Below are 230,686 nucleotides of genomic sequence, written 5' to 3'. Positions count from 1 at the left end.
GTAGTGGAAATAGTCCGGGATCATCAACAAATGGGCTATCTGCCCCCAGACCTCCGGTTCTTGCCGGCGCAGTGCCCGCAGTTGGTAGAGGGTGTTGAACGGCAAAAACTGAATGCCGGTTTGTCGGTAAAGGCGTTCGCGGCCCAGTTCGGCGATAACCTGCGCCATCTGACCGTCGGTACGATGGTCACGGTACGAGTAGCTTAGGCCCAGCCGGTTACCCTGCCGGTCCAGCGGCACCATGTCTACTCCCCAGCTATCGATGCCGATGCTGACCGGGTGAATGCCGCGAGCATCGACGACCTCAAGCCCGTGTCTAATCTGGCTCTCCAGCTCGTCCAGATCCCACAGGTGATGCCCCTGCCACTGCCGTAGCGGGTTACTGAAACGGTGAATTTCCTCCAGCGCCAACTGGCGGGTTTCGGTCTCCAGCGACGCCAGCATCACTCGTCCGCTGGATGCGCCAAGATCGACTGCCACATAATACCTGACCGCCATTGCCGTTCTCTCCGTGGTAATTAGGGTGTGTTGGTGACGATAGTCGGCAGTGTAGGAAAGTTGGGGCGGCGGTACCTTTGGGTGAGTGCCATCTGAAAAATGGGGTTGGCAAAATGGCAAAGTTGACTGTGAAGCAGTTCACGATTTGTGGAGATAGTCGCTGGATAAGCGCCTTGGCGACGGCGGCAAATGCTTGTGATCCTAACCACATTTCAGTGATTTAACGGCTGGATCTTGAAAAAATAACCTCGCGGCGGCAATGTCGCGGCGCTATTTTAAGGCGCAGGGGCTTCCCTTCTGATTACTATCCTGACAGGCGGATCAGTCAGGCGGAAGGGGGAAAGACGACATGACACAACTTCATGGCGAAGAGTTTTTTGCTTCACAGGCGGCGACGGTAGCCGTGGAACCCCGGATGCCGCAGGGCGCATTTCCCGAACATTATCATGACTTCTGGGAAATCGTGCTGGTGGAACAAGGCGCCGGTGTGCACGTGTTCAACGATCAACCCTTCGCGTTATGCAGCGGGGCGGTGTTTTTCGTACGGGACAACGATCGTCATCTGTTTGAGCAGGTGGAAGAGCTGCATCTGACCAATGTGTTGTATCGGTCGCCGCGCGGTTTCCGCTTTTTGTCGGATATTGCGCCGTTTCTGCCGTATGGCGCGAATGGCGAGTGGCTGGGGCAATGGCAGTTGAATGCCGCGACTCAGCAACAAGTCAAACAGCTGATTTTGCAACTGGCGGCGCTGGCGCATCGCGACCGACCGGAAGATATCGCAACCAGCGAAAGCCTGTTCCTGCAGATCCTGGTTCTGTTGCGGCAAAAGAGTTTCCAGACGCAGGGCGACGGCAGTGAACTCCTGGGGATTCAGGCGTTGCTGGGCTGGTTGCAGCATAACTATTGCGAAGAGGTGGATTGGGAAACGCTGGCGGATCGTTTTTCATTGTCGTTGCGTACGTTGCACCGGCAGGTGAAGCAGCGCACCGGTATGACGCCGCAACGCTATCTGAACCGTTTGCGTTTACTGGAAGCGCGGCGTCGGTTGCAGCACAGCGATGACTCGATTACCACCATCGCCCATGATTGCGGTTTCAGTGACAGTAATCACTTCTCCACCCAGTTCCGCAAAGCCTTTTCGCTGGCCCCTAAAGCGTTGCGCCATCAGGCGCTGTGTGAGGACTAAGAGCCTATCCCATTAGGCGTTATTGGCGCAGCCAGTTTGGGCACAGACAGCGCGCAGAACCCGGAGCGTACACGTAGTACGTGAGGATTTCGAGCACTGCCCAGGGCCAAAATGGCAAGTGAAATAGCCCTACTGGGATAGGCTCTAACGTGACAGGGGCGACAGGCTGTGCCATCCCGCGGGTTGAAGTTACGAACGGAAGATTACTTTCTTACCGATAAAAACACGGTCACGGTGGCGGAGCGCAGCCCGCAGCCGGCGTTTCCGTTGCATCATCACGATTTCGACGAGCTGGTGATTGTCTGGCGCGGCAATGGTCTGCACCTGTGGAATGACGTGCCTTACCGCATCACCTGCGGCGATCTGTTTTATGTCTCCGCCCGCGATCGTCACAGCTACGAATCGGTGCATGATTTGGAGCTGGACAACATCCTCTATATCCGAGATCGCCTGACGCTGCCTACCGACTGGCAAAACCTGTTGCCCGGCGGCGAGGTGCCGCAGCAGCAGCGTTACTGGCGTCTGGCGACCCACAGCATGGATACGCTGCGCGACAAAGTGGAAAATCTGGCGCAAGAGTGCATGAAGTCGGACCCGCTGTCGCTACAGCTCAGCGAAGTGCTGCTGTTGCAGATTGCGCTGCTGGCGCTGCGTTATCGCTACGCGCCGGAAAGCACCCAACTGGCGGATGCCCAGCAACTGGACCTATTGATGAATGCGCTACGCGCCAGTATCGCCCGGCCGTTTCGGCTGGAGGATTTCTGCCAGTTGCACGGCCTCAGTATGCGTAGCCTGCGTAGTCGCTTCAAACAACAGACCGGCATGAGCGTAGCGCAGTATTTGCGTCAGTTGCGGCTGTGTCGGGCGATGGAATTACTGCGCCACAACCGGCAAACCATCAGTGAAGTGGCGGCCGAATGCGGTTTTGACGACAGCAATTATTTTTCCGTGGTATTCCATCAGGCGTTCGGCGTTACCCCCAGCGGTTACCGGCAGCGTTTTCAGGCCGGCGGCAAGGTGTGAAGGTAGGGGGGAGGTTATTATTATTTCGATAAAGGCTGACGTGTTGAACGCGAGGTGCGGTAATAACGCCAGAGTTTTATGATCGCTACATAAGCGAGCGTAGCGGCGATCAGATCGATAATTGACATCACCGTGATGTAGAACAATTCAGGGTCTTTCCAGCCCACGTTTTCTGATAGTGTTACTAACAGATCGGTTTATTTCCGAGTCAGTGGGACAGGGTAAGTATGGACATAGCGAATAGCCAGAAGGAATAAAGCAATAAATAGGAGTTTCTTTAGAGTATAATGGAAGATTTTTTTAGATTTAATAGTCATCTTGATGATGTTGTTAAATAATGTGGTTTTAATAAAAATCATAAATTTCCATCAATTTTTGTTTTGTTATTATATCGTTGCCATGTTTTCATGATTAAGATATAGGCCGCTATTGTGGTTATCAGCTCAATAATCAACATGGACGAGATATAAAGATCTTCTGGATCACGAATACCTAATGCGGCAGACAACTTGAAAAGCAGCGTAACCTGCTCTTTGGGCATAGGGATCGGGTAAGTGTGCACATAACGTACCGAGAGAAAAAATAAGACAATAAATAGTAGAGTTTTTATCATCCTGTGAATAAACGTGGTCATCGGCAATTTTTTATTTTCTGATGAATATTTCATCGATTGATAGTATTTCCATGCTCTTATACTTAACCCGTATAGCGCTACGGTGAGCATCATATTAATCATTAACACCGCCAGCAGATAGAACCATTCCGGATCGCTAAATCCCAGATAGTTGGCAACGGTGACAAGCTGATCGGTCATGCTGCGGGTAAAGATTATCGGGTAGGGATGAATATACCGTAGTGATAGGTAATAAAGGACGAAAAATAACAACGTCTTAAATACTCTACGGGCAAGTGTTGCCATGAGCTACCACCTCGATGATTCCATAAGCCTCAAGACCTGTATTATGTATGGATTGTTTTTTTGTCCTTAACAAGGCAGCCCGAATAGTAGCAAAATCAGAGTAATGCCGTAGAGTTATGCATCCAAGAGATATTCCACGACCACCAACAGGATGTAATCGGAAATTTACTCTTCTTACTCCATTAATCCAAGTATAATCATCGATTTGGCCATCATGACGGTATAAACCAAACCACTCACTATGATTTGACGGAGTACCGGTAATAGTATTCCATTGGTCTTTGAGCCATGTCCACGATTGAGAGCGGATACCTCCGGTTGGCCTATCAACTATCCAGTATCGCCCTTCGGGAATCGGGCCTGCTTCAGGTACGGCTGTACATCCTCCTCGGTTACGATAAATTTCATCGCCAGAAAACGCCATAAACGTCCCCACACCCAACAACGTTAATGGTGAGTAGTCAGCATTGTTGACGATAAACTTTCCTTGCAACGCCATAGAATTCCTTTTTCAGATGTATGGTCTATTTTGGTGAGTTAATGGATAATTGAATCATTGCTGTCTGTTAACTCGCTGCGTCTTTCCAGAACAGGTATGAGTTAGTTCTGGCGACAACATGCTCCCATTCAATAGTATGGAACTTGAAGTGTACGCTTTCGTGTGGTTGTTCATCATTGTGCGTCAACGAATGTGGGTAAACGTAACTGATATCAGTAATGATGGAACCGAGTAGTTTGATTTTGAAATACAGCTCATTGCCACCCGTCGTGCTGGTACGATAAAAAGAGAACTCGCAGGTGAGCGTTTCATTATCGTTGAGTGCTTGTGCAATTAATGGTGTGGACTTATCAATCGGTTTTTTTATCTGGATGGGGAGAAAAGAAACATTATCGGCACGGCTTAAATGACCAAAGAATTCATAAATGAAAATTTCGTCTTCATGGCCGGATTGATATTTATTACCTATTGATGACGATGTGGAGCATCCTGCAGAAATCAAACCCTGTTTGTCACCTTGCAGTGTCAGGTAAATAATGTTGGCCATATATATCCCAGTGGTTGTGTTAGAAGTCCATTTGTAAGTGTTTATATCAGAATGCGAATATTGGTATCAATGAAATTATTGTTTTCTTGATGTGATTATTTCTTTTTGATTAATAAGTGTTTTTATAAGTGGGGGGAAGTACGCCATCATAAATAACATGTTCCTGTTAATTGAAAATGTCATTTTCATGATGGCGCATTGAAATAACGTCAGGCGTAAATATCGTTATTTTGCCGATTAATGACCACCGGGGCGACGGTGGAAAGTAATTGTCGGGTATACGGGTGCTGTGGTTGATTGAAAATCTGTTCCACGGTGCCGCGTTCCACCACGTCGCCGTCTTTCATCACTGCAATCCGATGGCTCATGTGTTGCACCACGCCCAAATCGTGGGAGATAAACACCATCGACAGGTGCAGACGTTGCTGCAACGCGACCAGCAGGTCCAGCACCTGCGCCTGCGTGGTGACATCCAGCGCCGATACCGGCTCGTCGCAAATCAGCACCTCCGGCTCCGCCGCCAGCGCCTGAGCGATGGAGATTCGCTGGCGTTGCCCGCCGGACAATGATTGCGGCCGTCTGACGAGCAACGTTGGCGACAGCCCCACCAGATCCAGCAGGGCAAGAATACGCTGCCGGCGGGCTTGCGGGCTCAGATCACGTCGTAGCCGTAATGGCTGCAGCAGGATCTGTTCAATGGTGAACTGTGGATCGAATGAGCTGAGCGGATCCTGGGTAATGGTTTGAATCCGGGCGCGTAACGGACGACGCTCCCGTTCAGAAAGCGTGCTCCAGGGGCGGCCGGACAAGCGTACTTCACCGCTGTCCGGTGACTGCAACGCCAGCACCACCTTCCCGAGCGTAGTTTTGCCGGAACCGGACTCACCGACGATACCCAGTGTTTCTCCGTGTTCTACCGTCAGCGAAATGTTATTCACCGCCGTCATGCGGCTGCCGTCCGGGCGTTTGAACGAGACGGATACGCCGTCGACTTGCAGTGCCGGCCCATTGTTTGCGCCTGATTCGCCGGCGGAAGAGAGCAGGACCGATGCTTGCGGGCTGAGTGGGTTTTCTCCCGCCAGCCAGTTGCCGCGGGTGGCGGCGGTCGGAATGGCGGCCAGCAGCCGGCGGGTGTACGGGTGTTGCGGCGCGGACAGCACCTGCCGTGCCGGACCGCGTTCCACCAGTGCACCTTTCTGCATCACCATGACCCGATCGGCGACTTGCGATACCACCGCCAGATCGTGGGTGATCAGCAGCACGCCGTGCCCAGCCTGCGCCAGTGCGGTAAACAGCTTGAGTACCTGTTGCTGCACGGTGGCATCCAGCGCGGTGGTGGGTTCATCGGCGATCAACAGTTTTGGCCCGGCGGCCAGCGCCGAGGCAATCAGCGCCCGCTGGCGCAAACCGCCGGACAGCTCATGCGGATATTGTGCCGCGCGATTAGCCGGATCGGGAATGCCGACCTGCGCCAGCAGCTCAGCGACGCGCGTCGCCACGTCGTGACGCGCTGCCAGTTTATGGGTCAGCAGCGGCTCCGCCACTTCCTGCCCGATGCGCCGTAGCGGATCGAGCGATACCAGCGCATCCTGCAGCACAAAACCGATTTCCCGGCCGCGTACCTGTTGCCATTGGCGGGCACTCAGTTGTTGCAGATCGCACCGGCTGCCGTCGTGGCGCACCAGCTCAATGGCATTGGCCTGAATCTGCGCTCGTTCACCCGCCAGCCCGACCAGCGTGCGGGCGGTGACCGATTTACCGGAGCCGGATTCCCCCACCAGCGCCAGAATTTCACCGGGATTGACCTGGAAAGAGAGGTTACGTACCGACTCCACCGGCCCATGCGGGCTGGGGAAGGTGACGTTTAGCCCTTCGACGCGCAACAACGGCTGCGAAGTAGACTGACTCATGCCGCCCCCTTGGCCAGAATGGCCTGCAAACGCCTGCCCAGCAGGGTGATGACGATGACCGACAGCGCTACAACGCTGGCGGGAAACAGGCTGACCCAAGGCGCGATATCCAGAAAGTTGCGGCCGTCGGCCAACAGCGCGCCCCATTCAGCGGTAGGCGGCACCACGCCAAGCCCGAGGAAACTCAGCGCCGAGGCGGACAACACCGCATTGCCCACGCCGATGGTTGCCAGAATCAACAACGGCCGTAAGGTGTTGGGAATGATATGGCGCACCACGATGTACAGCGGATGTTCGCCCAGCGCGACGGCGTGCTCCACGTAGCCGGACAGTTTTACCTGCAACACCTGCGATCGCACCAGTCGGGCATAACCGGCGACGCCGGCCAACCCGACCGCCAGCAGTGTGTTTTCCGGGCCGCGGCCCAGCACCGCGATCACCAGCAGCGCCAGCAACATTTCCGGGAACGCCAGCATGATATCCAGCAACCGCACCAGTAGGCGGCGTACCGGCAACGGCGCCAGTGCCGACAACGCGCCCAGCAACACACCGCCGAGGCAGGCTGTTAGCATCGCGCCGACGCCGATGCTCAGCGACAGCGAAGTACCGTACACCACGCGGGTGAACACATCGCGCCCGAGCGGGTCGGTGCCGAACCAATGGTCTGCGCTGGGGGGCTGGAGCACCGCCTCCATGTCCATCTCATCCGGCAGGCGGTGCGTGAACAGCGATGGGAAAAACACCGCCAGCAGCAACAGCAGCACGGCGGCGGCCGGCAACAACGTTGCCGGTGCCAGCCAGGGGCTGCGATAAGCGGTGCGATGGAACGTGCGTATCCGCATCAGAGGCTCACTACCTGTTACAGGTTTCGGGGGTAATGGCTTATAGGTTAAAGGTTCACTGCTCATGGGCGCTCGCCTTTTTTCTCAAACGGGGGTCGATCAGCAGATATAACGCATCCACCAGCAGGTTGATGACGACAAACAGCAAGGCGGACAGCATCACCAGTCCCAGCACCAGCGGCATGTCGCGGCTTTCGATGGCGTGCAGGGTAATCTGGCCGATGCCGGCGCGGCCGAACACGGTTTCGGTCAGTACCGAACCGCTCAGCACGCCTGCCAGCAAAGTGCCGGTCAGCGTTGAGGCCGCCAGCGCGCCGTGGCGCAGACCATGGCGCAGGCGCAGCCAGCTTTCGCTGACGCCACGGGTACGCACCGTCAGCGCGAATGGCTGCGACAGCGCCTCTTCCAGTCCGTCGCGCAGTACCTGGCTCAGCAGCGCCGCCAGCGGCAGACTCAGGGTGACGACCGGCAACACCAGCGATATCAGCCCGTCGTTGCCCATCACCGGAAACCATTGCAGGCGGAAACTGAACACGCTAAGCAGCACGATGCCGACCCAGTAGACCGGCGTACTGAGTAGCGTCAGTTCCAGCCAGGACATCAGCGCCCGTAGCCGGGCATGGCGCCCGGCGGTCAGCAACGCGTTGAGAATTGACAGCAGCAAAGCCAGTGCTAACGCGCTAATCGCCAGCTGGACGGTTTCCCGCATGGCATCGCCAATCAGTGCGACTACCGGTTGGCGGTACTGATAGCTGATGCCGAAATCGCCTTGCAGTGCCTGTCCGCAGTAACGCAGGTATTGCATCCACAGCGGCTGATCGAGCCCAAACTGCTTGATCAGCGCCGCCCGGTACGCCTCATCCACCACGTTATCGCCGCCGCTCAGGATAGCCACCGGATCGCCGGGGATCAGTTTGACGGCAATAAACGTCAGTGTGGCTGCGCCCCAGAGCACAGCCACGATGGTGAAGAGTCGCTGGAGAGCCGTGACGGCCAGGTTACGGTTTAATCCAGACATCATAGAAGTTCGGTTTGGCGTTGGTGGCCCAGCTAATGCCCTGCACTTTCTTCGACAGGCCCAACTGGTAGGCTGGAACGAACAGCGGCACCGCGTAAGCCTGATCAAGCAGCTCACGCTGGATTTCGCTATACAACTGCTGGCGTTCGGCATCGCCGGCGCCGATGGCTTTTCTCAGCTTGTCATCCAGCGAGTGGGTGCGGGTGAAGTTGTTGCCGTTGGGTGGAATGTAGTTAGAGTCGAACACCGTGCGCAGAATATCCGGTTCGGCGCGTACAAAGTAGTTAGAAGCGATGTCGTAGTCGTTATCGTTGGTGCGGCTGGTAAAACCTCCGCTGTCCACCGGATTGAGCTGGACGTCGATACCGGCCTTTTTCACCTGGAACTGTACCGCCTGAAACAGGGTTATCTCCGCCGCTTCCGACGAACCGGTACTGTAGACGAAATGCACCGTCAGGCGTTTGCCGTCTTTGGTGCGGTAACCTTCGCCGTCTTTGGTTTTCCAGCCTGCTTCGTCCAGCAACTGATTGGCTTTTTTCAGGTCAAAACCCCCCAGCGCGGCGGCGGATTTGTCGTAATACAGCGTGGATGGGCCAAGAACGCTATCCGCGGCTTTCAGCGTGCCGAAGAACGCGACTTTCGTTGCCGAGGCGGCATCCACCGCATGCAAGAAGGCGCGGCGTACGTTGACGTCCTGAAACGGGCCTTTAGAGGTGTTCAGGTAGAGCACGCGGTTAACGCCGGGGTTTTCTCGGGTGATCACATCCAGGCGGGTATCTTTTTTCAGTGCGGCGGCATTGGCCGGCGGCACGGCGTCAATCGCCTGTACCTGGCCGCTGCTCAATGCGCCAAGGCGCACTGACGATTCCGGCAGGTATTTGAATTCGATTTTATCCAGATACGCCGGACCGGTATGCGCGGCATAACCCGGCCCCCAGTGGTAATCCGGACGTTTTTTCAGGCGGCTACCGCTGCCTTTGACGAACGATTCCAGAATAAACGGCCCGGAGCCGACCAGCGTGTTGCTGGTATTCGGGGTATTTTTCAGGTACGTCGGCGACTGAATACCTAAATACGGCAGGCTCAGCCCCTGTAACAGTGCGGCAAACGGGCTCTTATAGCTGATCACCACCGTGTAGTCGTCTGGTGTGGCGATGTTATCGATCGGCCCCAGCAGCGATTTCGCGTAACTGGAGGTGGTTTTCGGGTCGAGAATACGGTCCAGATTGTATTTCACCGCCGCCGCATCCAGTTTGGTACCGTCACTGAACGTGACGTCTTTACGTAGGTGGAAAGTATAACGGGTGTTGTTGTCGTTGATTTCCCAGCGTTCAGCCAGCCAGGGGGTAAAACGGTTGTCTTCCGCCTGACCAACCAGCGAATCTACCACGTTGCGAGCGACCAGCGCCGCCACGGAGTAAGCGGTAATCGAGGGGTCGATCACCGGGGTGTCGCTGCCGAGCCCGATATTGAGCGTACCGCCCTGCACCGGGGTTGTGGTCGCGTCTGCCGCGTTGGCGAAAGGCGATGCGCTTACCGCCAGGGACAGCAACCCTGCGGTGAGTAAGGCGTGTCGTGATGTTTTGTTTGCCACAGAGTGTGTCGCCATTCCCTGAATCCTCAAAAATCAGCGTAGAAAGAAGAAGTGTAGCTATAACCACGTACTCTAGGGAGGGGATCGTATGATGTAAAAGCATAAAAAATTATTTTTAATGCCTAAAAAGGTATAAAGATAGGATGACGGCTAACGTACCTGTTTTCCGACGCTTTTGCATAAAGGCCCGGTATACCAGATAGCGTATTTATAGGCGAACAGGGCACCTACGGTAACCAGAGCACTTAATACTGTCTTTTTTTTCCATCCCAAGATTCATCTTCTCTACTTGTCATTGCTATACCCTAAGCTGGCTCGGGAATATAATTTCTTCATTGAACTATAAAAAATATTAAAAGACAGGACGTCTGACTCTGCTATCGGGCAGTTTTTTGCTGTTTACGATGTGGTTTGATGCTGTTGTGGTAGGTCGTAGGGGCAGCATTTTGTTGATGGTGGCTGTTGCCGGTAAATCATCTTTGCAGCGTTTCAGGCAGGCCACCCATTCGGATGGCCGGTGATGACGACGATGATTACTGCGCGTGTTGTGCTGTCAGCGTATTGTCTTCTGACTGGTGGGTGATGCGGTTACGCAAGTCACGCCGTGCCAGTTCCGCCACCCAGAAACAGAACATGTGGCCGAAGATTTCGGAGAAGTGCTCGGCAAACGGTTGGTCCCACGGTGCAGGGACAGTACCGAATAACGGCAGCAGCACCACGTGAAAGACCACCCACAGTACCAGACCGTAAAAAGCACCTTGCCAGAGTTTGATGCGTGGCCAAAATTCCGCCGCCACACAATACAGCACAGTAAACGTAATCGAGAAGCCGAAATGCATGATGAAACTCATGATCGGCCGAGGATTGCCATTGAACAGATAGGTCAGATGCGAAAGATCAAACGACATGCCAAGCTGTTGTAATAATTGCTGGGGCGGGTTGGTGAGATCTCTTTCCGGGGTGCGTGGCGGGAAGGGAATTTCCCAGCCGAATTTGGCTATCGCGCAAATGATGCCGGCAATAATGCCAATCAGCACCGCCAGTATGATCTTTTCCTTTACAGTACGAGCTTGCATAGTCTTTCTCCTTGGAATAAAAACGAAAAGACGAACAGTGAATGAAACCCCAGAGCAGGTTGGTACATGGATAAACCATGACACCTGAATTAGGTTTCGATGCACTTTCCTTTAAATGATTACGATCGTCTTTGTGAAAAGTATACGCCTTTATATTCCGATGTTCGAGTATTACTCATTCGCACTATCCATCTGATAGGTCAATTGTTTTTCTAATTATGAAAAATGTATTCGTTCATTGGCGTGATATGACTATTAATGAGTTCTTGTGACGGAAATGTATATTAAATAACGTGTTAAACGGATTATTATGTTTGAGAAAATCAGTGTGTAATAAATGAAGTGTGTTTTTATTTGGTTCGGATAATTTCAATTTAAAATAATTAAATGATGTCTTATTAATGGGAAATAATTAGCATCACTCGCTTTTGAATATATTTATGGTGGCCGTTATCTGATATTCAGGTCGTCGCGATTCAGGAAAACGTCATTCAAGAAAACATCACGCAGGGAAAACAGGGCAGGTATATCGGGCGACGGACTGCGCCAGAATGCACGCAGTCCGAGGGGGCAGCTTATCCGGCGTGATCCAGCCATTCCGGCAAGTCATTCAGCCCCATCGCCTGACGTACCAGTGTCGGCTTGATGCCCGGCAATGTATCCGCCAGCTTCAGGCCGACATCGCGCAGCAGGCTACTGACCGGGTGGGAACCGGCGAACAGGGTACGGAAGCCCTGCATACTCGCCAGCATCATCGCGGCACTGTGCTTACGACGCCGCTCGTAGCGCCGCAGATACAGGTGCTGGCCGATGTCTTTCCCTTGTGCCTGTAGCCGTTTAAGCTCGGCAATCAGTTCCGCCACATCCATAAAACCAAGGTTGACGCCCTGGCCTGCCAGCGGATGAATGGTGTGTGCCGCATCACCCGTCAGCACCAGCCGGTGGGCGGCAAAACTGCGGGCATAACGCGCGGTGAGCGGGAAGGTTTGCCGGTCGCTCTCCAACTGACACAGCCCCAGCCGCATATCGAAGGTGATGGCCAGTTGCCTGACAAATTCTTCGGCAGGCAGTTCGCGCAGTTGCTGAGCGCGTTGCGGCGGCAGCGACCAAACAATGGAGCTGAGATGCGGGTCGCTGAGCGGCAGAAACGCCAGAATACCTTCGCCGTGAAAGACCTGACTGGCAGTAGCGCCGTGCGGCTGTTCAGTACGGATGTTGGCGACCAGTGCATGATGGCCGTAGTCCCAAAAGGTCAGCGGAATGTCGGCGTGTTGTCGCAGCCAGGAGTGCGCGCCGTCTGCTCCGACCACCAGCCGGGCGGTGAGCATGCCGCCGTCTTCCAGCGTAATGAAGGCTTCGTTCTCGCCCCAGGCGACCTGCCGCAGCGCAGCGGGTGCCAGCAGGGTGATATCCCGCGACTGGGACGCTTGTTGCCACAGCGCCCATTGGATAACGTCGTTTTCGATAATGTGGCCGAGGCGGGAAAAACCGAACTCTTCGCCGCAAAAACGAATATTGCCGAAGCTGTCTTTATCCCAGACATACATGTCGTTGTAAGGGCTGAGTCGCTGTGCGGCAATGCCCGACCAGACGTTGAGCTTGCGCAGCAGTGCTTCGCTGGCGGCATTGATGGCGGATACGCGAAGCGCATGCGGGCCATTTGCCAGCGGTTCGGTGGTGGCCTGCTTTTCCAGCACCGCAACGCTCAGCCCACTGCCTTGCAGACCGCAGGCCAGCGCCAGCCCGACCATTCCCCCACCGGCGATAACCACATCAAATGATTGCATAGAGCATGAATTCCTGTCTGTTTAACGTTCCACCCAGCCCAGCGTACGCCGTGCCAGCACGTCACGCAGCAGCGGCAGATTGTTCATCGCCATTAGCCCCAGATTCCGCCCGACTTCCATCGGGAACAGGCGGTTGGAAAAGACACGCACCAGCCCGTCGGTCAACGCGACGGTGGTGTGCTGATCCGGTTGGCGGCGGTGTTGATAGCGTTGCAGTACGGTTTGGCTGCCGGGATCTTCCCCTTGTTCAACCGCTGTCACCAGCGTCTCCGCCAGCGTCATCACGTCGCGCAGGCCGAGGTTGAATCCTTGTCCGGCGATGGGGTGCAGGGTTTGCGCCGCATTGCCTACCAGCGCCATACGGTGGCTGACATGCTGATTAGCGGCCGACAGCGCCAGCGGGTAGCTATGGCGCTTACCGATATGGGTGATGGCGCCGAGCCGCCAGCCGAATGCGTGCTGTAACCGCTGACGAAATTGCGCATCACTCCAGCCGGCTATTTCGGTCTGTTGTGATAGCGGGTGGCACCACACCAGTGAGCTACGGCCTTTACTCATCGGCAGTAGCGCCAGCGGGCCGTGGGCGGTGAAGCGCTCATAAGCCCGGCCCTGATGGGCTTGTGCCGTGGCAACGTTGGCGATAATCGCCACCTGGTCATAAGGCGTGTGCTGCCATTGAATGCCTGCGTATTGCGCCAGCCGGGAGCGCGAACCGTCGGCGGCCACCAGTAGTTGCCCGTTCAGGCGAGTACCGTTGTCCAGCCACAGTGAGACGTTATTTTCTCCCCGTTGCAGGCTGTCTACCGTTGCCGGGCAATGCAACCGTACACCGGGCGCATGTTGTAATAACGAGAACAGACGTTTGCCGACATCGTGCAGTTCGACCACGTGACCCAACGCCGGCACCCGGTAATCGCCGGCTTGCAGCTGTACCCGCCCGGCGTGGCCCTGATCGCTGACGTGTACGCGGGTGATCGGGGTCGCGATGGGGGACAGCGTTGACCAGACGCCGATGGCGTCCAACTGCATACAGGTGCCCTGCGCCAGTGCAATGGCGCGGGCGTCAAAACCGGGGTGTTGGTCTTCCTGCGGCGAGCGGGTTTCGATCAGGTCCACCGGGAGCCGCCCACCGGACAGATGGGAGATCGCCAGCGCCAGCGTTGCACCCGTCATTCCGCCGCCGACAATCATGATGGTCATGAGACGCGCCCTGCCGCCCTTGCCATCAGTGCTTCGATTTCATCGGGATCTTTGACGACGTCACCGGTCAGCACTTCATTACCAGTTGCCGTGATCACGATGTCGTCTTCAATACGAATACCGATGCCGCGATATTCCGCCGGCACATCGGCATCCGGCGCGATGTACAGACCCGGCTCCACCGTCAACACCATGCCCGGCTCCAGCGTGCGGCCGCGATCGGCGGTGCCGTAGTCGCCGACGTCATGCACATCCATACCCAGCCAGTGGCTCAGGCCGTGCATGAAAAACGCCCGGTGCGCCTGCTCGGCGAACAGCGTGTCGACATCGCCTTGCAGAATGCCGAGTTTGATCAGACCGCGCAGCATGATACGCACCACTTCCTCATTCACTTCGCGGATACTGCGGCCCGGTGCGAACATGTCGATCGCGCGCACTTCCGCTGCCAGCACGATGTCGTAAATAGCGCGCTGCGCCGGAGTAAATTTGCCGTTAACCGGGAAAGTGCGGGTGATGTCGCCTGCGTAGCCCAGGTATTCGCATCCGGCGTCGGTCAAGACCAGATCGCCGTCGCGCATCTGACATTCATTTTCGGTGTAGTGCAGGATGCAGGCGTTTTCGCCGCTGCCGACAATGGTGTTATACGACGGGTAACGCGCGCCGTGACGGTTGAATTCGTGGTGGATTTCGCCTTCCAACTGATATTCGAACATGCCGGGGCGGCATTTTTCCATCGCACGGGTGTGGGCCAGCGCGCTGATTTCGCCGGCACGGCGCAGGATGTCGATTTCCGCCGGAGACTTGAACAGACGCATTTCGTGTACCCACGGCCGCCAGTCGGTCAAGGTCGCCGGTGCGCTAAAGCCTTTGCGTGTACCGCCGGTACGCAAGGTATCGAGCGCGGCGAACACCAGTTTGTCGGCGTAAGCGTATTCGCCCTGTGCATGGTAGACCACATCCAGACCATTAAGCAGCAGATGCAGTTGTTCGCCGATTTCGCTAAACGGCAGCGCGCGGTCCACGCCCAGTTTGGCGGGGGCCGCTTCCTGGCCGAGACGTCGACCGAACCAGATTTCAGCGGTGACGTCGCGCACCCGGTTGAACAGCACGGTATGGTGGTGGTTTTCGTCGCTCTTGATCAGCAGCAGGGCGGCTTCCGGCTCGTTGAAGCCGGTGAAATACCAGAAATCGCTGCTCTGGCGGTAAGGATAGTCGCTGTCCGCGTTACGTTGTGCTTCCGGCGCCGCGAACAGAATCGCCGCGCTGCCGGGGACCATTTTGTCCAGCAGAGCCAGACGTCGGCGGAGGTACTCTTGTTGGTTCATTACCTGCTCCTGAAAAGGGCATCAATGCGGCATGGCGTTAATGCAGAATGGCGTTAATGCAGCGTCGGTTTTTTTTGCTCCGGCGCAGTCCGCACCGGGCGGATAAATTCGTTATGGCACATGATGGCCGCCACCCGCACGTATTCAATCACTTCTTCCAGCGATTGCGCCAGTTCGTCCTTGTCTTCATCCTCGTCGTAGCCGAGTTGAGCGATGTCGCGCAGGTCATCAATCGCTTCTTTCAGCTCGCCCTGCATTTTGCCCAGGCGAGGCTGAACGACGCCGAGGCCAAGCAGGAAATGGTTGACCCATCCGGCCAGCGCATCGGCGCGGTCAAAGACGCTAACGTGTTCCAGCGTGTCGTCCGGCAGGAATAACTGGAACATAAAACCGTCGTCTTCCAGCGTGTCGCGGGTAACCTGATACAGTTGTTGCAACGGCTGGGCCAGCGTTTGCGGGAAGGCCATACCGTCGTTGGTCAGTTCAAACGTCAGCGTTTTCCAACTGTCGTCGTGGTTGCCGCCGCATAACATACCGCTTAACAGGCCGTGCATTTCGGCAGCGGTCAGCGCAACCTGATGCTGTTTTAATAGCTGGTCGATAGCGTCGTAACCGGGGAGTGTATTCTGTATAGACATGAGCATTCATCGTCGTTGGCAGGTCGTTCGTGTTATGCTACCACCAAGCTCCGTTGCTATACCAGCAAGCTCCGTCGCCAGACGTATACCCAATGGATTCAAGCGACAGGACAACCGGCTTTCGTTTTGAGCAACGTCCCTATCACTGACGATCTTATGGGTATAATAAAGGGCTTGTATCTTCTATTTTGGATATATATAGTAGCGCCCGCTTTTTCCCGGCACCGTCACGGGCCGCGCAGCGGATGTCCCTCACGCGGGCGTGAAACGAAATAAGGCAGGAAGGTGACATGTCTGCACAACCGGTAGATATTCAGATTTTTGGCCGTTCGTTAAGAGTTAATTGTCCGCCAGAACAGCAGGATGCGCTGAATCAGGCTGCGGAGGATCTTAACCAGCGGTTGCAGGACCTCAAGGTGCGTACTCGGGTGACGAATACCGAGCAACTGGTGTTCATCGCCGCACTTAATGTGTGCCATGAGCTGGCGCAGGAGCGGTTGAAAACCCGCGATTATGCCGCCAACATGGAGCAACGTATTCGCATGTTGCAGCAGACGATAGAACAGGCGTTGCTGGAGCAAGGCCGTATTACCGAGCGTCAGGACGCGCAATTTGAGTAGCGCGTCTCGTTTTGACAAAAGTACGTTTTTTTTGGGTAACACATCGCTGCCAGACGTGATAAGGTAGCTTTGAAAGAACAAAATTTCTCTGAGATGTTCGTCAGCGGGCAAGTCCCCTGAGCCGATATTTCAACCAACAGAATGTAACGATCCGTAGTTGGTGAGCACGCTCGGTTCGGCCGAGAAGCCTTAAGATTGCGACGTTGCGTTCACCTTGAACCAAGGGTTCAAGGGTTACAGCCTGCGGCGGCATCTCGGAGATTCCCTCTCGTTTATCCCCTGTTAATTGCATGACAGACAGTGACTGCGCATGAATTCAGCCGGTACTTCTTCCGATCTCTCTTCCGTTACCTCGTTACGCCAGCAAATTCGTCAGCAGGTTCGTCAGCGTCGTCGCGCGCTCAGTCCTGAGCAGCAAGCGGTTTTTGCCCATCAGGCGGCTGAACGGGTGATGGCGAATACGCGTTTGGCTGATGCCGCACGCGTCGCGGTGTTTTTGTCGTTTGACGGCGAACTCAATACCCGGCCATTGATCGAAGCGTTATGGCAACGACAAAAACAGGTTTACTTGCCGGTGTTGCACCCGTTTTGCGCCGGGCATCTGCTGTTTCTACGCTATGCACCGGAAACGGAGCTGGTGTGGAACCGGTTAAAGATTCAGGAACCGCGGCTGGATGTGCGCGACGTATTGCCGGTTGAACAACTGGATGTGCTGCTGACGCCGTTGGTGGCGTTTGATGCCGACGGGCAACGGTTGGGCATGGGCGGTGGATTTTATGACCGCACGTTGCAACACTGGCGAGCGCGCGGTCCTTATCCTATCGGGCTGGCGCATGACTGCCAGCAGGTGACGGCGTTACCGGTAGAAAGCTGGGACGTGCCGTTGCCGGAAATCATCACGCCTTCTCAGCACTGGCGCTGGTAACGCGGGTTGCGAGCCTGTGAGCGGCGGCGGGGTTAGCCTACCGCTGGCATCGGTGTTTGCTGGTCGTGCCCGAGCATCTGCTGCACCAGCTCCACGCAGCGCAGAAAGCGGCTGTCGTAGTCGGATTCGGTGACATGAACGTACGGCACGTTATTTTCCGCCAGCATATTCTTAAGCACATCCTGAAACGCTTTGCGATCCGCCGCGCTGCCAAGACTGCGCAAGCCATCCGCCACCCAGGGGGTGTTGTTTTCCAGCAGAATCACCAGATCAAAGCGGTACTCTTCAACCAGCGCCTGCACGAACGGGTGTTCACGGCCTTCATACTTTTTGCAAAACGCCTGCGTAGTGATGAAATCGGTGTCGATAAACGCCACCTTGTTGGCGTATTTCACAGCGAAATCAATATACTGAGCCTGGCCGAGGGCGATTTTGTCGTAATCTGAATACTGTAGCGCCATTTCGTCGCCGCCCAGATGGGAGAACACGTAATCCCGGCCGTATTCCCAGGCGCTGGTAGTGTTGAATATATTGGCTAATTTGTTGACCATCGTGGATTTGCCGCTGGATTCTCCCCCCAGAACCGCCACGGTGCGCACGAAGAACGGCTTCACCTCGGTGGGGATATACTCCCAGTAGCGGAACGGATCCTGACGGATCTGCGCGCCGCTGATGCTCATAAAGGAGCGTTTCGGGTCGATCAGCACGGCTTCAATGCCGAGGTGTTCTTTGTACTGCAGCGCGTCCTGCTCTTCACTGGTATAGACGTATTGAGGGTCGATACCTTTTTCCGCCATGAATTGTTTGATGCCGCGGCTCCACACGTCCCAGCCGTGCGGGTAGGGTTCCATGCCCTGTTCGTTGAAGGCATGAATATGGATATTTTTCTGATACTTGAAGGTTTGCAGCAGCCAGCGCAGGCGATCGCTGACGGTGGGTTGTTGCGACATGGAGCTGTGTTCAAACAGCAGGCGGTCGCGCGGCTCATCGTAGCCCAGAATCACATGCAGTTCGTCCACCTGGCTGCAGGCGCGCTGAATCAGGTAAATGTGGCCGGTATGCAGCGGGTAGAACTTGCCGAACACCACGCCGATGCTTTTTTGCTGATAAGGGAATTCCAGCCCCAGGAAACGGTGCAGCGACTCCAGTTTCTGCGCGCTGGGACTTTTGATTTTGGCATTGAGCAACTGGCTCAAATAGCCTTTGGTCATACCCGCGGCGTCGGCGACCTGTTGCAGGGTACAGCCTTTTTGTCTGATGGCTGTTTTCAGGTAATCGTAGGGAGACATGGTCTGATACTCCGATGTAGCGGATAACGCTCTGCCATATTAACGTTCCGGCAAGTAAAGCCTAATGGAAATTACAGATCATCCAGGATCGCCAGTGCGTCCGAGAGTTTTTTCGCCCCCATCACCTGCATATTGGCGGGCGGTTTTTTCGGCATATTGGCAAACGGCACGATAGCACGCTTAAAACCATGTTTGGCGGCTTCGGTGATACGCTCCTGGCCGCTTGGCACCGGGCGGATTTCACCGGCCAGCCCGACCTCGCCGAACACCACCAGATCCTGCGGCAACGGCCGGTCGCGAAAGCTGGAGACCAGCGACAGCAGCAGCGCCAGGTCGGCGCTGGTTTCCGTGACCTTGACGCCGCCCACCACATTGACGAACACGTCCTGATCCGACATCTGCAACCCGCCGTGGCGATGCAGCACCGCCAGCAAGATAGCCAGCCGGTTTTGCTCCAGCCCGACGGCGACCCGACGTGGATTCGCCATCATCGAGTGGTCCACCAGTGCCTGAATTTCTACCAGCAGTGGCCGGGTGCCTTCCCATACCACCATCACCGAACTGCCCGACGTGATTTCATCGCCCCGGCTCAGGAAAATGGCGGACGGGTTATTGATTTCCCGTAGCCCTTGCTCGGTCATGGCGAATACGCCCAGTTCGTTGACGGCGCCAAAACGGTTTTTGTGGCTGCGCAGGGTACGGAAACGGGAATCGGCGTCACCGTCCAGCAGCACCGAACAGTCGATGCAGTGTTCCAGCACTTTCGGGCCGGCCAGCGAGCCGTCTTTGGTGACGTGGCCGACCATGACGATCGCCACGCCGCGGGTTTTGGCGAAGCGCGTCAGGTAAGCAGCGGTTTCCCGCACCTGCGCCACGCTGCCGGGAGACGACTGGATATCCGCCAGATGCATCACCTGAATGGAGTCGATCACCATCAGTTTCGGCTGTTCCTGCTCGGCAATCAGGCAAATTTGCTCAATGCTGGTTTCCGACAGCATATTAATGTGCTGGGCGGGCAGGCCGAGGCGGTGGGCGCGCATCGCCACCTGCTGGAGGGATTCTTCGCCGGTGACATACAGGGTTTTCATCTGCTCGGCCAGCTTGCACAGGGTTTGCAGCAACAGCGTACTTTTACCGGCGCCGGGGTTGCCGCCGATCAGAATGGCGCTGCCGGGCACCACGCCGCCGCCCAGTACCCGATCGAACTCCTGAAAACCGGTGGAAAAGCGCGGCAACGCTTCCAGACTGATTTCCGACAGTTTCTGCACCCGGCTGACGCTGCCGCTGTCCCCGGCGTAACCGGAAAAACGGTCGCTGCGTGAGGAGGAGGACGCGGCGGCCAGGCGCACCTCGGTGATGGTATTCCAGGCGTGGCAGGCACTGCATTGCCCCTGCCAGCGTGGGTAGTCGGCCCCGCATTCATTACAGACAAAGGCGCGTTTGACGGCTTTGGCCATGAATTCCCTCCTGTTTACTGCGCTGGCTTTTTTACTGCGTGTTATCGCCGGTTGTATGCTGTGGCTCAGCTCTTTTCATGCCGCAGGCTACCGCTAAGAATGCACAATACGCCGGTCAGGTCGGCATGGCGAATGCTGACCGCGCTCTGTTCGTTAACTTTGGGTTTGGCGTGATAGGCAATGCCCAGCCCGGCTGCTTTGATCATCAACAGATCGTTGGCGCCGTCGCCGATGGCAACGGTTTGATGCGGTGGGATCGCCAGCTTTTCCGCCAGTTGACGCAGCGTATCGGCTTTATATTTCGCATCGATGATGGGGCCTGTCACTTCACCGGTCAGTTTCCCGTCTCGCATCCCCATTTCGTTGGCGACTGCCGCCACCAGACCCAGCTCATCACGCAGGTAGTCGGCGAAATAGGTGAAGCCGCCGGACGCGATAGCCAGATGCCAACCCGCCTCCTGCAACTGTTTAACCATGTTTTTCAACCCCGGCATCAGCGGCAGCGTTTCCCTAACCTGACGCAGAATGTTGGCGTCGGCGCCTTTCAGCGTGCCGACACGCTGGCGCAGACTGGCGGCAAAATCCAGTTCGCCGCGCATGGCGCGTTCGGTCACTTCCGCTACCAGCTCGCCGGTGCCGGCCAGTTTGGCGATTTCATCGATACATTCGATCTGGATGGCGGTGGAATCCATGTCCATTACCAGCAGGCCGGGCGAACGCAAACTCGGGGTATTGCCCATCGGCGCGACATCCAGCCCCAGCTCGTGAGCGACTTTGGTGATGCGCGGCGTCAGAATGCCGGCCAACCGCACCACTTGATAGTCGTCCACGCTCCAGGCGCTGACAACCACCAGCGGATCATCCAGACGGCGCTGGATACGGGATAACAGATATTTGTCGAGCACATCGCCATACATCAACCAGCCGGTATTGCCGGCGCGGTAGTCGAGCGGCATGACTTCATCGTCACTCAGCGATAGCGGTAAATTTGGCCAGCAGTTGATCTCATCGGGCAGATCGCTATAGGTCAAACGGTTCGACATGGGTTAAATATCCTTTCCTGCGGGTAGTGGCATGACGGGGTGGATGGTCACAAATCAACGCAACAAGCTATCCTATCGCCAACGCTTCTGGCAACATGAAAGTATCCAAATCGCGCAGGTATTCCCATGGTTCGGGCCCGGATTAAATTTCGCTTACATCGCACGGTCATTGTGCTGATCTGTCTGGCACTGCTGGTCGTTTTACTGCAAGGGGCGTCTTATTTCAGCCTGAGTCATCAGATGGCGCGTTCCGAGCAAGTAGAGGAGCTGGCGCGTACGCTGGCGCGGCAGGTGGCATTTAATCTGACGCCGTTGTTGGAAAGTAACGTCGATAACAGCAGCAAAATTGAGGAAACGTTGCAGCAACTGACCGATCACAGCCGTATTCTCGATGCCGCCTTATACTTGCAGGATGGCACGCTGGTGGCGCATGTGGGTGAGCAGGTCGCCGTGCGTGACCGGCTGGCGCTGGACGGGAGCCGCGCCGGCAGCTACTTCAATCACCAACTGGTGGAACCGCTCAACAGTAAAGAAGGGCCGATCGGTTTTCTGCGTATTACGCTTGATACCCATGTGCTGGCGACGGAAGCGCGTCAGGTGGACAACACTACCAACATTCTGCGGTTGATGATCCTGATGGCGTTGGCGATAGGGATTATTTTGGCCCGTACCCTGTTGCAGCATCGCCGTTCCCGCTGGCAACAGTCGCCTTATCTACTGACTGCCAATGCGTCGGTTCAGGATGATGAGCCCGCCAATGACGATCACCCGGCCGTGCCGGACGACAACAAAACCCATCAACCCTGAGACAAGGCTGGCCGGTCACCGACGTCGCGTCGCCACCATAAACAGGCGCGGGTAGGTCGTTTGCGTTATCTCCGCCGTGTTTGCGTGATGATTGATTGTGCCGGGCCGCTAAATCGGAGAAAATGCTGCGCTTATCCATCTGTCGCTACGATGCCTGTCACTTAAGCCAGTGTGGGGGAAAACGCGTGTAAAAGTGCTTAGAGGAATCTTTCAGCCGTTTGGCCGTGCTTACCGCGTGCCCTGATGGCTTAACTGATTGGCATCAGACAGGTTTATCTGTCTCTGTTTTCTATTTTGTCTGGTGCGGCATTCCTTATGTGATGAGTTGTCACGTGGTGGGTGTCGGCGCCTCACTAGCTAAAGAAGCCTGAATAACATGTCTCCAAGTGAATACGCCCGCGAAGTCTCGAAACGTCGGACATTCGCCATTATCTCTCACCCCGACGCCGGTAAAACCACCATTACGGAAAAAGTGCTGCTGTTCGGACAAGCGATTCAGGTCGCCGGTACGGTCAAAGGGCGCGGCTCCAACCAGCATGCCAAATCCGACTGGATGGAGATGGAAAAACAGCGTGGTATCTCGATCACCACCTCGGTGATGCAGTTCCCTTACCGCGAATGTCTGGTCAACCTGCTGGATACCCCAGGGCACGAAGACTTCTCGGAAGATACCTACCGTACGCTGACCGCCGTCGACTGCTGTTTGATGGTGATCGACGCCGCCAAAGGCGTTGAGGACAGGACCCGCAAGCTGATGGAAGTGACCCGTCTGCGCGATACGCCGATCCTGACTTTCATGAATAAACTCGACCGTGATATCCGCGACCCGATGGAATTGCTGGACGAGGTAGAAAACGAACTGAATATCGCCTGTGCGCCGATTACCTGGCCGATTGGCTGCGGCAAGCTGTTCAAAGGCGTGTACCACCTGTACAAAGACGAAACCTATCTTTATCAGAGCGGTATGGGGCATACCATTCAGGCGGTGCGCATTGTCAAAGGGCTGGATAACCCGGAGCTGGATCAGGCGGTAGGTGAAGATCTGGCGGCGCAGTTGCGCGAAGAACTGGAACTGGTGAAAGGCGCGTCGCACGAATTCGAGAGCGATGCGTTCCTGAATGGCGAGCTGACGCCGGTGTTTTTCGGTACGGCGTTGGGGAACTTCGGCGTCGATCACATGCTGGACGGGCTGGTATCCTGGGCGCCGACGCCGATGCCGCGTCAGACCGATGCACGCGTGGTCAGCGCCGACGAAGAAAAATTCACCGGCTTTGTCTTCAAGATTCAGGCCAACATGGACCCGAAACACCGCGACCGCGTGGCGTTCATGCGCGTGGTGTCCGGCCGCTACGAAAAAGGGATGAAGCTGCGTCAGGTGCGTACCGGTAAAGACGTGGTAATTTCGGATGCGCTGACGTTCATGGCCGGCGATCGTTCCCATGTGGAAGAAGCCTGGCCTGGCGATATTATCGGCCTGCACAACCACGGCACCATTCAGATTGGCGATACCTTTACTCAGGGCGAAGATCTGAAATTCACTGGTATTCCCAACTTTGCGCCGGAGCTGTTCCGTCGTATCCGCCTGCGTGACCCGCTCAAGCAGAAACAGTTGCTCAAGGGGCTGGTGCAGCTTTCCGAAGAGGGCGCGGTGCAGGTGTTCAGGCCGCTTATCAACAACGACCTGATCGTCGGTGCGGTCGGGGTGTTGCAGTTCGACGTGGTGGTTGCGCGCCTGAAAACCGAATACAACGTGGAAGCGGTATACGAATCGGTTAACGTCTCTACCGCCCGTTGGGTCGAGTGCGGCGACGTGAAGAAATTCGAGGAGTTCAAACGTAAGAACGAGTTGAATCTGGCGCTGGATGGCGGCGACAACCTGACGTATGTAGCACCGACGATGGTTAACCTCAATCTTGCGCAGGAACGTTATCCTGACGTGAAATTCCACAAAACCCGCGAGCATTGATCGTCGGTTTGCCGCCCACTCCGTCTGGCGTGGGCGCGCTTTTGGTATTAGCCAATCATCAGATAGGCGCTGAGTGATCAGTGCATGCTGGCTTTTTCCCGTTGTTTTCCCGCCCCAGACAAATCCGAAATCACCGCTTGCCGCGCTTCCGGCGCTGGGCTTTTGACTGCCGTTGTCTATAGTTAACGCTGTGTTACTTTTTTGGTTTATTTAACTTTTACCTTATTCAATAGCAGCTTGTTGTTTTTATTTTATTGGATTGAATGACTGAATAATCTGATGTCGGTGTGGCGGAACGTTCCGGATTGAGCGTCGTCGCCAGGGTGAAGCCGGCTACAACGATAAGGAAGGTATCGATGAAAAAGACCAAGATTGCACTTTCGACGAAATATGTCTTTTCGGCTCAACATGCACTTTCACTGGCGGCGGTATTACTGGGTACGGTGCTGGTGAGCGGCCAGGCTCAGGCGGAGCAGGAAACGCTGGTTCAGCAGGCGCAGCGCATCGCGGATACGGCCGGTAAAAAAATCGATAGCTCCATACAACAGGCCACGAACTATGTGGATGACAGCACCCTCACGGCCAGGGTGAAAGGGGCGCTGATAAAAGATGAAACGCTTGACAGCAACGATATTGCCGTCGCTACCCACGATGGCGTGGTGACGCTCAGCGGTTTTATCGCCAGCCAGCAGATGGCGACCAACGCGGTGAAAATCGCCGCCCAGACCGAAGGGGTAAAATCGGTTAGCGATAAATTGCAGGTGAAGGATGGCAGTGGCATGCAGTCGGTTACCGGGTATGCAGACGACGCGCTGACCACCAGCACCATCAAAGCCAAACTGTTGGCGGATGACATCGTGCCTTCCCGCCACGTTAAGGTGGTCACCCAGGATGGCGTGGTGCTGTTGACCGGCCAGGTGGCGAATCGGGCGCAGGCCGATCGGGCGGAGGCGATTGCCAAGACCGTAAGCGGCGTCAAAAGCGTGAAGAACGAGCTGACGGTGAAATCCTGAGAGCGTCCCCCGCCGGTGAGTTCTTCTGGTCATTGAGGCCGGGTCCATACGTTTGTCATATTGCGTCGTCACACTAGCGGCGTGGTTGTTATCCGACGTTTGACTGGCAGGGGGTCATCATGATGAATCTGGATGTCGCTATTGGCAGATGGAAGCAATGGAAGGGATGCCTGTGGGAGCTGTGGGCCGAGTGCGTTGACAGCGATGGCGCCTGGGTATCGGGAAACCACGATTTTCTGGCGGGTGTGATGCAGGAATATTACGGAAAAGAGCAGGACAAGGTATCCTCGGAACATGATGGCGTGCATTGAGGATAGCCCTTGCCCACTGATTCTTTCTCCGACGCGGTATCCGCTAACGTAACGACGGCCAGCGAGCCTGATCGCCGGCAGGCGGCGGCCGTTGGTTTGATTGATACCCATTGCCACTTTGATTTTCCCCTGTTTGCCGACGATGCGGCCGGCAGTCTGGCACTGGCGGCGCAGGCAGGCGTCGGCCGCCTGATTGTACCGGCCGTGGCCGCCGAGCATTTTGACCGGGTCATGACGCTGAGTCGGCGTTGGCCTGCCTTGTACGCCGCGTTGGGGCTGCATCCGCTGTATATCGCCGGACATCAGGAGGCGCACCTGGCTGAACTGGCATCGTTACTGGCCCAGGCACATCCCCGATTGGTGGCGGTGGGGGAGATTGGTCTGGATTTGTACATGCCGGAACCACAATTCGAACGCCAGAAAGCGTTTTTGGGCGCACAACTTAAGCTGGCGGCCAGACATGATCTGCCGGTTATCCTGCATTCCCGCCGTAGCCATGACCAGCTGGCGCAGATGCTGCGTCGTTATCCACTTGCTTGTACCGGCGTGGTGCATGGCTTTGCCGGCAGTTACGATCAAGCCATGACGTTTATTCGTCTGGGTTACTATATCGGTGTTGGCGGCACGATCACCTACCCCCGCGCCAACAAGACCCGTCAGGCGATTGCGCGCCTGCCGCTCGACCGGTTGTTGCTGGAAACCGATGCACCGGATATGCCGGTGTGCGGGTTTCAGGGGCAGCCCAATCGCCCGGAGCGGATTACCGCTGTGTTCGACACCTTGTGTGAACTGCGCCCGGAATGGCCGCAGGTCATTGCTGGAACTCTGCTTGCCAATACACTGCGGTTGTTTCCCGGGTTGCAACCACCCGCATCGCCCTAACCAACCTGCCGTCAGACGACATCGTTTTTATTTATTCCGGTCTTATTTTCTGGTTTGTCACGGCTGGCGCTTATCGCATTAATTGCTTTACTTAACGCTATTCCCGACGGCGTTGCCCGGCTGGCTCATCGTATCGGCGTGGCGTGATATCACCTGACGCACGACGATTGCTATTCTGGCTGACACGGTTAGGCTATATGGCGCTGCGGCGTCTGGATATCGCCCATTTCGGGCTGGAAACGGCGTCGGCGGGCAGGTCAACGGATAGTTTGGCTGATAAATTGCCCCGTTGAGCGTCGGTATTGCCGGTTTCTTTCCGGCGCTGGCATAACCCTCGTCGGTGTTTTACCGGTTGCATTGGATTGACAGGCCGTCGGTGAAACATCGTCTTATTTTACCGGGTGGACGGAGAGGTACATGATTCGCACCCGGCCGCAGAGTGCAGTGACATGCTTTCTTCATTTATTAAAGATATTGAGTGGTTAACGATTTATCAGGCCGGGAATACGGCCGTTTACCCTGGACATTGCGCTCGCTGCCATTTTGATTTGTCGGCATACCGTGATGAGTTGTTCGCTTTGGCGGGGCTTCCCGTGCCGGCGGAGATTGCGCGTTCGGTGCCGAAACGTCGCGCCGAGTATCTGGCGGGGCGTTATTTGGCGCAAATAGTGCTCTCCCGACTCGGCGTGGCGGGGTATGTGCTGACCAGTGCGCGCGATCGCTCGCCACAGTGGCCGCAGGGGATCGCCGGTTCCCTGAGCCATAATGCCGACAGCGTGCTGTGCGCCGCGCATCCATGCAATCAGGCGATGACGTGCGTGGGGCTGGATATCGAAACCCGGATGAGCGCCGAACGTGCCGACAATCTGTGGCCCGGCATCGCCGACGAGATTGAGTACGACTGGCTGCACTCCCACGATCCGATCAGTTTCGCCAGTATGCTGACGCTGAGCTTTTCGGCTAAAGAGAGCTTGTTTAAGGCGCTGTATCCACAGGTGAAACGTTACTTTGATTTTCTGGATGTGCGTATGGTCGAGCTGGATACCGTGCAGCAAACGTTCACGCTGCAACTGTTGATCGATCTGTCGCCCGATTACCTGATGGGGCGGCGCTTTTCAGGGGCTTACCAACTGCGGGAAAGCGATATCACCACGTTTCTCTTTAACTGAATGCCATAACCCACAAAGCAGGGAGCGATGAACATGAATATGACGGGCAACACGATACTGATTACCGGAGGTGGGTCCGGCATTGGGCTGGGGCTGGCGGCGGCATTTTACCAGCGGGGTAATCAGGTGATCATCGCCGGGCGGCATGAAACGACGTTGCGGCAGGCGGCGGCGCTTTTCCCCGGCATGATCTGGCGCGTGCTGGATCAGCGAGATCCGCTGGCCGTCAGCGCGTTTGTCGCCCAGTTGACGCAGGATTACCCGGCACTCAATGTGCTGATCAACAACGCGGGTATCCAGCGACGTGAAGACCTCACCCAGCCGGATCCGCAACTGATCAACGACACGATATCGACCAATCTATTGGGGCCGCTATGGTTAACCAGCGCATTAACGCCGCATCTGCTGGAACAACCGCATGCGGCGTTGCTGAATGTGACGTCGGAGCTGGCGTTTTTGCCGCAGGCGATTACCCCAACCTATTGTGCCAGCAAAGCGGCGCTGCATGCTTACACCGAGGCCCTGCGCTGCCAATTGCGGCAAACCTCGGTCCGGGTGGTCGAGATTATTCCGCCTTGGGTACAAACCGGTTTGCAGGGCGACCACGGTTATGACCCCCGGGCGATGCCGCTGCCGGATTTTATTGATGAAACGTTGGCCTTGCTGTCACAACAGCCGCAGTTGGATGAGATAGTCGTTGATCGTGCGCGTGCATTGCGGTTTGCCGAGCGTGACGGGGTGTATGCCGAGCGCTTTTGGGCATTCAATGTCGAGCCGGGGAGCTGACGGCTAAAACAGCTATCGTCATAGCCTTTGGGGCGATGAATATCTCCGCCTGTCGTCCTGCCATGATGTGGTATCAAAATGTAATATTTAATGTTTTTTGATGTGTTTTGGGCTGTGCGCTTGCCAGAAATTTAGCCTCCCGGCTGCGACAATTTTCCTGCAATGCTACGGTGATTTTATTTTTCCTATTTAAAATTAACGAATTAATATTCGTGAAATTCTCGCTATCTTGCCCGTGTATGCGATTTTCGCCGATCTATTTTACTTTACATTGACTAATCTCTGAGGTTAACACGCCGATAAACAATGTAATGTTTTGTATAACTTTAGCGATCACGTGCCCTCTGAAAGGAAAAAAATAATGCATACCACAGCCCTGCCTTCCTCGTCGTCCGGTGTGAGTTCCTGGCACCATTGGCGGCTGATGCCGATGTTCAGTTCGATCATCGGTGTCATCCTGATCCTGTTCGCGCTGGCGATAGGGTTTTCGGTTCATTTCCTGATGCGCAGTAACAGCTCCCTCAATGACGTGACGGCGGAAATTCAGGTTCGTCTGGGGGTATCCAACAGTTCCAACCACTTGCGTACTGCCCGACTGATGTTGATTCAGGCCGCGGCGGCAGCCAAAGAGGGGGATAAAGACACCGCCAACAGCAGTATCCAGCAGGCGGAAGGACGCCTGAAGCAATCGGCGGATAGCTTCGCGGCTTATCAGAGCCGTGAAGTCAAAACGCCGGCCGACCTGGCGCTGGATGATGCGCTGCAACAGCGCTACAACGATTACGTCAGCAATGGCGTCAGGCCGATGCTGGAGGCGGTGAAAGCCGGCCGTTACGACGATGTGGTGGCTATCGAATGGAAACAGACCCGCAAACTTGATCTTGCCTACAATGAGGTGTTGCTGAAAGTGGTGGCGATCCGCACTCAGCGGGCGGAAGCGCTCAACAGCGGGGCGCAGCAGGAATCGGTATTGGGTTACAGCGTGATGGCCGCCAGCTTTGTGGTGGCGGTGCTGGTGTCGTTGTTTACCTACCTGTGCCTGCGCCGGGTGATTATCAACCCGATGCGGGCGTTGGTTGAACGCATCGAACATATCGCTTCCGGCGATCTCACCATGCCGCTGGCGCAATGGGGACGCGGTGAAATCGGCCAGTTGGGTCACTATTTGCAAAACATGCAGCAGTCGCTGGCGCGAACCGTCAGCAATGTGCGTCACGGGGTTGAGGCCATTTATCAGGGGATTACTGAAATTTCCGCCGGCAATAGCGATCTCTCCTCCCGTACCGAAGAACAAGCCTCTGCGCTGGAGCAGACTGCCGCCAGTATGGAACAACTGACGTCCACGGTGCGCCATAACGCCGACAACGCTAACCATGCCAGCCAACTGGCGGGTAATGCTTCCGGCAAGGCCCGACAGGGCGGCGAGCTGGTGGGTGGCGTGGTGAAAACCATGGGCAACATCCATCAGAGCTCAAAAAAGATTTCTGAAATTACCAACATTATTAACGGGATTGCCTTCCAGACGAATATTCTGGCGCTTAACGCGGCGGTAGAAGCGGCGCGCGCCGGCGAGCAAGGGCGTGGTTTTGCGGTGGTGGCGGGCGAGGTGCGTTCTCTGGCGCAGCGCAGCGCCCAGGCGGCCAAAGAGATCGAAGGGTTGATCACCGAATCGGTGGCATTGGTGGAAACAGGCTCCGATCAGGTCAGCCGCGCCGGGGAAACGATGCAGGATATCGTCAGCGCCGTGACCAGTGTGACGGACATTATGGCGGAGATTTCGGTGGCATCGCAGGAGCAGAGCAAAGGTATCGATCAGGTGGGTCAGGCGATTAACTCTATCGACAACGTCACCCAGCAAAATGCGGCGTTGGTAGAGCAGGCGACCGCGGCGGCGACGTCACTGGCTGAACAGGCCGCCGGCTTGAACCAGGCGGTGTCGGCGTTCCGTATCGACGGTATGGAGCGTCAGACTGCGATGAGTCCGGCGCCCCGTTCCGCGGCGGCTCACACGGCGCTGCCCAAAACGCTCTCCGGCGCAAAAAAGGCGAAAACCAGCAACGATGACTGGGAAACGTTCTGAGTGACTGAGGTGAAAAAATAGTAACGGGTAGCCGGCGGCTACCCGTTTTTTTTTTGCGTGAACGTTTTTTTCAGTGAAAAGCCGTCGATAAACAGGTTATACCCGACTGAAATGAAGCCGGAATAAAACAGGGCGAAATTTTCCTTAATACGAACGAATTCGCTCCGGGGGAATAAATAATTGCGGCGAGGGTAACAACGCTATATCGGCCGGTTTTTAACGGCAACTGTTCTGAAACTCGAATTATCTGAGGGATCGGTTATTCTTCAATAAAAGGCAGCAAGTAGTCTGGTGACGTTTTTCAACATCGTTTATAGCCGTGTCTTTTTATGGCTATGTCTTGTTATGACTGTGTCTCGTTTATAACTGCGTCCAGTTTATGGCTATCCCCAAATAGGGTGAAGGCGGGCTGGGTTTTATGATGGGGCCGGTTTGATAATGATGTTGCAACGATATCGCGCCAGACATTGACTCCTTTTAAGGAGCGGAAAAATGACACTGACTGAACAAGCCCGTGTATTTGCTACCGAGGCGCATGCCGCCTGCGAGCAGAAGCGGAAATATACCGGCGAGCCCTATATTGTCCACCCGGCGGCGGTGGTCACTTTGCTGATGCAAATCGAGCCGTCGCAGGAGATGATTGCTGCCGCCTGGTTGCACGATACGGTGGAAGATACCCCCGTAACGCTGGAACAGGTGTCAGCAATGTTTGGCGCGCAGGTGGCTCGCTATGTGGAAATGCTGACTGATGTCCACACCCGGCAACATGGCGGCGAGCGCATTCATCGCAAGAATGCCAATTTGCTGCACAGTGCGGTTGCCTGCCCGGAGGCGCAGAGCATCAAGCTGTGCGATCTGATTGATAACAGTCGCAATGTACTGGAGCAAGACCCGGCGTTTGCCCGGCCATATATGGTGGAAATGCGTCGTTTGCTGGCGGTGCTGACGCAAGGAGACCCGCGGCTGTACGCCGCTGCGACCCGCCAGTGCGATCACACCATCCTGTGCATCCATCGTGAGATGGGCGACGACAACTGGTATCAGCAGCTATGGCAGCAGTATGACGCTCACCTGCCGCTGAGCACGGTGCTGGAGCGAACGCAGGAATGGGTGTGAGCCTGTGCCCACGGCGTTTTAACGCCCGAGACTTCTCAACTGGGTGCAAAACGGGCAGTTGCAACCGCTGACCGAGGTGGCATCACAGCTCCCCAACTGTCCCGCTTGCTGACCGGTAGCGATATGGCCGTTGCTGAAGGCCGTTTCCACCTGCGCCAGTTTCATGGCGTCATTCGGGTTGACAGGCGCCAGTTTGGCCTGAAACGCCGAGGCGTTGGCCGCGGCAAACGAGAGAAAAACCAGCGACATCCTGAGTTTCATGACAGACCGCCTTGTCACGCAACGCGTGTTGAAAAGGAAATATTGCCGCCTGTTATAACATAACCTTTTCAACCCCACATCCCCGGTTGTTGTTGGATCATCGTACAGTTTGTAAGCGTTCATGACGGCTATTATGCCGCGGGCATTTGCGACAGGTTTGACAACGCTTACGGGTTTCTTTATTTTCCCTTCCCTTAATTGTTATGTTATAACGTAACACATTTGATTCGGGAGGCGTTATTCTATGTGGCAGACCATGCCGCCGTTATTGCGGGTAGAGCATCTGAACGTGACGCACGCCACCGGCCAATCGGTACTGAGCGATATTCACTTTTCGGTCGGCGAGCGTGAGTGCCTGGCGATTGTCGGCCCTAACGGCAGCGGTAAATCCACGCTGTTGCGTGCGCTGCTGCATGAACCGCCGCCCGCCAGCGGCGGTGTCTGGTTGGGGGATAAGCCGCTGGCGCAGCTGTCTCGCCGGCAGCGGGCGCGGCGTATGGCGCTGATGAGCCAGCATGATGCTCCCAGCCTGACGCTCACGGTAGAGGAGTATGTGTCGCTCGGCTGCCTGCCGCATGTGGATGTTCTGTCGGCGGCGGCGCAGCAGGACACGGTAGCGCAAGTGCTGGAGGAGACCGGCTTGTGGCCGTTGCGGCTGCGCAAGTTGGCGGCGTTGTCGGGGGGAGAGCGTCAGCGGGCGTTTCTGGCGCGTGCGCTGGCACAGCGCCCGGAGGTACTGCTGCTGGACGAACCGACCAATCATCTGGACCCGCTCGGTCGAGCGGCATTGCTGGCGCTGGTGAAGCAACGCGGTATTGCCGTGGTGGCGGTACTGCACGATTTATCGCTGGTGGAGCCGTTTGCCGACCGGGTACTGGTGTTGTGCCACGGCCGTCAGGTGAGCTGGGACGTCCCCGCACGGGCGCTGGCCAGTGAGTGCACCTACCCGGTATTTGGTGTGCACAGCTTCACCGTGCCGCATCCCCAGAGCGGACGGCCGTTGCGCCTGTTTGACGTGCCTGCCGGTACGAGTGGATTCATAACCAGAGGAACGCTATGAAAAGAGCATGTATTGGCCAATGGCCGTTCGGGCGAGTTGTCTGCCTGATGGGTTTTTTGTTGGGATTCGGCGTCAGTGTGGCGCAGGCGTCGGGGTTTCCGGTGACGGTACAGAGTTGCGGCAAGCCGCTGACCTTCACTCAGGCGCCGCAGCGCGCCATCATCAACGATCTCAATATGTCGGAAATGGCGTTTGCGCTGCATCTGCAACCGCAGGTCGTCGGTCTGACCGGCATCAGCGGTTGGTACAAGATGACGCCGGAATTTCGCCGACAAATGGGCGCGATCCCGGAGCTGTCGCCGAAATACCCGTCGCTGGAAACCCTGCTGGGCGCCAACCCGGATTTTTTCTTCGCCGGCTGGAATTACGGCATGAAGGTGGGCGGCGAGGTGACGCCGGATACGCTGGCAAAATACGGCATCAAGACGCTGGTGCTGAGCGAAAGTTGTATTTTCGAAGACCCACATCGCCCGCGCGCCGGCATGGCGCTGCTGTATGACGATGTGCTGACGCTGGGGAAAATTTTCGGCCGTGCCGAACAGGCGCAGGCGCTGGTCGAACAGTGGCGGGCTCGGCTGGCGGCGTTGCCGAAACCGCCGTCAGGCCAGGCTCCGCTTAAAGTGTTTGTGTATGACTCCGGTGAAGACAAGCCTTTTACCAGCGGGTTGTATGCGATGCCGACCGCGATTATCGACGCGGCGGGCGGGCGTAATGTGATGGATGGTATGACGGCGAGTTGGGCCGCCACATCCTGGGAAACGGTTGCGGCGGCGGAGCCGGATCTGATCATTTTGCTGGATTATCAGAACGGCGGTGGCGCCGCAGCGTTACAACATGTTCTGGAGTCACATCCGCTGATGAAGCACACCCCGGCGGTGGAGCGTCGGCGCTACCTGAAGCTGCAATACGCGGAACTGACGCCGGGGCCGGCCAATATCGCAGCGATTGAAAAACTTGCGCGTACGCTTTATCCGGCTGGCGGCCAATAATGCGCGAAGGCCGTCATTACGCGGCAGTTTGCCTGCTGGCTGTGCTGGCGCTACTGGCGACGATGCTGTTCAGCACGGCGGTGGGCGCCATTCGGATTCCATTCTCGCAGGTGCTGGCGTCGCTGATGCCTGAACACGGCGGTGTACCGGATAATGTGCGTCGCATCGTGCTGGAACTGCGTTTACCACGCACCCTGTTGGCGGCTATCACCGGTGCCGGGCTGGCGATAGTCGGCGCCTTGCTGCAAACCACCACCCGCAACGATCTGGCGGATCCCTTCCTGTTCGGTTTATCTTCCGGCGCATCGGCCGGGGCCGTGCTGGTGATGACCCGCTTTGGCGAAGGGTTCGGCGCTTTCACGCTGCCGGTTGCGGCGTTTGGCGGCGGCATCTGTTCGGCGTTGGCGGTGATGCTGTTGTTCTTCCTGCGCCAGGGGCGGCAGGCGGAGCATCTGGTGATCTGCGGGCTGGCGATTTCCTTCCTGTTCGGGGCGTTGACCAGCTATCTGGTGTTTTCCGGTGATCAACGCGCCGCCAGTGCGGTGCTGTTTTGGTCACTGGGCGGGCTGGGGCTGGCGCGTTGGGATAATTTGCCGGTGGCGTTGTGCAGCCTGCTGGTATTAATCGGGGTTGTGCAGGCGCGCTGGCGGTCGCTGGACGGCCTGTTGGCCGGCGAACAGACGGCGGCGTCGCTGGGGGTGGATGTCAACCGGCTACGCCTTGAGGTGTTTCTGTGCTGCGCGCTGGCGACGGCGCTGCTGGTGTCGCTGACCGGCGTGATCGGGTTTGTCGGGCTAATGGTGCCGCATTTATGCCGTCCATTAACCGGGGCGCGCCATCGGCGGTTGATCCTGCTGTGCGGCTTGCTGGGCGCGGTGTTGCTGGGTATCGGCGATACCTTCAGCCGTATTTTGCTGCCGTCGCAGGAACTGCCGGTGGGGGTCGTCACCGCCGGGTTAGGCGGCGTTTTTGTGATGGTGCTGCTGGCAAAACGTTAGGTATTGCTTATCGATTTGATACAGACAACGCATTAGCGACAGGCGTCACATTTCTGTACCTTACATCTCAAGGCAAACACATTGAGACACTTGAGGAAACAGAGATGTCCGTTATCAACACTAAAGTTAAACCGTTTAAAAATCAGGCTTTTAAAGATGGTCAGTTCATCGAAGTCACCGAGCAGAACATCGAAGGCAAATGGAGCGTGTTCTTCTTCTATCCGGCTGACTTTACGTTTGTCTGCCCGACTGAATTGGGCGATGTAGCGGATTATTACGACGAATTCCAGAAAATCGGCGTCGATATTTACTCTGTATCCACCGATACCCACTTTACTCACAAAGCCTGGCACAGCAGCTCCGACACCATCGCCAAGATCAAATACGCGATGATCGGCGACCCGACCGGCGCGCTGACCCGTAACTTCGAAAACATGCGTGAAGATCAGGGCCTGGCCGACCGCGGTACTTTCATCGTTGACCCGCAGGGCATCATTCAGGCGGTGGAAATCACGGCTGAAGGCATTGGTCGTGACGCATCCGACCTGCTGCGCAAGGTGAAAGCCGCTCAGTACGTCGCTTCTCACCCAGGTGAAGTGTGCCCGGCCAAATGGAAAGAAGGTGATGCCACGCTGGCGCCGTCTCTGGACCTGGTCGGCAAAATTTAAGCCCGACTCTCCCTCTGATGTTTTTATCGGGTGCGTTGCACCCGATTTTTTACGCCAACGCCAAGGATAATCTATGCTCGACAATAACATGCAGCTCCAGTTGAAAGCCTATCTGGAAAAATTAACCAAACCTGTTGAGTTAGTGGCGACGCTGGACGACTCAGCTAAGTCCGCGGAAGTTCGTGCATTATTGACCGAGATCGCCGGGCTGTCCGACAAAGTCAGTTTCTTTGAAAATAACGAGCTGCCGGTGCGTAAGCCGTCGTTTCTGGTGACCAATCCCGGCGCCGCCAATGGGCCGCGTTTTGCCGGTGCGCCGATGGGGCATGAATTTACCTCGCTGGTGCTGGCATTGCTGCAAACAGGTGGTCATCCGTCGAAGGAAGCGCAAGAATTACTCGATCAAATCCGCGATCTGGACGGTAAATTCCACTTCGAAACCTATTATTCGCTGACCTGCCACAACTGCCCGGATGTGGTGCAGGCGCTGAATTTAATGTCGATCCTGAACCCGAATGTGACCCACACCGCGATTGACGGCGGCGTGTTTCAGGATGAGATCAAAGACCGCAATATCATGGGCGTTCCCACGGTATTCCTGAACGGCGAGCATTTCAGTCAGGGCCGTATGAGCCTGGCGGAAATCGTCGGCAAGATAGACACCGGCGCGACTGCCCGCGTGGTCGACAAACTCAACAGCCGCCCGGTGTATGACGTGCTGATCGTCGGCAGCGGCCCGGCAGGGGCGGCGGCGGCCGTGTATGCGGCCCGTAAAGGCATCCGCACCGGTTTGATGGGCGAACGTTTCGGCGGCCAGATTCTGGATACCGTCGATATCGAAAACTATATTTCGGTGCCGAAGACCGAAGGCGCCAAACTGGCGACCGCGCTGAAAACCCATGTGGACGACTACGATGTCGACGTTATCGATTTGCAGAGCGCGCAAAAACTGATCCCGGCCGCTGAACCGGGCCAGCCGCACCAGATCGAAACCGCCTCCGGCGCCGTGCTGAAGTCCCGTAGCATTATCATTGCCACCGGTGCGCGCTGGCGCAACATGAACGTGCCGGGCGAAGATCAGTACCGCACCCGCGGCGTAACCTATTGCCCGCATTGCGACGGCCCGCTGTTTAAAGGCAAACATGTGGCGGTGATCGGCGGCGGCAACTCCGGCGTGGAAGCGGCCATCGACCTGGCGGGCGTAGTCAAACACGTCACCCTGCTGGAGTTCGCACCGGAGCTGAAAGCGGATTCGGTGTTGCAAGACAAGCTGCGCAGCCTGCCGAATGTGGATGTGATCGTCAATGCGCAAACCACCGAAGTGCTGGGCGACGGCCAGAAAGTCACTGGCTTGCAATATAAAGATCGCACTACCGACAGCATTCACAAGCTGGCGCTGGAAGGGATTTTCGTGCAGATCGGCCTGCTGCCGAATACCGGTTGGTTGGAAGGCGCGGTTGAGCGTAACCGCATCGGCGAAATCGAGATCGATGCCCGTTGCGAAACCAGCGTGAAAGGCGTGTTTGCCGCCGGGGACTGCACCACCGTGCCTTACAAACAGATTATCATCGCCACTGGCGAGGGCGCGAAAGCCTCCCTGAGCGCGTTTGACTATTTAATCAGAACGCAGGCGTAACAACCTCCGGCCTGAACCCTATTCCATCCTGTGGCCTGACCGGCCATTTTGGGGCAGTTACTCTCATATACCAACCTGACCCGCCCCTTCAGTGTCTCTGAAGGGGTTTTTTTTATGCGCGATAAGACGATGACGTGATAAGACGATGAATTGTTGTACCACGGCGCTGATGCCTGTCAGGTGGTTAACGGCACGGTGGCGACCGGTTGGCCGATGTTGAATTGCGTGTCGAAGGCGAACATGTCGTTGAACACGCAGAACTCCGGCACACCCAGTTCCAGTACCGGCACCTGTTGTTGCAGGTAACGCAGGCACGCCTGCTGGGTTTTCAGATACGCTTGCGATTCTTCTTCCGTCATCCAGCGCGTCAGATACCCCAGCGTAACGTGAAAGCCATAGGTGTCGTGGTCCGGCGCGCGGATAGCCAGCCGCTCGGATAACCGATCACGCAGTGTGCGCAGTTTACGCTCCTCGTTGTCATCTACCGGCGTCAGGCGAATTGTGGCGCCGGAATCCTGCTGCGCATTGAACTCGGTGATGCGCATTTTAAACGGTAGCGAGGCTTGCAGAGAGAATCCCGTCAGCTTGCGTGCCAGATAGTCGGTACAGATCTGTAACGGCGCATCGGTGGGCAGGCCGGCAGGCCAGAACGGCAATCGGCGTTTGGATTCGGTCACGCCTTCAAATACCGTCATGTGGTAGCTGGAGGGTGGGGTGAACGTCAGGCAATGACTGAAGTCCTGTTGTTTGAGCGTATCACGAACGGTCATCAACGCATTCGATGCGGCGGACCCCAGCGGGATGTGGGAAATAATGGTGTTGCCGGGGAAACGACGCACGCTGCCGTCGGGATTGAATTTGCCGCCGATGTCGCGCGGCGTCGGCACCAGAGAACCGGATGGACGCATGGTGTTGAACGTGTCGTCGGCGCGGGCAAATAACGACATGCCGTAAGCCAGTAGCGGCAGTTGTAGGACGAGGCGGCGGCGTAACGGGTTCATCATTCCTCCCAGAACGTAGATGGACGAAAAACGTATGCATTGGCCTAGGGTAGGCGCACTTTGATGACGGGTAAATTTCATTCCCCCGTTGAGTTGTAAGCGGATCTTAATCGCACTGGCCTGACATATCGCTGTCATCGGTCGGTGACAGAGTGGATTTTGGGCTTCGTCATGCGTGTTGACGCCAACGTCTTCATTGATTTCACCACAGCAGGAAAAACCGATTATGTTTCCTCAACCGCCATCGCCGGTACTCAGCCCGGAACCCCGTCTTGCCAACGATGTAAAAGCTCACCATATCGAACTGGGACGCTGGACAGAAGTGGCCGAGCGTACTGTGCTCAACCACGTTTTGCTGGGTGACTACAGCTACATCATGAATGACTGCGACCTGATGTTTACCCGCATTGGTAAATTTAGCTCGATCGCTTCGCACGTGCGCATCAATCCCAGCAATCACCCGTGGTGGAGACCGACGCTACACCATTTTACCTACCGTCCCGGCAAATACCGGCTGAGTGACAACCCGGCGGCGGTGGACGAGGACATTTTCAACTGGCGGCAGCAGGATGAAGTGGTGATCGGCCATGACGTCTGGATTGGTCATGGGGCGATTGTGCTGCCGGGTGTGACCATCGGCAACGGTGCTATCGTCGGGGCGGGGAGTATCGTGACCAAATCGGTGCCGGCCTGGACGGTGGTGGTCGGCAATCCGGCGCGGGTGCTGCGCCCACGCTTTGACGATCCGGCGGTGGCGGAAAGGCTGGAGCAGTTGTGCTGGTGGGATTGGCCAGACGAAAAAATTCGCCAGCATTTGCACCTGTTCCAGCAGGATGTGACCGAATTTGTCGATTATTTCTACCGCGACGCGGTTTGCCCGTTATCGAACGACAATCAACTGCCGCGATAGGTCGACCACGACCAAGGCGAAATCAGAAACGGCAGGTGGTAGTGCCCGGCGTCGCCCAGTCGCACGTCGATTTGTGCGCTGACGTATAACGCGTCGCGCTGGCTGGCGGCAAACCAGCGGCCGATGTCCGCGGTCAGCCGGTAATGACCGGCGGGCAACGGATCGGGTGTGAAGGCGGTAATGCGGCCGTCATTGTCGGTTTGCCGTTGCGCCACCGGCTGCCAGGCGTCCTGGACGCGTCGTTCCAGTACAACGTCGACGCCGACGGCCGGCCGGCCCAGCGCGGTATCCAGAATATGGGTGCTGAGCGTACTCATTCGCCAACCGTTCCTTCCAGTCTGAGCAGGGTGATTTGGCGCAACTGTTCCAGCGCCTCCGCTGTTTCTTGCTGGTCATTGTTTTGCAGACGGCGGTGCAAAATTTGCAGGATTTCCTCGCCGCTGCGGCCTTTGGCGCGAATTAAAAACACCCGACCAAAGCGGGATTCATAACGAGCGTTGCCCGTGCGCAACGCGGCGGCCAGCGAGCTGTTGCCGGTCTGCACCACCGCCTGTTCCTGACGGGAAAAACCGGCCTCCGGCGTGGCTCCCGGCGCTTGTTCGCCAATGCGCGGATGGGTACGCAGCGCCTGAGCCAGCTCTTCTTCCTGCCAGCCTTGCGTAGCTTGCAACCCGGCCGCCAGCAGCGCGGCGCGGTTGCCATAGGGGCGTCCGGCGGTGACCTGTTTTGCCCAGCCGGGCAGCGCTACGCACGGCGTCAGTAACGTCACCGCTTCGCTGACGTTAAGTAGGTTAAACTGTTCCAGCGTGATCATTGTCTCTCCTTGTTCGGTTGTATTGACGCAAGACGGCGTGAAGTCCCTGTTGTCACGCCGGTTTTACAGGATAGGATGTTGTCTGCGCTCTGAGTTTTGCAACTATCGTGCCAGTCATAATCTGACCGGTGGGTCAGAAAACGCTGTGGTGTGAGGCGTACAGCTGATACATGCTGGCGCAGCGGGCTGCACTTTTTTGGTGCGGCTGTTTTGGTGCGACTGTTTTGGTGCGGCTGACGCACGCGCACGCTTACCCCAATGATGCCGGACGACGACTTGCGGTATCCGCCTCCAGTTGTTCAATCACCTGGGTGAAGTGAGTAATCACTAATTGAGCTGCCCTCGACAACTGGCGACTGGGCGCGACGCACAGTGCCAGCGTCAACGGCCGCACCGCCTGATGGGCGAACGGCACGAACGCCAGCGACCCCTCGTTAACCTCAGTATAGACATCCAGCAAGCTCAGTACGCCGACCCCCGCGCCCTGACGCACCAGTGATTTCATCGCCCGCAGGTCGTTGCATACCATGGTTTGCGCCGGGTTCAGGTTGTGGCGGTGGTACAACGCTTCGGCTCGCTCGTGCACCATGAGCGGTGCGGCAGGTAATAGCTGACGATCCGCCGTCAACTGGCTAATAGTGAGTGCTTGCTCGCTTGCCAGTTTATGTTGCGGGGGCATCACTGCGCCGATGGGGATTTCAGTAAACGCACGCACCTCGATACCCCGTCCTTCCAGCGGCTCGAGCAGCAGGCCGATATCCACCTCAGCCTGCGCCACCAGATCGTTGATGGTGTGGCTTTCGTGGGTGCGAATATCAAAGGTCAGGTGAGGGTATTGACGGCCGATCGACGCCAGCGCCTGAATCATCGGCCCGTCGCTTAGCGCGGCGATCATCGCCACCGATACGTGGCCGCGTCGTAGTCCTTGCAGGTCATCAAACCGCTGGCGAGTGAGCGCGTACTCCTTTTTCCAGCGGCGTAAATCGCTATACAGCAGTTCGCCGGCGGTGGTCAGCCGCAGTCCGGCGGGTAACCGCTCGAACAGCAGCGTTTCCATCTCCGCTTCCGCCATCAGGATCTGTCGGTTGATGGCGGAACTGGAGACATGCAGTGTCTCGGCGGCCTTGCGCAGGCTGCCGCTACGGGCAACCGCCATGAAGTAGTGGGAAAAACGGGAAAAAGGATCCATGCCTGTCACCGAATGAATGTTGCTGCCTGTACGAATTTTTGCAGCGAAGATGTTAAAAATCTATTATGGACTGCAACACTTGCTGTTATCCACAATAACCTCACCTGATGATTTTTACGACAGCCGGCCGCCGCCGGCCTGAAAGGTGATGTGATGAAACCCACACTGACTCCCCCTGCACACTGCTCTTTTGACGTCGATGACTGGAGCCGTCTGGCGCGCTGCTGGCACCCGGTCGCTCTGGCGAGCGAGGTCGGCCCGGCGCCGATATCGGTCACATTGTTGGATGAACAACTGGTGGTATACCGCATTGATGACGAAATCGTGGTGGCGCGCGATATCTGTCCGCACCGCGGCGTGCCGCTGAGCATGGGGTCGCACGACGGCGAGGGCGTCGTCTGCCCCTATCACGGCCTGCGCTTCGGCGCCGGCGGCCGTTGCAACCGGGTGCCGGCCAGCCCCCATCAGCCGGTTCCGGCCAAATTGCACCTGAATACGTTTGCTGCGTGCCAGCAGTACGGGCTGGTGTGGGTCTGCCTTGATCCGCCGGACGGCATTGCACCGGAGCTGCCGTTTATGCCGCACTGGGACGAGGCCGGATTTCAGCAGATTGTCTGCCCGTCGTTTGATATCGCCGGGTTCGCCGGTCGCCAGATTGAAGGTTTTCTGGATGTGGCGCATTTCGCCTGGGTACATACCGATACCTTCGCCGATCCGGACAATCAGCAGGTGCCGGACTATCAGCCGGTGGAAACGCCGTACGGCTTTTACGTTGATTACCTCAGTTCGGTGTCGAATTTCGCCCGAGGCTCCGGGCGTCAGGCACCGGAGGGATTTGTCTGGCAGCGTCATTTCGAGATATTCCTGCCGTTTACCGCGACGCTCACCATCCATTTTCCCGAGGAGGGACGGCTGGTGATCATGAACGCCGCTTCACCGGTATCGGCGCGTAAAACACGGCTGTTTGTGCCGATCGCCCGTAATTTTGATCGGCATATTCCGGTGGAGGAGGTCCATGCGTTCAATCTGCGGGTGTTCGAGGAGGACCGGGTCATGGTGGAAAGCCAGCGGCCTGAACGCCTGCCGTTGGACCTGACGCTGGAGGCGCATATTCCGGCGGATCGCAGTTCGATTGCCTACCGCCGCGGCCTGAAAAAGCTGGGATACGGCGAATTCTTTCTGGCGTGACGGGAGCGTGAATCATGAACACCCTGAATGTGGTTGTCGATGCCTTGTCCCGTCAGGGCGAGGGTAACCTGGCATTACGGCTGACGGCGGCGGATGAACAGCCATTGCCTGCCTTTGAGGCCGGCGCACACGTGGATTTACACTTGCCGAATGGGTTAACGCGGCCCTATTCGCTGGCGGGCGATCCGTCGGATCGCAGCCACTATCTGCTGTGCGTGCGGCATGACGCGGCATCCCGCGGCGGCTCTCGTTATGTGCATACCGCGTTGCGGGTCGGGCAGCGGCTGATGATTTCTCCGCCGCGCAATGCTTTTGTGCTGCAACCGGCTTGCGGATACCTGCTGCTGGCGGGCGGCATCGGCATCACACCGTTGCTGGCGATGGCGCACGCGCTGGATCAGGCCGGGTTACCGTTCGAACTGCATTATTTCGTCCGCCACCGGCGCGAGCTGGCGTTCCGCGAGCAACTGAGCCGCGGTTTTCGCCACGGCTGTTGCCGGATCGGGTGCGCCGACGAAGGCGGCAGCCCGCGGAATCAATTGCCGGACAGCCTGCGCGACGGCGCGGAGGGCCGCCGTTTGTACCTGTGCGGGCCGGCTGGGTTCATGGCGCATGTGACGCGCAGCGCGTTGGCACATCACTGGCCGGCGTCGGCGATCCATACCGAGGCATTCGGCGCGCCGGTGCCCGTCTCTCGCGGCGATACCGACCAGCAGGCGTTCACCGTCGAACTGGCGTCCAGCGGCCGTGTGTTTACCGTGCCGCCGGAGAAAACCATCGCCGGTGTATTGCAGGAACATGAGGTGGCGGTGCCGCTGTCTTGCGAGATGGGCATGTGCGGCGCCTGCCTGACGCCGGTATGCGCAGGAACGCCGGATCACCGTGACAGCGTGCAGTCGGAAGCGGAGAAAAACGCGCCGCACCAGCAGATTGCGCTCTGCTGCTCCCGCAGCCGTTCGGCGCATCTGGTGATTGGGTTGTAGCGAATGTCACCACACAGGGTTACCTACACAAGGAGCGGCACAGATGAAAGCGCTGGTGATTGGCGCCGGTATCGGCGGGTTATGCGCGGCGGCGGCGTTGAAACAGGCCGGAATGGATTGCGAGCTGTTTGAAGCGGTCGCCGAAGTTAAACCGGTGGGCGCGGCGATTTCGGTGTGGCCGAACGGCGTGAAGTGTATGCGCGCGCTGGGCATGGGCGACATTCTGGACAGCGGCGGCGGCCCGATGCAGTTCATGGCCTATCAGGATGGACGGCTGGGCGACACGTTGACCCGGTTTAGCCTGCAACCGCTGGTGGAGCAGGTGGGGGAGCGGCCCTGTCCGGTGGCGCGAGCCGAATTGCAGGGGCAGATGTTGGATCACTGGGGGCGCGATCGGGTGCGGTTCGGCAAGCGCGTCAGCAAGGTGGAGGCGCAGGCCGACGGAATTGTGGCCCATTTCACCGATGGCAGCATTGCACAGGGCGCGTTGCTGATCGCCGCCGATGGCACACATTCGGCGGTGCGGCCGTATGTGCTCGGTTATACGCCCGCGCGGCGCTACGCCGGTTACGTCAACTGGAACGGGCTGGTGACGATAGATGACGCCATCGCGCCCGCCAACCAATGGACGACTTTCGTCGGTGAAGGTAAGCGGGTGTCGTTGATGCCGGTGTCGGAGGGGCGTTTCTATTTCTTTTTCGATGTGCCGCTGCCTGCCGGGCTGGCGGAAGATCGCTTTAGCGCTCGAAGGGATCTGCAACGTTATTTTGACGGCTGGTGCCCGGCGGTGCAGCGGTTGATCGCACAGCTTGACCCGCACAACATCAACCGGATTGAGATTCACGATATGGATCCGTTTGATCAACTGGTACGGGGGCGGGTGGCGCTGCTGGGCGACGCCGGTCACAGCACTACGCCGGATATCGGCCAGGGCGGCTGCGCGGCGATGGAGGATGCGGTGGTGTTGGGGCAGGCGTTGGCGGCGCACCGCTCGGTCGAAACGGCGTTACAGCATTATCAGGCGCAGCGCGTAGAACGGGTACGCGATCTGGTGCTGAAAGCGCGTAAACGTTGCGATCTGACCCACGGCAAAGCATGGGAGCAGACGCAGGCGTGGTATCGGGAACTGCGGCAGGAAACCGGCGAGCGCATCATCGCCGGATTGCGCGATACTGTACTGGGCGGCCCGCTGGCGTAGGGGGGGAACGACGGCGGTGTTGGGGCTGGCAGCGCGCCGGGTGCCGACTCGCCGCCGGCATCCTGCCGCTGGTCCACGTCTTGCGGCGCGGATCCGGTTCGCTTTCCCGGCGTGACATGCTTGTCTGCTGTTGTGCGGGTGCTACGTGGATGTTACGTGGATTGCGGCTGATGCGCGGCAACCGGCGACAGGCGCAGCAAGCGCAACCCGTTGCCCACTACCAGCAGGCTGGCGCCCACATCGGCGAACACCGCCATCCACATGGTGCCCAGCCCCAGCAAGGTGAGCGTCAGAAACAGGGCTTTGATGCCAAGCGCCAATGCAATGTTCTGGATTAATATGGTGTGGGTCGATTTGGAAATACGCACGAATTCCGGGATCTTGCGCAGATCGTCATTCATTAACGCCACATCGGCGGTTTCAATCGCGCTGTCGGCACCCATCGCGCCCATGGCGAAACCGATATCTGCGCGAGCCAGCGCCGGGGTGTCGTTGATACCGTCACCCACCATACCGGTTACGCCCTGCGCTGAGAGTCGCTCGATTTGCGACAGCTTATCTTCCGGCAACAGGTTGCCGCGCGCTTCATCAATTCCCACTTCACGGGCGATGGCCTGCGCCACGTGCTGGTTGTCGCCGGTGAGCATCAGGGTTTTGATACCGGCCTGATGCAGTGCGTTGATAGCCTCCCGACTGGACGGTTTCACTGTGTCGGCCACCGCCATCAGGGCCAGAATGCGTTGTTCGTCACCCAGAATGATCGTGGTATTGCCTGCCTGTTCCAGCGTGGTTAAGCGCCCGACAATACCTTCGGCCATCTCGCCCAGCCACTCGCGGGCCAGCCGCAGATTGCCGAGAAAATAACGTTGGCCTTGCAGCGTACCGATGACACCCTGCCCGGCGACGGCACTGAAGTTATCGACGTCGATCAACGGCGTGCCGGCGTCTTGCGCGGCTCTCGCCACCGCCTGCGATACCGGGTGGTCTGAACGGCCGGCCAGGCTGGCGGCCAGTTGCCGGCAGTGGGCTTCGTCAACGTCTGAGACCGCTTCAAAGCCGGTCTGCACCGGTTTGCCGTGGGTCAGCGTGCCGGTTTTGTCCAGCGCCAGCCAGGAGAGCGCATGGCCTTTTTCCAGAAAGACGCCGCCTTTGATCAGAATACCGCGCCGCGCCGCCGCCGCCAGCCCGCTGACGATGGTCACCGGGGTGGAGATCACCAGCGCGCACGGACAGGCGATCACCAGCAGCACCAGTGCCTTGTAGGTCCACTCCAGCCAGCTACCGCCGGTAAACAGCGGCGGCAGTACTGCCACCAGCAGTGCGCCGAGAAAGACCAACGGGGTGTAAACGCGGGCGAACTGATCGACAAATCGCTGGGTCGGCGCTTTGGTGCCTTGCGCCTGTTCCACCGCGTGAATAATCCGCGCCAGTGTGGTGTTGGCAGTGGCCGCCGTCACCCGATATTCAAACGAACCGCTTTCATTGATGGTGCCGGCAAATACGCTGTCGCCGACGCGTTTATCCACCGGCAGGCTTTCACCGGTAATCGGCGCCTGATTGACCGCGGAATGGCCGCGGGTGATGTCGCCGTCCAGCGCGATACGCTCGCCGGGCCGTACCCGCACGATGCTGCCGGGGGTGACGGTGTTGGCCTCCTGGTCGCGCCAACTGCCGTCCGGCTGCTGTACCGTGGCGGTGTCCGGTGCCAGATTCATCAACCCGGCGATGGCGTTGCGGGCTCTGTCCAGCGAGCGCGCCTCAATGTGCTCGGCAAGCGTAAACAGCACCATCACCATCGCCGCTTCCGGCCACTGTTGCAGGATCAACGCGCCGGTTACCGCGATGCTCATCAGCGCATTAATATTCAGATTGCCGGTGCGAAGGGCGATCCAGCCTTTGCGATAGGTGGTCAGCCCGCTGGAAGCGACGGCGAGAATCGCCAGTAGCGCGGCCCACCATTCCGGCAGCCCGCTCCACTCCACCGCTTCCGCCGCTCCGGCAGCGACCACCGCCAGCCCCAGCGGCCACCAGGATTTTTTCGGTTCCGGCGGCAGAGACTCGCGCGCATTCCCGGTGCGGACTTCGGGTTCGAACCCTAGCGAGCGGATCGCGGCCAGTACCTTGTCCAGCCCGTCGTAATGGTGCGTGACGGTCATCACCCGTTGCATCAGGTTGAATTCCAGCGCGCTGACTTCCGGCAGGGTGTCGAGTTTTTTGCGCAGCAGCGTTTCTTCGGTCGGGCAATCCATCTGCATGATGCGAATAGGCGTACGTTGCTGGTCGCCGGTGCGCTCTGCCGCTGCCAGCGCTGAGACGGGAACAGTCGGCGTCGCCTTGTCGCAGCAGTGATGGGCGCATGACTGCGCTTTCGGGGCCTGTTCGTGGCGATGCGGCGTCCGCTCCGGCACGGCATGTGCCTGCGGCTGTGGCCGGAACAGGGCCTTGCCCGGTTTTCCCTGCGCCACGGGGTGGAACTGACGCGCAGGGGTGGAGGAATGTTTTTCTGACATGGTTGATTCCTGTTCGGGGTTTTGTTGTAGTAAAAACCCTGTAGTAACTATAGGGTCAAGGGGAATCACATGAAAATCGGCGATCTGGCGAAAGCGACCAACACCACACCGGAAACCATTCGTTTTTATGAGAAGAAAGGGCTATTGCCCGAACCGGAACGCACCGAAGGAAATTACCGCCATTACCATCAGTTTCATGTCGACCGGCTACGGTTTATCCGTAACTGCCGTTCGCTGGATATGAACCATGATGAAATCCGCGCGTTGATTGCGCTTAGCGAGCAACCGGCCGCCAGTTGTGAAGGGGTGAACGTGTTGCTGAACGAACATCTGGGGCATGTGGAAGCGCGTATCGCCGAGCTACAACAGCTGAAAGCGCAGTTGATGCACATCAGCCAGCGTTGTCAGGTGACGCAGACGGTGGATGGTTGCGGCATCCTGCACGGTTTGTCGGCGCTGGAGCTTGAAGAGAGCGGCACCGGCCATACGCATTTGGGGTGAGCGCTCACCCACCCGGTTACGCCGATATCCTTTGCGGTAGATGTACTCGCCGATCGTCTGCCCGACTCGCGCTATCGTGAGCCAGGTTGCGTGGAATAATTTCAATAAATATCATTTTTAATAAAAATAATGATGAATTTAATGATTTTAAAATAAATAACTAACGCGATCATTTATATATTTAATTTAATAAACATTGTATAAAACTCTGGAGATTTTGCTTGTTCCAATATATTTTTTTACGATTTTTCCGATTGGCATTTTAAAATTTTTTGAGTGATATATTATGCCGGGCGGAAAAGTGTCAATGATAAAATCTAATGGACTATGATTAAAAAGTGTCTAGCAATCAGATAAAAATTTCCTATGGAAATGACTTTTTTGTTATTAAGTTGATGGATTTCTTATCAATCAATTTGACATTGATAGTGAGCGCCAGGCTATTTTTAATGGGTGCTTTCGATGATGTCATTATGATTAGTCTGCTATTTTCTACTTCCTTTCTGCTTATCGGGGAGTACAGCGGCTTATATCACCATCGACTTAAGAACATGCAGTTTCGTGCACAGCGAAGACTCTGGGGTACCGCATTATTGTCTATTTCTTTTGTCGAAATGGTCAGGGGATATGCCGGTACATTGTACTCGCTGGGGCTATTGCATCGTCTCGATAATATCTATTTTTCCGCGACGCTGTACTGGTATACCCTTTCGTTATGCATTCTCTATCTGATGCGTTTAATTACGTTCAAATGCATGGCCAAAAAGCGAATTCGTGTAGCGATTGTAGGGTTAACGCCAGGCGGTTTGGCGGCGGAAAAAGCATTGCTAAAAGAATATGTCAATATGCAATTGGATTTGGCTTTTTATGATGATCGCCACCCTTCCCGGTTTGGCTATCTGACAAAAAGCGAATTTAAGGGCAAGGTTAGCGCATTGGTAGAAGAAGCTAAATCAGGTCGCATTGATGAGATTTATATCGCGCTGCCGATGGTCGCCTTAAAACGTATTCGCTATTTTCTGTCAATGATGTCTGATACCACCGTGGATACTTACATCATTCCCGATCTTTATTCTTACAGTTCGTATGTATCGCAACTTCGCTCCATCAATAATATTCAGACCATCAGTATTTTCAGGTCGCCTTTTGACGGCATTGGATCTGTGATTAAGCGCGTGGAAGATTTGCTTATCGGCGGCATCATTACCTTACTGATTTCACCCTTGCTGTTGATGATTGCCATCGGTATTAAGCTGACATCTCCTGGGCCGGTGTTCTTCAAACAGGATCGTTACGGTTTGAGCGGTAATAAAATTAAAGTGTGGAAGTTTCGCTCAATGCACGTAATGGAGAATAGCGACGTGGTAAAACAGGCGACTAAAAACGACCCGCGCGTCACCCGATTCGGTGCTTTTCTGCGTCGCACGTCGCTGGATGAATTACCACAGTTTTTCAATGTGTTACAAGGAACGATGTCGATTATCGGTCCCCGTCCCCATGCGGTTGTGCATAACGAGCAGTACCGGCAACTGGTCGAAAATTACATGATTCGCCATAAGGTGAAGCCGGGAATATCAGGGCTGGCACAGGTGAATGGTTATCGTGGAGAGGTTGATACGCTCGATAAAATGGAAAAACGGGTGTACTACGATATCGCTTATATTCAAAGCTGGTCGCTTTGGCTGGATATCAAGATTATTTTTAAGACCATTTTCAAAGGTTTTGTCGGTGAGAATGCGTACTGAATTAATCATCGCCGCAGGAATGATCATACCTTCTTCTTCCTGGGCGGAGCTGACGCCCAAATCGCATATTGGCATTGCCGGTATTGATTTTCAGAGTCAGCTTGGTCTGGATTATGGGCATGAGAATAACATAACGTCTCAGTCTGATGATCGAGACAGGATAAATTCTGATTTTCAGGGTATGAAGCCAACGTTTAAAGCCATCGGTAAACGTTATCAGGACCAATATTTATTGATGTATTCCGGTGATTATCGTCGCTACGAGAGCGACCCGGCGGATAATTATGCTGACCATCTCCTTCGTATTAATAGCGAATGGCGTTATGGGCAGAAGCATGGGTTAGCACTCAGCCTTGATGATTCCTTCGGGCATGAAGCTCGCGGGCGGGGTATTACGGAAGGTTTTCAGCCACAACAGTTGCGTGATTTTGGTATTCACTCGCCATTGAGTACCCGGCTTTTTAACAGTGAATTACGTTACAGTTATGGTACGCCCGGCGGGCGAGGTAAAGCGGATGTTGCGTTACTGTTTAGAAAGCTACGGTTGGGAAATACCGGTGAGATTAAAAATACCGACCTCGATTTTTATCATTATGTCCTCGGTCAGGAATGGCACGAGAATCGTTTACTTGCCGAGCTTTCCGACCAATACTCACCGACGACGCGCTTTAGCTACCGTATTATTAACAGCCAGCGCCGTTATGAAATCGATTCGAAAAAAGACAATGATGAGTATTATCTGGAATACGGCGTTAAGTCGCGCCTGACAGACAAAACCCGCATTGATGCAAATTTGTCCTGGTTATACAAAACGTTTAATAATAATCCAAACGCCAAAGATTTTAGTGGAATCAACTGGGACGTGCAGGCTGAATGGAAGCCGCTTAAACAGTCTATTTTTACCGCACATACGGCGCAGCGTATCAAAGACCCGACGGAAGTCGGCGGCTATATTATGGTGTCGGAATACGGCCTCTCTTATCAGCATTTTTGGCTGGCAGAAAGCTTTTCCACCACATTTGATTACGCACTCCAGCGGGAAGATTACCAGAATTATCTGGATGATCGTAAAGACTGGAACCGGGTATTCACGTTCGCGATGAACTATCGCTTCAGGCCCTCTATTAACATTGAAGTCAAGTATCAACTGAACACGCGGCATTCCAATAAAAATACCGATTCTTTCTTTATCGGCCCTGATGTGAATCGCCAGGTCATCAGAACGCTGGGCCATGATAACTCTCTGATAATGTTAACAACTAAGGTACAGATCTAACGTGAGAATAATAAAACTGTGCATTTTTCTGTGCCTGAGCGCTCTGCTGGCCGGATGCACGCTGTCCGGTTCGCAACAGATGGATAAACCGGATAATGAAACCATCGGCTATCAGTTAGATGAAGGCGATGCCGTCAATATTCTGGTGTATGGCGAGCCTGAAATGACGATGAAATTCATGCTGGATAAAAGCGGCGCCATTACTTTTCCCTATATTGGTCAGTTGGTGTTGAAAGGGAAAACGCCTGGGCAGGTGAGTGACGAGCTGACTTATCGCCTGCGCGGCGATTATCTGCAAAACCCGATGGTGACGGTCAGTGTCGCTGAATTCCGTAAGTTCTATATCACCGGTGAAGTGGAAAAACCGAATGGTTATAGCTATGAGCCGGGGTTGAACGTTGAAAAAGCACTGGCGCTGGCCGGCGGCTTTACCGACCGGGCAGACCGCAAAGACATCGCCATTCGCTTGTCGAAGAGTAATCAATTAATTGAAAACGTTGATGTAAGACACCGTGTTCATCCTGGCGATACCGTGATTGTCGGTATGAGCTTTTTCTGACCATGAGCTTATCTATCGTAGAAAACGGCAAAAAACTGGAAAGTACTATCGATTTCTCCAGATTTGCCCGGGAACTCAAAAAGAACGGCTGGAAGGTCATCCTGTCCGGGGTGATTGCGGCGGTGGCGGCGTATCCGCTGATTAGCATGATCACGCCCAAATATGTGTCGACGGCAACGGTACTGCTGAAAGCGCAGCAGGACAACGTGTCGCCTTTACCGCAGGTCGATAGTTACGATTCCACTCGTAGCGGCTATTACGAAACCCAGTATGCGTTGATGCAGTCGCGCATTGTGCTGGAACAAGCGGTACGGGATGTCCATCTTTATCAAAACAACGCACTGGGCGCGGATGCGGCAAAATACAGCGAAGACACCGGCGATGAACAGCAACAGGTCGAGCGCACGCTAAAAGCGATGTTGCCAAACCTGACGATTAACGGCGTACGAACCACTCATCTCGCCACCATCACATACGAGTCGGCATCGCCTGCGCTGTCGGCTGAAGTGGCGAATGGCGTGGCGCAGGCGTTCATTAACTATACGGCGAAGCAGAAGCATCTTAAGACGCTCAAAGCCAGTGCGTTGAACCAGAAACAGATGGAAGAGGTCTGGCAGCAGGTCGTCGATCAACAGGCCGCCATCGACCAGTTTCTGAAACGGGAAGGGTTGCTGACGTTTCGTGGCGTGGATGGGTTCGAAACCGAGCAATTGGGTATCGTTACGACCAAGCTTGCCGATGCAACCCAGCGTCGCATCGCTGCGGAAACCAACTACAACAGCGTGCGGCTGAACGCGGGCAAGCCGCTGGAAAATGTGATCTCGTTGCCCGATATTTCAAATCACGCCCAAATTCAGGATTTGCGTATCGCGTTGATTCAGGCCCGCCGGTCTTTATACGATTTGCGCAAGCGCTATGGCATGAAGCATACCAAGATCCTCGAGGCTGAAGCCCAGGTTCAGGCGATTGAAGAGCAGACCCGCACCGTGCTCCTCGAACTGGAGTCGGGGTTGAATAAACAATATCAGGCGGCGCTGAGGGATGAAAAATACTATCAGCAGCTGTTGAATCAACAGAAAGCGGCGTTCCAGATGCTGGTGTCTAAACGTGATGAATACAACAACCTGACCACTACGCTTGAGAAAACGAAAGAACTCTATAAAGCGCTCTACCAGCGAGCAAAAGAGCAGGCGCTCGCCGGCAACTATTTAGAGCCGGATGCGGTACTGTACGACCCCGCCGTACCGGCGGATCGGCCGTCGAAGCCGAATAAAGCGATGCTGCTGGTGATGGTCGTCATGCTGACCCTGATCTTCTCGGTGGTGTATTTCATCGTGAAGGCGGCGCTGGATAATTCAATCAACAACATCAGCCAGATGAAAAAGCGCCTGCACGTCACACCGGTGGGAGAAATTCGAAATTTTGCCAATGGATTAGCCAGAAAGCAGGTTGCGCGCCTGATCACGGAGTCGCCGCTGTATGCGGATATCGTCCACAGTATGCGGACCCACATTTTGCTATCGCATCCGTCTTGTCAGGTGATCGGCATGGGTTCCACCGAGCAGGGCGAAGGCCGCTCGCTGCTGGCGCATGTGCTAGCGACATCGTTCAGCGCCGACCAAAAAACGTTGCTTATCGATCTGGATTTCTTTAACGGCAACGGATTAACGCAAGATTTGGCGCCGCCTGCGGCGATTGGCGTGGCTGAGTTGCTGAGCGATCTCTCGCTGCTGGAGTCCGCTCTGGTACCGATCAGCGAGAATTTAAGTTTTCTGCCGCGGGGTCAGGCGCAGATGTCCTCTTTACTGATGCTCTCTTCGGAGCAGATCGTGACATTGATGGCGGCGTTGCGTGCGCGTTATCAGCGCATCGTTATTGACGTGGCCGCCGCAAATCAGGCGCAGGATATTCAACTGGTTAACCGGGTCATCGACGGGCTGATGTTTGTATTAAAAGCCGGTGCGTGGCGTACGGGCGAGGTGCTGAGCGCACTTGAGAAAGTACAGCATCATCAGGCGGTGCTGATCGGTGCGGTATTGAACCGGGTGACGGATAAAAATCTGGAAACCAAAGAGGGAATTCGTTCCCTGAATCATCACATGACTGCGCTTATCAACAGCACGGGGCATCTATGAGTTTACTGAAAAGCGTATCGACCATTGCGGGTTCATCGGTGCTGTCGCAACTGATTGGCGCGCTGTCCATCTGGCTGATTTCACATAAATACGATATGGCCGAAGTGGGCATTTATGCGCTGAACTACAGCATCGTGCTGGTCGGGGCGCAGGTGTGTACGTTTGCATCACAATTGCTGATCCCAAAGCAGCAGGACAGCGAGCTGGCGCAGAGCGTGGTATTCAGTACGCTGCAAAGTCTGGTGATTGCCGTGCCTTACGCGATGCTGACCGGCTGGATCTTCCGGCAAAACGTCTTCTTTCTCTATCTGCTTACGCTTGCTTATGCGTTGGTGTTGATTGCCGAGAATTTGTCGCTGCGTGTGGGGAACTACCGTTTTCTGGCCTTTCAGCGACTCTCGGTTTCGGTCGTGGTCGTGTTGTCGATCATGCTGACTTCGCACACCGATGCATTTTATTGGAGCTGGGCCGGCGGCATGATGGTGCTTATCAGCGGGTGTATTTTACGCTCGTTTAATATTCACACGCTTACGCTCGGGCATTTTAGCCTTCAACGTAATGCGGCTTTCTTTACTCAGCATTACCACCACCTTACCCAGGTCGGCAGTGCAGAAGTATTGGCGATGGTAAATAATAATTTGCCGGTCATGCTGATCAATTTTTGGTTCTCATCGTTGACCGCCGGCTATTTCTCGGTGGTGAGCCGTTTTTGTCTGTCGCCGGTGGTGATCATCGGTAATGCGGTGCGTAACTCTATTTTTTCGTCATGGTCCACTGATTTCAGAAATAAGCGATTTAACTATAGCGAGTTTAAAAAAGTTCGTTTGGTTCTGCTGGTGTCAGGCATTGTCTGTACATTAGGGGTGTTTATCTTCTATCCGTTGGTAATGAATCTTTTTTTAGCGAAGAGTGGATCAATTCTATTCCTACTTCGCGCTATATGTTACCTTATTTATTCCCATCGCTGGCCATCTGCCCGTTGACGGTGATCGAGTTAATCTTCGGCTCTCATCGTTATTTTTTACGTATTCAACTGGAACAGTTAGCGATTGTATTGATTGCTTTTGTGATTGTTCCTTATTTTTATAATCACTATGCTACATCCCTGATTATTTTTTCAGTACTGACGTTGGTTCGTTATTCATTTATTTATTTAACCGTGAATAAACGCGCTAATTCGTTGAAAAATACAATGATGGCATCATGATCTTGAATACCGGACAATATTTGCAGGGCTATGTCTTTATTACATTGATGTTCTGCGGGCTGACGCAGTATTTCACCGGTGTATTGGCGGTGCTGTGGCTGCCCTTTGTATTGGTTCTGGTTATGACCGGGTTGCTGATTATGCAAACCCGTTATGATGCACTGCGGCTGGATACGCAGGAGCTGATGGTTATCACGCTTTATCTTTCTTTTCTGGCTATGGCCGGTGTTTCTACGCTGTTGCAAGGTGGAATAACGGTCACGATCGTCGGTTTTAAAAATGAGATTGCGCTATCGCTTCTCATGTTTTGCCTGTTGCTGGGTTTTTGCCGGGAGTCGCAAATTTATCGCGTGACTTGCCGATTGTATTGGGTGTTTTACGCACAGTTTCCGGTTGTCATTTATCAGGTGCTGTTCGTTTTGCCTAAGCGGGTAGCCTTGCGTGGTGAAGATGAAAAGTGGGACTCGGTGGTCGGTACGTTTGGCGGCGATCCTATGGGGGGCGGCAATACGGCGGCGATGGGGTTATTTTGCCTGCTGATTATGCTGCTGAAAGTGTCGGAATTTAAGCATGGGCTGTCGTCATTTAAATCTACCGCGTTGCATATCATTCTGGGCTTTTGCCTGTGCATTCTGGGGGAAGTGAAATTCGTGATCCTGATTTCACCGTTATTACTGGCCTGGGTGTGGTTGATGCCCGGTTACATTAAAGGCATGAATAACGTTAACCTGAAAGCGATTTTGCTGATTTTTATCGGTATGGCATTGCTGATTATCGTGGCGATTACGATTTTAGCGTCGGGGTACTCCTCGGCATTTGGCAGTGATCCGACAAAAAGCGCCGCCAGCGTATTTTTGGACTCTTTAGGTTATATTTTTGATACCAATTATATTATGGATTCAGGAGAGCTTGGGCGCCTGACTACAATATTCTTTTGGCTAAAAAATCATGATATGTGGGGGCCTTCCGGCACATTATTCGGCTATGGGCTCAATGCGACCAATAGCGGCAGTGCGGTGTCTCCCGGGTTTTTAAACATAATCTATAACCTGATTATTGATTCGACATCATTAAGCGTGTTGCTATGGGAAGTGGGCGTGGTGGGAACGCTCTTTTTCATCGGGTTAATTATTTATATTCTGATTATAGCGCAGCCAAAACCGGTGCTGGATCGTAATACGCTAGACAGGAGTGATTTACGACTGCTGAGCTTCCCCCCGGCGTTTAATGTTTTTGCCGTGGGTTGCCTGTTGAGTCTGCCATATAGTCAAATTTTAATGATTATTCCCATGTTGCAATTCCTGTTTTATTTGTCATTAGGTTCCAGCCTGGTGATTCGTCATTCTGTCCGCCGTTATATCGGGAAATCGTATGAGTGATAAACCTTTTATTTCAGTGAGTATAAAAACATTTAATGAGGCGGAATGCATTGAGCAAACCATCGACAGTATTCGCCGCCATATTGCGGATTACCCTCATAAAATTATTGTCGCCGATAGCCTATCCACCGATAACACCCAGCAACTGGCCAGCGCTAAAGGCGTTACCGTGGTATCGCTGACGGAACCCTCTGAACGCTGTTGCGGCGTGGGGCATCAACTGGGTTATCTCTACAGCGAAGGGGATTATCTGCTGTTGATGGATGGCGATATGGCGCTGGAAGAAGGGTTTATTGAGCACGGTATCGCATTTCTGGAAACCCATCCCGATTACGCCGGCGTAGCGGGCACAGTAGAGATGGATGGTGCGGCAAATTATGAATTTAAGTCCCGTAAGCAACGCATTCATAAAATATATCCGTTAGGTGATTGCGGTCATTTAGGCGGCGGCGGTTTATACCGTCGTGCGGCAATTGAGAAAATCGGTTATCTCACCAACCGCAGCTTGCATGGTTATGAAGAAGCGGAATTGGGTATGCGTTTACTCTCTGCCGGTTATAAATTGCATCGCCTGAATGTGCCTTATTTTCGCCACACATCGTACACCATGCCGACGTTTACCATGCTGCGATACCGCTGGAAAAACGGTTTCCTGTGGGCGCCGGGTGAACTTTTACGTAGTGCCTGGGGGACGCCTCATTTTCGTGACGCATTAAAGATTGTTAAAAATGAAGCGATCTTCGCGGCTTATCTGATGGCGTTGTTACTGGCGATATTGACGTTTAACGCCGGTGTTATTATCGCGGCACTGTTGCCGTTATTGGCTTTTGTGGCGTTAAAAACCATCAAGAATCGGTCATTACTGAATGGGTTACACAGCGTGATGAACCTGGCTGTCTTTTCTGCGGGATTGGTCAAAGGGTTAACTCGACCAATGCGTAACCCGATGACGCCGCCAGACAGCAAGGTTATTCAGGAATAGGTAGGTATAATGAAAGTTTTATTGGTCAATAAATTTTTCTACATCAAAGGTGGGGCGGAAACGGTTTATTTTCAGGAAAGCGAGAGGCTGAAAGCGGCCGGGGTTGAAGTCGTCGATTTCTCTATGCAGCATGAAAATAATTTCCCGTCGGATTATGCCTCTTACTTTGTCGATAATGTGGATTACCATCAGCGCAGCGATGTTGCGGGGGCAATAAAAACGGCGGTTAACTTTATTCATAATTCGCAGGCATGTAAAAAATTGCTGGCGTTATTACATAAAGAAAATCCGGATATCGTTCATTTTCATAATATCTACCATCAGCTGACGCCGTCGTTAATTCATGTCGCCAAGAAGTTTGGCTGCAAAACCGTATTAACCGCACATGACTATAAAATTATCTGCCCTTCATACACGATGCTGCGTGATGGAAAAGTCTGTGATGCTTGTTTAACCGGTTCGGTATTCAATGCGTTTAAATACCGTTGCCAGCAGGGGATTGCCTCGAAAAGCCTGCTGCTCTCGTTAGAAGCCGCCTGGCAGAACATTGCCCGGAATTATCAGGCGCTGGATGTCATTATTTCGCCCAGTGAGTTTTTACGAGGCCAGTTAATTCGCAAGCTGCCGAATGCGCGTATTGAGGTCATTGTTAACGGTATTGATGACGACCTGACCAAAGAGACGGTGGAAGATGAAGGTTATTTTCTGTTTATTGGCCGTTTGAGCCGGGAGAAGGGCGTTGCTACGCTGGCTCAGGCTCATCAGCAGATGCGCAATAAGATCCCACTGAAGATAGCCGGAAATGGGCCGCTGTATAACGACCTGGTCGCCTGGTTCCCGAATGCGGAGTTTCTGGGATATAAACAGCAGGGTGCAGAGCTTAATACGCTGATTAAACAGGCTCGAGCGGTGATTGTGCCTTCCGAATATTATGAAAATTGCTCAATGTCGGTACTGGAATCGATGGCATTTGCCAAGCCGGTAGTGGGCGGACGTATTGGCGGTATTCCCGAGCAAATCCGCGATAACATCGACGGCGTTTTATTTGAACCGGGTAACGTTCAGGCACTGGCCGATGTGCTGGATGACCTGGCGTTACATCCACAAAAAGCCCAAAAAATGGGATTGAGTGCGCGCCAGCGCCTTAGTGAAAAATATTCACTCGATAAACACACAGCATCTTTATTAGCGCTTTATCAGGAAATCATCAACGAAAAATAATATGACGACTAAAATTACCGTTCTGGGTACACGTGGTATTCCAAACGTGTTAGGCGGTGTGGAAACGCATTGCCAAAATTTATACCCGACTATAAAACAGCAATTTGATGTGGATATTTGCGTTCTCGCACGTTCACCTTATGTCTCTTATAAAGAATCACACTATCGGGGGGTAACAACACGCGCGTTATTAGCACCGAAAAAACGCTCATTAGAGGCCATCGTCCATTCGGTACTCGCTGCATTTACGACTTGTTTCGATAAGTCTACGGTAGTGCACGTCCACGCCATTGGACCTGGGCTGGTGGTGCCGCTGCTGCGTTTATTGGGTAAAAAAGTGGTGTTTACGCATCATGGGCCGGATTACGAACGCCAGAAATGGGGCTTTCTGGCGAAAAAGGTGTTGTTGCTGGGTGAAAAAGTGGCGGTGAAATACGCCAATGAAGTGATTGTGATCTCAGAAGTTATTAACGAGATGATCAAAAGAAAATATGGTCGGACTGATGCACATCTTATTTATAATGGTGTGAATCTCTCTGAGCAATTAACACCTGAAACCATACATCAAACATTGTCGCGATTTTCTCTTCAGCCCAAGAATTATTTGGTTGCTGTCGGTCGTTTCGTGGAAGAAAAGGGGTTGCATGACCTTATCTGTGCGTATCGACAGTCCGGGCTTACCATACCGTTAGTATTAGTTGGCGATGCTGATCACCCAACAGCCTATAGCGAGCGCTTGAAACAGTTAGCGCGTGAAACCCCGAATGTGGTGCTGACAGGATTTTTAACCGGCCATCAACTACAAACTGTCTTTTCACAGGCTAAACTGTTTGTGATGCCTTCATACCATGAAGGATTACCGATTGCGCTACTGGAGGCGATGTCATTTTCATTGCCCGCCGTGGTGAGCAATATTCCAGCCAATCTGGAGGTGAAATTAGCGCCGGATACGTATTTCAATGTAGGCGACGTGGCAGATTTATCTGAAAAAATCGTGCAGCGTTCTAAATCGTTATCTATTGATTACTCTGAATATTTACAACGGTATAATTGGCAAAATATCGCGAAACAAACGATGGCCGTTTACACTTCGGTAAATAAGCCAATGAGTTAATAAATCAATAGGTTAATAGTGAACGAATCTAATAAACGCCCGTTAGTCATCGAACGCTTCTACGAGGCGCTTGATGGAAAAACCGACACGGAGCTGACTTCGGAACAACGGCTGGCCGTTGAGCAGGCGGTGTTATCGATTACGGCAGCTTCCATGCATTGGATTGATGTGCGTAAAAGCTTCCCTTTTTTAACCCGGCGCTATTACTTCGTTTTTCTATTCGGTCTGGACCACCGTAAACGTCCGCGCAAGGAATCAACGCTATTTCGCCTGTTGCTGACGGCGTTGATTCTGTTCATTACGTTGTTCTGCACGCTTGCAGCATTATTGACGCTATACATGATTAAGTCTGCCTTGGGTATTGATATTTTCCCACATTTCCACTTAGGAATTTGGGATTGGTGGCTCAGCCTGAAGGATCACTGACCTCCGGTTTCTGCTGATGTGGAAATAAGGAGTCATAAATGCGTTTTAACGTGATTGCGTTGGGAGGTTTGCTATTTGCTGTATTGAGTGTGGCCGAAGCATCAATGACGACCGTCACTCCTCGCGGACTCAGTGGTCCGTTAACGAATCCCGGTACTGGCGTTGCCAGCTTTAACCGAGGCAATGGCACCGTTTTGTCGTCGGCGGATTATCCTGACACGGGTATCGAATATGATCGCTTTTATTGGAGCGAACTGGAGCCGGTGGAGGGGCAATATAATTTTCAGCTTGTCGATGCCGTTTTCGAACTGGCACGCCAGCATCAGCCGGCAATGAATGTCGGGTTGCGTTTTATGGCGCTTGATGAGCCGGCCAGCGGCTCGAAGATCCCCGATTGGTTAATCCAAAAAGGCATCAAGGGCGAATGGACGCCGGATAAAAAAACGTTTGTGCCGGACTGTGATGATCCGGTGTTTATTGAATATAGCCAGCGTTTACTTAACGCATTTGGCCGTCGCTATAACGGTAATGCGAATCTGGCTTATATCGATATTGGGCTGGTCGGTTCATGGGGTGAGTGGCATAACAGTAATTTTCCCACTATTACGCCGCTACTGAAACGCTATACGTCATCCCAATTAAATACGTATGTAAATATGTATTTTTCTGCGTTCCCCAATAGCCCCAAAGTGATGCTGATTAATGGTGGCGACTCGTTGGCCTATGCGGTGAAACAAGGTGCGGGGTGGCGTGCAGATTGTTGGGGTGACTGGCATAATTTTTCAGCAACCTGGAGCCACATGAACGATGATTATCCACAGCGGCTGAAAAATGCAGCGGCGATTTATCCGGATTTTAATGCGGCATGGCAGCGATCGCCGGTGAGTCTGGAGATATGCGGTTATATGTCGGAGTGGCAGGGTGTCCAGCATTATACCCGCGAGCAAGTGCAGGCGACGTTTGACTGGGCGCTGGCGCAACACGCCAGCACGATTAATCTAAAATCGCGCATCGTACCGACGGAATATCGGGATATCGTGGATAATGCATTGACTAAACTGGGCTACCGTTTCCGTCTGGCTTCTTTGACGCATGAATCTGAATTAGTGATGGGGCAGAGCCTGACGTTGAGCAGCCAATGGTTTAACGACGGTGTTGCGCCTATCTATCTGAAATATGATGTGGCTTATCGTCTGGTGAATGATACTAATAGCGTGATGGTTATGGAGAAAACGGCTGCGGATATTCGCACCTGGCTACCAGGGCAATATACCGTCAATTGCCAATTGTCCATACCTGAATCACTGCCTGCCGCGCAATATAATATTGATGTGGCGATGCTGGATAAAAAAGGGGTATCGCGTATTAATCTTGCCAACGAAGGCAAACAGGCTGATGGGTGGTATCGGGTTTCCACCGTCATAGTGCGTTGAACAGGGAATGGAAAATAGATAGGTATATGTTGAAAAATATCGGCCATGTATGGCGTGAAGTTAATACGGCAGGTAGTCTGAAGGCCAAGCTGGTCATTCTGCTATTTCGTCTTTCTACTATTTATCAGTCATCAAATGCGCTGCTGAGAATGTTCGGCATCCCTTTTGTTATCCTGAATAAAGTGGTTAATGAGTGGCTATTTTGTGTGGAGATCCCGCACCGAGCCCAAATCGGTTTTGGGCTGAAAATATATCACCCGCACTGCATTGTGCTGAATGCCGATGTTGTTATCGGGGAAAACTGTACGTTACGGCAGGGCGTGACTATTGGTAGCGTGATAAATCGTGATGGTCAGGTGACGAAAAGCCCGGTGCTGGGTAATCAGGTGGAACTGGGGGCGAATGCCATTCTGCTTGGCGGTATTACCGTGGGTGATAACGTAAAGGTGGGTGCCGGAACGGTGGTCACCAAGAGTCTGGCGGCGAATAAAATCGTCGTGGGGAATGGATTCCGGGAATTAAACTGAGTCTGAACCCGCCTTGTGGGCGGGTTCTTTAAATAGATGGACGGATTCGGAGTCATACTCACGATTAACTTTCTGTTAATTATTGGTTTTGTTAATATTTCTCACAAACAGCGCCCCACTAAAGCCCCCATAAAAAATCGCTTTGTTTTTTGATAGTTATCACGAAAAATGGGTGTTTAATTGACCTGCAACCCCATTCTTACGGCACGTAATCTGTTCTGTACCATAAATTTCCCTCATTGTTTTGGAACAGAGTAGTTATCTTTTTATCATGGCGAATTAACACAAATTCCGCATTTTTCCACCACGCATTCCTGCATCCTGCCTTGTAAAGTTATTCTGGATGTTATCAGTGTTACTTTAGCCCTAACTTATAGCACACAGGTTCCGGGATTTTTCTTGATAATGGAGAAAATCAACTGGGGAAATATTGTGATGAAAATCACAAAGCAAGGCAGGCTACTGGAGAAAAATCCGCAACGGCGAATTATCGTAGTCTGTGCACCTCAACCAGCATTTTGAAGGCTCTGCTATATGGAAGAAAACACAAGGCAGCGTACGGAAAATTATATTTCAGCAAAAAATCAGCATCCAGCCTGGATACTTCTTGCTTCCCGCCGTTCCCCGCTGGTATTGAGTTGCCTGAAAACGCTGTTTGAAAAATCACATGATGGTATCCCTCTTGAGGAAGCTATTCAGTCTCTTAGCGGCATTCTTGTCGAGCATGTGAGTCAGGAGCAATATGGCATTAATCAGGACAATCCATCTCTTCAGGCCAGTCGTGAGCTGCGGGAATGGATTAAACGCCGTTTAATTGTCGAACGGGATGGACGTATCTTCGCCACCGATGCGCTTGAGGTCGCGATTACGTTTGTTGAGTCTCTGGATAATCGTTTCATGACCTCTACGGCTTCCCGTTTATCCATCGTACAGCGAGAAATTGAAAACCTGGAAACCCGGCTTAATCCTAATCCGGCAAACCGGGTTTCAACCTTACGTCGTCGTATTGCCGAACTGGAACGTGAATTACAGGAGGCAGAAGCCGGGCATATTAAGGTGCTGGAAACGCATCAGGCGGTTGAACATATTCGTGAGGTCTTCAATTTAGCTTCCAGCCTGAGGGCCGACTTTCGCCGCGTTGAAGACTCCTGGCGCGAGGCAGACCGTGCGCTTCGGCAATCCATTATCGGTGAGCAATATCATCGCGGCGATATAGTCGATCGCCTGCTGAACGATCAGGACGCGCTGCTTAATACGCCGGAAGGAAGAGTCTTCGACAGTTTTCAGCAGCAGCTACGCCATTCAGCTGAGTTGACGGCAATGAGCGAGCGACTGCGCGTCATCCTCAATCACCCCTCTGCTTCCGATGCGCTCAACCGTCTACAGCGTTACGATTTGCGCTGGCTGGTTAAACGCTTGGTCAATGAATCGCAAACCGTACTTCAGGCACGCGCCCGTAGCGAGCGCGATGTCCGCGGTTTTATGAAAACGGGTCTTGCAGCTGAACATCACCGTGTTGGTCATCTGCTTAATGAATTTCTGAATCAGGCGTTAAAGCTCGACTGGCAGCGCCAGATGATTCGCAAACAAGAGGTTCCTCTTCCTGCCGTTGGTGTGGCGGTAACGGGTATCCCCGCTATTGAACGCTTACGTTTTAAAGAAATGGATGACGAAGCAGAACAGACATTGGATCTCAGTAACCATGCAACTGATTTAACGCAGATTGGTGATGATTTCTGGGATGCTTTTAATGGCCTCGATCGTGATGCGTTGATTCAGCAGACATTGTTGCTTCTGGCAAAAGAAAATCGTCCCGTTGGTCTGGTTGAACTGGCGGCGTTGTTGCCCCCGGTTCACGATCTCGAAACGTTCACCGTCTGGATTGGTATGGCGAGAGAAGCGGGTATTGAGGTTATTGATTCGCAGCGCGAATTTGTTGAGATTAGTGATGGGGAAGGGCGTCGCTGGCGATTTAATCTGCCCACTACCGGTCTGGAAAGTCAGGCGTTAATGGATATTGATTGGGAGTAGTAGGTATGGCGGGCTTTTTTGACAAACTGATTAACCGGAGCGTTACCGCAAATGCAGGCGGTGAACCAGAACCATTGGACGAAGAGGTCGCCGATTCGTCGGTTGAGGAAACGGCAACCAGTAGCGCAATGCGAACACTGAAAAAAATACGCGAAGCGACTCAGGAATTGCTCAAATACGGCTTGCTGGAAGAGGCCAGTAAACCCAATCTGTACCGTGTCTTACTTACTCATCCGGAAGAGGTTACCCGCATTCTGGAACCTCTCGATCTGGATATCGGTATTGATGAGATTCGCGGCCTGCTGTATGTCAAAGTCAGGCTTGATGAAACGCCAGAGCAGGATGAATGGTCACACCCTCTGGTGAGGCGGCAACGGCTTAACCTGGAACAATCATTATTAGTTGCCATACTGCGCCAGCATTTTGTTGCCTGGGAGCAAGAAAGTGGAATCGGTGCCGGCCAGGCGCAGATAGCTATCGACGATCTCCTCCCCCAACTCCAGATTTACCTTGGCGATCCGGGGAGTGAATCAAAAGAACGCACCCGACTGCTTACCTTGCTGGATCAATTAAAAGGGCATGGGCTGGTCACATCGCCGGATGCGCATGAGCGGATAGTGATTCGTCCGATCATTGCCCATCTTGCCGATCCGATTAATCTTCAGGCATTACTGGCATGGCTGCGGGAACAGATTGCCCGGCAAACCTCCCCGGATAACGCGTCAGAAAAGGATAGCAGCGAGGAGGATGTATGAATCAGGTATCTCATCTGGTGGGGAAGGAATCTTTCATTCTTACTCACATCGAGTTGTTCAACTGGGGTGGTTTTCATGGATTGCATCAGGCCGCAATCCATCAGGAAGGTACTGCCGTTATTGGCCCAACCGGGAGCGGAAAAACCACGCTGGTCGATGCCTTGATGACGCTACTCTGCGCCACTCCCCGCTACAACCTGGCCTCAACCGGAGGACATGAAAGCGACAGGGATCTTATCTCCTACGTGCGCGGTGTATCCGGCCCCGGCGATGGCGGTGAAGGGCAGTCGCATATTGCCAGACCGGGTAAAACCGTGACCGGCGTTGCCGCTACGCTGGAACGTGAAGGGCAACAGGTACGCCTGGGGGCGTTGCTGTGGTTTGATTCCACCAGTTCCAGCGTGACGGATATGAAAAGGCTTTGGCTGTTCAGCGATAATCCTGGGCAGACGCTTGAGCACTGGCTGAACGTTTACCATGACGGCGGTACACGATTGCTGAGGCAAATGGAAAAAGAAACGACCGGGATCTGGATATACCCGAATAAAAAACAGTATCTGGCGCGCCTGCGGGATTTCTTTGAGGTGGGGGAAAACGCATTTACGCTGCTAAATCGGGCGGCAGGGTTAAAACAACTCAACAGTATTGATGAGATTTTTCGCGAGCTGGTGCTGGACGACCATTCCGCCTTCGATCGCGCAACGGAAGTAGCCAATAGTTTTGATGGCCTGACTGAAATTCATCAGGAACTGGAAACGGCGCGCAAACAGCAGCAGTCCTTGCAACCTGTTGCCCTGAGTTGGGATAAGTACCAGAAGCAGGAGCGACAATTGGCTGACAGGAAGGCGCTGGAATCGCTGTTACCCATCTGGTTTGCACAACAGGCAAGTCAGCTCTGGCGGGAAAAGGTCAATCGTCTTGACGCCGAACTTGGCGAGGCAGAAGCCAGCGAAGCACGGTTACAGTCACAGCTTGAGCTGCAAAAAAAGGTGGTTGCTGATTGCATGCAGCGTTATTACCAGGCTGGTGGCGCAAACATTGATGATCTGAATGATCGCATCAAGGACTGGCAAAAAAGGCTTGGCAGTCTGGAGACTCAGGCGCACCAGTATCAACAGTTGACCCGCAATCTTGGCTTGCCGTCTGACCTGAGTCAGCCACAACTTGAGGCGAACCGGCATGAAGCGCAAGCCCGGTGTGAGCAACTTGCTGACGAGATAAGGCTAAAACAGGAAGAGGTATATCAAAAAGGCGCGCTCAGTCATCGCATTACCGAAATACTTCGGGAGCGGGAGACTGAACGCGCTGAGATCGCGCGTCGTCCGGATTCTAACCTCCCTGCAAATTATCAGACGTTTCGTAGCGAGCTGGCAAAAGCGTTGAACGTTGATGAGTCTGAACTGCCTTTCGTCGCTGAACTGATCCAGGTTAAACCGGAAGAGGCACAATGGCGCGGTGCGATTGAGCGCGCGGTTGGGAGTAACCGGCTGCGTATTCTTGTTTCGCCAGAATCGGCACCGGAAGCGCTGCGTTGGGTCAATCAGCGCAACAATCGTCTGCATGTGCGGCTACTGGAGGTCAAATTACCGCACTCGTCCGTCCGGTTTTTCGATGATGGCTTTACCCGCAAGCTGTTGTGGAAAGAGCATCCGTGGCGAGAGGCCGTTAAAGCATTGCTGGCAGAAAGCGACAGGCATTGTGTTGATAGCCCTGAACAGTTGCGTGACACGCCTCATGCTATGACGGTTCAGGGGTTAATGTCCGGTAAGCAGCGTTTTTATGACAAGCAGGATCAGAAACGCCTTGATGAAGACTGGCTAACGGGATTCGATAACCGCGATCGTCTGAACTTTCTTGCCAAAGAAATTGCCGCGCTCCAGGAGCAGGTTAAAACCGCAAGCGAGGCATTTGAGTTTGCAAAAGGCGAGGTCGGGCTTTTGCAAACTCAGGCAATTTCATTCCAGAAAATACAACAGATTAATTTCGATAACATCGATGTTCACGGCGCAAAGAGCCAACTGGAAGCGCTCAAGGAGCGGCTGGAGAATCTGAACCACCCGGATTCCGACGCCAGCGTGGCAAAAGCAAAACTTGATGAGGCTCAAACGGTTGAATCTGAAATTGATAAGCAGCTCAGAGCCGCCAATAAAGTCACTAACGGGCTGGATACGGAACTCATCTCAGCCCGGGCCGCAGAACGCAAGGCCCAGCAAACTGCGCAACAAGGTATGCAGGATGAAGAGCGAGAGTTGTGCGCGTCACATTTTCCTGCGGTGACTCTGGAGCAACTGCCTAACATTCGCGATCTGGAACGTCAACATGAGCGGGCAATTCAGCAAGAAATTGAGCGTGTTAAAGGTGAACTGCACCGATTGAACATTGAGTTGACCAAACGTATGTCTGAAGCCAAACGTGTGGATACAGGGGCACTTGCTGAGGCAGGGGCTGATTTGGACGATGTTCCTGTTTATTTACAGCGTTTGCAGGAACTGACCGAAGAAGCGCTACCAGAAAAGCTCAGCCGTTTCCTTGACTATCTAAATCGTTCATCTGACGACGGCGTAACGCAACTGCTCAGCCATATCGATCATGAGGTGCTGGTGATTGAAGAGCGCCTCAACGAACTCAATGAAACCATGTTCAGGGTGGACTTTCAACCGGGCCGCTACCTGCGTCTGGATACGAAAAAAGTTGTCCATGAAAGCCTGCGCACGCTTGAGAAAGCACAGCGTCAACTGAATACCGCCCGGTTTGTTGATGATAACGGCGAGAGTCATTATAAGGCCTTACAGGTGTTGGTAGCGCAACTACGGGATGCCTGTGAACGACATCGTACACTCGGGGCGAAAGCGTTGCTTGATCCGCGTTTTCGTCTGGAGTTCGCTGTATCGGTGATGGATCGTCAGAGTGGAAGCGTGATTGAGTCACGTACTGGGTCACAGGGCGGTAGCGGCGGAGAAAAAGAAATTATCGCTTCCTACGTGTTGACCGCGTCACTGAGCTATGCCCTCTGCCCTGCAGGGAGCCGTTATCCGCTGTTTGGTACTATTGTCCTCGATGAAGCATTCTCCCGTAGCTCTCACGCCGTGGCGGGCAGGATCATTGCCGCGCTTAGAGAATTTGGTTTACATGCTGTATTCATCACCCCGAATAAAGAGATGCGCCTGCTGCGCGACCATACCCGCTCGGCGATTGTCGTTCACCGGCGCGGTCAGGATTCGAACATGGCCTCGCTGAGCTGGGAAGAGCTTGAACAACATTATCAGAAGAGGGGGACAGTCCAAGGTGTACTCTCCTGATGATTTACGTAAAAAGCTTGCCCGACAGTGGGACAATGCAAAACTCCGGACTGAACGCTTACTTCCACCCGGTAGCTGGCCGCTCTGTCTGTCCATCGGCAAACCTTCCGCCAGGCTATTCGCAGAGCAAACTCAGTGCGTTTTGCAGCATGTGCAGTTATGGCGGCAAGTCGTGGTTGGGCGTGTGGATTGGGAAAATGTCAGTTATCGGGCGAGCGACAGAGCGGTATCAATGCCGTTACGCTGGGTCTTGAATAGCCCTTCTGAGTGGATCAAGGCGGCGGCGGATCCGGCGGTGAGTCGGGAGTTTCGCTTGCTGGAGGAAATTATTGAACATGTCGATCCCATTTTTCATCCGCTGTTGGTCAGTCATCGTTCTTTCTGGCGGCATAAAGATCCGCAGGACATCATCAGTGCTGCCAGGCTGGCCTGCCGATTAACACCTGGCTGTGCAAAAGGGCTGCCGTTAAGGCTACTTTCCGGGCAAGGGGTGGATACCAAATTTATCGAGAATAATATTTCGTTATTAACCCGATTGCTGGACGTGCGTTTTTCAGGCGAAGCCAGCGAGCAAGGATTAACAACTTTTCTTGATGCTTTTGATGAGTCCAGCCACTGGGTTTTGGTCGTGCCGCTATCGCCCGGCTTGCTTCCTTTTAAAAAATGCCGGGTGACGACGGCCGAACTGGCGGAAACGCCACTGACCGCATCACGCATACTGGTGATTGAAAATGAGCAGTGCCTGCATCAACTCCCTGTGTTATCTGACACTATCGCAATTTTAGGGTGCGGCCTTGACGTGCAATGGTTATCCAGCCCGGCTCTGGATGAAAAACACATTGCTTATTGGGGGGATATGGATAGCTGGGGGCTGCTGATGCTGGCGAGAGCCAGGCGCTGCCGTCCGACGCTTGATGCTCTGCTCATGAACCGTGAGCTGTTTGATCAATATGCCAGCCATAGTGCGGTTACGGAACCGGTAAAAGCACAGGAAGCAATACCTGATGGCTTGCTTAATGAAGAGGCCGATTTTTATCGCTACTTAACCCGCCTACCGCGTGGTCGTCTGGAACAGGAATTTTTGCCTGCAAGGGTCGTTGAAGAATCGCTCAAAGCGTGGCTTTAAGTGGGTGGTTAAATAAGTGGTGCCGGACTCGGGATCATTCAGCTTTCTATTAAGTTGAAATGTAGCGTAAATTTTAACCGTGGCTGTTGTCAAGATCCGTAGATTGCCCCATATTTTATAGATAGATCAGAATGATGGGTTACAGCGCTGAAGAAATGTCCGGTTCGTTCCTTTGGTTCGATTCCTTATGATGTCGATAAATCGTAATGACATTAGCGTTACGTTTACTGTATGATTAATGTCCAGAGAGTAGTGCGGAGGATAACATCATGTCAGTGACGAACAGTGTTTCTGTTAAACGCGAAACATTGAATTTACGCATCAAGCCCGCCGAACGGGATCTTATCGATCGTGCAGCGAAGGCCAGAGGAAAGAATCGCACTGATTTTGTCCTTGAGGCTGCGCGTGCCGCCGCAGAGGAAGCGTTGATCGATCAGCGCATCATCATGGCGGATCCCGACGCTTATCAGGAATTCCTCGCCCGTCTGGACCAGGCTCCTTCACCAAATGCCGCGCTGCGTAAAACCATGCAAACACCTGCGCCGTGGGAACAGAAAAAATGATCTCCGCTCCTGAGCCACTCCACGCCGAACATGCACTTTCCTCATTCTGTTGCGGGGTGGAGTCTATGGACAACTGGCTGAAACAGCGGGCGATGAAAAATCAGGTCACTGGCGCATCACGAACTTTCGTCAGTTGCGATGGCTCAAAAGTGCTGGCGTATTACTCATTGGCTTCCAGTGCCGTAGCAACGAATGCCGCTCCCGGACGCTTTCGCCGCAATATGCCCGATCCAATTCCAGTGGTAGTGCTGGGGCGTCTGGCGGTAGATAAATCATTACATGGTCAGGGTATCGGGCGAGCGCTGATGCGTGATGCCGGGCTACGGGTGATTCAGGTAGCGGATACTATCGGCATTCGCGGGATGTTGGTTCATGCGCTGTCTGACGAAGCGCGTGATTTTTACCTGCGGGTGGGATTTGAGCCTTCGCCGATTGACCCGATGATGTTGATGGTGACGTTGAGGGATTTGGTGGGGAGTTTATCAATTTGAAATTGATGTTTTGCCTGTGAATATCAAAAAATGAATGGTTCGTTTTGTAGGGTACCCATAGCTGTTTTTGCATCAAAATCTATCTGGCTACAGATGGCACAGGATTACCATTAAATTTCTGCCTGAGTGGTGGAGAAGTCCACGAGAGTCGATATGAGGAAACAGTGCTTAACCGGATTGGGATTATCCGAAAAAGCGGGTATATGAAATTACGTCCGAAATCGATACTGCCTACAGGGGTTATTCAAAGCGGTCACTACGTTAATATATGAAAATAAAATGAATAACACTGTTATTACGTTCAGGTCAAGTGAAAAGCAGCCAGAATAAACGACGAAAAATCGATATATGGTGTTATAAAAAGCGTAATGTCGTTGAGCGCTGATTTGCTCGACAGAAAGAACATCATCGCGTTGCCACCTGTTCACAGAGTGTTGTCAATGTTCTGATACAACTTCAAACAGTAATCACAGAAAAAAGGAAAGTATCATGATGGATTGGCGGGAAATACAAGATAACGAAAGTTTTAAAAATTTATTAATAGGCAATGGTTTTAGCATTAATGTTAGCGAGAAATTCCGCTATGATATTCTTCTTGATGAAGCAGTAAAACTAGCTAGAACGGGTGAAATTGATATATATCCTGATACATTTAGACTATTCGCTGCACTTGATACTACTAATTTCGAAGAGGTTTTAAAAGTTTATCACCACGCATTTCTTGTTCATAACTATAATAAGCCAGCCATAGAAACAGCCTATAAAAAGCTTCAGAATGGGCTTTTTTCGACAATAAGGAAAAAACATGTATTAAGAAAAGACACTCCAACCAAAATTATTTATGAAAATCTAAAAATATATAGAAAAGTGTTCACTACGAACTATGATTTGATTCCCTACTGGAGTTTCTTTGATAATGGGCTTAGCGATATGAAAGACTTTTTCTGGGGTGACGGTGATAGGGTTACCTTTGATAAAGATAATACTGGAGTATTTGGCGGGAATGAAACGTTACTTTATTATTTGCACGGAGCTTTACACCTTGAAGTGAACGAATATGGGAGCGTACAAAAACGACGAATAGCCGATACTCTTGATGATGAGGTTGAAAAATTAAAAGAAACATACGTAGCAAGAGATGGATTATATCCATTGTTTATAACAGAAGGCAAAAGCGAACAAAAAATAAGAAAGATTGGTTCAAACGACTATCTGAGTTTTTGTTATGCTCAACTCAGTAAAATAAAAGGTAAATTAGTCGTTTACGGCCACTCTCTTTCTGAGGAATATGACAACCATATTGTGCAAGCCATAGCCAATAACCAAGAGCTATCTGATATTGCTATAAGTGTTTACCCAAGGAGAGACCAAGTAGAGATAGATGAAATAGAAGCCGTATTGAGACGACAACTACAAGGAAAGAATATATATTTCTTTGATTCATTATCGCATCCATTAAATGTAAATTTTTGATATTATTAATTCGGATGCTGGAATGACAACCGTGTTTCCTGATTGCGGTGCATCGTTTTTATTAATGATCACTGTGGTCATTACTACCATTATTAATGGAGTGGTAGACGTCGGTCTATGATAAGGTTGTAAGTATCCCAGTAAACCGAACTATTCACTTTCTCAGACAGGTGATGTCATTCGATACGCAGGATAACCATGCGGCGCTTTGGCGTCTCGACAATATTACTTTGCACATCGACAAACATTGTGTGATGGCCGGTGCGTTTATTATTGGCGAACAATGTGTGGAATGCTCACCAGTTCCTGTTTTCATCAGCAAAGGAGCCATTCTGCGCGATAAGTTGGGCGACTTCGTCTATCCCTTCGCGGTTTTCCTGCTTCCATTCTTCAACTTTAGTGCAACGAGCTTGTCTGTCAGGCACGGCATTGGCCTGACCAGAAAGAGGTGTGTCAGCAGTACTCTGAAGCGGATAAACGTTTTTGTCCACGGTAACGCTGGTGCGGTGTTTCATGAGAGTGATCCCTTTCTGGCCTGAAGGGTGAGGTGTCGCAACAGCGAGTTATCGAACGTATTCGATGGAGAGTCCGCAAGCTGGAAAGCAAAAAACCAGCCTGTAGGCTGGTTTTTCTAAATAGTGGTGCCCGGACTCGGAATCGAACCAAGGACACGGGGATTTTCAATCCCCTGCTCTACCGACTGAGCTATCCGGGCAACGGGGCGCATTAAACCGGATTCAGGCGCCTGCGTCAACGTGAATTCACCCACTTTTTGACGGTTTGGATGCTTTTTCAGCGTTTATGCGCTTTTTGCGTAAATAAGCGACAGCTTATGGCTGGACGTCTTGTCTGGCGGTGGATACGGGCGTGAAAACATTACGCCAGTGCGCCGTGTTTTCGACACATGGCAACACGCAGCACGTCTTCCGCCAGCCGTTTCGCTACGGTCACATCGGATAACTGGCGTTTTACCAGTAATTTGCTCAGGCAGCCCTCCAGAATCAGCTCCAACTGTAATGCCACCATATCGGCATCGTCGGTTTCCATCTCTTCCAGCAACGCTTTGGTGTACTGATACGACGCCTGCTTCTGCTGTTCTGCAATTTGATGAATCGGGTGGAGCGGGTCTGGATACGCGCTGCAGGCGGCAATGAACAGGCATCCCGGAAAGCGATGCTGGCTGACGGCATCCTGTAGCCGTTGGTAACGCGCCAGCAGCTTTTGCTCCGGGCCGAGGTGTTCGTCCAGTTGGAGCTGCTTGCGCCAGATATTCACCTGCTGGCTGTGATAACGCAGGCTGTCGTACAGCAGCGCATCGCGGTCAGGCCAAAAGGGCTGGAGTTCGGCAGGAGAAACGCCCAATTGTTCGGCCAGCATCGCCAGCGTGGTGTCGGCGAATCCGCGACGCTCCAACAGAGCCAGCGCCTGTTCCAGTACCTCTTCCCGTTGCATCATGCTTCTCCTGCTCATTAGCCATCACTAATCAGTGTGGTTTATCCCCGTTATCTTGCAAGTCTCTCGCCGCCAGCTTTTGCCTGACTACGGTTTCAGCGTTTGCAAATGTGCGGCAAACGCGGCGGCATCCATAAAGCCGGTAACGCGCGATCCTGGAATCTCTCGTCCGCTGGCGTCGAAAAACAGAATAGTCGGTAATCCCAGCACGTTCAGGTGTTGCAGCAGCGCGCGTTGGGTTTCGTTGTTGGCGGTAACGTCTGCCTGCAACCGTTGCATAGCGGATAACGACTGCTGTACGGTTGCATCACGGAAGGTGTATTTTTCAAACTCTTTGCAGGCTACGCACCAGTCGGCGTACAGGTCCAGCATGGTGATGCGGTTGTCGCTGCGACCCAGCGCCGTAGTCAGTTCGTCCAGCGTATTGGCCGATGTAAAGTGCAATTGGCCGGCGCTGGCGGGCTGCTGCTGCGCTGGTGTGAATAGCCAGTCTTGCAAGGGACGTGCCGCCAGCAGCGCGCCCAGAAACAGCAGAATCTGTACGGCTCTCATAGCGCCGGCATGACTGCGCAGGCTGAGGGCAAACGCCCAGCCGAAAAACGCCACGCCAAGTAACGCCCACATGCGCCATTCCCAGACGTCACCCAGCACTCGTCCCAGCAGGAATACCGGCAGCGCCAGAATCACAAACCCGAAACCTTCCTTGACGTGGTTCATCCAGGGACCGCGTTTGGGCAACAACCGGTTACCGAACAGGGTAATCGCCATCAGCGGCAGCCCCATACCGAGCGCATACAAATACAGCGAGCCGCCGCCGGCCAGCAGGTTACCGCTCTGAGCGATGTACAACAGCAGCGCGCTGAGTGGCGCAGTGGTGCAGGGCGAGCAAATCAACCCCGCCAGCGCCCCCATCGCGAATACTCCGGTAGCGGAGCCGCTTTGCTGACGGTTACTCCACAACGTCAGACGCGTTTGCAGCGATGATGGCAGTTGCAGGCTGTAGACACCGAACATCGACAGCGCCAGCGCCGCAAACATGACCGATAACCCGATCAGCACATAAGGATGCTGCAATGCTGCCTGAAAGCGCAGCCCTGCCGCCGCTACTACCAGGCCAAGCAGGGTGTAGGTCAATGCCATTCCCTGTACGTACACCAGCGTCAACAGCAGCGTACGACCGGTGGACAAGCGTTGCTGACGGCCGAGAATCAGCCCGGAGATCAGCGGGTACATCGGTAGCACGCAGGGGGTAAAAGCAACGCCAATGCCGATCAGCAAAGCCCAGAACGGCGAAAACGGTAATTGCGGGGTATGGGTGCGGTCCGGCTGCGGTGTGATGACGGCTGGCGCCGCAGGTGTGCCTGAGCTAATCGCACTGAGCGGCACCGAGCGGGTTTCCGGCGGATAGCAGAAGCCCGCGTCGGCACAGCCCTGATAGGTGATGCTGAGCGATGCGCCGGGCGGTACGTCGCGTAGGGGGATAGTGAGCGTCAGCGACTGGCGATAAATAGCCACTTCGCCGAAAAACTCGTCACGGTGTGATTCGCCCGGCGGCAGCGTTACACCCGGTGGTGCGATAAGTGCGCTATCGAGCTTGATTTGCTGTCGATACAGGTAATAACCGGGGTGAATTTGCCAGCCCACGGTTAATTGATCGCCACGCTGCTGAAAATCAAACGCGAAGGCTTGATCGACCGGCAGAAACTGAGACTGGGCGCTGCGCCCGAAAGGGTTTTGCGCGGTAACCAACGTACTGAAAAACAGGCTGAGGCACAGAACCGTCAGCGTAAGGATGCGTTGAGCCATGAGAGATAATCGCTGTCGCCACCCTCGACCGGCAGCACCAGCAGTTCTGGTGTCTGGTAAGGATGCTGTTGTTTCAGGTGAGTCAGCAGTGCGGACTGGTGTTCCCTGTCGCTTTTAAGCAGCAGTTGAATCTCCGTCTGCTGTTCCAGTTTACCTTCCCAGTGATACAGGGAAGTCGCGCCCGGCAGTAAGGTGACGCAGGCCGCCAGTCGCGCATCCAGCGCAGATTGGGCCAGTTGTCGGGCACAGTTTTCATCAGGCGCGGTGCACAGTATCACCACCGCGTTACTGGCTAATGCCTTGTTATTTAACGGTATATCATTGTTAAACGATGAGTTGTCATGAGAATCTGACATCGTGACCTCGATAACGGTAACGGTAGACACACTATACCGTGCGAGGTAGGGAAGCGTAAGGTCGGATCGACGCCGGAGCGCCGATCCGAAAAAACTTTACGATCCCGATGGGGGTTACAGCACCATGTGACCAATGACAAAGCCGAAAATAACCGACAACGAAATCGCCACCACGCCGGGGATCAAAAACGCATGGTTGAATACATATTTGCCGATGCGCGTTGAGCCGGTGTCATCCATTTCTACCGCCGCCAGCAGCGTGGGGTAGGTGGGCAGGACAAACAGCGCCGACACCGCGGCAAACGAGGCGATGGCCGTCACCGGGCTGACGCCCAGTAATAGTGCCGCAGGCATCAGCGCCTTGGCGGTGGCGGCTTGTGAATACAGCAGCGTTGCCGCGAAGAACAACACCACCGCCAGCATCCACGGATGGCTTTGCAGCAGCGTACCGGCTGTGTTCTGAATATCGCCAATGTGTGCTTTGACGAAGGTGTCTCCCAGCCAGGCAACGCCCATCACGCACACACAGGCGCTCATGCCAGACTTGAAGGTACTGGCGCTGAGGATCTGTGCGGTATCGACGCGGCAGGTAAGGCAAATCAGCGTTGCGATGGTCAGCATGAACACCACGATCGCTTCGTTACGCGGCAGCACCGGATTATGAATCAACCCGACGGTGTCGCTGATGGCGGTGGCGTACAGCACCACGGCGATAATGCCGACAAGAAATAGCCCAACCGAGCGTTTGGCGCCGGGTTTCAGTTCCAGTTGGCCGTGGCCGCGTAGCGAGACTTCGCCTTTACGCAGGCGTTCCTGATAAACCTCGTCGTCTTTCAACTCCTTGCCGAGGAAATTGGTCAGTATGGCGGTCAGCAGAATGGCGATCAGCGTACTGGGAATACAGATGCCGAGCAGGGCCAGATAGCTGACGCCTTTCGGTTCGAGTATGCCGGCGACGAAGACCACCGCCGCTGAGATAGGTGAGGCCGTAATCGCGATTTGTGAGGCGACAACCGCTATCGAGAGCGGACGAGAAGGGCGAATGCCTTGTTCCTTCGCGACTTCGGCGATAACCGGCAGGGTGGAAAAGGCGGTGTGGCCCGTCCCTGCCAGCAGCGTCATGAAATAGGTCACCAGCGGAGCAAGAAAGGTGACGTAACGCGGCTGACGACGTAACAGTTTTTCAGCCAGACTGACCAGATAATCCATGCCGCCGGCTATCTGCATCGCGGCGATGGCGGCGATAACCGCCATGATGATTTCAATCACATCGAACGGAATCACACCCGGTTTAATGTTAAACCCCAGCGTCAGAACCAGTACGCCGAGCCCACCGGCGAAACCGATGCCGATACCGCCGAGCCTGGCGCCCAGATAAATAGCGAGGAGTACGATAAATAGTTCCAGAATAACCATGTTGATGTTCCTTCTGATTTTGTTGCCCGTGACATTGCAAAACGTCTTTCCATATCTTTTTCTTATGATTATGGCTAAAGGCTGGCCTTTTGCGGCGCGGAAAAAAGAGTGGATAGAACAAAGGCACGCAGCCCTAACGGACTGACGTGCCTTACGGAGAAGACAGTGCGGAATTAGGACGCGTCTTGGTCTTCAGTGTAGCGCTTGGCCTTGTAAGCCGGGTGCATCAGGTTCTGCACCGAGAAGATGTCGTCCAGTTCGGCTTCGGTCAGTAGACCGCGCTCCAACACCACTTCACGCACGCTTTTGCCGGTTTCGGCGCAGATCTTGCCGACGATGTCGCCGTTGTGGTGGCCGATGAACGGGTTCAGATAGGTGACGATACCGATAGAGTTGAACACGTAGGATTCACAGACTTCTTTGTTGGCTGTGATGCCTTCAACGCATTTCTCCAGCAGGTTGTAGCAGGCGTTGGTCAGAATCTGGGTCGATTCGAACATAGCCTGGCCGATGACCGGCTCCATCACGTTCAACTGCAACTGACCGGCTTCGGCCGCCATGGTAACGCACGTGTCGTTGCCGATGACTTTGAAGCACACCTGATTGACCACTTCCGGCACCACCGGGTTGACCTTGGCCGGCATGATGGAGGAACCGGCCTGCAGTTCCGGCAGGTTGATTTCGTTCAGCCCGGCACGCGGTCCGGAGGAGAGCAGACGCAGGTCATTACAGATTTTGGACAGTTTGACCGCCAGGCGTTTCAACGCACTGTGCACCATGACGTAAGCACCGCAGTCGGAGGTCGCTTCGATCAAGTCTTCCGCCGGTACGCACGCCAGTTTGCTGACTTCCGCCAGTTTCTGTACCGCCAGTTGCTGGTAACCCTCCGGCGTATTCAGTCGGGTGCCGATAGCGGTCGCGCCCAGGTTCACTTCCAGCAGCAGTTCCGCGGTGCGCAGCAGGTTCCTGTTCTCTTCTTTCAGCAACACGTTGAAAGCATGGAACTCCTGGCCCAGCGTCATCGGTACGGCATCCTGTAGCTGGGTGCGGCCCATCTTCAGAATGTTTTCGAATGCTTTCGCTTTTTTCTCAAAACCATCGGCCAATACGGTCACCGCGTCGACCAGTTTCAGGATGCTGATATACACTGCGATGCGAAAACCGGTAGGGTAGGCATCGTTGGTGGACTGGCATTTATTGACGTGGTCATTGGGGTTCAGGTATTGGTATTCCCCTTTTTTATGGCCCATCAGTTCCAGACCGATATTGGCCAGCACTTCGTTGGTATTCATGTTGACGGATGTACCTGCTCCGCCCTGAAATACGTCGACCGGGAATTGGTCCAGGCATTTGCCGTTAACCAGCACTTCGTCGCAGGCTTTGATGATGGTGTCGGCAATCTTGCGCGGTATGGTTTGAAGTTCACGGTTCGCCATAGCAGCGGCTTTTTTCACCATGACCATGCCGCGTACAAATTCCGGCACATCGCTGATTTTCTGGTTGCTGATATAGAAGTTTTCTATAGCACGCAACGTATGCACACCGTAGTACGCATCAGCAGGAACTTCTCTGGTACCTAACAGATCTTCTTCAATACGAATGTTATCTGACATGAGAGCCTTCTCTTATACTTCTATCGATTAGAATTTATAGGATGTATCGTCTTACCGTGGAAGACAGCAGCAGAATGTTTAACCACCATGCTTGCTGTTGCTATTATGATATTCTGTTGATTAGCCGAAATTCCGTTGCCCCGATCACAGATGGGCAGTCATCTCTCTTCCGGAGCACGAACTGTGATAAGAGTCATGACGTTGCACGGAAATAAACAGATATCTCGCCATCATGGTTGAAAAAGGGTGTTTGCACTACCATCTGCTTTATTCATCTGCTCTATTATCGACCGCCAATAAAGGGTAAATGGCGCGTTGAAGTATAAGGTACTGTACCATGTCAACTGGTCGTATCTTCATACCTGATTGTGATGACCACGTAAGGTAAATCTGATGGTTGCGTGGTGTTGTAAACCCTTCTATCAATGCGTTGGATATTAACCACAGGAGCTTTGGGTGCGCTGGTTACCGCTTTTGCTGATTTTTTTGTTCGTTTACATCGAAGTCTCTATTTTCGTCCGCGTAGCCGAGGCGCTGGGTGTGGCGGTCACGCTACTGTTGGTGGTGATGACGTCCTGCATTGGGATCTCCATGGTGCGTAACCAGGGGATGAAAAACATTATGCTGATGCAGCAGCGTTTGCAGGCGGGGGAAAGTCCGGCTGCCGAGCTGGTCAAGAGCGTGTCGTTGATCCTGGCTGGCTTTCTGTTGGTGGTGCCGGGCTTTTTCACCGATTTCCTGGGGTTATTGTTGCTGCTGCCGCCGGTGCAAAAACACCTGACGCTTAAGCTGATGCCGCATTTACAAATCTGGCGCGGCCGCCCAGGGCCGGGGAATCATGGCGGCCAAGGCAATGTGTTTGAAGGTGAGTTTCAGCGTAAGGACGAGCACGGCCAACTGGACAAACCCGATAACCGCCGCGACGACAACGCCTCCGACGACTCCTCGCATCGCTGATCCGACCTTGCGGGGGCGTCAGCGTGCGGGGTTGCGCAGAAAAATTTAACTTAATGCAAAAAAATTTTTTTCCTCCCTTGAAGCGTCGCGAAACGTCCCCACTTAGTTCACCACAAGGCCGGGTGTCAGAGTACAACCGGTATTTAACCTAAGCTGATATGGACTTTCTCAAAGGAGAGCTATCAATGAAAATTCGTCCATTGCATGACCGCGTAATCGTCAAGCGCAAAGAAGTTGAATCAAAATCTGCTGGCGGCATCGTTCTGACCGGTTCTGCAGCGGGTAAATCCACCCGTGGTGAAGTCCTGGCCGTCGGCCATGGCCGCATCCTGGAAAACGGTGAAGTGAAACCGCTGGACGTGAAAGTAGGCGATATCGTCATTTTCAATGATGGCTATGGCGTGAAGACTGAGAAGATCGACAACGAAGAGGTGTTGATCATGTCTGAAAGCGACATTCTGGCGATTGTTGAAGCCTAATCTTACGTAATCATCTGAACGAAACGAATTCAAGGGAAACTACCAATGGCAGCTAAAGACGTAAAATTCGGTAATGACGCTCGGGTAAAAATGTTGCGTGGCGTTAATGTGCTGGCTGATGCAGTAAAAGTTACGCTGGGCCCGAAAGGCCGTAACGTAGTACTGGACAAATCCTTCGGCTCGCCGACCATCACTAAAGACGGCGTGTCCGTTGCACGTGAAATCGAACTGGAAGACAAGTTCGAGAACATGGGTGCCCAGATGGTGAAAGAAGTTGCCTCCAAAGCCAACGACGCGGCTGGCGACGGCACCACCACTGCAACTGTACTGGCTCAGGCTATCGTTAACGAAGGTCTGAAGGCCGTTGCGGCAGGCATGAACCCGATGGATCTGAAGCGCGGTATCGACAAAGCCGTTATCGCCGCTGTAGAAGAACTGAAAAAACTGTCCGTTCCTTGCGCTGATACCAAAGCTATCGCTCAGGTAGGCACCATTTCCGCCAACTCCGACGAAACCGTAGGTAAACTGATCGCCGAAGCCATGGAAAAAGTGGGTAAAGAAGGCGTGATCACGGTGGAAGAAGGCTCAGGTCTGCAAGACGAGCTGGACGTCGTGGAAGGTATGCAGTTCGACCGCGGCTACCTGTCTCCGTACTTCATCAACAAACCGGAAACCGGTTCGGTTGAGCTGGAAAGCCCGTTCATCCTGCTGGCTGACAAAAAAATCTCCAACATCCGCGAAATGCTGCCTGTGCTGGAAGCCGTTGCTAAAGCCGGCAAACCGCTGCTGATCATCGCTGAAGACGTAGAAGGCGAAGCGCTGGCGACGCTGGTGGTCAACACCATGCGCGGTATCGTGAAAGTGGCTGCGGTGAAAGCACCGGGCTTCGGCGACCGTCGTAAAGCCATGTTGCAGGACATCGCTACCCTGACTTCCGGTACCGTGATTTCCGAGGAAATCGGTCTGGAGCTGGAAAAAGCCACGCTGGAAGATCTGGGTCAGGCCAAGCGTGTGGTTATTAACAAAGACACCACCACCATCATTGACGGCGTGGGCGATGAAGCCACTATTCAGGGCCGTGTGACTCAGATTCGTCAGCAGATCGAAGAAGCCACGTCTGATTACGATCGTGAAAAACTGCAAGAGCGCGTAGCCAAACTGGCAGGCGGCGTTGCGGTTATCAAAGTCGGCGCAGCCACCGAAGTGGAAATGAAAGAGAAGAAAGCCCGCGTTGAAGACGCGCTGCACGCGACCCGTGCTGCCGTTGAAGAAGGCGTAGTTGCCGGCGGCGGCGTGGCGCTGATCCGCGTTGCTACTGCTATCAACGGCCTGAAAGGCGATAACGAAGAGCAGAACGTAGGTATTAAAGTTGCTCAGCGTGCGATGGAAGCGCCTCTGCGCCAGATCGTGTCCAACGCCGGTGAAGAGCCGTCTGTGGTTGCCAACAACGTGAAAGCGGGCGAAGGTAACTACGGTTACAACGCTGCAACCGAACAGTATGGCAACATGATCGACATGGGTATCCTGGATCCGACCAAGGTAACCCGTTCTGCGCTGCAGTACGCGGCCTCCGTTGCCGGCCTGATGATCACCACCGAATGTATGGTGACCGAGCTGCCGAAAGGCGATGCGCCTGATTTAGGTGCTGCCGGCGGCATGGGCGGCATGGGTGGTATGGGCGGCATGATGTAATCCGCCGCGCCGCTGCAGTGGTCGCTTCGCTGCAGTTCCCGTCGCACAAAAACTACCCGGCTTCGGCCGGGTAGTTTTTTTTCATCTGGCAGGCCGTAATAATAATGACAGGCCGCAGGCGTAGCCTGCGGGAAGCGGAGGGTGCCGGGGGTGTGCGAGAGATGCATTTTATCTGCCATGGTTCGGCTGATTTGCAACAGGGCGTGATGAGCCTGGCCGATAGGTTGTGTGTGAATCGCTCGAATCGTTAACGCGCGGTTCGTAACCTGTTATCAGTGTGCGATCCTTCGCTACAATGAGCATCTGCGCTACAATATGCGCGTTTTATTTATTAAACACCAGGTGGTATGGGATAGATGTCTGATAAGGCGTTGGCTAGCCTGCACTCGGTTGAGTGGTGCGCGCCTGAAGAGTTACCTGCGTCGGTGGTGGATTGGCTGGTTTACCACGAGTCTATGACGCGCCGTCTGGAGCTGCATTGCATGCGACTGACAGTGCAGGTCAGGCAGGAGCAGTTTGTATCGTCACTGGATATGGCCGGCGAGTCGACGCTGTTGCCGCTGAGTGAGCGTTATTGGCTGCGTGAAGTTACGCTGCTGGGGGATGACAAGCCCTGGTTATTTGGCCGTACGGTGATACCCGAGCAGACGCTGGAAGAGGCGGATATCGACTTGACGCAGATTGGCAACACGCCGTTGGGTCGCTACTTGTTCCTGCAAGGTCCGCCGCCGCGCGATATTATTCAAACCGGCCGATGCGGTGCGCTGTGGGCCAGGCGTGCGCGTTTGCTTTTGTCGGGTAATCCGTTGCTGATCACCGAGCTATTTTTGCCGGATGCCCCCATTTATTTCCCCGACGCCCATCAGGGCTGAGTGCAGAAGGAGAATCAGGCGTTGGAAAGATTGTTAACGTCGGGACGCTGGGGCGCGTATTTTCGTCTGATGCGTATCAACAATCCGATAGGCACCTTGTTGCTGTTATGGCCAACGCTATGGGCGTTGTGGTTGGCTGGGGGAGGTGCCCCGGCACTGTGGACGCTGTTGGTGTTTGTTGCCGGGGTATTCCTGATGCGTGCGGCAGGATGCGTCATTAACGACTATGCAGACCGCCATTTCGATGGCCATGTTAAACGCACCGCTGCGCGTCCGTTACCTGCCGGGTTAGTCAGCGAGCACTCTGCCAAGGTACTGTTTGTGGTACTGGTGCTGTTGGCGTTCGGTTTGGTGCTGACCATGAACCGATTGACCATTTGGTTATCCGTCGCTGCGCTGGCGCTGGCGTGGATTTATCCGTTCATGAAGCGTGTTAGCCATTTGCCGCAACTGGTTCTTGGTGCGGCGTTTGGTTGGTCGATCCCGATGGCTTATGCTGCCGTGAGTGAATCATTGCCGACAACCTGTTGGCTCATGTTTTTCGCCTATATCTGCTGGACCGTCGCCTATGACACCGAATACGCCATGGTGGATCGCGATGATGATCTGAAGATCGGCATAAAGTCGACCGCTATCCTGTTTGGCCGTTATGACACGCTGATTATCGGCGTATTACAACTGATGACGCTGGTGTCGATGTTGGCGTTGGGTCGGATGATGGGATTAGGCCAGATCTTTTACTGGTCGGTACTGGTAGCGGCGGGCTTGTTCGCGTATCAGCAGAAACTGATTGCCGGACGTGAGCGCGATAACTGTTTTCGGGCATTTAAAAATAACAACTATGTTGGCATGGTGCTGTTTTTCGGCATCCTGTTCGGCCTGTAGCGGTATGGCCCTGCGGGTTTTCGCAGGGCTCCTTGCTGACTTCTTACTCAGCGTCTTCCTGTGTCGGCGCATTTACCGCAGGTTCACTGTCGCTGCTTTCCTGCGCCAGGCTGGCGCTTTCAATGGTGAGTTTCACTTCCGGGCTAAGCAGCTCGCCCAACATGGCATAAATCGCCTGAACGTGCTCCAGTACCGCCTCGCCGGTGTCGCTGACATACCCTTCGCTACGTAAGGTATTAACCAGCGTTGAGAACACGGCTTTATCGAAAAACTCCGGCGCGTTGATGCCATGCAGAACAGACAGGCGCTGCGCCATGCTGCGGCTCTCTTTCTCCAGCGCACCGCGACTGATCGTCGGATTGGCATTCAGCAAGGCCAGTGTAATGGCGTAGCGCTGCAATGTTTCACGAACGCCGGCAGCCAGCAGTTGCAACGTACGAATACGCGCGGGGTTCAGCTCCAGCCCGTCATCCTTGCTCAGAATGAGTTGCTGACGAGCCAGCTCGGCCACCAATTCATCCAGCACGTCAGCCAGTCCGGCTTTCTCGTAATGCAGGAACAATTCCGCCTGCAGTAACGGATAAATCAGTGTTATCTGGCCCAACAGTTCCGCCGTAGTGATACGTCGGCAATGCATCACGATGCTGGCAACCAGCGACGGCAGAACCAGCATATGGTGGATATTGTTGCGGTAGTACGTCATCAGTACCGCCTGCTCGCGCGGCAGAATGATAATGTCGCCGACGTTGTCTTTTTCCACCTCGAATTTATCCATGCTCAGCGCGTGTTCCAGCAGTGTCGACGCGGTTTGATTAGGCACGGTGATATCGGGGCTGTAAGGAACGTTACGCAGCAGTTGCAGATAACACTCCAGTTGTTCTTCCATTTGCTCGCGTGTCAACGCACGCTGGCGCGAGGCGAGCAGCGCCGTACAGCATAGATTCATCGCATTCGCGGCTGCCGCGTTATTGATGCGCACCATGATGCTGTCGGCGATATTCTGCACGGTAGGCGTGAGCCAGGCGGGACGTTGTGGATCGATGGGATCGATGGCGTCTCGCCACTGTGGTACGTGGTTGTTGAGGTATGAGGTCAACGACAGCGGCTCGCCGATGTTGACGTACCCCTGCCCAAGATTGCGCAGTTTACGTAACCCACGCACCATTTGCAGGAAACCTTCTTTTTCCTTGGTGGCGCCACGCAGCTCTTTCGCATAGGTACCGACTTCCATCACATGTTCATAACCGATGTAAATCGGTACCAACGTAATGGGTCGGGGACCGCCGCGCAACATCGCCTGAATCGTCATCGCCAGCGTGCCGGTTTTGGGTTCCAGCAAACGGCCGGTGCGGGAACGGCCGCCTTCGACAAAGTATTCCACCGAATAACCGCGGGTAAACAACTCGCCCAGATATTCGCGGAACAGGGTGGAATAGAGTTTATTGCCTTTGAACGTGCGTCGGATGAAAAAGGCGCCGAGGCGACGGAAAATCGGGCCGGCCGGCCAGAAGTTAAGGTTAATGCCGGCAGCGATATGCGGCGGCACCAAGCCTTGATGGTACAGCACGTATGAAAGCAGCAAATAGTCCATATGGCTGCGGTGGCAGGGAACATAGACGATTTCATGCCCGTCCTGCGCCAACTGGCGTACCCGTTCGGCATTATGCACGTTGATGCCCTGGTACAGGCGGTTCCAGGTCCAGCTCAGGACGCGATCGGATAACCTGACGGCTTCATAGGAGAAGTCTGCGGCAATCTCTTCCAGCAGGGCGATGGCATTTTGCTGGGCCTTATCATGGGAGATCTTCTTAACCCGCGCTTCGTCATCGATCGCTTTAGCGATGGCCCGTGAAGACAACAGCTTATTGAATAGCTCATGACGAACCGGCAAACGCGGGCCGATGGTTGCCAGCCGCAAACGGGAGAAGTGCATCCGCGCTACGCGCGCCAGTTTGTGAGCGATGGTTTTATCGGTGCCGTGCTCCGTCGCCATATAACGCAGCGAGACAGGCACCGAGAAACGTACGAAGCTGTCGCGGCCCAGCCATAACACTGCAAAAAATTTCTCAATACCGTTTAGCAGACGCAGGTGCGGCGTCCCCTGATTTTGTCCTTCGCGGCCGGGAGAGCGGCCAAACATGACGGAGACCGGCACCATCTGTATGTCGAGTTCCGGATTATTGCGATGCAGATCCAAATAATCGTGGAACAGTCTTATCGACTGCTGCTTGGGCACGTAGTAACGGAATAAACGCGGGCCATCATTGATAAAAACGTGGCTCGGCAAGGTTTTTCCGTCGATGTGCAGCGGCTGCAACGGATCGGGCAGACCAAACTCCAGACATTTTGTGCGCAGAGTCAGCAGGTCCGCCTTGGAGTTGTAAGGCAATACATAGAAAATCGGCCGCGTCGGATCCAGGCGTTGTTCATTAACGGGATCCTGTGGGATAACCTTACTTTTTACCAGTAATTTTAGTGGGAAATTCAGTAGTTTATAGTAAATTCTACGCCAACCTGACATAACAACCAGAAGCCTCTTGTTAGCAATGCGCGCCAAGGATACCAGAAACCCGACAGGATATCTGTGGTGATGAAACCATGGCTGCGCGTTAAAATCGTGGCCAATCAAAAATTAAAAGGCGGAGTAAGCATGAACAAAACAACCGGAATAACCCGCATTATCAAAGCAGCGGGTTATTCGCTGCAAGGATTGAAGCAGGCGTGGCGGCATGAAGCGGCATTTCGCCAGGAATCATTGCTCACGGTTGTCGCCGTTATTATTGCCTGCTGGCTTCCGGTTTCAATGGTGGAACGGTTGCTGTTAATCGGTTCTGTGGTGCTGATCGTGCTGTTTGAACTGGTGAATAGCGCCATCGAAGCGGTGGTGGATCGCGTCGGTATGGACTACCACGAGCTGTCGGGCCGGGCAAAAGATATTGGCTCGGCGGCAGTATTCGTCGCCTGCCTGTTGGCGGCGACGGTGTGGGGGGGAATACTGTGGAGTCATTTTGCGTGATGTTTTGCAGAATCGTAGAAAAATCCTCGCAATAGCCATATCACGGTTCCCATCGGCACTTTCCCTGTATATACTCACAGCGAAACTGTATAAACAAACAGGGGGCGGAATGAAAGCGCTAACAACCAGACAACAGCAGGTTTATGATCTGATTCGCGATCATATTTCACAAACCGGTATGCCGCCCACCCGGGCTGAAATTGCCAGTCAGCTTGGCTTTCGCTCGCCGAACGCCGCCGAAGAACATCTCAAGGCGCTGGCCCGTAAAGGCGTGATTGAAATTGTCACGGGCGCTTCCCGTGGTATCCGTCTATTGATGGAAGAAGAAGACCAGGGGCTGCCGCTCATCGGTCGCGTTGCCGCCGGCGAGCCGTTGTTGGCGCAGCAACATATTGAATGTCACTATCAGGTTGACCCGGCGATGTTCAAGCCGAGTGCGGATTTTCTGTTGCGGGTTAGCGGGATGTCGATGAAAGACATCGGTATTCTGGACGGCGATCTGCTGGCGGTGCATAAGACGCAGGATGTGCGTAACGGCCAGGTGGTGGTGGCGCGTATAGAAGATGAAGTGACGGTTAAACGGCTGAAGAAACAGGGTAATGTGGTACAACTGCTGGCGGAAAATAAAGATTTTGCGCCGATAGTGGTCGATTTACGCGAACAGAGTTTCTCCATCGAAGGGTTGGCGGTTGGCGTAATCCGCAACAGCGACTGGAGCTGACGCTTTGTTCCCGCCCTTGGTTGTCGCTGCTGTACATCGTCTACACCGGTGTTCACTCTGTCTGGATGGCACCTTAATCTCCCGGTTTTATCAGTAACTGGGCTGATGGTACCGAAAGGGTATTGATACAACGGAAGACGATGTGTCCAGGAGCGGAGGTATTCAGGGAGATAATGCATTCAGGATGAATAGTGTGAAGCAACGCTTCACACTCAGCGTTTTTTATATGTGTTCCGTTTTTCTTCGGTTCAGCGCTTTTTCACAATGATGCTGTGATCGTGATTACAACTATCCCGATGTTCGCAGGATTCCACTTTTTGGCATTCGCCGCATAAGCCGTGAGCTTCCACCACGCTGTGGCGCAGGGCAAAGCCCGCTTGTTTGGCCAGTTGATGCAGTGTTTCTTCCACACCTTCCGTCTGACGTTCCGTTACCTGCCCACAGCGATCGCAGATAAATAACGCCGACGTATGACTGTGCTCTTCAAAATGGTGGCACAGTACATAACTGTTGGTGGATTCCACCTTGTGGATAAAGCCTTGTTCCAGCAGAAAATCCAATGCGCGATACACCGTAGGCGGCTTGGCCTGAGGCTCGGAAACGCGGAGCAGGTCCAGCAGGTCATACGCGCTGATCGCACCGGGTTGCTGGGCCATCAAACGCAACACTTCCTGACGTTGGGGCGTCAGACGCACATTGCGTTGTTGGCAAAGCTGTTCAGCCTGGGCAACAAGTTTGTCCGGATTGGTTGAATCCATTGCAGTAACCCTGAAGCGAGTGTGAAATTATGTCGGCATATTATCATGACTGGATAAAAACACCGAGATAGCTGCCTCAAGGTTGCGCTGGCGCCCTGTTTCGTCATAAAACCCAGTACCATAGGGTAGTTTTCTGACGCATGGTCACCTTGCTGCATTCCGACGGGGTTTACCGCGAGCTAAACCACCAGATCGATCAGCAATACCCGTGCGGCGGTTTCCGCCTGGACAATAAGGCTGTTTTCCTGCTGAACGAAAGCGCCGTCGCCACAGTGCAATACACTCGGTATCGCCGCGGTATTCCCATTAATACGCAGCGAACCGTAAATCGATTGCAGGTAAGCACGGTTGCCATTCAGCGTCAGGTTCTGTTGTTCGCCTGCTGCCAGATTCAAATGATGGATCCAGACCTGTTGACGCAGATGGAGGGCATTGGCCGATTCATCCGGCGATGCCAGTAACTGATAAGGGCGCTCGTCTTCCAGCCTCAGCCGCTGCGTGCACTGGTTTTCCCGCGTAGGGCAGGCGTCCAGCCACAACTGTAGCCGGGTTAGTGGCGTATCATCGCTGATATTGTGTTCGCTGTAGCTGATATTGGGTTGAGTGGCGAGCAGAAGCGCTTCACCGGCTTTGACGCGGGTATGATTGCCGTTGCTGTCGCGGTATTCAGCGTGACCTTGCAGCACCACGTTCAGAATATCGACGCGGGGATAGGTCCTTGGCTGAAAAGAGGCACCTGGAGCCAGTACTTCCTGATTGAGGACCCGCAGCGAGGCAAAACCCAGGAGATCAGGATCAAAGTAATGACCGAAAGAAAATGTGTAGCGTGCCTGCAACCAGCCATAGTCAGCCTGGCCGCATTGTTCTGCTGCTCTGCTAATGATCATGGTATTCGACCCTGATAATTATTGATAAAGCGATAGTAATTGTCTGGACGATGGATTGTTAGCCAGTTAATCTGGTCGGTACGTTCAAAAATCCTGAATGAGTGAAAAAATGGCAAAAGAACGGGCATTAACCCTGGAAGCTTTAAGAGTCATGGACGCTATCGATCGCCGGGGTAGTTTTGCCGCTGCTGCTGATGAACTGGGACGAGTGCCTTCCGCTCTGAGTTATACCATGCAGAAACTGGAGGATGAGCTGGATGTCGTGCTGTTTGATCGTTCCGGCCATCGCACCAAATTCACCAATGTTGGGCGAATGCTGCTTGAGCGGGGGCGCATTCTGCTGGAAGCAGCCGACAAGTTGACTACGGATGCCGAAGCGCTGGCGCGAGGATGGGAAACCCACCTGACCATCGTGGTGGAGGCGTTGGTGCCTATGGAGCCGTTGTTCGCTCTGATAGATAAACTGTCGCTGAAAGCCAATACCCAGGTGTCATTACTGACTGAGGTGCTGGCAGGCGCATGGGAGCGGCTTGAACAAGGTCGTGCGGATATCGTTATCTCGCCGGATATGCACTTTCGCGCCTCTTCGGAAATCAACACCCGCAAATTATATTCCATGAAGAATGTGTACGTAGCCAGCCCGGATCACCCTATCCATAATGAACCTGAACCGTTATCAGAGGTAACACGTGTGAAATATCGCGGCATCGCGATTGCGGATACCGCTCGCGAACGCCCCGTCCTCACGGTGCAGTTACTGGATAAACAGCCTCGTTTGACCGTAAGTTCAATGGATGACAAGCGGCGGGCGCTACTGGCTGGTTTAGGGGTGGCGACTATACCGTACGAGCGTGTGGCGCAGGATATCGCCGAAGGGCGCTTGCGGGTCGTTAGCCCGGAAAATAGCATCGAAGCCCAAATCATCATGGCATGGCGACGCGACAGCATGGGCGAAGCTAAGGCGTGGTTTTTGCGCGAGATACCACGCGCATTCAACTCGCTTTGAAGCGGCATGTCGCCGCCGCATAACACCGCCTCGGTTGGCTGAAATCAATCGACGGCGTTGTTCGGCGTGCAACCCGTTTGCTGTGATTCATACCCGCTTACGGGTAACGCTTATCCCGCTCGTGTGGTGCGTTCAGGTCCATGTCGGGCCCGATGGAGATGATGCCGTGGGGATTGATGGTGCCGTGACTACGGTAGTAGTGGTGGCGGATATGACCCAGATCCACTGTGTCGGATACGCCCGGTAACTGGTAAATTTCACGCAGATAACCATACAGATTCGGATAATCGCTTATCCGGCGTTTGTCGCATTTGAAATGGGTATGGTAGACCGGATCAAAGCGGATCAACGTCGTCCACAAACGGATATCGGCTTCGGTGAGGCGATCGCCAGCCAGATAGCGCCGTCTATCGAGGATCGTTTCCAGCCTGTCCAGAGCGGTAAACACCAGCCCGACGGATTCGTCATAAGCCTGCTGGGTCGTGGCGAAACCGGCTTTATAGACGCCATTGTTAACCTGGTGGTAAATCCACTCGTTGAGTTCGTCAATCTGTTCCCGCAGCGCTTGCGGGTAGTAATCGCCGGGCGTGGCGCTGTAATCGTCGAAGGCGCTGTTAAACATACGGATGATATCCGCCGATTCATTACTGACAATCGTATGCTGCTGAGTGTCCCAGAGCACCGGAACGGTCACGCGCCCGCTGTAATCCGCTTTAGCGTGCAGATACAACTGATACAGAAATTCGTGCTGATAGAGCGTGTCGCCGGTGGCGTGAGGGAAATCAGTGGAGAATGTCCAGCCGTAGTCCAGCATCAGCGGGTGAACGACCGAAATATCAATGTGTTGCTCCAGCCCTTTGAGTTTACGCAGTAATAAAGTGCGATGAGCCCAAGGGCAAGCCAACGATACATACAGGTGGTAACGGCCGGCTTCTGCTTTGAAGCCGCCATGGCCAGTGGGGCCGGCTTCACCATCGGCGGTGATCCAACTGCGGAAGTATGTTTGCGGTCGCTTGAAATGTCCGCCGGATGACTGGGTTTCATACCAGGTGTCATGCCATACGCCGTCAACCAACAATCCCATAGCCAGGTCCTCCCGGAATGATAACGATGGCGGTCAACAGCATGCCGCTGACCGCCATGAGATAATCAGGTTGTGTTACTGAACCAATTATTCAGACTGTTATTACCATTTTTTGTTCAGCAGACGATCGATACTGAACGCGCCTGGGCCGGTAACGAACAGCAGTACATAACCACCGGCGATAGACAGGTTTTTCATGAACATCAGCGAGTTGGCGCCCTGAGAAAAATCAGAGTGGAAGACGAATGCGGTCAACAGGGTAAAAATCGCGGTAATGATCGCAGTCGTACGAGTCAGGAAGCCGAAAAGAACAGCCAGACCACCGCCCAGTTCCAACAGAATGGTTAACGGCAGCAGTGCGCCCGGAACGCCCATTGCTTGCATATATTGCTGGGTTGCGGCGTAGGAAGCGCCGAGTTTGCCATAACCGGCAACGATAAACAGGATTGGCAGCAGGATACGAGCAACCATCAGCAGAGCGTTCTCAAAATTTTTCATCAATATCTCCAGTAGTGTGTTTGCGGCCGGATCAAGAATCGCTAAGGGCGCATCCGGCGGTGGCTTGTCTAAACGTTTGTGTAACCGATGGGGAAATACTAGGGGCGGATGCGTGCAGAAACCAGCGAGTAAAATTGTTGTTTTTTGTCAGAAAAATTGACTATGGTCCTTGTGGACGCACTGAAGCGGCGTCTGTTTCGTCGACTCGGTAGAGAGGGAGAGCAATACGGGTATAACGGTAACGGGTATACAGGTAAAAAGCGGCGCTTAATCGGCGATTGTGGGCAAAAAGCGTAAAACGGCGTATTAGCGCGGCTGGCGTGACGCTGGCGATAATGTGGCGCGTATGAGTTTTACCGCACTCCATACACTAGCGGCTTTGCGTACAAACCTGACCAGCCGGCGTGGATGGCGTAGCCCCACAATGGTGACGGCTGGTGCGAGTAACGGCAGATAACGGCGTATGTGCGCCCATTTTCGCCAGTACTCATCGCAAGGCGCGGTAATCTCCAGCCAGCGCTTTTTCTCAGCGACCAGCGTCAGCCGTTGCTGTTGGATCCGGCTTAACAATTGTTCCTTTTCGGCAGCCAGCCGCTGACGGCGGTTCATTTGGATTCGTCCTCCAGCAGTGCTCGGTCTGCCGCCAGTTCTTTGCGGGTATCCCGCAATAACGTGGAGCGACGCAGTCGTATTAGCGTCCACAGTGCGCCGAATAGTGCCAGTGCAAACAAGGCGGCGGTGATCCAGCATAGTGCTGTCAGGCGTAATGCCGGGTCAAGGCTCCACAGGATCAGTACAATCAGGCCGACCAGGCCAAAAGCAGTGAATAGCAGGGTTAGCCCTACCATCAACAGCAACTGAATGAGCAGGTTTTTTTCCTGCTCCAGTTCTACCACCACCAGTCTGAGGCGTGTTTCCGCTATGCCGACCAGAAGGGCGAGAATACGTTGCACGGTAGACACTGCCGAACGGCCAGGTCCCTGACGTTGCGATTCAGTCGCCATACGTTAGCGGCGAGCCAGCAATAAACCCAGCACTACGCCGACCGCCGCACCAATACCTACCCCGGTCCACGGGTTTTTACGCACGAAGCTATCGGCACATTGGGTCGCTTCACGGGCTTGAGCCGTAATACGCTCGCCGGTGTCATTCAGCCGCTCGCGTGATTCTTTCAGTACGGTTTCCGCCTTATCACGCAGTTTTTCCAGTTCTGCTTTGGATTTATCGCCGGAGGAACGTAACACCTCTTCCAGTGTATCTCCCAGAGAGCGCAGTTCTGCGCGCAGATGTTCGGTATCGGATTCTTGTGCCATGTGAACACTCCTTTATTTGATGAATCATAGTGTTAACTAATCGTCGTGTTAACTATAGTGCAGATTTTCATCTTTGTTAGCGTAATCGTTACGGATAATTCCGATAACCCACGGCAAGATTCTTTTTTAATTAACGGAAAAACTGCGGATATCCGGGAGATTTTTGAATAACGAGTGGGTAAGGGAGCAAAAATGGGAGCCGTCGGCAAACCCGAACGAAGCCCTTGGTTGGGCCTCAGCTTCTGGCAACCGGTGTGGCGCCATGGATGCGTTGAGCAATCACAATGGCATTGGGTAGTGCGGTGCTCAGTATTTCTTTGGCTGCGCCGCCTTGTTCAGGTGAAGACAGCCTTACAATAATACTGTCGTTTTCCGGGGTAATGCTCTTGATGGCGATACCCCGTTCGTTAAGACGTTGATAGATGTAGAAGCCATCCGGCAACGAAGCACCCTGATGCAACGGAGTGATGTGCAGCATCACTTCGTCCGGCAGACGTTGCGACGACATGGTCAGCAGTAACACCGCCAGTGGAAGCAGGTGCAACAGTGCACGCCAGATGAAGGGCTTCCTAAGCATCAATCAATTCCTTTTTTCACGCGCCATCATTCGCCTTCTGCGCCAGAATACCAGCAGCGAGCCGACCAATCCAACGCATAGCAATACCAGTGGCAACAGCATCAGGCAGGACATCAATTGGTCTTCGTATTTGCGAAATACAGGGGTTTTACCGAGAGCAAAACCCAGGGAAACCAAAATGATGACCCACAAAAAACCGCTCATCCAGTTGAAGAACTGAAAACGCGCGTTGTTCAGCCCGGACAGCCCGGCAATAGTCGGCAACAGGGTCCGTACGAAAGCCAGAAAACGGCCAATCAACAACGCCGATAGCCCATGACGATGGAATAGCTGGTGTGCACGCTGGTGGTAGTGTGAGGGAAGATGTGCCAGCCATCCCTGCACAATTCGTGTGTTGCCAAGCCATTTTCCTTGTAGGTAACTCACCCAGCAGCCGAGACTGGCGGCGGTGGTTAACAGGGCAATCGTGAACGGATAACTCATGGTGCCTTTGGCGACCAACACGCCGACCAGGAGCAACAGGCTATCGCCGGGCAGGAATGCGGCGGGTAGCAGGCCGTTTTCCAGAAACAGAATAAAAAACAGCAACAGGTAAATCGTCCAGACCAGTTTGGGATTGGCCAGGACATCAAAATTCTGGTGCCAGAGCGCATACAAAAGTTCTTTAATGATATCCATCTGGTGTTCCTGTACTACTACGGCGTTGGAGAAACCACGCTGGGAACCTGCTGCCAGTCAACGACATCCTGGCAAGTCAGGTACGCAGAGCTATTATTGCTGAACATCGGGTGGTGTGCTCCTTCACATGTCTGCCCTGTACTCTTTATTCCAGCTTGCAGGTGCGCTATCGGCGTTACCTGTCTAACGCGATGGCTCTGTGCTGCAACCCGAATGAGTGTGAGGTCGGGTGATGTCATTGTCAGTGTATGGCCGATGGCATGTCCTGTTTACGCTGATAACCACGGAGACGAACAGAGTTTTTCTGCCCGAAGTTTAGCTGCCGAGGCGTACTTATTCTTTTCAGGGCATTTTTCCTGGTCGGCATTATTCCTTTCCGTTTTTTAACGGTCAGGTCGTTCTTCCAGTAATTAAGCGTAAAAAAAGTGTCCTAACTGTAACAAAAGCCATGAAGGCGAGATAGGAAAATATCACGTTCTGAAAACGTGTAACGACCTGTTTATTGGGAAAACAGTGTGATTGCCGTCATATTTTACACTTTCTGACAGAACTCGACGTTGGATGACTTTTTTTGCCCCCGAAAGGTGGGGGCAACAGGCGTGAAAGACGGGGAATAAATCAGAGCTTGCCGTTGGTGATATGGTCCAGATGGACAACCGGGTTTTCGGCAAACATGTAACGATCGACGTTAAATTCGAAATCATCGGTGGTGGCGCGGAAAAGCATCTGTTTGGTGTTTTCCAGGTGTTGCCACATCGCCAATTTGGCGGCATAGGGATCTTTACGGATCAGCGCTTTAAGGATCTGGTCATGGTCCTCACACCAGCTTTCGATCGACTTGTCATCGATATGTTCGTGCAGTTTGCGCCAGTAAGGGTTGTGGATTCTCTGGCTCCACATTTTTTCCACGATGGTTGCCATCGCCGAGTTTTGGGTCGCCAGCGCAACCTGTACGTGGAATTTGAGATCCCATTCAGAATCGCGGAAACGGTCTTCCTGACGGGCATTCTCCTGAATTTCCATCAGTTGGATAATATCCTGCCGGGTGACCTGAGTGGCGGCGAATTCGGCGATATTGCTCTCTATTAACTGGCGAGCCTGCAGCAATTCAAACGGCCCGGCGGTGAGGAAGTCGGCGTCGCTGCCGTTAGCGGCCAGCAGGTGGCGCTGTTGGTTGGATATGACGTGAATGCCGGAACCTTTGCGCACTTCCACATAGCCTTCCACTTCCAGCATGATGATCGCTTCGCGTACTACGGTGCGGCTGACGTTCATTTCTTCGGAAATATTGCGTTCGGCCGGCAACTTGTCTCCAACCGGATAAACGCCGTTCTCAATACGTTGCTTCAATTCTGCGGCCAGTTGCTGGTAGAGCCGCCTCGATTCTGTCAGTGCCATGATGCCTGCTCTTAAGATAGATGACGCTCCCTGAGGCCATGCGCGTCACTGTGTCTATCCCGTTATGATGTTTCGGTAACATACCCGTCAGAGGTCGTGTTGCAGGTGCGATGGCTTTCTTACCTGAATCTGTAAAGGGCCCTCGCGCTATGGGTTGTATTCAAAACGCGAGCATGTTGTCCTGCAACTCGAACTGCTTGGGTATATAGAATGATAATCAGAATAAATTTGTTATACCACCTACAACAAGTGGCGACCAACACCCATGTCACAGTTAGCTGTTGTCGCCTGGCCGGAAGAAATGATTCATCCGGTACCTTATGATACCGGATGAAGGGCGTGAAGCAGAAATTTGTCTGTCAGTGCTGCTGTGCGGCTTTCAGGTCTGCGCCTTTGTCGCCCTCTTCGGAAACCGGGTTGTTTTTCAGTACCGTCCAGATAACGACCGCGCCCAGCAAGTCAAAGATAGCCAGTACGGCGAACAGCGGGCTGAAGCCGATGGTGTCGGCCAGAGCGCCGACGACCAGAGCAAACAGCGTACTGGCGGTCCAGGCGGCCATCCCGGTCAAACCATTGGCGGTGGCGACTTCATTACGGCCGAATACATCGGAAGACAGTGTAATCAGCGCACCGGACAAGGACTGGTGGGCAAAGCCGCCGACGCACAGCAGGGCGATAGCCACATACGGACTGGTGAACAGGCCGATGGTGCCGGGGCCGATCATCAACAACGCACCCAGCGTCACGACCAGTTTACGGGAGACTATCAGGTTCACTTTGAAGTACTTCTGGAACAGCATCGGCATGTAGCCGCCGAGGATACAGCCGAGGTCGGCAAACAGCATCGGCATCCAGGCGAACATGGCGATTTCTTTCAGGTTAAAGCCATAGGCCTTGAACATGAACAGCGGGATCCAGGCGTTGAACGTACCCCAGGCCGGTTCTGCCAGAAAGCGCGGCAACGCGATGCCCCAGAACTGACGGTTACGCAGAATCTGCCAGGCGGACATTCTCTTGGCGTTGCCGGCCTGATGCTGTGCTTCCTGACCGCTCAGAATATATTCGCGTTCTTCGGTGCTGAGTTTTTTCTGATCTTTCGGATGCTTGTAGAAGTAGAGCCAGCACAGTGCCCAAACCAGGCTCAGTGCGCCGGTGATCAGGAACGCCATTTGCCAGCTGTGCGCCATAATCGCCCAGACGACCAGCGGCGGAGCCAACATGCCGCCAATCGATGAGCCAACGTTGAAATAACCCACCGCAACAGAACGTTCCTTGGCCGGGAACCACTCGCTGCTGGCTTTCAGACCGGCGGGGATCATGGCCGCTTCCGCCATCCCTACCGCGCCGCGCGCTACCGCCAGGCCGCCCCAGCTGTTAGCCAGCGCTGTGCCGGCACAGAACAGTGCCCACAGGATGGCGAACATGGCGTAACCCACTTTGGTACCCAGTACATCCAGCACATAACCGGCAACAGGCTGCATGATGGTGTAGCAGGCTGAATAGGCCGCAATGATATAGGAGTATTGCTGAGTACTGATATGGAGCTGTTCCTGCAGTGTGGGCGCCGCTGCGGCAATTGCGTTACGCGTCAGGTAGCCCAGAACGGTACCGATGGTCACCAGTCCGATCATGTACCAGCGCAAGCCTTTGATCTTGAACATGTTAAATATCTCTCCGAGTTTAATTACCACGGCAGTGCCGGTAACCCGTCTGCGGTAGTAGGTGTAGACCACGCCGAAAGTGACGGGGCACCTCTGTGCCCCGGTCAAAACCTGCGGGAGTTGCCGCCTGGCCGGTTGCCCTGCCGCTGGGCACAACTGGCGGGCTGCGACGACGATCCCGCCGCGCGTTATTGTTTTCCGGTGGTAATACCAATCTTGTTGACGATATTGAGATTGAATCCCCTCATCAGGCAGCGCTACAATAATTTGTCATACCAATTTAAAAGTTGAGTGATATCACAAAACCATTATTTTATTGGGGAATAAAATAATTCGGTCGGTAACAGGGCTATATGATGAGTCGGAAGCGTAAAAATGGTGTAATTGAAAGCGATTTCTGTCATTTTTGCGATCATGACCTCACTAATGATGTAGGTTATTGTCGATAATTGGTGTGATACCTTTGTAAGCGTGACCGCATTTGGTTGGCGAATGTAGTGTGAGGAAGCGAACATGCCCCAGTTTTTAAGTGAAGATTTTTTGTTGGATACTGAGTTTGCCCGTCGGCTGTACCATGAATTTGCAGCAGATCAGCCGATTTTTGATTATCACTGCCATTTGCCGCCTGCGCAGATTGCCGAAAATTATCGTTTTAAAAACCTGTATGACATCTGGTTGAAGGGCGACCATTATAAATGGCGTGCCATGCGCACTAACGGCGTACCGGAACGTTTCTGTACCGGCGATGCCGGCGACTGGGAGAAATTCGATGCCTGGGCCGCCACCGTACCGCATACCATCGGCAACCCGCTGTATCACTGGACGCATCTGGAGCTACGCCGCCCGTTCGGCATCACCGGCACCCTGCTGTCGCCGTCTACCGCTAAAGACATCTGGAACCGTGCCAATGCCCTGCTGGAGCGCGACGAGTTTACCGCGCGCGGCATCATGCAGCAGATGAACGTGAAAATGGTCGGCACCACCGATGATCCGATCGACGACCTGTTGCACCACAAAGCGGTTGCTCAGGATAAAACCTTCTCTATCAAGGTGCTGCCGAGCTGGCGTCCGGACAAAGCCTTTAATATCGAACTGGCGACCTTTAACGATTACATGGCGAAACTCGGTGAAGTCTCCGATACCGATATTCGCCGTTTCAGCGATCTGCAGGCCGCGCTGACCAAACGTCTGGACCACTTTGCCGCGCACGGCTGTAAAGTGTCCGACCACGCGCTGGACGTCGTACTGTACGCCGACGCAGATGAAGCCACACTGGATGGCATTCTGGCTCGCCGCCTGTCCGGCGCGACCTTGAGCGAACACGAAGTGGCGCAGTTCAAAACCGCGGTACTGGTGTGGCTGGGCGCTGAATATGCGCGCCGCGGCTGGGTGCAGCAGTATCACATCGGCGCGTTGCGTAACAACAACCTGCGTCAGTTCAACCTGTTGGGGCCGGATGTGGGCTTTGATTCCATCAACGACCGCCCGATGGCGCAGGAACTATCCCGCCTGCTCAGCAAGCAGAATGAAGAAAATCTGCTGCCGAAAACCATCCTGTATTGCCTGAACCCGCGTGATAACGAAGTGCTGGGCACCATGATCGGTAACTTCCAGGGTGAAGGGATGCCGGGCAAGATGCAGTTCGGCTCCGGCTGGTGGTTCAACGACCAGAAAGACGGTATGCAACGTCAGATGACGCAACTGGCGCAACTGGGCCTGCTGAGCCGCTTCGTCGGTATGTTGACCGACAGCCGCAGCTTCCTGTCCTACACCCGTCATGAATATTTCCGTCGCATCCTGTGCCAGATGATCGGCCGTTGGGTGGAAGACGGCGAAGCGCCGGGCGACCTGCCGTTGCTGGGCGAGATGGTGAAAAATATCTGTTTCGATAACGCCAAAAACTATTTCGGCATCGAGTTATACCAAAAATAATTCGAGTTGCAGGAAGGCGGCAACCGAGGGAATCCCCGGGAGCTTACATCAGTAAGTGACCGGGGTGAGTAAGGGCAGCCAACATACCTGCAACTTGAAGTATGACGGGTATATAAGAAAAGGGAGGGCGGGCGCCGTCACTGGCCCGTCTGTCAATGTTGTGATTTCGGGTTGGCGCAGGGTGCTGAATCCGCCGCCCTGACGCTGTCGTGCTGACCTGACGCTGTCGTAATCATCTGACGATTGTACCGGCTGACGATTGTACTGACTGGCGTTTGTCCCGAAGTGTCGTGTTCTAAGGTAGCTTGTTAATGCAAACGCTGAATCGTCGTGATTTTCCTGGCCGTCGTCACCCTGACCGCGTCATCCAATTTGGCGAAGGCAATTTCCTTCGCGCCTTTATTGACTGGCAACTGGATCTGTTGAATGAACATACCAGTCTGGATGCCGGTATCGTGGTGGTTCGTCCGATTGATACCGATTTCCCGCCCGCGCTGGATACTCAGGATGGGCTGTATACCACTATTATTCGCGGCCTGAACGAACAAGGCGAAGCGGTGCGCGAGCCGCGCCTGATCCGCTCTGTTAACCGTGAAATCAATGTGTACCGCCAGTTTGACGAGTATCTGGCGCTGGCGCATGACGCCAACATCCGTTTCGTGTTTTCCAACACCACGGAAGCCGGTATTAGCTACCATGCCGAAGACCAACTGACTGACACGCCGCCGGCCAGCTTCCCGGCGAAACTGACCCGCCTGTTGTTTGAGCGTTTCAACCATTTTAACGGTGCCGCCGATAAAGGCTGGGTGCTGTTGCCGTGCGAGTTGATTGACTACAACGGTGAAAAACTGAAAGAGCTGGTGCTGCGTTATGCCGCTCAGTGGGCATTGCCGGCGGCGTTCACCACCTGGTTGAACGAGCACAATACCTTCTGCTCGACGCTGGTGGACCGCATCGTCACCGGTTATCCGCGTAATGAAGTCGATGCGTTGCAACAGGAACTGGGTTATCAGGACACCTTTCTGGATACCGCCGAGTACTTCTATCTGTTTGTGATCCAGGGGCCGCAGTGGCTGGCGGAAGAGCTGCACCTGAACAAACTGACGCTGAACGTGCGCATTGTCGACGATATCAAGCCTTACAAAGAACGCAAAGTGGCGATCCTGAACGGCGCCCATACCGCGCTGGTGCCGGTAGCGTTTTTGGCGGGTCTGGATACTGTGGGCGAATCCATGAACGATGCGCAGATTGGTAAGTTTGTCGAAACCACCATTGCCGAAGAGATAGTACCAGTGCTGGATCTGCCGCATGACGAGCTGATGTCATTTGCCGAGGCGGTACTGAGCCGTTTCAGAAACCCGTTTATTCAGCATCAATTGCTGTCTATCGCCCTGAACGGCATGACCAAATTCCGTACCCGCATTCTGCCGCAGTTGCTGACTTACCGTGAACGCCACGGCGTGTTGCCGAAACGCCTGACTTTTGCGCTGGCGGCGTTGATCGCGTTTTATCGCGGCGAACGCAATGATGATCGTTACCCGTTGCAGGACGACGCTCACTGGCTGGAGCGTTACGAAGTGCTGTGGGGCGGCGTGCGCGCCGGCACCACGTCGCTGGCGCAGGTGGTGAACGCCGTGCTGAGCGATGCAGAGCACTGGGAGCAGGATTTGACGCAGGTGCCGGGTCTGGCGGCGTTGGTCACCGAACAACTGCAGGCTATCGTCGAGCGCGGTATGCGCGACGCGTTAGCGGGTTATTGCTAATCGCATAAGGTCTTATCCATGCAGAGCATCATCAAAATTCACTCACTGGACAATGTCGCTGTTGCCCTGCGCGATCTGGCGCAGGATGACGCGGTATCGGTTGGCGATATCTCCCTGACGTTGCCGCAGCCGGTGGCGCGCGGGCATAAGTTCGCTCTCAGGCCGATTGCGTCCGGCGAGATGATCGTGAAATACGGTTTGCCGATTGGTCATGCGCTGGCGGCGATTGCCGCCGGCGAGCACATTCACTCTCAGAACGCCAAAACCAATCTGAGCGATCTGGATGAGTACCAATATCAGCCGGAATTCATCCGTCTGCCGGCACAGATGGCGGATCGCGAGGTGCAGGTCTACCGTCGTAACAACGGCGACGTCGGGATCCGCAACGAACTGTGGATCCTGCCGACGGTCGGTTGCGTTAACGGGATCGCCCGTCAGATCCAGCAGCGTTTCCTCAAGGAAACCAATAACGCGGAAGGCATCGACGGCGTTTATCTGTTTACGCACCCGTTCGGTTGTTCCCAACTGGGGCAGGACCACGAAAACACCCGTACCATGCTGCAAAACATGGTACGCCACCCGAACGCCGGCGCCGTGTTGGTGATTGGCCTGGGATGTGAGAACAATCAGGTGTCCGCATTCCGCGACACGCTGGGCGAATTCGACGCCGAACGCGTCAACTTCATGATCTGTCAGCAGCAGGAAGATGAAGTGGAAGCCGGGCTGGCGCATTTGCACCAGTTGTATCAGGTGATGCGCGATGACAAGCGCGAAGCGGGCAAACTCAGCGAACTGAAGTTTGGTCTGGAGTGCGGTGGCTCTGATGGGCTGTCCGGCATTACCGCCAACCCGCTGCTGGGACGTTTCTCCGATTACCTCATCGCCAACGGCGGCACGACGGTGCTGACCGAAGTACCGGAAATGTTCGGTGCCGAACGTATTCTGATGAGCCGGTGCCGCGATGAGAGCACATTCGAGAAAACCGTGCATATGGTCAATGATTTCAAACAGTATTTCATTGAACATAACCAGCCGATTTACGAGAACCCATCGCCGGGCAATAAAGCGGGCGGCATCACGACGCTCGAAGAGAAATCACTCGGCTGTACCCAAAAAGCCGGGCAGAGCCAGGTGGTGGATGTGCTCAAGTACGGCGAGCGTTTGCATACGCCGGGGCTGAATTTGCTGAGCGCGCCAGGTAACGATGCCGTCGCCACCAGTGCGCTGGCCGGGGCAGGGTGCCATATGGTGTTGTTCAGTACTGGCCGCGGCACGCCTTACGGCGGTTTTGTACCGACGGTAAAACTGGCGACTAACACTGAACTGGCGCAGAAGAAACCGCACTGGATCGACTTTGACGCCGGCCGCCTGATTCATGGTGTGTCGATGGATGAGCTGCTGTCGCAGTTTGTCGATCTGATCGTCGATATCGCCAACGGCAAACTGGCGAAAAACGAGATCAACGACTTTCGTGAACTGGCAATATTTAAGAGTGGCGTGACTTTATAAAACTGATCGTTATAAGCCTGGCGTTGTAAACCCAAACGATTTCACATAAAATAAAACGGCGTTTCATTATTTTGAACGCCGTTTTTTCGTAACGGCGCTTTAAGGCGGGAATCATGACATCTTACGTATTTGCCCAGGCTGTTGGCGTACTGGCCTTTATGGTCGGTATCACCATGTTTTTCAACCGCAATGAAAAAAAATTCAAAATCCAGCTCTCCGTCTATAGCGCGGTTATCGCTTGCCATTTCTTCCTGATGGGAGCGAATGCGGCGGGAGTCAGCGCCTTACTGAACTCAGGCCGTACCCTGATTACCCTGAAAACCAGCAGTATCGTGGTGATGTTCGTGTTTATTGCGCTGACGCTGGCGCTTGGCTTGCCGGGGGTGAAACACCCGATGGAACTGTTGCCGATCATCGGCACGGTGTGCAGTACCTGGGCGCTGTTTCGCGCACACGGGCTGATTATGCGCTGCATTATTTGGTGTTCGACCGCGCTGTGGGTGATGCATAACATCTGGCTGGGGTCGATCGGCGGTTCGTTGATTGAAGCCAGTTTTCTGGTGATCAACGGGTTCAATATCATCCGCTTCTGGCGTATGCAGCGTAACGGTATCGACCCGTTCAGGGTGGATGAGCCGCAATCCTCCACCAAAAGCGCCTGAGACCAAAAGCGCTTGAGAAAAATGCCCCGCCTTGCGGCGGGGCGTACGTCGGATTAACGTCCGGCGCGACGGTTAACCCAGATATTGATCAGGATGGTCGCCAGCAAGATAGTCGCAACGACGCTGAGCGAAATGGCGACGGGAATGTGGAAGAGATCGATCAGCATCATCTTGATACCGATAAAGACAAGGATTACCGCCAGCCCGTATTTCAGCATAGAGAACTTCTGCGCGACGCCCGCCAGCAGGAAATACATGGCGCGTAACCCCAGAATGGCGAACAGGTTTGACGTCAGCACAATGAACGGATCGGTGGTGACGGCGAAAATAGCCGGAATGCTGTCTACAGCGAAGATAACGTCGCTGATTTCCACCATCACCAGCACCAGAAACAGCGGCGTGGCGTACAGCAGCCCGTTCTGACGAATAAAGAAGTGCTCGCCGTGCAGGTCGTCGGTCATTCGCAGGCGGCTACGCAGCCAGCGGACCACCGGTTTATCGCCGATGGCGGTGTCGTCCGCTTTCGCCAATGCCATTTTGAGGCCGGTGAGCAGCAGGAACGCGCCAAACAGGTACAGCAGCCACTGGAACTGGGAAACCAGCCAGCTACCGGCAAACACCATGATGGTTCGCAGTATGATGGCACCCAAGACGCCGTAAATCAGTACCCGGCGCTGATACTGGGCGGGGATGGCAAAATAACTGAATAGCATCAGCCAGACGAACACGTTGTCGACGGCCAGCGCTTTTTCAATCAGGTAACCGGTAAAGAACGCCAGCGCCTGGGCATCCGCCACTTCACGACCCATGGTGCCGCTGAGATACCACCAGAAACCGGCGTTGAACAACACGGCGAGCGAAACCCAAACCAGCGACCAGACCGCGGCCTGTTTGAATGTCATCACGGTAGAGCCTTTTTTGCCCTGATAAAACAGGTCAATCGCCAACATGACGACGACAATCACTGCGAAGCTGCCCCACAGCAGCGGAGTACCTATTGTTACCATAACAGTATCCCTTAGAGCCTGTCTCATGCAGGTGAACGCACCGGCTCTTTCATCAATTAAGAAAACAAAACGGCCTGTGTCAGAAGGCACAGGCCGTTTGCTATTAAGCTGCAAATAGACCTCGCCTTCTGGCAAGGTCTCACTTACAACTTAATGTGGATAGAGTCATTAAGGTTGCCTGGTAACCGAGTGCGGCTGCACTGTAATGACGATTGACCAGCGAGAAGTTACTCCCCTTTGCAGTCCCAAAGATAGGGGAGTTTTTGTACAGGGTCAAATAATTCCGCTGGTCTAGTCTGTTTGCCGTTTCGGCAGGAAGCACGCCGTTAGCGCTCGTCATCGCAGAGAATCGGCGGCCGGCCGAACGAACAGCAGGAAAAGCATTTACTGCGACGCCGTTTTAAGGGATAAACAGCGCCAGATTTTGTATTGCAGGAGAGGCCATGAGCCAACTTTTTCTGGAAACACATAGCCTGACGTTGGTCCGTTATCCACAGTCCGAGCGCGAGTCATCGTTGCAGGCATGGGAAGCAGCGGATGAATATCTGCTACGGGAGTTGGCTACGCTGCCGATCGGACCCGGCCCCCAACTGATTTTCAACGACGCGTTCGGTACGCTGGCCTGTGGTTTACAGGCGCAGGCGCCTTATTGCATCAGCGATTCGTATCTCAGCCAATTAGCGACCCGGCACAATTTGGCGCTTAATGGTTACGCGCCGGATTCGGTCACGTTGCTGGACAGCCTGGCGCCGTTGCCGGACGCGCCCGCGCTGGTGGTGTTGAAAGTGCCGAAAACGCTGGCGTTGCTGGAGCATCAGTTGCGTCAACTGCGCAACGTGGTGACGTCGCAAACCGTGGTCATCGCCGGAGCCAAAGCGCGCGATATCCACACCTCCACGCTGCAACTGTTCGAGCAGATTCTGGGGCCGACCCGTACCTCGCTGGCCTGGAAAAAAGCCAGGTTGATTCACTGCCAGCCTCAAGCGCGCGCGAGGGATGCGCAGGATGAAAAACCGCAGCTGACGGTGTGGCCGCTGGACGATACCGATAGCCCCCTTCACGGTTATCGCATTCACAACCATGCCAATGTGTTTGCGCGCAGCGGGCTGGATATCGGCGCACGTTTTTTCATGCAGCATCTGCCGCAGCAACTAGACGGTAAAATTGTCGATCTGGGCTGCGGCAACGGCGTTATCGGTCTGACCGCGCTGGCGTTGAACCCACAGGCGTACGTCAGCTTTTTCGACGAGTCCTATATGGCGGTGGCGTCCAGTCGGCGCAATGTGGAAGACAACCGACCGCAGGACATGGCGCGCAGCAGCTTTGTGGTGAACCATGCGCTGGCGGGCGTCGGGCCGGATAGCCAGCAAGCGGTATTGTGTAATCCACCGTTTCATCAGCAGCAGGCGATAACCGATGATATTGCCTGGCAGATGTTCCTCGATGCGCGCCGCTGCCTGACGGTAGGGGGCGAGTTACGGATTGTCGGCAACCGCCATCTGGACTATTTCCACAAGCTGAAGCGATTGTTCGGCAATGGTGAAAATGTTGCCAGTAATGCGAAATTCGTTGTGTTGCGTGCGGTAAAAACCCGGAATTGACCGGCAAAGCAGCCCTGCGCGGCATTTGTTGTCGCGCGGGACTGTCATTATAATCCGCAGGTTATTTCCGCGAAGGTACATCAGCGAAGGAACCCCTATGTGTATCGAAGAGTTGGAAGCACGGCTGGAAAGCGCATTGCAGGCGCTGGAAGCCAGTGTTAGCCGACAGCAACAGATTTGGCAGCGCGACTACCAGCACCTTCATCTGCAACTGGTGCAGGCCCGCCAGCGCGAGGCGGATTTGTGCTCCAGAATCAATGAGTTGGTTACCCGGGTCAACATGATGGATGAATCCCCGGAACGTAATCCATTGTTGCAGAAAATCAATCTGATCCGCGCTCACCTGGATGCGCTGGCTCAGGAAGCGTCGGCGTTTCATCGTTCGCTGCTTTGATCGTGACCTGGTCCGCGAACGTGATTGGCCTGCCGAGACCCGCTGTTTTCGTGCAGACCATCTTCTTCTCTTCGCCAGCCGGTTGTGTTTCTCGCCGTCACGTTATGTTGGCGGCAACGTCGGCTATCCTGTGCTGTTTTTCACACCTTTCTATATAAAAACGTCGGGTGAGGGTTCAGCGCTTGAACCGATTTGGCCTTAACGTTAAGGTAAAACGCCTCCCGGTTATCCCAGGTTCAACCATGATTACCCTTGCCCTGATTGATGATCACCTTATTGTTCGCTCCGGTTTTGCCCAATTGCTGGGGCTTGAGCCCGACATGCAGATAGTGGGCGAGTTCGGTTCCGGGCGCGACGCGCTCGTGGGGTTGCCGGGACGGGGGGTACAGGTCTGTATCTGCGATATCTCGATGCCCGACTGTTCAGGGCTCGAACTGCTCTGTCAACTGCCTAAGGGCATGGCGGTGATTATGCTGTCGGTGCATGACAGCCCGGCGCTGATTGAACAGGCGCTGAACGCCGGGGCGCGCGGCTTTCTCTCCAAGCGCTGTAGCCCGGATGAGCTGATTGCGGCCGTGCGTACGGTGGCGGGCGGCGGCTGTTATCTCACGCCGGATATCGCCCTGAAACTGGCGTCAGGCCGCCGGGATCCGCTGACCCGCCGCGAGCGGCAGGTGGCGGAAAAGCTGGCGCAGGGGATGGCGGTGAAAGCCATCGCCGCTGAGCTGGGATTATCGCCGAAAACGGTCCATGTTCACCGTGCCAACCTGATGGAAAAACTGGGCGTCAGCAATGACGTGGAATTGGCCCGCCGCATGTTTGATGGTTGGTAATGCGCCCGATTGCTACCCGGCTGATCGCCGCCTTCGCCAGTTGTTTTATCTTCTGTGCCGCCTGGTTTTGCCTGTGGAGCATCAGCCTGCATCTGGTCGCCCGCCCGGATCTGGCTGCGTTGCTGTTTCCCTTCGGTCTGCGGTTGGGATTGATGTTGCAATCCCCGCGTCGTTTCTGGCCGGTGCTGCTGGTGAGTGAATGGCTGCTGCTTATCTGGCTGGCGAAGGAAGTGGCGCTGGCGAATCTGCCGTTGCTGTTGGTGGGAAGTCTGCTGGCGCTGCTGCCGGTGATGCTGGCATCCCGGCGGTCGCGGCGGGATGACTGGCATACGTTACTGTTGCAAGGCGGCGCGTTGATTGCCGCGGCGTTGCTGCAATCTCTGCCGTGGCTCAGTCATCGCGAAGAGGCGCTCACCGTGCTGCTGTTGACGCTGACCGGCGGATTGACGCTTTCGCCCACGTGTTTGCTTATCTGGCACTATCTGTCCAGCTCGACCTGGCTGCCGCTCGGGCCATCGCTGGTTTCCCAGCCGGTGGATTGGCGCGGGCGACACTTGTTGTGGTATCTGCTGTTGTTTGTGGTGAGTTTATGGCTACAACTGGGGCTACCGTCGGAACTTGCGCGTTTTACCCCGTTTTGTCTGGCGTTGCCGATTATTGCGCTCGCCTGGCACTATGGCTGGCAGGGGGCGCTGATCGCCACACTGATGAATGCGATTGCGCTGATTGCCAGCCAGACCTGGCATGAACATCCGGTCGATTTATTGCTCTCGCTGCTGGCGCAAAGCCTGACCGGGCTGTTGCTCGGCGCGGGTATTCAGCGGCTGCGCGAGCTTAACCTGTCGCTACAAAACCAACTGGCGCGCAATCGTCGTCTGGCGGAGCGCTTGCTGGAGACGGAAGAGTACGTGCGGCGCGACGTCGCACGTGAACTGCACGACGATATCGGCCAGACGATAACCGCCATTCGCACGCAGGCGGGCATTCTCCAGCGACAAGCGCCGGAAAGCCGCAATGTGCAGCAGAGCAGCGCGCTCATCGAGCAATTATCGCTGAGCGTGTATGACTCGGTGCGTCGGCTGATGGGGCGCTTGCGCCCGCGCCAACTTGACGATCTCACGCTGGAGCAGGCGGTGCGCTCTTTAATGCGTGAGATGGAGCTGGAGGCGCAAGGTATCGTCAGTCATATTACCTGGCATATCGACGAAACGTCCCTCAGCGAAGGGCTGAGGGTCACGCTGTTTCGCGTCTGTCAGGAAGGGCTGAATAATATCGTGAAACATGCCAACGCCAGTGCGGTGATGCTGCAAGCCTGGCAACAGGATGAAGATGGGCGGCTGATGCTGGTGATCGAGGATGATGGCGGTGGGCTGCCGCCGGGCTCCGGTTCGCAAGGTTTTGGCCTGATTGGGATGCGTGAGCGCGTCACGGCGCTGGGCGGCACCCTGCAACTTTCCTGTACCCACGGTACCCGTTTAGCCGTCAGCCTGCCGCTGCCTGCCGGCAAGGAGTCGTGATGCCTTTTCCGACCATTCGTTTTCTGAATATCCCTGCCGATGTGCCGCCGTTGACTGACCGTCAAACGATTGACGATACCTATCGCTACTGGCGCCGCCATATCCTGATTACGCTGTATTTGGGGTATGCGCTGTTTTACTTTACTCGCAAAAGTTTTAACGCCGCAGTACCGGAAATTCTCGCCAGCGGGTTGATGGTGCGTACCGATATCGGGCTGCTGGCCACATTGTTTTACGTCACCTACGGGGCGTCTAAATTCCTTTCGGGGATCGTGAGCGACCGCTCTAATGCCCGTTACTTTATGGGGATCGGGCTGCTGGCGACCGGCGTGGTGAACATTCTGTTCGGTTTTTCCTCGTCGTTGTGGGCGTTCGCCGTATTGTGGATGGCGAACGCTTTCTTTCAGGGCTGGGGCGCGCCGGTATGCGCCCGGTTACTCACCAGCTGGTATTCGCGCAGCGAACGCGGTAGCTGGTGGGCGTTGTGGAACACGGCGCATAACGTAGGCGGAGCGCTGATCCCGATGGTAGTGGGAGCGGCGGCGCTGCATTACGGCTGGCGCGTCGGCATGATGATTGCCGGAACGCTCGCGATCGTCGCCGGGTTGTTTTTATGCTGGCGGCTGCGTGATAAACCGCAGACGCTCGGCCTGCCGAGCGTGGGGGAATGGCGTAACGATGCGCTGGAGATCGCCCAACAGCAGGAGGGGGCCGGGTTATCGCGGCGGGAAATCCTGCACAAATATGTGTTCGCCAATCCGTACATCTGGTTGTTGGCTTGCAGCTACGTGCTGGTGTATGTGGTGCGCGCCGCCATCAATGACTGGGGTAACCTCTATATGTCGGAAACGCTGGGGGTTGACCTGGTGACCGCTAACTCGGCGGTCACCATGTTTGAACTGGGTGGATTTATCGGCGCGCTGGTCGCCGGCTGGGGCTCGGACAAACTGTTTAACGGCAATCGCGGCCCGATGAACCTGATTTTCGCCGCCGGCATTTTGCTGTCCGTCGGTTCGCTGTGGCTGATGCCGTTTGCCAGCTATGTGATGCAGGCAACCTGCTTTTTCACTACCGGATTCTTCGTTTTTGGCCCGCAAATGCTGATAGGCATGGCGGCCGCGGAGTGCTCTCACAAGGACGCCGCCGGTGCCGCCACCGGGTTTGTCGGCCTGTTCGCCTATCTGGGGGCGTCGCTGTCCGGCTGGCCACTGGCACGCATTATGGATGTGTGGCACTGGACCGGTTTTTTTGCGGTGATCGCCGTAGCCGGCGGTATTTCTGCGCTGTTGTTGCTGCCTTTCCTGCGGGCTTCGTCGCCGCGCGCCACGACCGACGTCGCGTGATTCGCTTCACTTTTTTTTCCCGAATCGACGAAAACCGGGAAAATTTCCTAGTTTAAGCAGGATGTTCCCTCAGGCCCATTGCGCCGACGCTTCTTACAATGCAGGGAAATAAAAGGCCGCAAGCCGCCCCGTCCTGTAAGAGGAAACATCATGCTCAACTTTTTAACCCAGGTGCGTCAACCGACGCTCGATTTGCCGCTCGATGTGCGGCGCAAAATGTGGTTCAAGCCGTTTATGCAGTCCTATATGGTGGTATTCATCGGCTACCTGACCATGTATTTGATTCGTAAAAACTTCAATATTGCCCAAAACGACATGATCGGCACCTACGGGTTGAGCATGACGCAACTCGGTATGATCGGCCTTGGTTTTTCAATCACCTACGGCGTGGGCAAAACACTGGTGTCCTATTATGCGGACGGCAAAAACACCAAGCAGTTCCTGCCGTTTATGCTGATCCTCTCCGCCATTTGTATGTTGGGTTTTAGCGCCAGCATGGGCGCGGGGTCCGTCAGCCTGTTTTTGATGATCGCCTTTTATGCATTGAGCGGTTTTTTCCAGAGTACCGGCGGGTCATGCAGTTACTCGACGATTACCAAGTGGACGCCACGCCGCAAACGCGGTACCTACCTGGGATTGTGGAATATTTCCCATAACCTCGGCGGCGCCGGTGCAGCGGGTGTCGCGCTGTTTGGCGCTAACTACCTGTTCGACGGCCACGTCATCGGCATGTTTGTTTTCCCATCGATTATTGCGCTGATCGTCGGTTTGATTGGCCTGCGTTTTGGCAGCGATTCGCCGGAAGCCTATGGACTGGGGAAAGCGGAAGAACTGTTTGACGAAGCTATCTCCGAAGAAGACAAAGAGGCGGAAGACGGCGATATGACCAAATGGCAGATCTTCGTCGAGTACGTGCTGAAAAATAAAGTGATCTGGCTGCTGTGCTTCTCCAACGTCTTCCTGTATGTGGTGCGCATCGGTATCGACCAGTGGTCCACGGTGTATGCCTATCAGGAACTGAAACTGCCTAAATCGGTTGCGATACAAGGGTTTACCCTGTTTGAAGCCGGCGCGCTGGTCGGGACGTTATTGTGGGGATGGTTATCGGATCTCGCGAATGGTCGCCGTGGGCTGGTGGCTTGCATCGCGCTGGCGTTGATCATCGCGACGTTGGGTATTTATCAACACGCCAGCAACCAGTATGTGTACCTGTCGTCGCTGTTTGCGCTGGGCTTTTTGGTGTTCGGCCCGCAGTTGCTGATTGGCGTCGCCGCCGTTGGGTTTGTGCCGAAAAAGGCTATCAGCGCCGCCGATGGCATTAAAGGCACCTTCGCTTACCTGATTGGCGACAGTTTCGCGAAGCTGGGGCTGGGGATGATCGCCGACGGTACGCCGATTTTTGGATTAACCGGTTGGGCCGGCACCTTTGCTGCGCTGGATGCCGCCGCTATCGGCTGTATTTGTCTGATGGCGATGGTCGCAGTCATGGAAGAGCGTAAGATTCGCCGCGAAAAACGTTTGCGTCAGGTACAAGCAGCCTGATGAACCGCTAATCGAAAGGGCGCGAGGTTACCCGACGGGAACCGCCGCGCCCTTTTTCATCGTCTGGTCTCATTACCCGTAACGCTGTTTACGGAATATTTCCGCTTTCTCCACAATTGGCCCAATTGTGAATATCCCCCTTGCAAAGCTTTACCCTGTCATCCGGTTAACTGAAATTCACCGGCCTATACTGCATGGCAAAGGTTAACGCATTCCGGTGCGTTAATAATTAAAACCGCAATGTGAGGGAAAGTATTATGTCTAAATTAACTGCGATTGTGATTGCCTCTGCACTGGCACTGGGTAGCGCCGGATTTGCCTACGCGGCCGATACGTCTATGCCGGATCAAGGGACGCGCATGATGAAACATCATGACGGCGGGCGCGGTGAGCGCGGCATGATGGAAGAGAATATGATGTTCAAAGGGCTGAATCTGACCGACGAGCAGCGTCAGAAAATGCGCGACATTATGGAGAACGCCAAAAAAGACCGTACACGTCCTTCGGCGGAAGAACGTACGCAATGGCATAGCCTGATTGCTGCCGATAGCTTCGATAAAACCAAAGCCGAAGCGATGGTTAATAAAATGGCCGAAGCCAACAAAGCGCATATGCTGAAACGTCTGGAACTGCATAACCAAATGTACAACGTGCTGACGCCGGAACAGAAAAAACAGTTCAACGACAACTTTGCCAAACGCCAGCAGGAGCCTGTTGCGCCAAAAGCACCGTAACCACGATAACCCGAGCTTACCGAAACGCGCCAGTCGGCGCGTTTTGTCGTTGTTGTCGGAATTCGTCTTTGATTGCTGAAAAAATAGCAACGTTTCGCCTGGCCAAGGTACCCCGTTTGACTAATCTCTTGCGTTCAGACAGGTTTTTCCCCATCAGCGCTTTTCAATCACCCGATCTTGCTCTATCAATAGCGCGTCATTGTGATTCAAGGAGTGCGGCTCATGGCGTCTTTCGCCCTAAAATCTGTCCTTTTTCTCGGTCTAATCAGCGTATTGAGCGCTTGTAAGCAAGAGGCGGTAGTGGATGCCGCTCGCCCGTTTACCACGTTTGAAGGTAAAACCATGGGCACCTTTTACAGCGTGAAGATAAGCGGGGCGTTGCCGGAAAGCAGCCGGCAATTGCAACAGGAGATCGATGCTTTGCTGGAGCAGGCGAACAACGAGATTTCCACCTATCGCAACGACTCGGTGTTGTCCCGTTTTAATCAGTACGCCGGGGCACAGCCGCAGCCTGTCAGCAATGGTATGGCGGATATCATTCTGGCCGCACAACGTATCGGCCGGGCAACCGGCGGGGCGATGGATATCACGGTGGGGCCGCTGGTCAATCTGTGGGGATTCGGGCCGCAGAAGCAGCCGGTTACCATCCCCAGCCAGCAGCAGATTGACGAGGCACGGCGTAAAGTCGGGCTGAACCACCTGCGCCTCGTCAGCAATGACCAAGGGGAGTGGTTGCAGAAAGATTTGCCGGGCCTGTATGTGGACCTTTCCACCCTGGGTGAGGGATACGGTGCGGATCTGCTGGCGCAACTGATGACCCGTAAAGGCATTACCAACTATTTGGTTTCCGTCGGCGGGGCGATTTCTAGTCGTGGCGTCAACGGTCAGGGGCAGCCCTGGCGGGTCGCCATTCAGAAACCTACCGACAAGGAAAACGCCATTCAGACGGCGGTTGACCTCCATGGCTACGGCATCAGCACGTCCGGCAGCTATCGCAACTATTTTGAGCAGGATGGCAAACGCTATTCTCATGTCATCGATCCGGCTACCGGCCGGCCGATTACGCATCAGTTGGTTTCCGTTACCGTGATTGCCAGAACCGCACTGGAAGCGGATGGCTGGGATACCGGCTTGATGGTCCTGGGGGCGGAAAAGGCGCTGAAGCTGGCGGAACAGCAAGGGCTGGCGGTTTACCTGATTACTAAAACCGATCAAGGATTCGAGGCAGTGATGACGCCGCAGTTTAAAGCGTTTCTCTTGCCGACGCCGTGATCGGAACAGGAGCCTGATGACGCCGCGCATCAGGTTCCGGCGTTTATTGCTGGATAATCCGGCGGCGCAAACGTACAATCCACCCCGGCTACTTACTCATCAAATTCATATACCCGTATCCTTCTTTTCAGAAGGCGTCATTCCTGTATATTTTCGATGAGTCGCCATGAATCATTTTATTCTCAATAATCAGCCTGTTGCGGCTGATGTTATTTCACAGCACCTTTCCCGAATGAAAGCGGTGGCCGCAGAGCACCTGCTCACTGTCTCCGAGCGTATTTCCATATTAAACCGTTGCATCGTACTGTTAAGAACGCATCAGGACGCGTTATGCGACGCCTACAGTCAGGATTTTGGCTACCGCGCTCCCGGCAACACACTGGTTTCGGATATCCTCGGTTCGATCGAGGCGCTGCGCCATGCGGCGCAGCATCTGGAACAGTGGGTACCTGAGGAGCAACGAACCTCGCCGTTTCCTGGAACGCGAGTAGTCGTCGAATATAAACCGTTGGGGGTGGTCGGTATCATCAGTCCATGGAATTTCCCGCTGGTACTGACGTTTGGCCCGTTAGCGGGCGTTATTGCCGCTGGTAACCGGGCGATGATTAAACCTTCCGAATTAGCCGAAAACGGTAGCCGGTTATTGTGCCGGCTGATCGCTGAGTATTTTAGTGCAGAGGAAATCTCAACGCTACAAGGCGGCATTGAGGCATCGAAGCGGTTTTCAGCGTTGCCGTTCGACCATCTGGTCTTTACCGGCAGCACCGCGACGGGCAGGCAGATAATGCAAGCGGCGGCGGAAAATCTTACCCCGGTAACGTTGGAGCTGGGCGGTAAATCGCCGGTGGTGGTGTCGCGCGGCAGTAATCTCATCCAGGCGGCACAGCGTATCATGACCGTCAAAACCTTTAATGCCGGGCAGATCTGTATCGCTCCAGACTATGTGTTGGTGCATCAGGATGATCTGCCGACGTTCGTTGAACAGGCCAAGACGTTTTTACACCAGCGCTTCGGCACGTTTATCGACAACCGCGAATACACATCGGTGGTGAATGCTCGTCAGACGGCGCGGCTCTGCACACTACTGGACGATGCCCGAGCGTTGGGTGCGACGTTGGTGCGAGCGTCGGAAGAAGAGGACGACCTGCCGCGTGGGCGTATGGTGCCGACATTTGTGATTAACCCGCCGCTGACTTCCCGCATCATGCAGGAGGAGATTTTTGGGCCGTTGCTGCCGGTGATCGCCTACGATCATCTCGAACAGTGCCTGGATCTCATCAATGGGATGGACCGCCCGCTGGCAGCTTATTACTTCGGCGATGATCCGCTGGAGATTGCGCAAATCCGGCATCGAACATTATCCGGCGCGCTGGTTATCAATGACGTGATGACCCATGTGCTGGTGCATGATGTGCCTTTCGGCGGTGTTGGGGCGTCGGGAATCGGGGCTTATCATGGCGAGATTGGCTTTAAACGTTTCTCACATGCGCGGCCGGTGTTCTATCAAAGTCCCGGCGGCGAATCCAATTTGCTGATGCGGGCGCCGTTTGATGACGCGTCTCGTCGGCTGGTAGCTCAATTGATTAATGAGTAGCACGCCTGGCGCTTGCCATTGGTATAAGAATATATACCCGTCATACTTCAAGTTGCAGGTGTGTTGGCTGCGTTACTCGGCCCATAATATGGGCCTCGCCCTTCGGGCCGCTGCAAGCAGCGTTCAAATCTGCTCCCGGCAGATTTGTCGTTCACCCGAATCACTTACCTGAGTAAGCTCATCGGGATGAAATGAGAGACATCCTGTCTCTCACCAGAGGCCAGCCGTTGGCTGGTCAAATTCGTTTCCGACGAATTTGTCACTCTCTTGCCGCGTTACAAGGCTCTAATGAGCCTTGCCCTTACGGGCCAACGCGTTGCGTTGTTCAAAACGCAGCGCGTTTTGTCCTGCAACTCGAATTATTTTGGGTATAAGCCGCCGAAGAGGCGGCTTTTTACATTCTCGCCCTGTCTCAGGCAACGTGGAAATAACGCGCATTGCCAATGGAATAGACGTAAAAAAAGAAAGGATAATTCGAGGTGATATTTTTGGAGTGATAATTTTGAACCGGTGTTTTATTTATTTGGTGTTATTGGTCATATTTTTTCCGCTCCGGTAACGGTAGTGGGTGCCGTTCTACGGCGCTTGGTCGCATCGTGTATGAGCCGAACCGGAACGCGGTAATCTGCAAAATAATAGCGTGCAGCGCAGCACGTCGCCGGAGGGTGATTTGAACGCAGCCGGCGCACCTGCAACGGGAAATATGACGGGCATATTCGGCAGGCTACATATTCAGGTAAATAAGGCGTTATTTAATTTTAAATAATTGTGAATGATTTATTTTTTATTGAATCACTCTTTAAACAACGCGATGACATAATAGTGGATTATTAGTTAATTAACTAATTTGATTATTTATAAACTAAAAAGCCAATCATATTAACGTTATGACATCGGCCCGCTAAGCAAAACCAAAAACAATAAACCGATAACAAATTCAAAGCCTATAAAACATTGGTAATTTATGGAGTCTCTTACTATGAGCGTTAATCACCAGGTACTCAGTCCGTTTACCTTGCCCAATGGCGTCGAGCTTAAAAATCGTCTGCTGATGGCACCCATGACCACTTGCACCGGTTTTTATGACGGCACCGTCACCAAAGAGCTGGTGGAGTACTATCAGGTGCGTGCCGGCAGTATCGGCGCGGTGATTGTGGAGTGCTGCTTTATCGACGATAAAGGGCTGGCGTTTCCGGGCGCCATTGGTATCGACAACGACGATAAAATCGCCGGGCTGGCGAAAATCGCCTCGGCCATTAAAGAGAAGGGCTCGAAAGCCATCCTGCAGATTTACCACGGTGGCCGCATGGTGGAGCCGAAACTGATTGGCGGCCGTACGCCGGTCGGGCCGAGCGCCGTTGCCGCGCCGCGGGAAGGGGCGGCGGTTCCGCTGGCGCTGACGGGTGAAGACGTGGAAGCCATGATCGTCAAATTCGGCGAAGGGGTGCGCCGCGCCATTGAAGCCGGCTTCGACGGCGTGGAAATTCACGGCGCCAATACTTACCTGATTCAGCAGTTCTATTCCCCGAACTCCAACCTGCGCACCGACGAATGGGGCGGCAGCCGCGACAACCGCGCCCGATTCCCGCTCGCGGTACTGGAAATCACCCACCAGATGGCGCGCCGGTATGCGGATGCGTCCTTCATCATCGGTTATCGCTTCTCGCCGGAGGAAATCGAAGAACCGGGCATTCGGTTTGACGACACCCTGTATCTGCTGGAAAAGCTGGCGGCGCGCGGGCTGGATTATCTGCACTTCTCTATGGGACATACTCTGCGCTCGTCCATCGTCGAGACCACCGATCCCACCCCGCTGATTAGCAAATATGTTGCTATGCGTTCTGACACACTGGCTAAGGTGCCGGTCATCGGCGTCGGCGGTGTGGTAAACAAAGCGGATGCCGACATCGCGCTGGAGCACGGTTACGATTTGGTCGCAGTAGGAAAAGCGTGTATTGCCTACCCGGACTGGACCGATCGTCTCATCAGTCAGCAGAAAATCGACCTGTTTATCGACAGTACCCAACGTGAAGCGCTGACCATCCCGGAACCGCTGTGGCGTTTCTCGCTGGTGGAAGCGATGATCCGCGACATAAGTCTGTCGGCGAAAAAATTCCAGGCCGGCGTTTTTCAGGAAAAAGTGCAGGACGATGCCGGCGACCTGGTGATCAATGTCTGCCTGGAAACAGACCGCATCGCCGACGTCACGCTGGAGCCGAATCCGCACCTGAATACCGAATTCGTCAGCAGCTTCGACGTTATCCGCTCTCGTATTCTGGATGCTAACAGCCCGCACGTGGATGCCGTTACCGGTGCCACCACCCAAAGCGAAGCGGTGAAAAAAGCCGTGTCCAAAGCGTTGGCCAGGTCTTGCAAGGCGGCGATTATGGCGGAAGGCGGCGATCCGGCCGAGGCGCAGCGGTATGACGTGGTGGTGATCGGCAGCGGCGGCGCTGGTCTGGCCGCAGCGATTCAGGCTTGTGATGACGGTGCCAAAGTGTTGATTGTCGAGAAGATGTCCAGTATCGGCGGTAATACTATCAAGGCATCCGTCGGTATGAACGCGGCAGGCACCCGCTTCCAGAAGATGCGCGGCATTGTTGACGACAAGCAGTGCTTCTACGAGGAGACCCTGAAAGGCGGTAAGGAAAAAATAACCCTGATTTGCTGAAACGATTCGTCGAAGGCGCGCCGATGGCGATTGAATGGCTGGCGGAACATGGGATCGAACTGAACGACATTACCATTACCGGCGGGATGAGCGTGGATCGCACGCATCGCCCGGCGGATGGCTCGGCGGTTGGCGGCTTCCTGATCAGCGGACTGGTGAAAAACATCAACAAACGCAATATCGACGTGATGCTGGAGACGTCGGTTATCGATATCGTTCACGACGCCGGCGCGATTACCGGTGTACGGGTAATTAACGAAGACAATGAGCAACTGACCATCGCCACCAAGGGCGTGGTGGTCGCCACCGGCGGATTCAGCGCCAACCGCGAAATGGTGGTGAAATATCGCCCGGATCTGGACGGCTTTGTCACCACCAACCATAAAGGCGCCACCGGCAGCGGTATCGCGATTCTGGAGAAGGTGGGCGCCGATACCGTTGATCTGGGGGAAATTCAGATCCATCCGACCGTCGAGCAGAGCACGTCTTACCTGATTTCCGAATCCATTCGCGGCGGCGGCGCGATTCTGGTCAATCAACAAGGCCAGCGTTTCTTTAACGAAATGGAAACCCGCGACAAGGTATCGGCATCGATCATCGCTCTGCCGGAGAAGTACGCCTATATCCTGTTTGATGAGCAGGTGAGGATGAAAAACAAGGCGGCGGACGAGTATTTATCCCGTGGTTTTGTGGTGAGCGCCGCTTCTCCACGCGAACTGGCCGATAAACTGGCGATGGATTTTCACGCTTTGTTAGCCACGCTGGAGCGCTATAACCTGTTTGTCGAAAAACAGCATGACGACGACTTCGGGCGCAAAACCGCGTTGCGTCACCCCATCAATCAAGGGCCGTTCTACGCTATCCGCATTGCACCCGGCGTGCATCACACCATGGGCGGTGTGGTCATCAACACTGATACCGCGGTGCTGGACAGCAAAAAACGGGTGATCCGCGGCGCTTTTGCTGCCGGTGAAGTGGTGGGCGGCATCCACGGCGGTAACCGTATCGGCGGCAATGCCGTTGCCGACATCATCGTTTTTGGTATTCAGGCGGGCCGTAACGCGGCATCCTACGTGCAGATGTAATTGATATACAGTGTCTTAACGCCGGCCTGCGTCAGAGCCCACGTCTGACGCAGGCATCATTCACGTCTCTTTCGGGGGGATTCATTATGCCGCCAGACGATCGGGTTTATACCTATTCCACGGTTCTTATGGGTTCGCCGATTCTGCTGAAATTGTTTGAACCTAATCAGCCACTGGCTTTGCTGGTGTTTAAGCGGATTAAACAACTGGAAGATGAACTCACCGTTAATCGCGCTCACTCTGATGTGATGACTATCAATCAGGCGGCAGGGAAACACCCGGTTATCGTCAGTCAGCCGCTGTTTAATCTGATTAAGCGCGCCCTAGAGGTCAGCCTGCTGGAGGACAGTGGCTTTAATTTCACCATTGGACCGGTAGTCAAACGCTGGCGAATCGGTTTTCACGGCCGCAGTGTGCCGCCTGCCGACGAACTGCAAGCGTTGCTGCCGCTGACGGACCCGCGTTGCGTTGTGCTCAATGCGCAGCAACGCTCGGTATGGCTGGAAAAAGCGGGGATGGAAATTGATTTAGGGGCGATAGCGAAAGGCTATATTGCTGATGTCATCAGGCAATTGCTGTACCAGCAGCATGTCTACCATGCGTTGATCAACCTGGGCGGCAATGTACTGGCGATTGGCAGGCCGCAGAACGGCGGCCAGACTGCCTGGTCGGTCGGATTGCAAAAACCGTTTGGTGACAATGGCGAACTCATCGGCATGATTCATGTAGCGAATAAGTCGGTGGTGACGTCCGGTATTTACGAGCGTTATTTCGAGTGTGATGGTCGTGTGTATCACCATATCCTCGACCCGAAAACCGGCTACCCGCTGGATAACGAATTACTCAGCGTGACCATTATTTCCGATACCTCCATCGACGGGGACATCTACACCACCCTGATTTATGGTCTGGGCGTGGAAAAAGGTCTGGCTTACCTGTCCCAGCTACCGCACATCGAAGCCATTTTGGTGACTAAAGACCGGCAGGTGATGCTCTCCTCGCAGCGGCAGTATGATTTTACGCTGCTGGATGCGGAGTATGAGAGGGTGATGCTGTAACGGCGCGACGTGCTATGCCTCGTTCAGCAGCGCTTTTTTGGCTGCCGCGAGAAATTCATCCGATAGCGGATCGCCACAGGTGGATCGCGATAGTACCAATGCACCGATTAGCAAGGTTGCCTGCGTCAGCACCTGTTGCCTGCGCTGTTCGCCGTCTTCCTTGTCGGAAAGGGACTCCAGTCTGCCCAGCATGTCTTTCACGCCATTGAGATACACTTCTCGTATCGGTTTTTCTTCACTTTCCCGAGCGACATCACTGGCTAACGCGGTGATTGCGCATCCGTCCTTGACGTCATCACGGTGTCTGGCAGACAAGTAGTTTTCTACCAGTGTGTACAGGTTGTTTTGCCCCGGCTGTTGGCTGATCGCCTGCCATTGTATGCTGATGTCTTCAAACGCCTTGCGGCTGGCGATAGCGGCCAGTTCATCCTTGGAAGCAAAGTGTCCATAGAAGCCACCGTGGGTTAATCCCGCTGCCGCCATCAAGTCATTCACACTGGCGCCGTTCAGGCCGCGTTCACGAAAGAGCTGCGAAGAAACGTGGATGATTTCTTCGCGGTTTCGCTCCATCTGCTGTTTTGATACACGGGCCATCGCTTTCTCCTCACCACCGGGCAGGCATCATCTTAGTGTATGAAAATATCAGACTCAATAGATGATGCCTTTCATCAATAATGATCAAACGGCTCAGGCACGTGGCGGTCGTAGCGCGGCGATGCGCGCGGTGTCGCCGCCCTGAGCGCGGGGCAGACTGCCTGCTATCTGATCGTGCGGGGTCCCGAGCGAGACGGCGCTGGCGTTATCAAGGCGCGCCATCTGTTCATCACTAAGCGTCACCTCCAGTGCCGCCAGAGTATCATCCAGCTGATTCAGGGTACGGGAACCCAGAATAGGGATCAGACTGGTGCTGGAATGGGCCGCTTTCTGCCGCAGCCAGGCAATGGCAATGTGCAAAGGTTGCCGCTGTTGCTCTTGTGACACGGCGATGACTTCATCCAGCAGCGTGGTATCCTGCTCGATGTGCACCAACCTGCCGCCCAATCCCTGCAGGCGACCTTCACTGCTGTGGCGGTATTTCCCTGTCAACAGACCGCCGCCCAGCGGAGACCAAAGCGTTGCCGCCAGCCCCAGCGCTTCCGCCATCGGCAGCAGTTCCCGTTCGGCGGTGCGCTGTGCCAGGCTGTATTCCACCTGAATACCGGCAATACGCGACCAGCCCCGCAGCTCCGCCATCGTATCTGCCCGGGCGATACGCCAGGCCGGGAAATTGGATAGCCCGGCATACTGGATTTTCCCTGCGCGGATCAGGTCATCAAAGGTGCGAACGATCTCTTCAAGCGGGGTTAACTGATCGTCAAAATGTGCCCACAGTATATCAATACGGTCGGTTTTCAGTCGCTTAAGACTGTTTTCCACCGACGAAATCATGTTCTTACGGCTGTTGCCGGTTTGAGAGATGCCCGCGTCCGGCATCGCGCTGAGGGTATATTTCGTCGCGACGACAAAGTGATCGCGATCAGCGGCGATGAACTCGCCGATTATCTCCTCAGACTGGCCGAACTGATAGGCATCAGCCGTATCGATAAAGTTGCCGCCAGCATGGGTATAACGATCAAATACCTGCTTTGCCTGTTCTTTTTCCGAACCATAGCCCCAACGGGTACCAAAGTTGCCTGTGCCGAGCGCCAGCTCGGATACGCGTAAACCGGTGTTACGGCCAAACGTGGTGTAGTGCATGCTGCTAACCCTCATATTATAAATGTCAGTTGACATCTATAATATATGTCATACATCATCTATTCATGCAAGCATGATGATCATCATCTCTATCTCCCTGACAAAAGAGCAAACGTATGACGACAACTCCTTCGGTTCTCATCACTGACGCTTCATCCGGCATTGGCGCTGTCTATGCCGAGCGTTTCGCCAGCCGTGGCCATGATTTGGTGCTGGTTGCCCGCGATCATATACGCATGGATGCCCTGGCAACCGATCTGAGCCAGAAGAATGGCGTCACTGTCGATGTTCTGTCGGCTGATCTCACCCGATCCGACGATCTTGCTGCGGTGGCTGCGCGACTGCGCGAAGACAGGCGTATTGGGGTCCTCGTGAATAACGCGGGGATGAATATCGGTGGGAACTTCATTGAACAGTCGACGGACGATGTCGAGCGGCTGGTCACACTCAACACGACGGCGCTTGTCCGGCTTACCAGCGCGATTGCCCCACGGCTGGCGGAGGTAGGTGGAGGGGCCATCATCAATATTGGCTCAGTGGTCGGCATGGCACCGGAGTTCGGGTTGACCGTTTATGGTGCGACCAAGGCGTTCGTGCTGTTTCTGTCTCAGGGACTCTGTCTTGAGCTGGCTCCCAGTGGTGTCTACGTTCAGGCCGTGCTTCCTGACGTGACGTACACAGAGATTGGGGAGTGCTCAGGCACTGACATCAATACGCTTCCCGATGTGATGGCAGTAGAGGAACTGGTGGATGCTGCGCTGGTTGGTTTTGATCGCCGCGAACCGGTAACCATCCCGTCGCTCCACGAATTCGGGCAATGGGCGGCCTATCAACACGCCCGGCAAGCTATGCTGCCGGGGTTCGCACAGGCGCATTCTGCCATACGTTATCGACTGATGCATACGCCGATAATGAATTGCGTCCACAGTGCGCCGATTTTATTTACTCAGAAAACAGACAGCTTAATGACGAATCAATAGACGAGGTATTTTATGACATCAAATAAGCCGATAGTGCCAGGTTTACTGGAGTTGGGTATCCGCGAGGGTTTGCCGCTTGATCTTGATGTTTAGGACATTCAGCGTACGACGGTTTATCCCTCGGATTCCGGTCTCTGGCTTTCTTGTCGATACGGCTGTTCTTCCTTTTCACATTGTTTTTCTTTCTGTTATTCGTGCTGATAAGCGCGGGTTGGCATACCGTTAATCGGTCATCATTCTGGAGAGCAACACATTATGAAAGCGTTCGTTATTGATCGGTATGGCCGCAGAGGCGGCGGACGAATAGGTGAAATGCCTGAACCGGAACTCGGAGGTGATGACGTCCTAATTCAGGTGCATGCCGCTGGTGTCAACCTGCTTGATGCCAAAATCGGGAAAGGCGAATTCAGACTTGTTCTGCCTTATCGTTTACCGTTGGTGTTGGGGAATGATGTGGCCGGCGTCGTCGTTCGCGTCGGGCAGACAGTAAAACGATTTAAGCCGGGCGATGAGGTCTATGCGCGGCCAGACCAGCAGCGTATCGGCGCTTTTGCCGAATTTATCGCCGTCAAAGAGGATTCTCTGGCGCTGAAACCTGGCAACCTCAGTATGGAAGAAGCAGCTTCTCTGCCGCTGGTTAGCCTGACGGCCTGGCAAGTGTTGGTTGAAACCGCAAAGCTGAAGAAAGGGCAAAAGGTGCTGATTCACGCCGGTTCCGGCGGTGTAGGCACCATCGCTATCCAGCTCGCTAAACATCTCGGCGCTTTCGTCGCTACCACGACCAGCACGAGTAATGTTGAGTGGGTCAAAGCGCTGGGGGCCGATGTCGTCATTGATTACCGGAAGCAGGATTTTGAAACCGTACTGCATGGCTACGATGTGGTACTGAACAGTTTGGGTAATGATGTGCTGGAAAAATCGCTGCAGGTGTTAAAACCCGGCGGGCAGCTCATCTCGATATCCGGCCCGCCCACACCGGAATTTGCGGCAGAGCAGGGGCTTTCATGGGGGCTGAAGCAGGTGATGCGCCTCCTGAGCCACCGTATCAGGAAGCGGGCGAAGCAGAAGGGAGTGAGCTACGCGTTTGTCTTTATGCGAGCCAACGGCAAGCAGCTTGACGACATTAGCGCTCTCATTGAGTCAGGCATCATCAGGCCGGTGGTGGACCGGGTCTTTCCGTTTGCTGCTACCGCAGATGCGCTGTCTTACGTTGAAACGGGGCGGGCGAAAGGCAAGGTAGTCGTCAAATTAAGCTAGGGTCTGTCCCTTAACCTCCCTACACGCTAAAAAGTGCTGCAAGAATCATTTCCGAGATGTGACTTTTGGTTAAACATTGATCGTTTTTAGTCGTTCTTTATCGCTTAAAGCGTTTTTTTGCACAGTTATAACAATGCTGAACTGTACAAAAAATAGTTACGGGACACAGCCTAGTAGTTAGCTGTTGGCGAAGGGATGAGTCGAGCCATAGGCTAGATTCTATATATTTGATTTAAAATACTTTAATCATATAACAAATGAGGTATCAGATTAGGAGAGGTTTTAAAAATGGGGCGACAAAAATGGGACACTCGCTCCTGAATAACAAAAAAGCCACCGCTGAGCGGTGGCTTAATTATATGATTTTAAAGCTAAAATCTGGTGACCCCTGTTGGGTTTGAACCAACGACCAAGCGATTATGAAAACATAGTTTTTCCTTCATTTTATTTTCTTTTAAATCAATTACTTAATTATTTTTTTGTCAATTTTTTACATTGTGAAAGAACATAGAAAGCATATACGCATCTATCTGTATGTTATTTTTAATATCTTTTTGTTGATACTTTTTTATGATAAGTTGGCTGACTCAGCATAATTGCTTCTGGCATTATTAGTAATTGCTTACTATGGGCCTCGAAAAAATATTTAACAGGTTTGTAACTGTGTTCAGCATAGACTAATAGCCAGAATGTTCTTTCGCGAGATGTATTGGCTAGGAAAACATTAATCAAATCCAATTTGAACTGTTCATTATTAAAGCTATCTATTGTTTTTATTATCTGCTCTAATATTAAAGTCTCTTCAAAATATTTAACTTTCATTTCATTAGTTATCATATGAAAGTGAAAGGAAAAAGGTAATTTTTTATTTTTCCACTATCGTCACTTTCATCTGAATCAATATGATTGTTATATCGTGATAAAGCGAACTCTAGAAATTCACTTTCTGATTTTGTGGTATAAATCTGTGATTCTTCATCCCAGACATGGTATTTTTTATTATCAAGTTTGTTATTTAGAGCATTAACATATCTGATGATTAATGATAATGCATACTCTTTTCTTCTTTTTTTGACTTCTTTTTTATAAAATTTCTTTTGTAATTCGAGTTGTTCTTTGTGGTTTTCGGTCGTTGTACGAAGGTTGGCTTCAATTAATTCATTGTTTTTGTTGTTATTTTTTATAGTGATGCTCAAGGTCATTATTAATCCAATAAGCATTAAACCAGAGAATATAATTCCGCCATTTCCTAAAATATAAGCGTTAAAGTCATCCCAGTTGAATGTGTTATTGGGTAATGGTGAAGTATAGGACTTCAGCATGTAGGTGATCGCTGATATAAACAAAAAAATTAATAATGTAGTAATTATTACAGAAAAGATTGATTTTTTCATGGTTAAGTTAATTCTCTAAAGGACTAAACCTAATTGCATCATCCAGATGTTCGGGAGAAAAACTGGCATAGCGCATCTTCATCTCAGTATTACCGAGAGCTTTTAGTAATGTTAGCGTATTTCCTCCATTCATCATGAAATTTTGGCTAAACGTGTGCCGAGAAATATAGGGAGGCTGTACATGTTGACTCTCTATTTCAGTGTGTTGAATCGTTTTTGGGGTAGGAAAAGAGCAAGGAAATAATACTGAATCATGCACTTCTGGTAACCAGCCATACAATGGCTGGTTAGTCGGAATCGTAGTGTTTCCTTTGGTTTTTATCAAGGTATTCCGATAGTCCGGCATTACTGCTTGCCTCAACATTCTACTTGTCCCTTATTCTAAAACCTGTTGCCAGAAATACACGCCTAATCCCATGCAGATTAAATAACTTCGCACATTGCCGGCCCACTTCAGCCACACCGTGTTGATTGCCGGGGAATGACGAAACAGCATTCATAAACTGTCAAGTAACTACCGCATGTATCGACGCTTATGGTTCGCGTTATCGTTTCGTGTAACGAAAGCCACAGTCGCCCTATCGGATCCAACCACGGCGAATATGTTAGCAGGAATAACAACCGGAACGTCGTATTTTTTCCAGTCAGCGCCCCACGTTGCGGTTTTTATGGATGATGTAGTTATCCACCACTAACGTGATGCTTTTTGCCCATCGGTATGTACACGGCAATAATTCTAACAACCCGATAAATAAATCAGAACTATTGCTGCTGGCGTAGGGGATTTGTACCCGTTCCTGAATGCAGCACGCCAGCCAAATCATGCTTCTGGTTATGTCTCGGCGTGGTTATGTATTTTGGTTGCCCTCTCTCTGGGCATCCGGTCCCGCGCCGATTTCCGGGTTCAGGTCGATATCAGCTTCATACTGATAAAACACGGGATGCTCCGTCTGCTCCTAAGTCAGCGCTCGCTTTTGCTTTGGGACACTGTGCCCGTTTTACGAATCTGCTGGTCTGGTTTTCCCCGGAACTACAGCTGTTAACTGTAATTTATTTATCAATAACATACTGAACATCTCTTGTTGTGATTTCCGGCCTGAATACGCCATTATAATGGCTTGCCTGAGTCAAGACTACATTATCTGGCTGAAAGACGTTCTGATCAGCGTGGTACTGGCCAATATGTATCTGGCTACGGCGTCCGGCTCATTCCTCAATCTGTTCGCCTGGGGTGTCAATCTGTCACGTAAGGCGGCCACGGCGGCATCGGGCGTTATCCGCTTCTATAAGTCGGATGCGGCGCAGGCCGTGGTGATCCCGGCGGGTACGCTGATCCAGACTGAACGCATTAACGGCACGATTTTCAGCGTGGCGGTGTCAGCGGATAATCCCAAAATCGATGATGCTCTTACCTTGCAGGTCATAGGTGCGGTTGTGTGTCATCGTTATTTTTGCGTTGAACCCGTTGGTAAATTTCACTTTGTCACCGATGAACGTCATTTGTTTTTTGGCTTCGTTCAGGCGGAAATGTGAAAACATGGGGGTCATCATTCCGTCAGTCCACTCGAAATCATATTTGGATGACTTTTCTATCAAAGGGCGACAGCGTGATGCTGCTTCAATCCAGTTTTTATCAAACAAGCATTGACCGTCATTTGCTGCGCAATTCTTTGGGGTATCAGCTTTTGCGGTGGGCTTGTCATCACTTCCGCCAAAGATTTTTGTAGCACCCCAAACCAGTAACACCAGGACCACAAAACCTGACCGGCTGTGGTACTAGGATTTTTAACGCCGCAGTGCGGGCAGACTTTTGCAGAGGTTGATACTTCTTTCTTACATTCTTTGCATTTTGTTAAAGCCATAAACCAAGTCCCATTTGATTCAAAGAAGCTAAATAATATGACAAGAGATGAGGAGGGATCACTGAGGGAAGTGGTACTTATGATGAAAGTCCACCGCCATTCTATCGCCACTAAAATAGAGAGTATAAAAAAGCCACCCGCTAAAAGGTGGCTTAATCATATGATTTTAAAGCTAAAATTTGGTGGCCCCTGTTGGGTTTGAACCAACGACCAAGCGATTATGAGTCGCCTGCTCTAACCACTGAGCTAAGGGGCCAAACGGGTGTTAATTATAGGTAATCCGGCTAGTCGGGTCTATAGCCCGGCGACCGTATGGTCGTTTTGTATTCACTTTACAGTAGATTGTTATTATTAAGAATTCATGCGGGGTTTGGTGGGAGCCTGTGGGCATTAGCGCATGACCACACTGTGCACAGTACCGCTTTTGCCCCGGCGGACGGGAGAAGGAGGCGCTAATGTGGTTCAAATAAAAACCCCCAGTCGAAACCGGGGGTTGCATCATTAAGTAATAAAACTTATCTATCAGTCATCCAGGAAACTGCGCAGTACTTCAGAGCGGCTCGGATGGCGCAATTTACGCAGTGCTTTCGCTTCGATCTGACGAATACGCTCACGGGTAACGTCGAACTGTTTGCCGACTTCTTCCAGTGTGTGGTCGGTATTCATGTCGATACCAAAACGCATACGCAGTACCTTGGCTTCACGGGCGGTCAGGCCAGCCAGTACGTCGTGGGTAGCGGAGCGCAGGCTTTCTGAAGTAGCGGAATCCAGCGGCAGCTCCAGCGTGGTATCTTCGATGAAATCACCCAGATGTGAATCTTCATCATCACCGATCGGCGTTTCCATCGAGATCGGCTCTTTGGCGATCTTCAAGACCTTACGGATCTTATCTTCCGGCATCAGCATGCGTTCAGCCAGCTCTTCCGGCGTCGGCTCACGGCCCATTTCCTGCAGCATCTGGCGGGAAATACGATTGAGTTTGTTAATCGTCTCAATCATGTGCACCGGAATACGGATGGTGCGCGCCTGATCCGCGATAGAGCGGGTAATCGCCTGACGAATCCACCAGGTGGCATAGGTAGAAAATTTGTAACCGCGGCGGTATTCGAATTTGTCTACCGCCTTCATCAGGCCGATGTTGCCTTCCTGAATCAGATCGAGGAACTGCAAGCCGCGGTTGGTGTATTTCTTGGCAATCGAAATCACCAGACGCAGGTTCGCTTCCACCATCTCTTTCTTGGCGCGGCGAGCCTTGGCTTCACCGATGGACATACGGCGGTTGATATCCTTCACCTGCTCGATAGTCAGACCGGTTTCTTCTTCGATCTGCTGCAGTTTTTGCAGGCTGCGATGTACGTCGTCTTCAACTTCGCGCAGTTTTTCACACCAGGGCTTGCCCATGGACAGTGCGGCTTCGAACCACTTGCTGTTGGTTTCGTTGCCGGTAAACAGCGTGACAAAGTTTTTCTTCGGCATTTTGCACAGCTCAACGCACAGCTTCATGATCTGGCGTTCCTGAGCGCGCACGCGATCCATCATGGAACGCATGTTATTTACCAACAGGTCGAACTGTTTTGGCACCAGGCGGAACTGTTTAAACACTTCAGACAGTTTGTTGATTTCTTCAATCGCCGACGGGTGGCTGCGGCCATGTGCTTTGATGCTGACGCGGGTCGCTTCATACTGATCGCGCAGTTCGGTGAATTTCTGACGCGCCAGCTCCGGGTCGATGCTGTTGTCATCGTCGGTATCGTCTTCGTCTTCTTCGTTTTCGTCGTCGTCATCGTCGATGCCGTCATTGGCCAGTTCGGCGTTCTCAGGCGCGGCATTCGGCACCAGATCTTCTTCGGCGTTCGGATCCACAAAGCCGGTGATCAGATCAGACAGGCGGCTTTCTCCCGCTTCAACGCGATCGTACTGCTCCAGCAGATAGGTGATGGCTTCCGGGTATTCGGCAACGGAGCATTGCACCTGATTGATACCGTCTTCGATTCGCTTGGCGATATCGATTTCCCCTTCACGGGTCAGCAGTTCGACGGTGCCCATTTCACGCATGTACATACGAACCGGATCGGTCGTACGGCCAATCTCAGATTCGACGCTGGATAATACCTGAGCCGCTGCTTCAGCCGCGTCTTCATCGGCGGTATTTTCAGCCAGCATGAGATCATCGGCATCCGGTGCTTCTTCCATCACCTGGATGCCCATGTCGTTAATCATCTGGATGATGTCTTCGATCTGATCGGAGTCGATGATATCTTCCGGCAGATGGTCATTGACCTCAGCATAGGTCAGGTAGCCTTGCTCCTTACCACGGGTGACAAGTAGCTTGAGCTGTGACTGCGGGTTTTGCTCCATAAGACGGTATCCACACTTCAGAATATTGGGGTTGGTGTCGGTCAGCGTAAATCGCTAACAATAACATTAGGGGTATTTTTCTTATCGCCGCAGCCCCTGTAGCGGCACGCTGTAGGGCTCAACCCTACTGTTTATCGGCAATTAAGCCGCAGGAAATCAGTTTTTTCGTGTCAGCGCCAGTTGCAGCGACCACAACTCTTTGCGCTCATTCATGCTCAGCCCATGTGTTCTTTCACGAGCAATGAGCGTATCCATCCGTTGCTGTAGCAACTGGTCATAGAGCTCTGCCAGGCTGATGCGAAATTTTTCTTCGAGCTCTTCTTCTTCAATCATATGGTCCCAGGCGGCCAGGGTTTCAAGCTGCTTGCGATATTTACTTTCGCGATATTTCTCCAGCAGCAATCCCATGTTCATGCCTGGGCTTTCATTGCAGGTTTTTACCAGCGCTAAAAACAACTCCAGCCCTGCAATTTTGTTCTCTTCCACACCGTCCAGCGCCAGCTCCGGCACCTCGGCGGACAACCTCGGATTTTGTACTAAAAGTCCTATCAGTATACGCATAGTTGTGACTTTTAGCCGCGGCGGCTGGTAATGCGATGTTTGTTGCGCTGTCTTCGGTAACAAACGTTCCAACTGGCTGTCATCCAACAGCCCCAGCTTATGGCCGAGTTGTTGACGTAAGTATAAGCGCAACGTTTCGCCCGGGACTTGACCAATAAGGGGTAACGCCAGCGTGCTCAGCTTGGTGCGCCCATCCGGGGTACTCATATCTACCTGTTGTAACAGCGAATCGAATAAAAAGGCTGATAACGGCATCGCCTGCTCGATTCGTTGCTCGAAAGCCGCTTTACCTTCCTGACGAACCAGCGTATCCGGGTCTTCGCCATCAGGCAGGAACATAAAACGCAGTTGCCTGCCGTCATCAAGATAGGGTAGCGCGGTTTCCAGCGCGCGCCAGGCCGCATCACGCCCGGCACGGTCACCATCGTAACAGCACACCACCTGATCGGTGGCGCGGAACAGCAACTGAATATGATCCGCCGTTGTTGATGTTCCCAGTGAGGCGACAGCGTAATTGATGCCGAACTGAGCCAGCGCCACCACATCCATATACCCTTCGACTACCAGCAGTCGCTTCAATTCCGGATTTTTCTGTTGCGCTTCATACAGGCCGTATAATTGCCGACCTTTATGAAAAATCTCGGTTTCCGGCGAGTTCAGGTACTTCGGGGTACCATCGCCCATTACCCGACCGCCGAAAGCAATCACCCGCCCGCGCTTATCGCGGATGGGGAACATCACCCGGTCGCGAAAACGATCATAGGTACGACCATTCTCATTTGTCACCAACATGCCGGCATCAGTCAGCGTGGTTTTGTTTTCGCTGCTGCGGCCGAAACGCTTTAATACGTTATCCCACCCAGGCAATGTACATCCGATAGCGAACTGTTGGATGATTTCATCACTCAGACCACGTCTGGTCAGATACTCTCTGGCAGGGCCGCCTGCGGGTTGCTTCAAGGTATGTTGGTAAAAAGCGCTTAATTGTTCCATCAGCTCGTATAAACTTTGCCGCTGGTGGCGTTCGAACTGCGTCGGACCGGTGCCGGCTTCGTAAGGAACATCCAGTCCGTGCATTGCAGCCAGTTCTTCAATGCTTTCAACGAATTCCAGACGATCATAATTCATCAGGAAATCAATTGCGTTGCCGTGGGCGCCGCAACCAAAGCAATGGTAAAACTGCTTGTCACCGTTAACGGTGAACGAAGGGGTTTTCTCGTGGTGGAACGGGCAACACGCGTGGTAATTTTTGCCCTGCTTTTTTAATTTAACGCGCGCATCGATCAGGTCAACGATGTCGGTACGGGCTAGCAGGTCATTAATAAATACGCGGGGAATACGTCCAGCCATAAGCCCCTTATCTATATACGTTTATAAACGACAATAAGCCGCGCATTCCTTTCGGAAATGCACGGCCTTCGTATGCAACTGCTAAGTCTGCGGATTAATCACGCGGTGGAGGATAACCCCCAAAAAATTAATACAGACGAGTGCGGCGTGCGTTTTCTCGAGCCAGCTTCTTCGCGTGACGTTTCACTGCGGAAGCTTTAGCGCGCTTACGTTCGGTAGTCGGTTTTTCATAGAACTCACGACGACGAACTTCAGCTAAAACACCTGCTTTTTCGCAGGAACGCTTGAAACGACGCAGAGCGACGTCGAACGGCTCGTTTTCACGTACTTTAATTACCGGCATGTGCCTCTCACCTCAGTAAATTCGGTTTGTCGCTGGCCTTGTGCCAGCCTTTTCAAAATGGTGCGGAATTCTACTGCAACCGGGGCGCCTTTGTAAAGTCCATCAGCGATGATAAAACGTGCGATGCGGGGCCGCTCGTCTGCGGGCGAGCTTATGGTAGACTGTGCTCCGCCTGAATCAAGCGGCTGGGCAGGCCGCGGTAAGTCAATGTAACCGAGAGTGAAAACAGCAATGCGCGTATTGGGTATTGAAACATCCTGTGATGAAACCGGGATCGCGATTTATGACACGCAGGCCGGGCTGCTGGCGAATCAGCTTTACAGCCAGGTGAAACTGCATGCTGATTATGGCGGCGTGGTGCCTGAACTGGCGTCCCGCGATCATGTTCGCAAGACCGTACCGTTGATTCAGGCGGCGTTAAAAGAGGCCGGCTTGCAGCAAGGGGATATTGACGGGATCGCCTACACGGCGGGGCCCGGGCTGGTAGGGGCATTACTGGTTGGTGCTACGGTCGGACGTTCGCTGGCGTTTGCCTGGAATGTGCCGGCCATACCGGTTCATCATATGGAAGGTCATCTGTTAGCGCCGATGTTGGAAGATAATCCGCCTGCTTTCCCGTTCGTCGCATTACTGGTATCCGGTGGTCATACGCAGTTGATCAGCGTTACCGGGATTGGTCAATACCGATTGCTGGGTGAGTCCATTGATGATGCCGCCGGTGAGGCGTTTGATAAAACAGCTAAATTGCTGGGACTGGATTACCCTGGGGGGCCGTTGTTATCGAAAATGGCCCAGAATGGTCGCCCCGACCGTTTTGTCTTTCCTCGACCGATGACTGATCGACCGGGGCTGGATTTTAGTTTCTCGGGGCTGAAAACGTTTGCAGCCAATACTATTCGTGAAAATGGCAACGATGCGCAGACTCAGGCGGATATTGCACGAGCGTTTGAAGATGCCGTGGTCGATACGCTGGCCATCAAATGTCGACGTGCGTTGGACGAAACCGGTTTTAGCCGGCTGGTCATGGCCGGCGGTGTGAGCGCCAACCGGACATTGCGCCACCGGCTGGCGGATATGATGGCAAAACGAGGCGGCGAGGTGTTCTATGCGCGTCCTGAGTTCTGCACCGATAATGGCGCGATGATTGCGTATGCAGGGGCAGTTCGGTTTCCCCAAGGAGTCACAGAGGAGCTCGGTATCACCGTGCGGCCACGCTGGCCGCTGGCCGAGTTGCCCGCATTATGATGCGTTGACTCTGTTTCATTTCGCCCCGAATGCTCCCGTCGCCCCGAAACCTCTCGGGGCGAAAGTCACATCAGAGTTCCTGTTCAAATAATACCAGTATGGCTTCATACAATTGCTTGACGCTGAACCCCCTGGCTGGTGTGGTAAAAATCGTATCATCACCGGCGATGGTGCCGAGAATGCCTTCCGATTTACCCAGTGAGTCCAACAGGCGTGCGATCAATTGCGCCGCACCGGGGCTGGTATGAATAACGACCACGGCATCGTTGTAGTCTACGTCCAACACCAGATTTTTTAGCGGGCTGGTAGTAGTGGGGACGCCTAACTCCGCCGGCAGGCAATACACCATTTCCATTTTCGCGTTGCGGGTGCGTACTGCGCCAAACTTGGTCAACATACGGGACACTTTGGACTGGTTGATGTTGTCAAAACCATCATCCTGCAACGCCTGCACAATTTCGCTCTGAGAACTGAACTTCTCTTCTTTTAACAGCGCTTTGAACGCCTTAACCAGATCTTCTTGTTTAGTGGAGTTACGCATTCTGCACCGTATTCGGGAAAAGTGAAATATACCTGGATTATGCATTTAAATGAATTTTTATGCAATATGGGCGCGTATGAAACCGAATTATTGGCTTCATGCATCAGGCAAAAAATTTGTGGCGGCAATACTTTATCGGGGTGTCGAAAAGTGTGTTCTTCATCACATAAAAGTAAAATAAATGTTATCAAAATGATGTTGTTTGGAGGCTGCTTGCAGGTGTAATGTAACATACCCGTTAATCAGTCGTGGGCTTATGTCAGGGCACGCCACAATCGCCTGTTACTTTAATTATCTTTCAGATATCAGGCAGATTGTTAGTTTATTATTAATTACATAGTGCGTTATCGCAGCGGACCTATGTAGTGCCCTTCTGAAAGCAGGTTTGGTGCCAGGCTTATCTCGCGAGCAAAAACGTTTTTAACTAAACGAATCCACGGTAATTTTACTTAACATAATAAGGAGTTTAGGATGAAAGTTGCAGTTCTCGGAGCCGCAGGCGGTATTGGTCAATCCCTTGCCCTTCTCCTCAAAACACAGCTTCCTTCAGGTTCAGAGCTCTCTCTTTATGATATCGCTCCCGTTACGCCGGGTGTGGCTGTCGACCTGAGCCACATTCCCACCGATGTGAAAATCAAAGGTTTTAGTGGCGAAGATGCAACTCCAGCTCTGGAAGGTGCGGATATTGTGTTGATGTCTGCCGGCGTTGCCCGTAAGCCGGGTATGGACCGTTCCGATTTATTTAACGTTAACGCGGGCATTGTGCGTAATCTGGTTTCTCAGATTGCCAGTACCTGTCCTAAAGCCTGTATCGGTATTATCACCAACCCGGTCAATACCACGGTAGCGATTGCCGCCGAAGTGCTGAAACAGGCAGGGGTCTATGACAAAAACAAATTGTTTGGCGTGACGACGCTGGACATTATCCGCTCGAATACCTTTGTTGCTGAACTGAAAGGTAAACAGCCGCAGGAGCTCGAAGTGCCGGTTATCGGCGGTCACTCTGGCGTTACTATTCTGCCGTTGTTGTCTCAGATTCCGGGTGTGAGCTTCACTGAACAAGAAGTCGCAGACCTGACCAAACGTATTCAAAACGCAGGTACTGAGGTTGTGGAAGCGAAAGCCGGTGGCGGGTCAGCAACCCTTTCCATGGGACAGGCGGCCGCACGTTTTGGCTTGTCGCTGGTTCGTGCTCTGCAGGGCGAAAGCGGTGTGGTTGAGTGTGCTTATGTGGAAGGTGATGGTAAGCATGCCCGCTTCTTTGCACAGCCGCTGCTGCTGGGCAAAAACGGTATCGCCGAGCATAAAGATATTGGTGCGTTGAGCGCGTTTGAACAGCAGGCTCTGGTGAGCATGTTAGATACCCTGAAACAGGATATTGCGCTGGGCGAAGAGTTCGTTAACAAGAAATAATCACTATTGTGTAATAACACACTGTAGGTGAGGCCGGAGTTTATTCTCCGGCCTTTTTTTTCGGAAGTATTATTCGGGTTGCGAATCAGAGGGTGGCCGAATCAGTCGTTTGCGATCGAGTAATTCTTGTGTTTCCGGATCGTAATAGCGGCTGGGCCAGATTTCCGATGGATGAATGCCTAGAGCGTCGGCGATTAACCACTCGCCCTTTGGCCATGGGCGTGATAAGGCATTGGCTAGCGTGGAAGAGCTCAAACCGGCACGGCGCGATACGGCAGCAAGCGTTGTCCCTTTCTTTCTCAATGCCGCGATAATATCAGCGGAATGCCAGTCATTTTTCCTTGAATTCATAATCCTTCCCTTATTGCTATTAAGACGACAGCGTATTAATGGTATAACTAACGGCTAATGGTGAATGGTTTCGCTAACCACAAGCCATTATTTGGAAATAATATAGCACCATATTCCTTAATATTTCCAAATTAATTTCCAAATGGATCTGAATAGGTAACGAGTATCACTATCGGGATGAAAAGGACATGAAAAAAGAGTGGTTTGCGACCAGCGAATTGGTTGGTATTGGCGGACTCCCTAAATCACGGCAAGGATTGAATAAGCGAGCCCGAGAAGATGGTTGGGAAAAGCGTCGCCGTAAAGGTGTACAAGGAAGGGGGGTAGAATATTCTATCCATAGCTTGCCTCAGTCTGTTCAGCAAACACTGCTGATGCAGGAAACGTCAGGTGAATATTCGGCAAAGCCGTCAGACATGTTGTCAGTCTGGATCCAGATTTACCATCAGTTGTCTGTTCCTGAACGGGAAAAACTGATTGCGTATATCATGCGCGAAGGCGTGTCTTCCACGTTGAAGCAACTGGGTCTTGCCAATCCGGCAAGCGTGACTTTGATAAAAGATTTTTCTGATTAATTGCCCTGGCCATTCCCGATTGTCTTTTTGTGGAATGGCTTTCCTCCTTTTCTCCGTCAGATTTCTTCCTGGAAGGCTTTCCTGCGCCTAATTAATTCGGCTTTTAACACTATTGCGTTAGTGGTTTGAATAAAATTAGTCTATTATATGGAAACGTAATCGACGTTTTTGTCATCTGGTTATGTATTCGTATCAGGAAAGAGATGAAAGGGAGAACGATGATGGAAAAGACCTGGTTTACAACCAATGAATTGTTAGGGGTGGCAGGGTTGCCGAAATCTCGTCAGGGGCTGAATAAAAAGGCCAAGGATCATGGCTGGGAAAGGCGACGTCGCAAAGGTGTTCAGGGTAAAGGCGTTGAATACGCTATCTGGAGCCTGCCGGAAGAAGTAAAAACTACGCTGATGCGGGAAACATCTCCCGATTATGCTGTGGTCACCCCGACAAATGTTCAGGAGAGTACCTGGATACAGATTTATCACCAGCTTTCGGTGGAAGAACGCACCCGGCTGATTGGGCATATTCTGCGTGAAGGTGCAATGGGTATGCTGGCCCGTCTGGAAAACGGGCCGCGGGAATATAAAAATCAGGACTACGGTATTAAAGAAGAGTGACTTAGAAGTCGCGTTGCACCGCGAGATGAGCCAACCCCTCCAGCGCGGTGCGGAAATCGCTGGCCGGCAGGCACTGAATGGCGGTGATGGCTTTATCGGCTTCTTCCTCGGCTCTCTGTCGTGTATAGGTAAGTGAGCCGCAGGACTGCATGGCAGCCAACACCGGTTCCAGCAAGTGCCGGCCGTTACCCTGTTCAATCGCCTGACGGATCATGATGCGTTGTTCTTCATTACCGTGGTGCATGGCATGCAGCAATGGTAGCGTGGGTTTGCCTTCGTTCAGGTCATCCCCGGTATTTTTACCCAGCGTTTTGCCGTCGGCGCTGTAGTCGAGCAAATCGTCAATCAACTGGAAAGCGGTACCGAGATAACGACCGTACTCCTGCAGTGCCAGTTCTTGCTCGCTGCTGGCATCCGACAGAATGGCTGAAGCCTGTGCCGCCGCTTCGAATAAACGGGCCGTTTTGCTGTAAATCACCCGCATGTAACTGTCTTCGGTAATGTCCGGATCGTTGCAGTTCATGAGCTGGAGCACTTCGCCTTCCGCGATAACGTTAACGGCGTCAGACATAACGGACATAACGCGCAGCGAAGCCAGGCTGGTCATCATCTGAAAGGCGCGGGTATAGATAAAGTCGCCGACCAACACGCTGGCGGCATTGCCGAAAGCGGCATTCGCCGTGGCTTTTCCCCGGCGCATGTCGCTTTCGTCGACGACATCGTCGTGAAGGAGCGTGGCGGTGTGGATAAATTCAATCAGCGCGGCAACGGTAATGTGCTTGTCACCCTGATAGCTCAGCGCTCTAGCGGCCAATACCGCGATCATCGGACGAATACGCTTGCCGCCGCCGCCGATGATGTAATTTCCCAACTGATTGATCAGGACAACATCGGAGTTGAGCTGATCCAGTATGGTCTGGTTGACGGCGGCCATATCCTGTGCGCTTAACGCTGTGATTTGCTCTAAGTTCATTGTTTCTGCCAGCTGATTGCTTCTGTTTCTGCCGTAAAAATACTGATGGTGTCGGCACGGAAAAGGGAACGTTAGGCCTGATTGTACTTGAAAAACGGCGTAGATAAACGGCAGTTCATAGGTTGTATCCTTTTTCTTCACATTGATTGATTCTGCGCTTGTCATCAGTAGGTTTTTTGCGTAGAATTCGCGCCCTATTGTGAATATTTATAGCGCGCTTCACATTATTCAAAGAAGCACGCGGAAAGCGGAGTTTTATATGTACGCAGTTTTCCAAAGTGGTGGTAAACAACACCGAGTAAGCGAAGGCCAGACCGTTCGCTTGGAAAAGCTGGACATCGCAACCGGTGAAGCTGTTGAGTTTGACCAGGTTCTGATGGTTGCCAATGGTGAAGATGTCAAGATCGGCGTTCCTTTCGTCGAAGGCGGCAAAATCAAGGCTGAAGTTGTTGCTCACGGCCGTGGCGAGAAAGTTAAAATCGTTAAGTTTCGTCGCCGTAAACACTACCGTAAGCAGGCTGGCCACCGTCAGTGGTTCACTGACGTGAAAATCACCGGCATCAGCGCTTAAGTTTTAGGAGAGCGGATTAATGGCACACAAAAAAGCTGGCGGTTCTACTCGTAACGGCCGTGACTCAGAAAGTAAACGTCTTGGTGTAAAACGCTTTGGCGGTGAATCGGTTCTGGCTGGCAGCATCATCGTTCGTCAGCGTGGCACCAAATTCCACGCAGGCAGCAACGTAGGCTGTGGTAAAGACCACACCCTGTTTGCACTGTCTGACGGTAAAGTTAAATTCGAAGTAAAAGGCCCGAACAACCGTAAATATATCAGCATCGTTGCTGAGTAATTTTTCGGTATCAGGTTGAATCATAAAGCCCTGCAACTTGTTGCGGGGCTTTTTACATTTAGATTGCACGATAAAAATCAATAAAAAGAACGGGTGAAGGGATGAAACAGAATGCTGGCATCGGGTTTTGTCTGGCGCTGACCACCGCCATATGCTGGGGAGCGCTGCCAATCGCGATGAAACAGGTTCTGGTAGCGATGGAGCCTTATACCATCGTCTGGTATCGCTTTTTGATTGCGTCCGCCGGGTTGGGCATTTTTTTGTACAGCAGAGGTGCGTTGCCAAAGCCACAGATGTTCGATCACCAGCGTTGGTGGATTCTGTTGCTGGTAGCGACCGGTGGATTATTGGGTAATTTCGTGCTGTTCAGCTCCTCGTTGCAATACCTTAGTCCTACCGCGTCACAGGTAATCGGGCAGTTGTCGACGGTGGGGTTGATGGTTGCCAGCGTCGTTATTCTCAAAGAGAAGATGCGACTGAATCAGGTAATCGGTGCCGTAGTGCTTATCTGTGGGTTATTGATGTTTTTCAACAATAGCCTGATAGAGCTTTTTACTCGTCTGACGGATTACACCTTCGGGATTTTGCTGGGTGTGGCGGCATCCACCGTATGGGTGGCTTATGGCGTAGCACAAAAGGTATTGTTGCGCCGACTCACCTCACAACAATTACTGTTTCTGTTATACACGCTTTGTGTGTTGTTTATTACGCCGCTGGCTAAACCTGAGGCGGTGTTTCAACTGACCGGCTGGCAGTTGGCCTGTTTGCTGTTTTGCGGTGCGAATACGCTGGTTGGTTACGGCGCATTGGCGGAAGCGATGGCGCGCTGGCAAGCTGCGCAGGTGAGTACCATTATTACGCTGACGCCGTTGTTTACGCTGTTCTTCTCTGATTTGCTGTCATTAGCCTGGCCATCGCTATTTGCTGCACCATCGCTGAATTTATTGGGATATGTCGGATCTTTTGTGGTCGTAGCGGGAGCGATGTTTGCCGCGATTGGACATCGATTAATCGCAGCAAAACGTAGCAAATATCCACAGGTATGAAACAGCAGACGTCAGGTATGGTTGGAAGGCGGGGAAAAGCAGATAGGGCCTGATTATTTTTAATACAGGTGAAATCCTTTCGCCAAGCAGGTACAATCAGCGCCCTTTTATCGAAACGGTTCTGATGCGTCGGTTTTTCAGTGGCAGGTGACATACTGTGGTTATCTGTCATCAATCCAATTCGTTGAGCCAAAGAGAACCAATAAATTATTCAAACGCGTCGGTCATTCTCTATTGGTTTTTTGCGGAGATAGTTCATGAAGTTTGTAGATGAAGCCACCATTCTGGTTGTGGCGGGTGACGGTGGCAACGGCTGTGTCAGCTTCCGTCGTGAAAAATATATTCCCAACGGTGGGCCTGATGGTGGTGACGGCGGCGATGGTGGCGATGTCTACCTGCTGGCGGATGAAAACCTCAATACCCTGATTGACTATCGTTTTGAGAAAAGCTTCCGTGCCGAACGCGGGCAGAATGGCCAAAGTCGTGATTGCACCGGCAAACGCGGCAAAGATATCACCATTAAAGTGCCGGTCGGCACGCGTATACTGGATAAAAGCACCGGCGAAGTGCTGGGTGATATGACCCGTAATCAGCAGAAACTGATGGTCGCCAAAGGCGGATGGCACGGGTTGGGTAATACCCGTTTCAAATCCTCTGTGAATCGTGCGCCGCGGCAGAAAACCAACGGTACGCCGGGCGAAGAACGCGAGTTGCTGCTGGAGTTGCTGCTGCTGGCGGATGTAGGCATGTTAGGGTTGCCGAATGCCGGGAAATCGACCTTTATCCGCGCGGTATCCGCAGCCAAGCCGAAGGTAGCGGACTATCCGTTTACTACGTTGGTGCCGAGCCTGGGCGTCGTACGTATGGACAGCGAGAAAAGCTTTGTCGTGGCGGACATTCCAGGATTGATTGAAGGCGCATCCGAAGGTGCCGGGCTCGGGATCCGTTTCCTGAAGCATCTGGAGCGTTGTCGCGTGCTGCTGCACCTGATCGATCTGGCGCCGATCGATGAATCCGATCCGATCGAAAACGCCAAAGTGATCGTCAATGAATTGCAGCAATACAGCGCGTCTCTGGCGGAAAAACCACGCTGGCTGGTATTCAACAAAGTCGACCTGCTGGAGAAAGGCGAGGCGGAAAACCGTGCGAAGGCAATTGCCGCCGCGCTGGGTTGGGAAGGCAAGTATTATCTGATTTCGGCAGCCAACCGTGAAGGGGTGAATGCCCTGTGTTGGGATGTCATGAATTTCCTCAATACTCAGCCGAAAGCGTTGGCCGAAGTAGAGAACAAAGCGCCTGAAAAAGTGGACTTTATGTGGGATGACTACCACCGGGAGCAGTTGGAAGCCGTTCAGGCCGAAGCCGAAGAAGAGTGGGATGACGATTGGGATGAAGATGACGACGAAGGCGTCGAAATTGTTTATCAGCGTTGATCTTGCATCGGTTATCCGGCCGATAGTCGAAAAATTTGCTTGTTAGTTGTACATGTTTCCCTTATCTGCTTTGGCAGATAAGGGATTTTTTTATTGTCCGAATTAGTTGTTCTGGTAGATATCTTTGTAAACACGGCTTTCAAAACGGACTAACGGAATTCGCCGTTCTTTTTGATCTTCCGGCGGTACGGCGTAGCCGGAAAGATATTGCACGAAAGCCATGCGCTGACCACTGGCGGTAGTGATGAATCCAGCCAGATTATATACCCCTTGCAACGCACCGGTTTTGGCTGAGACCTTGCCATCCAGTCCTGCTTCGTGCAGGCCTGCACGATAGCGTAAGGTGCCGTCATAGCCAGCCAGCGGCAGCATCTTTATGTAATTCAATTCATTATCGTGTTGGGCAATGTATTGCAGAACCTGCATCATGGTTGCGGGAGCGATCAGGTTGTGCCTGGACAGCCCAGAGCCATCAACGATGATGGTGTTGCCCAGATCGATTCCCGCTTTCTGACGCAGGATTTGACGTACGGCATCAGCACCGGCGCGCCAGGTGCCGGGAACCTTGAAACGCTCATGTCCGATGGTGCGGAAAACGGTATCGGCAATCATGTTGTCCGATTTCTTTAACATGGTGGTCAACAGTTCATGTAGCGGCTCCGATTCGGTTTGTGCCAGTACCGTGCCGGAGGCGCTCGGTAATGACTGGCGCCGTAGGCTGCCGGCGACTCGGATATCCGCCTGTTGCAATTCGTCTTTTACGATGGCCCCGGCATAGCTGGCACCATCCTGAATGGCAAACGCCAGGGGTAGTGGTTCAGCCCGTTGCGTCAGGCAACCGGTGACGGTGAAACGGCTGAGTTCACCGGGCACGACGTCCAGTTCGCAATATTGGGCGTCAGGCGAGTCTTTCGGCAACGTACGGACTTCACTGAACATGTGTACCGGATAATAGGACGCTACACGAATGAAGGCGTTGTCACCGGCTTTTGGCGCACTATAGAGCGAAATGGAGAAACAGTTTTTATCGACAATCGCGGCGGCGGGCGGTGCGCTGAAACACTGAGTCATATCGTTCCAGGGCCAACCGGGCGCTTTGTCATGGCTGGCGAATACGGAGGTATCTATCAGGATGTCACCACTGATTTCTCGGATTCCTCGCTTTTTCAGTTCTTGTACCATATTACGCAACTGCTGGCGTTTCAGCGAAGGATCGCCGCTGAAGCGTACCGCCAGGTTACCGCGTAATACCCCGCCGGCGATGCTTCCGTTGCTTTCCATCGTCGTAATAAAGCGGTAATTCGGCCCCAACTGCAGCAATGCTGCCAGTGCCGTGATGACTTTCTGCGTACTGGCAGGGAGCGCCATTTGCTGGCTGTGGTAATCGACTGTTGGAGTAGATGCGCCGATTTTTTGCACCACCAGTGCCAGATTGGCCCCATCTGGCAGATATTTGGTGTACTCATCAATCGGGGCGGCGTTGGCGTGTAAGGCAACTGCACAGGCAAAACCGGTCAGAGTCGATAAAAAACGCATAATCTCAATTAAGTACAGGGTAACGTGGTGGTCATACTACGGCGCATCAAGGGATAAAGTAAACGATGACCCTGGTGGAACTCTGGGGTAAAATGCGTATCAAAATGCAAAAACGCGTCTGGCCTGGAAGGAATGTTCCGGGCAAGGCTATTTTTGTTTAAATTGTCAGGTGCACTGGCATGGAAACATTCCGTCGCAGGTGATTTTATCGCGTCAGGATGACGGTAACGTGAGCCGTACGGATTTTTTAGAGGTAGTGACGATATGAAACAATTTCCGATGACGTTGCGTGGTGCTGAAAAGTTACGCGAAGAGCTGGATTTCCTGAAATCGGTGCGTCGGCCTGAAATTATTGCAGCGATTGCCGAAGCGCGTGAGCACGGCGATTTGAAAGAAAACGCCGAATACCACGCTGCTCGCGAGCAGCAGGGGTTTTGTGAAGGCCGGATTCAGGAAATTGAAGCTAAGCTGTCTAACGCCCAGGTTATTGACGTCACCAAAATGGCGGCCAATGGTCGAGTGATCTTTGGTGCTACGGTGACGGTGATGAACCTGGATACCGAAGAAGAGCAAACCTATCGTATCGTGGGTGATGATGAGGCTGACTTCAAGCAGAACCTGATTTCTGTTAATTCGCCGATTGCCCGTGGTTTGATCGGTAAAGAGGAAGATGACGTCGTTACGATCAGTACGCCGGGAGGCGTGGTAGAGTACGAAATTCTGAAGATTGTATACCTCTGATCTCCGTGAGCAATCTGGATTGTAAAGAAAGGAAAAAGGCCGATATCGGCCTTTTTTCTCACCAGCGGGTCATGGAACCTTGCTGTGAAACAAGGTAACCTGAACTGAAAATGTTAACGGGGCAACACAATCTTGCGTTCTTTTGACGCACGATAGAGCACCAGAGTGTGGCCGATCACCTGAACGTTGCTGGAGCCGGTTTCGCGCAGAATGGCATCGACAATCAACCCTTTGGTTTCGCGATCTTCAGTGGCGATTTTCACCTTGATGAGTTCGTGATGTTCCAGAGCTTGTTCGATTTCAGCCAGCACACCTTCAGTGAGGCCGTTGTTGCCCAGCATGACGACGGGTTTTAACGGATGGGCCAGGCCTTTCAGGTGCTGTTTTTGTTTGTTACTCAGATTCATTGTCTTTTTTGCTTAGGTTAGGATTGAAAGCGGACCATTCTACCGCCATCTCATGATTATAACCAATCCGGCTATACTGATTGGCTGTCGTCGAGATGTGTTGTCCGTCGTGGGCATCTTAATTAACAGTAGTTAGAAAAAATCATAGTTGGAAAATCGATGGCTAACAAAAAGCGTTCTGCAAGTTCCAGTCGCTGGTTGCAGGAACACTTTAGCGATAAATATGTACAGCAGGCGCAGAAAAAAGGGCTTCGCTCGCGCGCTTGGTTTAAACTTGATGAGATACAGCAGACAGATAAGCTGTTCAAGCCCGGCATGACGGTGGTGGATCTGGGGGCGGCGCCTGGTGGGTGGTCTCAGTATGTCGTCAGCCAGATTGGTGGAAAAGGCCGCATCATTGCGTGCGATATTTTACCGATGGATCCTATTGTCGGAGTCGATTTCCTTCAAGGGGACTTTCGTGATGAATTAGTGCTCAAAGCCCTGTTGGAACGGGTTGGAGACGACAAGGTTCAGGTGGTTATGTCCGACATGGCCCCGAACATGAGCGGTACGCCGGCGGTGGATATTCCCCGTGCCATGTATCTGGTCGAACTTGCACTGGAGATGTGTCGGGATATATTAGCGCCAGGTGGCAGTTTCGTAGTGAAAGTATTTCAGGGAGTGGGCTTCGATGAGTATCTGCGTGAGATTCGCTCCTTGTTTACGACGGTAAAGATTCGTAAGCCAGATGCCTCGCGAGCCCGGTCCCGTGAGGTGTACATTGTAGCGACAGGTCGCAAACTATAGTACCCTGACGCTATTTTTTAACACAGTTGTAATATGAGGTTAATCCCTTGAGTGACATGGCGAAAAACCTGATTCTCTGGTTGGTCATCGCAGTCGTGTTGATGTCCGTATTCCAGAGCTTTGGGCCCAGCGAGTCGAATGGCCGTAGGGTGGATTATTCAACCTTTTTGACTGAAGTGAATCAGGATCAGGTCCGTGAGGCGCGCATCAACGGGCGCGAGATCAATGTTGTCAAAAAAGACAGCAGCCGTTATACCACGTATATCCCTGTCAACGATCCTAAACTGCTGGATAACCTTCTGACCAAAAATGTAAAAGTAGTTGGTGAACCACCGGAAGAGCCGAGCCTGTTGGCTTCAATCTTCATTTCCTGGTTCCCAATGCTATTGCTGATTGGCGTCTGGATTTTCTTCATGCGCCAGATGCAGGGCGGGGGCGGCAAAGGCGCGATGTCTTTCGGCAAAAGCAAAGCGCGGATGCTGACCGAAGATCAGATCAAAACCACGTTCGCCGATGTGGCGGGCTGTGATGAAGCCAAAGAAGAAGTTGCCGAGCTGGTTGAGTACCTGCGTGAGCCAAGCCGTTTTCAAAAGCTGGGCGGTAAAATTCCGAAAGGTGTACTGATGGTTGGCCCGCCGGGGACCGGTAAAACGTTACTGGCGAAGGCTATCGCAGGTGAAGCCAAGGTACCGTTTTTCACCATTTCCGGTTCCGACTTTGTGGAAATGTTTGTCGGTGTCGGTGCATCTCGCGTACGAGACATGTTTGAGCAGGCGAAGAAAGCGGCGCCCTGTATCATCTTTATCGATGAGATCGATGCCGTGGGTCGGCAGCGTGGCGCTGGCTTGGGCGGTGGTCATGATGAGCGCGAACAAACGTTGAACCAGATGCTGGTTGAAATGGATGGTTTTGAGGGCAATGAAGGCATCATCGTAATTGCTGCGACCAACCGTCCCGACGTGCTGGACCCGGCGTTGTTGCGTCCAGGACGTTTTGACCGTCAGGTGGTGGTCGGTCTGCCGGATGTGCGTGGTCGTGAACAGATTCTGAAAGTTCATATGCGCCGCGTACCGCTGTCGCCGGATATTGATGCTTCCGTTATCGCGCGCGGTACGCCGGGCTTCTCTGGTGCCGATTTGGCTAACCTGGTGAACGAAGCGGCTCTGTTTGCCGCTCGTGGCAACCGTCGCGTCGTCTCGATGGTGGAATTCGAAAAAGCCAAGGACAAAATCATGATGGGGGCGGAGCGTCGCTCCATGGTCATGACCGAAGCGCAAAAAGAGTCTACGGCTTATCACGAGGCCGGTCATGCCATCATCGGCCGCCTGGTGCCAGAACACGATCCGGTGCACAAGGTGACGATCATCCCGCGCGGCCGTGCTTTGGGTGTGACGTTCTTCCTGCCTGAAGGGGATGCGATTAGCGCCAGCCGTCAGAAATTGGAAAGCCAGATTTCTACGCTGTACGGTGGTCGTCTGGCCGAAGAGATCATCTACGGGCCGGAACATGTTTCTACCGGCGCGTCCAATGATATTAAAGTGGCGACGTCGATTGCGCGTAACATGGTGACGCAGTGGGGCTTCTCGGAAAAACTGGGGCCATTGCTGTATGCGGAAGAAGAAGGTGAAGTATTCCTCGGTCGCTCTGTCGCTAAAGCCAAACATATGTCGGATGAAACCGCGCGTATCATCGATCAGGAAGTGAAAGCACTGATCGAACGTAACTATCAACGTGCTCGTGAATTGCTGATGGCGAATATGGACATTCTGCATTCAATGAAAGACGCACTGATGAAGTACGAAACGATCGATGCGCCGCAAATTGACGATTTGATGTCACGTAAAGACGTTCGCCCACCGGCAGGTTGGGAAGAAGCGACTCCAGGCAATAATTCGTCTTCGTCTGATAATGGCGGTGCGCCTAAAGCGCCGACGGCGGTAGATGAACCGCATGCGCCGACGCCGGGTAATACCGTGCCTGGGCCTTTGAACGACAAGTAACGAAACGCTTGTTGTGACGGTCTCAATGGGCTGCATAACCCCTTCCAACCCCGGCTTGCCGGGGTTTTTTACTCCAGAAGCGAGAACAACAAGATAGAGTTGAGAGACAAAACATGAAATTGAACGCTCGCGGATTGACGTTGGATCTCTCTTGTCCCCAGGTTATGGGGATCCTGAATGTCACCCCTGACTCCTTTTCCGATGGGGGAAAGCACAATACCCTGAACGCAGCGTTGATCCATGCTGAACAGATGATCTCCGCTGGTGCAACTTTTATCGATGTTGGTGGCGAGTCGACCCGGCCTGGGGCTGATGAAGTCAGTATCGAAGAGGAGTTGGACCGTGTTGTACCGGTGGTCGAAGCATTGGCGCAACGTTTTGAAGTCTGGATTTCAGTCGACACTTCCAAACCTGAAGTGATTACCGCTAGTGCGCAAGCTGGCGCACATCTGATCAATGACATTCGAGCGCTTAGAGAACCGGGAGCTTTAGAGGCGGCGGCGGCAACAGGTTTGCCGGTGTGTTTGATGCATATGCAGGGATTGCCAAAAACCATGCAACAGACGCCGCATTATGACGATGTTGTGGGTGAGGTCATGGCATTTTTTGAGCATCATATTGCCCGTTGTGTGGTTGCAGGTATACCGCGCGAACAGTTATTGCTGGATCCTGGATTCGGGTTCGGCAAGAATTTACAGCACAATTATCGACTGCTGGGGCATCTGGAGACATTACATCGCTGTGGTCTACCGCTGCTGGTTGGTATGTCCAGAAAAACCATGCTGGGGCAATTGCTGGGTGTTCCGCCGCTTGAGCGGGTTTACGGTAGCGTGGCGTGTGCGGTCATTGCCGCCATGAAGGGGGCCCATATTATCCGCGTCCATGATGTGAAGGCGACGGTGGATGCGATACGTGTAGTCGAAGCAACTCTATCAGCAAAGGAATAACAACAATTATGAGTAGCCGCAAATATTTTGGCACTGACGGTATTCGGGGCAAGGTCGGCGATCTGCCGATTACACCTGATTTTGTACTGAAATTGGGTTGGGCGGCCGGTAAGGTTTTGGCTCGCCACGGTTCCAGAAAGATTATCATCGGTAAAGATACGCGTATCTCCGGCTATATGTTGGAATCTGCGCTTGAAGCCGGCTTGGCCGCTGCGGGGTTGTCTGCATCATTTACCGGCCCAATGCCAACCCCGGCTGTGGCGTATTTGACACGTACTTTCCGCGCCGAGGCCGGGATCGTTATTTCGGCTTCACACAACCCTTACTACGATAACGGCATCAAGTTTTTTTCGATTGACGGCACCAAGCTGCCGGACGAAGTAGAAGAGGCGATCGAAGCGGAAATGGAAAAACCGCTGACTTGTGTGGAATCTGCCGAATTAGGCCGGGCAAGTCGTATCGTCGATGCTGCCGGCCGTTATATTGAATTTTGTAAAGGCACGTTCCCCAGTGAACTGAGCCTTAATAGCCTTAAAATCGTGGTGGATTGTGCCAATGGTGCGACTTATCACATTGCGCCCAGTGTGTTGAGAGAGTTGGGCGCAAGGGTGATCACAATTGGGTGTGAGCCTGATGGCATGAACATCAATGAGCAATGCGGTGCTACCGATGTTACCCAACTGCAGGCGCGAGTCCTGTCTGAAAAAGCCGACGTGGGTCTGGCGTTTGATGGCGATGGTGACCGCCTGATTATGGTTGATCACCAAGGGAATCGGGTGGATGGTGACCAAATCCTGTATATCATTGCCCGGGAAGCCTTGCGTCAAGGACAACTTCGTGGCGGTGCTGTTGGTACCCTGATGAGCAATATGGGGCTTGAAGTCGCATTAAAACAGCTCGGCGTGCCGTTTGCCCGCGCTAAAGTGGGAGACCGCTATGTTCTTGAACTGATGCAGTCAAAGGGATGGCGTCTGGGGGCGGAGAACTCAGGCCACGTGATTCTGCTGGATAAAACCACGACTGGTGACGGTATTATCGCAGGTTTACAGGTGCTGACCGCGATGGTTCGTAATCACATGAGCCTGCATGATCTGTGCAGCGGTATGAAACTCTTCCCGCAAATACTGGTGAATGTTCACTTTTCCGGTGAGGGTGACCCACTGGAAAGTGACGCAGTTAAACAGGCGACTCAGGATGTTGAAGCACAACTGGCTGGCCGAGGCCGGGTACTGCTGCGTAAATCGGGTACTGAGCCGTTAATCCGCGTGATGGTGGAAGGGGAAGATGAGGCTACCGTTACACAGATGGCGAACCACATCGCCGATGCAGTAAAAGCAGCAGGTTAAGCGGCAACGTGACAGACCGAAACGGTGGTAAGGGGGCCGACTCTTGCCACCGCAGTAGCAAGCGTGTGAACCACTGCGTAATCAGTATCTTCCGGCCTGTTTTGCCAATACGCTGTTTTTTTCCTCAATCGGTTAATGAGCGTCAAATTACCCTTGCGTACATTCGAGGCTTTAGTTAGTATTCAGACCCGCTTTATAGGGGATGTTGTTCATCCTATTGCGGATAGTCGCGGGTAAACCGCAAGAATTAGCGATGCCTTACCGAATGGTGGGGATAAATAACGGGTACGACTATGTACGAAGCTCTTCTGGTAATTTTCCTGCTGGTAGCGATTGGCCTCGTTGGTCTTATCATGCTGCAGCAAGGTAAAGGTGCAGATATGGGAGCGTCGTTCGGAGCCGGTGCTTCCGCTACGCTGTTTGGTTCTAGCGGATCCGGCAATTTCATGACCCGAATGACGGCGCTGTTTGCCACGCTGTTTTTCGTACTCAGCCTGATTCTAGGAAATATGAGTTCTGACCACAGCAAAAAAGGCAGTGGCTGGGACAACCTGAGTCAGCCTGCTGCGCCTGAAAAGGCTGAGCAGTCTAAAGCGCCAGCTGCACCGTCAAGCGATATTCCTAAATAATCGCAGACGTTTCATCAGCATCAAGAATGTTGATGATAAAAACAAATTGTGATGCCGAGGTGGTGGAATTGGTAGACACGCTACCTTGAGGTGGTAGTGCCCGATTGGGCTTACGGGTTCAAGTCCCGTCCTCGGTACCAATCCTATAGATAACTTGCATTTTTGCGGTTGTCAGCGTAGTATTTGCCACGTTTTCGGACGCGGGGTGGAGCAGCTTGGTAGCTCGTCGGGCTCATAACCCGAAGGTCGTCGGTTCAAATCCGGCCCCCGCAACCACTTAACTTCCCAGAAAAGTTTTTTTTCAAATAAACTGTATCGTATCAAACGTGTTGTTTACGGTGGATTCTGAAAGAATACTTGATGGTAGTTATACCGCAGTTGTTTGCGGTAAATAGGGTCCAGTTGCATAAAGCCCCGATATATCGGGGTTTTTTGTTATTTGACAGCAGAATTACTGGGCTATTAAGCCCTTTTTTTATGTCTTGGGGGTGGGCTTGTCCACATTAGAACAAAAGTTAACAGAGATGATTTCGGCACCTGTTGAAGCCCTTGGCTATGAGCTGGTGGGCATTGAGTTCATCCGGGGACGCCAGTCGACACTGCGTATCTATATTGATAGTGAAGATGGTATCACTGTTGATGATTGTGCTGATGTTAGCCACCAGGTCAGTGCGGTACTGGATGTTGAGGATCCCATATCCGTTGCCTATAACCTGGAAGTGTCGTCACCGGGTTTGGACCGGCCGCTTTTTACTGCTGCACATTACGCGCATTTTGTGGGTGAAGAAGTGAGCCTGGTGCTGCGTATGGCGGTGCAGAATCGCCGTAAGTGGCAAGGTATTATCAAGTCCGTTGAAGGCGAGATGATCACCGTAACAGTGGATGGCAAAGATGAAGTGTTCGCGCTGAGCAATATCCAGAAGGCGAACCTGGTACCCCACTTTTAAAGTTTGGATGAGGCAACTAGGATGAATAAAGAGATTCTGGCTGTTGTTGAAGCGGTTTCCAATGAAAAGGCCGTGCCGCGCGAAAAGATTTTTGAAGCGCTGGAGACTGCACTGGCGACAGCGACCAAGAAAAAATACGAGCAGGAAATCGATGTTCGTGTTTGTATTGACCGCAAAACCGGTGATTTCGATACCTTCCGCCGCTGGCAGATCGTAAACGAAGTGACCCAACCGACACGTGAAATCACTCTGGAAGCGGCACAATTCGAAGAGCCGGGTATTGATCTGGGCGGTTACATCGAAGATCAAATCGAATCCGTAACTTTCGACCGCATTACCACACAAACTGCCAAACAGGTTATCGTGCAGAAAGTGCGCGAAGCCGAGCGGGCCATGGTGGTTGATCAGTTCCGTGAGCAGGAAGGTGAAATCGTTACCGGCGTCGTTAAGAAAGTTAACCGCGATAACATTACCCTGGACTTGGGCAGCAATGCCGAAGCGGTGATCGGCCGTGAAGATATGCTGCCGCGTGAGAATTTCCGCCCCGGTGACCGCATTCGCGGCGTGCTGTACGCCGTTCGCCCGGAAGCGCGCGGCGCACAGCTGTTTGTGAGCCGCTCCCGTCCTGAAATGCTGATTGAACTGTTCCGCATCGAAGTGCCGGAAATCGGCGAAGAAGTTATTGAGATCAAAGCAGCTGCCCGCGATCCGGGTTCCCGCGCTAAAATCGCGGTTAAAACCAACGATAAGCGTATCGACCCGGTAGGTGCATGCGTAGGGATGCGCGGCGCGCGCGTTCAGGCGGTATCCAGCGAGTTGGGCGGCGAGCGTATCGATATCGTCCTGTGGGATGATAATCCGGCACAGTTCGTGATTAATTCCATGGCTCCGGCTGATGTGGCATCCATCGTGGTCGATGAAGACAAACACACCATGGATATCGCGGTTGAGGCCGGTAATCTGGCGCAGGCCATCGGCCGTAATGGTCAGAACGTGCGTCTGGCTTCCCAACTGAGCGGCTGGGAACTAAACGTGATGACTATTGAGGACTTGCAGGCCAAGCATCAGGCTGAAGCCCATGCTGCCATCGATATTTTCACCAAACATCTGGACATTGACGAAGAATTCGCCACCGCACTGGTTGAAGAAGGCTTCTCTTCATTAGAAGAGTTGGCTTATGTGCCCATCAAGGAGTTGCAGGAGATCGATGGGTTGGATGAAGAAACCATCGAAGCGTTGCGCGAGCGCGCAAAAGCAGCGCTGACGACACTGGCTCTGGCGAATGAAGAGAACCGTGGCAACGGTCAGCCGGCAGAAGATTTGCTCAATTTATCTGGTCTGTCCCGTGAACTGGCGTTTAAACTAGCAGCTCGCGGTGTTTGCACGCTGGAAGATCTTGCTGAGCAGGGCGTCGATGACCTGGCAGATATAGAAGGGCTTGATAAAGAACAAGCCGGTGAGCTGATTATGGCTGCGCGTAATATCTGTTGGTTTGGTGGCAGTAACGAATAACGAACTGTAGCAGGAAAGGAACAGCATGACAGATGTAACCCTGAAATCACTGGCCGCAGAGATCCAGACGCCGGTTGACCGCCTGATACAGCAGTTTGCTGATGCGGGAATCACCAAATCTGCGTCGGACTCTGTGACTCAGAACGAAAAAGAAACATTACTGGCGCACCTGAACCGCGATCGCGGCGGTGCACCAGGGAAATTGACGTTGCAGCGTAAGACACGTAGCACGTTAAATATTCCCAGCACCGGTGGTAAGAGCAAATCGGTGCAGATCGAAGTCCGCAAGAAGCGCACCTATGTAAAACGCGATCCTCACGAAGAGCAGCAAGCTACGGAGGAAGAGCAGGCACGGCGTGAAGCGGAAGAACAGGCACAGCGCGCTGCTGAGGAACAAGCCAAACGTGAGGCTGCAGAAAAAGCCAAACGTGAGGAAGAAGAGAAGGCAAAACGCGCCGTTGCTGAAGAGCAAGCCAAACGTGAGGCCGCCGAAAAAGCTAAGCGTGACGTAGCGGAAAAAGAGAAAGTGAGCAATCAACAAAACGATAGTATGACTAAACCAGCTCAGGCTGAGAAAGCACGTCGCGAAGCGGAAGCGGCTGAACTCAAGCGTAAGGCGGAAGAAGCGGCTCGTCGTAAGGTCGAGGAAGAAGCTCGTCGTATCGCTGAAGAAGCGCGCCGGATGGCAGAAGAAAATGCCGGACGCTGGGAAAAAGAAGGCGTTGAAACAACCGAGGACGCCGATTATCACGTAACCACTTCTCATCACGCGCGTGAAGCGGAAGATGAGAACGATCGTCAGGTCGAAGGTGGTCGTGGTCGCGGTCGCGGCAGCAAAGTAACCAAACAGAAGAAAGGCAATCGCCTGTCTGAATCGAAAGCTGATCGTGAAGAAGCCCGTGCGGTGACTCGCGGCGGTAAAGGCAAACGTAAGCCGAGCACGCTGCAGCAGGGCTTTAATAAGCCGGTGCAGGCGGTCAACCGTGATGTCGTGATTGGCGAAACCATTACCGTGGCCGAGCTGGCCAACAAAATGGCGGTCAAAGGTTCTCAGGTCATCAAAACGATGATGAAACTGGGTGCGATGGCGACCATCAACCAGGTTATCGATCAGGAAACTGCTCAGCTGGTCGCGGAAGAAATGGGTCATAAAGTGATCCTGCGCCGTGAAAACGAGCTGGAAGAAGCGGTAATGAGCGACCGTGATACCGGTCTGTCCTCCGAATCCGAGTCACGTGCGCCGGTAGTCACTATAATGGGTCACGTTGACCATGGTAAGACCTCGTTGCTGGACTACATTCGTTCAACCAAAGTGGCGGCAGGCGAAGCGGGTGGTATTACCCAGCATATCGGTGCCTACCATGTTGAAACGGATAACGGCATGATTACCTTCCTGGATACCCCGGGGCATGCTGCGTTTACCGCTATGCGTGCTCGTGGTGCTCAGGCGACCGATATCGTGGTACTGGTTGTTGCCGCTGATGACGGCGTGATGCCGCAGACGATTGAAGCTATTCAGCATGCTAAAGCGGCTAAAGTGCCGGTGGTCGTGGCCGTCAACAAAATCGATAAACCGGAAGCTGATCCGGATCGCGTTAAAAACGAACTGTCTCAGTACGGTATTATGCCTGAAGAGTGGGGCGGCGAGTCCCAGTTTGTACATGTATCCGCCAAAAGCGGCGCGGGCATCGACGAACTGCTGGAAGCTATCCTGCTGCAAGCCGAAGTTCTGGAACTGAAAGCCATTCACAGCGGCATGGCCAGCGGTGTGGTCATCGAATCCTTCCTGGACAAGGGCCGTGGCCCGGTTGCTACCGTGCTGGTGCGCGAAGGGACGCTGAACAAAGGCGACATCGTGCTGTGTGGTTTCGAATATGGCCGTGTTCGCGCTATGCGTGACGAACTGGGTCGTGAAATTACCGAAGCGGGTCCGTCCATTCCGGTGGAAATTCTGGGTCTGTCCGGCGTACCGGCCGCGGGTGACGAAGCGACGGTAGTCCGCGACGAGAAGAAAGCCCGTGAAGTTGCGCTTTACCGTCAGGGTAAGTTCCGCGAAGTGAAACTGGCGCGTCAGCAGAAGTCCAAGCTGGAAAATATGTTCGCCAACATGAACGAAGGCGAAGTATCCGAACTGAACATTGTGATGAAAGCCGACGTTCAGGGTTCTGTGGAAGCGATTTCCGATTCGTTGCAGAAACTGTCTACCGACGAAGTCAAAGTCAAGATCGTGGGCTCCGGCGTGGGTGGGATCACCGAGACCGATGCCACGCTGGCTGCCGCGTCCAACGCGATTATCCTTGGCTTTAACGTCCGTGCCGATGCTTCTGCCCGCCGTGTCGTTGAAGCGGAAAGCCTGGATCTGCGTTACTACTCCGTGATCTATGATTTGATCGACGAAGTGAAGCAGGCGATGAGCGGTATGCTGGCACCGGAATACAAGCAGGAAATTATCGGTCTGGCGGAAGTGCGCGATGTATTCAAGTCACCGAAGTTTGGCGCGATTGCCGGCTGTATGGTGACCGAAGGGGTGGTGAAACGTCACAACCCGATTCGCGTGCTGCGTGACAACGTCGTTATCTTTGAAGGCGAGCTGGAGTCCCTGCGTCGCTTCAAGGACGACGTCAACGAAGTCCGCAACGGTATGGAATGTGGTATCGGCGTGAAGAACTACAACGATGTTCGCACCGGTGACATGATTGAAGTGTTTGAAACCATTGAGATCAAGCGCACCATCGAGTGATACGTGCAACAACGTACCTGATGTTTTCATGCTGGGGGGCCAAGTGCCCCCCAATTTTTCTTTGAGGATTCATCATGGCAAAAGAATTCAGCCGCACGCAGCGTGTGGCTCAGGAAATGCAAAAAGAAATCGCCATTATCATTCAGCGTGAAGTGAAAGATCCGCGTGTAGGTATGGCAACGGTATCCGGCGTAGAAGTGTCGCGCGATTTGGCTTATGCCAAAGTATTTGTGACCTTCTTGAATGACAACGAGCCGGAGCAGGTTAAAGCTGGCGTGAAGGCATTACAGGATGCGTCCGGTTTTATCCGTATGCTGTTGGGCAAAGCGATGCGCCTGCGTGTGGTGCCGGAACTGACCTTCTCCTATGACAATTCCCTGGTGGAAGGGATGCGGATGTCTAATCTGGTAACCAGCGTGGTTAAACGCGACGCCGAGCGTCGTGCTCCTGACGCAGATGATGAGCAGGAGGGGTAATGTCGCGTCCTCGCCGTCGTGGTCGGGATATCCACGGCGTTCTGCTGCTGGATAAACCACAAGGTGCATCTTCTAACGATGTACTGCAGAAGGTAAAGCGCCTCTTTAATGCCAATAAAGCCGGGCACACCGGTGCGCTGGATCCGCTGGCAACCGGTATGCTGCCGGTATGTTTGGGTGAAGCGACCAAGTTTTCCCAATACCTGTTGGATGCGGATAAACGTTACCGGGTGATAGCCCGTCTGGGGCAACGAACCGATACGTCGGATGCAGACGGTAATGTGATTCAGGAACGCCCTGTTGCTTTTACCCATGATCTGCTGATGCAGGCTCTGGATAGTTTCCGCGGCGATACCCAGCAGGTGCCGTCAATGTATTCCGCTCTGAAATACCAGGGGCGCCCATTGTACGAATATGCTCGTCAGGGGCAGGTGGTGCCACGGGAAGCGCGTAATATCACCGTTTATGAACTGCAGTTTATCCGCTGGGAAGCCGATGAACTGGAACTGGAAATCCATTGCTCCAAAGGAACTTACATCCGTACCATCATTGATGATTTGGGTGAGAAGCTGGGGTGCGGCGCCCATGTGGTCTACCTGCGCCGGTTGCAGGTAGCGACGTATCCGATTGAGCGGATGGTAACCCTGGAACAGTTGCAGGTGTTGCGTGAGCAGGCGGAAGCTCAGGAACAACCGATCGGCGAATTGCTGGATGTGCTGCTGTTGCCAATGGATACCGCCGTGCAGGCATTTCCTGAAGTCAACCTATCGCCGGTAGTGGCGGGTTACCTCAAGCTGGGTCAGGCTGTGCGTGCTGCCGCAGCACCGGCTGATGGCATGGTACGCATCACCGAGGGAGATGAACACTGCTTTATCGGCATGGGTGAAATCGATGACGAAGGACGGGTGGCGCCGCGTCGTCTGGTCGTGGAAAACCCTGTGCCGGCGAATGCCTGAGCGCCTTGCGCTTATATAGCGCTGAGAGTAAAATAGCGCGGCTTAAATCTTGGGCGGCTGAATTAGAGATCGGCGCCCGTTCTATCTATAATATTTTGGAGTAAATTATGTCTCTAAGCGTTGAAGCAAAAGCGAAAATTGTTGCGGAATTCGGTCGTGGTACGAATGACAGCGGTTCTACCGAAGTTCAGGTTGCTCTGCTGACTGCTCAGATTAACCATCTGCAGGGTCACTTTGCTGAGCACAAAAAAGATCACCACAGCCGCCGCGGTCTGCTGCGTATGGTTTCTCAGCGTCGTAAGCTGCTGGACTACCTGAAGCGTAAAGATCTGGCACGCTACACCACCCTGATTGAACGTCTGGGTCTGCGTCGCTAATTCGACGAGTTTCGGGAGAAAGGGGCCTCTTTGGGCCCCTTTCTTCTAGGAAGTGCCGGCAAAACAGAGTAATGTATTGCCGTTGTGAATAGGATCCGTACTTACAGCGATTCGCGCGGCTAATGAGAGACTTTATTTGTTACTGTTGCGCCAGAATAAAGGCTGTCATTAGTCGCGAGGATGTAATGAGCGGATTCGGGTATTTAACTGGTGCGCCATATCAGGGATATGGTGTGCGCCTCTGGTAAAGGACTGTATTTTGCTAAATCCGATCGTTCGTAAATTCCAGTACGGCCAACATACCGTGACACTGGAAACCGGTATGATGGCCCGTCAGGCTACTGCCGCTGTGATGGTTAGCATGGATGACACCGCGGTATTCGTAACCGTTGTGGGTGCCAAACACGCTAAACCGGGCCAGGATTTCTTCCCGCTGACTGTTAATTATCAAGAGCGTACCTACGCGGCTGGCCGTATTCCCGGTGGTTTCTTCCGCCGTGAAGGCCGTCCGAGCGAAGGCGAAACGCTGATCTCCCGTTTGATCGACCGTCCGATTCGTCCGCTGTTCCCAGAGGGTTTCGTTAACGAAGTCCAGGTTATTGCCACTGTGGTTTCCGTGAACCCGCAGGTTAACCCGGATATCGTTGCCATGATCGGTGCTTCTGCGGCGCTGAGTCTGTCGGGTATCCCGTTCAATGGCCCGATTGGTGCTGCTCGCGTTGGTTACATCAACGATCAGTACGTGCTGAACCCGACGACTGAAGAGCTGAAAACCAGCCGCCTGGACCTGGTAGTAGCAGGTACCGAAGGCGCTGTGCTGATGGTGGAATCCGAAGCGGATCTGCTGAGTGAAGATCAGATGCTGGGTGCGGTGGTATTCGGTCATGATCAGCAACAGATTGTTATCGAAAACATCAAGTCGCTGACGGCAGAAGCCGGCAAACCGAAGTGGAACTGGCAGGCACCGGAAGTGAACGTCGAACTGCACAACCGTGTGCAGGCGCTGTCTGAAGCTCGTTTGGGCGATGCCTATCGCATCACTGAAAAACAAGAACGCTACGCACAGGTTGATACCATCAAATCCGATGTGGTTGCGGCTCTGTTGGCAGAAGATGAAACGCTGGACGAGAACGAACTGCGCGATATTCTCGGCAGCATCGAGAAGAACGTGGTACGTAGCCGTGTGCTGCGTGGCGAACCGCGTATCGACGGCCGTGAAAAAGACATGATCCGTGGTCTGGACGTTCGTACCGGCGTGCTGCCGCGTACTCACGGTTCCGCACTGTTCACCCGTGGTGAAACTCAGGCGCTGGTGACTGCGACGCTGGGCACTGAGCGTGATGCACAGACCATCGATGAGTTGACTGGCGAGCGTACCGATCGCTTCCTGCTGCACTACAACTTCCCTCCGTACTCCGTGGGTGAAACCGGTATGGTTGGGTCGCCGAAACGCCGCGAAATCGGTCACGGTCGTCTGGCTAAACGTGGCGTGCTGGCTGTTATGCCGAAACCGGAAGCCTTCCCGTACACCGTACGTGTTGTGTCTGAAATTACCGAATCCAACGGTTCTTCTTCCATGGCGTCCGTATGTGGTGCTTCTCTGGCGCTGATGGATGCCGGCGTGCCGATCAAAGCCGCCGTTGCCGGTATCGCGATGGGTCTGGTGAAGGAAGGCGACAACTACGTTGTGCTGTCGGATATTCTGGGTGACGAAGACCACCTGGGCGATATGGACTTCAAAGTAGCCGGTAGCCGTGAAGGCGTGACCGCGTTGCAGATGGACATCAAAATCGAAGGTATCACCCGCGAAATCATGCAGGTGGCGCTGAACCAGGCCAAGGGTGCGCGTTTGCACATTCTGGGCGTGATGGAACAGGCTATCAGCACGCCGCGTGGCGATATCTCCGAATTCGCACCGCGTATTCACACCATCAAGATCAGCACCGACAAGATCAAAGATGTGATCGGTAAAGGCGGTTCTGTTATCCGTGCGCTGACCGAAGAAACCGGTACGACTATTGAGATCGAAGACGACGGTACTGTGAAGATTGCCTCGACCGATGGTGAAAAAGCCAAACACGCGATTCGCCGTATCGAAGAGATCACGGCTGAAATCGAAGTGGGTCGTATCTATCAGGGTAAAGTGACCCGTATCGTTGACTTTGGCGCTTTTGTTGCCATCGGCGGCGGCAAAGAAGGTCTGGTTCATATTTCTCAGATCGCCGACAAGCGTGTCGAGAAAGTGACCGACTACCTGCAGATGGGCCAGGAAGTGCCGGTTAAGGTGCTGGAAGTGGATCGTCAGGGTCGTGTCCGTTTGAGCATAAAAGAAGCAACCGCTCAACCTCAGGAAGCTGCTCCGGTTTCCGAGGCAGAATAATAACGGATAATCAATTGGCAGCTCCTTACAGTGTGAAGGAGCTGCGTGTATTATAAGGAACGGATATCCTTATGCTGAGCAGTCGGGGACAGGATGTTCATCCAATGTTTGTCTTCGGGAGTGGGAAATGAAGCCTTTCTTGCGCTGGTGTTATGTTGCGACAGCAATTATGCTGGCAGGATGCAGCAACACGGATTGGCGCAAAGATGCATTGCTGGCGGTTCCGTTGCAGCCTACGCTGCAGCAGGAAGTCATTCTGGCGCGCATGGAGCAAATCCTGGCGAGCCGGGCAATTACTCCCGATGAACGAGCACAGCTGTTATATGAGCGCGGAGTGCTGTATGATAGCCTCGGGTTACGGGCGTTGGCGCGAAATGATTTTTCACAAGCGCTTTCTATCCGCCCCGATATGCCGGAAGTTTTTAACTATCTCGGCATTTACTTGACGCAGGCAGGCAATTTTGATGCTGCCTATGAAGCGTTTGATTCTGTATTAGAGCTTGATCCAACTTACAATTATGCGCGTTTGAATCGGGGCATCGCTTTGTACTACGGCGGTCGCTACCTGTTGGCGCAGGATGATCTGCTAGCGTTTTATCGCGACGATCCTAATGATCCTTTCCGTTCCCTGTGGCTTTATCTGGTGGAGAGAGAAATCAATCCCGAGAAGGCCAAACTGGCGTTGAAAGAACGCTACGAGGGGGCAAAGAAAGGTGTGTGGGGATGGACGATTGTCGAATTCTACTTGGGCAACATCAACGAAAAAGCGTTGATGCAGCGCATCCAGGAAGAAGCTAAGGATAACACTTCGCTCGCCGAGCATCTCAGTGAAACTGACTTCTATTTAGGTAAGCACTACCTAAGTCTGGGGGACAAGAACACCGCCGAGGCGTTGTTCAAGCTGACGGTTGCTAACAATGTTCACAATTTTGTTGAGCACCGCTATGCATTGTTGGAATTGGCGCAGTTAGGCCAAGAGCAAGACGACCTATCAGGATCGGACCAGCAATAGCTGACGAACACCTTTCAGCCAGAGATCATGATGATTTCTTCATCGCCTTAACGGGCGAGGCTTTTTTGTTCGCTTTTTAATCCAATTTGAGCCGGTTCACACTTTTCAATGAAAATGATTGAGTATTTTCTCGACAAGTTATGTAGACTGGCCGCCATTTTGAAGTGAGGCTAAGTTTACATGGCAGAGTTTGAAACCTCTTTTGCTAGCTTGGGGCTGTCCGCTCCTATTCTGAATGCACTGTCTGAGATGGGGTATGAAAAACCGTCCCCGATTCAGGCGGAATGTATTCCTCATCTGCTCAACGGGCGCGACGTACTGGGTATGGCGCAGACCGGGAGCGGCAAGACCGCGGCGTTTTCCCTGCCGCTGCTGAACAATATCAAGGCTGACCTGAAGGCACCGCAGTTGCTGGTGCTGGCACCGACCCGTGAGCTGGCGGTGCAGGTTGCAGAAGCCTGTAACGAATTTTCCAAACACATGCAGGGCGTCAATGTGGTCGCACTGTATGGCGGCCAGCGTTATGACGTGCAGTTGCGCGCGCTGCGTCAGGGGCCGCAGGTTGTCGTCGGTACGCCGGGACGTCTGCTGGATCACCTGAAACGCGGTACGCTGGACCTGTCTAACCTGAGTGGTCTGGTGCTGGACGAAGCCGACGAAATGCTGCGCATGGGCTTTATTGAAGATGTGGAAAACATCATGGCGCAGATCCCGGCTGAGCATCAGACGGCGCTGTTCTCCGCCACCATGCCGGAGGCGATCCGTCGCATTACCCGTCGTTTCATGAACGATCCGCAGGAAGTGCGTATTCAATCCAGCGTGACCACGCGTCCGGATATCAGCCAGAGCTACTGGACGGTATACGGCATGCGTAAAAACGAAGCGCTGATCCGTTTCTTGGAAGCGGAAGATTTTGATGCTGCGATCATCTTCGTGCGTACCAAAAACGCTACGCTGGAAGTGGCCGAAGCGCTGGAGCGCAGCGGTTATAACAGCGCCGCGCTGAACGGCGACATGAACCAGGCGCTGCGTGAGCAAACGCTGGAACGTCTGAAAGACGGTCGTCTGGATATCCTGATTGCGACCGACGTGGCCGCACGTGGTCTGGATGTTGAACGCATCAGTCTGGTGGTGAACTACGATATCCCGATGGACTCCGAGTCTTACGTTCACCGCATCGGCCGTACCGGTCGTGCCGGTCGCGCTGGCCGTGCGCTGTTGTTCGTGGAAAACCGTGAGCGCCGCCTGCTGCGTAATATCGAACGCACCATGAAGCTGACGATCCCGGAAGTCGATTTGCCGAACGCCGAACTGCTGGGTCAGCGTCGTCTGGCGAAGTTTGCCGCTAAAGTACAGCAGCAACTGGAAAGCAGTGATCTGGATATGTACCGTGCGCTGCTCAGTAAACTGCAGCCGCAGGAAGAGCTGGACATCGAAACGCTGGCTGCCGCACTGCTGAAAATGGCACAGGGCGAGCGTCCGCTGATTCTGCCGCCGGATCCGGTGGTTGAGCGCCGTCCGCGTCGTGAGTTCCGCGAGCGTGATGATCGTTTCGAACGCCGTGGCGAGCGCAACGATCGTGGCCCGCGCGGTGGTGATGAGCGTCCGGCTCGTCGTGAGCGCCGCGACGTTGGTGAAATGGAGCTGTATCGGATCGAAGTGGGTCGTGACGATGGCGTAGAAGTGCGTCATATCGTGGGCGCGATTGCGAACGAAGGTGATATCAGCAGCCGTTACATCGGTAACATCAAACTGTTTGCCTCGCACTCCACTATCGAGCTGCCGAAAGGGATGCCGGGTGAGTTGCTGTCGCACTTTACTCGCACGCGTATTCTGAACAAGCCGATGAACATGCAACTGATGGGTGATGCCCAGCCGCATGAACGTCGCGAGCGTCGTGAAGGCGGTGAGCGTGGCGAACGTGGCGCCCGTGGATTCGGCGATCGCGCCGGTAGCGGCCGTGGTCGTCCGTTCAACGGTGAACGTCGTGAAGGCGGCGAGCGTCGTGGTAACGGTAACCGCGACGGTCAGCGCGCACCGCGTCGTTTCAACGATGCCTGATAACTTCTGGCGTTGAGTTGATATGAAAAACCAGCCTTCTTCGGGCTGGTTTTTTTTATGTCATCATTTCTTCGGTGACTGAATACGCGTTTCTCGCACGATTTTCGGTTGCAGTTGCGCGACCAGCTCAAACGAACGCAGCCGTGCCTGATGGTCGAATATCTGGCCGTTGATCATCAGCTCGTCCGCCTGAGTTTCCCGCAGTAAGCTTTGCAGGCCGTGACGCACTTTGGCCGTATCACCTACGATAGCCAACCGTAAAGTCTGTTCCACGGCAAACTGCTCCGCGGCTGACCAGTACGTCTCCATCGATTCCACCGGTGTCGGCAGCGGCCCCGGCGTACCACGCCGCAGGTTGATAAACTGCTGCTGTAGTGAAGTAAACAGGAAACGGGCGTCACGATCGCTGTCGGCGGCGACGATATTGACGCACACCATGGCGTACGGTTTCTCCAGTTGAGCGGATGGCCGGAAATTGTCGCGATAAAGCTGCAAAGCCTGCAACAGCATGTCCGGTGCGAAATGGGCGGCGAAGGCAAACGGTAAACCCATTGAAGCCGCTAACTGCGCGCTGTACAAGCTGGAACCTAACAGCCAAATTGGGATATTCAACCCCTGTCCCGGCACCGCTTGTACTGCCTGGCCCGGCTGAGCTGGGGCGAAGTAGCGTTGAAGCTCCTGCACGTCGTGGGGAAAATCGTCGATATCGGCATTCAGGTGGCGGCGTAATGCCTGCATGGTGCGCTGGTCAGTGCCTGGGGCGCGCCCCAGACCCAGCTCGATGCGGCCGGGATAAAGCGATTCGAGCGTACCGAACTGCTCGGCAATCACCAGCGGCGCATGGTTTGGCAGCATCACGCCGCCGGAACCAAGTTTGATGCGCTGCGTACCACCAGCAATGTAACCGATCAGTACCGAAGTGGCCGCGCTGGCGATGCCGGTCATGTTGTGGTGTTCTGCCAGCCAGTAGCGCTGATATCCCCATTTTTCCGCATGTTGCGCCAGATCCAGAGAATGATGGAACGCATCGCGGGCCGTGTTGCCCTGCGGGATAGGGGCCAGATCGAGCAGCGAGAAAGGAATGGTAGCGGTCATAAGCGTCACTCATCAGGTTGAGGGGCCGACACATCAGCCCAAATAAACACGGATGAGATGTTACGCGATCTTAACAATTGGTAACGGACGATGCGTGCGCATCGTCCCGATTGGTTTAACTGACCAACTCCAGCCCGGCGACGCGTCGCCAGTAGCCGTTGCAATCCTGCTGATTTTCCAGCGTCAGCGGCTGTTCGCCGTGTTGATTCGCGCGGAAATGGTCGATCATCGCCAGCGTGTCCAACCCTTGCGGCGACAGCCGGACGATATCCACCAGTCCGTCCATGGAAGACTGGTCGTTACCAAGGTTATAGCAGTAACCGCTCTGGGTCTGGATGCCGTTCAGTACAAACACCTGCTGATTTTCCTGCGACAGCATCTGGCGCCCTTGTGGGTACTGGATGCAACAGGTTTCGCATTCGTCCTTGGGGCGATTTTCCGAACGGGCGGTAAAACAGCGGGCGGAATAGGCCAGCGGCAGGTGACCATAACTCAGCACTTCCACCTCAAACTGGCGGCGAAAACCGAGTTCATCGCATTGCGTCAGCAGGTCTTGCAGCCAGTCCCGCGACAGTTCTACCGGCATACACCAGCGCATCATGCCTTGTTTATGCAATAGCCGCAGGGTGTAGGCGTTATAACAATTGAGGGCATGACCGGCGACAAACGGCAGCCCGCGTTCCGCCGCCATATTGACCGCGCCCAAGTCGTTGGCTTCCAGCAGAAATTCGCCGTTCTCCACGTACTTTTTCAGTTCGGTCAGTTCGGACGGCGCTTGCAACAGCGCCAGCGTCGATATCACCACCTGTTTGCCGCCGGCGGCGACTTCACGCGCCAGTGTGAGCCAGTCGCCGGCTTTCATCCCCCGGCGTTTGCTGCACACGGTTTCGCCCAGATAGATGATATCGGCACTGCTGGCGACCGCGGCCTGATAGAAGGTTTCAATGTCGGCTTTGGGCCAATAGTAGAGCAGCGCGCCCAGTGAATATTTCATGTTGTTGATGTCTCCTGACTACTGCCACTGGCGATGATAAGCGCCCAGCGTGGTCTGTGTGCCTTCAGCGACGGCCCCCAGCGCCTCCATCCACTCGGCGGTGGGGGTAAAATGCGCCGGGTCGGCTTTACAGCGGTCTATCGCCTGTCGCCACACCTGGGTTACCTGGCTGACGTAAGCCGGGCTGCGCTGGCGGCCTTCGATTTTCACCGAGGCAATATTGGCCGCCATCAGTTCCGGCAGCAGTTCCAGCGTATTCAGGCTGGTGGGTTCCTCCAGCGCGTGGTAACGCTGGCCATCCACCAGATAACGGCCTTTGCACAAGGTCGGGTAGCCGGCGTTTTCATCGTCCTGATAGCGGTCGATCAACACATCATTTAGCCGCGATTCCATACCGTTTTTTGTTTGTTGCCAGCGCACGAAACGCGCCGGCGAGCAGGCGCCCACGGTATTGGGCGACTCGCCGGTCAGATAAGAGGACAGGTAACAGCGCCCCTCCGCCATGATGCACAAACTACCGAAGGCGAACACTTCCAGCGGTACCGGGCTGGTGCGTGAAAGTTGTTTAACCTGATGAATGGAGAGCACACGCGGCAGCACGACGCGGGCGACATCGAAGTGGCGTTGATAAAAGCGAATGGCTTCCTCATTGGTGGCGGAGGCCTGGACAGACACATGTCGTTCAACCGACGGATAACGCTCGGCGGCATATTCCAGCATCGCCAGATCCGCCAGAATCAGTGCGTCGGCGCCGGCGGTTTGCACCGCCGTGTCTACCGCGCGTTGCCAGCGTTGATAGCCGTTCGGGTGGGCGAAGGTGTTGATGGCGATATGCAGCTTGCGGCGATGGCGGTGCACGTAGTCGCTGGCGTCCTGCAATTTTTTATCGTTGAAGTTGAGGCCGGCGAAGTGGCGGGCATTGGTGTCGTCTTTCAGCCCGATGTACACCGCGTCGGCGCCATGATCGATGGCGGCTTTCAGTGCCGGCAGATTACCGGCGGGGCAAAGCAGTTCCATTCTTACGTCCTTTCATCACGGCCTGACGCAGCGGGCCGGTTTGCAATGAGAAAGAATCTTAGTGAACCCGGCTGCCGTCAACTTTGATTTAAACCAGCATATCGGGGAATTGCTGGTGGTTACGGGTCGTGATTTAGCGCGGAACAGGCTAAATTTAAATTGTCGCCTTCGGGTGACTTTCCCTCGGGTGTCGCCAGGCGACGTTAAAAAAACGCTTCCGGCATTTTTATTGATATAGACCCTTGCTGCCCGTTTCCCGTTCTGTGGCAGAATATTGACCTTATCGGTCTGGGCAGCATTGCTTTATGAGGAGTACGCCAGTGTTGGAAAAACTACGGGCGCAGATTGTGCGTCAGGGGCCGCGTTTACTGAGTAAGCCGTTAACGTTAACGCCTTTCTTCCTGCAACGCCGGGTGTTGGAGCAACTGCTGGGGTGGCAGTTCCGTCAGGCGCTGGAAGAGGGTGAACTGGATTTTCTTGACGGGCGTTGGTTGCGAATCGAAGTGCGGGATATCGGTTTGCAGTGGTTTGTTACGCTGCGGGATAACCGGCTGGAGATTGGCCATAACGAGCTGGCGGACGTCAGTTTCAGCGCCGATGCCAACGATTTGATTTTGATAGCCGCCCGTCGTGAAGATCCGGACACGCTGTTTTTCCAGCGTCGCCTGCGCATTGAAGGCGATACCGAACTGGGGCTGTACGTTAAAAACCTGATGGATGCCATCGAGCTGGAAAATATGCCGGCGCCGTTGCGGGTTGCGCTGCTGCAACTGGCCGGATTCGTGGCCGCCGGTTTACAGGAGGGCGCGGAGCAGGCCAGCCCGCACGCGCCAGTATCATGTTGATTCGCGTTGAAATTCCGGTTGATGCACCGGGGATAGATGCCCTGCTGCGGCGAGCGTTTCCGACCAGCGCCGAGGCGGAATTAGTGCATCAGTTGCGTGAAGACGGCCAGTTGACGCTGGGCATCGTCGCGACTGACGACGAAGGCGGCGTGATAGGTTACGCGGCGTTCAGCCCGGTGACGCTGGGCGGCGAGGATTTGCAATGGGTGGCGCTGGCCCCGATGGCGGTGGATGAAAGTCATCGGCGCCAGCGTATTGGCGAGCAGTTGGTGTATGCCGGCTTGGACGCACTTAACGAGTTCGGTTATACCGCCGTAGTCGTGCTGGGGAATCGGCATTACTACGCGCGTTTCGGCTTTGTTCCGGCGGCGGAGCAGCAGCTTTACTGCCGCTGGCTGGGGTGTGAGTCGGACTTTCAGGTTTACCCGCTGGCAGATAACCATTTTCAGGGCGCCAGCGGTTTGGTGGAGTACGCGGAACCGTTTAATCGTTTCTGAACAGTGGTTGAAAATCGGCAAGTGTTGAAGGCTGGTGCTGCACCAGCCTTTCTTTTTGCATTTTGCTCAACTGCTTGACGCGGTATTCCCATTTCAGCGCCGTGGAGCGATCGCCCGCCACGCAGTGATACACCAGCGTCAGCGGCCCTTTACCACGTAATGCGCGCGCGCCTTTCCCGCGTTGGTGCTGTGCCAGCCGCCGCGTCACATCGGTAGTAATGCCGGTATAAAGCAGCCCATTGCCGGTACGCAGCAGGTACAGGAACCATATTGCTCCGGTGTCTTTCACCGTTTTTCCCTCTGTGTGTTCGAAGCGCTTATTTTACGGGGTTATGTCGATGAAAGCAGCATGTAGCGGCGATACGGGTTGGTGGAGCGCGGGTGTGCGATACCGGTACAATCCGGCGCGGTGTTACGCACATGGTTGTGATAATATTCACATTGATCGTGGATTATGTTTGTGTAATTTCTTTTTTGTGTGAATAAAACCACAAAATAGCCGTAATCTCCGGGTGAAATAACGATATTCGCCGAAGAGACGACCTTGTGGCTGATAAGCGGGAGCCTTGTATGACTGATTTAACTGCGGCGGCGCAACGTGCGCTGGGACTGATGGATTTAACTACCCTGAATGATGACGATACCGATGAAAAGGTGACAGCCCTGTGCCGTCAGGCCAACAGCCCGGCGGGGAAAACCGCCGCCATCTGTATCTACCCGCGTTTTGTGCCGCTGGCGCGTAAGGTGCTGCGTGAGCAGGGCACGCCGGATGTTCGCATCGCCACCGTGACCAATTTCCCGCACGGTAACGACGACATAGATATCGCGCTGGCGGAAACCAATGCGGCTATCGCCTATGGTGCCGACGAAGTGGACGTGGTGTTCCCCTATCGGGCGCTGATGGCGGGCAACCGTCAGGTCGGTTTCGAGCTGGTGAAAGCCTGTAAGAGCGCGTGTGCGGCAGCCGGTGTGCTGTTGAAAGTGATCATTGAAACCGGTGAGCTGAAAACCGACGCACTTATCCGTGAAGCCAGTGAGATAGCGATTGAGGCCGGGGCGGATTTCATCAAAACCTCGACCGGGAAAGTGGCGGTGAACGCCACGTTGCATTCGGCTGAGGTGATGCTGAGTGTGATTCGCGATAAAGGCGTGGGCGAGCAGGTTGGGTTTAAGCCGGCCGGCGGCGTGCGTACCGCACAAGATGCTGCCGATTACCTGCAACTTGCCGACAGCATAATGGGTACCGGCTGGGCGGATGCCCGTCATTTTCGTTTCGGCGCGTCCGGCTTGCTCGGCAGCTTGCTGACCACGCTGGGGCACGCCGTCGGGCAGGCGCGCAGCAGCTACTGATGCGGTTCGTGCTACCGGCGCGACGCAGGCGTACCTCAGCACCAGACAGGAGAAGCTATCGTGTTTCTGATTCAGGAAATTATTCGTAAAAAACGGGACGGCCATCCGCTCAGTGCGGAAGAGATTCGCTTTTTTGTTAATGGGATACGCGATAACACCGTGTCGGAAGGGCAAATCGCCGCGTTGGCGATGACCATCTTCTTTCACGATATGACCATGGATGAACGGGTGGCGTTGACGCTGGCGATGCGCGATTCCGGCACGGTGTTGGACTGGTCCGGGTTAGACCTCAACGGCCCGCTGGTGGATAAACACTCCACCGGCGGCGTTGGCGATGTGACGTCGCTGATGCTGGGGCCGATGGTAGCGGCCTGTGGTGGCTATGTGCCGATGATTTCCGGCCGTGGACTGGGCCACACCGGCGGTACGCTGGATAAACTGGAGTCGATTCCGGGGCTGGATATTTTCCCTGATGACGAGGTGTTTCGGCAGATTATCCGTCAGGTCGGGGTGGCGATTATCGGCCAGACCAACTCGCTGGCACCGGCGGACAAGCGTTTCTACGCCACCCGCGACATCACCGCTACCGTGGATTCCATCCCGCTGATTACCGCCTCGATTCTGGCGAAAAAGCTGGCGGAAGGGCTGGATGCGCTGGTGATGGACGTCAAAGTCGGTTCCGGTGCGTTTATGCCGACCTATGAGCAGTCTGAACAGCTGGCGAAGGCGATTGTCGGCGTCGCCAATAATGCCGGTTGCCGTACCAGCGCGTTGCTGACCGACATGAACCAAGTGCTGGCTTCCAGTGCGGGTAACGCGTTAGAAGTCCGCGAAGCGGTGCGCTTTCTCACCGGCGAGCAGCGTAATCCCCGTCTGTTTGAGGTGACGATGGCGCTATGCGAATCGATGTTGCTGTCGGGCAACCTGGCGCGTGACGCCGCCGAGGCGCGGGCCAAACTCCAGAATGCGTTGGACAGTGGCCGTGCGGCGGAGGTGTTTGGCCGTATGGTCGCAGCCCAGCGCGGCCCGGCGGATTTTGTCGAGCATTACGATCGCTATCTGCAACCGGCGACGCTCAGCAAGCCGGTATTTGCTGAGCGGGAAGGCTTCGTCGGCACGATGGATGCGCGCGCCTTGGGCATGACGGTGGTGGCGCTGGGTGGTGGTCGACGTCAGGCCAGTGATATCATTGATAGTAGTGTCGGGCTGAGCGACATGGTCAGTTTGGGCGACCGCGTGGATGCCGAGCGTCCACTGGCGGTTATCCACGCCAAAACCGAGTCTGACTGGCAACAGGCCGCGCAGGCGCTGCGCGAGGTGATTTGCCTTGCCGAACAACCACCTGCGCTCTGTCCGCTGATTTATCGTCGCATAGACGTCGCGGATATATAGCCTACGGTCGCCGCTTCGCCTTATGCGCATTGATACTTTATGTACACGCTGTGCCCTTACGCACGACGCAGGAGATAACAATATGAAACGTGCATTTATTATGGTTCTCGACTCGTTCGGGATTGGCAGCGCCGCCGATGCCGAACGGTTTGGCGACGCAGGTTCAGATACGCTGGGCCATATCGCACAAGCCTGCGCACAAGGCAAGGCGGATACCGGTCGGCAGGGGCCGCTGCGGTTGCCGAACCTGAGCCGTTTAGGGTTGGGCAAAGCGGCCGAAGGTTCCACCGGGCAGTTCCCGCCGGGGCTGGACGCGCAGGCGGAGATCATCGGCGCGTACGCGTACGCCAGCGAAATTTCCTCCGGCAAGGATACGCCGTCCGGCCACTGGGAAATCGGCGGTGTGCCGGTGCTGTTCGATTGGGGCTATTTCCTCGACGAGCATAATAGCTTCCCGCAGGCGCTGCTGGACCGGCTGGTGGAGCGCGCCGGGTTACCGGGTTATCTCGGCAACTGCCACTCTTCCGGTACGGTGATCCTTGACCAGCTTGGCGAGGAACACATGAAAACCGGCAAGCCGATTTTCTATACCTCGGCAGATTCGGTATTTCAGATCGCCTGCCATGAAGAGACCTTCGGGCTGGAGAAGCTGTACGAACTGTGTGAAATCGCCCGTGAGGAACTGACCGAAGGCGGTTACAACATTGGGCGGGTGATCGCCCGGCCGTTCGTCGGTGATAAAGCCGGCCAGTTCCAGCGTACCGGTAACCGCCACGATCTGGCGGTGGAGCCGCCGGCGCCGACCATGCTGAAAAAGCTGGTGGACGAGAAGGGCGGCAACGTGGTGTCGGTGGGGAAAATCGCCGATATCTACGCCAACGTCGGCATCACCAAAAAAGTGAAAGCCACCGGTATCGATGCGCTGTTTGACGCCACGCTGAAAGAGATGGCGCAGGCCGGCGACGACACCATCGTGTTCACCAATTTTGTCGATTTCGACTCGTCCTACGGCCATCGCCGTGATATTGCCGGTTATGCCGCCGCGCTGGAGCTGTTTGACCGCCGCCTGCCGGAGATGCTGGCGCGGGTGACGGGCGATGACATCCTGATTCTGACCGCCGACCACGGTTGCGACCCAAGCTGGCCCGGCACCGATCACACCCGCGAGCATGTGCCGGTGCTGATGTACGGGCCGAACGTTAAGCCGGGCGATTACGGCCACCGCACCACCTTTGCCGATATCGGCCAGACGGTTGCCAGCTACTTCGGCTTGTCGCCGATGGATTACGGCAAGTCAATGTTGTGATGTTCCTGACAAGGAACGCGATTATTTAATTCAATGGCGGTTTGACGCCATATCAAGAAGGAAGAAAAAGCATGGCTACGCCACATATCAATGCAGAAATGGGTGACTTCGCTGACGTGGTACTGATGCCGGGCGACCCGCTGCGCGCCAAGTACATCGCGGAAACCTTTCTGGAAAACGTGGTGGAAGTGAACAACGTGCGTGGCATGTTGGGCTTCACCGGGACTTACAAAGGCCGTCGTATTTCCGTGATGGGCCACGGCATGGGCATCCCGTCCTGCTCGATTTACACCAAAGAGCTGATAACAGAATACGGCGTGAAGAAAATCATCCGCGTCGGTTCTTGCGGTGCGGTGCGCGCCGATGTGAAATTGCGCGACGTGGTGATCGGTATGGGTGCCTGCACCGATTCCAAAGTGAACCGTATGCGCTTTAAAGATCACGATTTCTCGGCCATTGCCGACTTCGACCTGCTGCGCCACGCGGTGGACGCGGCCAAAGCACGCGGCATCAACGCCCGCGTCGGCAACCTGTTCTCCGCCGATCTGTTCTACACGCCGGACCCGCAAATGTTCGACGTGATGGAAAAATACGGCATTCTGGGCGTGGAAATGGAAGCGGCCGGCATCTACGGCGTGGCGGCGGAATTCGGCGCTAAAGCGCTGGCTATCTGCACCGTGTCCGACCATATCCGCACCCAAGAGCAGACCACCGCCGCCGAGCGCCAGACCACCTTTAACGAGATGATCGAAATCGCGCTGGAATCGGTACTGCTGGGCGATAAAGCCGAGGCTTGATGCGATAAAACAACGCTGCCGTCCGGCAGCGTTGTTACTTTTAGCCTCTGTGCTCCCGCCTTATCACCCCAGCGGCAGCGCCATAATAATGGCGTCTTCCCGGCCGGTGGCGGTCGGGTAATAATCCCGCCGTACCGATACTTCGTTGAATCCCATGCTTTGATACAGCGCGATGGCGCGGGTGTTGGAGGCACGCACTTCCAGCCACAGCGTCAGAATGTCGCGGCGTTCCAGCTCGGCAATCAGGTGCTCCAGCAACTGACGCCCGTAGCCGTGGCGCTGGTGCGCAGGAGCGACGGCGATATTGAACAGCGTGGCTTCATCCAGCACCACCTGGGTGATGGCGTAGGCCACCAGTTGCTGGTCATGACACAGTTTCAGGTTGAGGTAACGCTCGCCCTGATTGCTGATGAAGGTTTGTTCGCTCCACGGGAAAGCGTGGCTCAGGCGTTCAATCTCAAACGCTTGCGGCAGGTCAGCCGCGGTCAGGGTGGAAATCATGTTCATGGTGACAAATCTGTTGCCACAGGGCGCGTTTGGCCCCGGCATTGTGATAAAGCTCGGCCAGCGTCGGGCTGGTCAGTTGTACGCCATCCCACTGGTCGGTGGCGGGTAGCCCCAGCCACCAACTGTGGCAGCGGGTGTGCTCCGGCAGCATCTGCGCCTGACGCGGCGTCAGGCCGACTATTTGCTGCGCGGAGAGATGCAGGCTGCGCACCACGTCCTGCAATAGCGGGTCGTCGCTGGCGGGGAGTGGATCGGCAATGATCAGTAACCGGGCGTCGGGCGGCAGGCTGACGGCGATTTCGCCTTTCAGCACCGACGGACGACGCAAGGTCCACTGGGTGATCCCCAGTTGCTGCAACAGCCAGTCCCGTCTTGATGTCATGCCTTACTCACTCTGCGTGCGATGGTGGTGCCCGATGATCATGATGATAACGGTGCACGATAGTGCGGCGCTATGCTAACAAATCGCTGAACCTGCGCCAACAAACCACTATAATCCCCGCTCAGTTTATTGAGGAGCCAGACCTGATGTCAGCATTAACCCCCGCCAGTGAAGTGATACTGCGCCATAGTGATGAATTTGTTGCCCGCCGGGTACTGTTTGCCGGTGATTTGCAGGATACGCTGCCCGCGCATTTTGAGGCGGCTTCGGTGACCGTGCACACCACGCAATATCATCACTGGCAGCAGTTGCAGCCTGTATTGGGCGACAACGCGCATTTTTCGTTGCTGGCGCAGGCGGAAATGGTGGCCGGGTGTGACACCCTGATTTACTACTGGCCGAAGAGCAAACAGGAAGCGCAGTTCCAGCTGTCTAATCTGCTGTCGCTGCTGCCGGTCGGCTGTGAGATTTTTGTTGTCGGCGAGAACCGCAGCGGTGTGCGCAGCGCCGAAGGGATTCTGGAGCCGATCGCCGCCATCAATAAGATTGACAGCGCGCGTCGCTGCGGTTTGTATCACGGCCGTCTGGATGCGCCCTCCGCGTTTGCACTGGAGGATTGGTGGCAGGAATATGATGTAGATGGCGCAACGGTTTGTACGCTGCCGGGGGTATTCAGCCGTGATGGTCTGGATGTCGGCAGCCAGTTGCTGCTTTCGACGCTGGAGCCGCATCGTAAAGGTAAAGTGCTCGATCTTGCCTGCGGCGCCGGGGTGTTGGCGGCGTCGTTTGCCCGGCTATCGCCGAAAATCCGCCTGACGCTGAGTGATGTCGGCGCGGCTGCGCTGGAAGCCAGCCGGGCGACGCTGGCGGCGAATGGCCTGGAAGGGCAGGTGATTGCCAGCAACGTTTACTCTGATATTCAGGGGCGCTTTGATTTGATTATCTCTAACCCGCCGTTCCACGACGGCATGCAAACCAGCCTGCATGCGGCAGAAATGATGATTCGAGGCGCCGCCGCTCATCTGAACATCGAAGGCGAACTGCGCATCGTCGCCAACGCCTTTCTGCCGTACCCGGCGCTGCTGGACGAGACCTTCGGCAGCCACGAAGTTCTTGCCCAGACCGGTCGTTTCCGCGTTTATCGCGCGGTGCTGCGTCGTAATAAAAAACGCTAACTAAGCCGCCCGGCGTTTCTGCCGGGCGTCATGCGACGTTCAGGCGTTATCGAGCGTCGCCATTCCTTCCCGGCCATAGCGCTCGCCGGCGGCTGCCTGCGGTGGGAAGATGGCGTTGATCTCATCCAGCTCACACGGCGTCAATGATACTGACAGCGCGCCGACATTTTCTTCCAGATAACGACGGCGTTTGGTGCCGGGGATCGGCACGATATGTTCGCCCTGCGCCATCACCCAGGCTAATGCCAACTGCGATGGCGTGACCGCTTTTTCCCGTGCCAGTTGCGTGATTTTATCTACCAGTTGCCGGTTTTTAGCGAAATTTTCGTCGCTAAATCGCGGATTGCCGCGTCGGAAATCGTCTGCGGCCAGATCGCTCGGCTGTTTGATGGCGCCGGTCAGGAAGCCGCGACCCAGCGGGCTATAAGGCACAAAACCGATACCCAAGCGGCGACAGGTGGGGAGGATCTCCGCTTCCACGTCGCGCGTCCACAATGAGTATTCGCTTTGCAACGCGGTGATGGGATGCACGCGCTGCGCCCGCTCCAGCGTGGTGGCAGACGCCTCGCTCAGGCCGATATAACGGATCTTACCTGCCGCGACCAGATCCGCTAACGCGCCGACGCTGTCTTCAATCGGTACGGCCGGGTCGATACGGTGCTGGTAGTAGAGATCGATAACATCAACACCCAGGCGCTTCAGGCTGCCTTCGACCGCCTGACGAATGTACTCCGGTCGGCCGCAGACGCCGCGCAGCGCCGGGTTGGCCGGGTCACGCAGAATGCCGAATTTGGTGGCCAGAAAGACCTGTTCCCGTTTGCCCTTAATCGCTTTTCCTACCAGTTCTTCATTGGTATGCGGGCCGTACATATCGGCGGTATCCAGCAAGGTCACGCCCAGTTCCAGCGCCCGGTGCAGCGTGGCGATGGCTTCGCTTTCATCCTGACCGGTGGAATAGAAATCGCTCATCCCCATACAGCCGAGGCCAATGGCTGAGACTGTTGGCCCCTGCGGGCCGAGTTTTCGCTGTTGCATGTTGTTGCTCCGTGTTGTTCGGTTTGTCTATGCAGTGTGGTTGTTTGAGTTAAAAAGATAAATTCGCAGTTTTATGCAACACTGTTTGTAAAATACAAACAATGGAGCCGGGGGATGGATCAGGTTCAGGCCATGCGGGTCTTCGTGCGCATCGTGGAGACGGAAAGTTTCAGCCGGGCGGCGGAAAAGCTGGGGCTGCCGCGCGCCACCGTCAGCCAGACGCTGAAACGGCTGGAATTGCGGTTGGGCGTGCGTCTGTTGCAACGCACCACCCGCCAGGTGCAGGTAACGGACGAAGGCTTGTTGTATTACCAGCGCTGTGTGCAGTTGTTGGCGGAGATCGATGAGACCGATGCGCTGTTTTCCCATCAGCGCCAGCAGCCCAGCGGCCGTGTGCGTATCGACATGCCGCACTCGCTGGCGCGGCAGGTGGTGATCCCGTCGTTGCCCGCGTTTTACCGCCGCTATCCGCAGATTTCGCTGGTGCTGAGCGCCAACGATTCAGCGATTAACGTGATGCGTGAAGGCGTGGACTGCGTACTGCGCGCCTGGCAGGTTGAGGATGATTCGCTGGTGGCGCGTTCGCTGCCGTCACTGTCGCAGGTTACCTGTGCTTCAGCCGCCTACTGCGCGGAATTTGGCGTACCTGACTCGCTGGAAGCGCTGACGTCCCACCGGATGGTCGGCTATTTTTCGCTCCGCACATCGCAACGCTACCCGTTGGAGTTTATGCAACAAGGGAACGTCATTACCCGCACGTTGCCCAGTCTGGTGGAAATCAACGGCACCGATGCTTATATCGCGGCTTGTCAGGCCGGCATGGGGATTATTCAGGCGCCGCGTTACGGCCTGGCGTCGTTGCTGGCGAGCGGAGAACTGGTGGAAATCCTGCCGCAGTTGCCGCCGCCCGACATGCCGCTGTATGTGATGTATCCGTCCGGGCGCTTTCTGGCGCCGCGTATTCGGGTGGTTATCGAGTGGCTGTCGCAGTACTTTCATCAGGCGCCGTTTGTCTGAGTGCTGATTTTTACAGCAAATACGGCAACGGGATGGAAATAATCATTGACGTTGATGGCAAAACCTCTAGAATGCGCCTCCGTGGTGACATTTGTGACGTAATGTTGCTGGGTTTGCGAAGGTGGCGGAATTGGTAGACGCGCTAGCTTCAGGTGTTAGTGTCCTTAGGACGTGAGGGTTCAAGTCCCTCTCTTCGCACCAAACTCACCACAGATTTGTATTTCACAGTACCTGCGAAGGTGGCGGAATTGGTAGACGCGCTAGCTTCAGGTGTTAGTGTCCTCAGGACGTGAGGGTTCAAGTCCCTCTCTTCGCACCACTGGGATGCAAATCAACACATTGCAGTAAATCGTAGTACACAGTGCGAAGGTGGCGGAATTGGTAGACGCGCTAGCTTCAGGTGTTAGTGTCCTTAGGACGTGAGGGTTCAAGTCCCTCTCTTCGCACCACTCTCCTTATTCTTCTTTGCTCCAGCACAGCAATACTCCTCAATAACGATATCAACCATCTGTTTTATCTAAGATTTCTGAATATCAGGCTGCTTCAGGGCCAGTGTTGCCACCCTCTGAGCGTGAGCGACAGCGCCGCCAGGCCGCCTGCCAGCGCAATGCAGGACGGCAGCAGCAGATAGTGGCGCATACGGCGGTGAAACAGCATGCTTAATGTGAGCAGCATCGCCAGTGCACAGATGTATTTCAGATGGGTGAGATTCAGTTCCGGCAGGGCCAGCAGCGGCATCAGCGTTGCCGGTAGCAGTATGCCCCAGGCACTGGATAAGCGTTTGCCAAAATACCAGCTTATTCCCCATAGCCCGCAGGCGGCGATCATGGCAGTCAGCATGGCGGTCTCTTTTATTGATAATGATAACTAATATCATATATCAGATTTTCGGCTATACAACCGATGTCGTGTGATTTTTCGATGACCTGCCGTTTAACGACGGCAGGTTTTGTATGCTGACGGCAGTCAGGCGTGGTGCAGATAGTGGCGTACCAGCTGCAACATATTGAGCAGCGTGGCGGAGCGGTCATGCTTACGCCAGATGACGGCAATCTGCGTGGTGAGGTGCGGCGTGTTGGTATCGTGATACGTCACATTACCGGTCTGGATGCTGGTCATCGATGCAGGAACAAAGGTCACGCCAAAACCCGACGCCACCATACTGATGGTGGCGGTGAGGTGCGGCGCCAACGGATTGATTTTCGGTTGGTAACCCGACAGGTAGCAGGCGCGGACAATCAGGTCGTGCAGGCTGGGGCACAGTTCCCGCGGGAAAATGATCAAGGGTTCATGCTGCAACTGCCCAAGATTGATTCGTGTTTGATCGCCGAAGGGGTGATGTTCCGGTAGCACCAGCCGCATCGGCTCGTCCGCCAGTAATTCGCCTTCAAACTCATCGCCAATGTCGCCAGGCAGCCGTACAAACGCGATATCAGTGGTGCGGTTGCGCAGGCTCTCCAGAATTTCATGAATATGTTCTTCACGCGGCTGTAGCCGGACATTGGGATACTGCTGCCGATAGCGGCGCAGCAGCGTCAGCACCGCCGGGTGGAAGGTGACCGCGCAGGAAAAGCCGACGTTGATCACGCCGCTTTCACCGCGGGCGATGCTGCGCACCCTTTCTACGGCCGAATCGGCCAGTTCCAGAATATGGCTGGCGTCCTGATACAGCGCTTCGCCGGCTTCCGTCATCTCTACGCCACGGGTCAGCCGCTTGAACAGCGGCGTGCCGATTTCCCGCTCAAGCTTTTGAATTTGCTGGCTTAGCGGCGGTTGCGAGATGCCCAGTATTTCTGCTGCACGGGTGAAGTGGCGGGTTGAGGCCACTGCGACAAAATAGCGCAGGTAACGTAACTCCATATATTTTCGATCTCCAAATGGCCACCTTTCTGTATTGGAACTTTGGTGTGACGAAGGTCAATATTCAAGTGAAACATTAAATAAATTTAAGTTGATCATCGTTGGAAGGGGATGGATATGAAAGATGTTAACTGTGTCGACCCCTGTGTCAGGGAACTGACCAGCTTTGCACTTCATCATCAACAACAGCATCCGGAGTGCGTTATTTATCAAACCTCATTAATGAGCGGCCTTATTAATGGCGTTTACGAAGGTCACGTCACGATGGAAGAGCTTCTTAAACATGGCGATTTTGGATTAGGAACGTTTAATAATCTTGACGGTGAACTGGTCGCGCTGAATAGCCGTATCTTCCAACTCCGTGAAGACGGCAGTGCGCGTGCGGCGCTGCCATACCAAAAAACGCCCTTCGCGGTGATGACGTTTTTCCGGCCGACGGAGCAGATCCATTTCGGACAAGCGACCGACCGTGAAGCGATTCATCGGCGCATTGATGAGTTGATTGCAACAGATAATCTGTTTTGTGCCCTGCGGATAGATGGCCGATTTAGCCATGTTGAAACCCGTACGGTACCTCGCCAGGAACGTCCTTATAAACCGATGCTGGAAGCGATTGCCCAACAACCCACGTTCCGTTTCGAACAGTGTCCGGGCAGCGTGGTCGGTTTCCGTAGTCCTGCCTATGTTCAGGGGATTAATGTGGCTGGTTATCACGAGCACTTCATCACCGAGGATCGTAAAGGTGGTGGACATATCCTTGATTATCAATTGGAAGAAGGCGTGCTGACGTTTGGCTCCATCGCCAAACTGGTTATCGATCTTCCCCGTGACAGGGATTTCCTGAAAGCCAATTTATCCCCTGAAGATCTCGATAGCGTGATTCACTCCGTGGAGAGTTGAGGCTTCGAGCAGGTACTGAAAGCACAAGCACACTGTTATGCAGAGGATAAACATTATGGAAAATATGGATGGTCAACAGCATTGGTCTAGTGGTGCTGAACTGATCGTAAAACATCTTGAGCAGCAAGGCGTCAACTATGTCTTCGGCATTCCTGGTGCAAAAGTCGATCGCGTGTTTGATTCACTGGTGGATTCGTCGATCCAGACCATTCCCGTACGGCATGAGGCTAATGGCGCCTTTATGGCGGCGGCCATCGGCCGTCTCACCGGCAAAGCCGGCGTAACGCTGGTGACCTCCGGACCCGGTTGTTCGAACCTGGTGACCGGTCTGGCTACCGCAACGGCAGAGGGTGACCCGATGGTGGCGCTGGGGGGCGCGGTGAAACGTGCCGACCGCCTGAAACTGACCCATCAAAGCCTGGATACCGTCAGCCTGTTTCAGCCGGTGACCAAGTACAGCGCTGAAATCACCGTGTCGTCCGCGATTTCAGAAGTGATGGCCAACGCCTTTCGCGCCGCCGAGTTTGGCCGGCCGGGCGCCGCGTTCATCAGCCTGCCGGAAGATATTGTCAACGAACCGGCAGACAGCCCGATTCTGGCGCGTACTTCGTTGCCGACCCTCAATAGCGCGCCGCTACGGGATGTCGAACATGTGGCCGGGCTTATCAAAAACGCGAAAAACCCGATATTACTGCTGGGGTTGATGGCCAGCCAGCCGAAAAACGCGCAGGCGCTGCGTCGGTTACTGCATCATAGCGGCTTGCCGGTGACCAGTACCTATCAAGCCGCCGGGGTTATCGATCAACAGCATTTTGATCACTTTGCCGGACGGGTCGGGTTGTTCAACAATCAGGCCGGCGACAAACTGTTACAGCAGGCGGACCTTATCGTCACAGTCGGTTATAGCCCGGTGGAGTACGCCCCGGCGCTGTGGAATTCCGGTAAGGCTACGCTGGTGCACCTTGATGTGCTACCCGCTGAAGTGGAAAGCGCCTACCGCCCGGATGTGGAACTGGTCGGCGATATCAGCATTACCGTCGATATGCTCAACGAGCAACTGAGTTCGCCGATTGTGTTGTCTCCTCAGGCGGCTGCGATTCTGGAAGAGCGCAGCCAGTTGCGTCACCAATTAGCGACCCGCGCCATCAACATGGATGGTTTTGCTATCCATCCGTTGCGGCTGGTGCGGGTGATGCAGGATCTGGTCAATAAAGACGTGACCTTGTGCGTAGATATGGGCAGCTTCCATATCTGGCTGGCGCGTTATCTCTATAGCTTCCGTGCCCGTCAGGTGCTAATGACTAACGGACAGCAGACTATGGGGGTTGCGCTGCCGTGGGCGATCGCCGCTGCGTTGGTCAACCCGAAACAGAAGGTCGTGTCGGTATCCGGGGATGGCGGTTTCATGCAGTCCAGCATGGAACTGGAAACGGCGGTGCGGCTGAAATCGAACATTCTGCACATTATCTGGGTAGATAACGCCTACAACATGGTGGAAATTCAGGAAGAGAAGAAGTATCGCCGCTCTTCCGGCGTCAAGTTCGGCCCCATCGATTTCAAAGCCTATGCGGAAGCGTTCGGCGCTAAAGGTTTCGCCGTTGAATCTGCCGCCGAGCTGGTGCCGAAGCTCTGGCAGGCAATGGATGTCGATGGACCGGCGGTGATTGCGATTCCGGTGGATTATTCCGACAACCATTACCTGATGGAGAACGTCAATATCAGCCACCTGATCTAGGGCGCGATATCGCCCGCGGCTCAGGACTAATCTTACCTGCTGGTACTAATCCTACCTGCTGCAAGGCTTTGCAGCCTTTTAGAGCGCTGTTCGCCCATGATGCCCGGTGTATTTTGGGGCACCACTATGGGCACCTGTTGCTCCACGCGTCCTGAAGCTCCTGTGACATGGAGGGGCTTGGCTGACCTGCCGCGCATCATGAACGGCAGGATAAACAGTCCGATATTGGCAGGACGCGCGTTTTTTGCCGCATCCCGCCATGCTTCGCGTGTGACTGCGTTGCGTGTGATCGCGTTATCCGCAAAACGGTTGGCAGTCGAACCGTCGCTGCGCGGTCAGCAATCAGTAGATCGCGTGATACAGCGCTTCAATTTCCTTCACCGTTGCCGGGCGCGGATTGCCGCCGGTACAGACATCGTCAAATGCCGCCTGCGCCAGTGCCGGAATATCCTGTTCTTTGACGCCTACCTGGCGCAATTGCACCGGAATATCCACATCCTGCGCCAGTTGGCGTACGGCCTGAATCGCCGCTTCCCGCACCTGTGCCAGCGGCATGTTGTCTGCGCCTTTCACCCCCATGGCAACGGCGATGGCACGGAATTTTTCACCGGTATACTCCGCATTCCAGGCCATGATATGCGGCAGCAGAATGGCGTTGGCGACGCCATGCGGGGTGTTATAAAACGCGCCCAGCGGGTGTGCCATGCCGTGCACCAGCCCCAGCCCAACGTTGGAAAAACCCATACCGGCGATGTATTGCCCCAGCGCCATGTCTTCTACGCCCTGCACTTTCCCGGCAACGGAATCACGCAGCGAACGGCTGATGATTTCGATGGCTTTCAGGTGCAGCATGTCGGTCAGTTCCCAGGCGCCCTGAGTGGTGAACCCTTCGATAGCGTGGGTCAGCGCGTCGATGCCGGTAGCGGCTTTGAGCGATGCCGGCATACTGCGCATCATGTCTGTGTCGATAAACGACACAATCGGAATATCGTGCGGATCGACGCAGACGAATTTACGCCGTTTCTCTTCATCGGTGATGACATAATTGATGGTGACTTCGGCGGCGGTGCCGGAGGTTGTCGGTATCGCGAAGATCGGCACACTGGGTTTACGGGTGGCGGCCACCCCTTCCAGACTACGTACATCCGCGAATTCCGGGTTGTTGATAATAATACCGATGGCTTTACAGGTATCTTGCGGGGAACCGCCGCCGATAGCTATCAGATAATCAGCGCCGGAGGCCTGAAAACGCTCGACCCCATGCTGGACGACGGGGATAGTCGGATTGGGGATCACGCCGTCATACACCTCATAAGGCAGCCCGGCTTTATCCAGCAGGGCGGTCACGTTACCGGCGACGCCGTATTTCACCAGTTCTTTGTCCGTCACCACCAGCGCTTTGTGGAAACCGCGCCGTTGCACCTCTGCTGTTAAATGGGCGATGGCGCCGCTGCCAAAGTAGGACGTTTCATTCAGTATCATTCTGTGCGTCATGATGCACTCTCCTTAACATATTGATTTTTAATTATGGTGGCTTGCCCGCTATCCATTTTTCGCTGTCTGGCCGGCAGCTGTAAGGTCAATAATCAATCTGGTTCCGCTTGTTGCGGGCGGTGGTGAAAGCTCGCGCTTGATTGATAAAAATCAAACCGTTGTCTGATGGATAGCCTGCCGATGCCGCCAGTGTGAAACCTGTCGTGGCGAACTGCCTTCCCATTGCTGCCATCAATCACGGCGTATTGTCGTTGTCGGGAAGATATCGTGAATGGCGATCACAAAATCGACCGGTGAAAACAATCAAAGACGAATGCCGGGTGACCTGAAATAATCTAATTTTAAGCTTTTTTCGCATTACTTTATCTAATTTAATCTGGCGGGGAGTGTTTTGGCATCACACCAGCTATTCATTTATTTTTGCATTAATATATTTATTATTTTTTATTAAATGGTTTTTAATCTTTAATTTTTTAAATTTATTGGTTTTATATTCTTATGGCCGGGATGGTTAGATGGAGGTAAAACGGATTTTTTATATAGATAAACTTATGGCTATAGGAGTGGTGGAACGCGCGCTTCGGTGGTAAGTTCAACGGCAGGATAAACGTTTGCGTCGTGGAGCCTGGCATCACAACGCGCGGCTAACGTAGAGAGAAAAGAATGGCAAACCACACCCCGTTGTATGAACAGCATCTGGCCGATGGCGCCAAAATGGTGGACTTTCATGGCTGGATGATGCCGCTGCATTACGGCTCTCAGTTGGATGAACATCACATCGTACGCAGCAGCGCCGGCATGTTCGATGTGTCGCACATGACTATCGTGGATTTGCGCGGCGCCCGTGTCCGCGAATTTTTGCGTTACCTGCTGGCGAATGATGTCGCCAAATTAACCCAGCCCGGCAAAGCGCTCTATACCGCCATGCTGACGCCGTCGGCCGGCGTGATCGACGATTTAATCGTGTATTTCCAGACCGAAGACTATTTCCGGCTAGTGGTGAATTCCGCTACGCGTGAAAAGGATCTGGCGTGGATTACCGAGCATGCCAAACCGTTCATGGTGGCGATCACCGAACGCGAAGATCTGTCGCTGATAGCCGTGCAAGGGCCGCAGGCGCAGGAAAAGGTGCGTAGTCTGTTGAGCGATGCCCAACGTAACATCGTGGCGGGCATGAAACCTTTCTTCGGCGTGCAGGCCGACGGCCTCTTTATCGCCACCACTGGCTATACTGGCGAAGCAGGCTATGAAATTGCGTTACCACAGGAACAGGCGGTCGGCTTCTGGCAACAACTGCTGGCTGTTGGCGTAAAACCCTGTGGGCTGGGCGCGCGTGATACGTTGCGTCTGGAAGCGGGCATGAACCTGTACGGTCAGGACATGGATGAAACCGTCTCTCCGCTGGCGACCAACATGGGCTGGACCATCGCCTGGCAGCCGGAAGATCGTCAGTTCATCGGCCGTGAGGCGCTGGAACGCCAGCAGGCGGAAGGCACCGAACAGTTGGTTGGTTTGGTGATGACTGAAAAAGGCGTGCTGCGTCACGGTCAACCGGTCCGCTTTACCGATAATCATGGCGTCATGCAGGAAGGGGTGATCACCAGCGGGTCGTTTTCGCCTACGCTGGGCGTCAGCATCGCGCTGGCCCGTGTTCCCGCCGGTATCGGCGAGCAGGCTATCGTGCAGATTCGCAATCGCGAGATGCCGGTGCACGTGACCAAACCGAATTTTGTTCGCGCCGGTAAGGCGCTGGTTCAGTTTTAATTTTGGGCGTTAATGGAAGGAGAAGGTGGCAATGAGCAATGTTCCGGCAGAACTGAAATATACCTCGTCCCATGAGTGGGTGATGGCGGAAGGCAATGGCGTTTATAGCGTAGGTATTACCGAGCATGCGCAGGAGTTACTGGGCGATATGGTGTTTGTCGATCTGCCGGAAGTCGGCAGTACGGTGAACGCCGGCGACGATTGCGCCGTGGCGGAGTCCGTCAAAGCCGCGTCTGATATCTACGCGCCGATCAGCGGTGAAATCGTGGAAATCAACGAAGAGCTGGAAGGTGCGCCGGAGCTGGTAAACAGCGCGCCTTACGCCGAAGGCTGGCTGTTCCGTATCAAAGCCTCTGACGAAGCTGAACTGAACGAATTGCTTGATGCCGAGGGTTATCAGGCATTGTTGGAAGAAGAAGACGGCGACGAAGAAGAATAAGCCTGACGCCCCGTCTGCTCCCTGCGACGGGGCGTTTTTATGATCCGCTTGTTTTGTGAATTGTTTGCTTGTTTTTGAATGCGTTAACTGCTTCTGAATTATTTAATTGTGCTGCACGTCACTGTGCTCAATGCAGGAAATTCCCCCACATGACCCAGACTCTCAGTCAACTCGAACACGGCAGTGCGTTCACGGAGCGCCATATCGGCCCGTCAGCTACTCAGCAACAGCAGATGCTGGCTGCCATTGGCGCAGATTCGCTGGACGCACTTACCCGTCAGATTGTACCCGCCGATATCCAACTGCCCCAACCGCCGGCGGTGGGTGATGCCGCCACCGAGTCTCAGGCATTGGCTGAATTGAAGGCCATCGCCGGTCGCAATCAGCGCTATAAAAGTTATATCGGCATGGGGTATCACGCGGTGCTGACGCCGCCGGTGATTTTGCGCAACGTGCTGGAGAATCCGGGCTGGTATACCGCGTATACGCCGTACCAGCCGGAGGTGTCGCAGGGGCGTCTGGAAGCATTGCTGAATTTCCAGCAAGTGACGCAGGATTTGACCGGGCTGGAGCTGGCTTCCGCTTCGCTGCTGGATGAGGCGACCGCCGCCGCAGAAGCGATGGCGATGGCAAAACGCGTCAGTAAGCTCAAGCAGGCCAACCGTTTCTTTGTTGCCGATGATGTTCATCCGCAGACGCTGGATGTGGTGCGCACCCGCGCGCTGACCTTCGGTTTCGAGATTGTCACCGGCAACGCCGCCGATGTGGTGAAATATGACGACGTGTTCGGCGTGTTGCTGCAACAGGTCGGCACCACCGGTGAGTTGCACGACTATCGTGCGCTGATGGCCGAGCTGAAAAACCGGAAGGTGATCATCAGCGTGGTGTCGGACATCATGGCGCTGGTACTGCTGGCGGCACCCGGCAAACAGGGGGCCGACATGGTGTTGGGTTCCGCTCAGCGTTTCGGCGTACCTATGGGGTACGGCGGTCCGCACGCGGCGTTCTTTGCCTGCCGCGATGAATACAAACGCGCGATGCCGGGCCGTATTATCGGTGTTTCCCGCGATGCGGCCGGCAACACGGCGCTGCGCATGGCGATGCAGACCCGCGAACAACATATCCGCCGTGAAAAAGCCAATTCCAATATCTGTACCTCGCAGGTGCTGCTGGCCAACATTGCCGGTATGTACGCGGTATATCACGGGCCGCAGGGGTTGAAACGCATTGCCGGGCGCATCCACCGTTTGGCCGATATTCTGGCCGCCGGTCTGACGGCGTGTGGCCTGACGCTGCGTCATCAGCACTGGTTCGATACGTTGACCGTCGAGGTCGCCGATAAGGCGGCGGTGTTAAACCGCGCACTGAGCGCGGGTATCAACCTGCGTGCCGATCTCGATGGCGCGGTCGGCATCGCGCTGGATGAAACCACCAGCCGCTATGATGTGCTGGCGCTGTTTGCCGTGTTGCTGGGCGACAGTCATGGGCTGGATATCGATACGCTGGATGCGGCGGTTAGCCGGCAGTCGGCGTCGATTCCTGAGGCGTTGTTGCGTAGCGACGATATCCTGACTCACCCGGTGTTCAATCAATACCACAGCGAAACCGAGATGATGCGTTATCTGCACCGTCTTGAAAGCAAGGATCTGGCGCTGAATCAGGCGATGATCCCGCTCGGTTCCTGCACCATGAAACTTAACGCGGTGGCGGAAATGCTGCCGATCACCTGGCCGGAATTTGCCGAGCTGCACCCGTTCTGCCCGCCGGAACAGGCGCTGGGTTACCGCCAACTGATTACGCAGTTATCCGACTGGCTGGTGCAACTGACCGGCTACGACGCCGTGTGTATGCAGCCGAATTCCGGTGCGCAGGGGGAATATGCCGGTTTGCTGGCGATCCGCCGTTATCACGAAAGCCGTAACGAAGGCGAACGTAACCTGTGCCTGATCCCGAGCTCCGCCCACGGCACCAACCCGGCTTCCGCTCAGATGGCGGGGATGCAGGTGGTGGTGGTGGCCTGCGACAAGCAGGGGAACATCGACCTGCACGATCTGCGGGAAAAAGCGCAGCAGGCGGGCGATAAACTCTCCTGCATCATGGTGACTTATCCATCCACCCACGGCGTGTATGAAGAAACCATCCGCGAAGTGTGCCAGATTGTTCACCAGTACGGCGGCCAGGTGTATCTGGATGGCGCCAACATGAACGCGCAGGTGGGAATTACCTCGCCGGGTTACATCGGTGCGGACGTGTCGCACCTTAACCTGCATAAGACCTTCTGCATTCCTCACGGCGGTGGCGGCCCGGGCATGGGGCCTATCGGCGTGAAAGCGCATCTGGCGCCGTTCGTGCCGGGCCATCAGGTGGTGGCAATGGACGGCGTGTTGACGCGTCAGGGGGCGGTTTCCGCCGCGCCGTTCGGCAGTGCTTCCATTCTGCCGATCAGTTGGATGTATATCCGCATGATGGGGGCGCAAGGGCTGAAACAGGCCAGTCAGGTGGCTATCCTGAATGCCAACTACGTCGCAACCCGCCTGAAAGATGCCTATCCGGTGTTGTACACCGGCCGCGATGGACGCGTAGCGCACGAGTGCATTCTGGATATTCGTCCGCTGAAAGACAGCACCGGCATCAGCGAGATGGATATCGCCAAACGTCTGATCGACTACGGTTTCCATGCGCCGACCATGTCGTTCCCGGTCGCAGGCACGCTGATGATCGAACCGACCGAATCGGAAAGTAAAGTGGAGCTGGACCGCTTCATCGACGCGATGCTGGCGATCCGCGCCGAGATCGACCGCGTGGCGGCGGGCGAATGGCCGCATGAGGATAACCCGCTGGTGAACGCGCCGCATACCCAGACTGAGCTGGCGGCCGACTGGTCGCACCCGTACAGCCGCGAGCTGGCGGTATTCCCGGCCGGGCAGGCTCACAAGTACTGGCCGGCAGTGAAACGTCTGGATGATGTCTACGGCGACCGTAACCTGTTCTGCTCCTGTGTGCCGATGAGCGAGTATCAGTAAACGCAACTCTTGTTGTAAATGACCGGGAGGCGTGAGCCTCCCGTTTTTCTTTGCGCTGGTTCCTGGTGCCGGCGGCAGATTACTTCAGCCAGCCCTTCGCCTGTGCGTCTTCCAGATGTTGTTTCAGGTAACCCCACAGCGCCGGATTGATATCGCGGATAAAATCGTTGCGACTCAGCACCTGCTCCAGCCTGATCCCGTTCTCCACCCAGCTTTGACCGCCGTTATGCAGGTTCATCAGCACCGGCATCACCCGGTCGATCATCAAGGCAAAGCGCGCTTCGGCGGTTTCTCCGGTTTCATACTCGTGCCATAGCGCCAGAAACTGGTCATGTTGTGGCGGCGGCAGCAGGCCAAAAATACGTGCGGCGGCGGCTTGTTCCTGCTCCTGAATGGCTTCGCGGGCTTTGAGGTCATATACCAGCACGTCGCCGGCGTCGATCTCCACGATGTCGTGGATCAACGCCATTTTCAGGACGCGGGTAATGTCGATGTTGTCATCGGCATAAGGCGCCAGGCTCATCACGGCAACCGCAAAATGCCAGCTGTGCTCCGCAGAATCTTCCTGGCGATCGGTGCCAATCACCTTGGAACGGCGCTGAACACTCTTGAGTTTGTCGATTTCCATCAGAAACTGGACGACATCGGTCATGGGGCCGAAATCCAGTACGGGTAAAGCGAGCGACATCCGTTAGCCTCCTGTAATAAAGAGACGCCATTGTAGGGGATGCGTCGGGAGATGAACACGTTGGAATGTCGTTCGAAAGTAACGGATTTTTATTTTGGCGTACAGGTGTACACTGGAATTATTCTCAGTTAATCTGCTCAAAGCTTGCTCAGCATGGCAGGTATGCCGCTAGTGCAGAGGTTTGGGTAAGTATGAGACAAGAGGTTGGCATGAAAAAAAACGTGGTGGAGTCTGGTTACTCGCTGGCGGAAGAAATCGCCAACAGTATCAGCCATGGAATCGGTTGTGTGTTCGGGATTGTCGGGTTGGTGTTATTGTTGGTGCAGGCAGTGGATAACGGCGCCACATCGCTGGCCATTACCAGCTACAGTTTGTATGGCGGCAGCCTGATTTTATTATTCCTCGCTTCTATGTTGTATCACGCCATTCCCTATCAGCGAGCAAAGCGCTGGCTGAAAAAATTTGATCACTGCGCTATTTATCTGCTGATTGCCGGAACATACACCCCTTTTTTGCTGGTCGGGCTTAATTCGCCGCTGGCGCACGGGCTGATGATCACTATCTGGAGCCTGGCGCTGCTGGGGATTATCTTCAAGCTGGCATTTGCTCATCGGTTTGAGGTGTTGTCGCTGGTCACCTATCTGGTGATGGGGTGGCTATCACTGATTGTGGTGTATCAATTAGCGATGAAGCTGTCCGTCGGCGGTGTGACGCTGCTGGCGATAGGCGGGGCGTTATATACGCTGGGGGTCGTGTTTTACGTCTGCAAGCGTATTCCGTTCAATCATGCCATCTGGCACGGGTTCGTGCTGGGAGGCAGCGTATGCCATTTCCTGGCGATTTACCTGTACGTGGCATAGTGTTCTGCTAGCCATAGTCTTCTGCGAGCCGATAGTGTTCTGCGAGCAGGATTACCATCAGGGAGCCGTCGCTCCCTGAGGTTGGTGCCGCGTCGGTGATTATTGAAACGTCGGTTTTTTAGGATTTACGCTTCAAGCCCGTAAGGTAACGGTTGGATGGCTAGCTGGCTGCTGCCGTCGTCACGTACCCGCAGTACGCTGTCTGCTTCCAGATCGTTATTCAGCACCGCCTGAACCCACAGTGTGCCGTCATGCAACTGGCAGGCTGCCAGCACAGTGCCGGTTCGGCGCCAGTTATCACCGAGTTTCAACTCCAGTTCGTCGCCGGCAGCGGGCATTTGTGCCGAGGAGCCAGCCAGCCAGTACAATGCGCGTTTATTGGCGCCGCGATATTTGGCGCGGGCGACCATCTCCTGACCGGCATAGCACCCTTTGGTGAAGCTAATGCCTTGCAGCGCTTGTAAATTGGTTGCCTGTGGAATGAACTGTGCGCTATTAGCGCTGTCGATAATAGGTTGGCCCGCTTCAATATCCAGCGCCAGCCATTGACGACTATCATTGAATGCAACCTGTGGTTGCAGTGCGTCAATCAGCGTTGCAGCGCGCTGCGCATCCAGCACCAGCAAAAAGCGCTCGGCGGGGGAGGGTAAATACAGCAGCGTTGCACCGGGTTGATGTACGACTGTGTTTCCGGCGTCCGGCAGGGCGTCGAACAACGGGGCCAACTGGGCCCGGATGTTGAGGCCGGCCGCGCCCAGTAGTATGGTGCCGTCGTCAGCGGCGATGGTTGTTTTGGAAAAGACGGCGTATTTTTTCAACTCCGCTACCTGTGTATCCCGTATACTGCGGCGCTCCAGGTAAGCCAGCCCGTCGCCATGATGGAACAGGCGCATGCTGCTCCACATTTTTCCTTTGGCGTCGCAGTGGGCGCAGAGTACCTGCTCACTGCTTTGTAAGTCGTTCACGTCGGCGGTGAGTTGGCCCTGAAGGTACTTGACGGTATCCGGCCCGGTGAGGGTGACAAGCGCCCAGTCATCGAGCGACATCAGGGTGGCGGAGAGTTGAGCGGAAGAAAATAACGGTTGTGCAGTAAACGGATGAGCCATATTACAATCCTGCGATGCGTAATGTGAGCGAATTATCCAATGGTAAAAGAGCGACAAAGGTTTGCAAGCAGTTTAGGCTGTGTCCCGTCATACGGTAGCCATTGGCGAAATCAATGGCATGACAGTGCGCATGGATAAAGGGCGCGAATCGTGCGGTATGCTCTGCATCGGTAAAATAGTACACACGGCAATACGCGAAAATATGTCAAAGTGTTACTATTGGTTGAAGGGCATCAGTTACAATAGCGTGATACCGGCGGTCATCATCGACCGGTGCGGATAACCATACAGAGAAGTGGGCGACATGAACATGGACATCAATAACAAGGCACGTATTCACTGGGCGTGCAGGCGTGGAATGCGCGAACTGGATATCTCCATCATGCCGTTTTTCGAGCATGATTACGACACGTTAAGCGATGACGATAAGCAGCAGTTTATTCGTTTACTGCAGTGCGACGATCCCGACTTGTTCAATTGGTTGATGAACCATGGCGAGCCGGTCGATTCGGGTTTGAAACGTATGGTTTCCCTCATCCAGACGCGAAATAAAGATCGTGGCCCAGTGGCAATGTGATTTACGCGTATCCTGGCGTATGCAGTTGTTCTCACTGCTGACGCACGGGTTTTTGATGCTGATGATTCTGCTGGCACCCTGGCCGGACGGTTATGCGCCGCTATGGCTGGGGCTGGTGACGCTGGTGGTATTTGATTTTGTGCGTAGCCAGCGCACCATCAAGTCACGTCAGGGAGAGATTTCCCTGCGCGGCGAGAGCCAACTTCACTGGCAGCAGCGCGACTGGCATATTATCCGGCGGCCGTGGGTCATACGTAACGGCGTCTTACTGTCGTTGCGGGCGGTGGATGGCAAAGGGCAACAGCGCCTGTGGCTGGCGTCAGACAGCATGGGCAGCGAAGAATGGCGGCTGTTGCGTCAACTGTTGCAGCACCATCCGCTGCAGGGAACGGAATCATCCCGTCATCATTAAATGCGGCGAACCGCATTCACCTGAATCAGGCGTGTTGTACCACGCCTGATCGCTACAGTTAGCGTTCAGGCATGACCGTTCAATACGAATTCGTACGTATCGGTCATCAGAGCCGTTCTGCCATTTCCTGCAGGATTTGTTCGCACCATTGCTGGATACGATCATCACTCATGTCGTACTGATTGACCTCATCCAGCGCCAAACCTACAAAATGCTTACCGTCTTCCGTGAGTGGTTTCGGGCTAGTGAAGTCGTAGCCTGTTGTCGGCCAGTAGCCGATAAAGTGTACGCCAAGCGGTTTGAGCTGGTCATGCAGCATACCGAGCGCATCCAGAAACCATTCGCCGTATCCTGACTGGTCGCCCATGCCGTAAAGCGCGACGATTTTGTCTTTCAGATTCAGCACCGACAATTGTGCCCAGATGGCTTCCCAGTCTTCCTGAATTTCACCGAAGTCCCAGGTGGGGATGCCAAGAATCAGCATCTCGTAGTTTTCCATTTCCTGCGGCGCAACGTCTTTCACGTTATGCAGGTCAACCAACTCCTCGCCCAGAATGTCGCGGATTTTCTCCGCCGCCATTTCGGTGTAGCAGGTGCTGGTGCCGTAAAAAAGTCCTATTTTCATAAGTTGTCTGATCGTGATTGCATCAATAAAGGCGATATCGCCGTGCGCTTAGCCTAACGGAATATGATGGGAGCGTACAGGGTGGGAGGAGGACGGGGTGAAAGCAGGGATGAAAGCGGCGCCTCCACCCCTGTCGGCGTTAGTCGAGAGACTGGTGACGGGTTTCCTTCGTCAGCAGCAGCGCTATCAGCGTCAGTGAAGCCATGGCGGCGAGGTAAACGCCCACGTAGAACAACCCGTAATGGCTGGTCAGCCAGGCGGCGATATACGGTGCTACGGATGCTCCCAGAATCGAGGAAACGTTATAGGAGAACGACGCCCCGGTATAACGCACTTCCGTCGGAAACAGTTCCGGCAACAACGCGCCCATTGGGCCGAAAGTCAACCCCATCAGGCTAAGACCACACACCAGAAACGCCATAATCAGCGTCTGATCGCCTGAACCCAGCAGCGAGGGGAACGCCATGGCGAACACCAGCATGATGCAGGTTACCGTGATCATGGTCTTGCGACGACCGACCGCATCAGCCAGATAGCCCGCAACCGGGATCATCAACCCAAAGCCGATCACCGCCATCATCAGCATCCACAGGAAGTTGTTGCGTGGAATACCCAGCCCTGCCGGTGCGGGCGTGGTGCCGTAAGTCATGGAGTAGACCGTCATGATGTAAAACAGGGTGTAGGTCGCCAGCATAATGAACGTGCCCAGAATCGTGGCTTTCACATGTTTGCTCAGCAGGGTACCCAACGGTATACGCACCTGTTTCCCTTCTTTGGCGACTTTGGCAAATACCGGCGTTTCATGCAGCGATACGCGCACGTACAGGCCGATAATCACCAGCACCGCCGAGGCGATGAACGGTACGCGCCATCCCCAACTCATGAACTGCTCGTTAGTCAGTACCCAGGAGAGCAGCAGGAAGGTGCCGTTGGCAAAGAAGAAACCGATCGGCGCACCCAATTGTGGGAAAGAGCCGTACAAAGCACGTTTGTGGGCTGGGGCGTTTTCCGTCGCCAGCAGCGCCGCACCGCCCCATTCACCGCCGAGACCCAGCCCCTGACCGAAACGGGCCAGCGCCAGCAGCAATGGCGCCAGGACGCCGATGGTTTCATAACTCGGCAAGAGGCCGATCAATACGGTGGAGATCCCCATGGTCAGCAGCGACGCGACCAGCGTCACCTTGCGGCCGACGCGATCGCCGAAGTGGCCGAACAACGCTGAGCCGATCGGACGAGCGACAAACGCAATGGCGAACGTGGCCAGCGATTGCAGCGTAGCGGCGGTGGCGTCACCCTGCGGGAAAAAGATGTGCGGAAATATCAGCACGGCAGCGGTAGCATAAATGTAAAAATCGAAGAATTCGATGGCGGTGCCGATCAGCGAGGCGACCACCACTTTGTTGCGCGAGTTTACCGGCGCGTCTGGTGCTTGAGTATCAATAGTGGATGAGATGGAGGCTTGCATAGTTTTTTGCTTTTTTGTAACACACGGACATGCATTCTATGCATAGAAAAAAGTTCTTTTCAAACCAGTGCCGCAACTGACGTCGGCCCTTGTGGCAAAGGTATTCCGGGATATGCTCGAATAAGAAAATATAATCCCTTTAGTGCTTCGTTTTGCCACAGGATGTGATGAAGTTGAGAATGATTACCGAATTGTACCCCGAACATACTCCGTAAGGCATAATGGCGGAATGACCGGGGCCATGTGGCGGGAGGGTGTGGTGCAGCAACAGGATCAGGTATTAATCGAGCAGTTTCTGGATGCGTTGTGGCTGGAACGTAACCTGGCGGAAAATACATTGTCGTCCTATCGCAATGACCTGTGTTCGCTGGCGGAGTGGCTGGCGCACCATAACAGTGATCTGCTGCAGGCTCAGCCGTTGGACCTGCAAGGTTTTTTGGCTGAGCGCCTGGAGGGCGGCTACAAAGCCACCAGCTCGGCTCGCTTGTTGAGCGCCATGCGGCGCCTGTTTCAATATCTGTACCGTGAAAAACGACGCGCCGAGGATCCGAGTGCGCCGTTGTCGTCCCCCAAGCTGCCGCAGCGATTGCCGAAAGATCTCACGGAAGCGCAGGTGGAGGCGCTGTTGGCGGCGCCGGTTACCGATCAGCCGATCGAATTGCGGGATAAAGCGATGCTGGAACTGCTGTATGCAACCGGTCTGCGCGTCTCCGAACTGGTTGGGCTGACTATCAGCGATGTCAGCTTGCGGCAAGGCGTGGTGCGGGTGGTGGGAAAAGGCAACAAAGAGCGGTTGGTGCCGCTGGGGGAAGAGGCGGTGTACTGGCTGGAACAGTATCTGGAGTTCAGCCGTCCGTGGTTGCTGAACGGCCAAACGCTGGATGTGCTGTTTCCCAGTAATCGGGCTCAGCAGATGACGAGGCAGACGTTCTGGCACCGTATCAAGCACTATGCGACACTGGCGTCTATTGACAGCAATAAACTTTCTCCGCATGTTTTGCGTCATGCCTTTGCAACCCACCTGCTGAATCACGGTGCGGATCTGCGAGTGGTACAGATGTTACTGGGCCACAGCGATCTGTCCACCACGCAGATTTATACCCATGTTGCGACGGAACGGCTGAAACAACTGCATCAACAGCACCATCCCCGGGCATGATGACCGGCGGGCTGACAGGATGTCATGGCGGTTTTCCCGCCAATGATGGATAAGCACGGCGCTTGCGCCCTGATAACAGGATAATTCCATGAAAAAACGTGTAGTACTCTTTTCGTTGCTGACTCTGGCTCTGAGCAGCGTGGCGCGCGCCGATGACGCCGCGATCAAACAGGCGCTGAACCGTCTGGGCATGCAGAACGCGGAAGTGAAAGATTCTCCCATCAACGGGATGAAAACGTTGCTGACCGAGAACGGCGTGCTTTATATCACCGACGACGGCAAGCATCTGCTGCAAGGGCCGTTGTTCGATATCAGCGGTAATGCCCCGGTGAATGTCACCAACCATATTTTGAATGAGCGTCTGGTCGCACTGAAAGACCAGATGATCGTCTATAAAGCGCCGCAGGAAAAATATGCCATTACCGTGTTTACCGATATCACCTGTGGTTACTGCCACAAGCTGCACGAGCAGATGAAGGACTACAATGCGCTCGGTATTACCGTGCGTTATCTGGCCTATCCTCGTCAGGGCATGAACTCTCAGGCCGCGAAAGACATGCAATCCATCTGGTGCGTGGCGGAGCGTAATAAAGCGTTTGATGCGGCCATGAAGGGGGATGACGTCTCTCCGGCCACCTGCAAAACCGATATCGCCCCTCACTACCAACTGGGCATCCTGTTTGGCATACAGGGCACACCCGCGATTGTGCTGAGTGACGGCACCGTGGTGTCGGGATACCAGCCGCCGAAAGAGATGGCGCGTATGCTGGAAGCGCACAAAGCCTCGCTGAAATCAGGCGGCTAATGGAATCGAGTGGTTAATCAAGCGTGAATATTGTTACCCAACTCCGTCGTCGGCCGACGACGGAGACGGAGTTACCCGACTCTCTCCCGGCGTTATTACGTCGTTTATATGCCCAGCGCGGCGTGCGGCAGATGCAGGAATTGGAGCGCAGTCTGCGCGGCCTGCTGGATTATCGTCTGCTTGGCGGCATCGAGCAGGCGGTTGAGGTATTGCGCCGGGCGTTGGCGGAGAATCGTCGCATCGTCATCGTCGGCGATTTTGATGCCGACGGCGCGACCAGTACCGCGCTGACGGTGCTGGCGTTGCGCAGCATGGGGGGGCGAGATATTCACTATCTGGTGCCCAACCGTTTCGAAGATGGTTATGGGCTCAGTCCTGAAGTGGTGGCGCAAGCCGCCGCCAAAGGCGCTCAGTTGATCGTGACCGTCGATAACGGTATTTCGTCCCACGCCGGGGTGGACGATGCGCATCGGCGGGGTATCGAGGTGGTGGTGACCGACCACCATTTGCCGGGGGACACCCTGCCGGCGGCGGAGGCGATGATTAATCCTAACCTGGCTGACTGCGCGTTTCCGTCTAAAGCGCTGGCCGGGGTAGGCGTCGCGTTTTATCTGATGATGGCGCTACGCGCCAGCCTGCGTGAGTCCGGCTGGTTTAGCGAATGCGGGCTGGCTGAGCCCAATCTGGCCGAACTGCTGGATCTGGTGGCGCTGGGGACGGTGGCGGATGTAGTACCGCTGGACGCCAATAACCGCATTCTGGTTTCGCAAGGATTGAGCCGCATTCGTGCCGGCAAGTGTCGGCCAGGCATTCGCGCCTTGCTGGAAGTGTCTAATCGCGATGCCGCCCATCTGGTGGCCAGCGATCTGGGTTTTGCGCTCGGGCCGCGCCTCAATGCCGCCGGTCGACTGGATGATATGTCTGTCGGGGTTGAATTGCTGCTGTGCAATGACATTGTGCAGGCGCGGATGCTAGCCAGCGATCTGGATGCGCTCAACCAGAGCCGCCGTGAAATTGAAGCCGGTATGCAGGTGGAAGCGTTGCAATTGTGCGAACAACTGGAGCGTAGCCGCGAGACGTTGCCGCTGGGGTTGGCGATGTACCATCCGGAGTGGCATCAGGGGGTGGTGGGGATTCTGGCATCGCGTATCAAGGAGCGTTTTCACCGCCCGGTGATTGCGTTTGCACCCGCAGGCAACGGCATTCTGAAAGGTTCCGGGCGGTCTATCGCCGGGTTGCACTTGCGTGACGCGCTGGAGCGCCTCGACACCTGTCACCCCGGGTTGATGCTGAAATTTGGCGGCCACGCGATGGCGGCAGGGTTGTCGCTGATAGAGGATCATTTTGACGAATTTCGCCAGCGCTTTGCCGATCTGGTTGGCGAGTGGCTGGATGCTTCACAGCTCGAAGGAGTGGTGTGGTCAGATGGCGAATTAGCCGTGCCTGAACTGTCGCTTGGCACTGCCGAAATGCTGCGTGAGGCCGGGCCGTGGGGGCAGGCTTTTCCTGAGCCGCTGTTCGACGGCCGTTTTCGCCTGTTGCAGCAGCGGCTGGTCGGTGAGCGCCATCTCAAGGTGATGGTGGAGCCGTTGGGCGGCGGCCCACTGCTGGACGGCATCGCATTCAACGTCGATACACTGCTGTGGCCCGACAGCAGTGTGCGTGAAGTGGAACTGGCTTATAAACTCGACGTCAATGAATTCCGCGGCAAGCGCTCGGTACAACTGCTGATTGAGCACCTGTGGCCGCTGTAGTCGGCAATTGTAGCAGGCAATCGTAGTAGGCCATCGCTGAACTTACGCCGGGGAAACCCGGCGTTTTCTTTTCACCCTGCCGCGCATCCGGCTAAAATCGGTAAAAAGCTATAAACCACGGCGTGGATCCGTTACAATTTGCCGTTTACATGCATTCTGTCATCGACAAACAACATTAAGATCCTAACACCATGTTTGAAATTAATCCGGTAAAAAACCGCATTCAGGACCTGTCTGACCGGACAGCCGTTCTGAGGGGGTATCTTTGACTATGACGCCAAGAAAGAGCGTCTGGAAGAGGTAAACGCCGAGCTGGAACAGCCCGACGTATGGAACGAACCTGAACGCGCGCAGGCGCTGGGGAAAGAACGTTCCTCCCTGGAAATGATTGTCGACACCATCGATCAGATGGTTCAGGGGCTGGACGACGTTGCCGGCCTGCTGGAGCTGGCGGTGGAAGAAGACGACGAAGAGACCTTCAACGACACCGTTGCCGAGCTGGATCAACTGGAAAGCAAGCTGGGTCAACTGGAGTTTCGCCGTATGTTCTCCGGCGAGTACGACAGCGCGGACTGCTACCTTGACCTGCAGGCCGGTTCCGGCGGCACCGAAGCGCAGGATTGGGCCAGCATGCTGTTGCGCATGTATCTGCGCTGGGCGGAAAGCAAAGGCTTCAAAACCGAAATTATTGAAGAGTCCGAAGGTGAAGTCGCTGGTATCAAGTCCGCCACTATCAAGATCATGGGCGACTATGCGTTTGGCTGGCTACGTACCGAAACCGGCGTACACCGTCTGGTGCGTAAGAGTCCGTTCGATTCCGGCGGCCGCCGTCATACCTCGTTCAGTTCTGCTTTCGTGTATCCGGAAGTCGATGACGATATTGATATCGAGATCAACCCTGCGGACCTGCGTATCGACGTATACCGCGCGTCCGGCGCTGGTGGCCAGCACGTTAACCGTACTGAATCCGCGGTGCGTATCACCCACATTCCCACCAATATCGTTACTCAGTGCCAGAACGATCGCTCTCAGCACAAGAACAAAGATCAGGCTATGAAGCAGCTGAAAGCCAAGCTGTATGAGTTTGAAATGCAGAAGAAGAACGCTGAGAAACAGGCGCTGGAAGACAATAAGTCGGATATCGGCTGGGGCAGCCAGATTCGTTCTTACGTGCTGGACGATTCCCGCATTAAAGATCTGCGTACCGGGGTGGAAACACGCAACACCCAGTCGGTGCTGGATGGTGATCTGGACAAGTTTATCGAAGCAAGTTTAAAAGCGGGGTTATAAGGAATCTCATGTCTGAACCACAAAACCAGGGTGCCGAGCAGGCGCTGGATCTTAACAACGAACTCAGAACCCGCCGTGAGAAGCTGGCGGCGTTGCGTGATACCGGCATCGCTTTTCCGAACGATTTCCGCCGTGACAGCACTGCTGATCAACTGCATGCCAGCTATGATGAAAAAGAGAACGAAGAGCTGGAAGCGCTGGGCCTGGAAGTGACGGTCGCCGGCCGCATGATGACCCGCCGTATCATGGGCAAAGCGTCGTTCGTGACGTTGCAGGACGTCGGCGGCCGCATTCAGCTGTACGTGGCGCGTGATGACCTGCCGGAAGGCGTCTACAACGAGCAATTCAAAAAGTGGGATCTCGGCGATATCCTCGGTGCGCGCGGTAAGCTGTTTAAAACCAAAACCGGTGAGCTGTCGATTCACTGTACCGAACTGCGTTTGCTGACCAAGGCATTGCGCCCGCTGCCGGACAAATTCCACGGCCTGGCGGATCAGGAAACCCGCTATCGCCAGCGCTATCTGGACCTGATCGCCAACGACGAATCCCGCCATACTTTCCGTGTGCGTTCGCAGATCCTGGCCGGTATCCGCCAGTTCATGGTCGGTCGTGATTTTATGGAAGTGGAAACGCCGATGATGCAGGTGATCCCCGGCGGTGCGTCTGCCCGTCCGTTCATCACCCATCACAACGCGCTGGATATCGACATGTACCTGCGTATCGCGCCGGAACTGTATCTGAAGCGTCTGGTGGTCGGCGGTTTTGAACGCGTGTTTGAAATTAACCGTAACTTCCGTAATGAAGGTGTGTCGCCGCGCCACAATCCTGAATTCACCATGATGGAACTCTACATGGCGTATGCGGACTACAAAGACTTGATCGAATTGACCGAGTCGCTGTTCCGCACGCTGGCGCAGAATGTGCTGGGCACCACCGAGGTGCCGTATGGCGACCAGATGTTCGACTTCGGCAAGCCGTTCGAGAAGCTGACCATGCGCGAAGCCATCAAGAAATACCGCCCGGAAACCAATCTGGCGGATCTGGACAGCTTCGACGCGGCAAAAGCCATCGCGGAATCTATCGGCATCAAGGTAGAGAAGAGCTGGGGTCTGGGCCGCATCGTCACCGAGATCTTCGAAGAAGTGGCAGAAGCTCATCTGATCCAGCCGACGTTCATCACCGAATACCCTGCTGAAGTGTCGCCATTGGCTCGTCGCAACGACCAGAACCCGGAAATCACCGATCGCTTCGAATTCTTCATCGGCGGACGTGAAATCGGCAACGGTTTCTCCGAGTTGAACGATGCGGAAGATCAGGCTCAACGCTTCCAGGATCAGGTAGCGGCGAAAGATGCCGGCGACGACGAAGCGATGTTCTACGACGAAGACTATGTTACCGCACTGGAGCATGGTTTGCCGCCGACCGCGGGTCTGGGCATTGGTATCGACCGTATGGTGATGCTGTTTACCAACAGCCACACCATTCGCGACGTGATCCTGTTCCCGGCGATGCGTCCGCAGAAATAAGCATCACCGCAGTACCCCGGCTCGTTTGCCAGCAGGCAGACGAGCCGTTTTCTATTCATTATCTCTGTTTTTAATCTCTTACGGCGTACTTCCACCTGACTGGCTTGCCTTGCCGTTGGCGTGGGGAGAATGTTACTGTCGCTTGCCCTGAATGTAGAATTGCCGTAGCTGATTATATCGCTGTATTAGATATAGCCGTATCGCGAGTAAGACAAGAAGGAAGGTGGGTTCATCGGCCTGGCGTGAGACAGAGTGAAGGTCATAATAAGAGGGATGGTATGTTACTGGTGATGTTGAGCGGTTTGCTGTTGTCATTGTCGCTGTGTCTGGATTTGGGCATCGTCAATACCGCTATTATTAATCGCGGTATTCGGGACGGCGCAGGTGCCGCGTTTTTCATTGGTCTGGGATCCTGCTTCGGCGATTTGGTTTACGCCACGCTGTCGGTACTAGGGATGGCAGTTATCTTCAACTATACGCCGGTACGCTGGCTGTTGTGGATTGGCGGCGGCGGCGTACTGCTATGGTTGTCGTTCAACATGGCGCGCAGCGCCTGGCGTGACTACCGTCAGCATCGTGGTTTGGCCATCGACACCGCCGGCGAAGGTTCATTACAGGTATCAGCGCCGGCGAGCCGCCATTTTATCAGTGGCATGGGAATGGCGTTGGCATCGCCCAGCGCATTGCTATGGTTTGCTGCCGTGGGCGGGACGTTGATTGCTCAGGCGACCGATGGGTCTGCCAGACAGATTGCGCTGTTTCTCGGCGGATTTTTTTATCGGCGGCATACTCTGGACGCTGTTTATGGCTGTCTTAATCAGATACGGGCGTGGTGCGTTAAAAGGCCGATTGTCGTTTTACTGCAGTGCCGTCTCTGCCGTGCTGTTTGCAGTATTTGCGGTTCAGGTCATCACGAATGGATACCAAACGTTGCTGGTGCCAGCGGTGTGAATCGACCGCTCAAAACACGCGCAATCAGGCCGTGTTTTATCTTGCCCGCCAGAGAGATGGCGCTATAATGCCAGTCACTTTCCGCGCGGGCGTAGTTCAATGGTAGAACGAGAGCTTCCCAAGCTCTATACGAGGGTTCGATTCCCTTCGCCCGCTCCAATATTTCCGTCGACATTCTGTTTGCTCTCTGTGTTTTCATGATTTCAATCCTGATTTTTTCTTGTACCTCGCTTTAAGAGTAACGCCATCTTTCGTCTATATTTTGTTTCTGAATAATAGATGAAGGCACTCGCAAGTTGCTATGGTTTAAAAAGAAACCAGTGGTTTTAAAAAGAAACCAGTCCTTCAAAAAGAAACTAACTCCCCAAAAGAGATGATATGCGCTATGGTGAGTGGCGATGCCGTCAAACTTAACCAAAAAAACAGAGGTCACGGGATGCCTGAATTCAATGTATACAGCAAAACTTGCCCAGCGCGCGTGGTGCTGGACCGTTTATCCAATAAGTGGGCACTGCTGATTCTGGATCGTTTGGCATGCGAGCCGGTGCGATTTAATCAGCTAAGGCGGGATATTGAAGGCGTATCGCAGAAGGTGCTGTCGCAAACGCTCAAACACCTGGAGCGTGACGGTATGATTCATCGGCAGGTGTTTGCTACCGTACCGGTGACGGTGGAGTACTCAATCACTCCCCTCGGTAACACACTGGTCAAAACCGTACATGAACTGACTCACTGGGCTGAGCGCAATATCAATGAGGTCATGCTTGCTCAACAGCGGTATGATGAACTCAATTCTACTTCGACAGTGGTGTAGACACTGGTGCCTATCTTTCACGTATATGGAAGTTCCATATTTCTACTCATTTCCAGAATAACCTTATTTATTAGTTGATTAGGTTTTCCTATTGTTAAATTTATATCTATCTTTTGATAAAGATAAGAATCATTAACTATCCTGAACGTTGGCGCGGAAATATTGGCTATTTCGCCAACTTTTTGTTTGAGTTCAACGAATTTGTAATATCACTACACCAAGTTTGTACTGGCATGTAAAATGCGCGGGGTAGTGTGTCATATCCCCGGGTTTGTATCTTGTGCGGTGATGATGAATCGGTACAATTTATACGTTGTACGCTTTGGGGTATGCCCAAGGGCGGTAGCGTGCCTGATGAAATGGTAGCCTCCCCGTAAACTGTAGTCGCTGTCATCAGTATGAGTCTATTTGGCTAAAAAAAAGCCAGTCTGGGCGGGTGTTTTAACGTTGAGATGGTGGATGAGTGTTGCCGACTAAGCGAAGACTTATTTGATAATTCTGCTAATCACTTATTTCGGTAATATAGAGCAGGAAACGCTATTCTTCATTATTTATTTCTCATTTTGAAAAAAATCTGTAATAAATTTTTCAAAAATGTTTTTGTGAATAATGTATGGGAATTGTATACGTTTTTAGACCACTGGCCTGGAATGTATACTTGTGTTGAATTTTTTATCGCAAAATATGCATCAGCGAGTTGAATCGATCATGGTGAAAAAAACCTGGTCCAGGAGGTTAGTTTGTCAACAGTAATTATTCCCGTGATCATGTGCGGTGGCAGTGGATCACGGCTTTGGCCTGTATCTCGAGAACAACATCCGAAACCCTTCATCCGATTGTCGGATGGCGAAAGTCTGATTCAAAAGGCACTATTAAGGGCGTTGTCTTTTGATGGGGTCAAAGAGATTATCACTGTTACAAATAAAGAGTTGTTATTTAAGGCTGTGGATGCCTTTTCAGAGGTTTATAAGGGAACCACGCCCATTTCTTATATCCTGGAGCCTGTGGGGCGTAATACGGCGGCTGCAATCGCTTCGGCCGCGTTGCTTGCTCGTAAAAAGCATGGTGATGATGCGGTATTGATGATATTGGCAGCAGACCATCTGATTAAAGATAAGAACGCTTTTGTTAATGCAGTATCCCAGGCTGCTTCGCTGGCTAAGCAATCAAGATTGGTGACGTTTGGTATCCAACCAGAAAAACCAGAAACGGGTTACGGTTATATTAAATATCGTAACAATCAGGTTGAGCGTTTTGTTGAAAAGCCCTCGTATAGTAGAGCCCTGGAATATATCGAGTCTGGTGAGTATTTATGGAATTCAGGAATGTTTTGTTTTTCTTGCGGTGCCATCCTAAAGGAAATGCAAACATACTGCCCTCAGGTAATTGCTGATGTTGAATATAGCATTAACTGTTCTCGTCAATTGGAAGGAAAAGGCGCAACTCAACTCGAGTTGGATATGGATAGTTTTTCCCAGGTTGAGGATATCTCCATTGACTATGCCGTGATGGAAAAGTCGACAGAGGTTTCAGTTGTGCCTTGTAACATCGGTTGGTGTGATATCGGTTCCTGGACTGCATTAAGTGAAATAGGTCAGGCAGACGAAAGTGGCAATACTATAGAAGGCTGCGCTGAAGTTCTTACGCAAAATACTAATAACTGTTATATCAAAGCGGATGAGCGAGTTATTGGTGCCGTTGGGGTAGAAAATCTGGTTATTGTCGATACGCCTGATGCATTATTAGTCGCAAGTAAAGATAATGGTCAGGATGTTAAATCGATTTACAATCAACTCAAAGCCAAAGGACATCAGGCTTATAAGATTCATCGAACAATTCATCGTCCTTGGGGAACGGCAACAATCCTGGAAGAAGGTCATAACTTTAAAATAAATAGAATAGTGGTTAAACCTGGGGCCAGATTGAGTATGCAGGTGCATCACCACCGGAGTGAACACTGGATTGTCATGTCTGGTGCTGCAAAAATCGTAAATGGTAGTAAAAATATATTCTTATCAACTAACCAGTCTACCTACATTCCTGCTGGTGAACAGCATCGGGTTGAAAATCCTGGCGTGATAGATCTTATTATGATCGAAGTACAAAGTGGTGAGTATCTGGGGGATGATGATATTGTCCGCTTTGATGACAATAAGGGGAGTATGGTTCAATGACTCTGGCTTGCTTTAAAGCTTATGATATTCGAGGCCGTTTAGGCAGCGAATTAAATACTGACATTGCTTATCGCATCGGTCGTGCATTTGGTCAATATTTAAGGGCTAAAACGGTAGCGATTGGTGGGGATATTCGTTTAAGCAGCAAAGATTTAAAGGCGTCGCTAGCCAATGGCTTGATGGATGCGGGGGTTGATGTTATTGACCTTGGCATGACAGGAACTGAAGAGATTTATTTTGCCGCATTTCATCTGGATATAGATGGGGCCATTGAAGTGACCGCCAGCCATAATCCCATGGATTATAATGGTATGAAGTTGGTTGGTCGTGGTGCCAAACCAATTAGTGGTGACTCGGGGCTGAATGATATTCGTGATCTGGCAGATTCAGGTCAATTTGGGAAGTCAGAGCGTAAAGGCAGCTATAAGGAACTTTCATTATTAAATGAATACGTTGACCATCTCCTCTCTTATATTGATATCAAGAAAATTAAGCCACTAAAATTGGTTGTCAATGCAGGTAATGGTGCGGCAGGGCATGTTGTCGATGAGATCGAAGCAAGATTTCAGCAGATGCAGGTTCCCGTTGAGTTTATCAAAGTTCACCATGAGCCGGATGGCCATTTCCCTAATGGTATTCCTAATCCTTTATTACCAGAAAATCGCTCGGCGACGTCAAATGCTGTGAAACTACATCAGGCGGATATGGGGATCGCTTGGGATGGTGATTTTGATCGTTGCTTTCTATTTGATGAAAATGGAGCGTTTATTGAAGGGTATTATATTGTAGGTCTTTTAGCTGAGGCTTTTCTTTCAAAAAATCCTGGTTCTAAGATTATTCATGACCCGAGACTTACTTGGAATACGATAGAGATCGTCCAAAATGCTGGTGGTATCCCAGTTCAGAGTAAAACTGGACATGCTTTTATAAAAGAGCGTATGCGGGCTGAGAATGCTATTTATGGTGGAGAAATGAGTGCTCATCATTATTTCCGTGAATTTGCATACTGTGACAGCGGTATGATTCCGTGGTTATTGGTTACTGAGCTGCTAAGTACAAAAAATATAACATTATCCAATGCCTTAAATAAGAGAATGAGCTTATTTCCGTGTAGTGGGGAAATTAATTATCGCGTCGAAAATCCAAAAAATATTCTTTTAAAAATAAAGGCAGCGTATCAGGATAAGGCGGATGATATTAACTACATCGATGGGATTAGCATCGAATGTGCCGACTTTAGACTTAATGTTCGTATTTCTAATACTGAACCGCTTTTGAGACTTAATGTTGAGACTAAAGGTAGCCATGAGTTGTTGCACGCCGAAGTTGAAAAACTAGATGAACTTATTAAGTCTTAATACTAAAACAGTAATATAATATTGGAGAATATAGATGAAAAAGGTTGCCTTGATTTCTGGTGTGACAGGTCAGGACGGTTCTTATCTTGCAGAGTTTCTTTTGGAAAAGGGTTATGAAGTTCATGGTATTAAGCGGCGTTCATCACTTTTCAATACACAACGCGTAGACCATTTATATCAAGATCCACACGAAGAAAATGTAAAGTTTAACCTTCACTATGGTGATTTGACCGATACTTCTAACTTAACACGTATTCTTGCCGAAGTGCAGCCGGACGAAGTATACAACTTGGGTGCTCAATCCCATGTTGCAGTGAGTTTTGAGTCTCCGGAATATACTGCTGATGTTGACGCTATCGGCACATTAAGATTATTGGAGTCGATTCGCTTCTTAGGATTGACTAATAAAACTCGTTTCTATCAGGCATCAACATCCGAATTATATGGTCTGGTGCAAGAAATCCCTCAGAAGGAAACAACTCCGTTCTACCCGAGAAGTCCTTATGCGGTTGCTAAAATGTATGCGTACTGGATTACAGTAAACTACCGTGAGTCTTATGGCATGTATGCCTGTAATGGGATTCTTTTTAACCATGAGTCTCCTCGTCGCGGTGAAACATTCGTAACTCGTAAAATTACTCGTGGATTATCTAACATCGCTCAGGGGCTGGAGAAGTGCCTGTATATGGGGAATCTGGATTCTTTGCGTGATTGGGGCCATGCTCGTGACTACGTTAAAATGCAATGGCTGATGCTTCAGCAAGAAAAACCGGAAGACTTCGTAATTGCAACTGGCGTGCAGTATAGTGTTCGTGATTTTATTAAGCTCTCTGCGAAAAAACTTGGTATTGAGCTTGAGTTTGTTGGCTCAGGGGTCGACGAAAAAGCAGTTGTATCAAAAATTATTGGTAATAATGCCCCGGCGTTGAAAGTGGGAGATGTTGTTGTTGCCGTTGATCCTCGTTATTTCCGTCCTGCTGAAGTTGATACGCTTCTGGGCGATCCGAGCAAAGCTAAAAATAAATTGGGCTGGGTTCCAGAGACAACTCTGGGTGAAATGATTGATGAGATGGTTGCTTATGATCTGGAGAAGGCTAAACAAGTCGCTCTCCTGAAATCTAATGGCTACGATGTTAGTGTTAGCGTAGAGTAAGTATTTTTTATAGTAAATAGAAAGGGCTGTGTATACAGCTCTTTTATTAATTCGAGCATCTTTAAATGTTAAATGACTTGAGATTAGCTTTAACTCATCCAGAGTCTTGGGTGATCTTATCATGGTATGATATTAAACAACGATATAAGCGCTCAACGTTAGGACCCTTTTGGGTGACAATTAGTACTGCTGTTCTGGTTGGAATGTTGAGTCTATTATGGTCTACATTATTTAAGTTAGATGTTAAAGATTATCTTCCATTTTTTTGTATCGGCCAGGTTTTTTGGACATATATATCAACTCAGATTACTGAGGCATGCAATGGTTTTATTCAATTCGATTATATAATTCGACAAAGCAAAGTTTCTTTTAGCTCAATAATCTTGAGAATATTAAGTCGAAATATTATTGTATTTCTCCATAACTTTATTATTATTATTTTTGTTATAAGCTTTGTGGGCGAAGGATGGAGTCCCATTGCATTGCTTTCTATTTTTGGTTTTATTCTGTTATCTTTAGCATTGTTCTCTGGATCTATAATTCTTGGCATTATATGTACTCGATTTAGAGATATGCAAATGATCATTCAAAATATTCTGCTGGTGAGTTTTTATTTCACGCCTATCATGTGGAAAACTGAACAATTAAATAAAGAATGGTTATTTTGGGTTGATTTCAATCCATTGGTTCATTTTTTTAATATTATTCGAGAGCCTATTCTTGGGCATTTACCTGAGGCTAAGTCGGTATTAATTGCATTTGTGATAACTCTCACCTTGTTCTCTCTGTCATTGATATTGCTGAATAAGACCAGAACCAAGATTGCATATTGGCTTTAATCTATGAAAAAGATAATTGATGCTGTACATGTTAGTGTGGATTTTCCGATATATTCATCTTCGCAACGTAGTTTGAAGAAGGTTATATTCAAACGAGCAGTCGGAGGCGGATTCAATGATAGCGCAAATTGTATTACAGTTAAGGCCCTGAATGATATTTCATTTAGCATATACGAAGGCGATCGTGTCGCACTGATTGGCCATAATGGTGCGGGGAAAACTACCCTTCTGAGAGTATTAGCTGGTGTTTATCATCCGTCTACAGGTCATATTAATATTGATGGGGATGTTGTGTCTCTGATTGATATGGCTATGGGGATGGATAGTGAGGCTACAGGATATCAGAATATTTATATAAGAGGTATCTTACTAGGGCTCAAAAGAAAGGAAATTACGAAACACATTGACTATATCATTGAGTTCAGTGAGTTAGGCGATTATATACATCTGCCTGTGAGAACCTACTCAAGCGGCATGTTGTTAAGACTTGCTTTTGCAATTATCTCAACACTTAAACCGAATGTTCTTTTGATGGATGAGTGGTTAACTGTCGGGGATACTCATTTTAAAGAGAAAATGGGAATAAAATTAGAGGAAATGATAAGTAATACATCAGTTCTCATCCTGGCCTCGCATTCAAAGGAAGTGATTCGAGAATATTGCAATAGATTCTTTTTATTAGAGCATGGTTGTATAAAAGAGTTGGATATTTCTGATTTGGATGATTATTTATAATGGTGAGTAAATGGAAAAGACAAGTAAGATACTAATCACCGGCTCCGGTGGTGTTTTGGGGTATGGGTTAGTGAATGCGTTAAGGAGTAGTGGTTACGATAATCTATTAACTCCTAATAGAAATGAAATGGACTGTCTAAATCAAGATAGTGTGGATGATTATCTAAATAAAAATAGACCAGAGTATGTTTTTCATTTGGCCTCTCTTGTTTTTGGCTTAAAAGGGAATTTGGATAATCAGCTAAAATCCATTTCTAATAATACGATCATTAACCAAAATGTTATTGTTTCTAGTCATAAATTCAATGTAAAGAAAATATTTTTTGCGGGTACTGTCGCATCCTATCCATTCCCCTATATCCAACAGCCATTGGTTGAAGATGATATTTTGATGGGGGAACCGCATGATGGTGAATATGGATATGCTATGGCGAAAAGACATGCCTTGGCTTTTTTGAAAATTTTAAAAAATATCATAGTATTGATTATTGTTATGCATTGTTTACAAATCTATTTGGGGAAAATGACCGATTTGATCCAATCAATGGACATGTTATTCCTTCACTTATCGATAAAGCCTATAACAGTATCCAAAATGGTGACAACATTCTGAATGTATGGGGTCGTCCTGAAACTACACGTGATTTTCTACATAATTCAGAAGCTGGGTTTGCTGCATTACATGCTATGAATAATGTAAGTGGTGTTGTAAATATTGCCAGTGGTGTAGAGACATCAATGGGCGATGTAGTAAAAGCGATAGTTAGTGGTTTTGATAATAAAATATCAGTTTCCTGGAATGAGAATGCACCTATTGGTATCCCAAGAAGAAGTGTATCAATAGAACGGTTACGTAATTCTGGATTCGATCCTAAGTTTGACCTTAAAGAGCAAATTTCAGATACTATCTCATGGTACAAAAATAATATTCTTGGTATTAGAAAATGAAAAAAATTGCTATAGTTTCAAGTTTCTCAGATAGTTGCGGAAATGCTTATTTTACTAAAATTCTGATGGATTCGATGATAAGCGCAGGAGCTCAGGTCGAGTGCCTGAGTCTGAACTTATTACTGACACAGTCTATTAATAATAGTGTTAGAAAAAAAGCTGACAAGCATATTGATGACATATGTAAAAGTCTCAAAGATTACGATGGTGTCAATATTCAATTTGAAGCAGGTCTTTATGGTACTATGCCGGCGGATATTATTAAGCGCGTGTGTAAGTTGGTTTCTGCTAATCCTAATACAAGTGTGACTCTTCATAGCCCAAGATTAGTCAGTGATAGTGCATCACAGCGTGAGGCGATTAAGCAGGCATTAAGGCTTCGCCTGAAGACGGCTGTTAATATGTATCTTTCAGATTTGAGACGGAATGTATCAACAAAAATAAATGTAAAAATCATTAAATATCTCGTTAAAAACAATATTAATCTCATTGTTCATACTCTTAGAGCTAAAGAGCAGATTGAAATGTTCTTTAACTATAGCAATGTGCATGTACATCCTCTTAAGATTGTTGATGAAAGTCATAAGTCATCCTCAGATATCTATGAAAGGATCAAAGATGAATATGGTATTGATGAGCAAGATAAAGTCGTGGGAATGTTTGGATTCGTTAATGAATATAAAGGGCACTCTCTAGCAATCCAGACGTTGTCTTATTTACCATCAAATTATAAGTTAATGATCTTTGGTAGACAGCATCCCCAGACAATAAAAAACAATGAAATAGTGAATCATTACATTCACTCTTTACAAGATAAAATAAGTAAGAATAAAAAAGTAAAAGATCGTGTTTTCTTCATGGGAGAATATGATAACGAAGATTTCATTAACCTCGCGGCATCTGTTGACTATGTATGGTTGCCATATGTAGAAAATGGACAAGATGGTTCAGGCATTGCTTCCATATGTATGGATGTATCAAAGAGGGTATTATGTTCCTCATCATTTGCATTCGATGAATTGTTTAGACTCATTCCCGACTATAATAATTATGCACGCTTTGATATTGGTAACTATCTGGAATTGGCGGGCAAAACATTACACTTTATACCAAATAAAGTGAGTCGCGTATCTGAAACTAAGTATACATTAAAATCACAAGCTGAGTTGTATATTGAGTTATCAACAAAATAAGTTGCGCAATTCTGTACTCGTTATAACCTCAGTGTAGCAAGAACAGTGTTGAACGTCCCCTGAGTTTTAATAGAAGTGCTTCTCAGGGGGCGAAATAAAATCAATATAGTCTATATGGCTATGCTGAAAGAATTATGCTATATAAAAATATCGTATCTTTTAATGCGTCTTTTAAGATAGTTCCACCATAACATCGCTAATACCCGTCTTTATAATAGTAAATAGTATCCTTTTCTTAAGAAATGAGAAAAATGCTTTGAAAATTCTTCATTTTTTTAAAACATATTACCCTGTAGCCTATGGTGGTGTGCAACAAGTTATTTATCAACTGGCAGAGGGGGCATCTCGGCGGGGAGCTACTGTCGATGTACTTTCATTAAGCCCTGATGGCTCATCCAAGAATGGGGTTATTGGGCATCACCATGTTCACACATCCCACCAAGATTTTTATCTGGCTTCAACGGGATTTTCTTTATCTGCCATAAAAGATTTCCAGGAACTCGCTACGAGTGCAGATATTATTCATTATCATTTCCCATGGCCTTACATGGATTTGGTGCACTTTATTGCTAAAGTACGTAAACCTGCAATTGTCAGCTACCATTCTGATATTGTAAAACAAAAATATCTGCTGAAGCTTTATCAACCGTTGATGAAACGCTTCCTGAATAGTGTTGATAGTGTTGTTGCTTCATCACCAAATTATGTGACTACCAGCCCAGTCTTGCAGTCGTTGGTAAAGCCGGCTGAGGTTATCCCGTTTGGTTTGGACCCCGACTCATACCATCAATCATCACAGGCTGTTCTTGATAAATGGAAGAGTCAGCTTGGTGAGCGTTTTTTCCTGTTTGTTGGTTTCTTGCGTTATTACAAAGGGCTGTCATTTTTACTTGAAGCCATGAGAGATATTGATTATCCATTGGTTATCGTTGGTGAAGGCCCTTATGAAAATGAATTGAAGTCACAGGCTATTTCATTAGGTTTAAAAAACACCCATTTTCTGGGGGCGCTGTCTGATGAAGATAAATGCGCATTATTGGAGTTATGCTGTGGTGTCGTATTCCCTTCTCATCTTCGTTCTGAAGCTTATGGCATGACATTACTTGAAGCCGCAATGTATGGTAAACCGATGATTTCCTGTGAAATAGGAACAGGAACAACCTATATTAACCAGGATCAGGTGACAGGAATCGCCGTGCCGCCGGCTGATCCTGTGGCACTGAAGCAGGCATTAATGACGTTGTGGCTGGATGTTGAAAAATCCCAGCAGATGGGAAGGATGGCGAAGCAGCGCTTTGACGAGAATTTTACCGCCACGCATATGGTCGACAGGTATATGGCTCTTTATCAAAGAGTGATTGAACGCAGTAATAAAAATAAATATTTATAGTGATTAAAGCGTTCATCTCACTTCAGGAGACAGCGCTATGAAGCGCTGCACTTCATAGTCAATGAGCATCTGTATAACACTTTGTGTTATAACCCGTTGGTGCCCGCAGCAGGATATCTTTAATATTATTAACGTCGAAGTTGTGGCAATAAAGATCCAGCTCTTTTAATAATAGATCCATCTCTTGCCAACTCAACTTCTCTTCCTGCGCCGTCATGATCTTCGGATGGCTGGTCCCTTCAACATTTTTACCGATCAATAACTCTTCATAAAGCTTTTCTCCGGGGCGTAATCCCGTGAACTTAATCGCGATATCACCTTCTTCTGCGTGCCCCTGGCCCTCTATATAGCTTTTCATTCCCATCAGGTTGATCATTCTGCGGGCTAAATCGAGAATTTTGACAGGCTCGCCCATATCCAATACGAATACCTGCCCATTCATCCCCATGGCCCCAGCTTGTATCACCAACTGTGCCGCTTCGGGAATAAGCATAAAATAACGAATAATATCCGGGTGTGTCACTGTGACTGGGCCGCCTTGGCGGATCTGCTTTTTAAACAGCGGGACAACCGAGCCGGATGACCCCAGCACATTACCAAATCTCACCATGGTGAACGTTGTCTGGTTTTGGCGTTCCGCCAGCGCTTGCAAAATGAGTTCCGCCATCCGTTTGCTGGTGCCCATGATATTGGTCGGGCGCACTGCCTTGTCGGTAGAGATGAGCGTGAAATTTTCCACCCCTTCGGCTATCGCTGCTTCGGCGCAGGCCAATGTACCAAATACGTTGTTGCGGATCCCTTCAATCACGTTCTCTTCAACTAATGGCACATGTTTGTAAGCTGCGGCATGGTAAATCGTTTCGACTTGATGGGTATGAATCAGCTTTTGCACCCGGTTTTGTTTTTGTACCGAACCTAATGCCGTGACGATTTTCGTCTCAAGCATCAGGCGCTTTTTGATACCCTGCAGTTCCTGATCGATGGTATAGAGGTTGTACTCATTGAGTTCAAACAACACCAACGTTTTTGGGCGCTGCGCCAGAATCTGGCGGCAAAGCTCCGAACCAATCGACCCACCGGCGCCCGTTACCATCACGGATTTTCCCGTAATGTTTTTCGTCATCAACTGCTTGTCGGGGTCAACCGCCGCTCGGCCCAGCAGGTCCGCGACATCCAGATCGCGTACTTCCGTGGCGACAGCCTTGCCGGCGGCGATGTCTTCAACCGAGGGCACGGATTGCACTTCAATCGGCCAATGAGAAAGCTTCTCCAGTAATCTCAGTCGTTGACCTTTTTGTATGTTATTAATCGCCAACAACAACTTAACGGGTTGATAGAGCGGCTTCAGTTTCTCAAATTCACCGCTGTGGTGTACTTTGATGCCGCAAATGATCTGGCCGATCTTTTTCTCATCATCATCAAGGATGATGACGGGATGATACTCGTCTCCCTGGATCAACGCATAAAGTAGGTCCCGTCCGGTAGCGCCTGCGCCATAGATAAAAACGTTCGGTTTCTGACGTTTATAGTAGTGATAGTAGAAGGTTCGGATGAGTACGCGCGGGCTACCCAGTGCGAGCGTCGCTAAGCCCGCATAGATAAAGGGTACGCTACGCGGGACAAAAGACTGAAAAAAGAAGCTGCTCAGCGCCAGACTGATGGCAGAGAGAATAACCGATAGAAAAACATACCCCATTGCCGGCAGCATCATATAGCGCAACACGGCGCGATACATACCACAACGTATGAAGACCAGGATTGTGATGGATAACGTGACGATGACGCTGGCTATTTCAGCATAACCGACCGGGAATTCGGCGGTACCTAAACGGACGGCGACGGCCAGGTACAGTGAAAAAACAATCGCGATAATGTCATAGCTTACTGTCACTATGCGTTTAGTTGTGCGCTCTGCATTAAGCAAAAGCGGAATAAGTTTAAACATCAGAACCTGAATGTCCGTGTGTGACAATAAAGTAGTATTAGCGGAGTATTTTAGTGGTCTAACAATGTCTTGACCAGACGTGCTTATCTTAATTTTAGTTATGGGTCTATCCGGCCATCATGAGCCGAGCTATTCAGGAAGGTAACCATATTGAAAATCTTAGTAACGGGAAGCCGGGGGTTTATCGGTAGCCGGGTGGTCGCGCTGGCGGGCGAGCAGGGAATTACCTGTGTTTTGCACGGCAGCGAACGCGGCGATGCAAGCGATAGCACGATGATTCTCGCCAATCTGACGGCGACGACAGATTGGACGTCGGCACTAAAGGGTGTGGATGCCGTTGTGCACTGTGCCGCCAGAGTTCACCAGATGCAGGATGGCTGTGATGCGCTGGCGTTGTATCGGGAAACCAATGTCGCGGGAACGTTGCAACTGGCGCGGCAGGCTGCCGAATCGGGTGTTAAGCGGTTTGTCTTTGTCAGTTCAATTAAAGTAAATGGCGAGGCGACCCAGCCAGGTCAGCCTTTTCAGCCGGAAGTGGCGGCACCGCCGGGCGATCCTTATGGCTTGAGCAAGTATGAGGCCGAACAGGGATTGATGCGGCTGGCGCAAGATACCGGTCTCGAGGTGGTGATTATTCGCCCGCCGTTGGTGTATGGGCCGGGTGTAAAAGCCAATTTCCGCGCGATGATGAATTGGGTGCGTAAAGGTGTGCCGTTGCCGTTGGCGGCGGTTCATAACCAGCGCAGCCTGGTGTTTGTGGATAATCTGGCTGATCTGATTCTGTTGAGTCTTCGTCATCCGCAGGCGCCGGGGCGCGTGTGGCTGGTATCGGATGACCACGATGTCTCTACCGCCGAGCTGCTGGCGGATATGGCAACGGCGTTGGGGACGAAAAATCGTTGCTGGCCGCTGCTGCCATGGATACTGAAAAGCGGTGCGGCTTTGCTTGGAAAATCCGCCGTGGCGGAGCGTTTGCTGGGGTCGCTGCAGGTGGATGTGCGTGAAACCCGGCAACAGCTTGGCTGGCAGCCCGCTATCTCCTATCATCAGGCGATTGCCATCACGGCGCGGGCGTTTCTGGCGGAAATGTCCGGTGTTTCCGAGTCTCTATCCAAAGAAGGTTGACCGATTATTATGCTGCGTGTTCTGGATATCTTGCTGGCGCTGGTGGGGGTGTTATGCCTGTGGCCGGTGATGTTGATCGTTTATGTGTTGGGGTTATTTGATACCGGTTCGCCGGTTTTTATCCAGCAACGCGTTGGGCGTCATCAGCGGCCATTTAATTTGATCAAGTTTCGCACCATGGCCGTGGCGACGGAGTCGGTGGCGACGCACCTTGCCAGCCGCAGCTCTGTGACGCGGTTAGGCGCTTTTTTGCGTAAAACCAAGCTGGATGAGCTACCCCAGTTGATCAACGTGCTGAAAGGGGAAATGAGTCTGGTTGGGCCGCGTCCTTGCCTGTTTAATCAACAAGAGCTGATTGCCGAACGTCAGGCGCGCGGTGTCTTTGAGGTGTTGCCGGGGATTACCGGGCTGGCACAGGTGAATGCTATCGACATGTCCACACCGCAAAAACTGGCCGAGTGGGATCAGAAGATGATTCAGACCTTGTCGGTGAAGCATTACTTCACTTATCTGATACAAACCGTGGTTGGTAAAGGTTCCGGTGATCGGGTGCGTTGATAAGCCACTGAGAAAAGATGATGCCGGTCAAACCGGCATCGTACTTCACAACGCCCTGTTCAGGTATTACTTCACCGGGGCAAGCGCCGTCTGGTCGACATAGGGTTTCATGAGGGTATCGGCTTCCTGCTGGGCGGCTTTGGCGGCCGCTTCCGGCGTGACCTTTTCATCATTTACCACCGCGGCCAGCTGGTTTTCCATGGCTTTGCGCACCGCCACGGTTTCATAGGTGGCGTACCACGGGTGAGCGTATTTCAACTGCTCCAGTGCGGTGGCGGCCCGAGGGTCTTGCTCCAGATAGGCCTTCATTTCCGGGGTGTCGTATGAGGCTTTACGCGGCGAGAAATAGCCGGTGAAACGGCTCCATGCGCCGTTGACCTGTGGGCTGACCAGGTAGCTCAGGAACTGGTAGGCCGCTTTTTTCTGCTCATCGGAGATACCTTTGAAACTGACCAGACTGGCGCCGCCGATCGGCACTGCCCGTTGCTCCCTGGCCGGTAACATGGCGACGCCCAGTTCAAAGTCTTTGGTATTTTCACGCATAAAGCCCAGAGCGCCGGTACTCAGCATCGCCATGCCCAGTTTGCCGGAGAAGAAGGCGGCGCTGATCTGTTTGGAATCCAGCACGCCGGACGGCATCACCTTATCTTTGTAGATCAGGTTCTGCCAGAAACGCAGTGCGCCGATGGTAGTCGGGCTGTTGTAATAGACTTCGCCCGGATAGTCTTCGTTGAAGTAATTGCCGCCATTAGCGCGCACCAGCGAGGAGAAAATCCAGCCGCCGTAGTCATCATTGGTGGAGGGAAGCATGATACCCCACTGGCCTTTGCTCTGGTCGGTCAGTTTTTTGGCATCGGCCAGCAGTTCCTGCCAGTTCTGCGGCGGTTGTGCGATACCGGCTTTTTCGAACAGGGTCTTGTTGTAATAGAGGATCGGCGTCGAATTGTGGAACGGGATTGCATACGTCACCCCCATCACCTGGGCATTCTTGTGCATGGCGGGCCAAAATTCGTTGGTTAAAAACGTGCCGGCTTTTTCGTTGCCGAATTTGAACAGCTCATCCATCGGCAGGATTTCATTTTTCAGCGCCAGATCGGTAGTGAAGTTGGCGGACATAATCACCAGAGCGGGCGGCTGACCGGCTTTTTGCGCCGCTTCCGCTTTCATTTTGGTGGTGTCGTAGTTACCGGTGAAAATCCCCCGGACTTCCACATCCTGTTGGGAATTATTAAATTCTTTGATGATGCGGGTCATTTCCATCGTCAGCTTGCCGTCCACCGGGGCGGGAAACATGAAGTCGATGTTTTGTTTGGCCAGCGCTGAACCGGTAAAGGCCAGCGACATGCCAAGGGCCAGCGCCTGTAACCGCTGTTTCAGGGGCTTATGCATGGGAAGTCTCCTGGTATAGATTCTGCTGTGTTTCAGCATGAAAAAGATGAACATCAAAAGGTGAAAAGCCGAGGCTGACGCTATCGCCCACCATCGGGATATCGCCGCGATTTTTGCGGCTGTAGCGTAGTTCGCCGATGGGCGTGCTGATGTGCAGCAGATAGTCTGCGCCCATCAATTCTCGTTGCATCACGATGCCGGACAGGTGATGTGTATGTTGTTCTGCCTCGGGGGTATCGGTGAGGTGTTCCGGGCGAATGCCGAAAAAGACCGCCTGAAGATGCGTGGCGTGTGGCGGCAGAGGGAGCGTGTTTTCGCCGACCTGCACCATACCGCCGCTGCAAGGCAGTGTGACAATGTTCATGGCCGGCGAGCCGATGAAGCTGGCGACAAACAGGTTGCCCGGGAACGCGTACAGTTGCTCCGGCGTACCGACTTGCTGGACTTCTCCGTGGTTCATCACCACGATGCGATCCGCCATCGACATGGCTTCTATCTGGTCGTGGGTGACATAAACGGTGCTGGTCTTGAGTTGCTGATGCAATGTCATAATGCCGTCGCGCACTTCGGTGCGCAGCCGGGCGTCCAGATTGGACAGCGGCTCGTCCATCAAAAACAATTTCGGGTCACGCACGATGGCGCGCGCCATCGCCACCCGCTGGCGCTGGCCGCCGGACAGCTTGCCCGGTTTACGATCCAGCAATGTATCCAGTTGCAGCAATTGCGCTACTTTTTCCAGCCGGGGCTGCCAACTTGCTTTCGGTTCATGGCGAATTTGCATACCGAAGGTGATGTTGTCCTTCACCGTCAGGTGGGGAAACAGCGCGTAGTTCTGAAAGATCATCGCGAAGTTGCGATCACGCGGCGATTGAGCGGTGATGTTGGTGCCATCCAGCCAAATTTCGCCGTCGCTGACCGCTTCCAGCCCGGCCAGCAGGCGTAATAGGGTGCTTTTGCCACAGCCGGACGGCCCTACCAGTACCAGAAATTCCCCGTCGGCAATCTCCAGCGACAACGAGCGCAGCGCCGGTTTATCGTCAAATTGCTTGCTGACGTTGTGCAGTCGTAACGTAGCCATCAACGCTCATCCACCGGGCAACTGATTTTTTCGTCGTACAACCACGGGCCGGCATAATGCGACAGCGGATGCAGGTAGCTGACCCACTGCTGGTCCACCAGACGGTGCATCAGGCAGGATGGTGGGGACATGTCGTAATAAGGACGGGTGTCCTGGTGGTAATAAGGTACCTGATGAACGGTGCCCGGCACGGTGGCGATGATTGCCTGACGGTACTGCGTCATGATCAGGCAATGATTGTGACCGCAGAAAATACGCACCAACGCCGGGAAGCGTTCCACCAGTTCCAGCAGGCGGTGCCCGTTTTCACAGGCGAGGCGGTCCATCTGGGCGGAGCCGAGCGCCAGCGGCGGATGATGCATGAATACCGCGGTGGGTTTGTCATCACGCATCAGTTGCGCTTCCAGCCAGGACAGCGTCTCTTCCGTCAACCAACCTTTGGAGGTGCCGGCGCGGCTGGAGTCGATGAACAACAGCCGGGTGGCGAAATCATCAATTGCATAACGCATGTTCTGCGGGTCGTTGCCCAGTTGCGGGCACAGCGGTTGCAGGTATTCCAGAAAATGGGTTTTGTCGTCGTGGTTACCGGGGATGATGTACAGCGGGTAGGTCAGGTTACCCAAAATCTGGCGGGCGACCTGATATTCCGACGGATGACCGCAGTTGACGATATCACCGCTGATCACGACGGCATCCGGGCGTTCGGTGAGGGCGTTGAGTTGTGAGACCACATCGGCGTTACCGGCGTTGATATCGATGAAACCGTACAGTTTTTGCCCTGAGCTGCGAAAGTGAGTATCGGAAATTTGCGCTAACAGCATGAAAAACTCCTTATTTTATCCCGGAGAAGCCAAAGCTTTTCAGGAACTGTTTTTGGAAAACGACAAACGCCAGCATTAACGGCAGGCATACCATCAGCGTACCGGCGCTGATCATGCCCCATTGCCCGCCGGATTCAGCCCCCATGGCGAATGACACCAGCCCGACGGTCAGCACTTGTTTGTCCGGGTCGTTAAGCATCATTAGCGGCCAGAGGTACTCGTTCCAGTGATAGGTAATGCTGACGGTGGCAAACGCCAGAATGGAAGGCCAGGACATCGGCAACAGCACGCGAAAAACCACTTGCCACCAGCGGCAACCTTCCATCAGCGCCGCTTCTTCAATTTCTTTGGGAATGGACAGGAATGCCTGACGCATCAGGAATACGCCGAATGCCGAAGTAAAATAGGGCATCATCACGCCGGTCAGGGTATTGAGCAGGCCGAATGCCTTCAGCGTCATCATGTTGGGGACCATCATCACGACCGGCATGATCATCAACTGCACCAGAAACAGCAGAAACAGCGTCTGTTTGCCGCGAAATTCATGGCAGGCGAAGACGTAACCGGCGGTGGTGATGGTCAGCAACTGGATGAAGAAGGTGCCGAAGGTAAAAAAAATGGTGTTGGCATACAGGCTTACCCAGTCGGCGCTCTGCCAGGCATCACGAAAGTTATCCAGCGTTAACGGCCAGCGCGGCAGTAATGACGCCATGCCGGTGCCAAAGGTGGTGGCGCTAAAGGCAGACGAGAGCATCCAGATAAACGGGCTGACCCAGAGCAGCGCGGCACAGATCATCAGCAGACTCAGCGTTGCGTGCCGCGACTGGCGCCAGCGTAGCCAGGTCGGCAGAGGGACACGTGCGCTACTGACTACGGTAGGGGATATCTCAACGCTCATAATGAGCCCCTTTCTCCAGTACTTTCAGGTTAATCAGCGAGAACACGAACAGACCGGCCAGCGTCAGAAAGGTCGCAGCGGAGGCTTTGCCGAGATCGTGGGTGTCCCAGGCCAGATTCTGGATGTAATACAACAGCACCGTAGTGGCGTTATCCGGCCCACCGTGGGTCATCACTGCCACGTGATCAATTTGGGTGATGGAGTAAATCAGCGCCGTGGTGATGACGAAGCTCAGCGTCGGGCGCAGCAACGGCAGCGTGACGCGGAAAAACACCTGTGTCGGCGTGGCACCTTCCATGACGGCGGCTTCGCGGGTGGAGGGGGGGATGCTTTGCAGCCCGGCCAGAAAGAACAGCATGTAGTAACCGGCGAATTTCCACACCCCAATCAGCGCGAGCGCCAGCAGGGCGCTATTGCTGCGACCCAGATAATTGTTGTTCATTGGCCCGAACAGCTTGGCCAGATAGTAATCCAGCAGGCCGATACCCGGCATAAAGATGAACAGCCACAGCGCGGCGGCGCTGACCATCGGAATGATCATCGGGAAGAAGAAGGCGGTGCGCAGCCAGCGATTGACTGCGCGGTTTTCCCATAGTGCAACCGCCAGCAACAGCGCCAGTACGACGCCGGGGATCACCGTCAACAGGATGTAGACCAGATTATTGAACAGTGCGCGCCAGAAAATGGCGTCATCCAACAGACGAATAACATTGCCTAAACCGACAAACGGTGCATCCGCACCGGCCATGCGGGTATCGAACAGGCTGTCATACATGGAGCGTAACAGCGGAAAATAGGTAAATAACAACAGAAACAGCAGAGAAGGCGACAGAATCACCCAAGGGAGCCAGTTTTTTTGCATGGTGATGGTTTTCGCATGGTTATGGTTTTCGCATAGTGATAGTTTTCGCATGGTGATAGATGAATGCCAGTCAACGAATTTCGGTAAAACGCAAGCCATATGCTGCGCAGGGAAGACTGCAAGGACATGGCAGGCAGGTGACGATTTGGTGACGACGGTTTCCATAAAATAAAACCGGCGCTGATGGCTTGTACTGCTGCGGGAAAAAGCGTTTGATAGGTGACTGTTGTACGCTTTTTATGATGCATTCACTGAATTTATCCAGGAGGAATTATGTCTGTTTCTGCACGAAACCAATTGAATGGTATTGTGGATCGTATTGCTGAAGGTGCGGTCAACAGTGAGGTCGTGCTGACGCTGGAAAGCGGAGAAAAACTGACCACCGTCATCACTCGTAATAGCGTCGTGACGTTGGGTCTGGCGCCTGGAAAATCCGCTGTAGCCCTGATCAAAGCGCCATGGGTGATTTTGGCCTCGGCGGATTGCGGCCTGAATTTCTCGGCACGTAACCAATTCAGCGGTACGATTGATCATGTGGTCAACGGTGCGGTGCACGCCACGGTACACATCACTACCGCCAAAGGGCTGAAACTGACCGCCAGCGTCACTAATGAAAGCGTAGCCGAAATGGGGTTACAAGCCGGTTCCCGCGTGATTGCGCTGATCAAAGCCTCAAGCGTGATTCTGGCCACCCGCGCCTGATAGCATTCAGCGGCGTCATCGTCGCCGCACAATCTTTACACTTGGAACTCTCCTTTCTTTGGCGGATTTCGGGTAATCTGAACCGCTTTTTAGCGGTAAATGACTCGGGGTTCGCCGGGCTGCTTTTACCGCCGGGTTCTCCTCTTTTTTCACATAGACTGTGTTTTCCTCCGGGCTGTCTGGATAACGACAACGTCGTGCATGGTGAGTTTGTTAAAACTGGCTGGTATGACTTTCAAGAAGATATTCGATAATGACTCAACAAACCTTTACCTGGGACTTGTGCCACCCCCGTTACTGGCTGCTGTGGTTCGGCCTTGCCGTACTGTTTCTGCTGGTACAGTTGCCTTATCCGATGCTGATGCGGCTGGGTGACTGGCTGGGACGCCACTCCCGTTATTTTCTCAAACGGCGGGTGAGCATTGCTCGTCGTAATCTGGAACTGTGCTTTCCTGAGATGCCGGTATCGCAACGTGAAGCGCTGGTGGAAGCGAATTTCGCGTCGCTGGGAATGGCGTTGATGGAAACCGGCATGGCCTGGTTCTGGTCGGATCGACGGGTCAGAGCCTGGTTCGATGTTTCCGGCTTTGAGCATCTGCAGCAGGCTGGGCGCGAACAACGCGGCGTGATGGTGATCGGCATTCACTTTATGTCGCTGGAGCTGGGCGGCCGTGCGATGGGGCTATGCCAGCCGATGATGGCGATGTACCGGCGGCATAACAATAAAGTGATGGAGCTGGTGCAAACCTGGGGACGCTCTCGCTCTAATAAGGCGATGATTGATCGCAAAGATTTGCGTGGCATGGTGCAGGCGCTGAAGAGCGGCGAAGCGGTATGGTTCGCGCCGGATCAGGATTACGGCCCTAAAGGCAGTGTATTTGCACCGTTCTTTGCGGTGGAACAGGCGGCGACAACCTGCGGAACGTTCACTATTCACCGTTTAGCCAAACCGGCGATGATTACCACGGTGCTGATTCGTAAACCGAACCGGCAGGGATATCAACTGGTGATTGAACCGGAACTGGAAGACTATCCATACCAGGATCAACAACAGGCGGCGCAGTACATGAATCGGGTGATTGAGCGGGAGATTTTGCGCGCACCGGAACAATATCTGTGGCTGCACCGTCGCTTTAAGACGCGCCCGTGCGGTGAAGCATCGTTGTACCGTTAATCAAATACAAAAATCGGATGCAAAAAAAAGTGGCTACCCGACGAAGGTAGCCACAATTTAAAGAAGGAGAGAATGATTGTTGATTAACGAAACCAGGCGTAAGGGCTGACACCGCGGTAGGTCTTGCCCAGCGCTTTTAAGATTTGAGTGATTTGACGGACAATACTCATGGTGTTTCCCCCATACGCTTAAAAGAATTAGTGGTTGAAAGTACCGAAGTCGATGGTGAATTTTTCAAACATGGCGATAATTTTGTTCAGCATTTTCATTGTCGTATCCTCTATATGATTCATTATTTGTGTGATGTCGTTCACGGTTTTAAAGATATACCGGGCTCACAGAATGGTCAATATTTTTTGTGAGCTTAATCACAAAAAAATAAACACCCAGTCCGCTCTTTCTGAACCATTGTTTTATTTTCTTTCATACTCAATGCATTGCCATACGAATTGATGATGGACGGGGCCCGACAAATGGCCGCGCTAGCTGTCGGTAGCCGGCGGTTTGTCCGCTACCATGAGGTGATCACAGGGAATAGCAGTTGAAATGGATGTCCCGAAGGCAGGATAATCTGCCGCCTCAACAACAACTGGCAGGATTCAGCCACCTTGTAACGTGACGGTTAATCGTTTGCTTATCAGGTCGGCGTGGGAAAACGGCAGGTTTTACGGCGTCTGGCAAGGGGCGTTGCATCATACCGTTTTCGAATACTGACCAAGCGAAATAGCCCTAATGGGATAGGCTCTAAGCGCCGGCTACGGCGTGCGATAACACCGGCACGCTTGATACCTATAGCGTTTGGTAAACCATAGCATTTGATAACAACGACATTTCAGGGGATACATCATGTCCAATACCACTCGTCAGGCTGGCGATGCGGCGCGTTCCGCAGGCGCGCTTGATGCCTTTTTCAAGATTACACAGCGCGGCAGTAGCGTGCGTCAGGAAGTGTTGGCGGGCCTGACTACCTTTCTGGCGATGGTTTATTCGGTCATCGTCGTGCCGGGTATGCTGGGTAAAGCAGGCTTCCCGCCAGCGGCGGTGTTTGTCGCAACCTGTCTGGTGGCTGGATTTGGTTCTCTGCTGATGGGGTTGTGGGCCAACCTGCCGATGGCGATTGGTTGTGCGATTTCGCTGACCGCGTTTACCGCCTTCAGTCTGGTGCTGGGCCAGCACATTAGTGTGCCGGTCGCTCTGGGCGCTATCTTTATGATGGGTATTCTGTTCACCGTGGTATCCGCGACAGGCATTCGCTCCTGGATCCTGCGCAACCTGCCGATGGGCGTGGCGCACGGCGCGGGTATCGGTATCGGGCTGTTTTTGCTGATTATCGCCGCCAATGGGATTGGGCTGGTCATCAAGAACCCGATAGACGGCTTGCCGGTGGCGTTGGGGCACTTCACTGCGTTTCCGGTGGCGATGTCGCTGATCGGCCTGGCCGCCACCATCGGCCTTGAAAAGCGCCGGGTACCGGGTGGGATCTTGCTGGTGATTGTCGCCATTTCGGTCATCGGGCTGATTTTTGATCCGAACGTTAAATATCAGGGACTGTTTGCCCTGCCGAGCCTGACCGATGCGAATGGTCAGTCGCTGATTTTCGGTCTCGATATCAAAGGTGCGTTACAGCCGGCTGTGTTGCCGAGCGTGCTGGCGTTGGTTATGACGGCGGTGTTTGATGCGACCGGTACTATTCGTGCCGTGGCGGGGCAGGCGAATCTGCTGGATAAAGACGGCCAGATTATCAATGGCGGACGCGCGTTGACTGCCGATTCCGTCAGCAGCATTTTCGCAAGCCTGGTCGGAACCTCTCCGGCCGCCGTCTACATTGAATCGGCGGCGGGTACCGCGGCTGGCGGCAAAACCGGTTTGACGGCTACGGTAGTCGGCGTGTTGTTCCTGCTGATCCTGTTCCTGTCGCCGTTGTCCTACCTGGTGCCGGCTTATGCCACAGCGCCAGCGCTGATGTATGTCGGCCTGCTGATGCTGAGCAATGTGTCCAAACTGGATTTCAACGACTTTGTCGATGCGATGTCCGGCCTGGTGTGCGCGGTGTTCATCGTGCTGACCTGTAACATCGTTACCGGCATTATGTTGGGCTTTGGTGCACTGGTACTGGGCCGTCTGTTCTCCGGCGAATGGCGTAAGCTGAATATCGGCACCGTGATTATCGCTGTGGCACTGGTCGCCTTTTACGCTGGCGGCTGGGCGCTGTAGTTTTTCATCACCTGATGCATAAAGGGGAACGACGGTTCCCCTTTTTTATTCTGCCGTGCTAAAGGCGACGACTTTTTGTCATCGTTTTCTGTTCATCACACTATATCTTGTTATTATTCATAAAGATCACCCATCCTATGGTGCTGTCGGCACCGGATGGCAACGACCCGGAGTCCTTTCATGTAACGGCAATCAACCAGGGAACACATGGAAATATTTTTCACCATTCTGATCATGACGCTGATAGTGTCGCTTTCCGGCGTAATGACGCGTCTTCTGCCTTTTCAGATACCACTGCCGCTGATGCAGATCGGGCTTGGCGCCATACTGGCCTGGCCGCAATTTGGTTTGCATGTCGATTTCAATCCCGAACTGTTTATGGTGCTGTTTATCCCGCCGTTGCTGTTTGCCGATGGCTGGAAAACCTCGACCCGCGAGTTTCTGCACCACATGCGCGAAATTCTGGGGCTGGCGCTGGTGCTGGTGGTGATTACCGTGGTGGGCATTGGTTACCTGTTACACTGGATGATCCCCGAAATGCCGCTGGTGGCCGCGTTTGCGCTAGCCGCCGTGTTGTCTCCTACGGATGCCGTCGCGCTGTCGGGCATCGTCGGTGAAGACAGGATCCCGAAAAAGTTGATGGGGATCCTGCAAGGGGAGGCGCTAATGAATGATGCGTCGGCGCTGGTTTCGCTCAAGTTTGCAGTAGCGATTGCGATGGGAACCATGGTGTTTACCGTGTCCGGCGCGACGCTGGCGTTTTTGCAGGTGGCGCTGGGCGGCCTGCTAGCCGGCATCGGTGTGACCTGGGTGTACAGCAAATCCCTGTCGCTGCTTGGTCATCAAAACGATGATGATGCTGCGACTCAGATCGTATTACTGTTGTTGCTGCCATTTGCCGCTTACCTGATTGCCGAACATTTCGGCGTATCAGGCATTCTGGCGTCGGTGGCGTCGGGGATGACCATCAGCCGAACTCAACTGCTGCGGCAGGCGCCGCTCAATATGCGGCTTCGGGCCAACGGCGTGTGGAACATGCTGGAGTTTGTGTTCAACGGCATGGTATTCCTGATGTTGGGGCTGCAACTGCCCGGTGTGATTGAAGAGTCGATTGTGCAGGCGGAGCTGGATCCGACCATTGAAACCTGGCTGTTGTTCGCTGATATCGTCCTGATCTATTGCGCCTTGTTACTGCTGCGATTTGCCTGGTTGTGGCTGATGAAACTCTACAGCCGTTATGTGCAGAATAAGCGCCCGATGCTGTTTGCCAACTACACCTCGCGCGAGATTTGGATCAGTACTTTTGCTGGTGTGCGTGGTGCAATCACGTTGGCAGGCGTGCTGTCTATTCCGCTGTTTATGAACAGTGGCGAGCCGTTTCCATCTCGCTATCAACTGGTGTTTATTGCTACCGGGGTGATCCTGTTTTCATTGCTGTGCGGCGTGGTGGCGCTGCCGCTGCTGTTAAGAGGCATTACGCTGACCGACCACAGCGTGCAGAAGAAAGAAGAACGCATGGCGCGGGTGACGATGGCGCAGGTCGCTATCGACTGCCTGAAAAAAATGCAGGAGCGCCTGGCGGCTGATCGGGAAGAAAACCTCGATGATCAGGTGCTGGCGGAAGTGAGTGCTCGCGTCATCGGCATGCTGCATCGCCGTGTGGCGGGCACCGATGAGCTGGAAAACAGTATGGCGGTCGAGAATCTGGAGCGGCGCTTTCGTCTGGCCGCCGTCAGCGCCGAGCGCGCCGAGCTGTATCACCTGCGTGCTACGCAACGCATCAGCAACGAAACGCTGCAAAAGATGTTGCGTGAACTGGATTTGCTGGAAGCGGTACTCAGCGAGAAAGTATAAAAAAAAACCGGGGAGTTGCTCCCCGGTTGGTTGTGGTCAGCCCTGTCTCGCTTAGTGAGAGGAACTTTTTGAGATACCCAGGCCGGTTTGTGAACGGATGAACTGCGCCTTGAACTTGCTGCGTTCTTCGACTGCATTGGCGGAATTATCGGTAATCGAGAAAAACCAGATACCGACAAAAGCCACCAGCATCGAGAACAGCGCCGGATATTCATACGGATAGATCGGGGTCGCATGACCGAGAATTTTCACCCAGATGGTCGGCCCCAGAATCATCAGGATAATTGCCGTTAACAGCCCGGCCCAACCGCCGATCATCGCTCCGCGGGTGGTCAACTTCGACCAGTACATCGACAACAGGATAATCGGGAAGTTACAGCTGGCGGCAATCGAGAATGCCAGCCCCACCATGAAGGCGATGTTCTGATTTTCGAACAAAATCCCCAGCAGGATGGCGATCACACCCAGCGCCAGCACCGTAAGTTTCGATACCCTCAGTTCGTCGCGCTCGGTGGCCTGGCCTTTCTTGATCACATTCGAGTACAGGTCATGGGATACTGCGGATGCGCCGGCCAGCGTCAACCCGGCGACTACCGCCAGAATGGTGGCGAAAGCGACCGCGGAGATAAAGCCGAGGAAGAAGTTGCCGCCTACCGCATTGGAAAGGTGTACTGCCGCCATATTGTTGCCGCCAATCAACGTGCCCGCCGCGTCTTTAAAGGCGGGGTTAGCACTCACCAACAGAATCGCGCCGAAGCCGATAATGAACGTCAGGAAGTAGAAATACCCCATGAAACCCGTGGCGAAGAGCACGCTTTTACGCGCTTCTTTGGCATCGCTGACGGTGAAGAAGCGCATCAGGATGTGCGGCAGGCCAGCGGTGCCGAACATCAGCCCCAGCCCAAGAGACAACGCGGAGATCGGGTCGGACACCAGCCCGCCGGGTTTCATGATGGCAATGCCTTTCGCGTGAACCTTGATGGCCTCGCTGAACAGGCTGTCAAAGCTGAAGTTGACCGTTTTCAGCACCATGATCGCCATAAAGGTGGCGCCGCACAGCAGCAATACCGCTTTGATAATTTGCACCCAGGTGGTCGCCAGCATACCGCCGAACAGTACGTACATCACCATCAGGATGCCGACCAGCACCACCGCGATATGGTAGTTCAGCCCGAACAGCAACTGGATGAGTTTACCTGCGCCCACCATCTGCGCAATCAGGTACAGTGCCACCACCACCAGCGAGCCGCAGGCGGACAGGGTGCGGATCGGTTTTTGCTGCAACCGGTAAGAAGCCACATCGGCGAAGGTATAACGGCCCAGGTTACGCAGCCGTTCGGCGATCAGGAACAGAATGATCGGCCAGCCTACCAGAAAGCCGAGTGAATAGATCAGGCCGTCAAAGCCGGACGTGTACACCAGCGCTGAAATGCCGAGGAACGAGGCCGCGGACATATAGTCGCCGGCGATCGCCAGCCCATTCTGAAAGCCGGTGATATTACCACCCGCAGTATAGTAATCACTGCGCGAACGGGTACGTTTGGAAGCCCAATAGGTGATGTAGAGGGTTGCCGCCACAAATAACACAAACAACACAATGGCCTGAATATTCAGCGGTTGCTTTTGGACGTTGCCGGAAACGGCATCCGCCGCTTGCGCCCATATCGGTAGCCCCAGCAGACCGGTCAGCAGGAAAATGCGGCTTTTCATTTTTGCACCTCATTCAGCAATGCTTTGGTCAGGCGGTCAAATTCACCATTGGCACGGTAGACATAAATACCAGTAAGCGTGAAGGAGATGATAATGAGCCCGATACCCAACGGGATGCCGCGGGTCGTCCCCGCGCCGGGTGCGATGGGTGTTCCCAGCCAGCCCGGTGCAAAGGCGATCAACAGAATGAAACCGATGTACAACACCAGCATGATCAGCGAAAGAAAGGCGGCAAAACGTTGCCGTTTCTGGACCAGTTCTTTAAATAGCGGGTTATCTTCAATCCGTTGATAAATGAGATCATTCATCATAAATCTCCAGTCAGATAAGTCGCGTCGCCCTTGTGGGCGGGCGTTTTTAGGTGCCACCACACACCAGACGGCGTAATACGATCCGGTGCGGGCGGCGCTGTTTTTATCGGATGACGGTTAAGACGGTGTGTTGTCCATGGCTTGTTTTTCTTCCAGCAATTTCTCTACCACGCCAGGATCGGCGAGGGTTGAGATATCCCCCAGATTGCTGGTATCCCCGGCTGCAATCTTGCGCAGAATACGCCGCATGATTTTGCCGGATCGGGTTTTCGGCAGAGCATCGGTCCAGTGCAGGATATCCGGCGTCGCGATAGGGCCTATCTCTTTTCGTACCCAGTTGCGCACTTCGGTATACAGTTCACTGGTCGGCTCTTCGCCATGATTCAGCGTGATGTAAGCATAGATCGCCTGCCCCTTGAGGCTGTGCGGAATGCCGACTACCGCTGCTTCGGCGATTTTCGGGTGTGAAACCAGCGCGGATTCGATTTCCGCCGTTCCCAGCCGGTGGCCGGATACGTTCAGCACGTCGTCTACACGGCCGGTTATCCAGTAATAGCCGTCTTCATCACGGCGTGCGCCGTCGCCGCTGAAATACATGCCCTTGAACGTAGAGAAGTAGGTCTGTTCAAAACGTTCATGGTCACCAAACAGCGTACGCGCCTGACCGGGCCAGGAGTCGGTAATCACCAGGTTGCCTTCGCAGGCGCCGTCTTGTGGATTACCGATGTTGTCCACCAAGGCGGGCTGCACCCCGAAGAACGGTAACGTCGCTGAACCGGGTTTAGGTTCAATGGCGCCGGGCAACGGAGTGATCATGAAGCCACCTGTTTCCGTTTGCCACCAGGTATCGACAATCGGGCAACGGCTGTTGCCGATTTTTTTGAAGTACCATTCCCAGGCTTCCGGGTTGATGGGTTCCCCCACCGAGCCCATGATTTTGAGCGACTGGCGCGAAGTACCTTCGATCGCTTTGTCGCCGTCCGCCATCAGCGCGCGGATGGCCGTTGGTGCGGTGTACAGGATATTGACCTGATGTTTGTCCACCACTTGTCCCATCCGGCTGGCGGTGGGCCAGTTGGGTACGCCTTCGAACATCAGCGTGATGGCGCCGCAGGCCAGCGGGCCGTACAACAGGTAGCTGTGGCCGGTAACCCAACCGACGTCGGCGGTACACCAATAAATGTCGCCGGGGTGATAATCAAACACATATTTAAACGTCGTCGCGGCGTATACCAGATAACCGCCGGTGGTATGCAGCACCCCTTTAGGTTTACCGGTTGAACCGGACGTATAGAGGATAAACAGCGGATCCTCCGCGTTCATTTCTTCAGGCGGGCAATGATCATCCGCCTGTGCGACCAGCTCGTGCCACCACAGATCTCTGCCGTCTTGCCAGTTTCCGGGTTTACCGGTGCGCTGGAAAACGATCACATGGTTGACGCTGGTGACGGCCGGATTGCGCAGGGCTTCGTCGATATTCTTTTTCAGCGGGATCGTCCGCCCGGCGCGAACGCCTTCATCGGCGGTGATCACCAGCTTGGCGCTGGAATCGACGATTCGCCCGGCGATCGATTCCGGAGAGAATCCGCCGAAGATCACTGAATGCACGGCACCGATGCGGGCACAGGCCAGCATCGCCACGGCCGCTTCCGGCACCATCGGCATATAAATAGCGACCACATCGCCCTTACTGATCCCTTTTGATTTCAGCACATTGGCAAAACGGCAGACCGCCTGATGCAGTTCACGATAGGTGACTTTTTTGCTTTCTTTGGCGTCGTCGCCTTCCCAAATGATCGCAGTTTGATCGCCTTGCGTGGCAAGATGACGATCGAGACAGTTTGCCGCCACGTTGAGCGTGCCGTCTTCGAACCAGCGAATGCGAACATGGCCTGGGTCAAAAGAGGTGTTTTTGACCTGTTGATAGGGTTTGATCCAATCGATTATCTTGCCTTGTTCCCGCCAGAAGGAATCAGGATCTTGCACCGATGCCTGATACATCTTTTTATACTGTTCGGCGGTGATTAAGGCGTTTTCCGCAATCGCGGTAGGTATAGGGTGTTTATTATATTGGCTCATAGCGCTTCTCCTTAAACATTGTTAATATTATGTCAATCAATGGTTAATAATAGTGAGCCATTAACATTTGTTTCTTTTTTGCGCGATGGATCACGCATTACAGGGAAGACCCCCAGATGTTTGCTTTTAAGAGTAGTCCCTGATCAAGAGGTATGGAGATACCGCCGCCAAAGTGCAGCGTTTTATGCGATTTTGCTCACGTTTTTACTTCCAGCGTGCCGTCTGATTTACTCGTAAGGAGAATAGTTAATGAAAATGACTATTTCATTGGTACTAACTATCATTAACAGAAATTTGATCGAGCGAGATGATCAAACAGGCAAAAGATCGGCCTTATTTGAGCGATCGCCCCCCCGCGAAAGCAGATATAGTGCTAATGATCCTCAAAAAGGACGTATTAATGCCGCTATTAAGTTACGGGATTGTTTTTTTTGTAAGCAAATCGTATCAATAAGCAGGCTGATTACTGTGATAGGTAATTTCGACTTTCAGTTAGCCAGATGACATGAGATATACTCACGAAAGTATAATATTTATATTGTTTGGGCTGCGTAATCACGTAGGAAATTAAGTTATCACTCATAATGTCTTGTTCAGGTTGATTGAATTCTAATTATATCAACGGTTTAATTATTGTGGTTGCCAGAGCGACTTCACTGGCTGACTTTAAAAACTATCTCCATATCCCTGTCGTCTCCATTTTCTGATTGCGGCAGGAGGGATAGATTTCACATAGCAAGAAGTAGAGGACATATGAGTCTGATATTTGGGCAGAATGAAATCATGAGCATGTTAAGTGCCCCTGTTCACAATGACAGACGCGCAATTGCGGTCATTGATGATAACTGCAAGATAGTCTGCGCGAATTCCGCATTTAATGCTCATTTTGGTTTACGTACGGGGACGACTGCACCCGCCTCAATCGATGAAGTGCTTCCGGTTAACGTCCGGTTCGCTTACCACGATTTTATGACCAATAATGAGTTACTTAGCACGCATGTCGCCTGGGATTTGCTATCTGATGGGTTTGCCAAAAGGCCGCTCAGTACGCTCTCGTTTTCCAAACTGAATGTAGAAGATCGGGTGCTGTCGTTGCTCATTCTCAATCAAGGTGATGGGGATATTACTACGACAATGGCTTCATAAAGCCAGCTCGCCCGTGAAATGAAATCTATACGGTATCAATGTTATTCGTTGATATGATTTTTTGCGATTTTATACCGACTCTTGTCATCATATTAGTTGCATTTTATTTGCTCATTATTCCAGTCGTCTTTATATCGATACGTTTCGATACCTTACTCTGTAAACAATCGAATAAAGAGTTCATATTTAAATACACTTTTTGCTATTAAGTGTATTTTTCATTGTCATGAGAAGAATTTGAGCGCGGTTGATGGAAGTGATTTAAAACAACGTGATTAAAAGCAATCAAGGAAACCAGCCGGATAACACCGTCAACAGTCTCTGCCATCTAAAACATCGCCGGCATCAATCTCTTCTCTCCGTCTATTCTATTAATGTCGATGTCGCGCCGTCACACGTGCTATTTCTCATCCACTCAGCAGCATTGGCCACCGATGATACCGACAGTGATTATTGGATTGATATGGCCGCCTGTTTTCTGTTTTTGTCGGTATCAGCCTGGTAACTCCCGTATCACGTGTACTGATATACCCGTCATACTTCAAGTTGCAGGTGTGTTGGCTGCGTGACTCGGCCCATCAATGGGCCTCGCCCTTCGGGCCGCTGCAAGCAGCGTTCAAATCAGCTCCCGGTAGATTTGTCGCTCACCCGAATCACTGACCTGAGTAAGCTCATCGGGATGAAATGAGAGACATCCTGTCTCTCATCGCAGGCCAGCCGTTGGCTGGTCAAATTCGTTCCCGACGAATTTGTCTCTCTCTTGCCCTGACGGGCCAACGCAACTCGAATTATTTTGGGTATATATATTGGGGTGGTGAGAGATATTTTAAAAGGTGTTTCATTCGCTGATGTAACTGCATCATTTTATATATTTCCCCATCAGTATTCGTTAAAAATATATCTTTTCACACGACAAGACGTATTTATTATCCCCTACCTTTTTTGAGGCGTTGTACGCTGTGTTCCATTCTGTTCCGGCCATGTTGTCGCTCTCCCCAGTCACTGACTTGAGTAAATTCTTAGGGATGAAATGAGAGACATCCTGTCTCTTAACGGAGGTCAGCCGTTGGTGGGGCAAATTCGTTTCCGACGAATTTGTCACTCTGTCGTCGTGTTACAAGTTTCAATAAGCCTTGCCCTGTCGAGCCAACGCGTTTTGTCCTGCAACTCGAATCCTGAGGTGGGCCGCCGCGATACGCCAGGGCCATTTCGAGGGAAAGACTATTGCTCCCAATGCCCGTCCTGCCTGTGTTTGGCCGTGACGGTTGCGGCTTGTCGCCTGCCGAGCTTCACGGTTATTTAACCCTGTAATGTATAAGGACTCTGTTTTTCTTAGTGATAATGCTCACAAGGTTATGGGCGTTTGCCTAATTTTCCATATCATAATTTCATCATATGGGAGAAATTGCCTAATGACTAAATGATATACAGCCATAATAATCTAAATAAAACACAGTTTCCTTTTAATTAATACATGGTTTCTTTTATTAGGCATTCCGTATTTGTCGTCTGACGGCAAAAAATATATCTGTTTTTCGCTTGATACATAATTTGCGCCGTATATCAGATGCATTTTCTGATACACACAGTTTATACCCCAAATAATTCGAGTTGCAGGAAGGCGGCAAGTGAGCGAATCCCGATGAGCTTACTCAGGTAAGTGATTCGGGTGAGCGACAAATCTGCCGGGAGCAGATTTGAACGCTGCTTGCAGCGGCCCGAAGGGCGAGGCCCATTGATGGGCCGAGTCACGCAGCCAACACACCGGCAACTTGAAGTATGACGGGTATATCACTGCACGTTTTATAAATGGGTCAACTA

At 53.4% G+C, this 230,686-nt stretch carries 205 protein-coding genes, 8 tRNA genes, 1 other RNA gene and 6 pseudogenes (1 of these 220 cut by a window edge); 139 read left to right on the top strand and 81 right to left on the bottom strand.

Annotation, left to right across the window (positions count from 1 at the left end):
- Positions 1-498, bottom strand: the beginning of a protein-coding gene (gene rhaB, locus DCH402_RS18045; protein WP_040002621.1) for a rhamnulokinase. 975 nt of this gene lie to the left of the window's left edge; 498 of the gene's 1,473 nt are visible here — the first part of the coding sequence; the start codon lies at positions 496-498; its stop codon lies off the left edge, out of view.
- 349 nt (positions 499-847) lie between these two features.
- On the opposite strand from rhaB, the gene rhaS reads away from it, so the two are divergent.
- Together rhaS and rhaR are read left to right on the top strand one after the other, a co-directional pair.
- Complete coding sequence (gene rhaS, locus DCH402_RS18040) at positions 848-1,684, top strand: HTH-type transcriptional activator RhaS (protein ID WP_015847931.1); 837 nt, start codon at positions 848-850, stop codon at positions 1,682-1,684.
- A gap of 168 nt (positions 1,685-1,852) precedes the next feature.
- Positions 1,853-2,707 (top strand): HTH-type transcriptional activator RhaR, encoded by an 855-nt coding sequence (rhaR, locus tag DCH402_RS18035; RefSeq protein ID WP_040002619.1) that lies wholly within the window; start codon positions 1,853-1,855, stop codon positions 2,705-2,707.
- 355 nt (positions 2,708-3,062) lie between these two features.
- Here rhaR and DCH402_RS23205 read toward each other — a convergent pair whose 3' ends face one another.
- From DCH402_RS23205 to DCH402_RS17970, 12 genes are all read right to left on the bottom strand, one after another.
- Positions 3,063-3,626, bottom strand: coding sequence for a hypothetical protein (locus tag DCH402_RS23205; protein WP_226053158.1), 564 nt, complete (start codon positions 3,624-3,626; stop codon positions 3,063-3,065).
- Positions 3,607-4,125 (bottom strand): DUF2778 domain-containing protein, encoded by a 519-nt coding sequence (locus DCH402_RS21715; RefSeq protein WP_071604738.1) that lies wholly within the window; start codon positions 4,123-4,125, stop codon positions 3,607-3,609. The genes DCH402_RS23205 and DCH402_RS21715 overlap by 20 nt, the downstream gene beginning before the upstream one ends.
- Before the next feature lie 67 nt (positions 4,126-4,192).
- Positions 4,193-4,672: an Hcp family type VI secretion system effector gene (locus tag DCH402_RS18015; protein ID WP_040002618.1), complete on the bottom strand. Its 480-nt coding sequence runs from the start codon at positions 4,670-4,672 to the stop codon at positions 4,193-4,195.
- A 209-nt stretch (positions 4,673-4,881) separates the two neighbouring features.
- Positions 4,882-6,582, bottom strand: a complete 1,701-nt coding sequence (locus DCH402_RS18010; protein WP_040002616.1) for a dipeptide ABC transporter ATP-binding protein — start codon at positions 6,580-6,582, stop codon at positions 4,882-4,884.
- On the bottom strand, positions 6,579-7,490 hold the full coding sequence (locus DCH402_RS18005) for an ABC transporter permease (RefSeq protein WP_081642185.1): 912 nt from the start codon (positions 7,488-7,490) through the stop codon (positions 6,579-6,581). The genes DCH402_RS18010 and DCH402_RS18005 overlap by 4 nt, the downstream gene beginning before the upstream one ends.
- Positions 7,480-8,445: an ABC transporter permease gene (locus DCH402_RS18000; protein ID WP_040002613.1), complete on the bottom strand. Its 966-nt coding sequence runs from the start codon at positions 8,443-8,445 to the stop codon at positions 7,480-7,482. The genes DCH402_RS18005 and DCH402_RS18000 overlap by 11 nt, the downstream gene beginning before the upstream one ends.
- Positions 8,423-10,051: an ABC transporter substrate-binding protein gene (locus tag DCH402_RS17995; protein WP_050583330.1), complete on the bottom strand. Its 1,629-nt coding sequence runs from the start codon at positions 10,049-10,051 to the stop codon at positions 8,423-8,425. The genes DCH402_RS18000 and DCH402_RS17995 overlap by 23 nt, the downstream gene beginning before the upstream one ends.
- 518 nt (positions 10,052-10,569) lie before the next feature.
- Positions 10,570-11,112: a YagU family protein gene (locus tag DCH402_RS17990; RefSeq protein ID WP_040002611.1), complete on the bottom strand. Its 543-nt coding sequence runs from the start codon at positions 11,110-11,112 to the stop codon at positions 10,570-10,572.
- A 575-nt stretch (positions 11,113-11,687) separates the two neighbouring features.
- The gene (gene ubiI / locus DCH402_RS17985) at positions 11,688-12,899 is read right to left on the bottom strand and encodes an FAD-dependent 2-octaprenylphenol hydroxylase (protein ID WP_040002610.1); all 1,212 of its coding nucleotides are present in this window, start codon (positions 12,897-12,899) and stop codon (positions 11,688-11,690) included.
- A gap of 21 nt (positions 12,900-12,920) precedes the next feature.
- A complete protein-coding gene (gene ubiH / locus DCH402_RS17980; RefSeq protein ID WP_040002608.1) occupies positions 12,921-14,099 on the bottom strand; it encodes a 2-octaprenyl-6-methoxyphenyl hydroxylase in 1,179 nt (392 codons plus the stop codon).
- Positions 14,096-15,424, bottom strand: coding sequence for a Xaa-Pro aminopeptidase (pepP, locus tag DCH402_RS17975; protein WP_040002606.1), 1,329 nt, complete (start codon positions 15,422-15,424; stop codon positions 14,096-14,098). Before pepP ends, ubiH begins: the two co-directional genes overlap by 4 nt.
- A 53-nt stretch (positions 15,425-15,477) precedes the next feature.
- Complete coding sequence (locus DCH402_RS17970) at positions 15,478-16,062, bottom strand: YecA/YgfB family protein (protein ID WP_040002605.1); 585 nt, start codon at positions 16,060-16,062, stop codon at positions 15,478-15,480.
- A 290-nt stretch (positions 16,063-16,352) separates the two neighbouring features.
- Between DCH402_RS17970 and zapA the strand changes: the two genes are divergently transcribed.
- The 3 genes from zapA to DCH402_RS17960 all read left to right on the top strand — a co-directional run bounded on the left by zapA (position 16,353) and on the right by DCH402_RS17960 (position 17,607).
- Positions 16,353-16,682, top strand: a complete 330-nt coding sequence (gene zapA, locus DCH402_RS17965) for a cell division protein ZapA (RefSeq protein WP_040002603.1) — start codon at positions 16,353-16,355, stop codon at positions 16,680-16,682.
- An 82-nt stretch (positions 16,683-16,764) separates the two neighbouring features.
- Positions 16,765-16,947, top strand: a non-coding RNA gene (gene ssrS, locus DCH402_RS21710) — 6S RNA.
- A gap of 45 nt (positions 16,948-16,992) precedes the next feature.
- A complete protein-coding gene (locus DCH402_RS17960; protein ID WP_040002601.1) occupies positions 16,993-17,607 on the top strand; it encodes a 5-formyltetrahydrofolate cyclo-ligase in 615 nt (204 codons plus the stop codon).
- Between the two features lie 32 nt (positions 17,608-17,639).
- Here DCH402_RS17960 and nadR read toward each other — a convergent pair whose 3' ends face one another.
- From nadR to serB, 3 genes are all read right to left on the bottom strand, one after another.
- The gene (gene nadR, locus DCH402_RS17955; protein ID WP_040002600.1) at positions 17,640-18,896 is read right to left on the bottom strand and encodes a multifunctional transcriptional regulator/nicotinamide-nucleotide adenylyltransferase/ribosylnicotinamide kinase NadR; all 1,257 of its coding nucleotides are present in this window, start codon (positions 18,894-18,896) and stop codon (positions 17,640-17,642) included.
- A 71-nt stretch (positions 18,897-18,967) separates the two neighbouring features.
- Positions 18,968-20,353, bottom strand: coding sequence for a DNA repair protein RadA (radA, locus tag DCH402_RS17950; protein ID WP_040002599.1), 1,386 nt, complete (start codon positions 20,351-20,353; stop codon positions 18,968-18,970).
- A gap of 65 nt (positions 20,354-20,418) precedes the next feature.
- Positions 20,419-21,396 (bottom strand): phosphoserine phosphatase, encoded by a 978-nt coding sequence (serB, locus tag DCH402_RS17945; RefSeq protein ID WP_027713216.1) that lies wholly within the window; start codon positions 21,394-21,396, stop codon positions 20,419-20,421.
- Between the two features lie 126 nt (positions 21,397-21,522).
- Here serB and DCH402_RS17940 point away from each other — a divergent pair, with 126 nt between their 5' ends.
- From DCH402_RS17940 to DCH402_RS17900, 9 genes are all read left to right on the top strand, one after another.
- A complete protein-coding gene (locus tag DCH402_RS17940) occupies positions 21,523-22,203 on the top strand; it encodes a YtjB family periplasmic protein (RefSeq protein ID WP_040002597.1) in 681 nt (226 codons plus the stop codon).
- Positions 22,204-22,579: 376 nt separating this feature from the next.
- The gene (gene prfC / locus DCH402_RS17935) at positions 22,580-24,169 is read left to right on the top strand and encodes a peptide chain release factor 3 (protein ID WP_040002595.1); all 1,590 of its coding nucleotides are present in this window, start codon (positions 22,580-22,582) and stop codon (positions 24,167-24,169) included.
- A gap of 356 nt (positions 24,170-24,525) precedes the next feature.
- Positions 24,526-25,182 carry a molecular chaperone OsmY gene (osmY, locus tag DCH402_RS17930; RefSeq protein WP_050583329.1) on the top strand — a complete coding sequence of 219 codons (657 nt, stop codon included), beginning with the start codon at positions 24,526-24,528 and terminating at the stop codon, positions 25,180-25,182.
- Between the two features lie 122 nt (positions 25,183-25,304).
- On the top strand, positions 25,305-25,493 hold the full coding sequence (locus DCH402_RS17925; RefSeq protein ID WP_027713212.1) for a CsbD family protein: 189 nt from the start codon (positions 25,305-25,307) through the stop codon (positions 25,491-25,493).
- Between the two features lie 96 nt (positions 25,494-25,589).
- Complete coding sequence (locus DCH402_RS17920; protein ID WP_040003716.1) at positions 25,590-26,375, top strand: TatD family hydrolase; 786 nt, start codon at positions 25,590-25,592, stop codon at positions 26,373-26,375.
- A gap of 449 nt (positions 26,376-26,824) precedes the next feature.
- The gene (locus DCH402_RS17915) at positions 26,825-27,544 is read left to right on the top strand and encodes a 4'-phosphopantetheinyl transferase family protein (protein ID WP_040002593.1); all 720 of its coding nucleotides are present in this window, start codon (positions 26,825-26,827) and stop codon (positions 27,542-27,544) included.
- Positions 27,545-27,577: 33 nt separating this feature from the next.
- Positions 27,578-28,330 carry an SDR family oxidoreductase gene (locus DCH402_RS17910; protein ID WP_040002591.1) on the top strand — a complete coding sequence of 251 codons (753 nt, stop codon included), beginning with the start codon at positions 27,578-27,580 and terminating at the stop codon, positions 28,328-28,330.
- Positions 28,331-28,691: 361 nt separating this feature from the next.
- The gene (locus DCH402_RS17905; protein WP_040002590.1) at positions 28,692-30,410 is read left to right on the top strand and encodes a methyl-accepting chemotaxis protein; all 1,719 of its coding nucleotides are present in this window, start codon (positions 28,692-28,694) and stop codon (positions 30,408-30,410) included.
- Between the two features lie 492 nt (positions 30,411-30,902).
- Positions 30,903-31,526 (top strand): HD domain-containing protein, encoded by a 624-nt coding sequence (locus DCH402_RS17900; RefSeq protein ID WP_040002588.1) that lies wholly within the window; start codon positions 30,903-30,905, stop codon positions 31,524-31,526.
- A gap of 18 nt (positions 31,527-31,544) precedes the next feature.
- On the opposite strand, the gene DCH402_RS17895 is transcribed toward DCH402_RS17900, so the two are convergent.
- Complete coding sequence (locus DCH402_RS17895) at positions 31,545-31,787, bottom strand: hypothetical protein (protein ID WP_040002586.1); 243 nt, start codon at positions 31,785-31,787, stop codon at positions 31,545-31,547.
- Positions 31,788-32,031: 244 nt separating this feature from the next.
- Between DCH402_RS17895 and DCH402_RS17890 the strand changes: the two genes are divergently transcribed.
- The 5 genes from DCH402_RS17890 (at position 32,032) to ahpF (ending at position 37,138) form a co-directional block, all read left to right on the top strand.
- Complete coding sequence (locus DCH402_RS17890; protein WP_040002585.1) at positions 32,032-32,847, top strand: ABC transporter ATP-binding protein; 816 nt, start codon at positions 32,032-32,034, stop codon at positions 32,845-32,847.
- Positions 32,848-32,894: 47 nt separating this feature from the next.
- Positions 32,895-33,836 (top strand): ABC transporter substrate-binding protein, encoded by a 942-nt coding sequence (locus DCH402_RS17885; RefSeq protein WP_040003715.1) that lies wholly within the window; start codon positions 32,895-32,897, stop codon positions 33,834-33,836.
- Positions 33,836-34,834 carry a FecCD family ABC transporter permease gene (locus DCH402_RS17880; protein ID WP_040002584.1) on the top strand — a complete coding sequence of 333 codons (999 nt, stop codon included), beginning with the start codon at positions 33,836-33,838 and terminating at the stop codon, positions 34,832-34,834. The genes DCH402_RS17885 and DCH402_RS17880 overlap by 1 nt, the downstream gene beginning before the upstream one ends.
- 104 nt (positions 34,835-34,938) lie before the next feature.
- A complete protein-coding gene (gene ahpC, locus DCH402_RS17875) occupies positions 34,939-35,502 on the top strand; it encodes an alkyl hydroperoxide reductase subunit C (protein WP_015847899.1) in 564 nt (187 codons plus the stop codon).
- A 73-nt stretch (positions 35,503-35,575) separates the two neighbouring features.
- Complete coding sequence (ahpF, locus tag DCH402_RS17870) at positions 35,576-37,138, top strand: alkyl hydroperoxide reductase subunit F (RefSeq protein ID WP_040002582.1); 1,563 nt, start codon at positions 35,576-35,578, stop codon at positions 37,136-37,138.
- Between the two features lie 176 nt (positions 37,139-37,314).
- Here the strand turns inward: ahpF and DCH402_RS17865 are convergent, their stop codons facing one another.
- The gene (locus DCH402_RS17865) at positions 37,315-38,142 is read right to left on the bottom strand and encodes a DUF1868 domain-containing protein (RefSeq protein WP_226053137.1); all 828 of its coding nucleotides are present in this window, start codon (positions 38,140-38,142) and stop codon (positions 37,315-37,317) included.
- 223 nt (positions 38,143-38,365) lie between these two features.
- Between DCH402_RS17865 and DCH402_RS17860 the strand changes: the two genes are divergently transcribed.
- Entirely contained in the window at positions 38,366-39,049 is a 684-nt protein-coding gene (locus tag DCH402_RS17860) for a DapH/DapD/GlmU-related protein (RefSeq protein ID WP_040002578.1), read from the top strand.
- Here DCH402_RS17860 and uraH read toward each other — a convergent pair.
- From uraH to DCH402_RS17845, 3 genes are all read right to left on the bottom strand, one after another.
- Complete coding sequence (uraH, locus tag DCH402_RS17855; RefSeq protein WP_040002576.1) at positions 39,034-39,366, bottom strand: hydroxyisourate hydrolase; 333 nt, start codon at positions 39,364-39,366, stop codon at positions 39,034-39,036. The two genes, DCH402_RS17860 and uraH, sit on opposite strands and share 16 nt — an antisense overlap.
- The gene (gene uraD, locus DCH402_RS17850) at positions 39,363-39,863 is read right to left on the bottom strand and encodes a 2-oxo-4-hydroxy-4-carboxy-5-ureidoimidazoline decarboxylase (protein WP_040002574.1); all 501 of its coding nucleotides are present in this window, start codon (positions 39,861-39,863) and stop codon (positions 39,363-39,365) included. The genes uraH and uraD overlap by 4 nt, the downstream gene beginning before the upstream one ends.
- 250 nt (positions 39,864-40,113) lie before the next feature.
- Positions 40,114-41,052: a LysR family transcriptional regulator gene (locus tag DCH402_RS17845; protein ID WP_040002573.1), complete on the bottom strand. Its 939-nt coding sequence runs from the start codon at positions 41,050-41,052 to the stop codon at positions 40,114-40,116.
- Between the two features lie 153 nt (positions 41,053-41,205).
- Here DCH402_RS17845 and DCH402_RS17840 point away from each other — a divergent pair, with 153 nt between their 5' ends.
- Genes DCH402_RS17840 through hpxO form a run of 3 tightly spaced genes read left to right on the top strand, consistent with a single transcriptional unit; the run spans position 41,206 to position 44,421 of the window.
- Complete coding sequence (locus tag DCH402_RS17840) at positions 41,206-42,240, top strand: aromatic ring-hydroxylating oxygenase subunit alpha (RefSeq protein WP_040002571.1); 1,035 nt, start codon at positions 41,206-41,208, stop codon at positions 42,238-42,240.
- A 14-nt stretch (positions 42,241-42,254) separates the two neighbouring features.
- On the top strand, positions 42,255-43,223 hold the full coding sequence (locus DCH402_RS17835; protein ID WP_040002569.1) for a PDR/VanB family oxidoreductase: 969 nt from the start codon (positions 42,255-42,257) through the stop codon (positions 43,221-43,223).
- A 43-nt stretch (positions 43,224-43,266) separates the two neighbouring features.
- Positions 43,267-44,421 carry an FAD-dependent urate hydroxylase HpxO gene (gene hpxO / locus DCH402_RS17830; RefSeq protein WP_040002568.1) on the top strand — a complete coding sequence of 385 codons (1,155 nt, stop codon included), beginning with the start codon at positions 43,267-43,269 and terminating at the stop codon, positions 44,419-44,421.
- Between the two features lie 152 nt (positions 44,422-44,573).
- On the opposite strand, the gene DCH402_RS17825 is transcribed toward hpxO, so the two are convergent.
- Positions 44,574-46,931: a heavy metal translocating P-type ATPase gene (locus DCH402_RS17825; protein WP_233276299.1), complete on the bottom strand. Its 2,358-nt coding sequence runs from the start codon at positions 46,929-46,931 to the stop codon at positions 44,574-44,576.
- Positions 46,932-47,000: 69 nt separating this feature from the next.
- On the opposite strand from DCH402_RS17825, the gene cadR reads away from it, so the two are divergent.
- From cadR to DCH402_RS17725, 21 genes and pseudogenes are all read left to right on the top strand, one after another.
- On the top strand, positions 47,001-47,432 hold the full coding sequence (gene cadR / locus DCH402_RS17820) for a Cd(II)/Pb(II)-responsive transcriptional regulator (protein ID WP_040002565.1): 432 nt from the start codon (positions 47,001-47,003) through the stop codon (positions 47,430-47,432).
- Between the two features lie 338 nt (positions 47,433-47,770).
- Positions 47,771-49,177, top strand: coding sequence for an undecaprenyl-phosphate glucose phosphotransferase (locus DCH402_RS17815; RefSeq protein ID WP_081642183.1), 1,407 nt, complete (start codon positions 47,771-47,773; stop codon positions 49,175-49,177).
- On the top strand, positions 49,167-50,453 hold the full coding sequence (locus tag DCH402_RS17810) for an outer membrane beta-barrel protein (protein ID WP_040002563.1): 1,287 nt from the start codon (positions 49,167-49,169) through the stop codon (positions 50,451-50,453). Before DCH402_RS17815 ends, DCH402_RS17810 begins: the two co-directional genes overlap by 11 nt.
- Position 50,454: 1 nt before the next feature.
- Positions 50,455-51,012: a polysaccharide biosynthesis/export family protein gene (locus tag DCH402_RS17805; protein WP_040002562.1), complete on the top strand. Its 558-nt coding sequence runs from the start codon at positions 50,455-50,457 to the stop codon at positions 51,010-51,012.
- 2 nt (positions 51,013-51,014) lie between these two features.
- Positions 51,015-53,147 (top strand): GumC family protein, encoded by a 2,133-nt coding sequence (locus DCH402_RS17800; RefSeq protein ID WP_040002560.1) that lies wholly within the window; start codon positions 51,015-51,017, stop codon positions 53,145-53,147.
- Positions 53,144-54,354, top strand: a pseudogene (locus DCH402_RS17795) (lipopolysaccharide biosynthesis protein). The gene DCH402_RS17800 and the pseudogene DCH402_RS17795 overlap by 4 nt, the downstream one beginning before the upstream one ends.
- Positions 54,351-55,733 (top strand): hypothetical protein, encoded by a 1,383-nt coding sequence (locus DCH402_RS17790; protein WP_040002559.1) that lies wholly within the window; start codon positions 54,351-54,353, stop codon positions 55,731-55,733. The pseudogene DCH402_RS17795 and the gene DCH402_RS17790 overlap by 4 nt, the downstream one beginning before the upstream one ends.
- Positions 55,726-56,715 carry a glycosyltransferase family 2 protein gene (locus tag DCH402_RS17785; protein WP_040002558.1) on the top strand — a complete coding sequence of 330 codons (990 nt, stop codon included), beginning with the start codon at positions 55,726-55,728 and terminating at the stop codon, positions 56,713-56,715. Before DCH402_RS17790 ends, DCH402_RS17785 begins: the two co-directional genes overlap by 8 nt.
- Before the next feature lie 9 nt (positions 56,716-56,724).
- Complete coding sequence (locus DCH402_RS17780) at positions 56,725-57,936, top strand: glycosyltransferase family 4 protein (RefSeq protein ID WP_040002556.1); 1,212 nt, start codon at positions 56,725-56,727, stop codon at positions 57,934-57,936.
- 1 nt (position 57,937) lies between these two features.
- Positions 57,938-59,050, top strand: coding sequence for a glycosyltransferase family 4 protein (locus DCH402_RS17775; protein ID WP_040002554.1), 1,113 nt, complete (start codon positions 57,938-57,940; stop codon positions 59,048-59,050).
- Between the two features lie 18 nt (positions 59,051-59,068).
- Entirely contained in the window at positions 59,069-59,476 is a 408-nt protein-coding gene (locus DCH402_RS17770) for a membrane protein (RefSeq protein WP_033575816.1), read from the top strand.
- A gap of 38 nt (positions 59,477-59,514) precedes the next feature.
- Positions 59,515-60,909 (top strand): DUF4832 domain-containing protein, encoded by a 1,395-nt coding sequence (locus DCH402_RS17765; RefSeq protein ID WP_040002553.1) that lies wholly within the window; start codon positions 59,515-59,517, stop codon positions 60,907-60,909.
- Positions 60,910-60,935: 26 nt separating this feature from the next.
- Positions 60,936-61,436: a serine acetyltransferase gene (locus DCH402_RS17760; protein ID WP_040002552.1), complete on the top strand. Its 501-nt coding sequence runs from the start codon at positions 60,936-60,938 to the stop codon at positions 61,434-61,436.
- Positions 61,437-61,970: 534 nt separating this feature from the next.
- A complete protein-coding gene (locus DCH402_RS17755) occupies positions 61,971-63,467 on the top strand; it encodes a DUF3375 domain-containing protein (RefSeq protein ID WP_071604737.1) in 1,497 nt (498 codons plus the stop codon).
- A 5-nt stretch (positions 63,468-63,472) separates the two neighbouring features.
- Positions 63,473-64,222 carry a DUF4194 domain-containing protein gene (locus DCH402_RS17750; RefSeq protein ID WP_200864861.1) on the top strand — a complete coding sequence of 250 codons (750 nt, stop codon included), beginning with the start codon at positions 63,473-63,475 and terminating at the stop codon, positions 64,220-64,222.
- Positions 64,219-64,422: pseudogene (locus DCH402_RS23325) on the top strand (ATP-binding protein); the annotation flags it as partial. The gene DCH402_RS17750 and the pseudogene DCH402_RS23325, both read left to right, overlap by 4 nt.
- A gap of 1,737 nt (positions 64,423-66,159) precedes the next feature.
- On the top strand, positions 66,160-67,521 hold the full coding sequence (locus DCH402_RS23320) for an SbcC/MukB-like Walker B domain-containing protein (protein ID WP_324607073.1): 1,362 nt from the start codon (positions 66,160-66,162) through the stop codon (positions 67,519-67,521).
- Entirely contained in the window at positions 67,508-68,647 is a 1,140-nt protein-coding gene (locus tag DCH402_RS17740; protein ID WP_040002551.1) for a DUF3322 domain-containing protein, read from the top strand. Before DCH402_RS23320 ends, DCH402_RS17740 begins: the two co-directional genes overlap by 14 nt.
- A gap of 269 nt (positions 68,648-68,916) precedes the next feature.
- A complete protein-coding gene (locus DCH402_RS17735) occupies positions 68,917-69,210 on the top strand; it encodes a type II toxin-antitoxin system TacA family antitoxin (protein ID WP_040002550.1) in 294 nt (97 codons plus the stop codon).
- Positions 69,207-69,701 (top strand): GNAT family N-acetyltransferase, encoded by a 495-nt coding sequence (locus DCH402_RS17730; protein ID WP_040002548.1) that lies wholly within the window; start codon positions 69,207-69,209, stop codon positions 69,699-69,701. Before DCH402_RS17735 ends, DCH402_RS17730 begins: the two co-directional genes overlap by 4 nt.
- Positions 69,702-70,190: 489 nt before the next feature.
- Positions 70,191-71,174, top strand: coding sequence for a DUF4917 family protein (locus DCH402_RS17725; RefSeq protein ID WP_040002547.1), 984 nt, complete (start codon positions 70,191-70,193; stop codon positions 71,172-71,174).
- A 296-nt stretch (positions 71,175-71,470) separates the two neighbouring features.
- On the opposite strand, the gene DCH402_RS21700 is transcribed toward DCH402_RS17725, so the two are convergent.
- From DCH402_RS21700 to aspA, 7 genes are all read right to left on the bottom strand, one after another.
- Positions 71,471-71,689, bottom strand: coding sequence for a type II toxin-antitoxin system CcdA family antitoxin (locus tag DCH402_RS21700; RefSeq protein ID WP_071604735.1), 219 nt, complete (start codon positions 71,687-71,689; stop codon positions 71,471-71,473).
- Positions 71,690-71,813: 124 nt separating this feature from the next.
- Positions 71,814-71,889 (bottom strand) — tRNA-Phe (locus DCH402_RS17715).
- Positions 71,890-72,050: 161 nt separating this feature from the next.
- Complete coding sequence (locus DCH402_RS17710; protein WP_040002544.1) at positions 72,051-72,626, bottom strand: transcriptional regulator; 576 nt, start codon at positions 72,624-72,626, stop codon at positions 72,051-72,053.
- A gap of 87 nt (positions 72,627-72,713) precedes the next feature.
- Positions 72,714-74,432 (bottom strand): protein-disulfide reductase DsbD, encoded by a 1,719-nt coding sequence (locus tag DCH402_RS17705; RefSeq protein ID WP_040002542.1) that lies wholly within the window; start codon positions 74,430-74,432, stop codon positions 72,714-72,716.
- The gene (cutA, locus tag DCH402_RS17700) at positions 74,408-74,788 is read right to left on the bottom strand and encodes a divalent cation tolerance protein CutA (RefSeq protein WP_050583327.1); all 381 of its coding nucleotides are present in this window, start codon (positions 74,786-74,788) and stop codon (positions 74,408-74,410) included. Before cutA ends, DCH402_RS17705 begins: the two co-directional genes overlap by 25 nt.
- A gap of 114 nt (positions 74,789-74,902) precedes the next feature.
- Positions 74,903-76,204, bottom strand: a complete 1,302-nt coding sequence (locus DCH402_RS17695; RefSeq protein WP_040002541.1) for an anaerobic C4-dicarboxylate transporter — start codon at positions 76,202-76,204, stop codon at positions 74,903-74,905.
- A gap of 173 nt (positions 76,205-76,377) precedes the next feature.
- Positions 76,378-77,817, bottom strand: coding sequence for an aspartate ammonia-lyase (gene aspA / locus DCH402_RS17690; RefSeq protein ID WP_027713163.1), 1,440 nt, complete (start codon positions 77,815-77,817; stop codon positions 76,378-76,380).
- 456 nt (positions 77,818-78,273) lie between these two features.
- Between aspA and DCH402_RS17685 the strand changes: the two genes are divergently transcribed.
- From DCH402_RS17685 to ubiA, 5 genes are all read left to right on the top strand, one after another.
- Positions 78,274-78,774 (top strand): FxsA family protein, encoded by a 501-nt coding sequence (locus tag DCH402_RS17685; RefSeq protein WP_040002539.1) that lies wholly within the window; start codon positions 78,274-78,276, stop codon positions 78,772-78,774.
- Between the two features lie 185 nt (positions 78,775-78,959).
- The gene (locus DCH402_RS17680) at positions 78,960-79,253 is read left to right on the top strand and encodes a co-chaperone GroES (protein WP_013316258.1); all 294 of its coding nucleotides are present in this window, start codon (positions 78,960-78,962) and stop codon (positions 79,251-79,253) included.
- 45 nt (positions 79,254-79,298) lie between these two features.
- Entirely contained in the window at positions 79,299-80,945 is a 1,647-nt protein-coding gene (gene groL / locus DCH402_RS17675) for a chaperonin GroEL (protein ID WP_013316259.1), read from the top strand.
- Between the two features lie 356 nt (positions 80,946-81,301).
- Positions 81,302-81,817, top strand: a complete 516-nt coding sequence (gene ubiC / locus DCH402_RS17670) for a chorismate lyase (protein ID WP_040002537.1) — start codon at positions 81,302-81,304, stop codon at positions 81,815-81,817.
- 21 nt (positions 81,818-81,838) lie between these two features.
- Positions 81,839-82,702: a 4-hydroxybenzoate octaprenyltransferase gene (gene ubiA / locus DCH402_RS17665; RefSeq protein ID WP_040003707.1), complete on the top strand. Its 864-nt coding sequence runs from the start codon at positions 81,839-81,841 to the stop codon at positions 82,700-82,702.
- A 43-nt stretch (positions 82,703-82,745) separates the two neighbouring features.
- On the opposite strand, the gene plsB is transcribed toward ubiA, so the two are convergent.
- Complete coding sequence (gene plsB, locus DCH402_RS17660) at positions 82,746-85,223, bottom strand: glycerol-3-phosphate 1-O-acyltransferase PlsB (RefSeq protein WP_040002535.1); 2,478 nt, start codon at positions 85,221-85,223, stop codon at positions 82,746-82,748.
- A 129-nt stretch (positions 85,224-85,352) separates the two neighbouring features.
- Between plsB and DCH402_RS17655 the strand changes: the two genes are divergently transcribed.
- Positions 85,353-85,718, top strand: a complete 366-nt coding sequence (locus DCH402_RS17655; RefSeq protein ID WP_015847853.1) for a diacylglycerol kinase — start codon at positions 85,353-85,355, stop codon at positions 85,716-85,718.
- A 109-nt stretch (positions 85,719-85,827) separates the two neighbouring features.
- The gene (gene lexA / locus DCH402_RS17650) at positions 85,828-86,439 is read left to right on the top strand and encodes a transcriptional repressor LexA (protein ID WP_040002534.1); all 612 of its coding nucleotides are present in this window, start codon (positions 85,828-85,830) and stop codon (positions 86,437-86,439) included.
- Between the two features lie 248 nt (positions 86,440-86,687).
- Here lexA and zur read toward each other — a convergent pair whose 3' ends face one another.
- Positions 86,688-87,197, bottom strand: coding sequence for a zinc uptake transcriptional repressor Zur (gene zur, locus DCH402_RS17645; RefSeq protein WP_015847851.1), 510 nt, complete (start codon positions 87,195-87,197; stop codon positions 86,688-86,690).
- A 179-nt stretch (positions 87,198-87,376) separates the two neighbouring features.
- Positions 87,377-88,084: a pirin family protein gene (locus DCH402_RS17640; protein WP_040002532.1), complete on the bottom strand. Its 708-nt coding sequence runs from the start codon at positions 88,082-88,084 to the stop codon at positions 87,377-87,379.
- Between the two features lie 109 nt (positions 88,085-88,193).
- On the opposite strand from DCH402_RS17640, the gene DCH402_RS17635 reads away from it, so the two are divergent.
- Positions 88,194-89,090, top strand: a complete 897-nt coding sequence (locus DCH402_RS17635; protein WP_040002530.1) for a LysR family transcriptional regulator — start codon at positions 88,194-88,196, stop codon at positions 89,088-89,090.
- Positions 89,091-89,187: 97 nt separating this feature from the next.
- Here DCH402_RS17635 and DCH402_RS17630 read toward each other — a convergent pair whose 3' ends face one another.
- The 9 genes from DCH402_RS17630 to DCH402_RS17590 all read right to left on the bottom strand — a co-directional run bounded on the left by DCH402_RS17630 (position 89,188) and on the right by DCH402_RS17590 (position 96,299).
- Positions 89,188-90,174 carry a glutathione S-transferase family protein gene (locus DCH402_RS17630; RefSeq protein ID WP_040002528.1) on the bottom strand — a complete coding sequence of 329 codons (987 nt, stop codon included), beginning with the start codon at positions 90,172-90,174 and terminating at the stop codon, positions 89,188-89,190.
- Positions 90,175-90,276: 102 nt separating this feature from the next.
- Complete coding sequence (locus DCH402_RS17625; protein ID WP_040002527.1) at positions 90,277-90,672, bottom strand: DoxX family protein; 396 nt, start codon at positions 90,670-90,672, stop codon at positions 90,277-90,279.
- Between the two features lie 306 nt (positions 90,673-90,978).
- The gene (locus DCH402_RS17620; protein WP_040002525.1) at positions 90,979-91,281 is read right to left on the bottom strand and encodes a YqjK-like family protein; all 303 of its coding nucleotides are present in this window, start codon (positions 91,279-91,281) and stop codon (positions 90,979-90,981) included.
- Positions 91,278-91,676 carry a phage holin family protein gene (locus tag DCH402_RS17615; protein WP_040002523.1) on the bottom strand — a complete coding sequence of 133 codons (399 nt, stop codon included), beginning with the start codon at positions 91,674-91,676 and terminating at the stop codon, positions 91,278-91,280. Before DCH402_RS17615 ends, DCH402_RS17620 begins: the two co-directional genes overlap by 4 nt.
- Positions 91,677-91,679: 3 nt before the next feature.
- The gene (locus tag DCH402_RS17610; protein WP_040002521.1) at positions 91,680-91,985 is read right to left on the bottom strand and encodes an ElaB/YgaM/YqjD family protein; all 306 of its coding nucleotides are present in this window, start codon (positions 91,983-91,985) and stop codon (positions 91,680-91,682) included.
- A 235-nt stretch (positions 91,986-92,220) separates the two neighbouring features.
- Positions 92,221-92,562, bottom strand: a complete 342-nt coding sequence (gene mzrA / locus DCH402_RS17605) for an EnvZ/OmpR regulon moderator MzrA (RefSeq protein WP_040002520.1) — start codon at positions 92,560-92,562, stop codon at positions 92,221-92,223.
- 3 nt (positions 92,563-92,565) lie between these two features.
- Positions 92,566-93,240, bottom strand: coding sequence for a DedA family protein (locus DCH402_RS17600; RefSeq protein ID WP_040002518.1), 675 nt, complete (start codon positions 93,238-93,240; stop codon positions 92,566-92,568).
- 618 nt (positions 93,241-93,858) lie between these two features.
- Entirely contained in the window at positions 93,859-94,638 is a 780-nt protein-coding gene (exuR, locus tag DCH402_RS17595; RefSeq protein WP_015847841.1) for a transcriptional regulator ExuR, read from the bottom strand.
- A gap of 359 nt (positions 94,639-94,997) precedes the next feature.
- Positions 94,998-96,299 carry an MFS transporter gene (locus DCH402_RS17590; protein ID WP_040002515.1) on the bottom strand — a complete coding sequence of 434 codons (1,302 nt, stop codon included), beginning with the start codon at positions 96,297-96,299 and terminating at the stop codon, positions 94,998-95,000.
- Positions 96,300-96,812: 513 nt separating this feature from the next.
- On the opposite strand from DCH402_RS17590, the gene uxaC reads away from it, so the two are divergent.
- The 4 genes from uxaC (at position 96,813) to DCH402_RS17570 (ending at position 102,165) form a co-directional block, all read left to right on the top strand.
- Complete coding sequence (gene uxaC / locus DCH402_RS17585; RefSeq protein WP_040002513.1) at positions 96,813-98,231, top strand: glucuronate isomerase; 1,419 nt, start codon at positions 96,813-96,815, stop codon at positions 98,229-98,231.
- Between the two features lie 311 nt (positions 98,232-98,542).
- Positions 98,543-99,994, top strand: a complete 1,452-nt coding sequence (locus DCH402_RS17580) for a tagaturonate reductase (RefSeq protein WP_040002512.1) — start codon at positions 98,543-98,545, stop codon at positions 99,992-99,994.
- A gap of 18 nt (positions 99,995-100,012) precedes the next feature.
- On the top strand, positions 100,013-101,503 hold the full coding sequence (locus tag DCH402_RS17575) for a UxaA family hydrolase (protein ID WP_040002511.1): 1,491 nt from the start codon (positions 100,013-100,015) through the stop codon (positions 101,501-101,503).
- 113 nt (positions 101,504-101,616) lie between these two features.
- The gene (locus DCH402_RS17570) at positions 101,617-102,165 is read left to right on the top strand and encodes a YgjV family protein (protein WP_027713144.1); all 549 of its coding nucleotides are present in this window, start codon (positions 101,617-101,619) and stop codon (positions 102,163-102,165) included.
- Between the two features lie 53 nt (positions 102,166-102,218).
- On the opposite strand, the gene DCH402_RS17565 is transcribed toward DCH402_RS17570, so the two are convergent.
- Entirely contained in the window at positions 102,219-103,172 is a 954-nt protein-coding gene (locus DCH402_RS17565) for a TerC family protein (RefSeq protein WP_040002509.1), read from the bottom strand.
- Positions 103,173-103,615: 443 nt separating this feature from the next.
- Here DCH402_RS17565 and rlmG point away from each other — a divergent pair, with 443 nt between their 5' ends.
- The 11 genes and pseudogenes from rlmG (at position 103,616) to DCH402_RS17510 (ending at position 118,816) form a co-directional block, all read left to right on the top strand.
- Positions 103,616-104,773: a 23S rRNA (guanine(1835)-N(2))-methyltransferase RlmG gene (rlmG, locus tag DCH402_RS17560; protein ID WP_040002507.1), complete on the top strand. Its 1,158-nt coding sequence runs from the start codon at positions 103,616-103,618 to the stop codon at positions 104,771-104,773.
- Between the two features lie 97 nt (positions 104,774-104,870).
- Positions 104,871-105,167: an MbeD/MobD family mobilization/exclusion protein gene (locus tag DCH402_RS17555; protein ID WP_027713141.1), complete on the top strand. Its 297-nt coding sequence runs from the start codon at positions 104,871-104,873 to the stop codon at positions 105,165-105,167.
- A 242-nt stretch (positions 105,168-105,409) separates the two neighbouring features.
- Positions 105,410-106,000 carry a transcriptional regulator UhpA gene (gene uhpA / locus DCH402_RS17550; RefSeq protein WP_040002504.1) on the top strand — a complete coding sequence of 197 codons (591 nt, stop codon included), beginning with the start codon at positions 105,410-105,412 and terminating at the stop codon, positions 105,998-106,000.
- Positions 106,000-107,517, top strand: a complete 1,518-nt coding sequence (gene uhpB / locus DCH402_RS17545; RefSeq protein WP_040002503.1) for a signal transduction histidine-protein kinase/phosphatase UhpB — start codon at positions 106,000-106,002, stop codon at positions 107,515-107,517. Before uhpA ends, uhpB begins: the two co-directional genes overlap by 1 nt.
- Positions 107,517-108,860, top strand: a complete 1,344-nt coding sequence (uhpC, locus tag DCH402_RS17540; RefSeq protein ID WP_040002502.1) for an MFS transporter — start codon at positions 107,517-107,519, stop codon at positions 108,858-108,860. The genes uhpB and uhpC overlap by 1 nt, the downstream gene beginning before the upstream one ends.
- Positions 108,861-109,010: 150 nt before the next feature.
- Entirely contained in the window at positions 109,011-110,402 is a 1,392-nt protein-coding gene (uhpT, locus tag DCH402_RS17535; RefSeq protein WP_040002501.1) for a hexose-6-phosphate:phosphate antiporter, read from the top strand.
- A 257-nt stretch (positions 110,403-110,659) separates the two neighbouring features.
- Entirely contained in the window at positions 110,660-111,136 is a 477-nt protein-coding gene (gene spy, locus DCH402_RS17530) for an ATP-independent periplasmic protein-refolding chaperone Spy (protein ID WP_040002500.1), read from the top strand.
- A 222-nt stretch (positions 111,137-111,358) separates the two neighbouring features.
- On the top strand, positions 111,359-112,408 hold the full coding sequence (gene apbE, locus DCH402_RS17525) for an FAD:protein FMN transferase ApbE (protein WP_040002499.1): 1,050 nt from the start codon (positions 111,359-111,361) through the stop codon (positions 112,406-112,408).
- 166 nt (positions 112,409-112,574) lie between these two features.
- Positions 112,575-114,002, top strand: a complete 1,428-nt coding sequence (locus DCH402_RS17520) for a coniferyl aldehyde dehydrogenase (RefSeq protein ID WP_040002498.1) — start codon at positions 112,575-112,577, stop codon at positions 114,000-114,002.
- 979 nt (positions 114,003-114,981) lie between these two features.
- Positions 114,982-117,758 (top strand): annotated as a pseudogene (locus DCH402_RS17515) (flavocytochrome c).
- An 86-nt stretch (positions 117,759-117,844) separates the two neighbouring features.
- A complete protein-coding gene (locus DCH402_RS17510) occupies positions 117,845-118,816 on the top strand; it encodes an FAD:protein FMN transferase (RefSeq protein ID WP_040002497.1) in 972 nt (323 codons plus the stop codon).
- Positions 118,817-118,828: 12 nt separating this feature from the next.
- On the opposite strand, the gene DCH402_RS17505 is transcribed toward DCH402_RS17510, so the two are convergent.
- Positions 118,829-119,410: a TetR/AcrR family transcriptional regulator gene (locus tag DCH402_RS17505; protein WP_040002494.1), complete on the bottom strand. Its 582-nt coding sequence runs from the start codon at positions 119,408-119,410 to the stop codon at positions 118,829-118,831.
- A gap of 93 nt (positions 119,411-119,503) precedes the next feature.
- Positions 119,504-120,553 carry an aldo/keto reductase gene (locus DCH402_RS17500; protein ID WP_040002492.1) on the bottom strand — a complete coding sequence of 350 codons (1,050 nt, stop codon included), beginning with the start codon at positions 120,551-120,553 and terminating at the stop codon, positions 119,504-119,506.
- A 116-nt stretch (positions 120,554-120,669) separates the two neighbouring features.
- Here DCH402_RS17500 and DCH402_RS17495 point away from each other — a divergent pair, with 116 nt between their 5' ends.
- Together DCH402_RS17495 and DCH402_RS17490 are read left to right on the top strand one after the other, a co-directional pair.
- On the top strand, positions 120,670-121,533 hold the full coding sequence (locus DCH402_RS17495; RefSeq protein WP_040002491.1) for an SDR family NAD(P)-dependent oxidoreductase: 864 nt from the start codon (positions 120,670-120,672) through the stop codon (positions 121,531-121,533).
- Between the two features lie 255 nt (positions 121,534-121,788).
- Positions 121,789-122,790, top strand: coding sequence for an NADP-dependent oxidoreductase (locus DCH402_RS17490; protein ID WP_040002489.1), 1,002 nt, complete (start codon positions 121,789-121,791; stop codon positions 122,788-122,790).
- A gap of 543 nt (positions 122,791-123,333) precedes the next feature.
- On the opposite strand, the gene DCH402_RS17485 is transcribed toward DCH402_RS17490, so the two are convergent.
- The 4 genes and pseudogenes from DCH402_RS17485 to DCH402_RS23200 all read right to left on the bottom strand — a co-directional run.
- Positions 123,334-123,612, bottom strand: a complete 279-nt coding sequence (locus DCH402_RS17485) for a hypothetical protein (protein WP_152486942.1) — start codon at positions 123,610-123,612, stop codon at positions 123,334-123,336.
- Between the two features lie 11 nt (positions 123,613-123,623).
- Complete coding sequence (locus tag DCH402_RS17480; protein WP_152486941.1) at positions 123,624-124,112, bottom strand: hypothetical protein; 489 nt, start codon at positions 124,110-124,112, stop codon at positions 123,624-123,626.
- A 79-nt stretch (positions 124,113-124,191) separates the two neighbouring features.
- Positions 124,192-124,548, bottom strand: a complete 357-nt coding sequence (locus DCH402_RS22670) for a site-specific integrase (RefSeq protein ID WP_161624084.1) — start codon at positions 124,546-124,548, stop codon at positions 124,192-124,194.
- 79 nt (positions 124,549-124,627) lie between these two features.
- A pseudogene (locus tag DCH402_RS23200) lies at positions 124,628-125,140 on the bottom strand (transposase); the annotation flags it as partial.
- Between the two features lie 181 nt (positions 125,141-125,321).
- Here DCH402_RS23200 and DCH402_RS17470 point away from each other — a divergent pair.
- Positions 125,322-125,570, top strand: a pseudogene (locus DCH402_RS17470) (baseplate J/gp47 family protein); the annotation flags it as partial.
- A 206-nt stretch (positions 125,571-125,776) separates the two neighbouring features.
- On the opposite strand, the gene DCH402_RS23195 reads toward DCH402_RS17470, so the two are convergent.
- The 5 genes from DCH402_RS23195 to rpsU form a co-directional block, all read right to left on the bottom strand.
- Positions 125,777-126,046, bottom strand: coding sequence for a hypothetical protein (locus DCH402_RS23195; RefSeq protein WP_233276298.1), 270 nt, complete (start codon positions 126,044-126,046; stop codon positions 125,777-125,779).
- A 180-nt stretch (positions 126,047-126,226) separates the two neighbouring features.
- Positions 126,227-126,302, bottom strand: a tRNA-Ile gene (locus DCH402_RS17465).
- A gap of 266 nt (positions 126,303-126,568) precedes the next feature.
- Positions 126,569-128,404 carry an RNA polymerase sigma factor RpoD gene (gene rpoD, locus DCH402_RS17460; protein ID WP_040002484.1) on the bottom strand — a complete coding sequence of 612 codons (1,836 nt, stop codon included), beginning with the start codon at positions 128,402-128,404 and terminating at the stop codon, positions 126,569-126,571.
- Positions 128,405-128,560: 156 nt separating this feature from the next.
- Positions 128,561-130,315 carry a DNA primase gene (gene dnaG, locus DCH402_RS17455; RefSeq protein ID WP_040002482.1) on the bottom strand — a complete coding sequence of 585 codons (1,755 nt, stop codon included), beginning with the start codon at positions 130,313-130,315 and terminating at the stop codon, positions 128,561-128,563.
- A 127-nt stretch (positions 130,316-130,442) separates the two neighbouring features.
- Positions 130,443-130,658: a 30S ribosomal protein S21 gene (gene rpsU / locus DCH402_RS17450; RefSeq protein WP_001144069.1), complete on the bottom strand. Its 216-nt coding sequence runs from the start codon at positions 130,656-130,658 to the stop codon at positions 130,443-130,445.
- A gap of 231 nt (positions 130,659-130,889) precedes the next feature.
- Between rpsU and tsaD the strand changes: the two genes are divergently transcribed.
- Positions 130,890-131,903 (top strand): tRNA (adenosine(37)-N6)-threonylcarbamoyltransferase complex transferase subunit TsaD, encoded by a 1,014-nt coding sequence (tsaD, locus tag DCH402_RS17445; RefSeq protein ID WP_040002480.1) that lies wholly within the window; start codon positions 130,890-130,892, stop codon positions 131,901-131,903.
- 70 nt (positions 131,904-131,973) lie between these two features.
- Here the strand turns inward: tsaD and argR are convergent, their stop codons facing one another.
- Positions 131,974-132,444: a transcriptional regulator ArgR gene (argR, locus tag DCH402_RS17440; RefSeq protein WP_012771142.1), complete on the bottom strand. Its 471-nt coding sequence runs from the start codon at positions 132,442-132,444 to the stop codon at positions 131,974-131,976.
- A gap of 471 nt (positions 132,445-132,915) precedes the next feature.
- Here argR and mdh point away from each other — a divergent pair, with 471 nt between their 5' ends.
- Positions 132,916-133,857, top strand: a complete 942-nt coding sequence (gene mdh, locus DCH402_RS17435) for a malate dehydrogenase (protein WP_040002478.1) — start codon at positions 132,916-132,918, stop codon at positions 133,855-133,857.
- Between the two features lie 69 nt (positions 133,858-133,926).
- Here the strand turns inward: mdh and DCH402_RS21690 are convergent, their stop codons facing one another.
- Positions 133,927-134,208 (bottom strand): helix-turn-helix domain-containing protein, encoded by a 282-nt coding sequence (locus DCH402_RS21690; protein WP_027713127.1) that lies wholly within the window; start codon positions 134,206-134,208, stop codon positions 133,927-133,929.
- Between the two features lie 188 nt (positions 134,209-134,396).
- Here DCH402_RS21690 and DCH402_RS17430 point away from each other — a divergent pair, with 188 nt between their 5' ends.
- Both DCH402_RS17430 and DCH402_RS17425 read left to right on the top strand, forming a co-directional pair.
- Positions 134,397-134,783, top strand: coding sequence for a DNA-binding protein (locus DCH402_RS17430; protein ID WP_012771140.1), 387 nt, complete (start codon positions 134,397-134,399; stop codon positions 134,781-134,783).
- 221 nt (positions 134,784-135,004) lie between these two features.
- The gene (locus tag DCH402_RS17425) at positions 135,005-135,397 is read left to right on the top strand and encodes a DNA-binding protein (protein ID WP_033581141.1); all 393 of its coding nucleotides are present in this window, start codon (positions 135,005-135,007) and stop codon (positions 135,395-135,397) included.
- 1 nt (position 135,398) lies between these two features.
- On the opposite strand, the gene ispB is transcribed toward DCH402_RS17425, so the two are convergent.
- Positions 135,399-136,370, bottom strand: coding sequence for an octaprenyl diphosphate synthase (gene ispB, locus DCH402_RS17420; RefSeq protein ID WP_040002477.1), 972 nt, complete (start codon positions 136,368-136,370; stop codon positions 135,399-135,401).
- Positions 136,371-136,629: 259 nt separating this feature from the next.
- Between ispB and rplU the strand changes: the two genes are divergently transcribed.
- The 4 genes from rplU to cgtA all read left to right on the top strand — a co-directional run bounded on the left by rplU (position 136,630) and on the right by cgtA (position 139,697).
- On the top strand, positions 136,630-136,941 hold the full coding sequence (gene rplU, locus DCH402_RS17415; RefSeq protein ID WP_012771137.1) for a 50S ribosomal protein L21: 312 nt from the start codon (positions 136,630-136,632) through the stop codon (positions 136,939-136,941).
- A gap of 19 nt (positions 136,942-136,960) precedes the next feature.
- Positions 136,961-137,218, top strand: a complete 258-nt coding sequence (gene rpmA, locus DCH402_RS17410; protein ID WP_012771136.1) for a 50S ribosomal protein L27 — start codon at positions 136,961-136,963, stop codon at positions 137,216-137,218.
- 101 nt (positions 137,219-137,319) lie between these two features.
- Positions 137,320-138,264, top strand: coding sequence for a DMT family transporter (locus DCH402_RS17405; protein WP_040002475.1), 945 nt, complete (start codon positions 137,320-137,322; stop codon positions 138,262-138,264).
- A gap of 257 nt (positions 138,265-138,521) precedes the next feature.
- Complete coding sequence (gene cgtA, locus DCH402_RS17400; protein WP_040002474.1) at positions 138,522-139,697, top strand: Obg family GTPase CgtA; 1,176 nt, start codon at positions 138,522-138,524, stop codon at positions 139,695-139,697.
- A 102-nt stretch (positions 139,698-139,799) separates the two neighbouring features.
- Here cgtA and dacB read toward each other — a convergent pair whose 3' ends face one another.
- The gene (dacB, locus tag DCH402_RS17395) at positions 139,800-141,233 is read right to left on the bottom strand and encodes a serine-type D-Ala-D-Ala carboxypeptidase (RefSeq protein WP_040002472.1); all 1,434 of its coding nucleotides are present in this window, start codon (positions 141,231-141,233) and stop codon (positions 139,800-139,802) included.
- A 264-nt stretch (positions 141,234-141,497) separates the two neighbouring features.
- Between dacB and greA the strand changes: the two genes are divergently transcribed.
- On the top strand, positions 141,498-141,974 hold the full coding sequence (gene greA / locus DCH402_RS17390; RefSeq protein ID WP_040002470.1) for a transcription elongation factor GreA: 477 nt from the start codon (positions 141,498-141,500) through the stop codon (positions 141,972-141,974).
- Between the two features lie 113 nt (positions 141,975-142,087).
- Here greA and yhbY read toward each other — a convergent pair whose 3' ends face one another.
- Positions 142,088-142,381: a ribosome assembly RNA-binding protein YhbY gene (gene yhbY / locus DCH402_RS17385; protein WP_040002469.1), complete on the bottom strand. Its 294-nt coding sequence runs from the start codon at positions 142,379-142,381 to the stop codon at positions 142,088-142,090.
- A gap of 159 nt (positions 142,382-142,540) precedes the next feature.
- Here yhbY and rlmE point away from each other — a divergent pair, with 159 nt between their 5' ends.
- The 17 genes from rlmE to DCH402_RS17305 all read left to right on the top strand — a co-directional run bounded on the left by rlmE (position 142,541) and on the right by DCH402_RS17305 (position 160,553).
- Positions 142,541-143,170: a 23S rRNA (uridine(2552)-2'-O)-methyltransferase RlmE gene (rlmE, locus tag DCH402_RS17380; protein WP_012771130.1), complete on the top strand. Its 630-nt coding sequence runs from the start codon at positions 142,541-142,543 to the stop codon at positions 143,168-143,170.
- A gap of 47 nt (positions 143,171-143,217) precedes the next feature.
- A complete protein-coding gene (ftsH, locus tag DCH402_RS17375; protein WP_040002467.1) occupies positions 143,218-145,170 on the top strand; it encodes an ATP-dependent zinc metalloprotease FtsH in 1,953 nt (650 codons plus the stop codon).
- 113 nt (positions 145,171-145,283) lie between these two features.
- Positions 145,284-146,117 (top strand): dihydropteroate synthase, encoded by an 834-nt coding sequence (folP, locus tag DCH402_RS17370; RefSeq protein WP_040002466.1) that lies wholly within the window; start codon positions 145,284-145,286, stop codon positions 146,115-146,117.
- 8 nt (positions 146,118-146,125) lie between these two features.
- Positions 146,126-147,463: a phosphoglucosamine mutase gene (gene glmM, locus DCH402_RS17365; RefSeq protein WP_040002465.1), complete on the top strand. Its 1,338-nt coding sequence runs from the start codon at positions 146,126-146,128 to the stop codon at positions 147,461-147,463.
- Between the two features lie 293 nt (positions 147,464-147,756).
- A complete protein-coding gene (gene secG, locus DCH402_RS17360) occupies positions 147,757-148,092 on the top strand; it encodes a preprotein translocase subunit SecG (protein ID WP_040002464.1) in 336 nt (111 codons plus the stop codon).
- A 53-nt stretch (positions 148,093-148,145) separates the two neighbouring features.
- Positions 148,146-148,232: transfer RNA gene (locus DCH402_RS17355), tRNA-Leu, on the top strand.
- A 59-nt stretch (positions 148,233-148,291) separates the two neighbouring features.
- Positions 148,292-148,368 (top strand) — tRNA-Met (locus DCH402_RS17350).
- 218 nt (positions 148,369-148,586) lie between these two features.
- Positions 148,587-149,039: a ribosome maturation factor RimP gene (gene rimP / locus DCH402_RS17345; RefSeq protein ID WP_040003706.1), complete on the top strand. Its 453-nt coding sequence runs from the start codon at positions 148,587-148,589 to the stop codon at positions 149,037-149,039.
- Positions 149,040-149,060: 21 nt separating this feature from the next.
- Positions 149,061-150,551 carry a transcription termination factor NusA gene (gene nusA, locus DCH402_RS17340; RefSeq protein WP_040002462.1) on the top strand — a complete coding sequence of 497 codons (1,491 nt, stop codon included), beginning with the start codon at positions 149,061-149,063 and terminating at the stop codon, positions 150,549-150,551.
- A 25-nt stretch (positions 150,552-150,576) separates the two neighbouring features.
- A complete protein-coding gene (infB, locus tag DCH402_RS17335; RefSeq protein WP_040002461.1) occupies positions 150,577-153,291 on the top strand; it encodes a translation initiation factor IF-2 in 2,715 nt (904 codons plus the stop codon).
- A 74-nt stretch (positions 153,292-153,365) separates the two neighbouring features.
- Positions 153,366-153,767: a 30S ribosome-binding factor RbfA gene (gene rbfA / locus DCH402_RS17330; RefSeq protein WP_012771122.1), complete on the top strand. Its 402-nt coding sequence runs from the start codon at positions 153,366-153,368 to the stop codon at positions 153,765-153,767.
- Positions 153,767-154,723, top strand: coding sequence for a tRNA pseudouridine(55) synthase TruB (gene truB, locus DCH402_RS17325; RefSeq protein WP_040002460.1), 957 nt, complete (start codon positions 153,767-153,769; stop codon positions 154,721-154,723). Before rbfA ends, truB begins: the two co-directional genes overlap by 1 nt.
- A 107-nt stretch (positions 154,724-154,830) precedes the next feature.
- Positions 154,831-155,100, top strand: a complete 270-nt coding sequence (gene rpsO, locus DCH402_RS17320; protein ID WP_012771120.1) for a 30S ribosomal protein S15 — start codon at positions 154,831-154,833, stop codon at positions 155,098-155,100.
- 259 nt (positions 155,101-155,359) lie between these two features.
- The gene (pnp, locus tag DCH402_RS17315) at positions 155,360-157,480 is read left to right on the top strand and encodes a polyribonucleotide nucleotidyltransferase (RefSeq protein ID WP_040002459.1); all 2,121 of its coding nucleotides are present in this window, start codon (positions 155,360-155,362) and stop codon (positions 157,478-157,480) included.
- 127 nt (positions 157,481-157,607) lie between these two features.
- On the top strand, positions 157,608-158,492 hold the full coding sequence (gene nlpI / locus DCH402_RS17310) for a lipoprotein NlpI (protein ID WP_012771118.1): 885 nt from the start codon (positions 157,608-157,610) through the stop codon (positions 158,490-158,492).
- Between the two features lie 108 nt (positions 158,493-158,600).
- Positions 158,601-158,660: a protein YrbN gene (gene yrbN, locus DCH402_RS23435; protein ID WP_107760761.1), complete on the top strand. Its 60-nt coding sequence runs from the start codon at positions 158,601-158,603 to the stop codon at positions 158,658-158,660.
- A gap of 12 nt (positions 158,661-158,672) precedes the next feature.
- Positions 158,673-160,553, top strand: coding sequence for a DEAD/DEAH family ATP-dependent RNA helicase (locus DCH402_RS17305; protein WP_040002458.1), 1,881 nt, complete (start codon positions 158,673-158,675; stop codon positions 160,551-160,553).
- 63 nt (positions 160,554-160,616) lie between these two features.
- Here DCH402_RS17305 and DCH402_RS17300 read toward each other — a convergent pair whose 3' ends face one another.
- The 3 genes from DCH402_RS17300 to ubiU form a co-directional block, all read right to left on the bottom strand.
- Positions 160,617-161,648: a luciferase-like monooxygenase gene (locus DCH402_RS17300; protein ID WP_040002457.1), complete on the bottom strand. Its 1,032-nt coding sequence runs from the start codon at positions 161,646-161,648 to the stop codon at positions 160,617-160,619.
- 115 nt (positions 161,649-161,763) lie between these two features.
- The gene (locus DCH402_RS17295; protein WP_040002455.1) at positions 161,764-162,642 is read right to left on the bottom strand and encodes a U32 family peptidase; all 879 of its coding nucleotides are present in this window, start codon (positions 162,640-162,642) and stop codon (positions 161,764-161,766) included.
- Positions 162,643-162,660: 18 nt separating this feature from the next.
- Complete coding sequence (gene ubiU, locus DCH402_RS17290; protein ID WP_040002454.1) at positions 162,661-163,659, bottom strand: ubiquinone anaerobic biosynthesis protein UbiU; 999 nt, start codon at positions 163,657-163,659, stop codon at positions 162,661-162,663.
- 320 nt (positions 163,660-163,979) lie between these two features.
- Between ubiU and ubiT the strand changes: the two genes are divergently transcribed.
- Both ubiT and DCH402_RS17280 read left to right on the top strand, forming a co-directional pair.
- Positions 163,980-164,504, top strand: a complete 525-nt coding sequence (gene ubiT, locus DCH402_RS17285) for a ubiquinone anaerobic biosynthesis accessory factor UbiT (protein WP_012771113.1) — start codon at positions 163,980-163,982, stop codon at positions 164,502-164,504.
- On the top strand, positions 164,498-165,001 hold the full coding sequence (locus DCH402_RS17280; protein ID WP_040002452.1) for a GNAT family N-acetyltransferase: 504 nt from the start codon (positions 164,498-164,500) through the stop codon (positions 164,999-165,001). The genes ubiT and DCH402_RS17280 overlap by 7 nt, the downstream gene beginning before the upstream one ends.
- On the opposite strand, the gene DCH402_RS17275 is transcribed toward DCH402_RS17280, so the two are convergent.
- On the bottom strand, positions 164,988-165,290 hold the full coding sequence (locus tag DCH402_RS17275) for a GIY-YIG nuclease family protein (protein WP_040002450.1): 303 nt from the start codon (positions 165,288-165,290) through the stop codon (positions 164,988-164,990). The genes DCH402_RS17280 and DCH402_RS17275 overlap by 14 nt on opposite strands.
- A 281-nt stretch (positions 165,291-165,571) precedes the next feature.
- Here DCH402_RS17275 and deoC point away from each other — a divergent pair, with 281 nt between their 5' ends.
- From deoC to deoD, 4 genes are all read left to right on the top strand, one after another.
- The gene (gene deoC / locus DCH402_RS17270) at positions 165,572-166,351 is read left to right on the top strand and encodes a deoxyribose-phosphate aldolase (RefSeq protein WP_040002449.1); all 780 of its coding nucleotides are present in this window, start codon (positions 165,572-165,574) and stop codon (positions 166,349-166,351) included.
- Positions 166,352-166,411: 60 nt separating this feature from the next.
- Positions 166,412-167,743: a thymidine phosphorylase gene (gene deoA, locus DCH402_RS17265; protein WP_040002448.1), complete on the top strand. Its 1,332-nt coding sequence runs from the start codon at positions 166,412-166,414 to the stop codon at positions 167,741-167,743.
- Between the two features lie 82 nt (positions 167,744-167,825).
- A complete protein-coding gene (gene deoB / locus DCH402_RS17260) occupies positions 167,826-169,049 on the top strand; it encodes a phosphopentomutase (protein ID WP_040002447.1) in 1,224 nt (407 codons plus the stop codon).
- Positions 169,050-169,120: 71 nt separating this feature from the next.
- Positions 169,121-169,846 (top strand): purine-nucleoside phosphorylase, encoded by a 726-nt coding sequence (deoD, locus tag DCH402_RS17255; RefSeq protein ID WP_040002445.1) that lies wholly within the window; start codon positions 169,121-169,123, stop codon positions 169,844-169,846.
- A gap of 63 nt (positions 169,847-169,909) precedes the next feature.
- On the opposite strand, the gene rimI is transcribed toward deoD, so the two are convergent.
- A complete protein-coding gene (gene rimI / locus DCH402_RS17250) occupies positions 169,910-170,353 on the bottom strand; it encodes a ribosomal protein S18-alanine N-acetyltransferase (RefSeq protein WP_040002444.1) in 444 nt (147 codons plus the stop codon).
- Positions 170,322-170,735, bottom strand: a complete 414-nt coding sequence (locus DCH402_RS17245) for a DNA polymerase III subunit psi (protein ID WP_027713105.1) — start codon at positions 170,733-170,735, stop codon at positions 170,322-170,324. The genes rimI and DCH402_RS17245 overlap by 32 nt, the downstream gene beginning before the upstream one ends.
- 146 nt (positions 170,736-170,881) lie before the next feature.
- Between DCH402_RS17245 and rsmC the strand changes: the two genes are divergently transcribed.
- Positions 170,882-171,910, top strand: a complete 1,029-nt coding sequence (gene rsmC / locus DCH402_RS17240; protein ID WP_040003705.1) for a 16S rRNA (guanine(1207)-N(2))-methyltransferase RsmC — start codon at positions 170,882-170,884, stop codon at positions 171,908-171,910.
- 39 nt (positions 171,911-171,949) lie between these two features.
- Here the strand turns inward: rsmC and DCH402_RS17235 are convergent, their stop codons facing one another.
- Entirely contained in the window at positions 171,950-172,945 is a 996-nt protein-coding gene (locus tag DCH402_RS17235) for an aldo/keto reductase (RefSeq protein WP_040002442.1), read from the bottom strand.
- Between the two features lie 114 nt (positions 172,946-173,059).
- Here DCH402_RS17235 and DCH402_RS17230 point away from each other — a divergent pair, with 114 nt between their 5' ends.
- From DCH402_RS17230 to DCH402_RS17215, 4 genes are all read left to right on the top strand, one after another.
- Positions 173,060-173,962 (top strand): LysR family transcriptional regulator, encoded by a 903-nt coding sequence (locus tag DCH402_RS17230; RefSeq protein WP_040002440.1) that lies wholly within the window; start codon positions 173,060-173,062, stop codon positions 173,960-173,962.
- A 115-nt stretch (positions 173,963-174,077) separates the two neighbouring features.
- Positions 174,078-174,163 (top strand) — tRNA-Leu (locus tag DCH402_RS17225).
- 32 nt (positions 174,164-174,195) lie between these two features.
- Positions 174,196-174,281 (top strand) — tRNA-Leu (locus DCH402_RS17220).
- 44 nt (positions 174,282-174,325) lie between these two features.
- Positions 174,326-174,411, top strand: a tRNA-Leu gene (locus DCH402_RS17215).
- Positions 174,412-174,505: 94 nt separating this feature from the next.
- Here DCH402_RS17215 and DCH402_RS17210 read toward each other — a convergent pair.
- Entirely contained in the window at positions 174,506-174,802 is a 297-nt protein-coding gene (locus DCH402_RS17210; RefSeq protein ID WP_040002437.1) for a DUF1435 domain-containing protein, read from the bottom strand.
- Between the two features lie 126 nt (positions 174,803-174,928).
- On the bottom strand, positions 174,929-175,822 hold the full coding sequence (locus DCH402_RS17205; RefSeq protein ID WP_040002436.1) for a LysR family transcriptional regulator: 894 nt from the start codon (positions 175,820-175,822) through the stop codon (positions 174,929-174,931).
- Between the two features lie 111 nt (positions 175,823-175,933).
- Here DCH402_RS17205 and budA point away from each other — a divergent pair, with 111 nt between their 5' ends.
- Both budA and alsS read left to right on the top strand, forming a co-directional pair.
- Positions 175,934-176,722 carry an acetolactate decarboxylase gene (gene budA, locus DCH402_RS17200; protein ID WP_012771098.1) on the top strand — a complete coding sequence of 263 codons (789 nt, stop codon included), beginning with the start codon at positions 175,934-175,936 and terminating at the stop codon, positions 176,720-176,722.
- A 55-nt stretch (positions 176,723-176,777) separates the two neighbouring features.
- Entirely contained in the window at positions 176,778-178,457 is a 1,680-nt protein-coding gene (gene alsS / locus DCH402_RS17195; protein ID WP_040002435.1) for an acetolactate synthase AlsS, read from the top strand.
- A 342-nt stretch (positions 178,458-178,799) separates the two neighbouring features.
- On the opposite strand, the gene fucO is transcribed toward alsS, so the two are convergent.
- Positions 178,800-179,951, bottom strand: coding sequence for a lactaldehyde reductase (gene fucO / locus DCH402_RS17190; protein WP_040002433.1), 1,152 nt, complete (start codon positions 179,949-179,951; stop codon positions 178,800-178,802).
- 663 nt (positions 179,952-180,614) lie between these two features.
- Here fucO and gcvT point away from each other — a divergent pair.
- The 3 genes from gcvT (at position 180,615) to gcvP (ending at position 185,177) form a co-directional block, all read left to right on the top strand.
- Entirely contained in the window at positions 180,615-181,715 is a 1,101-nt protein-coding gene (gene gcvT, locus DCH402_RS17185) for a glycine cleavage system aminomethyltransferase GcvT (RefSeq protein ID WP_040002431.1), read from the top strand.
- Between the two features lie 31 nt (positions 181,716-181,746).
- On the top strand, positions 181,747-182,154 hold the full coding sequence (gene gcvH / locus DCH402_RS17180; RefSeq protein ID WP_040002430.1) for a glycine cleavage system protein GcvH: 408 nt from the start codon (positions 181,747-181,749) through the stop codon (positions 182,152-182,154).
- A gap of 149 nt (positions 182,155-182,303) precedes the next feature.
- Positions 182,304-185,177 (top strand): aminomethyl-transferring glycine dehydrogenase, encoded by a 2,874-nt coding sequence (gene gcvP / locus DCH402_RS17175; protein WP_040002427.1) that lies wholly within the window; start codon positions 182,304-182,306, stop codon positions 185,175-185,177.
- A 79-nt stretch (positions 185,178-185,256) separates the two neighbouring features.
- On the opposite strand, the gene DCH402_RS17170 is transcribed toward gcvP, so the two are convergent.
- Positions 185,257-185,865: an HD domain-containing protein gene (locus DCH402_RS17170; protein WP_040002426.1), complete on the bottom strand. Its 609-nt coding sequence runs from the start codon at positions 185,863-185,865 to the stop codon at positions 185,257-185,259.
- Between the two features lie 209 nt (positions 185,866-186,074).
- Between DCH402_RS17170 and trhA the strand changes: the two genes are divergently transcribed.
- Positions 186,075-186,725: a PAQR family membrane homeostasis protein TrhA gene (gene trhA, locus DCH402_RS17165; protein WP_040002425.1), complete on the top strand. Its 651-nt coding sequence runs from the start codon at positions 186,075-186,077 to the stop codon at positions 186,723-186,725.
- 125 nt (positions 186,726-186,850) lie between these two features.
- Here the strand turns inward: trhA and ygfZ are convergent, their stop codons facing one another.
- Positions 186,851-187,831: a tRNA-modifying protein YgfZ gene (gene ygfZ, locus DCH402_RS17160; RefSeq protein WP_040002424.1), complete on the bottom strand. Its 981-nt coding sequence runs from the start codon at positions 187,829-187,831 to the stop codon at positions 186,851-186,853.
- 310 nt (positions 187,832-188,141) lie between these two features.
- On the opposite strand from ygfZ, the gene sdhE reads away from it, so the two are divergent.
- On the top strand, positions 188,142-188,408 hold the full coding sequence (sdhE, locus tag DCH402_RS17155; RefSeq protein ID WP_040003703.1) for an FAD assembly factor SdhE: 267 nt from the start codon (positions 188,142-188,144) through the stop codon (positions 188,406-188,408).
- Positions 188,389-188,820, top strand: a complete 432-nt coding sequence (locus DCH402_RS17150) for a protein YgfX (RefSeq protein ID WP_040002422.1) — start codon at positions 188,389-188,391, stop codon at positions 188,818-188,820. The genes sdhE and DCH402_RS17150 overlap by 20 nt, the downstream gene beginning before the upstream one ends.
- 106 nt (positions 188,821-188,926) lie before the next feature.
- Here the strand turns inward: DCH402_RS17150 and fldB are convergent, their stop codons facing one another.
- Positions 188,927-189,445: a flavodoxin FldB gene (gene fldB, locus DCH402_RS17145; RefSeq protein ID WP_040002420.1), complete on the bottom strand. Its 519-nt coding sequence runs from the start codon at positions 189,443-189,445 to the stop codon at positions 188,927-188,929.
- Between the two features lie 139 nt (positions 189,446-189,584).
- Complete coding sequence (locus tag DCH402_RS17140; protein ID WP_033576691.1) at positions 189,585-190,910, bottom strand: MFS transporter; 1,326 nt, start codon at positions 190,908-190,910, stop codon at positions 189,585-189,587.
- Positions 190,911-191,169: 259 nt separating this feature from the next.
- On the opposite strand from DCH402_RS17140, the gene xerD reads away from it, so the two are divergent.
- From xerD to DCH402_RS17060, 17 genes and pseudogenes are all read left to right on the top strand, one after another.
- Entirely contained in the window at positions 191,170-192,069 is a 900-nt protein-coding gene (gene xerD, locus DCH402_RS17135; RefSeq protein ID WP_040003701.1) for a site-specific tyrosine recombinase XerD, read from the top strand.
- Between the two features lie 88 nt (positions 192,070-192,157).
- Positions 192,158-192,874 carry a bifunctional protein-disulfide isomerase/oxidoreductase DsbC gene (dsbC, locus tag DCH402_RS17130; protein ID WP_040002417.1) on the top strand — a complete coding sequence of 239 codons (717 nt, stop codon included), beginning with the start codon at positions 192,158-192,160 and terminating at the stop codon, positions 192,872-192,874.
- Between the two features lie 23 nt (positions 192,875-192,897).
- Complete coding sequence (gene recJ / locus DCH402_RS17125; RefSeq protein ID WP_040002415.1) at positions 192,898-194,628, top strand: single-stranded-DNA-specific exonuclease RecJ; 1,731 nt, start codon at positions 192,898-192,900, stop codon at positions 194,626-194,628.
- Between the two features lie 191 nt (positions 194,629-194,819).
- Positions 194,820-195,918, top strand: a protein-coding gene (gene prfB / locus DCH402_RS17120; RefSeq protein WP_152486940.1) for a peptide chain release factor 2 whose coding sequence is annotated in 2 segments (ribosomal slippage) — positions 194,820-194,894 and positions 194,896-195,918 — 1,098 coding nt in all. Because the reading frame shifts where the segments join, the coding sequence is not laid out codon by codon here.
- Between the two features lie 8 nt (positions 195,919-195,926).
- The gene (lysS, locus tag DCH402_RS17115; RefSeq protein ID WP_040002413.1) at positions 195,927-197,444 is read left to right on the top strand and encodes a lysine--tRNA ligase; all 1,518 of its coding nucleotides are present in this window, start codon (positions 195,927-195,929) and stop codon (positions 197,442-197,444) included.
- Between the two features lie 278 nt (positions 197,445-197,722).
- Positions 197,723-198,395: pseudogene (locus DCH402_RS17110) on the top strand (LysE family translocator).
- Positions 198,396-198,480: 85 nt separating this feature from the next.
- A tRNA-Gly gene (locus DCH402_RS17105) sits at positions 198,481-198,554 on the top strand.
- A 277-nt stretch (positions 198,555-198,831) separates the two neighbouring features.
- Complete coding sequence (locus tag DCH402_RS17100; protein ID WP_040003700.1) at positions 198,832-199,209, top strand: winged helix-turn-helix transcriptional regulator; 378 nt, start codon at positions 198,832-198,834, stop codon at positions 199,207-199,209.
- A 740-nt stretch (positions 199,210-199,949) separates the two neighbouring features.
- Positions 199,950-201,383 carry a mannose-1-phosphate guanylyltransferase/mannose-6-phosphate isomerase gene (locus tag DCH402_RS17095; protein WP_081642181.1) on the top strand — a complete coding sequence of 478 codons (1,434 nt, stop codon included), beginning with the start codon at positions 199,950-199,952 and terminating at the stop codon, positions 201,381-201,383.
- Positions 201,380-202,741, top strand: a complete 1,362-nt coding sequence (locus tag DCH402_RS17090; protein ID WP_040002409.1) for a phosphohexomutase domain-containing protein — start codon at positions 201,380-201,382, stop codon at positions 202,739-202,741. Before DCH402_RS17095 ends, DCH402_RS17090 begins: the two co-directional genes overlap by 4 nt.
- 34 nt (positions 202,742-202,775) lie before the next feature.
- Positions 202,776-203,894 carry a GDP-mannose 4,6-dehydratase gene (gene gmd, locus DCH402_RS17085; protein WP_040002408.1) on the top strand — a complete coding sequence of 373 codons (1,119 nt, stop codon included), beginning with the start codon at positions 202,776-202,778 and terminating at the stop codon, positions 203,892-203,894.
- Between the two features lie 65 nt (positions 203,895-203,959).
- The gene (locus DCH402_RS17080) at positions 203,960-204,733 is read left to right on the top strand and encodes an ABC transporter permease (protein WP_040002406.1); all 774 of its coding nucleotides are present in this window, start codon (positions 203,960-203,962) and stop codon (positions 204,731-204,733) included.
- Between the two features lie 3 nt (positions 204,734-204,736).
- Positions 204,737-205,468 (top strand): ABC transporter ATP-binding protein, encoded by a 732-nt coding sequence (locus tag DCH402_RS17075; RefSeq protein ID WP_040002404.1) that lies wholly within the window; start codon positions 204,737-204,739, stop codon positions 205,466-205,468.
- Positions 205,469-205,478: 10 nt separating this feature from the next.
- Positions 205,479-206,081: an NAD-dependent epimerase/dehydratase family protein gene (locus tag DCH402_RS21685; RefSeq protein ID WP_040002402.1), complete on the top strand. Its 603-nt coding sequence runs from the start codon at positions 205,479-205,481 to the stop codon at positions 206,079-206,081.
- Positions 205,967-206,416, top strand: a complete 450-nt coding sequence (locus tag DCH402_RS23305) for an NAD-dependent epimerase/dehydratase family protein (RefSeq protein WP_267879507.1) — start codon at positions 205,967-205,969, stop codon at positions 206,414-206,416. The genes DCH402_RS21685 and DCH402_RS23305 overlap by 115 nt, the downstream gene beginning before the upstream one ends.
- Positions 206,413-207,609 carry a glycosyltransferase family protein gene (locus DCH402_RS17065; RefSeq protein ID WP_040002400.1) on the top strand — a complete coding sequence of 399 codons (1,197 nt, stop codon included), beginning with the start codon at positions 206,413-206,415 and terminating at the stop codon, positions 207,607-207,609. Before DCH402_RS23305 ends, DCH402_RS17065 begins: the two co-directional genes overlap by 4 nt.
- A gap of 256 nt (positions 207,610-207,865) precedes the next feature.
- Positions 207,866-208,999 carry a glycosyltransferase family 4 protein gene (locus DCH402_RS17060; protein ID WP_040002398.1) on the top strand — a complete coding sequence of 378 codons (1,134 nt, stop codon included), beginning with the start codon at positions 207,866-207,868 and terminating at the stop codon, positions 208,997-208,999.
- Between the two features lie 58 nt (positions 209,000-209,057).
- On the opposite strand, the gene DCH402_RS17055 is transcribed toward DCH402_RS17060, so the two are convergent.
- Positions 209,058-210,944: a polysaccharide biosynthesis protein gene (locus tag DCH402_RS17055; RefSeq protein WP_040002396.1), complete on the bottom strand. Its 1,887-nt coding sequence runs from the start codon at positions 210,942-210,944 to the stop codon at positions 209,058-209,060.
- A 150-nt stretch (positions 210,945-211,094) separates the two neighbouring features.
- On the opposite strand from DCH402_RS17055, the gene DCH402_RS17050 reads away from it, so the two are divergent.
- Together DCH402_RS17050 and DCH402_RS17045 are read left to right on the top strand one after the other, a co-directional pair.
- Entirely contained in the window at positions 211,095-212,069 is a 975-nt protein-coding gene (locus DCH402_RS17050) for a UDP-glucose 4-epimerase family protein (protein ID WP_040002395.1), read from the top strand.
- A 9-nt stretch (positions 212,070-212,078) separates the two neighbouring features.
- Complete coding sequence (locus DCH402_RS17045; RefSeq protein ID WP_040002393.1) at positions 212,079-212,627, top strand: sugar transferase; 549 nt, start codon at positions 212,079-212,081, stop codon at positions 212,625-212,627.
- Between the two features lie 66 nt (positions 212,628-212,693).
- Here the strand turns inward: DCH402_RS17045 and DCH402_RS17040 are convergent, their stop codons facing one another.
- Genes DCH402_RS17040 through DCH402_RS17020 form a run of 5 tightly spaced genes read right to left on the bottom strand, consistent with a single transcriptional unit; the run spans position 212,694 to position 217,675 of the window.
- Complete coding sequence (locus DCH402_RS17040; protein WP_040002391.1) at positions 212,694-214,016, bottom strand: ABC transporter substrate-binding protein; 1,323 nt, start codon at positions 214,014-214,016, stop codon at positions 212,694-212,696.
- On the bottom strand, positions 214,009-215,094 hold the full coding sequence (locus tag DCH402_RS17035; RefSeq protein WP_040002389.1) for an ABC transporter ATP-binding protein: 1,086 nt from the start codon (positions 215,092-215,094) through the stop codon (positions 214,009-214,011). Before DCH402_RS17035 ends, DCH402_RS17040 begins: the two co-directional genes overlap by 8 nt.
- Positions 215,094-215,915, bottom strand: a complete 822-nt coding sequence (locus DCH402_RS17030) for a phosphodiesterase (protein WP_040002388.1) — start codon at positions 215,913-215,915, stop codon at positions 215,094-215,096. Before DCH402_RS17030 ends, DCH402_RS17035 begins: the two co-directional genes overlap by 1 nt.
- Before the next feature lie 10 nt (positions 215,916-215,925).
- Complete coding sequence (locus tag DCH402_RS17025) at positions 215,926-216,813, bottom strand: carbohydrate ABC transporter permease (protein ID WP_040002386.1); 888 nt, start codon at positions 216,811-216,813, stop codon at positions 215,926-215,928.
- Positions 216,803-217,675, bottom strand: coding sequence for a carbohydrate ABC transporter permease (locus DCH402_RS17020; RefSeq protein WP_040003698.1), 873 nt, complete (start codon positions 217,673-217,675; stop codon positions 216,803-216,805). The genes DCH402_RS17025 and DCH402_RS17020 overlap by 11 nt, the downstream gene beginning before the upstream one ends.
- Before the next feature lie 273 nt (positions 217,676-217,948).
- Between DCH402_RS17020 and DCH402_RS17015 the strand changes: the two genes are divergently transcribed.
- The 4 genes from DCH402_RS17015 (at position 217,949) to DCH402_RS17000 (ending at position 223,619) form a co-directional block, all read left to right on the top strand.
- Positions 217,949-218,377 carry a TOBE domain-containing protein gene (locus tag DCH402_RS17015; RefSeq protein WP_012771044.1) on the top strand — a complete coding sequence of 143 codons (429 nt, stop codon included), beginning with the start codon at positions 217,949-217,951 and terminating at the stop codon, positions 218,375-218,377.
- Between the two features lie 250 nt (positions 218,378-218,627).
- Positions 218,628-219,551 carry a kdo(2)-lipid IV(A) palmitoleoyltransferase gene (lpxP, locus tag DCH402_RS17010; protein ID WP_152486938.1) on the top strand — a complete coding sequence of 308 codons (924 nt, stop codon included), beginning with the start codon at positions 218,628-218,630 and terminating at the stop codon, positions 219,549-219,551.
- Positions 219,552-220,397: 846 nt separating this feature from the next.
- Positions 220,398-221,765 carry an NCS2 family permease gene (locus DCH402_RS17005; RefSeq protein WP_040002383.1) on the top strand — a complete coding sequence of 456 codons (1,368 nt, stop codon included), beginning with the start codon at positions 220,398-220,400 and terminating at the stop codon, positions 221,763-221,765.
- Positions 221,766-221,972: 207 nt separating this feature from the next.
- A complete protein-coding gene (locus tag DCH402_RS17000) occupies positions 221,973-223,619 on the top strand; it encodes a Na+/H+ antiporter (RefSeq protein WP_040002381.1) in 1,647 nt (548 codons plus the stop codon).
- A 51-nt stretch (positions 223,620-223,670) separates the two neighbouring features.
- Here the strand turns inward: DCH402_RS17000 and actP are convergent, their stop codons facing one another.
- The 3 genes from actP to acs form a co-directional block, all read right to left on the bottom strand.
- Positions 223,671-225,329, bottom strand: coding sequence for a cation/acetate symporter ActP (gene actP / locus DCH402_RS16995; protein WP_040002380.1), 1,659 nt, complete (start codon positions 225,327-225,329; stop codon positions 223,671-223,673).
- Complete coding sequence (locus tag DCH402_RS16990; RefSeq protein ID WP_040002379.1) at positions 225,326-225,637, bottom strand: DUF485 domain-containing protein; 312 nt, start codon at positions 225,635-225,637, stop codon at positions 225,326-225,328. The genes actP and DCH402_RS16990 overlap by 4 nt, the downstream gene beginning before the upstream one ends.
- A gap of 120 nt (positions 225,638-225,757) precedes the next feature.
- Positions 225,758-227,719 carry an acetate--CoA ligase gene (gene acs, locus DCH402_RS16985; RefSeq protein ID WP_012771038.1) on the bottom strand — a complete coding sequence of 654 codons (1,962 nt, stop codon included), beginning with the start codon at positions 227,717-227,719 and terminating at the stop codon, positions 225,758-225,760.
- Between the two features lie 753 nt (positions 227,720-228,472).
- On the opposite strand from acs, the gene DCH402_RS16980 reads away from it, so the two are divergent.
- A complete protein-coding gene (locus DCH402_RS16980) occupies positions 228,473-228,865 on the top strand; it encodes a hypothetical protein (RefSeq protein ID WP_040002377.1) in 393 nt (130 codons plus the stop codon).
- Positions 228,866-230,686: the final 1,821 nt, after the last annotated feature.

This window comes from Dickeya chrysanthemi NCPPB 402, from assembly GCF_000406105.1.
Lineage (GTDB): Bacteria > Pseudomonadota > Gammaproteobacteria > Enterobacterales > Enterobacteriaceae > Dickeya > Dickeya chrysanthemi.
This window is presented reverse-complemented; position numbering and strand designations above follow the sequence as displayed.

Bases quoted from the DNA above. Each gene is read 5' to 3' on its own strand.
- DCH402_RS17750 (WP_200864861.1), top strand. From the start codon at position 63,473: ATGGCGGGCTTTTTTGACAAACTGATTAACCGGAGCGTTACCGCAAAT.
- DCH402_RS17575 (WP_040002511.1), top strand. From the start codon at position 100,013: ATGCAGAGCATCATCAAAATTCACTCACTGGACAATGTCGCTGTTGCC.
- ygfZ (WP_040002424.1), bottom strand. From the start codon at position 187,831: ATGGCTCATCCGTTTACTGCACAACCGTTATTTTCTTCCGCTCAACTC.
- ahpF (WP_040002582.1), top strand. From the start codon at position 35,576: ATGCTCGACAATAACATGCAGCTCCAGTTGAAAGCCTATCTGGAAAAA.
- gcvH (WP_040002430.1), top strand. From the start codon at position 181,747: ATGAGCAATGTTCCGGCAGAACTGAAATATACCTCGTCCCATGAGTGG.
- DCH402_RS17925 (WP_027713212.1), top strand. From the start codon at position 25,305: ATGAATCTGGATGTCGCTATTGGCAGATGGAAGCAATGGAAGGGATGC.
- hpxO (WP_040002568.1), top strand. From the start codon at position 43,267: ATGAAAGCGCTGGTGATTGGCGCCGGTATCGGCGGGTTATGCGCGGCG.
- ahpC (WP_015847899.1), top strand. From the start codon at position 34,939: ATGTCCGTTATCAACACTAAAGTTAAACCGTTTAAAAATCAGGCTTTT.
- uhpB (WP_040002503.1), top strand. From the start codon at position 106,000: ATGCGCCCGATTGCTACCCGGCTGATCGCCGCCTTCGCCAGTTGTTTT.
- exuR (WP_015847841.1), bottom strand. From the start codon at position 94,638: ATGGCACTGACAGAATCGAGGCGGCTCTACCAGCAACTGGCCGCAGAA.
- actP (WP_040002380.1), bottom strand. From the start codon at position 225,329: ATGAAAAGCCGCATTTTCCTGCTGACCGGTCTGCTGGGGCTACCGATA.
- DCH402_RS17630 (WP_040002528.1), bottom strand. From the start codon at position 90,174: ATGGGATTGTTGGTTGACGGCGTATGGCATGACACCTGGTATGAAACC.
- DCH402_RS17280 (WP_040002452.1), top strand. From the start codon at position 164,498: ATGTTGATTCGCGTTGAAATTCCGGTTGATGCACCGGGGATAGATGCC.
- nusA (WP_040002462.1), top strand. From the start codon at position 149,061: ATGAATAAAGAGATTCTGGCTGTTGTTGAAGCGGTTTCCAATGAAAAG.
- folP (WP_040002466.1), top strand. From the start codon at position 145,284: ATGAAATTGAACGCTCGCGGATTGACGTTGGATCTCTCTTGTCCCCAG.
- DCH402_RS21690 (WP_027713127.1), bottom strand. From the start codon at position 134,208: ATGAATTCAAGGAAAAATGACTGGCATTCCGCTGATATTATCGCGGCA.
- gcvT (WP_040002431.1), top strand. From the start codon at position 180,615: ATGGCAAACCACACCCCGTTGTATGAACAGCATCTGGCCGATGGCGCC.
- DCH402_RS17040 (WP_040002391.1), bottom strand. From the start codon at position 214,016: ATGCATAAGCCCCTGAAACAGCGGTTACAGGCGCTGGCCCTTGGCATG.
- plsB (WP_040002535.1), bottom strand. From the start codon at position 85,223: ATGTCAGGTTGGCGTAGAATTTACTATAAACTACTGAATTTCCCACTA.
- DCH402_RS17905 (WP_040002590.1), top strand. From the start codon at position 28,692: ATGCATACCACAGCCCTGCCTTCCTCGTCGTCCGGTGTGAGTTCCTGG.
- pepP (WP_040002606.1), bottom strand. From the start codon at position 15,424: ATGAACCAACAAGAGTACCTCCGCCGACGTCTGGCTCTGCTGGACAAA.
- DCH402_RS17305 (WP_040002458.1), top strand. From the start codon at position 158,673: ATGGCAGAGTTTGAAACCTCTTTTGCTAGCTTGGGGCTGTCCGCTCCT.
- DCH402_RS17020 (WP_040003698.1), bottom strand. From the start codon at position 217,675: ATGCAAAAAAACTGGCTCCCTTGGGTGATTCTGTCGCCTTCTCTGCTG.
- DCH402_RS17860 (WP_040002578.1), top strand. From the start codon at position 38,366: ATGTTTCCTCAACCGCCATCGCCGGTACTCAGCCCGGAACCCCGTCTT.
- DCH402_RS17890 (WP_040002585.1), top strand. From the start codon at position 32,032: ATGTGGCAGACCATGCCGCCGTTATTGCGGGTAGAGCATCTGAACGTG.
- DCH402_RS17425 (WP_033581141.1), top strand. From the start codon at position 135,005: ATGGAAAAGACCTGGTTTACAACCAATGAATTGTTAGGGGTGGCAGGG.
- rpsU (WP_001144069.1), bottom strand. From the start codon at position 130,658: ATGCCGGTAATTAAAGTACGTGAAAACGAGCCGTTCGACGTCGCTCTG.
- infB (WP_040002461.1), top strand. From the start codon at position 150,577: ATGACAGATGTAACCCTGAAATCACTGGCCGCAGAGATCCAGACGCCG.
- DCH402_RS17810 (WP_040002563.1), top strand. From the start codon at position 49,167: ATGCGTACTGAATTAATCATCGCCGCAGGAATGATCATACCTTCTTCT.
- DCH402_RS17100 (WP_040003700.1), top strand. From the start codon at position 198,832: ATGCCTGAATTCAATGTATACAGCAAAACTTGCCCAGCGCGCGTGGTG.
- DCH402_RS17495 (WP_040002491.1), top strand. From the start codon at position 120,670: ATGACGACAACTCCTTCGGTTCTCATCACTGACGCTTCATCCGGCATT.
- rpsO (WP_012771120.1), top strand. From the start codon at position 154,831: ATGTCTCTAAGCGTTGAAGCAAAAGCGAAAATTGTTGCGGAATTCGGT.
- DCH402_RS17570 (WP_027713144.1), top strand. From the start codon at position 101,617: ATGACATCTTACGTATTTGCCCAGGCTGTTGGCGTACTGGCCTTTATG.
- rpmA (WP_012771136.1), top strand. From the start codon at position 136,961: ATGGCACACAAAAAAGCTGGCGGTTCTACTCGTAACGGCCGTGACTCA.
- rimI (WP_040002444.1), bottom strand. From the start codon at position 170,353: ATGAACATGATTTCCACCCTGACCGCGGCTGACCTGCCGCAAGCGTTT.
- DCH402_RS17790 (WP_040002559.1), top strand. From the start codon at position 54,351: ATGATCTTGAATACCGGACAATATTTGCAGGGCTATGTCTTTATTACA.
- ubiC (WP_040002537.1), top strand. From the start codon at position 81,302: ATGTCTGATAAGGCGTTGGCTAGCCTGCACTCGGTTGAGTGGTGCGCG.
- DCH402_RS18005 (WP_081642185.1), bottom strand. From the start codon at position 7,490: ATGAGCAGTGAACCTTTAACCTATAAGCCATTACCCCCGAAACCTGTA.
- deoC (WP_040002449.1), top strand. From the start codon at position 165,572: ATGACTGATTTAACTGCGGCGGCGCAACGTGCGCTGGGACTGATGGAT.
- DCH402_RS17600 (WP_040002518.1), bottom strand. From the start codon at position 93,240: ATGGATATCATTAAAGAACTTTTGTATGCGCTCTGGCACCAGAATTTT.
- DCH402_RS17065 (WP_040002400.1), top strand. From the start codon at position 206,413: ATGAAAAAAATTGCTATAGTTTCAAGTTTCTCAGATAGTTGCGGAAAT.
- ubiI (WP_040002610.1), bottom strand. From the start codon at position 12,899: ATGCAATCATTTGATGTGGTTATCGCCGGTGGGGGAATGGTCGGGCTG.
- prfC (WP_040002595.1), top strand. From the start codon at position 22,580: ATGTCTCCAAGTGAATACGCCCGCGAAGTCTCGAAACGTCGGACATTC.
- cutA (WP_050583327.1), bottom strand. From the start codon at position 74,788: ATGTCAGATTCTCATGACAACTCATCGTTTAACAATGATATACCGTTA.
- DCH402_RS17710 (WP_040002544.1), bottom strand. From the start codon at position 72,626: ATGCAACGGGAAGAGGTACTGGAACAGGCGCTGGCTCTGTTGGAGCGT.
- ubiH (WP_040002608.1), bottom strand. From the start codon at position 14,099: ATGACCATCATGATTGTCGGCGGCGGAATGACGGGTGCAACGCTGGCG.
- DCH402_RS17845 (WP_040002573.1), bottom strand. From the start codon at position 41,052: ATGGATCCTTTTTCCCGTTTTTCCCACTACTTCATGGCGGTTGCCCGT.
- DCH402_RS17620 (WP_040002525.1), bottom strand. From the start codon at position 91,281: ATGAACCGCCGTCAGCGGCTGGCTGCCGAAAAGGAACAATTGTTAAGC.
- DCH402_RS17490 (WP_040002489.1), top strand. From the start codon at position 121,789: ATGAAAGCGTTCGTTATTGATCGGTATGGCCGCAGAGGCGGCGGACGA.
- DCH402_RS17640 (WP_040002532.1), bottom strand. From the start codon at position 88,084: ATGATCATTAGCAGAGCAGCAGAACAATGCGGCCAGGCTGACTATGGC.
- DCH402_RS21715 (WP_071604738.1), bottom strand. From the start codon at position 4,125: ATGGCGTTGCAAGGAAAGTTTATCGTCAACAATGCTGACTACTCACCA.
- DCH402_RS16990 (WP_040002379.1), bottom strand. From the start codon at position 225,637: ATGAATGATCTCATTTATCAACGGATTGAAGATAACCCGCTATTTAAA.
- DCH402_RS17235 (WP_040002442.1), bottom strand. From the start codon at position 172,945: ATGCAACAGCGAAAACTCGGCCCGCAGGGGCCAACAGTCTCAGCCATT.
- DCH402_RS17520 (WP_040002498.1), top strand. From the start codon at position 112,575: ATGAATCATTTTATTCTCAATAATCAGCCTGTTGCGGCTGATGTTATT.
- DCH402_RS17510 (WP_040002497.1), top strand. From the start codon at position 117,845: ATGCCGCCAGACGATCGGGTTTATACCTATTCCACGGTTCTTATGGGT.
- DCH402_RS17295 (WP_040002455.1), bottom strand. From the start codon at position 162,642: ATGAAATATTCACTGGGCGCGCTGCTCTACTATTGGCCCAAAGCCGAC.
- DCH402_RS17045 (WP_040002393.1), top strand. From the start codon at position 212,079: ATGCTGCGTGTTCTGGATATCTTGCTGGCGCTGGTGGGGGTGTTATGC.
- nadR (WP_040002600.1), bottom strand. From the start codon at position 18,896: ATGTCTCCCTACGATTACCTGAAAACAGCCATCAGACAAAAAGGCTGT.
- DCH402_RS17880 (WP_040002584.1), top strand. From the start codon at position 33,836: ATGCGCGAAGGCCGTCATTACGCGGCAGTTTGCCTGCTGGCTGTGCTG.
- mdh (WP_040002478.1), top strand. From the start codon at position 132,916: ATGAAAGTTGCAGTTCTCGGAGCCGCAGGCGGTATTGGTCAATCCCTT.
- DCH402_RS17005 (WP_040002383.1), top strand. From the start codon at position 220,398: ATGTCCAATACCACTCGTCAGGCTGGCGATGCGGCGCGTTCCGCAGGC.
- DCH402_RS17000 (WP_040002381.1), top strand. From the start codon at position 221,973: ATGGAAATATTTTTCACCATTCTGATCATGACGCTGATAGTGTCGCTT.
- DCH402_RS17245 (WP_027713105.1), bottom strand. From the start codon at position 170,735: ATGACATCAAGACGGGACTGGCTGTTGCAGCAACTGGGGATCACCCAG.
- DCH402_RS17785 (WP_040002558.1), top strand. From the start codon at position 55,726: ATGAGTGATAAACCTTTTATTTCAGTGAGTATAAAAACATTTAATGAG.
- cgtA (WP_040002474.1), top strand. From the start codon at position 138,522: ATGAAGTTTGTAGATGAAGCCACCATTCTGGTTGTGGCGGGTGACGGT.
- fldB (WP_040002420.1), bottom strand. From the start codon at position 189,445: ATGAAAATAGGACTTTTTTACGGCACCAGCACCTGCTACACCGAAATG.
- DCH402_RS17480 (WP_152486941.1), bottom strand. From the start codon at position 124,112: ATGCTGAAGTCCTATACTTCACCATTACCCAATAACACATTCAACTGG.
- DCH402_RS21685 (WP_040002402.1), top strand. From the start codon at position 205,479: ATGGAAAAGACAAGTAAGATACTAATCACCGGCTCCGGTGGTGTTTTG.
- uhpA (WP_040002504.1), top strand. From the start codon at position 105,410: ATGATTACCCTTGCCCTGATTGATGATCACCTTATTGTTCGCTCCGGT.
- DCH402_RS17055 (WP_040002396.1), bottom strand. From the start codon at position 210,944: ATGTTTAAACTTATTCCGCTTTTGCTTAATGCAGAGCGCACAACTAAA.
- budA (WP_012771098.1), top strand. From the start codon at position 175,934: ATGGATATGAAAGATGTTAACTGTGTCGACCCCTGTGTCAGGGAACTG.
- DCH402_RS17230 (WP_040002440.1), top strand. From the start codon at position 173,060: ATGGATCAGGTTCAGGCCATGCGGGTCTTCGTGCGCATCGTGGAGACG.
- DCH402_RS17840 (WP_040002571.1), top strand. From the start codon at position 41,206: ATGAAACCCACACTGACTCCCCCTGCACACTGCTCTTTTGACGTCGAT.
- DCH402_RS17080 (WP_040002406.1), top strand. From the start codon at position 203,960: ATGTTAAATGACTTGAGATTAGCTTTAACTCATCCAGAGTCTTGGGTG.
- DCH402_RS17970 (WP_040002605.1), bottom strand. From the start codon at position 16,062: ATGTCTATACAGAATACACTCCCCGGTTACGACGCTATCGACCAGCTA.
- radA (WP_040002599.1), bottom strand. From the start codon at position 20,353: ATGGCCAAAGCCGTCAAACGCGCCTTTGTCTGTAATGAATGCGGGGCC.
- DCH402_RS17555 (WP_027713141.1), top strand. From the start codon at position 104,871: ATGTGTATCGAAGAGTTGGAAGCACGGCTGGAAAGCGCATTGCAGGCG.
- uhpC (WP_040002502.1), top strand. From the start codon at position 107,517: ATGCCTTTTCCGACCATTCGTTTTCTGAATATCCCTGCCGATGTGCCG.
- deoD (WP_040002445.1), top strand. From the start codon at position 169,121: ATGGCTACGCCACATATCAATGCAGAAATGGGTGACTTCGCTGACGTG.
- deoB (WP_040002447.1), top strand. From the start codon at position 167,826: ATGAAACGTGCATTTATTATGGTTCTCGACTCGTTCGGGATTGGCAGC.
- sdhE (WP_040003703.1), top strand. From the start codon at position 188,142: ATGGACATCAATAACAAGGCACGTATTCACTGGGCGTGCAGGCGTGGA.
- uxaC (WP_040002513.1), top strand. From the start codon at position 96,813: ATGCCCCAGTTTTTAAGTGAAGATTTTTTGTTGGATACTGAGTTTGCC.
- lysS (WP_040002413.1), top strand. From the start codon at position 195,927: ATGTCTGAACCACAAAACCAGGGTGCCGAGCAGGCGCTGGATCTTAAC.
- DCH402_RS17910 (WP_040002591.1), top strand. From the start codon at position 27,578: ATGAATATGACGGGCAACACGATACTGATTACCGGAGGTGGGTCCGGC.
- DCH402_RS17485 (WP_152486942.1), bottom strand. From the start codon at position 123,612: ATGAAAGTTAAATATTTTGAAGAGACTTTAATATTAGAGCAGATAATA.
- DCH402_RS17995 (WP_050583330.1), bottom strand. From the start codon at position 10,051: ATGGCGACACACTCTGTGGCAAACAAAACATCACGACACGCCTTACTC.
- DCH402_RS17170 (WP_040002426.1), bottom strand. From the start codon at position 185,865: ATGTCGCTCGCTTTACCCGTACTGGATTTCGGCCCCATGACCGATGTC.
- DCH402_RS17695 (WP_040002541.1), bottom strand. From the start codon at position 76,204: ATGGTTATTCTGGAACTATTTATCGTACTCCTCGCTATTTATCTGGGC.
- DCH402_RS17655 (WP_015847853.1), top strand. From the start codon at position 85,353: ATGAACAAAACAACCGGAATAACCCGCATTATCAAAGCAGCGGGTTAT.
- spy (WP_040002500.1), top strand. From the start codon at position 110,660: ATGTCTAAATTAACTGCGATTGTGATTGCCTCTGCACTGGCACTGGGT.
- glmM (WP_040002465.1), top strand. From the start codon at position 146,126: ATGAGTAGCCGCAAATATTTTGGCACTGACGGTATTCGGGGCAAGGTC.
- zur (WP_015847851.1), bottom strand. From the start codon at position 87,197: ATGGATTCAACCAATCCGGACAAACTTGTTGCCCAGGCTGAACAGCTT.
- DCH402_RS17030 (WP_040002388.1), bottom strand. From the start codon at position 215,915: ATGCTGTTAGCGCAAATTTCCGATACTCACTTTCGCAGCTCAGGGCAA.
- DCH402_RS17090 (WP_040002409.1), top strand. From the start codon at position 201,380: ATGACTCTGGCTTGCTTTAAAGCTTATGATATTCGAGGCCGTTTAGGC.
- DCH402_RS17895 (WP_040002586.1), bottom strand. From the start codon at position 31,787: ATGAAACTCAGGATGTCGCTGGTTTTTCTCTCGTTTGCCGCGGCCAAC.
- serB (WP_027713216.1), bottom strand. From the start codon at position 21,396: ATGTCGAACCGTTTGACCTATAGCGATCTGCCCGATGAGATCAACTGC.
- DCH402_RS17730 (WP_040002548.1), top strand. From the start codon at position 69,207: ATGATCTCCGCTCCTGAGCCACTCCACGCCGAACATGCACTTTCCTCA.
- DCH402_RS17865 (WP_226053137.1), bottom strand. From the start codon at position 38,142: ATGATGAACCCGTTACGCCGCCGCCTCGTCCTACAACTGCCGCTACTG.
- rhaS (WP_015847931.1), top strand. From the start codon at position 848: ATGACACAACTTCATGGCGAAGAGTTTTTTGCTTCACAGGCGGCGACG.
- DCH402_RS17300 (WP_040002457.1), bottom strand. From the start codon at position 161,648: ATGACCGCTACCATTCCTTTCTCGCTGCTCGATCTGGCCCCTATCCCG.
- rlmG (WP_040002507.1), top strand. From the start codon at position 103,616: ATGAGCCAACTTTTTCTGGAAACACATAGCCTGACGTTGGTCCGTTAT.
- DCH402_RS17725 (WP_040002547.1), top strand. From the start codon at position 70,191: ATGATGGATTGGCGGGAAATACAAGATAACGAAAGTTTTAAAAATTTA.
- DCH402_RS17800 (WP_040002560.1), top strand. From the start codon at position 51,015: ATGAGCTTATCTATCGTAGAAAACGGCAAAAAACTGGAAAGTACTATC.
- DCH402_RS17610 (WP_040002521.1), bottom strand. From the start codon at position 91,985: ATGGCACAAGAATCCGATACCGAACATCTGCGCGCAGAACTGCGCTCT.
- osmY (WP_050583329.1), top strand. From the start codon at position 24,526: ATGAAAAAGACCAAGATTGCACTTTCGACGAAATATGTCTTTTCGGCT.
- DCH402_RS23195 (WP_233276298.1), bottom strand. From the start codon at position 126,046: ATGGCTTTAACAAAATGCAAAGAATGTAAGAAAGAAGTATCAACCTCT.
- DCH402_RS17775 (WP_040002554.1), top strand. From the start codon at position 57,938: ATGACGACTAAAATTACCGTTCTGGGTACACGTGGTATTCCAAACGTG.
- cadR (WP_040002565.1), top strand. From the start codon at position 47,001: ATGAAAATCGGCGATCTGGCGAAAGCGACCAACACCACACCGGAAACC.
- trhA (WP_040002425.1), top strand. From the start codon at position 186,075: ATGAAAAAAAACGTGGTGGAGTCTGGTTACTCGCTGGCGGAAGAAATC.
- aspA (WP_027713163.1), bottom strand. From the start codon at position 77,817: ATGTCAGATAACATTCGTATTGAAGAAGATCTGTTAGGTACCAGAGAA.
- truB (WP_040002460.1), top strand. From the start codon at position 153,767: ATGTCGCGTCCTCGCCGTCGTGGTCGGGATATCCACGGCGTTCTGCTG.
- DCH402_RS17615 (WP_040002523.1), bottom strand. From the start codon at position 91,676: ATGGCGACTGAATCGCAACGTCAGGGACCTGGCCGTTCGGCAGTGTCT.
- rplU (WP_012771137.1), top strand. From the start codon at position 136,630: ATGTACGCAGTTTTCCAAAGTGGTGGTAAACAACACCGAGTAAGCGAA.
- DCH402_RS17035 (WP_040002389.1), bottom strand. From the start codon at position 215,094: ATGGCTACGTTACGACTGCACAACGTCAGCAAGCAATTTGACGATAAA.
- ispB (WP_040002477.1), bottom strand. From the start codon at position 136,370: ATGAACTTAGAGCAAATCACAGCGTTAAGCGCACAGGATATGGCCGCC.
- rsmC (WP_040003705.1), top strand. From the start codon at position 170,882: ATGTCAGCATTAACCCCCGCCAGTGAAGTGATACTGCGCCATAGTGAT.
- gcvP (WP_040002427.1), top strand. From the start codon at position 182,304: ATGACCCAGACTCTCAGTCAACTCGAACACGGCAGTGCGTTCACGGAG.
- dacB (WP_040002472.1), bottom strand. From the start codon at position 141,233: ATGCGTTTTTTATCGACTCTGACCGGTTTTGCCTGTGCAGTTGCCTTA.
- DCH402_RS17990 (WP_040002611.1), bottom strand. From the start codon at position 11,112: ATGCAAGCTCGTACTGTAAAGGAAAAGATCATACTGGCGGTGCTGATT.
- DCH402_RS17205 (WP_040002436.1), bottom strand. From the start codon at position 175,822: ATGGAGTTACGTTACCTGCGCTATTTTGTCGCAGTGGCCTCAACCCGC.
- DCH402_RS17900 (WP_040002588.1), top strand. From the start codon at position 30,903: ATGACACTGACTGAACAAGCCCGTGTATTTGCTACCGAGGCGCATGCC.
- DCH402_RS18015 (WP_040002618.1), bottom strand. From the start codon at position 4,672: ATGGCCAACATTATTTACCTGACACTGCAAGGTGACAAACAGGGTTTG.
- DCH402_RS17755 (WP_071604737.1), top strand. From the start codon at position 61,971: ATGGAAGAAAACACAAGGCAGCGTACGGAAAATTATATTTCAGCAAAA.
- DCH402_RS17025 (WP_040002386.1), bottom strand. From the start codon at position 216,813: ATGAGCGTTGAGATATCCCCTACCGTAGTCAGTAGCGCACGTGTCCCT.
- DCH402_RS17915 (WP_040002593.1), top strand. From the start codon at position 26,825: ATGCTTTCTTCATTTATTAAAGATATTGAGTGGTTAACGATTTATCAG.
- DCH402_RS17835 (WP_040002569.1), top strand. From the start codon at position 42,255: ATGAACACCCTGAATGTGGTTGTCGATGCCTTGTCCCGTCAGGGCGAG.
- DCH402_RS17430 (WP_012771140.1), top strand. From the start codon at position 134,397: ATGAAAAAAGAGTGGTTTGCGACCAGCGAATTGGTTGGTATTGGCGGA.
- DCH402_RS18000 (WP_040002613.1), bottom strand. From the start codon at position 8,445: ATGATGTCTGGATTAAACCGTAACCTGGCCGTCACGGCTCTCCAGCGA.
- DCH402_RS17825 (WP_233276299.1), bottom strand. From the start codon at position 46,931: ATGTCAGAAAAACATTCCTCCACCCCTGCGCGTCAGTTCCACCCCGTG.
- DCH402_RS17780 (WP_040002556.1), top strand. From the start codon at position 56,725: ATGAAAGTTTTATTGGTCAATAAATTTTTCTACATCAAAGGTGGGGCG.
- dnaG (WP_040002482.1), bottom strand. From the start codon at position 130,315: ATGGCTGGACGTATTCCCCGCGTATTTATTAATGACCTGCTAGCCCGT.
- mzrA (WP_040002520.1), bottom strand. From the start codon at position 92,562: ATGCTTAGGAAGCCCTTCATCTGGCGTGCACTGTTGCACCTGCTTCCA.
- dsbC (WP_040002417.1), top strand. From the start codon at position 192,158: ATGAAAAAACGTGTAGTACTCTTTTCGTTGCTGACTCTGGCTCTGAGC.
- DCH402_RS17735 (WP_040002550.1), top strand. From the start codon at position 68,917: ATGTCAGTGACGAACAGTGTTTCTGTTAAACGCGAAACATTGAATTTA.
- rlmE (WP_012771130.1), top strand. From the start codon at position 142,541: ATGGCTAACAAAAAGCGTTCTGCAAGTTCCAGTCGCTGGTTGCAGGAA.
- greA (WP_040002470.1), top strand. From the start codon at position 141,498: ATGAAACAATTTCCGATGACGTTGCGTGGTGCTGAAAAGTTACGCGAA.
- DCH402_RS21700 (WP_071604735.1), bottom strand. From the start codon at position 71,689: ATGAAACACCGCACCAGCGTTACCGTGGACAAAAACGTTTATCCGCTT.
- apbE (WP_040002499.1), top strand. From the start codon at position 111,359: ATGGCGTCTTTCGCCCTAAAATCTGTCCTTTTTCTCGGTCTAATCAGC.
- DCH402_RS17940 (WP_040002597.1), top strand. From the start codon at position 21,523: ATGGTTCGGGCCCGGATTAAATTTCGCTTACATCGCACGGTCATTGTG.
- groL (WP_013316259.1), top strand. From the start codon at position 79,299: ATGGCAGCTAAAGACGTAAAATTCGGTAATGACGCTCGGGTAAAAATG.
- DCH402_RS23205 (WP_226053158.1), bottom strand. From the start codon at position 3,626: ATGGCAACACTTGCCCGTAGAGTATTTAAGACGTTGTTATTTTTCGTC.
- nlpI (WP_012771118.1), top strand. From the start codon at position 157,608: ATGAAGCCTTTCTTGCGCTGGTGTTATGTTGCGACAGCAATTATGCTG.
- secG (WP_040002464.1), top strand. From the start codon at position 147,757: ATGTACGAAGCTCTTCTGGTAATTTTCCTGCTGGTAGCGATTGGCCTC.
- DCH402_RS17760 (WP_040002552.1), top strand. From the start codon at position 60,936: ATGTTGAAAAATATCGGCCATGTATGGCGTGAAGTTAATACGGCAGGT.
- DCH402_RS17565 (WP_040002509.1), bottom strand. From the start codon at position 103,172: ATGGTAACAATAGGTACTCCGCTGCTGTGGGGCAGCTTCGCAGTGATT.
- DCH402_RS17590 (WP_040002515.1), bottom strand. From the start codon at position 96,299: ATGTTCAAGATCAAAGGCTTGCGCTGGTACATGATCGGACTGGTGACC.
- DCH402_RS18010 (WP_040002616.1), bottom strand. From the start codon at position 6,582: ATGAGTCAGTCTACTTCGCAGCCGTTGTTGCGCGTCGAAGGGCTAAAC.
- DCH402_RS17015 (WP_012771044.1), top strand. From the start codon at position 217,949: ATGTCTGTTTCTGCACGAAACCAATTGAATGGTATTGTGGATCGTATT.
- DCH402_RS17580 (WP_040002512.1), top strand. From the start codon at position 98,543: ATGCAAACGCTGAATCGTCGTGATTTTCCTGGCCGTCGTCACCCTGAC.
- uhpT (WP_040002501.1), top strand. From the start codon at position 109,011: ATGCTCAACTTTTTAACCCAGGTGCGTCAACCGACGCTCGATTTGCCG.
- DCH402_RS17075 (WP_040002404.1), top strand. From the start codon at position 204,737: ATGAAAAAGATAATTGATGCTGTACATGTTAGTGTGGATTTTCCGATA.
- DCH402_RS17140 (WP_033576691.1), bottom strand. From the start codon at position 190,910: ATGCAAGCCTCCATCTCATCCACTATTGATACTCAAGCACCAGACGCG.
- rbfA (WP_012771122.1), top strand. From the start codon at position 153,366: ATGGCAAAAGAATTCAGCCGCACGCAGCGTGTGGCTCAGGAAATGCAA.
- fucO (WP_040002433.1), bottom strand. From the start codon at position 179,951: ATGACGCACAGAATGATACTGAATGAAACGTCCTACTTTGGCAGCGGC.
- DCH402_RS16980 (WP_040002377.1), top strand. From the start codon at position 228,473: ATGAGTCTGATATTTGGGCAGAATGAAATCATGAGCATGTTAAGTGCC.
- DCH402_RS17635 (WP_040002530.1), top strand. From the start codon at position 88,194: ATGGCAAAAGAACGGGCATTAACCCTGGAAGCTTTAAGAGTCATGGAC.
- rpoD (WP_040002484.1), bottom strand. From the start codon at position 128,404: ATGGAGCAAAACCCGCAGTCACAGCTCAAGCTACTTGTCACCCGTGGT.
- gmd (WP_040002408.1), top strand. From the start codon at position 202,776: ATGAAAAAGGTTGCCTTGATTTCTGGTGTGACAGGTCAGGACGGTTCT.
- ubiU (WP_040002454.1), bottom strand. From the start codon at position 163,659: ATGGAACTGCTTTGCCCCGCCGGTAATCTGCCGGCACTGAAAGCCGCC.
- lexA (WP_040002534.1), top strand. From the start codon at position 85,828: ATGAAAGCGCTAACAACCAGACAACAGCAGGTTTATGATCTGATTCGC.
- DCH402_RS17705 (WP_040002542.1), bottom strand. From the start codon at position 74,432: ATGGCTCAACGCATCCTTACGCTGACGGTTCTGTGCCTCAGCCTGTTT.
- uraD (WP_040002574.1), bottom strand. From the start codon at position 39,863: ATGATCACGCTGGAACAGTTTAACCTACTTAACGTCAGCGAAGCGGTG.
- yhbY (WP_040002469.1), bottom strand. From the start codon at position 142,381: ATGAATCTGAGTAACAAACAAAAACAGCACCTGAAAGGCCTGGCCCAT.
- DCH402_RS17765 (WP_040002553.1), top strand. From the start codon at position 59,515: ATGCGTTTTAACGTGATTGCGTTGGGAGGTTTGCTATTTGCTGTATTG.
- alsS (WP_040002435.1), top strand. From the start codon at position 176,778: ATGGAAAATATGGATGGTCAACAGCATTGGTCTAGTGGTGCTGAACTG.
- DCH402_RS17405 (WP_040002475.1), top strand. From the start codon at position 137,320: ATGAAACAGAATGCTGGCATCGGGTTTTGTCTGGCGCTGACCACCGCC.
- DCH402_RS17505 (WP_040002494.1), bottom strand. From the start codon at position 119,410: ATGGCCCGTGTATCAAAACAGCAGATGGAGCGAAACCGCGAAGAAATC.
- DCH402_RS17500 (WP_040002492.1), bottom strand. From the start codon at position 120,553: ATGCACTACACCACGTTTGGCCGTAACACCGGTTTACGCGTATCCGAG.
- argR (WP_012771142.1), bottom strand. From the start codon at position 132,444: ATGCGTAACTCCACTAAACAAGAAGATCTGGTTAAGGCGTTCAAAGCG.
- DCH402_RS17210 (WP_040002437.1), bottom strand. From the start codon at position 174,802: ATGCTGACTGCCATGATCGCCGCCTGCGGGCTATGGGGAATAAGCTGG.
- DCH402_RS17680 (WP_013316258.1), top strand. From the start codon at position 78,960: ATGAAAATTCGTCCATTGCATGACCGCGTAATCGTCAAGCGCAAAGAA.
- DCH402_RS22670 (WP_161624084.1), bottom strand. From the start codon at position 124,548: ATGTTGAGGCAAGCAGTAATGCCGGACTATCGGAATACCTTGATAAAA.
- zapA (WP_040002603.1), top strand. From the start codon at position 16,353: ATGTCTGCACAACCGGTAGATATTCAGATTTTTGGCCGTTCGTTAAGA.
- DCH402_RS17885 (WP_040003715.1), top strand. From the start codon at position 32,895: ATGGGTTTTTTGTTGGGATTCGGCGTCAGTGTGGCGCAGGCGTCGGGG.
- acs (WP_012771038.1), bottom strand. From the start codon at position 227,719: ATGAGCCAATATAATAAACACCCTATACCTACCGCGATTGCGGAAAAC.
- DCH402_RS17960 (WP_040002601.1), top strand. From the start codon at position 16,993: ATGAATTCAGCCGGTACTTCTTCCGATCTCTCTTCCGTTACCTCGTTA.
- DCH402_RS17625 (WP_040002527.1), bottom strand. From the start codon at position 90,672: ATGAAAAATTTTGAGAACGCTCTGCTGATGGTTGCTCGTATCCTGCTG.
- tsaD (WP_040002480.1), top strand. From the start codon at position 130,890: ATGCGCGTATTGGGTATTGAAACATCCTGTGATGAAACCGGGATCGCG.
- uraH (WP_040002576.1), bottom strand. From the start codon at position 39,366: ATGAGTACGCTCAGCACCCATATTCTGGATACCGCGCTGGGCCGGCCG.